Source organism: Achromobacter agilis (assembly GCF_900496965.1).
In the GTDB taxonomy this organism is placed as follows: Bacteria; Pseudomonadota; Gammaproteobacteria; order Burkholderiales; family Burkholderiaceae_B; genus Achromobacter; species Achromobacter agilis.
Map to the genome: position 1 here is coordinate 1 of NZ_UFQB01000001.1, position 225614 is coordinate 225614.

The following is a 225614-nucleotide window of genomic DNA, read 5'->3' on the forward strand; positions in this document are numbered from 1 at the left end:
TTGTGTATAGTTGCGGACTTCGTTGGCCTGGTAGCTCAGTCGGTAGAGCAGAGGATTGAAAATCCTTGTGTCGGTGGTTCGATTCCGCCCCAGGCCACCAAAAGAATTCGGCTGCCACGGATCATTTCAGTGGTTGCCTGGCAAAAAAAGCCCAGCCTTGCGCTGGGCTTTTTTGCGTCTACTTCCCCTTTCCAGAGCTTCCGCGATATCGTAGGAGGCCCCTTCCGCAGGGCGACTCGCAGCATCCACCCACCGGAACCGTGACATGCGCGCCCATGCCCAGACGCTTTTCAGCCTGATCGTACTGATGCTGATGGCGGGCCTGCCGCTCGGCTCCGCGCACGGACAGACGCTCTCCTCCGCCCCGGTTCAGGCGGCCTCGCCGGGTCCGATGATCCGCCTGGCGGACATTCCGCTGCGCGCCGACACCGACCACCGTTACGCCGAAGGCGTGATCGACAGGATTTCGACGAGCGATCCCGCCGACGCGCTCGCGCCGCGGCTGGAAGCGATCGCGCAGTCCGCCGACGAAAAGCTCCACCAGTTCCAGCCAGCCGAATTGCGCACCCTGCCCGTCATGCGGCTGGAAAGCCTGGAACGGCACTGGATGTTCGACGAACGCCGTTTCGACCACTGGCAGGCGGACATGCAGCGGACCATCGCCCAGTATGCGGGCGACGCCGCGGAACTGGCCCGCCGCAGCGACGCATGGAAGGCCATCAAGAACTCGCCCGCCGCCGCCGGCCTGCCGCCCGCGCTGATGACGCGCGTGGACGCGGTCATCGCGCAATTGGCGCAGGCCGAACAGGCTCTGTCTATCCCCCTGGCCCGCCAGATCACGCTGGGCCAGCGTGCCGCCACCGTCGAAGGACGGATCCTGGCGGGGCAGCGGGCGGTCGCCGACGCCATCGACGATATCGATGCGCGCCTGCTGCAGCTGGACGCGGCGCCGCTCTGGAGCGCCACCGACAAACCCGTCACCCCCGATGAAGCGATGACGCTGCTGCGCACCGGCCTGGAGCTCGAGTTGCGCTTCGCTCGCGAATACGCCGCGGCCGACACCAGCAACCAGCGCGCCCTGCACGTGCTGCAGGTCGTCCTGCTGCCGCTGCTGCTCTGGCTGGCCTGGCGCAGCCGCCACGCGATCCGCGCCAAGGAAATGAGCGAGACGGCCGCCCGGGTGCTGGGGCGCCCCATCTCCGCCTGGCTGCTGCTGGCCATGATGGGCGTGCTGCTACTGGAAGCGGACGCGCCGCTCATCGTGCAGCAGTTCGCGCTGCTGCTGGCGGTCGTTCCCGTCCTGCGGCTGCTGCCGCCGGCCACCCGCCAGCAGCTCGGGCTGTGGCCATACGCCATCACGGGCCTGTACCTGATCGAACGGCTGGGCGTGCTGTTTCTCGCGAGCGAAACCTGGTATCGGCTACACAGTCTTGCCCTGACCCTGCTGGCGCTGGCCACCACCCTGTGGCTGCTCCGCTTCCGGCGCCGCGCGGCCCTGCCGCCCGGCCGGCTGCACCAGGCCTTGCGCGCCATCGCCTGGGGCGCCGCCGCGCTGCTTGCCGTGTCCGCGGCCGCCAATGTCGTCGGCAACCTGTCGCTGGCCGAAATGCTGACCAGCGCCATCGTCAGCAGCGGCTACTTCGGCCTGATGCTGTACGCCGGCGTCACCATCATCGTCACGCTGCTACAGCTGCTGCTGGCGCGGCCGGGCGTATCGCGCTTCCGGATCGCGCGGGAACACGCTCCGCCGCTGGTGCAGCTGCTGATCCGGCTAGTGACGGCCGGCGCGGTCGTGGGCTGGGCTCTCTATGCCATGGACCGCTTCCGCATCTTGCGGGCCACCTACGCCATCGTCACGCAGGTGCTGTCGTACACGCTCGCCGTCGGCAACATCACGATCAGCCTGGGCAACATCCTGGTGTTCGTCATCTCGGTGCTGATCGCGTTCTGGGCCGCGCGGACCATTCGCCTCGTGCTGCACGAAGAACTGCTCAACCGCATGCCGCTGCCGCGCGGGGTGGGCAACAGCATCGCCTCGCTGACCTACTACTCCGTGCTGATGCTGGGGCTTGCGGTGGCGTTGTCGGCGGCGGGCGTCAAGGCCAGCCAGCTTGCCATCGTGCTGGGCGCCCTGGGCGTGGGCATCGGCTTCGGCCTGCAGAACGTGGTCAACAATTTCGTCTCGGGCCTGATCCTGATGTTCGAACGCCCGATCCAGCCCGGCGACGCCGTGGATATCGGCGACACCTCGGGCCAAGTCCGCGAAATCGGCATGCGGGCCACCCGGATCCGGACTTTCGAAGGCGCCGACGTGGTTGTGCCCAACGGTACTCTGCTATCGGAAAAGCTGACCAACTGGACGATGCTGGACCGCAACCGCCGCATCGAGATCAACATCGGCCTGGCCTACGGCACGGACCCGGCGGCCGCTATCGCGCAGCTCACCGACGCCGCGCGCAGAACGTCCGGCGTCTCCCTGGAGCCGGCGCCGCTGGCGCTGTTCATGGGCTTCGGCCACAGCACGCTGGACTTCAGCCTGCGCGCCTGGACGCCCGACTTCGACCGCTGGATGGTGATCCGCAGCGAACTGCTGTCGCGGATGTACGACGCGCTGACGCAGGCCGGCATCGAAATTCCCTACCCGCAAAGCGATCTCCACCTGCGCAGCATTTCCGGCGAGGCAGGCGCCGCGCTCGAACAGGCCCGCCGCCGCGCCGCCCCCCAGGAACCCGCCGCCCCCGCTTGATGCGGATTTTGTGTATAGTTGCGGACTTCGTTGGCCTGGTAGCTCAGTCGGTAGAGCAGAGGATTGAAAATCCTTGTGTCGGTGGTTCGATTCCGCCCCAGGCCACCAATAGATTCAAGCAATTAGCCCCGCCTTTGGCGGGGCTAATTGCTTTGGGGCACGGGATCAAGGCCGCAGGCACCCTCCCGGTTACGCTGGCATCGGCCTGCCGGCCTTGCGGCGCAGGTCGGATAGCATTAGCAATGGCGTGCCACACCTGACTCCCCTTCCTCGCGATGAAGCCCGACTCCTCTTCCCCGTCTTCCTCCATCGGCATGACCCGCGCGGCGCTCGTGCTGTATCGCGCGCTCTGGCACTACGCCGAAGGCGCGCGGCGGCACCTGATGGGCGCCGTCGCCCTGCTGTCGGGCGCGCAGCTGATAAAGCTGACCTTGCCCTGGCTGGCCTCCCATGCCATCAACGCCCTGCAGCAAAACGATATGGCGACCGCGGGCCTCTGGATCATGTTCCTGGTAGGCAGCTACATGATGTCGTGGGTGTTCCACGGCCCGGGACGCGTCCTGGAAGGCAACGTAGGCGTGCGTGTTCGCGAGCGGCTGGCCGACGACCTCTATGCCCGCATCGCCGCCGCCCCGCTGACCTGGCGCGACGGCCGGCACTCCGGCGACCTGCAGCACCGGGTGCTGCAATCCAGCCGCGCGCTGTCGACGTTCGCCCGCAGCATGTACGGATACCTGCACAGCGCCTTGAACTTCGTCGGCCCGCTGGTGGCGCTGACCTTGTTGTCCCACGTCAGCGGCATCATCGCCGTCAGCGGCTACCTGATCATCGCCCTCATCACGCTGCGTTTCGACCTCGCGCTGATGCGGCTGGCCCGTTCCGAGAACGACCAGGAGCGCCGCTATGTCGCGGCGCTGCTCGACTTCGTCAGCAATGCCGGCACCGTGATCGGCCTGCGGCTGCAGGCCGCCTCGCGCAAAGTGCTGGGCCGCCGGCTGGCAACGGTCATGAAACCCTTGCGCCGCGCCCTGTGGGTCAACGAAGTCAAGTGGTGCGTGGTGGACCTGATGGGCATGTGCCTCACCTGGATACTCGTGGTGGAATACGTGTTGCGGCACCGCGAGCCGGGGCAGGCCTTGTTGCTGGGCACCATCTTCATGATCTATCAGTATGCCCAGCAGGCTGCCTCGGTGGTCAGCGCCATTGCCTCGAATTTCCAGAGCTTTTCGCGCATGCACACCGACTTCAGCAGCGCCGAGCCCATCTGGCAGGCGCCGGGCGATCCCGACGCCGTCGTGCCCGCCGTACAGCCCGACGCGCCATGGCAGACCCTGGAGCTGCGCGGCGCCACCTGGCGCTATTCGGATGAAGGGCGCGGCGGCCTGCATGGCGTCGGCCTGGTATTGCGCCGCGGTTCGCGCGTGGCGCTGATCGGCGCCAGCGGCGGCGGCAAGAGCACCTTGCTGCGCACCCTGGCCGGGCTGTACCCGCCGCAACAAGGAGATCTGCTGCGCGACGGCAAACCGGTCAACTGGGCCGAACTGCGCACGCTGGCCACCCTGATTCCGCAAGAGGCCGAAGTCTTCGAAGCCAGCGTCCAGGAAAACCTGACCTTCGGCGAACCCGCCGATCCCGCGGCACTGCAAACCGCCGTGCATACCGGCGTGTTCGATGAAGTGCTGCAACGCATGCCTGACGGCCTGGCCAGCCCGGTAAATGAACGCGGCAGCAATCTGTCCGGCGGCCAGCGGCAACGCCTGGCCCTGTCGCGCGGGGCGCTGGCGGCGCAGGGAAGTTCCCTGCTGCTGCTGGACGAGCCCACCAGCGCGCTGGACCCGCAAGCCGAAGGCCGGGTGTTCGATCGCATGTACGCCGCATTTCCCTCGGCCTGCATCGTGGCCTCGGTGCACCGGCCCAGCCTGCTCAGCCGCTTTGACACGATCGTGGTGATGGAAGGCGGGCGCGTGGTGGATGCGGGGCCGCGCGACGAAGTGCTGGCCCGGCACAAGCCTTGACGGCCGACGCCCGCCGGCCACGCGACTACACTGGATTCTCCATGACGCAACCATCCACTTCCCGCGCACCGGATCGCGCGCCCGGCCGCAGGCGAACGAACCTGTTCGCCTATGCCTGCCTGGCGATCGGTCTCGTGTTTGTTTTCCTGGGCACGGGGATGATCCTGGACGGCGCCGAGGCGGGGATTCCGGTCACGCTGTTCTTCGGCCTGTGCGCCGCGGTTGCCATCCTGCAGATATGGCCGGGCCTGCTCCAGCGTGAGGCGCATTGCGCCGCAGCACTGCTGGCGCGATATCCCGGCCCTGTGCAGCTCAAGGCCGCGGCGTTGAAACTGTGGGTGTTTTCGCTACTGTCGGCGGTCTTCGGCGGCGTGCTGCTGTGGATGCTGCTCCATGAACCGCTGCCGCCGCTGAAGCAGTTGATCCTCTGGCCGGGCGCCGTGCTTTCTCTGTTCGCCGCTGCCATGCTGCTCGTGCGCGCCGCGAAGGACGACACCTTCCTGCGCCTGGGCCGCGACGGCTTCGAAACTAGGCTGGTCTGGAACAGCAAGACGATACGCTGGCAAGACACCAGCGAGTTCACCGTGGTCAGCGTCAGCCGCAACGTGCCCAAGCTGATCGTTTTCGACGACGCCGCGGTCGACCGCGCAGGCACCGCGGGGCTCAACCGGCGTTTCGTCGGCCGCAATTCCAGCCTGGCCGAAACCTATGGGCTCACCCACGAAGCCCTGGCCGAACTGCTCAATGCCTGGCGCGCGCGGGCGCTGGAGCAGGACGCGATATTTACGCGATGGCCCGGGAACCTATGACCGCCGCTCGAACGCTCCTGAACCTGCTTTCCGGCGCCGGCCTGGTCGCCGCATCGTGCCACGCCATCGCCGGCTCGCTCCCCGCCGGGCTCTGCGAACTCCGGCCCGACAAGCCGGGTTATCAGCAGCGGATCTACGACACATTCAAGCCACAGCCGAATCGCGGCGTGACGGTCGTTCTGATGGCGATCGACTGCGAGTCGCTGTCGGCCGCCGAGAACGGGCGCCCGGATCGTCCCAAAATGCTGTTCACGGACTATCGCGCGACCTCGGCGGGCGGTGTCCCGGCCGAGCGGCCCGCGGCATTGGATTTTTTTGAAGCGCGCTACAAGAACCGTCCCGACTACCTCGGCCGCGACGGCTACGCGGTTTACATCAGGCAAGAAAGCGAAAGGCTTTCGGGAGCCAGCGCCTATTCCTCCGTCGATGGGACGGGACGCATCTATACGCTGCTTGAATTCAATGTCCCGGATGCGGCGCAGCGGGCCCAGCGCATTGTGTCGGAGTACGCCAGGTCCCGGTAGCGCCGGTTTGGCCCCGCCGATCAGGCCCCTGCCCTCTTCAAGCGCGCCAGCGTGGTCGCCACCATCCGGTCGCAATCGTCGCCGTCGAACTCGAACAGGCTCTTTTCCGTCACGTCGATATCGTGCGACAGGGATTCGCGCAGCAGCGCGTTGGCGCGGAAATGGCGGCTGCGCACCGTGGCCTCGGGGATGCCCAGGCAATCCGCGGTTTCTTCCACGGACAATTCTTCGACGGAGCGCAGCACGAACACCGTCCGGAAGGCGACCGGCAAGGCGTCCAGCCGCGCCTCCAGCAAGGCGCGAAGCTGCGAGCGGGCCGCGGCGTGGTAGGGCGGATCGAAGTCGTTGATGGTCATCGCGTCAGCCTCGTCCTCTAGATTGCCGGCCATGGGGCACAGCGCCTCGCGGCGCCCATGCTTGCGGAGCCGGCCGAAACACTCGTTCCGCACCAGCCGCGACAGCCAAGTGAAAAGCGAGGACTCGCCCCGGAACCGGACGATGGACCGGTACGCCGCCAGATACGCCTCCTGCAGGGCGTCTTCGGCATCGGCGTCGTTGCGCAGGGTCGCGCGCGCCAGGCGGTAGAGCCGCCGGTTGTGCCGGCGCATCATCAACTCGAACGCGGCTTCCTCGCCCGCCGCAATGCGGCGTGCAAGCGCCAGGTCATTCTCTTCGGCCAGCATGGCCGCCGGCTCAGCCACTGTCGTCATATGCCCAACCTCCGCCTCGTCACTGTGCAACCAGGGTTCCCTGCATGGTCGGATGGAACAGGCAGGTATACGCGATGCTGCCTGCCTCTCCGACAGTGTAGGTCCACGACGCGCCGGCCGCGATAGCCCCGGAATCGAATGCCCGGGAAACCGCGGTGGCCGTGTGGGGCACCAGGTCCTTGTTGACCCACGTCACCTTGTCGCCGCGCCGGGCGGTCAGCGTGGCCGGCGTGAACCGCATGCCTTCGATAGTCACGATATGCTCGGCCGCCTTTCCTCCGGGAAGATCGTCCGCGGCGCGCGCCGGCGCGCCGGCCAGGGCCAGGCCCGCGCAAAGCGCGGCAGCGCCGGCGCGCCGCCATCCCGCGGGCAAGGCCAGCCTAGCCACCGGCGAGCCTCTCTTGCAGCTGTTTGGCGTGTTCCAGATGCGCGATGAAGGCCGGCCGCACCTTGACCAGCAGCGCCTTCAACTCGGCATTGTGCGCACTCGGGATCAGCGTCGTATCCAGGGCCTGGATCACCGCCTCGTGATAGGCCACCTCGTGATCGACGTAGGCTTTGTCGAACGCCGCCCCGCTCAGGCCTTTGAGCGTGGCCAGGTTCTTGTCGCCGCCTTGTTGCAGGCTTTCGCTGGTCGGGTTCGCCTCGGGCGTGACCTTGAGCTTCTTGACCAGTTCGCCCGCGGACTGGTTCACGGCCGTATGGTCGGTCACCATCAGCTTGGCGAACTCCTGGACGTCCTTGGTTCGCGACTTCTGTTCCGCCAGCTTGCCTGCGTCGATGTCCACCTGGTTGGCCACCACGACGATGGCCGCGATCTGCGGGTCCGTCGGACCGTTGCCGTGCGCCAACGCGCCATGGCTGGCCAGGACCAGGGCGCAGAGCCATACTGTCTGAATCGCTTTCATTTCATCCCCCCAAAATGCAGGCGAACCGGCGCGCCGGAATGGCGCGAAACACCGCTTGCATATGGGGTTGGATGTCGCGATCGAGCACCGCGTTCCGGCGGACGCCGTCATCGCGCCGAACCGACCGCGCCCTCGGCCCGTCCCGGATCAGAATGGGTGTCGCTCATGCCGGCATGGCTTCTCTCACAAGCTCGACCCAATAGCGAGCGCCCAACGGCAGGATGTCGTCGTTGAAATCGTAGTACGGGTTATGTACAGGCGGGTTGTCGCCCGCGCGGGCGGCTCCCACGAACACATAAGCGCCCGGCCGCTGTTCCAGCATGTAGGCGAAGTCTTCCGATCCCATGCGCGGCACGCAGGACGTATCCACCTGCTCCACCCCCACCACCCGCGTCGCGGCGCGGGCGGCCAATCGCACTTCGGTCTCCGTATTGACGCAAGCCGGATAGCCGCGGAAATACTCCACCTCGATCGTGGCGCCCGACGTCGTGGCCACGCCCGCGCACACCTCGCGCAGCCGGCGCTCAGCCAAGTCACGCGTTGCGGCGGTCAGCGTGCGACAACTGCCGCGCAACTGCACGCTGTTGGGCACGACATTCCAGGTGTCGCCCGCATGGATCTGCGTAATGCTCAGCACCAGTGCATCGATGGCCTTCACGTTCCGGCTGACGATGGTCTGCATCGCGCTCACCACCTGCGCCGCCGCCACGATGGGGTCGATGCCGTGTTCGGGCTGCGCGGCATGGCACCCCTTGCCGGTCACGGTGATCTCGTAGGTATCGCAGTTGGCCATGACGGTACCCACCCGCGTGGATACCACTCCGAACGGCAGATTGGGCGAGTTGTGCAGCGCATATACGGCGTCGCAGGGGAATTTTTCGAACAGACCGTCCCGCACCATCGCCAGGCCGCCGCCCGCGTGCTCTTCCGCGGGCTGGAAAATGAAGTGCAAGGTGCCCCGCCAGCCCGTGTCGCCGGCCAAGTGATGCGCCGCGCCCAACAGCATGGCGGTGTGGCCGTCGTGGCCGCATCCGTGCATTTTCCCGGCAATCGTCGAACGATGCGTCGCCTCGCCCAACTCCTGCATGTCCAGCGCGTCCATATCGGCGCGCAGGCCGATCACCGGCCCGTCACCCCGCGCCAGCGTCCCTACCACACCCGTGCCGCCGAGCCCACGATGCACCACCGCCCCCACCTCCGCCAGTTCCCGGGCGACCAGATCGGAGGTACGGAATTCGCAGAATGCCGTTTCCGGATGCGCGTGAATATCGCGGCGCCAGTCGCGCATTTTGCGCAGCAATTCAGTGCCGATGGGGGATGCGGTGATGGCCATGAGGCGATGTCTCCATAAACGGGGCCTTCGGGGAAATACGGCTTCCGACTATAGACAAGCGCGGGTACAAACTCGATAGCAACAATCACGCCTTATCGATGCGATTTTTGCAACGTTCGCTTGCCGGCGCCCAAGGCAAGCGCCGAAACCGCGGCGAGGATACGCAACGATGGACAACGTGCTGGAATTCAAGCGGACTCAATGTCTGCTGCAAGTGATCGAGACAGGCTCATTGCGCGCCGCTGCCGACGTCCTGCAGACCGACCCATCCGCGATAAGCCGAGCCGTCGCCCGGCTGGAAGCGGACACCGGGCTGACCTTGCTGGAACGCCGCGGCCGGGGAGTCGTGCCCACGGATGCCGGGCGGCTGGTGGCCCTGTTCGCCCGACGGCAACAGAACCTGAACGAATCCTTCTACGCCGAGGTCAACGACCTGAAGAGCGCCGCGCGGGGCCACGTCGAACTGGCGCTGGGCGAGGGCTTCGTGGACATGCTGCTGGAACCCGTCCTACTTTCGTTCGTGCGCAAGCATCCCGACATCACCTACAGCATCCATGTGGCCGGCACCAATGAAACCGTGCGTTACATCGTCGAAGAACGCGCGCAAATCGCGCTGATCTTCCAGCCGCCGAACGATGTGCGGCTGCGTTCGCACTATTCGCGCGCCGCGCCGATGCGCGTACATGTCCACAAGGACCATCCGCTGGCGCGCACCCGCCGGGCCTTGCGGCTATCGGACCTCGCTCCTCACGGCTGGGCCGCGATGGATGAATCGTTCGGCGTGCGCCAGCACATCCAGGCGGCGGAGCTGGACGAGAACGTCAGGCTGCGGCCCGCGCTGCTGACCAATTCCTTCAAGATCCTGTGGGAATTCGCGAGCCAGGGACTGGGCTATGTCGTGAATCCGCTGTCGATGCCGCTGAAAGGCCCGCAGTTCCGCCAGATGGTTTCACTGCCTTTGGCGAATCCCATCCTGAACAATAGCCGCACCCATGTCATCAGCCTGGCGGGGCGCCATCTGCCGCCCGCTACCGCCGGCATGCTGCTTCATATCCTGAAGACGTTTCCCACTCTGGAGTCTCTCGGTACCTGAGCCGCGCTCTCCTGTGCCGGCCCACCCACCGTTGCAGATTTCACATTGATCCGATCCCTGGTTCGTCATTGATGCCGGCAAACGCCACTGCCTAGACTGCACGGCACAGTCCGGCGCGACGGCCGGCTGCCTTCAAACAGACATGACAAGGGAGATGCAGCATGCGTTGGAATCTACCGGCCCGGACGGCCGCCCTTTTCCTCGCGGTATTCGCCGCCGTGCCGTTGGCGCACGCCGAGGATTACCCAACCAGGAAGCCGCTGAGCCTGATCGTCCCCTACCCGGCCGGCGGCGCCAGCGACGCTTCGGCGCGACAGTTCGGCGTGCACATCGCCAAGGCGCTTAAGCAGCAGGTCGTGGTGGAGAACGTGGGCGGCGGGGCCGGCATGCTGGGCGCGCGCCGGGTCCTGAGCAGCCCGCCCGATGGCTATACCTTCCTGCATGGATCGCCCAACGAGGTCATTCTCAGTCCGTTCCTGAACGCGGCGGCTCATTACAAGCCCGAGGATTTCCGCCTGACCCAGCCCATCAGCGAAGCGACCATCGTGCTGTTGGCGCGCGCCGACCTGCCGGTGTCGGACATCGATGAATTCATCGCCTACGCCAAGCGGCCTGGCGCCCGCCCACTTACCTTCGCCAGCGTCGGCGTGGGCTCGCTGTATCACATCATGACCGAGTACCTGGGGCGGCGCGTGGGCGCGGAGTTCCTGCACGTTCCCTATCGCGGCGGCGCACCGGCGCTACAGGATCTGATCGGGCGCCAGGTCGACTTCGCCGTCCTGCCGTATCAACAGGCAATGGAAGGAATGGCGGCACAGCAACAGTTGAAGATCCTGACCAGCTTCTCCGACAAGCTGCCCGCCCCGCTTTCCCGGATACCGCTGATTTCCCAAAGCAAGACGATTCCCGGCTTTGTCTATACGATCGCCGGCGGCTACTACGTGCGCCAAGACACGCCGACCGCGGAGGTGGCCGCTTTGCATCGCGCGGTGGGCTACGCCCTGGAACAGCCCGACCTGCGCCAACGGATGGAGGCCGAGGGCCGCCTGCTGCTGCAACCGATGAGCCAGCAGGATGCCGACGCCTACGCGGCGACCCAGATCGCCAGATACCGGGAGATGATCCAGGAACTGGGACTCAAGCCGATGTAGCCACCGGCACCCCCAATCCGTACTTGGCTCGGTTCATCACGATCAGGGTGGAAAAGCGCTTGACGTTGGGGTTGCCCCAGAAATGCCGCTGGGCGAACGCCTCGTATTCCCCCATGTCCCGCATGGTCAGGGTCAGCACGAAATCGACCTCGCCGGTGACCGACAGGCACTGCATGACTTCGGGAGCCGCTTGCATCGCGCGCTTGAAGCTGTCCAGCTTGTCGGCGCGCTCGCTTTCCAGCGTCACCAGCACGACCATCATGATCCCCCGCCCCACGGCGGCCGGGTCCACGACGGAAACGTCGCCCAGCACCGCGCCGGACTCGCGCAGCCGCTTCATCCGGCGCAGGCAGGACACCGGCGACAGGTTCACGCGCTGCGCGACCTCCTGGCTGGTGCGCTGGTTGTCTTCCTGCATGCTCTGCAGAATCTGGAGATCGAAATCGTCTAGTTCCATAAAGGTCTCGGAACGTGTTGGATGCGGGCCGGGCCGGCCCGCCCACCGATTCTAAGCCCGGCAGCGCCGGAATCCGGCCCCATTTCGACGGGAAACTTCATTCCGCGCCCCCGGGATGCAGGAATAATTCGGCCGGCTTGCTTACACTAGGAACCCTCCGTCCGCGCCGCGGGCGGGCCGCCTCCCCGTATCATGCCGTCATTCCAGCTTTTCCTGCTATTTCTGGCCGCCGACGCGGCGCTCAAGCTCACGCCCGGCCCCGACATGGCGCTGACCCTTTCCCGGGGCATGACGCAGGGCTTCCGGCCGGCGTTCCACAGCGTGCTCGGCAACGTTGCCGCCGGGTTCATCCAGGTACCGGCGGTGGTGCTGGGGCTGGCCTCCGTGCTGCAGGCCTTTCCGTCCCTGTTCATGGCCATCAAGGCCGCGGGCGGGCTGTACCTGGGATACCTGGGCATCAAGGCCATCATCCGCTGCGCCCGCTCGGCGGAGGTGTCGCTGGCGGCGCGCCCGGGCGATGCGCGCGATGCGTTCTGGCAGGGCTTCACCACCAACCTGCTGAATCCCAAGGTCCTGCTCTTCATGATCGCGTTTCTGCCGCAGTTCACCACGCCGGACAACGGGCCGGTCTGGATCCAGATGCTGGTGCTGGGCATCACGATGAAAGTATTGAGCCTGCCGTACGGCAGCTGTTTCGCCTACGGCGCCTCGCGCATCCGCGGGTGGGTGGGCCGCAATCCGTGGTTCCTGCGGATGCAGCAAGGGCTGCTGGGCGCCGTCATGGTCGGCCTGGCGCTGTATGTGCTCTACTCCACCGCCGAGACCCTGGCCCCCTGATCCCCCGCACCTGACCGACCGCAGCGCGTTTTTCCTTTCCCTGCCATGACTGCCGCAACCTTGAACACCGGACGCGCCGCCTCGCCGTCCACCCTGCTCCCCACGCTATCCCTGATCGGCGCGATGGCCTCGCTGTGCATCGGCACCTCGTTCGCCAAATCGCTCTTCCCGATGGTGGGCGCGCAAGGCACGACCGCCTACCGCATCGTCATCGGCGCGTTGATCCTGCTGGCGATCTGGCGGCCGTGGCGGTTCCCCCTGACGCGCCGGGACGCAGGCAAGATCGCGCTTTACGGGGTGACGCTGGCCTGCATGAACCTGCTGTTCTATATGGCCCTGCGCACGCTGCCGCTGGGCGTGGCGATTGCGATCGAGTTCACCGGTCCGCTGACGCTGGCCGTCGCGCTGTCGCGGCGCGCCATCGACTTCGTCTGGATCGCGTGCGCGGCGGCGGGCCTGGTGCTGCTGATTCCCATGGGCCAGTCGGTACACGACCTGGATCCCACCGGCATCGCCTACGCGCTGGGCGCGGCGGTGTGCTGGGCGCTCTACATTATTTTCGGCAAGATGGCCGGTAATGTGCATGGCGGGCAGGCCACCTCGCTGGGCCTGACGGCGGCGACCCTGGTGGCGCTGCCCGTGGGCGCGGCACACGCCGGCATGGCCTTGCTGGACCCCACGCTCATCCTGGCCGGCATCGGCGTCGGCATCCTGTCCAGCGCCTTGCCCTATTCGCTGGAGATGGTAGCCCTGAAGCGCCTGCCCCCGAAGACCTTCGGCGTGCTCCTCAGCATGGAGCCCGCCATGGGCGCGCTGGCGGGCGTGCTGGTGCTGAACGAGCACCTGGACAAAACACAATGGCTGGCCATCTGCGGCATCATCGTGGCGTCGGCCGGCTGTGCGGCCACGGCCCGGCGGCAAAACAACGCCCCCACGCCCGCGCCGGACTGAGCGCGGGCGGATTTCTCCCGCCTCGGCCCGCCGGGCATCAGCCGAAGCCCACCTCCCGCTGGGGCGGCCTCAGCGGGTCGAAGTCTTCCCAGTGGTTGTTGCGCCAGCGGCCGTTGGCGTGCTCGACGTCCGCGCCGCCGTTGTCGCGCAGGATGCGGCACGCCAGCATTTCACGTTGCGGACGCGTCCGCACGGCCACCATGACGCCGGCCTGGCGGATCTCGGCATGCGAATCCGGATTGAAATGGCCGTGCAGCGTATTGCCGTGGCCCGTCACCCAGAGCGCCCCGAAGAGCGATCCCAGATACGCGCCCACCCCGGCCGCCGCCAGAATCAGCGGCGTGGAATCGCTCACTTCCGACATCACGAACCCGCCGAACACGGCAAAGCCCGCCCCCATGCCGCCCGCCCCCAGGAAGGCACCCATGTCGGCGCGGCCCGAGTCCGGATCGGAACGGCGGTCGCCGCCCCACGGATAGCGGCCATGCTCGCCGGCCGGATTGACGTAGAAAATGTTGATGTCCCAGTCGGGAAAACCGCTGGAGGACAGGCGCTCGGCGGCGGCCTGGGCCGCTTCGAAGCCCTCGAATCGGGCTGCTACGATCAGAGACATGACATGCTCCTCGCCCAGGGCGCGCGCCGAACAACACCTCGCGCCAGCCCTGGCCAGACAGAGTCGACATGGCTTTATCGTACGCCCGCGCCGTCGGCGGGAATGCATCGGTTACACCTTGCGGCGGCTGTTACGCCCGCAATCACTCCGCCGAAATCCGCTTGCTGCGGATCACCGCGCCCCAGCGCTCGTACTCGTCGTGCGCATAGCCCGTGAAAGCCTGCGGCGAGCTGCCAGTGGGCTCCATGCCTTGCAGAGTCAGCTGCTTCACCACGTCCGGCGAGCGCAGCGCCTGAACGATGGCCCGGCTCAGGGTCTCGACCACGTCGGGCGGGGTGCCGGCGGGCGCGACCACCCCCTGCCATGCCGCGGCCTCGAACGCCGGGCCGCCCGCTTCGGCAAAGGTCGGCACGTCCGGCAGCTGCAATGACCGCTTCGCGGCAGGCACCGCGATGGCGCGCAGCCTGCCCGCCTGGATCAGGGGACGCGCCGCGGCCAGGTCGGCCATCATCATCGGCACCACGCCCGAGGCGACGTCCTGCAAGGCGGGCGGCGTGCCCTTGTATGGAATGGCCGTGGCCCGGCCATGGATGGTATCCAGGAACAGTTCCATGGCCAGGTGATGGGGGCTGCCCACGCCCAGGGATGCATAGCTGCCCGGCTGTTCGCGCTTCAGATAAGCCTTCACGTCCGCCAGGGTATGCAGGGGGGAGTCCGGCGCGACGACCAGCACGATGGGCAGCGCCACCAGCGTGGAAACGGGGGCCAGGTCCTTTTGCGGATCGTAGGGCAGCTTGCCGTACAGCCAGGGGTTCAGCGCCAGCGTGCTCATCCCCGCGGTCAGCACCGTGTAGCCGTCCGGCGCCGCGCGGGCGGTTTCCTGGGCCGCGACGATGGTGGCGGCGCCAGGGCGGTTCTCGACCACCACGGTTTGCCCCAGCGTATCGCCGACGTGCCTGGCGACGATGCGGGTCGCGATGTCGCTGCCGCCGCCCGCGCTGAACGGAACCAGCCAGCGGATCGGACGATCGGGATATCCGGCAGCCACGGCCGGGGCGGGAACAGCCGAAACGCCGGCCAGCGTCGCCGCCAGCAGAACGCATTGCACGATGCCTTTGAACATGTCGCGGTCTCCTCGCATTCCTATTTACTTAACATATTAACTATTTTCTGGCCGAGCCAGCACTGCGGGGAAACCATGGGAGAAAACCGGAGATGCGGCATCGGCGCCGCGTTCAGGCGCGGGCGGCCGCCAGCCAGCGCAGGCCGGTCGAGGTGCTGCCCGCGGGACGGTACTCGCAGCCGATCCAGCCGCCGTACCGCAATTCACGCAGCACGCCGAACACCCAGCCGTAATCCAGTTCGCCGCGGTCCGGCTCCTGGCGTAGCGGAACGCCGGCGATCTGCAGGTGGCCGACCCGGCCGGTGGGCAGGTACTCGCGCAGCTTGGCCGTGACATCGCCTTCGACGATCTGGCAGTGGTACAGGTCCATCTGCACTTTCAGGTTGGGCGCATTGACCGCCTGCACGACGGCGTGCGCCTCGTCCTGGCGGTTCAGGAAATAGCCGGGAATGTCGCGCGTATTGATGGGTTCGATCAGCAGCGTGACGCCCGCCGAGCGCGCCTGGCGCGCGGCCCAGTCCAGGTTCTCGCGATAGCAATCCAGCATGGCCTCGCGCGACACGCCGTCCGGAACCCGCCCCGCCATGACGTGGACGTTCGGGCAGGCCAGCGCCGTCGCATAGGACAGCGCCTGCTCAATGCCCGCCTGGAACTCGGCCTGCCGGCCGGGCAAGGCCGCCAACCCGCGCTCGCCGCGGGCGACGACGCCCGGCGGCGCATTGAAGAGCACCTGGGCAACGCCCGCCGCGTTCATCCGCTCGCGCACGAAGGCGGCCGGGGATTCGTAGGGGAACATGCATTCCACGCCCGCGAACCCGTCCGCCGCGGCGGCCGCATAGCGGTCCAGGAACGCGTGTTCCGGGTACATCATCGAAAGGTTGGCGGCGAACTTCAACATGGCGGGCTCCGGGCCGGGCGGCATGCCAGGAAAATAGCACAACCGCCCAGGTCCGCCGCCCCGCCTCAGCCGCCGAAGTCGGGCGCGGGATGCAAGGTCAGGCGCGGACCGGCCTTGAGGATCTGGCTGGGAATGTCGTGGCCCACCAATCCAGGCAGCGTAGCCGACACGCCCAGGATGCCCGGCAGGTCCACGCCGGTGTCGTAGCCCATCAGTTCAAGCATGTGCACCAGGTCTTCGGTGCAGACGTTGCCGCTGGCGCCCGGCGCGTAGGGGCAGCCGCCCAGGCCGCCCAGCGACGCGTCGAAGCGGTCGATGCCCGCCTCGATCGCCGCCAGCGTGTTGGCCAGCGCCATGCCGCGCGTATTGTGGAAGTGCATGGTCGTCGTGAGGCCGGGGAACAGCCTGCGGACTTCGCGGCCGATCTTCTCCACCTGCGTCGGATAGGCCATGCCCGTCGTGTCGCACAGGGTCACGCCGTCCACGCCCAGCGCGGCGAAACGCCCCACCAGCTCGAAAACCTCGAACGCGTTGATGTCGCCCTCCATGGGGCAGCCGAACACCGTGGACAAGGACACGTTGACGGCGACCCGGCTGCCGCGCACGGCGCTGACCACGTCGCTCAACTGTTCGAAAGACTGCTCCCGCGTCATGCGCAGGTTGGCGCGGTTATGCGTCTCGCTGACGGACATCACCAAGTTGATCTCGTCGACCTTGCATTCCAGGGCCCGCTGCGCGCCGCGTACATTGGGCACCAGCACCGTGTAGACGACGTCCGGGCTGCGCTGGATCTCGTGCATCACGATCTCGGCGTCGCGCAGCGCGGGAATCGCCTTGGGCGACGTAAACGAAGTGGCCTCGATCTTGGCGAAACCGCTGCCGGACAGCTGGTTGATGAAGGCGATCTTGTCCTGGGTCTCGATGAACTGCTTTTCGTTCTGGAAGCCGTCGCGCGGCGCGACCTCCTGGATATACAGCCGCTGGCGGCCCGTGTTCGGTTCGGTCATGGTCGTTCCCTTCAGATGATGCCGCGCGCGCGCCAATCGTCGCGCTGCGCTTCGCCGATACCCAGGCCGGCAAGCACCTCGTCGGTGTCCTGGCCCAAAGCGGGCGCCGGGTTGCGCACCTCGCCCGGCGTCTCCGACAGCTTGGGCACGATGCCCGGCAGCTTGACCGGCGTGCCATCGGATAGCGCGCCGTCCAGGATCATGCCGCGCGCCTGGTAGTGCGGGTCGGCCGCGATATCGGCCACGTCATAGATCTTGCCGGCCGGGATCTGCCCGTCGTTCAGGCGGCCAAGCACCACGTCCAGCGGATGCTGGCCGGTCCACGCCGAAATGGCGTCGTCCAGCATAACCACGTGCTTCACGCGTCCGGCATTGTTCGCCAGCTCCGGCGCCTCGGCCAGGTCGGGCCGGCCGATCACGCCCATCAGGCGCTTGAAGATGCTGTCGCCGTTGCCGGCGATGAGTACGTACTTATTGTCCTGGCAGCGGTAGGCGTTGCTGGGCGCGATGCCCGGCAGGCTGCTGCCGGCCGGCTGGCGGATCTCGCCGAACACGGCGTACTCCGGCAGCAGGCTTTCCATCATGTTGAACACGGATTCGTACAGCGCGACGTCGATCATCTGGCCGGTGCCGTTCTGGTCGCGTGCGCGCAGCGCCAGCAGGATGCCGATGACGCCATGCAGCGCCGACAGCGAATCGCCGATGGAAATACCGACCCGCACCGGAGTGCGGCCGGGTTCCCCGCTCAGGTGGCGCAGGCCGCCCATGGCCTCGCCGATGGCGCCGAAGCCGGGCAAGTCACGGTACGGCCCGGTCTGGCCGTAACCCGATACGCGCAGCATCACCAGCCGCGGATTGATGGCGCGCAGCGCTTCCCAGCCCAGGCCCCAGCTTTCCATGGTCCCGGGCTTGAAATTCTCGACCACCACGTCGATGTCCTTGACCAGCTCGCGGATCAGGTCCTGCGCCTCCGGCTTGCGTAGGTCCAGGCTGACCGATTTCTTGTTGCGCGACTGTACTTGCCACCACACAGAGGTGCCTTCATGGAGCAGGCGCCAGTTGCGCAGCGGATCGCCTTTGCCGGGCGGCTCGATCTTGATCACCTCGGCGCCGAATTCGCCCAGCATCTTGGCGGCGAACGGCCCGGCGATCAGCTGGCCCAACTCCAGCACTCGGATTCCGCTCAATGGTTTGGATGACATGATTGCCTCGTCAGCTCTTGTGTTTTCCCAGATAGGCCTCGCGCACCCGCTCGCTGGCCAACAACTCCTGGCCCGTGCCCTCCATCACGATGGAGCCCACTTCCAGGACATATGCGCGGTCCGAGATCGCCAGCGCCTGATTGGCCATCTGCTCGACCAGCAGGATCGTCATGCCGCGTTCCTTCAGCGACTTGATGATCTTGAAGATCTCAGCCACGATCAGCGGCGCCAGGCCCAGGGACGGTTCGTCCAGCATCAGGATGCGCGGCTTGCTCATCAGGGCGCGGCAGATGGCCAGCATCTGCTGCTCGCCGCCCGACAGCGTGCCCGCGTACTGGTCCCGCCGTTCTTTCAGGCGCGGAAACATCGCAAAGCAGCTCTCGATCTCGCCAACCAACTCCGCGGGCGATTCCTTGCGCAGGAACGCGCCCAGCATCAGGTTGTCGTAAACGCTCTGGTCCGGAAACACCTGGCGCCCTTCCGGAACGTGCGCAATGCCCAGCCCGACGCGCTTGTGCGCGCTGATGCTGGCCAGGTCCTCCCCGGCGAACGTGATCGCGCCGGCGGAACGTTCGATGCCCGACAAAGCGCGCATCATCGTGCTCTTGCCCGCGCCGTTGCCGCCGATGATGGTCACGATCTCGTTCGTGTCCACGTGCAGCGACACCTGCTTCAGGGCGTTGACGGCGCCGTAGCTGACCGCCAGATTCTTGATGTCCAGTAATCGGCTCATTGCCGTCTCCTATGCGGGCGCGCCCAGGTAGGCCTCGATGACTTTCGGGTTCTCCTGGATGTGGTTCGGCAAGCCGGAGGCGATCTTCACCCCGTAATCCAGCACGACGATGTGGTCGGAAATCGCCATGACCAGGTCCATGTGGTGCTCGATCAGCAGAATGGTCAAGCCCATGTCCTTGAGCTTCACGATCAGCTCGGTGAGCTGGTCGGTCTCAGCCGGATTCAGCCCGGCGGCGGGTTCGTCCAGCAGCAGCAGATCGGGCATGGCTGCCACGGCGCGGGCAATTTCCAGCCGGCGCTGCAGGCCGTAGGGCAGGCTGTTGGCGGCGTCATCGGCATACTTGTCGAGTTCGAAAAACTTCAAGATGCCGAAGGCCTGCCGGCGGATGCGCCGCTCTTCCTCGAGGCTGCCGGGCAGGCCCAGCAGGTTCGACACGAAGCTCGACTTCTGCACGCGGTAGAAGCCCACCATCACGTTTTCCAGCGCGCTCAGGCCGTCGAACAGCTTGAGGTTCTGGAACGTGCGGCCGATGCCCGAGGCCGCGATTCCGTTGGGCGACAACCCCACCAGCTGCCGGTCCTTGAAGCGGATGCTGCCGGCATCGGGCACCACCAGGCCCGACAGCAGGTTCAGCGTCGTGGTCTTGCCCGCGCCGTTGGGGCCGATCAGCGACACGACGTCCCCCTGCTCCAGCGCGAACGACACCTTGTTGGTCGGAACGACTCCGCCGAAGGCCTTGTACAGGTCCTTCACCTCGAGGAACCCGCCTGCCCCGTGCGCGCCGCGGGCGGCGGGAGGCGCCGGCTTCCAGTCCGCTGCGCCCGCCTCGGAGGCCAGGGCCGCGCGCTGGCCGCGCTTGGGCAGCACCTTGGCCAACAGGCCCGCCAGCCCTTCCGGCATGGCGTACAGCGCGAACAGCAGAATCAGGCCATAGGCGAAATGCTGCACTTCGGGCCAGCGCGCCAGCATGGCGTCGATCACCGTCAGCACCACGGCGCCCAGGAACGAGCCGCCCGGCGTGCGGCCGCCGAACAGCACCAGCACCAGGAAGAACACCGACAGGTTGAAGTTCACGAAGTCGGAATTGATGTATTGGTTTTGCTGCGCCACCAGGCCGCCCGCGATGCCGCAGGTGATGGCGCTGATTGCGAACGCCAGGATCTTGAAGCGGTAGACGCTGATGCCCACGCTTTCCGCCGCGATCTCCGAGGTACGCACCGCGGCGAAGCCACGGCCGAAACGGCCATTGAGCAGCAGGGACGTCATGGCATGCAACGCCAACCCGATGGCGACGACCACCACGACCCACTGGCGGCCGTCCAGCGTGGCGCCATTGAAGGTCAGGCCGGTAATGCCGTAGAAGCCTTCCTGTCCCTTGAACACATCCGTCCATTCGGACACGATCTTCTCGATCAGCAGGCCGAAGGCGATCGTCACCATGGCCAGGCTCGGCCCCTTCACCTTCAGCGCCGGAATCGCGATCGCCACGCCGAAGACGGCGGACACGACCGCCGCGCAGGCCAGCGCCAGCCAGGGGTTGACCTGGTAGTTCACCGTCAGCAGCGCGACGGTGTAGGCGCCCACGCCGAACAGGCCGGCATGGCCCAGCGATTTCTGGCCGGTCTGCCCGACCAGGATGTTGAAGCCGGTGGCAGCGATGTAATAGACCCCGATGTTGAACAGGATCAGCAGGTAGAAGTCATTCAGGCCCGAATAGGCGAAGCCCACCACAAGCGCGGCGATGACCAGGGGAATGAGGATTTTTGGGAGCTTCATACTTTCTCCGCATGCACGCGGCCGAGGATGCCGGCCGGGCGGAAATACAGCACGACGATGATCAGCGCGAACACCGCGATCTCGCGCAGGTTCGAATACCAGAGGCCGATCAGCGATTCCAGCAGCCCGATCAGGAAACCGCCGAAGATGCAGCCGCGCGGGTTCTCCAGACCGCCCAGGATGGCGGCCGAGAAGGCCTTGAGCGACAGCAGGGTGCCCACGAACACGGAGGCGGTCGCGATCGGCGCCACCATCACCCCGGCAATCGCGGCCAGCGCCGAACTGATCGCGAACACCGCCACCGCCACGGCGTTGGCGTTGATGCCCATCAGGCTGGCGGTGGTCTTGCTGAACGCCACCGCGCGCACGGCCTTGCCCATCTTGGTCTTGTGCAGCGCCCAGTCGAACACGATCATCAGCGCCAGCGTGGTGCCGAACACCAGGATTTCCTGGGGCCGAACGCCCGTGCCGAAAATCGTGATGATGCCCTCGCCCAGCGGCGAGGCCAGCGCGATCGGAGCGGGGCCCCAGATCAGCAGCGCCAGGTTCTGGATGATGATGCCGAATCCGATCGTGCTCATGACCCAGGACAGGCCCGCCTCGCCGACGAAGTGGCGGATGGCGGTGACGTAGAGCACGTAGCCCAGCAGGCTCAATACCAGCATGGCGGCCAGCAGGGCGAACAGGAACGTTCCCCAGGTGACGTCCTCGGGGTTGGGAAACCCGATCAGTTTGCCCTGCGTGACCAGCAGAATGGCGCTGATGCCGATCAGGCCGGCCAGCGCCAGGAATGCGCCCTGCCCGAAGTTGAACGTCTTGGTCGTGGTGTAGGTGATGCTGAACCCGAACGCGACCAGGGCGTAGACGCTGCCCATGGCCAATCCGCTCAAGATGGCTTGTAGTATTTGCATGCTGGATGCCCCCTTTTGACGACTCCCCGGGGCGCCGCGACGCCCCGGGGAGAGATCCTTATCAATGCCTGGCGCTTGCCGGCCTGCTTACAGCTTCAGGTCGTCCGGCGTGATGGCGCGGGTGTACTCGTCGTCGACCGTCACCACCTTGCCGTCGATCCAGCGCACCAGGCGGAAGTCCTTCACCGACAACGCTTCGTGGTTCTGCGCCGAGAACGGCTTCTCGTAGGTTTTGATCACGCCCTTGGCCTGCGCCAGGTTCTGCAGCGCGCCCTGCACCGCCTCGCCGTCGGTCGACTTGGCCTGTTCCATGGCGGCGGCGATCAGCTTGACCGAGTCATAGGCCTGGGCGGCCATCACATAGGTCGGCAGGCGGCCGTCGCGCTTCATCAGCGTGTCGTACAGCGCCTTGGATGCCGGCGAGGAGTCTTCCGTGATGGACGCCGTGAAGATCATCTTCTTGGCCAGCTCCGGTCCGGCGATGCGCAGGAACGGCGAGCTCAGGTTGGCCCAGGAGGCCAGCGTGGTCGGGAAGTAGTTGATCTTTTCCAGGCTGCGCATGACGTGCGCGTTGGAATCCGCCAGCGCGTAGACGATCAGCGTGTCGGCGCCCGAGCTCTTGATCTTGTTCAGCTGCGACGACATGTCCGTGTCCTTCGGACCGAACTTCTCGTTGGCCACGGGCGTGATCTTGTGCAGGCCCAGGATCTCGACCGCGTCCTTCGCGCCCTGCTGTCCGTAGCCGGTGGTGTCGGCGATGATGGCGATCTTGCCGGTCTTGCTGGCGCGGGCCGCGTAGGCCGCCAACAGGGCGATCTGGTCGCGGTCGCGCATGGACACGCGGAACACATAGTTCGCGGGCGACTTGGCGTAGCGGCCGGTGATGTCGGTGGCGGTGGCCACGGGCGAGATCGTCGGGATCTTCTTCTGCTGCACGATGTGCAGCCACGCCAGCATGTTGCCCGAGTTCACCCCGCCCAGCATGGCGTTGACCTTGATGTTGTCCACCAGTTCATTGGTGTTCTGGATGGCCTTGGGCGGTGCGCCCACGTCGTCGCGCTCGACGATCACGACCTTCTTGCCCAGCACGCCGCCGGCCGCGTTCAGCTCGTCGGCCGCCTGGCGCGCGCCGGCCAGCGCCGAAATGCCGAAGTCCGCCGAACCCGTGGCCGACATGTCGCTGTTGAAGCCGATCTTGATGTCGTCGGCCAGCGCGGCGCTGCTTGCGCCCGCAAGCGCGGCCGCAAGCAGCAGGGCCTTCATCGTCTTGGGGAAATGTTTGATGCTCACGTTGTCTCCTTCTGGATCACTGGAGTGATCGCTGACTGGTTTTCAGGATTGCTTGATCAGGTCGGCGGCCTTGTTGCCGATCATCATGGTGGCCGCGCAGATATTGGCCGAGGGCATGGCCGGCATTACCGAGGAATCGATGACGCGCAGGTTCTGGATGCCATGCACGCGCAGCTGGGGATCGACCACGGCATACGTGTCGCCGGCCGGACCCATGCGGGCCGTGCCGTTGACGTGATAGGACGACACGCCGTAGCGGCGCGCGAAATCCAGCAGCTCGGAGTCGGATTCGCACAGCGGGCCCGGCAGGACCTCGCTGTCGAAGTACTGCGCCAGCGCCTGCGAACGCAACAGCTGGCGCGCCAGCCGGATGCCGCGCACCAGGGTCCGCTGGTCGCCCTCGTGCTCCAGGTAGTTAGCCAGGATGAGCGGGTCCTGCAGCGGATCGGCCGAGCGGATGCGCACCTGGCCGCGGCTTTCCGGGCGGTGCTGCCAGACGCCCGCCGTCATGCCGGGGAAATCGTCCAGCATGCCCACGTAGCCTTCCTTGTAGCTGGCGGGCGTGAACACGCCCTGCAGGTCTGGCGCCGTCAGCTCGGGCGTGGACTTCCAGAAGTAGTGCAGCAGCGACGGGCTCAGCGCCATGATGCTGGGCCGTTTCATGAGCCAGCGGCTGATCTGGCCGGCCAGGCTCAGGCCCTTGACCAGCTGGTTCATGGTCTGGCTGTTCTTGACCCGGGCGACGACCCGCACGGAATAGTGATCGCTCAGATTCTCGCCGACGCCCGGCAGGTCGCGCACGACCTCGATGTTGTGCTGGCGCAGCAGGTCCGCCGGCCCCAGGCCGGACAACTGCAGCAGCTTGGGCGTGTTGATGGCGCCGCAGGACACGATGACCTCGCGGCGCGCACGCACGGCGCGGACCTGCGAGGGATGCGCGGGGTGGCAGTACGCCACGCCCACCGCCTTGCAGCCCTCGAACAGGACGCGCGTGGCTTGCGCATAGGTGCGCACTTCCAGGTTCTTGCGGGCCATGGCCGGCTTCAGGAAGCACTTGGCCGTGCTCATGCGCCAGCCGCGATCGATGGTGCGCTGGAAGTAGCCCACGCCGGCCTGTTCGGCGCCGTTGTAATCGGGATTGCGGGGGATGCCCTGCTCCACCGCGCCGGCGATGAACGCCTCGCACAGCGGATGGATCCAGTCGATGTCCGTGACGGGCAGCTCGCCTTTGCGGCCGCGGTAGCGGTCGTCTCCGCCCACGCGGCGTTCCATCGACTTGAAATACGGCAGCACGTCTTCATAGGACCAGCCCGTGTTGCCCAGGGCCGCCCAGTGGTCGAAATCCGCCGCCTGGCCGCGGTTGTAGACCAGGCCATTGATGGATGTGGAGCCGCCCAGGGTGCGCCCCTGCGGGATCGGCACGCGGCGGCCGTTGGTCTGCGCCGTGCCTTCGCTGGAGAATTGCCAGGCGTACTTCTTGTTGAATACCGCCTTGATGAAGCCGGCCGGGATATGCAGATAGGGGCTGTGGTCCGGCGGGCCGGCCTCCAGCACGCAAACCGTGGCGCCGCCGGCGCTCAGGCGATTGGCCAGGATCGATCCGGCCGCGCCGGATCCGACGATCACGTAATCGAACGAGTCCGCGTCGCGGATGGAGGACTGCGTAGCTTGGCTCATGTCAGGGATCCGCGAAGCGTCAGGAGAGCGCGTTGAACGACTTGCCGGCGAGGCAGACGTACTTGATTTCCAGGAATTCTTCGATGCCGTACTTGGAGCCTTCGCGGCCCACGCCCGACTCTTTGATGCCGCCGAACGGTCCGACCTCGTTGGATACCGCCCCGGTGTTCACGCCCACGATGCCGTACTCCAGCCCTTCCATCATGCGCCACACCCGTTCCAGGTTGGCGGTATAGAAGTAGGCGGCCAGGCCCGACGCGCTGTCGTTGGCGCGCGCCAGCACGGCGGCTTCGGACTCGAACGTGCTGATGCCCACGACCGGGCCGAAGATTTCTTCGTGCGCCAGTTCCATGGCGTCGGTGATGCCGGTGAGCAGGGTGGGTTCGTACAGCAGCGTGCCAGGCGCGCGCAGCTTGCCACCCGCAAGCAGCGTGGCGCCGTGCGCCTCGGCGTCGGCCACCAGGCGCGTCACCTTGTCCACGGCGCGCTGGTCGATCAGCGGGCCCTGCGTGACGCCGGCTTCCAGGCCGCCGCCCACCTTCATGCGGCGGATCTCCGCCAGCAGCTTGTCGCCGAATGCATCGGCCACGCTGGCGTGGACGTAGACGCGGTTGGCGCAGACGCAGGTCTGGCCGGCATTGCGGAACTTGGACAGCACCAGCCCCTGCACGGCTTCGTCCAGGTCGGCGTCCTCGAACACGATGAACGGCGCATTGCCGCCCAGCTCCAGCGACAGCTTCTTGATGTTGGAAGCGCTCTGCTCCATCAGCAGACGGCCCGTCTGCGTGGAGCCGGTGAACGTCAGCTTGCGCACCGTGGGATTCTGGGTGAGCTCCGTGCCGATGGGCGCCGGGTCGCCGATGACCACGTTGAGCACGCCGGGCGGAATGCCGGCCTGCTCGCCCAGCCAGGCCAGGGCCAGCGCGGTGAACGGCGTCAGCTCGGACGGCTTGAGCACCACCGTGCAACCGGCGGCCAGCGCCGGGCTGACCTTGCGCGTAACCAGCGCCGACGGAAAATTCCAGGCGATGATGGCCGCGCACACGCCCACCGGCTGGCGGATGGCCAGCATGCGCTGGTCGCCGCGGGTGTGGGGAAGCACGTCGCCGTAGACGCGCTTGGCTTCCTCGGCGAACCATTCCACGAACGACAGCGCGTAGTTGAGCTCGCCCCGGGCTTCCGCCAGCGGCTTGCCCTGCTCCATCGTCAGCAGCAGCGCCAGATCGTCGGCATGGGCCTCGATCAGCGCGTGCCACTTACGCAGGATGGCGCCGCGCTCCTTGCCCGTCCTGGCCCGCCAGGCCGGCAGGGCGGCATCGGCTGCGGCGATGGCGCGCGCCGTCTCGGCCCGGCCCAGGTTGGGCACCGTGCCCAGCACGCTTGCGTCGTAGGGATTGCGCACCGTGATGGTGGCCCGGTTGTCGGCATCGCACCAGGTGCCGCCGATGTATGCCTGCTGCCGCAGCAGCTGGCTATTCTGCAGATTCATTTGTCTCGCGCTCCATCCGTCATGCTCCGCGCCGTCCGCAGAGGGCGGGGCGGAATTTTTGGGGGAGGATAGCCCTGCCGGCAGCCTCCGCAACAGCAGTCATTAGCGATGCCGCCATCGCCGTTCGCGATGGCCAGACCGCGCTTCGCTACAATGGGGCGTCCGTCCGTCTTTTCCGCCCGTCCCGCCATGCGCCTCGATCCCACCTCCCTCAAGCTCTTCATCAGCGTGGTCGAGCAAGGCACCATCGCCGCGGCGGCGGAGCACGAACACATTGCCGCGGCCGCCATCAGCAAGCGCATCAGCGAACTGGAAGAGAACCTCAAGATCCGGCTGCTGATCCGCACCAACAAGGGCATCCGCCCAACCCCCGCCGGCATCGCGCTGTCCACCATGGCGCGGCGCGCCCTGCACGAGCTGGACGAAATATCCGTGCACATGCGGGACTACTCGCGCGGCCTGCGCGGCTTTATCCGCGTACACGCCAACATCTCCGCCATCACCCAGTTCCTGCCCCAGGACATCAAGCTCTTCCTGAACGACTACCCGAACGTCCAGGTGGACCTGGAAGAGAAAATCACCTCGACCATCATCAAGTCGGTGGCCGAGAACGCCGCGGACGTGGGCATTTTCTCGGGCACCGCTCCTGATCATGACGTGGAGATCTACCCCTACCGCGAAGACACGCTGGCGCTGGTCGTGCCCGCCGACCATCCGCTGCAGGACAGGCCGGGCTTCCGCTTCGCCGATGCGCTGGAGCACGATTTCGTGGGGCTGCACCGGGGCAGCGCCATCAACCGCGTCCTGTCCAACGCCGCCAGCGACGAAAAGCGCAACATCCAGCTCAAGGTGCAGGTCACCGGTTTCGACGCGCTGTGCTTCATGGTGAATTCCGGGCTGGGAATCGGCGTGCTGCCGCTGGACATCGCCCGCCGCTACTCGGTCATGTTCGACATCCGCATCATCCCGCTATCGGAACCCTGGGCCCGGCGCCAAATCCAGATCTGCGTGCGCGCGTTCGACGCCCTGCCCACCGCGGCCAAGCTTTTCGTGAACCACTTGAGCAAGCGCCAGCCCTGATTCCCGGGCTGGCGCCCGTCCGCGTGCCTATTGCTTGAGTTCGTCCGGCTTGATGCCGCGGCTGACTTCGTCGTCCACCGTCACCACCTTGCCGTCGATCCAGCGCACCAGGCGGAAGTCCCGATAGGACAGCGCCTCGTGGTTTTCCTTGGAGAATGCCGGTGCATAGGACTTGATCACGCCATCGACCTTGCCCAGCTTGTCCAGCGCCTGCTGCACTTTCTCGCCGTCCGTGGACTGGGCCTGGGTCATCGCGGCAGCAAGGATCTTGACCGAGTCGTAGGCGTGCGCCGCGAACACGTAGGTGGGCAGCTTGCCCTCCTTCTTCATGATGGCGTCGTACAGCGCGCGCGATTGCGGCGTAGAGTCTTCCGTGATGGACGCGGTGAAGATCATCTTCTTGGCCAGTTCCGGGCCCGCGATGCGCAGGAACGGGGGGCTGAGGTTGGCCCAGGAACCCAGCGTGACCGGGAAGTAATTGATTTTTTCCTGGCTGCGCATCAGGTGGCCGTTGGCGTCGGCCAGCGCATAGACGATGACGGTGTCCGCGCCGGCGGCCTTGATCTTGTTCAGCTGCGACGACATATCCGTGTCTTTCGGACCGAACTTCTCGTTGGCCACGGGTGTGATTCCGTATAGGCCCAGCACGTGCGCGGCGTCCTTCGCGCCCTGCTGGCCGTAGCCGGTGGTGTCGGCAATGATGGCGACCTTCTTGTTCTTGGTCGCCTTGGCCGCATAGGCAGCCAGCAGCGTGATCTGGTCCAGGTCGCGCATGGACACGCGGAATATGTAGTTCGCCGGTTCCTTGCTGTAGCGGTTGGTGATCTCGGTGGCGGTGGCGGACGGGGAAATCGTCGGCACCTTCTTTTGCTGCACGATGTGCAGCCAGGCCAGCATGTTGCCCGAATTCACGCCGCCCAGCATGGCCGCGACCTTCTCGTTGTCCACCAATTCATTGGCGTTCTGGATGGACTTGGGCGGCGAGCCCACGTCATCGCGCGGCACGATGACCAGCTTGCGCCCCAGGACGCCGCCGGCCGCGTTGATCTCCTCGGCGGCCTGCCTGGCCCCCGACAGCGCCGACACGCCGAAGTCGGCCGAACCGCTGGCGGACATGTCGCTGTTGTAGCCGATCTTGATGTCGGCCTGCGCCCACGCGCCCTGGGCCATGGCCGCGAACGCGGCCGCGCAGGCGATGCGGGAAAGCTGCTTCTGCATTTTCATTCCTTTGTCTCCAGACTTTAAGTAATGGTGCTTCGTCTTGCCGCCGTCGGTCTGTACGCCGTTCGCGGTCCACTTTTCCCGATGCCGTGGACGCCTCCTGGAACTCGCCCAGGACGCTAGAGAATCAGCTCGATCGGATTCTCCAGCAGCTGCTTTACGGCCTTCAGGAATTGCGCGCCCACCGCGCCGTCCACCACCCGGTGGTCGGCCGACAGGGTCAGGCTCATGACATGGCCGATCCGGATCTCGTCTCCGTCGACCACAGGCTGCCGGGTCACCGCGCCCGCCGCCAGGATGGCGCTTTGCGGCGGGTTGATGATGGCGGCGAATTCACGCACACCATGCATGCCCAGATTCGACAGCGTCAGGCTTCCGCCTTCGTATTGTTCGGGGCGCAGCCTGCCGCGGCGCGCCTGTTCGGCGAGCTGCGAAATCTCGGCGGAGATCTCACGCAGGGATTTCCTGTCGGCATTGCGCACAATGGGCGTGATCAGGCCGGATTCCAGCGCGACGGCGATGCTCAGATCCACCTGGGCGAGCTGCACGATGCCTTCGTCCGTCCACTGCGCATTGATGGCCGGGGCCTGCCTGGCCGCGCGCGCCACCGCCATGGCCAGCAAATCGTTCAGCGAATGGCGCACGGGCTCGGGCGCGGCTTCGCCACGTGCGTTCAACGCGGCGCGGGCCGCCATGAGGGCGTCCATGCGGCAATCCACCGTCAGGTAGAAATGCGGCACCTGCTGCTTGGATTGGACAAGCCGGCGCGCGATGGTGGCGCGCATGGGCGTGTGCGGCCGCAGCGCCGCGTCCGCGGGAATAGGAACGGCGGGCGCCGCCACGGGCATTGCCGGCGGCGACCCGGCCGCCTGTTCGATATCCACTCTTACGATGCGGCCGCTCGGGCCGCTGCCGGCAAGCGCGTGCAGGTCCACGCCTAGCGTGCGCGCGAGGCGCCGCGCGGAAGGGCTGGCGAAAAGGCGATGCGCGGCCAGGCCGTGCCCTGCCTGCGGCTTCGCGCTGACGGACGGCGCCGCTGGCGCGGCCGCGGGCATGGCGGCCGGTGCGGGCGCAGGTGCGGCCGGCGGGACACCGGCCTCGACGGCCGCGCCGCGCTCGGGCTGCAAGGTGGCGATGACGCCGCCCACGGGCACTTCGGTATCGCCTGCCGGCACATGGATGCGATGCAGGATGCCGCTGTCCAGCGCTTCGAGTTCAATGACGGCCTTGTCCGTTTCGATCTCGGCCAGGATATCGCCGACCTTGACCGCGTCGCCGGATTGCTTCAACCACTGCAGGATCTTGCCTTGCGTCGTGCCCGCGCCGATGGCGGGCATCACGACCTCGATATCCATGTCTGACTCGCTTTATGTGTTGGCCAAATTGCCTGTCTTCTCGATGTACAGGGCGGCGTCCGAGATGTCTGCCACGATTGCGGCGCGCGCCCCCTCGGCGTCGCGGCGCGCCAGGGCATCCAGCAGCGCAGCGTGATGGCTGAACGACTCCCAGTTCTCCGACTTGCGGTCCTTGCTGCCCATGCTCAGCGAGAACAGCGGCGCGATCTGCAGCCAGATGTTCTCGATCATGCCCACCAGCAGCGGCATGCCCGCCGCTTCATACAACGTGAAATGCAGGTTGCGGTTGGCCTCGATGGTCTTCAGGGTGTCGATCTTTGCCTTGTGCCCCAGCCTGTCGAACTCGTCGGCGTAGTGCCGAATGCGCGCGACCGTCTCGTCCGTCATGATCTTGGCGGCTTCGGCCGCCGCGAAGCCTTCCATGCAGCAACGGATGCGCACGATCTCGCGGAACTTCGGCAGACCCGGCTTGGGCACGCGCAGGCCTCGGCTGGGCAGCATTTCCAGCGCGCCCTCCGCGACCAGCTTGTTCACCGCCTCGCGCACGGGCATCGGGCTGGTGTTGAGCACGGCCGCCAGGCCGCGCAGGGTCACCTTTTCGCCGGGAGGAACCGCCCCGCTCATCAGAAGCTCGCGGGTCTTCAGGTAGATCTGGTCCGCGACCGTAATGCGTTCCTGCTTGTCGAGCAGGCCTTCCAGTATGCTGTTGTCCATATCGTCTCAATTCATATAGACGCCACCGTTCACATCCAGGGTGGCGCCGCAGATGTAGCTCGCGCCATCGGAACAGAGAAAGGCGATGGGCAAGGCGATTTCGCGCGGCTGCGCCATGCGCCGCAGCGGAATTCTATTCGCATCGAAAGCCTGCCCCTGCGTCATGCCCGTTTCCGTCGCGCCGGGCGCAACGCTGTTGACGGTGACGCCCGAATCGGCCGCCCGGCGGGCCAGCCATTTGACGAAGGCGTGCGTGCCGCCCTTGGCCGCGACGTAGTGCGGGCTGGCCGCCAATCCGCCCATGCGCGCCGCGACGGAAGACACCAAGACCATGCGACCCGCGCCTTGCGCGCTCATCTTCGCCAGGGCGGCGCGCGTCAGGTGCATGAGGCCGAGCAGGTTGATATCGATGACCCGGTGGAACACCTCGTCCCAGCCTGCCTCGTTCCAGTCGTCCCACGGGCAGTACCCCGCGTTGGCCACCAGCGCGTCCAGGCGGTCGATGCCAGCCACGGCCGCTTCGGCGGCGGCCCGGTCGGCGACGTCGAACGCAATGGCGCGCGCCGGCATGCCGCGCTCGCTCAGCTGCTGCGCCAATTCCCGCGGCGCCTGCCGGTCCGCCAGCACCAGCGAGGCGCCCTGCTCGCCGCAAACCGCGGCGGTGGCGCGGCCGATGCCGCCGGCCGCGCCGGTAATCAGTACCGTCTTTCCTTCAAGCGCGCGCGGCATGGGCGTCTCCCGTGGGTGTGGCCGACAACGCGCTGTCGGCCAGCATGTCCTGGATCAACGTACGGACGTCGTCTTCGCCCGCCAGCGCGGCGCGCTCCAGCGCCTGCGACACGACGGGCGGCGCCCAGCGGCCCGTGACGCGCTTAACCGGCTGGTCCAGGTAGTCGAAGTAGCGGCGCTGGATCTCGTCGGCGATCAGCGCGCCCAGGCTCGCGCCCCGCGTGGTCTGCTCGACGATCGCGACGCGGCCCGTCTTCATGACGGAGCGGCCGATGGTGTCGTAGTCGATATCGCGCTGCGACAGCGTGCGCAGGTCGATCACGTCCGCGCGCACGCCGGCCTCCTCCACCAGGCGGCAGCACTCGTCCACCATGGTCAGGGTCGTTAGCAGCGTGATCTGGTCGCCCTCGCGCACGCGCTTGGCGCGGCCGATGGGAATGTAATAGTCCAGGTCCTTGGGAACCGGCGTCTTGCGCTGGTGCAGTTGCTGCGGCTCGATGACCAGCACCGGATCCTTGCAGCGCAGCGCCGAATTCATCAGGCCCACGTAGTCGAAGGCATTGGACGGCGCCACGATGCGCCAGCCCGGGAACAGGGCGAACACGCCCGCCGGATCCATCGAGTGCTGCGAACCGTAGCCTTCCGGACCCGGGATGCGGGTGCGCAGCACCAGCGGCACGCTGGCCGTGCCGTTGAACAAATGCCGGATCTTGCCCGCCTGGTTCAACAACTGATCGCCCGCGACCAGGAAGAAATCGCTGTACATCAATTCGACCACGGGCTTCAGGCCCGAGAGCGCCGCGCCGGTGGCCAGGCCGCAGAAGCCGTTCTCCGTGATGGGCGTGTTGACCAGCCTGCCGGCAAACCTGTCGGTCAGGCCGCGGGTGGCGCCCACCGTGCCTCCGCCCATGTTGGCGACGTCCTCGCCGAACACGTAGATGTCCTCGTCCTCGGCCATGCGCGCCCCCATGGCGCGCGCAATGGCCTCGATATAAGACAGGGGCTCCATGTCCTCGGCGGCGTAGTCTTCGGCTTCGGCATAGCGCACGCCGTCGAATTCCGCCATGTCGCTCGCCAGGTGCTGGTCCACGGTGGCGGCGGCGGGCCACAGTTCAGCGCGGATGCGGGCCGACGAGCCCGACCCTTCCACGCAGGACGCGGCGGCCGCGTCCACCGCGTCGGTCACGGCGGCGTCGATGGCGGCCAGTTCGCCGGCATCGAGAATGCCGCGCGCCGGCAGCTCGCGCTGCAGGAACAGCCAGGGGTCGCGCGCCTTCCAGGCATTTTCCTCGTCACGCGTGCGGTAGCCGAACGCGCTACCCGGAATCGACGAACTCTGGTGGTAGTAGCGATAGACCTCGGCCAGGATGAAGGCCGGCCGCCCCTCGCGGGCGATGTGTTCGCGCGCCCAGCGCGCGGCCAGCCAGACCGCGAACGGATTCATGCCGTCCACCTTGACCGCGGCGATGCCGTGGCCCTGCGGCCGGGTCAGCAGCTCGGTCTGGAACGTGGATTGCTCCACGCTCATGGAAACGGCGTACTTATTGTTTTCCAGGAAGAAGATCATGGGCAGGCCGTACAGGGCCGCCAGGTTCATGGCCTCGTGCGTGGCGCCCTGATGCACCGCGCCGTCGCCAAAAAACGTGACCATCGCCCTGCCCGAGCCGCGCTGCTTCTCCGCGAACGCGTGCCCGCAAGCGATGGGTATGCCGCCTGCCACGATGGCATTGGTGCCCATGATGCCCAGGTCGGCGCGGCGCAGGTGCATGGAACCGCCGCGCCCCCCGGTCCAGCCGTCTTTCAGGCCGAGGATTTCGTGCATCAGGCCCTGGATCTCCTGCCGCATGCGCAGCGTCAACCCGGCGGCGGACGGATCCAGGTCGTCGTCATACAGCGCATTGACGGCCTTGGCGATGCACTGATGATGCGCGCGGTGCGTGCCGTTCATCAGCGTGTCGACGGGCAGCGCCGCGATGCAGCCGGCCGCCGCGCCCTCTTGCCCGATACTGGAATGCGCCGGCCCGTGCACCAGGTTCAGCTTGTCCAGCTGCAGGATCTTTTCCTCGAAACGGCGCGCCACCAGGAACAGCGTCGTCAGCCGCAGCGCCTCGGCGCGCGTCAGCAGCGCCCAATCGCTTTCCTGCACCGCCAGCGTGTGCACCGGCGTCTTCTGTTCGAGTTCCTCGAATTGCATGCTGTCCCCTTGTTGGTTCCGGCCGCGCTCAGATGTGCGCGGTGACGCCGCCGTCCACGACCAAGCTCGCGCCGGTCACGAAGTCGGACGCAGGACTGGCCAGGAACAGGGCCGGGCCGACCAGGTCCTCCGGTTCGCCCCAGCGCCCCATGGGCGTGGTGGCCACGACGCGCTCCGCATGCCCGGGAATATCCACCCGCGCCTGGCGCGACAGCGCGGTATCGATCCAGCCGGGCTGGATCACGTTGACCGCGATGCCGTCGGCCGCCCATGCGCAGGCCAGCGAGCGGGTAAGTTGCAGGACCCCGCCCTTGCTGGCCGAGTACGCCGCCGTCACGGCGTTGGATGCCAGCGCCAGGATGGAGCCGATGTTGATGATCTTGCCTTTGCCTCGCGCCTGCATCGGCGCATGCACGGCCTGGCACATGTTGAAGCTGCCCTTCAGGTTGATGTCGACGATGCGGTCCCAGACCTCTTCGGCATACAGCTCGGGGCGCATGCGGGTATTGACGCCGGCGCAGTTCACCAGCACGTCCACCCCGCCGAACTCGGCCACCGCCTCGGCCACTACCGCTGCGCAGGCGCCACGGTCTTCGACCTGCAGCGCGTAGCTTCCGGTCTTTGCGCCGGATCCGCGCAGCTCGGACGCCAGCGCGTCCAGCTTTTCCCCCGCCAGGTCGGTCAGCACCAGGGTTGCGCCTGCCCGGGCAAAAGCCCGGCTGAGCGCGGCGCCGATGCCGCCTGCCGCACCGGTGATCAAAACGACCTTGTCTCGGATATCGAAGTGTTCTTGTTGGGCCATACCGTGTCCGTCTTCTGCAATTTTTGATATGTGATCACAAATTTCATTCTAGGAATGGACAGGGGAACACGTCAACAGCGGCCATATCGGGGTCTACCCGTAGAACGGAAAAATGGCGGGACGGGATCCTTCCCGTTCCCGCCATCGCGGAATCGTCCGGGCCGCCGGCGGCGGCCGGGCGTTTTCAGTACGTCATCCGCACGCCAAGCAGCACGCTGCGCCCGGGCAGCGGCGCCACGGAAGAAATGAACGAGGCGTGGTTGTAGGCCAGCTTGTTCAGCAGGTTGGTGCCGCGCAGGTAGACCTCATAGCCCGTGGCGCCGTACTGGCCCCGGTAGGCCACCACGGCGTTCACCATGTTGTAGCCAGGCGTGCTGTCCTCGTAAGCGGCGATATCCTTCTGCGCGAACACCCGCGCGTACTCGACGCCGCCCGACCACTGCCCCCACTTCACGTTGCCGCGCACGCCGGCGCGGGCCGCCGGAATGCGAGGCAGGTTGCCGTCGCCGCCGGTCAGCTTGCCGCGCACGTAGTCGCCGAACACGGCGGCCGAGAACACCGGCGTGAACTGATGGCGCAGCTCGCCTTCCACCCCCGTGAACTCCGCGTCGCGCTGGGTGTACTCGATCAGGCGGAAGTCCTCGTAGCGGTCCAGGGTGTTGGCATAGATGTAGTTCTTCACCCGGTTGTGGAACACGCTGGCCGAGAACGTCGTGTCGCCGGAATGTTTGCGCAGGGTCAGGTCGATGTTGTGCGAGGTCTCACGGCCCAGGTCCGGGTTGCCCAGTTCGTAGGTATTGGTGGCCAGGTGCACGCCATCGGCATAGAGCTCCTGCGCAGTGGGCAGGCGCTGGGAGCGCGACAGCGACAGCGCCACCGAATACTGCGGCGCGAAATCCCATATGGCCGCGGCGGAGAACGACGTGCCTGACTGGCTGTTGCGCGGCGCGCCGTCCGACGGCGAGATGCGCTGCCAGTCCTGCCGCGCGCCCAGCTCGAAGCGCCAGTCGTTCAACTGGTATTCCTCCAGCACGAACAGGCCGTTGGAGCGCGTCTTGCTGCGCGGCAGGAAGGCTTCCTCGCCGTCGGCGCTGAAATCGCTATAGGCGTTCTGCAGCCCGACCACGCCGCGCCAGCCGGCGATGGGCTTGTGTTGCAGTTCCACGCGCAGGTCATAGCCCTTGTTCTTGAACCGCGTCCCCACCTCGCCGCCTTCGATCTCGTCGTGCTGGTAGTCGGTCAGGCCGCCGCGCACGCGGATCTTCTCGAAACCCGCGAACGGGTCCTGGTATTCGGCGCGCAGATCGAGGCGGTTGCTGCGCAGTTTCACGTAGGGCACGCCGCCGTGTTCGTGCTCATGGTCGTGATCGTGGCCCTCCTCCTCCTCGTCATGGCCGTGATCGTGCCCGCCGCAGTGCAGGTGCGTGCCGTGCGGATGGCAGCCTTCGTATTCGTGGTTGTGCCCCGGCAATCCGTACTTGCTTTCCAGGTGCGTAAAGGCCAGGCCGACATAGCCGCGCGGCGTGATCCACGACATGCCGACGGAACCCTGCGAGGATTCGCTGTACGAGCCTTCCAGTTTGCCGCCCGGCCAGTCCGGCACGTCGTAGTCGCTGGTGCGGCGCTTCATGCCTTCCACGCGCACGGCGAACTGCCCTTCGCCGGCCGTGATGCCCACCGCGCCCGAGCGCTCCTTGGTGCCCGTGGCGCCACGCAGCTCGGCCTCGGCCTCGACGCCCTTTTCCGGCACCGCGGTCGGCACCTTCTTGTCGACCACGTTGACCACGCCGCCGATCGCGCCGCCGCCGTACAGCAATGTGGCGGGGCCGCGCAGCACTTCGATACGCTCGGCCAGCAAGGGTTCCACCGTTACGGCATGGTCGGGAGAGATGCCGGAGGCATCCATGACCTCGGAACCGTCGGACAGCACCTTCACGCGCGGCGCGGTCTGCCCGCGGATGACAGGACGGCTGGCGCCGGCGCCGAACGTATCGCTGTTGACGCCGGGCAGGTTTTTCAGCGTTTCGCCCAGCGTCCCCGTGCGCTGCTCGATCAGCGCATCGCCTTCCAGCACCGAGGCCGGCAGCGTCGTGCTGTTCAGGTCCAGGCCCAGCGGATTGGCCGATACCGTGATGGGCGCCAACGTCCTGGCGCCAGCGTCCGGCGCCGTCTGGGCCTGGACTGCCGGCGCAGCCAGCATCAATGCGCAGGCCAGGGGCGTGAGACCACTCTTGAAGCATGGCCGCCGGCCGCTCCGTACGCCGATTTCCCGCTCCCGCCCCTGCTTCTTGCCGTTCATTATTGCCCTCTTCAAATGTTATATCATTACAAATAAGGAATGAATGATATAACATTTCAAATCAGAAGCAAGAATGGGGACGTAAAGGCAAGGGAGCTGGTCGTGGGATTGCGGGTGTCAGACACCCGGGTGACGTGGCCTCAGCTTGGGAGTGCGTCGCGTACGGGTGTCAGACACTTTTCGACGTACGGATGCCACCTGCCCATATGCGGGTGTCAGACACCGTTCCACACATGGGTGTCACCTTTCCACGTTCAGGTGTCAGACGGCTCCCACGCCGAAGTGTCTGACACCCGTACGCGACGCGCTCCGTTTTTTTTCGGTGCCTCCCGGGTGTCAGACACCCACGGCCCCCGTTCAGCCCGCCTTGAATTCCTTGTTCCAGAACTCGAGGATGTCCGCCTTCTTTTCCGTCAGGCCCTTCAGGTCATAGGCATGCAGGAGTTTGACTTCGGCCTCCGAGAAGCCCACCCGCTTCAGCGGTTCGGGCAGCGAGGCGTTGGTGACGGTCGGCGCGTAGCCCATTTTTTCGGCGAAAGCGATCTGGCCCTGGGGATCGAGCATGGCATTGAGGTATTCCCACGCCGCGTCCTTGTTGCGGCTGTTCTTGGCCACGGCCGCTTCGAACGCCACCGGCACCGAGCCTTCCTTCGGAATCACGAAGCCCAGCGGCAGCCCGCTGTCCCGCCATTGCAGCGCACGCGCCTTCCACATGCACGCGATGGAAATCTCGCCCGATTTGAAAGCCGCCGCCACCGCTTCGTTGGACGGGTAGATGCGGGGCGCGTTCGGCTTGAGCTTGGCCAGGAAGCGCTTGCCGCCGTCGAAGCTCTTGGTGTCTCCACCCGCGCCGAGACCGACGAACACCGCGTTGTACAGGTACAGAATGTCGGAAAAGCCCACCTGCCCTTTCCACTTCGGATCCAGCAGCACCTCGAGCGAGTCCGGCGGCGTGGGGAATTTCTCGGTGTTGTAGACCAGGGTCATCGCGCTGAAGATATGCGGAATGGAGTACGGCGTCTTCAGCGCGCCGATCGCGTGCGCCAGGTTGGGCAGCTTCTTGGCGTCGATCGGCTCCAGGGTGCCCGACCGCTCGGCGTCGTACATGTCGACTTCGCCCAGCAGCGCCACGTCCATGCTGCCCCGGCGCGAGTTCTTTTCCGCGCGCAGCTTGGTCACGCGGCCGACGGCATTGCCCGTGTCGTACACCACGTTCACGCCCTGCTTGCCGACGATGGGATTGATGATCTGCTGCAGCAGGTTCTGGTAATCGCCGCCCCAGGTCCCGACGACGATTTCTTTCCCGGCGGCGTGCGCCATGCCTGGCATCCAGCCGAGGGCGGGAGCCAGGGCCAGGCCGGAGGCCGTCTTGATGAAGCCACGGCGAGTCAGGTTTTTCTCTTGCATAACGACCTCGTATCGAAGGGGAACTGACGACTTACTACGAAGCAGGCGCCGCGCCGGCATTGCCAGCCGCCGCGCCCCGGCGAAAAAATCAGGTAAGCATCTCCACGGGAGCGTCCGGGGCGCAGGCCCGGATCGCACCGGCGTCGATGTCGCGGGCAATGACGATGATGGCGTCGCGCGCGTCGGGCTGCCGCGTCAGGCGCTGGGGCGCGCTGAAGGTGGTTCCGACCGACTGGATCAAGATGGGTTCGGCGCAGTCGCTGACACGCACCACCGCCTTGACGCGCAACAGGCGCTCGCCGCAGAAGCCGGCCAGGTTGTCCAGCCATTCCGAGAAGTCCGCCCAACTGATGCCCGCACGCGCCCTCGCCGCCATGACGCGGATCCTCGGGTGCGCCGCCTGTCCGCCCGCCGCCAGCATGTGCGCGGCCAGGCCCGCCAGGTCGGCGACGCCTTGCGCGGGCGCGAACGCGGCCAGCACGGCGCGTCGGCGGTCCGGTTCGGCGATAACCGCCGCCAGGGGATTCAACGCGGCGGCGCGCGCCGCGCGCGCCTGCAACGCGGAAGGCGGCAATAGATCGGTCTTGGTCAGCACGATGCGGTGCGCGGCGCCGAACTGCGCCATCGCCTCGTCTATCTCCGCCAGCGCGTCCGGATCGCGCGCGCAGTCGTCGGTGCACACCACCGTCAGGCGCAGGCCGCGGCCAGTGAGCTCGGGATCGGCCAGCGACGCGATGACTGGCCCCGGCCGCGACAGGCCGCTGCATTCCAGGATGACCCGCTTGAGCGGCCCCGCGCCTTGCGGCCTGGGCGCGTCCAGCAGCGCGCTCAGGGTATAGACGAGATCGCTGCGCAGCGAGCAGCAGACGCAACCGTTGGCCAGCAAGGCCATCGGCACGCCATCGCTGTCGTTGGCGACGATAGCGCCATCCACGCCGACCTCGCCCGCTTCGTTCACGATCACGCCGGTATCCGCCCCGTCGGGGTCCCGCAGGTAATCCACCAGCAGCGTGGTCTTGCCGCTGCCCAGGAATCCGCAAAGCAGGAACAGATCGACCGCCATGTCAGGACGCCGCCTGCGCGCTGTCGCAGGGCGACCCTGCGGGCGAACCGCTGAAAGGCGGACGCTCGCCGTCCGGGTCGTCCGCCCAGCTGCCCTGGACCATGCCGCGCACGTCCGCCAGCAGTTCGGCCGTGTCGTACACCACGCCGGACTTGATGGTGGTTTCCAGGCAGCGCTGCCATTCGACCTGCGCCGTCTCGTCGTTCAAGCGCATGGCGCCGGTGCCGAACAGCAGCTTGAAGTCGGTCAGCGGATTCTGGTTGTGGATCAGCAGGTCGGCACGCTTCTGCACGTCGATCGACCCGGTATCGTCATCGATGCCCAGCAGCGCCGCGCTCTGGGACGTGGCCGCGCGCAGCACCTCGATCGGATGGAAGCCCGCTTCCTGCAGCAGCTCCAGTTCGCGGATGAAGCCGAAGCCGTAGATCTGGAAGATGAAGCCCGAATCGCTGCCGGCGCACACGCGGCCGCCCAGGTTCTTGTATTCGTTGATGAACTGCATCCACAGCCGGTAGTTCTGCTTCCACTCGATCTCGTTGGTGGTGCTCCAGCGGTACCAGTAGGCGCCGTGTCCGCCGCGCTGCGGCTGGAAGTACTTCCAGACTGCCCTCCATGTATATTCGTCGTGCCAATCGGCGCGGCGCGCGCGCATCAGGTCGCGGTTGGCGTCGTAGATGTTGAAGGTGGGCACGAAGGTATGGCCCAGCTCCAGGAAGCTGTCCATGACCTCGCGCCACTTGGCCGAACCCGGCTGCGCAGCCTGCATGAAGGTCTGCCCCGCGACCGCGAATCGGTAGTATTCGTCGCTGTAGTTGTAGTCGGCGGGAAACGACTGCACCACGCGGTTCTCGAACAGGGCCTCGGGCAGGCCATAGTAGTGCTCGGAACTGGTCAGCCCCCAGCGCGCCGATTTCAGCGCGTTCACCCGCGTGACGGCCATCTGCGCATGGTGGCAGCCCGAGCGCAGACCCAGCTGAGCCGCCTCGTCCAGCGCGGCTTCCATGATGGCGGGCGGCGCGCCGAAGAACTTGATGCCGTCGGCGCCGCGCGCCGCCAGCTTGCGCACCCATTCGCGCCCCTGCTCCGGCGTATGGATGGTCTTGACGCGGTCGTTGACCGCCGGGAACACCGAGTGCACCACCATGCGGGGCGCGGCGATCTTGTTGGCGGCGGACAGCTCGCGCTGCTCCAGCGTCCAGCCCAGCCCGCCCATGGCGCCCATCTCCCGCACCGTGGTCACGCCGTGCGCCAGCCACAACCGGTAAATGTAGTCGGCAGGCGGAACGATGCCGCTCATGGCGTGGTAAGGCGTGCCGATATGCGCGTGCGCGTCCACGAAGCCCGGCGTCACGAACTTGCCGTGGCAATCGATCTCGTGGTCTCCCGGGCCCGGACGCCGCTTGGGATCGATGGCCTTATGCGGCGTGCCGACGTTCACCAGCCCCGTGATCCGCTCGTTTTCGATCACGATGTCCACCGGCCCCCATGGCGGCGCGCCCGTGCCGTCGATGATGGTGGCGCCGCGCAGGATCAGGCGGGGAAACGGCCCCAGCCCGCGGTCGCGGGCCACGGGCGCCGAGGGCGGATGCCAGCCCTTGGCGGCATTGACGTCGCGGGACTCTTCGCCGACTTCCGATTGCATCTGCGTGGGATCGCTCATGGCGCCTATGCTCCCAGTCCGTTGTGTTCGATGACGCCGCCCTTCATGATCAGCGCGATGTGCTCGCCCTGGCCCAGCAGGCAGGACAGGTCGCGATAGGGGTTGCCGTCCACCAGCAGCACATCGGCCAGCGCGCCTGCCTGGATGCGGCCCAGCTGCCCTGTCTGGTTCAGGACTTCGGCGGCGGTGGTGGTGGCGCACTGGATCACTTCCTGCGGCGTCATCACCTCGGCGCGGATGCGGAACTCATCGCTTTGCAGCCGCTGCGAAGGACCCAGCAGGTCGGAACCATAGCCAATCTTCACCCCCGCCTTCTTGTAGATCTCCAGCGAATGCAGGCCGGCGGTGCGCACCGTGGCGATCTTGGCCACGGAGTCCGGCGGCAGGCCGTAGTCGGCGCCCTCGTTCGCCAGCGCTTCGTATGTCACCAGCGTCGGCACCACGAAAGCCCCCTTCTCCGCCATGTAGCGCGCCACGCGCTCATCGATCAGGTTGCCGTGTTCGATCGTACGCACGCCATTGCGGATAGCGCGCTCGATCGCGTCCGCCGTGTACGAGTGCGCCATCACATAGGTCTGGCGGCTGGCGGCCTCATCGACGATCACGCGGATTTCCTCTTCCGAGTATCCGTAGGACGCGATCGGATCCGTGGGCGAGGCGACGCCGCCGGACGCCATCATCTTGATCTGGTCGGCGCCCATCTGCAGCTCCTGGCGCACCGCCTTGCGTACGTCGTCGATGCCGTCGGCCACGCGGCCGATGTCGCCGGCGCGGAAACAGCAGCCGCAGAAGCTCATCGGCCGCAGGTGATCGGAGCGCGGACGCGGATCGCCGTGGCCGCCCGTCTGGCTGATCGCGCGGCCCGAGATGAACAGGCGCGGCCCCTTGACCGTGCCTTCGTTCACGGCGCACTTCAGGCCCCAGCCCGCGCCGCCGGCGTCGCGGACGGTCGTGAAGCCGCGGCGCAGCATCGCCGCCATGATCGGGACGGCGCGCATCATGACCAGCGCGTCCGGCAGCACGCCCTGCGTGCTGAGATTCAATTGCGTGGCCAGCACGTGCACGTGCAGGTCGATCAGCCCGGGCATGAGCGTGCGGCCCGCGGCATCGATCGTGCGCGCGGAGGCGGCGGCGATCGGCCGGTCGGAGACTTCCTTGATGACGCCGTCCTCGACCAGCACGTGCTGGCCTTCCAGCAGGTCCGCCTGCAGGGGATCGAGCAGGTTCGCGTTCTTGAACAATACAGAAGCCATGAGGAATTCCTTGTGGGGAGTCGAAGTCAGGACGCCATGGTCTTGATATAGCGGCGATGGATCAACCAGTTGGAAAGCAGGGCGATGACCAGCGTGCCGCAGACCAGGATCACGGCCAGCGCGGCGCCGAACGGCCAGTTGGAGGCGCGCGTGATCTGGTCGTACAGCGCGGGCGCCATCATGGTCAGGCCGGAGCCGCCCAGCAGCACGGGCGTGGCGTAGGCATTCATGCACAGGATGAAGACCAGCATCGTCCCCGCCGCCACGCCCGGCGCGGCGATGGGCAACACGATGCGGCGCAGCGTGGTGAAGAAGCTGGCGCCGACGTTGCGGGCGGCCTCTTCGACGGACAGATCCATGCCTTCGAGCACGCTTTGCAGCGTCAGGATCAGGTAGGGCATGACGACGGCGGTCGTGCCGATGACGACAGCCGTGGGCGTGTACATCATGCTCAGCGGCTTGTCGATCAGGCCCACCCCCTGCAGGACCGCATTCACGACGCCGGCGTTTCCCAGCGCCACCATCCAGCCGGCGGCGCGCACCACGTTGCCGACCATCAGCGGGAACACCAGCAGGATCACGAACAGGCTTTTGTACCGGCTTTGCGTGCGCGCCAGGAAATACGCCACGGGAAAGCCCAGCACCAGCGCCAGCACCGTGCACAGCCCGGCGATGCCGAGCGTCGTGAGGAAAATGTCGCGATAGTAGGGATCGCCGAAGAACTTGGCGTAGTTCTCGAACGTGAACGCGGTCTGCATGAGCTCCGCCGGATCGAAGCGGTTGAAGCTGTAGCGCGCCAGTTGCAGGATGGGAACCAGAATGATCGCCAGCACCACCAGCGATGCCGGAAACGCCAGCCCCGGCCCCAGCCAGCCCCTGCGGGGCCTGTCTTGCGTCGCGGTCGTCATGGCGGTTCCTATTGCGTGAATGCCACGCAGTCGTCCGGCTCGAAACACGCGTAGACGCGTGCGCCGGGCGCCGGCCGCGCCTGGCGCGCGCCGCCGTTGACGACCTGGCTGATCATTCGGTTGCCGCCCTCCAGCTGCACGCGCACCTCCAGGACCGACCCCAGGTAGAGCGAGGACTCGACCACGCCAGCCAGCGCGTTCCCGCCCGAGGGTTGTTCGCGCAAGCACACCCGCTCCGGCCGCACGCCCACGTGCGTGGCGCCGGCGCCGCCCGGCGCCGCGATGCGCTGGCCGGCCTCGGTCTGGAAGACGTTGTCGGCGGCGCCTTGCCCCTTGAACACGTTCATCTTGCCCAGGAAGTCGGCCACGAACAGATTGGCCGGCCGCTCATACAGCGTGTCGGGCGCGCCGACCTGCTGCACGATGCCATCGTGCATGATGGCCATGCGGTCCGCGATCGCCAGCGCCTCTTCCTGATCGTGCGTGACGAAGATGGTGGTGAGCCCCAGGCGCTGCTGCAGGGAACGGATCTCTTCGCGCACCTCCACCCGCAGCTTGGCGTCCAGGTTGGACAGCGGCTCGTCGAGCAGGAAGACCTTGGGCTCGATGGCCAGCGCGCGCGCGATCGCGACGCGCTGCTGCTGTCCGCCGGACAGCTGGCGCGGATAGCGGTCGCGCAACTCGCTCATGCGCACCATGTCCAGCACGCGCCGGATCTTGCCGTCCCGGTCCGCCTTGGGAATCTTGTGCATTTCCAGGCCGAAGGCCACGTTCTCCGCCACCGTCATGTGCGGGAACAGCGCATAGCGCTGGAACACCATGCCCGTATCGCGCTTGTGCACGGGCAGGCGGGTCACGTCGGTTTCGCCGATGCGGATGCGCCCCGCCGTGGGCGCGATGAAACCGGCGATCATGCGCAGCGTGGTCGTCTTGCCGCAGCCGCTGGGGCCCAGGAAGGCGACCAGCTCTCCTTCCCCGATCTCCAGCGAGAAATCGGACACCGCCACCGCCGCGCCGAACTGCTTGCGGATGTTTTCGATCGAGACCTTCGCCATCTTCTACACCACCTGACTGAGTTTCACATAGCGGTCGGTCACAAGCATGATGATGCCCAACAGCAGAATTTGCACCGAGGCCACCGCGGCGATGGTCGGATCCAGGTTGAATTCCAGGTACTGCATGATCGCAATGGGCAGCGTGGTGCGGCCGGGCCCGACCAGCGACAGCGACAATTCGAGGTTCTCGAAAGACACGACGAAGCTGAACAGCGCGGCGGCCACGATGGACGGGCGCAGCATGGGCAGCGTGACGCGCATGAACGCGACCGGTGCGCTCGCGCCCAGGTTGCGCGCCGCCTCCTCGATGGACCCGTCCAGGCCCGCCATGCCGGCGGTGACCAGCCTGACCGTCCAGGGAATGGTCAGGCACACGTGGGCGATCACCAGCCCGCCGAACGTGCCGATGATGTCCTGATCCAGCGCCTCTTCGGCGCGCAGATAGAACAGATAAATGCCCACGCCCGCCACGATGCCCGGGATCAGCAACGGCGACAGCAGCAGCGTATTGATGCCCTTGCTGCCCCTGAAGCGGTAGCGCGCGATGCCCACGGCCGCCAGCACGCCCATGGCCACGCCGATGAAGGCCGCCACCAGCGACACCTGCAGGCTGAACAGGAAGCCATTGGCGAACGCGGGGTTGTCCCAGGCCTTCACGTACCAGGAAAGCGTATAGCCGGACGGGGGGAAATAGAGGATGGCGTCCTTGAAGAAGCTCAGCCAGACCACCAGCACGATGGGGCAAAGCATGAACGCGTACATGAGGACCACGAAGACGCGATGCAGCCACGTTGCCCACGGGATCATCCGCAGGGGCTGCTCCCGGGTGGCCGTGACGGCCGAGGTCAAAGGAGGCGCGTTATGCAAATCCAGGTTCCTTGTCAGCTGAGGCCGGCCAGGCTTGAAATTCCCCTGAGGACTCTGCGGCCTCTGCGGTTAACCAGAGCATATAGACCGGTTGCTGCGCGGCTCAACTAGGGATAACCCATCACTAGGAAAATCCCGCACGCGCCCTGGAATGCGCGCACGGCAAGGTGCAACCTGCTGCAGCGCAATGCGGCAGCAGGTGCAACCCGGGATACAACGCGGCTTACGCTTCGAGCCCGCACAGGGCCTGCAGCACCGCGACGCGGCTCTGGCCCAGCACCATGCCTTGCCAGTCCTCCTGGCCGCAATAGAACGCATCGAGCGTGGCCTGCAGGATTTCGCGGCGCAGCACGCCGTTCGCTTCGGGATGGGCGCGCAGCCAGTTGCGGCCGCGCAGCGCGTGGACCACGTCTTCCCAGGGCAAGGTGCCGAACTCCAGCGCCATCAGGGTGGGTTCGGAATCGGGGCAGGCCTGGTAGATCAGGCCGGCCAGATGGCCAGTGATGTCCACCGAGGCGGAACTCCCCTGGTATGGCACGGCGATATCGCTGCCCCACCAGCGGCGCGCCCGCGCCACTTCGGCCTCGTCGCGGCGGCCCGCGTATATCTTCTCGCCGTGGCCGCGCGGGCCCAGGCCGGTATGCACGTCGATCCAGCCGATGCGGGCATGGCGGCTGGCGTGGGCCTGCAGGATACTGCGCAGATTCACGAGCGAAGCCGCCGGCCAGTCGCCGCCATAGAACAGGCCGTCGGGATGCGTGTACTGCCCGCGCGAAACGGCCTGGGTCACCGCCGGCCGGCCATGCTGCTCGATATGGCGGGCGAGGTCCTGCCGGTTCTGTTCCGTCGGCGGCCATTCCTGGGGCAACAGCAGCCCGTGGACCGGCCCATAGCCGGGATTCTCCGGTAGCGGGCGGCCGTCGAACGGCTGCGCATTGCGATTCAGGTCCACATTGCCTTCGTCCGTGCGCGCGACCCACGAAAAACCATAGGGATTCACGGCGTGCACCAGCAACAGGGCCACGCCGGCGCGGCGCGCCCGCTCCAGCATCGGAGCGTCATCCAGCAGCGCCAGCTGGCAGCCTGAGCCGCAAAAGCCTTCGACGCCATGCGTGGCCGACGTCATGATCAGCAGGCGCTCGGCGTTCGCGTCGCCGATCAAGGCCACGTCGGTCGCCAGCGACTCGCCTTCGCTGCCCGCGGGCGCGATGGCATAGGACTGGACGTGCGCGGCCACCGGCGCCGCCGCCGACAGGAAACGGTCGCGTGCCTGTGCGTAGCTGGAGGAGAAATAGCGGGTCGTGGATTGCATCTTATGCCTCGCGAGTATCGATTTCATGGCCGGTGCGGTCCCGGATCCAGAACAGCACCACGGTGGAAAGCGTCACGGTCACCATCAAGTACCAGGCCGGCGCCATCGGATTTCCGGTGACGTGCAGCAGCCAGGTCACGAAGAATTGCGCAAAGCCGCCGAAAACGGAAATGCCCAATCCATAGACTACCGACATGCCGGTCGTGCGCACCGCCTTCGGGAACAGTTCCGGCAGCATCGTGATCACCGGCGCGGTCTGCAGGGCCAGCAGCACCGCCAGCAAGGCGATCACCGTCATCAGCCGCCCGGTGCTGGGCGCGGACACCAGCCACTGGAAGCACGGCAGCAGGGCGAACACCGTGGCCGCGCGCGACCAGAAGATCACCTTCTTGCGCCCGGCCCGGTCGGCCAGCATGCCGACGAAGGGCGCAAGCAGGAAGCCGATGGCGCCCAGCACGACGCTGGCGAACAGCGTGGACGTGGCGGGCAGGCCCAGCTCCTTGTTGGCGTAGGCCGGCATATAGAAGCCGATGATCTGCGCGCACACCATGCCGCCGATCGCCAGCAGAATGCCTTTGACCACCAGCGCCTTGTGTTCGGCGAACACTCGGCGCAGGGGCTGGTGGCCCGCGCCCGTCCCGGGTTGCGCCGCCGCGGCGCGCGGCGGCGGCTCGAGCGTTTCTTCGAGGTTGCGCCGGATGTAGGCGCCCACCGGCACGGTCAGGATGCCGATGACGAACGGCACGCGCCAGCCCCAGGCCTGCATCTGCTCCTTGCTCAGAGCGGCCGTGAGCAGCGCCACGGTCAGCGCGCCCAGCATCACGCCCAGCGACTGGCTGCCGAACTGCCAGCTGGAATAGAAACCGCGCTTCTCCGGCGGCGCATGCTCCACCAGCAAGGTCGTCGATGCGCCCACCTCCCCGCCCGCCGCGAAGCCCTGGATCAGCCGCGCCAACACCATCAGCACCGGCCCCGCCACGCCCATCTGCGCATAGGTCGGCGCGGCGGCGATCAGCGCGCACCCCAGGCCCATCAGCCACAAGGTCAGCGTCATGGCCGCGCGCCGCCCATGGCGGTCGGCGTAGGACCCGATCAGCATGCCACCCACCGGGCGCATCAGGAAGCCCACGCCAAAGGTGGCGGTGGTCAGCAGCAGCTGCCCATAGCTCGATGCCGCCGGAAAGAAGAGCGGCCCGATGACCAGCATCAGGAACGTGAAGACGGTGAAGTCGAAGAACTCCAGCGCGTTGCCGATCGTGGTGCCTGCGATGACCCGCCGGCGCATCGCCGGCGTATGGAGATCCTGCCGGCCCGGCGCGGCGGCGATAGCGATAGACATTTTTTCCCCTTGATGTCCGTGTCGGTGGCGGCCGGCCCGTGAACCCGGATGCTGCGCCTGCCCCGTGAGCACGAATATACGGATGGCACACGATAAGGAAAAGACAGTATTTTTGTTCCAGTGAGTACTTTTTCTTATATGCTGACGCTGGTCGATTCCTGGATCCGGACCGCAGCCCATGAACCTGCGCCAACTACGCGCATTCGTACTGATTGCCGAGCACCGCAGCATCCGCGCCGCGGCGCGCGCGCTGTTCGTCACCCAGCCTGCCGCCACGCGCAGCCTGCGCGAACTGGAGCAGAGCGTGGGCGCCGAACTGGTGCGGCGCAGCGCGCGGGGCGTGGAGCTGACCGCCTATGGCGAAGCGCTGTACAAGCGCGCCGTGCAGATCCTGCAGGAAACGCGCAAGGCGCAAGAGGAAATCGGCCAGATGCGCGACGGCGAAGGCGGCACGCTGAACCTGGCGTTCAGCTCGGCCGCGCTGACGGTGCTGCCCGCCGCGCTGGCCGCCTTCCGTGCGCGCATGCCGCGCGTGGCCGTTGCCTTCAACGAGGTAGCGCCGCCCTACAGCCACGAACAGCTGGAATCGGGCCGCTACGATTTCCTGGTGCAAACCGAGTACGACGGCGACATCGACGACGGCTTCGCCCGGACCCCGCTGTTCACGCTGCCGCTGGCGGTAGGCGCGCGCACCGGCCACCCGCTGCGCCGCGCCCGCAGCCTGGCCGAACTGCACGACGCCCTGTGGCTGCTCCCCGGCAATATCCAGGCGCCGGCCAACCTGCTGCGGCTGGCGTTCGCGGCCCACAAACTGCCCCCGCCCCGCGACGTGATTCCTTGCCAATCGATCGCGGTGGCGCTGGCCATCATCGCCGAAAGCGATGCCCTGGGGATTTTCGTGCGCAATCTGTTCGACCACAGCCTGCTGCCGCGCGGCCTTCGCATGCTGCCCCTGGCGCACGAGCTGCCGGCCGCCCGCGTATCCATCCTGACCCGCGCCGATTCGCCGCCCACGCCGGCTGCGCAGTGCTTCATCGATTGCCTGCTGGAGGCGCTCGCGGCGCCTGCGCGCGCGCAGGCCTGAGCCCAGGCGGATTGGCGCCGCGGCGCGGCCAGGCACCCAGTACCGGTTATCATCGACGCTGCCCGTGCCAACGGCCCGCAATGCGCCGGCCGGCCTTTCCTGCTCTTCTCATCCATGGCGTTTCCCCGACTTCCCTCCCCGCCCACGCTGACCGATACCGTTGCCAAACGGCTGCGCGCCGAAATCGATGAAGGCCGCGTGCTGCCCGGCGCGAAGCTGCCGACCGAAACCGCGTTGGCAGAGCAGTTCGGCGTCAGCCGCACCGTGATCCGCGAAGCCGTCTCCCGGCTGCGCCAGGACGGCGTGGTAGAGGCCCGGCAAGGCAGCGGCGTATACGTCACCGGTTCTACGGGCAACCGCGCCCTGCGCATCGACGCGGCCGAGCTGTCCTCGCTGGACGCCGTCCTGCACATCGTGGATCTGCGCCGCGCGCTGGAAACCGAAATCGCCGCCCAGGCCGCCTCGGTGCGCAAGAAGCAGGACATGGCCGACATCGACGCGGCCCTGGCCGCCATTTCGCAGGCGGTCGACAACGGCGGGGACGGCGTAAAAGAAGACGTGGACTTTCACCGCAGCATCGCGCGCGCCACCGGCAACCCCTATTTCATGACGACGCTGGCGTTCGTCAGCCAGTTCATGGAAGCGGCCACGCGCGTGACGCGCGGCAACGAGGCGCGCCACGCGAGCCTGATGCGCGACGTACTGCAGGAACACGCCGCGATCGTCGAAGCCATCCGCAAGAAGGACGTGGACGGCGCGCGCGAAGCCGCCCGCATCCACATGGTGAACGCGGCCAAGCGGCTGAAACAGGCACACCGGTAGCGGCCGGGGCTTGCCCCCGGAGGCTACCTGTTCGCGCGGGTCAATCCCGGCGGAACGCCTTGGTGAAGAAATCCCGGGTCCCGAAATTGCCCGACTTCAGCGCGATGCTGACATCGCCCTGCGCGGCCGGCGCGTAGCCGGCGCACCAGGGCACGCCCGGATCGATCTGCTCGCCGATGGCGATCTGCTCCAGGCCCAGCGCCTGCACGACCGCGCCCGAGGTCTCGCCGCCCGCCACGATCAGCTGGCGCACGCCGCGCTCGACCAGGCCGGTCGAAATGCGCGCGATGGCGGCTTCGATCAGCGATCCCGCGCGCTCGACGCCCAGCGCGCCCTGGGCCTGCTTCACCTGATCGGGCTGCGCGGTGGAATAGATCAGCACCGGGCCATCCTGCAAACGCGGCTCGGCCCAGGCCAGCGCCTGGCCCACGACGTCCTCCCCGGCCGCCAGCCGCAACGGATCCAGCGCCAGGGCCGGCCGCCCGCTTTCGATGAAGGCCGCCACCTGCCCATTGGTAGCCGTGGAACAGCTGCCCGCCACCACGGCCTGCAGGCCGGGCACGAGCGCCGATTCCGTCTTGCCGGCGGGCGACAGGCCCCAGTTGGCCGGCAGGCCGATCGCGACGCCGGAGCCCGCCGTCACCAGGGGCATGCCGCGCAAGGCCGGCCCCAAGGCCAGCAGGTCCTCGTTGGACACCGCATCCACGATGGCGATCTCGATGCCCTGCGACGCCAGTTCGGCGATACGGGCGCGAATGACCTCGCTGCCGCGCGCGACGACACTGTAATCGATCAGGCCCACCTTGCGCGACGTCTGTGCGGACAGCACGCGGACCAGATTGGGATCGGCCATCGGCGTCAGCGGATGATGCTGCATACCCGATTCGTTCAGCAGCACGTCGCCCGCGAACAGATAGCCTTTGAACACCGTACGCTTGTTGTCCGGAAACGCCGGCGTGGCGATGGTGAAATCCGTACCCAGCCGCGACATGAGCGCATCGGTAACAGGCCCGATATTGCCTTGTGGCGTGCTGTCGAAAGTAGAGCAGTACTTGAAGTAGATCTGTTCGGCGCCCTGCGCCTGCAGCCAGTCCAGCGCCGCCAGCGACTGCGCAACGGCTTCATCCGCGGGCAGGGTGCGGGTTTTCAATGCCACGACCACCGCGTCCGCGTCGCCGCGCAGCGGCGTCCCGGGAACGCCGATCGTCTGCACCGCGCGCATGCCGGCGCGCACCAGATTGTTGGCCAGGTCGGTGGCGCCCGTGAAATCGTCGGCGATACAGCCCAGTTTGATGGTCATTTCGGCTCCGGCAGGGAAATCCCCGGAAAAATCTTGATCACGGCGCTGTCGTCCTCGCGGCCATGTCCGGCTGTGGACGCCTGCATGAACATCTGGTGCGCGGTGGACGCCAGCGGCAAGGGGAACTTGGTATGGCGGGCGGTATCCAGCACCAGGCCCAGGTCCTTCACGAAGATATCGACCGCCGAAAGCGGCGTGTAGTCGCCCGCCAGGACGTGGGCCATGCGGTTCTCGAACATCCAGCTATTGCCCGCGCTGTGCGTGATCACCTCGTACAGCGCATCGGCGTTCACGCCTTCGCGCAGGCCCAGCGCCATGGCTTCCGCGGCGGCCGCAATATGCACGCCGGCCAGCAGCTGGTTGATGATTTTGACCTTGCTGCCCGCCCCGGCCCGGTCGCCCAGGCGGTAGACCTTGCCGGCCATCGATTCCAGCACGCCGCCGCAGGCCTCGTAGGCCGCCGGACGGCCGGCGGTCATCATGGTCATGTGGCCGGAGGCGGCCTTGGCCGCGCCGCCGGAAATGGGCGCGTCCACATAGAGAATGCCCTGCTCGGCCAGGCGCGCTTCCAGCGCGATCGACCAGTTGGGATCCACGGTGGAACACATCACGAACACTGCGCCCGGGCGCAAGGCCGCGGCGATACCGCCCTCGCCGTACAGCACCGCCTCGGTCTGGTCTGCGTTGACGACCACGCTGACCACGATGTCGCAGGCGGCCGCCATGTCGGCCAGCGCGGCGCACGCCACCCCGCCCTCGGCCGAGAAAGCGGCGGCGACGCCGGGCCTGATGTCGTAGGCATGCACCTCGTGGCCTGCGCGGCGCAGGCTTTGGGCGATGCCGGCGCCCATGGCGCCCAGGCCGATGACGCCGACGCGGCGCGGGGAAGTTTGCGGATTGCTCATGGTTTCATCGTCCAAAATTCGAGGGCGGGGCAGCCAGCGGCGCGTTCAGCGCGGCAGGTCGTCGGCCATATAGGCCCGGATGATCTCCGCGAAGTCGCGATCGCCCTTCAGGCCCAGCCCGGCGGCCCGCGCCGTATCCCACCGGCCCGGCCAGCTGCCGACAATGCGCTCGACGCGCTCGTCTGCCTGCCAGGTGATGCGATCGGCGACCTCGTCGCCCGCCACCTCGCGCAGCGCCTGCTCCATCTCGGCCACCGTAACGGAAACGCCCGGCAGGTTGATCGGCCCGCCCTCCGCCACGGCTTGCGACGGCAGTTCGCAGCCGGCGATCAGCGCCTGGATCGCGCCGCGCGGCGACAGCAGCCACAAACGCGTGTCGGCGCCCACGGGGCACACCGCGGCTTCACCGTTCAGGGGCTCGCGGATGATGCCGCTGGCGAACGACGAAGCCGCCGCGTTGGGACGGCCGGGCCGCACGCTGATGGTGGGCAGACGCAGCACGCGGCCATCGACGAAGCCGCGCCGCGTGTAATCCGCCAGCAGCAGTTCGGCGATCGCCTTTTGCGTGCCGTAGGAAGACTTGGGATTGAGCGCGGTGTCGTCGCGCACGGTTTCGGGCAAGGCGCCGCCGTACACGGCCACCGAGCTGGTGAAGATCACGCGCGGCTGGTGGCCCAGCGCGCGGCAGGTCTCCAGCAGCGCCCGCGACGCATCCAGGTTGATGCGCATGCCCAGGTCGAAATCCGCCTCGGCCTGGCCGCTGACGATGGCGGCCAGGTGGAAGACGACACGGGTGTCCGTGCCGATGGCCTGTTGCAGCACGGCCGGGTCGGCGATGTCGCCCACCAGCGAACGCACGCGCGGATCGGTCAGCGCGTCGGCCTTGGCGACGTCCAGCAGGTCGATCTGCGTGATGGCTTGCGGCGCGCCGCCGTCCAGCGCCAGGGAACCTTGTTCCAGCAGTTTTCGGGCCAGCCGCTGGCCCAGGAATCCGGCGCCGCCGGTGATGAGTATTTTCATGATGGGGTGCTCAGTGGTTGGCAAGATAGGGTTGGGCCCAGCCCAGGCCTTCGGACGTGCCGGCCTTGGGACGGTATTCGCAGCCGATCCAGCCCGTATAGCCCAGCGCGTCGATGCGCTCGAACAGATAGGGATAGTTCAGTTCGCCCAGGTCTGGCTCGTGCCGGTCGGGCACGCCGGCGATCTGGATGTGGCCGATGCCTGCCATGTCGCGCTGCAGCTTCACGGCGATATCGCCCTCGACGATCTGGCAGTGGTAGATGTCGAACTGCACTTTCAGGTTGTCCGCGCCGACCTCGGCGCAGATGGCCTGGGCGTCATCCTGCCGGTTGAGAAAGAAGCCGGGGATGTCGCGCGTATTGATGGGTTCGATCACCACCGCTATGCCAGCCGGCGCCGCAGCGCGCGCCGCCCACGCCAGGTTCTTCAGATAGACGTCCCGATGCGCGGCCCGGTCCTGCCCGGAGCCGATCAGGCCTGCCATCACATGAAGACTGCGGTTGCCAAGCGCGGCGGCGTACTCCAGCGCCTGCTCGAACCCGCGCTGGAATTCGCTTTCCCGTCCGGGCAGGGAAGCGATGCCCCGCTCGCCGGCCGCCCAATCCCCGGGCGGCGCATTGAACAGCGCCTGCGTCAGGCCGTTTTCCTCCAGCCGCGACTTGAGATCGGCGGCCGCGAACTCGTAGGGAAACAGGAACTCCACGCCGGAGAAGCCATCCCCCGCCGCCGCCTTGAAGCGGTCCAGGAAGGGATGTTCGGTGTACATCATGGTCAAGTTGGCAGCCAGACGAGGCATTGCGATTCCTTGTGAACGTGAGGGCACGTCAGCGGTTGACCAGCTTGGCCGGCGTGAACCAGACCGCGATGGCACCCACGACCAGCACGCCCGCCAGCACGTACATGCCGGATGCGGTGGAGCTGGTCAGGTCTTTCAGATAGCCGATCATGTAGGGGCTGGCAAAGCCCGCCAGGTTGCCGACCGAATTGACGATGGCGATGCCCGCCGCCGCCGCGGTGCCCGACAGGAACGCCGTCGGCAGCGACCAGAACAGGGGTGCGCATGTCAGCACGCCGGCTGCCGCGAGCGACAGGAAGATCAGCGACACCACGGTGTTGTCGGCGAAGGATGCCGCAACGGAGAAGCCCACCGCGCCGAACAGCGCCGGCACGATCAGGTGCCAACGGCGTTCGCGGCGCTTGTCGGCCGAATGGCCCAGCAGGTTCATCACGACGATGGCGCAAATAAAGGGAATGGCGCTGAGCAGGCCGATATTGAAGGCGCCCGTGACGCCGGTCGACTTGATCAGCGTCGGCATCCAGAATGTCAGGCCGTACTGGCCGGCGACGAAGGCGAAGTAAATCAGGCACATCCACCAGACGCGCTTGTCGGCGAACACGGCGCGCAGCGAGTGCTTTTGCGAGCCCGTCTGCTTCTGGTCCAGCTCGATTTCGCGGGTCAGCAGCTTCTTTTCATCGTCGCTCAGCCACTTCGCACTGGAGATGCCGTTGTCCAGGTACATGATGGTCGCCACGCCGATGAGCAGCGCCGGGATGGCTTCGATCAGGAACATCCACTGCCAGCCCTGCAGGCCGTGCGTGCCGTGAAAGGCCTCCATGATCCACCCGGACAGCGGGTTGCCGAAAATGCCGGCCACCGGAATGGCGGACATGAACAGCGCGATGATCTTGGCGCGGCGATGGGCCGGATACCAGTATGTCAGGTACAGGATCACGCCGGGATAGAAACCCGCTTCGGCCAGGCCCAGCAGGAAGCGCAGGATGTAGAAGCCGGTAGGCGTCTCGACGAACATGAACATGCCCGACAGGATCCCCCACGTAATCATGATGCGCGCGATCCAGATGCGGGCGCCCAGCCGGTGCATGAGCAGGTTGCTCGGCACTTCGAAAAGGAAATAGCCAATGAAGAACACACCGGCGCCCAGGCCGAACACGGTTTCGCTGAACCCCAGGTCCTGCGACATCTGCAATTTGGCGAAGCCCACGTTGACGCGATCGAGGTAGGCGATCACGTAGCAGAGCATCAAGAACGGCACCAGCCGCCAGAACACCTTGGCGTAGGCGCGCGCGGTTTCGCGGGTTTCCGGCGTTGCCGCGGCGGGCTGCGCGCCGAGCGTCGTTTCCATCGGGGGCATGCAAGTCTCCAGGAGGATGCGCCTGCCCGATCCGCAGGCACGCGGCCGGGCGGCTTTGTCGGGAAAAATCAGTAGCGTGCGCCGAAGGTGGCGCGCAGTTCTTCAATGGCCTCGGTGCCCAGGGGCGCCGGACGGGGATCGCTCATCAGCCACAGCCGGGCGGTTTCTTCCAGCTCTTCCAGGGCGTAGGACGCATGCGACACGGAGCGTTCCCACACCACGGGGCCCAGCCGCTCGAACAGCGCGCCGCGCACCTGCGCCGCGACGGCGGCCACTTCGGCCGCGGCCTGCGGATCGCCGGGGCGGCGATAGCCGATCAGCGGAATCCGCCCCACTTTCATGACTTGATACGGCGTGATGGGCGGCAGCACTTCATCGGGCCGCCACACGCCCGCCAGGGTCAGCGCCACCAGATGGGTGGAATGCGTATGGACCACGCCGCGCGACTCGGGGCTGGCGCGATAGATACCCTGGTGCAGCACCAGGGTCTTGGAAGGCTTGGCGCCCGACACCCAGTTGCCGGCCAGATCGACCTTGGCCAGTTCGGCGGGGTCCAGGCGGCCCAGGCAGACGTCGGTGGGCGTGATCAGCCAGCCGTCATCCAGCCGGGCGCTGATGTTGCCTGCCGCGCCGACGGTGTAGCCGCGGTTGTACAGGCTGGCGCCGACGGTGCAGATTTCTTCGCGGATGCGGGATTCTTCAGCCATGGAACGCCCCTGTGCGGCAGGGACGGCGGGACGGGAAAGGCGGCTGCGGGGCCAGCATGATGACGTGTCTCTAGGATAAAGTTATCGGGTCATCATACAAATTTAGGGCTCACAAAAACACAGGGTAAACCCGCTATCGACGTAACAAAGGGAATCGCTCAGGCGGGCGCGCCGCCGCTGCGGCCCGGCGCGGCGGCGCCCATCCAGGCCGTCAGCGCCATCGCCAACAGGCCCAGAAGCGAGGGATACAGGATGCTGAGATTGCGCGCCTCTCCGGCTGCCGCGAACAACAGGAACAGCGGCACGTTGACGGCGAGCGCCGCCCAGATGTGCAGGCGGAAGGCCGCCGGCAGGCGCCCCCAGCCGATGGCGGCCACACCGGCGATCATAAGCATCATCACGGCGCTCAGGCCCTTGGGCAGCGTCACGCCATAGGTGCCTTCCGTGCGGAACCAGTTCCCCGGATCCAGGAAGTAGTACAGGTTCGCGCCGGGCTGGAAGCTGACCGTGCCGCCCGGGTTGCCCGCGTAGCGGATCTTCAGCGCGAGATACACGCAGCCGCACACGAACATCAGCAGGCCCACGGCGCCGGCCGCCTTGAATCGCGACAGGTTGAGCCTGAACAAGGGATATAGCGTCGCCACGAAGAAGAAGAACGCTTCCTTGTTCCACGTTGCCCCCGCGGAGACCAGCGCCAGCAAGGCCAGGCGCGCCGCCGCGCGCGCGGAAGATTCCGGGGGAATGCGCCATGCCAGCAATATCGCGCAAACCATGAACAGGACTTCCAGGAAGTCGTAGAAGAACCCGCCTTCGGTCAGGAAAAACGGCAGCAGGAGCGCGACGACCAACGGAGCCGCCGTTGCCGCCGGCGCGCTGGCCCCCATCCGCAGGCAGAGCGCACGCATCGCGAACAGCGCCCCGAGCAGGGCCAGGAAGGTCAGGTAGTAGACGATGTGGTAGCGCAGCGTGACGGCAGGCTGCATCGCCTCGGATTCCGGGTAGCGCATGGCCAGCCCGGAACGGCTGTTCAAGCGGCGCGGGTCCGCCAGCCGTTCGGATATCCGCTCCACGGCGCTGGCGGGCAGCAAGGCCTGGATGCCATTGGCCACGGCGGGCACGAGCTGCCGATACACATAGGGCCGATACGCCGTGCCATCCACCATCGACGCAAGCGAATGGGGCCCGTGGCCGTCGTTGAGGCGCCACTTCGTGTAGAAGCCATTGAACGCGGCTGCGGCGACGACCACGTAGAGCAACCCCATCAGGAAGCGGCGGTAGCCCGTCGCGTTGAAGAAACGCATCACTGGATTGGCGCCGCGGCGAGAGGTTTGCGATCCGCTCGAGGTTGCAGCCACAGCGTCAGTGCAAGCGCCATCAGGCACGCCAGCGAGGGATAGAGCATGCTCAGGTTGCGCACCTCGCCGGGCGAGCAGAACAGCAGGAACAGCGGCAGGTTGATGGACAGGGCCAGCATCGCATGCTGGCGCAGGGTCTGCGGCAGGCGCGGCCAGCCGGCTGCGGCGATGCCCGCGCACGCCAGGAAACTCACGATGCCGAAGCCGCGCGGCAACAGCACGCCATAGGTGTTCTCCGTGCGCAGCCAGTTGCCGGGATCGGCATAGAAGCGCAGGTTGTCCCACAGCTGGTAATCCACCGTCGTGCCTGGGTTCCCCGCATAGCGCATGCGCAGCGCCAGATAGACGCAGCCGCTCACAAAGAGCAGGCCCGCCACCAGCGCAGCGGCCTGCGCGCGCGGCAGATTACGGCACAGCAACGGATACACGGTGGGCGTGAAAAAGAAAAAGGCTTCTTTGTTCCAGGTCGCGAGGCCGACCAGCACCAGCAGGAACGCCAGGCGAAGCGGCGTGCGCCGCGACGCCCCCATCGCCAGCAGGACGGCGCTCATCATGAAGAGCAACTCGACGAAATCGTAGAAGTACCCGCCTTCAGTCAGGAAGAACGGCAGCAGCAGCGCGACGATGGCGGGCGCCGCCGTCGCGGCCACCGCGTCCGCGCCGGCCCGCAGGCACACGCGCCGCATCACGAACAGCGCGGCCAGCAGCGCGAAGAAGGTGAGGTAATAGATGATGTGATAGCGCAAGGTGACGGCCGGCATCAGCGCTTCCGATCCCGGATAGCGCATCGCCAGCCCCGAGCGGCTGTTCAGCCTCCGGGGCTCCGCCAGGCGCTCGGAGATGCGCGCCACGGTTGCCTGCGGCAGCGCGGCCTGGATCCCGTTGGCCAATGCTGGCATGAACTGCCGGTACACGTAGGGGCGATGGGCCGTGCCTTCGACCATGCGCGACAGGCTCAATGCCGGATGCCCGTCGTTCAGCCTCCACTTTGTATAGAAGCCGTTCATGACGGCGGCCGCGATGACGACATAGGCGCAGGACAACAGGAACCAGCGATAACCCGCGCTTTCGAACAAACGTCTCATGGAATTCATATGCCTATTTCGACAGCAGGAAGACGCCGATGGCGATGAAGGCGGCTCCCGCCATGCGCACGGCCGAGATCGACTCGGCGCCGGACAGCAGGCCATAGCCGAAGACCCCCGCGATGGCGCAAGCCACCATCAGCGGATAGGCCAGGGTCAGGTCCAGTTGCCGCAGCGCCAGTGCGTAGAAACCGAAGCCCAGCCCATAGGCTCCGATCGCCGCCAGATAGGGCAGCACCTGCCCCAGAAGCGACGCCGGCAGCCCAGCGGGCGAGCCCGCCCCCGCGGCCTTGAGCGCCACGCTGGCCGCCACGCTGCAAGCCCCGCTGAGAATCAGCCACAGATATGCCATCTTCAAGTTCCCACGAGCAAGACCACCACGATCACCCAGGCCAGCACCGCCATGCGTATCTGGCTGTCGGCCAGCAGATCGCGGCCCGGCTCCTCGCCCGACCCGCCTCTGTACAGCAGGTACAGATAGCGAAAGACGCCGAAGGTCACGATGGGCAGGGTAAGGACCAGGTGCTGGGTGCCATGCAATGCCGCGGTCTCGGCATCCACCGTGTACAGGCCATAGGTGAGCAGGCTGGCGCTGGCGGTAATGGCCACCAGGTTGTCCAGCAGCTGCGCGCTATAGTGGCGCAGCACGATGCGCGTGCTGCCTTCCAGGGCGAGCACGCCGCCCGGCACCGCGACGATCTCGGCGCGCCGCTTCGCGAAGCCCAGGAACAGCGTCAGCATGAAGCTGCACAACAGCATCCAGCGGGACGGCTTGATGCCTGCCGCATAGGTGCCGCAGGCCAGGCGGAGCATGAAGCCGGCGGCGATGCAGAACACGTCGACCAGCACCTTGTGCTTCAGGCGCAGCGTATAGGCGATGTTCAGCGCCAGGTAGCAGGCGACCACCAGCGCCACCGGCCATTGCCCGAACGCCAGCGGCAGCCCCAGGGCGCCGCAGAACAGGATCGCGATCAGCACGCGCGCCTGCCGCAGGCCGACCAGGCCGCTGGCAATGGGGCGATAGCGCTTCTTGGGATGGGCGGCGTCGGCCGCCCTGTCGAAATAGTCGTTCAGCACGTAGACCGCGCTGGACGCCATGCAGAACGCCACGAACCCCACGGCCACCTTGAACGCCAGATACGGATCCGCCCAGCCGTGGCTGAAGATCAGCCCGATCAGCACGAAACCGTTCTTCAGCCATTGCTGCGGGCGCAGCAGGGAAATGATGGCGTTCATGGCTTGACCGCCTGGCCGCGATACCAGGCGTGCTGCGCGGCATCTATCATCGATTGGTCGCCGCGGCTGTCGCCGTAGGCATACAGCTCGTAGCGACCCTGTGGGCCGAAGCGTTCCGTCAGGCGGCGCATTTTTTCGGGGCCCCAGCAATTGGGGCCGTCGAAATCGCCGGTGAGCCTCCCCTCTCCATCAATCGACATCCGCGTGCAGATCAGGTCGTCGAAACCCAGATGGCGCGAGGCCTCTTCCAGATAGATGTCCGGCGACGCGCTCACCAGGACGCAATGGTCGCCGCGCTGCTGATGCCAGCGCAGCCGCTCGACCAGCGCGGAGCGCAGGGGGATGGTGTGCACCCATGCGCGCGCGATGCGAGCCAGCTCGGCGCGCGAACGGCCTTTCAGCGCCGCCCGGCATAGCGCCGCCTTGGCGTGCTCATTGCTGCGCAGGCGCAGCGCGAATCCCGCCAGCGCGGGCGCGGCCGCCAGGAGGGCCCCAAGCAACCTGGTCCATGAAAGATGAGCCAAAAAGGGGACGAACGTGTCACGCCGGGTCAGGGTACCGTCGAAGTCGAAGGCCGCGATCACGCGTGGAAGAACGGGAAACTGCGAGTGTGGGGGCATTGCTGCTTTCGCTACCGCGTCCGGCCATGCCGGGACTGCCGCCGACTATGCCCGAGAAAGCCCGGCGCTTGGAGCGCGGGCGCGCATTATCAGACGATGGCCAATCTGTACGGCGGGTCCCGCGGACCGCGTTCGCTATATGTCAATTATTGTGTATTTGTAACATATATTGCGAAAGTTCACTGCAACCTGCCCATTCTTATCTTGCGCGGCCCGGGCCGGGCCGCGTGGAGCCTCAGCCCTTCTTCGGCCCCAATTCCACGCCCGCCAACTGCTCCGACAAACGGGCGACCGCAGTATGGTCCTGCCCCTTGCCCAGCGTCTTGCCCGCCGAGGCCCACAGTTCGCGGCACAGCGACGCGAACGGCGTGGGCGTGCCGGTGTCGGTGGCGATGCCCAGCGCGATGCCCAGGTCCTTGACCATCAGATCCAGGCCGAAGCCGGAATTGAACTGGCGCGACAACACGAACTGCTTGAACTTCTTCTGCGTGGAGTTGTTCATGCCGGTCGACGCATTGAGCACGTCCACGATCACGTTCGGATCCAGGCCGAATTGCTGGCCGATCAGCATGGCCTCGACGCCGATCAGGAAGCCCCCCGCCGACACCAGGTTGTTCAATGCCTTCATTGCATGGGCGCTGCCGACGGCCCCCACGGGCGTGATCGACGTGCCCATGCTGGCCAGAGCCGGACGCACCCGTTCGAGCGTTTCCGCAGACCCGCCGAACATGATCGCCAGCTCGCCGGTGCGGGCGCGCGGGACGCCACCGGACACCGGCGCGTCCACCATTTCGCTGCCCGCGGCGGCCACGGCCTGGGCCAGCCGCTGCGTATGCGCCGGCACGCCCGAGCTCATGTCCACCACGACGCTGCCCGGGCGCAGGCCCGCCAATACGCCGTGGTCTCCGCCCAGCACCTGTTCGACGATGGCACTGGTGGGCAGCATGGTGAAGATGATGTCGGCCTGCGCCGCCAGCTCGGCGCAGGTGGCGGCGGCCTGTCCGCCTACCTCCTTGGCGAACTGTTCGGCCTGGCCCGGCACCGCGTCGAAGACCGTCACCGCGAAGCCGGCCTGCACCAGCCGGGCGGCCATGGGCCAGCCCATGCTGCCGATGCCGATCAGGCCGACCCGTGCCTGGGGCGCGTTCATTGGACTGCCTTCGTGCGGCGCGCTCATGCTTGCGCCTCCTTGAAGGCGCCCTCTTCCTCCAGCACCTGGTTGGCCACCTTGAACGCGTCCAGGCCTGCGGGAATGCCGCAGTACACCGTGGCCTGCAGCAGGATTTCCTTGATTTCCTCGACCGTCACGCCATTGTTCAGCGCGCCCTTGACGTGCAGTTTGATCTCGGCCGGGCGGTTCAGCGCCGTCAGCATGGCCAGGTTCAGCATGCTGCGGGTTTTCTTTTCCAGGCCGGGACGGCCCCAGGTGTAGCCCCAGCACCACTCGGTGGTGATGTGCTGGAAGGCCATCATGAATTCGTTGGCGCGGGCGAGCGAACCATCCACGTATTCGGTGCCCAGCACTTCGCGGCGCAGGTTCAGGCCTTGGTCGAACAGGGCCTGGGTTTCGGATTTGATGTCTGCCATGGTTGCTCCTCTTTGTGGCGGTGGCCGGCGAGGATCAGATTCCGCGCCGTGATTTTGTCTGATTGTCCGGCAAAGATCGCCGAATCGTCAATAGTCAGATTGTCTGACAATATTCTTGACCGATTGAAAACCACGAACAATAATTGGCCCAGAGCGCCGGGCTGGCTGCCGAGCGCCATCCTCGAAAAAAGCCAGGAGACAACCATGAAAACACCCCAACAGGCGATCCGCCGCGGGCGCAGGGAATTCGTCACCGGTCTCGGCGCCGCCGCCTTGGCGGCAAGCCTGCCCGGCCGCGCGCTGGCCGCAGCATCCGAAGTCAATGTCGGCGTGATCTTGCCGCTGTCGGGCGCCAACGCCCAGTTCGGCATCAACTCGCGCCAGGGGCTGGAGCTGGCCGCCGATGAAATCAACGCGGCCGGCGGCATCAAGGCCCTGGGCGGCGCGAAGCTCAAGCTCATCATCGCCGACGCCACGTCGCAACCCACCACGGCGGCAACCGTGGCGCAACGCCTGATCACGCAGAACCGCTGCGTCGCCATCATCGGCGCCTATGCGTCGTCGCTGACCCTGGCGGTGTCGGAAGTGACCGAGCGCCGCGGCATTCCGCTGTTGACCATGTCGTTCTCGGACGTGCTGACCGAACGCGGCTTCAAGCACATTTTCCAAGTGGTATCCAAGGGCTCCGTGCTGGGCCGCGCGCAATACGACTATGCCGCCTCGGTCGTGGCGGGCGCCTCGGAGATCAAGAAGATCGCGCTGCTGTACGAAGACACCGCCTACGGTACGTCGCAGGCTGTCGGCGTGCGCAACGCGGCCAAGGCCGCGGGCGCGCAGATCGTGCTGGACGAGGCCTACCCCCTGGGCATCACGGACGTCACGCCCCTGATCAGCAAGCTGCGGGGGTCCGACGCCCAGATCGTCTTCCCTATTTCCTACCTGAACGACAGTCTGCTGATCATCCGCGTCATGCGGCAACAGCGCCTGACCGTGCCCGTCGTAGGCGGCGCCGCCGGCTACGTCATTCCCGACTTCGCGAAGGCGCTGGGCCAGTATTCGCAGGCCGTGCTGTCGATCGCGCCCGCCAACTACGACCAGGCGCCCGAATACACCGAGCGCTACCGCAAGCGGTTCGGCACGTTCATGCCGCACGAGGCGCTGGAGCACGCGGTATGCGCCGGCGTGCTGGCGCAGGCATTGGAAGTCGCCGCCTCGGACAAGCCCGAAGCGGTGTCCAAGGCGCTGCGCGCGCAGAAATACGACCAGGGCTGGGCCGGCGTGATGTCGGGCGGCGGCGTGCATTTCGACGCCAGCGGGCTGAACACGATGGCGCAGCCCATCATGGTCCAGTGGCAAGACAACGAACTGGTGTCGGTCTGGCCGCAGGCATTGGCCAAGGGCCGCGTCATCAGCGCAACCTGAGCGCGGCGCGCACGGCGCACGAGGAGCGATCATGCAATTTTTGCAGGCTCTGGTGGACGGCATCCTGCTGGGCGGCGTTTACGCGGTCATATCGATCGGCCTCACGCTGGTCTTCGGCGTGGTGTCCATCGTCAACTTCGCCCAGGCCGAATTCCTGATGGTGGGCATGTTCGTGGCGTATTTCGCCTGGAAACTCCTGGGGCTCGATCCGCTGCTGGGGTCGCTGCTCTCGTTCGCCGTCGCCTTCGTGCTGGGCGTGCTGACGCAGAAATACCTGATCAACCGGGTGCTGAAGGCGCCGGCGGTTGCCCAGATCTTCCTGACGGTGGGCCTGCTCATCGTCATGGAAAACCTGGCGCTGATCCTGTTCGGGTCGGAGTTCCGTTCGGTGCAGACGCCCTACCAGATGACGGCGCTGGCGATCGGCCCCCTCCTGCTCAGCGCGCCCTATCTGCTGGCTTTCGCGGTGGCGTCGGTCGCGGGCCTGGTCTTGTGGTGGGTGCTGAAGAAAACCTGGTGGGGTATGGCGGTGCGGGCCACCGCCCAGGACCCCATGGCCGCCCGGCTGTCCGGCATTTCGACGCACCGGGTGCACCAGTTGGCGTTCGGGCTGGGCGTGGGCATGACTGCCCTGGGCGGAGGAATCATCCTGCCCTACCTCACCGCCTCGACCACGGTCGGCGCCCAGTTCAGCGTACTGATGTTCACCGCCGTGGTGCTGGGCGGCCTGGGCAGCGTGATCGGGGCGGTGGTGGGCGGCGTGGCGGTCGGCGTCATCCAGTCGCTGTCGTCATTGGTGCTGCCCATGCAGCTGCAGAATCTGGTGCTCTTCGCGATCTTCATCCTGGTCCTGGCCGTGCGCCCGGAAGGGCTTCTGAAAAAGGCGGGCTGATGACACTGAACCGACAACTCCTGCCATGGGCGCTGCTCCTGGCCGCCGCGCTCGCCGCGCCCTGGCTGATGGAAGACCAGGGCTACGGCATCCGCGTCCTGACCCTCGTGCTGCTGTTCGCCGCCATGGGCCAGTCCTGGAACATCGTAGGCGGGCTGGCGAACCAGATTTCGCTGGGGCACGCGGCCTTCTTCGGCCTAGGCGCCTACACCTCCACGCTGCTGCTCATGCGCTACGGCATTTCCCCGTGGCTGGGCATCGTCGCCGCCATGGCGGTCGCCGCGCTGGCCGGGGCGCTGCTCAGCCTGCCGACCATGCGGCTGCGCGGCCACTATTTCGCGCTGGCCACGCTGGCCTTCGGCGAAGTGCTGCGCGCCATCGCCAATACCTGGGCATCGGTCACCGGCGGTCCGGTGGGCGTGTCGATCCCGTTCTCGGAAGGGCTGTCCCAGATGCAGTTCAAGTCCAGCATTCCCTACTACTACCTGATGCTGGGCGCCGCGCTGATTACGTCCATCGTGTTCGCGCTCATCAGCCGTTCGCGCCTGGGCTACCGCCTGCGCGCGGTGAAGGCCAACCCGCAGGCGGCGGAGGTCATCGGCGTGAACACGGCCCGGACCCGGATCCTGGCGGCGGTCATCTCCGCCGCCCTGATGGGGGCCTGCGGCACGCTTTACGCGCAATTTATCTACTTCTTCGATCCCGACACGGTGTTCTCGCTGGTCGGCATTTCGGTCCGCGTCGCGCTCATCTGCATTATCGGCGGCGTGGGCACCGTGGCGGGACCGCTGATCGGCGCCCTGGTGATTATCCCGCTGGAGGAAGTCTTCAACGACTGGCTGTCCGGCCACACCGCGGGCGTATCGCAGCTGGCCTTCGGCCTGATCCTCATCGCCATCATCCTGATCGAGCCACGGGGCCTGTCGGCGCTATGGGCCCGGCTGCGCAACCTGGCCGGGAGGCAGCATGCCTGACATTCTCAGGGTCGCGCACATCCAGCGCCGTTTCGGCGGCCTGAAAGCGGTGGACGACGTGTCGTTCAACGTCGCGAAGGGAGACATCCTGGGCCTGATCGGCCCCAACGGGGCCGGCAAGACCACGCTGTTCAACCTGCTCGTCGGCCTGTATCGGGGCAATGGCGGACGCATCGAACTGGATGGCCACGACATCAGCGGCCTGCGTCCCCACCAGATCGCGGCGCGGGGCATGACCAAGACGTTCCAGAACGTGGCCCTGTTCCCCGAAATGACGGTACTGGACAACGTGCTGGTCGGCGGGCTGCTGCGCCACGACGTGGACCGCGCCCGCCAGGTCGCGCGCGACAACCTCGACCGCGTCGGCCTGTCCGCCATTGCGCGCAAGCCGGCGGGCGAACTGTCGTTTCCCGAACAGGCGCGGGTGGAGCTCGCCCGCGCCCTGTGCACGGATCCCAAGGTGTTCCTGCTGGACGAGGTCATGGCGGCGCTGAACGAATCCGAGATGGACGCGATGCTGGACCTGATCCGCACGCTGCGCGACGAGTCCGGCATCACCTTCATCGTCGTGGAGCACCACATGCGCGCCATCATGCGGCTCTGCAACCGGATCCTGGTGCTGTCCTTCGGCCAGAAGATCGCCGAAGGCAGCCCCGCCGAGATCGCGTCCAACCCAACGGTGATCGAGGTCTATCTGGGCAAATCGCTGGAGCAGATGGAGGTGCCGGCATGAGCCTGCTGCAAATCGATGGCCTGACCGCCTCGTACGACCGCAGCCCGGTCCTGCACGACGTGTCGCTGGCCGTGCCGGAAGGCGGCTTCATCGCCGTCGTGGGCGCCAATACGGCGGGCAAGAGCACCTTGCTGCGCTGCATCTCCGGACTGCTGGACAAAACCAGCGGCAGCGTGAGGTTCGACGGACAGGAAATCCTGCGCCTCCCGCCCCACCGCATTCCGGAACTCGGCATCGCCCACGTCCCCGAAGGCCGCCACGTCTTCCCCGAAATGACCGTCGAGGAAAACCTCTATCTGGGCGGCTACGTGCGGCGCCGGGACTCGGCGGCGGTCAAGCGCGATTGCGACGGAATCTATGCCCTGTTCCCCCGCCTGCAGGAACGCCGCCGGCAACTGGCGGGCACGCTATCCGGCGGCGAGCAGCAAATGGTGGCCTTCGGCCGCGCGCTGATGCTCAAGCCCCGCCTGCTGCTGCTTGACGAGCCCAGCCACGGCCTCGCGCCCAAGATCGTCGAAGAAATGCACCAGGCCATGGTGGACATCCACCGCAGCGGCCTGACGATCCTGCTCGTAGAGCAAAACACGCGCCTGGCGCTGTCGGTGGCAGAGCACGCCTACGTGCTGCAATCCGGCGCCATGGTGCTTTCCGGTCCCAGCAACGCCTTGCTGGAAGACAGCCGGGTGCGCGCGGCCTATCTGGGACTGTAACCATGGGCGGCCGACGGGATATATTGCGTCTTTACGTCGACACGGCGGTTCGCGGCGGCATGGCCAGGGGCCTGTGCCACCGTCTGTGCCCGCCGCGAGGATAAACGAGAGACTGCTATGGCCACCCCTACAGGCGCGATATTCGAAAAGCCCGCCACCCTGCGCACCCGCGTAGAGGAATTCCTGCGCGCGTCCATCATGGACGGGCGAATCAAGGGCGGCGAACGCCTGCGCGAACTCGAACTGTGCGAACAGCTGGGCATCAGCCGCAGCACCCTGCGCGAAGCGCTACGCACCCTGGAAGCCGAACGGCTGATTTCCATCGAACCGCACCGCGGCCCCACGGTGGTGCGCATCACCGAGAAAGCGGCGCGCGACCTTTATGCCCTGCGCGCCCTGCTCGAAGGCTACGCCGCGCACGAATTCGCCCGGCTGGCCGGCGACGCGGACATCGAACGCCTGCGCAAGGCGGTGGACGCGCTGCACCGCCAGGCCAAGGGCAGCAACAAATCGGCCCTGCTGGCGGCCAAGCGCGATTTCTACGACGTGCTGCTGAGCGGCTGCGACAACGACCTGGTCAAGGACATGCTGCCGGGGCTGCTGTCCCGCATCAACCTGCTGCGGGCCACGTCGTTCGCGCGCTCCGACCGCCTTCCGGAAAGCCTGGCCGAAATCGATCACCTGTTCGAACGCATCCGCGCCCGGGACCCGCAAGGCGCGCAGGAAGCGGCCCGAAGCCATATCGTGAACGCCGAGCGCACCGCGCTCGAAGTGCTCCGGCGCCAACAAGAGGAGACCCATGCAAGTGAAGGCGATCGTCCAAGAACTGAGGGCCGGGGTAGCGCTGGCCCAGCAGGATAAGGAATTCCAGTCCGCCGCCAGGGGCCTGCCCTGCGCCATCTGGCTGCAGGCAGGCGACGACCCCGGCGACAAGCTAAGCGCCTGGGCTGGCCAGCCCGCCGCCCCCTCGCAGTGCATCGTGGTCAGCGCCCCGCCGGACACCTGGCAGAAAATGCTCAGCGCCGAACCGCCCCCGGGCTACCACTCCTTCACCGCCGCGCGCCGGCACGCGCCAAACTTGCGTGTCAAAGGCAACGCGCTGGCCATCGCCCAGGCCCTGCATCCCCTGGAACGGCTGTTCGAGATCCTGCGCGGGCAGGTGGATGCCGCCCCCGCCCTGCTGGACCGCAGCACGATTACCGGGCACTACGCCGCCCTCGACATCGACGGAACGCCCGCCTCCCTCCACTATGAAACCAGCGGCCTGAAATCGGGCCCGCCGCTATTGATGCTGCATACGGCGGGCGCGGACTCCCGCCAGTATCACCCGCTGATGGCCGACCCCGATCTGCAGCGGCAATGGCGCATGATCGCGTTCGACATGCCCGGGCACGGCCGCAGCATGCCCTTGCCGGGGCAGGCCTGGACCGAGGCCGGGCTTACGCTCGACGCCTATCTGCAGGCCTGCCTGTCGGTGATCCGCCAAGTGGCCGGCGCGCCCGCCGTGCTGCTGGGCTGTTCGATGGGCGCGGCGATGGCCCTGGTCACGGCCGCGCGCAGCCCGGCCGACGTGGCCGGCGTGATCGCGCTGGAGGCGCCCTGGAAAGCCAGCGGACGGCGCACGCCCATGCTTTGCCATCCGCAGGTGAACCAGGCGGCGCACAATCCCGCCTACGTGCGCGGGCTGATGGCCCCCGCGTCCTCGCTCGATGCGCGGCGCGACGCGGCCTGGATCTATTCGCAAGGCGGCTTCAATGTGTATGCCAATGATCTCTGGTTCTACAGCGAAGACTTCGACGCCGCCCGGCACGTCGCCGGGCTGGACACGAGCGCGTTCGGCGTCTCGTTATTGACGGGCGCCTATGACTACTCGGCCAGCCCGGAAGACTCGCGCCGGGTCGCGGCGCTGATACCCGGCGCGCGCTTCGGCGTCATGCCCGAGCTCGGCCACTTCCCCATGATCGAAAACCCGCAGCGGCTGCTGGCATACCTGCGGCCGGAACTGGACCACATCCGCGCATCGAGAGGAATCGCATGACACTGCCCAACTACGAAGTCTATGCCCTGCGCTATGCGACCGTCGCGCGCAAGCGGGCCCAGAACTTCATTACGCCCCCGGATCCGCACGACGGCCCCATGCCGATGGATTATTTCGTCTGGGTCATCCGCGACGGCAGCCGCGTCTACCTCGTCGACACCGGCTTCAACGCGGCGGCGGCCCAGGCTCGCGGCCGCGAGTTCCTGCGCTGCCCGATCGAGTCGTTGGAAAAGCTGGGCATTTCGCCCGCCGACGTCCAGGACGTCATCGTGACGCACCTGCACTATGACCATGCCGGCAATATCCGGAAGCTGCCGAACGCCCGCCTGCACCTGCAGGAAAGCGAACTGCACTACGCCTGCGGCTGCAATATGCGCTTCGACATGCTGCGCCACGCGTATGCGGTAGAGGACGTGGTCGACGTGGTGCGCGGCGTCTACGACAAGCGCGTGGCCTTCTATCATGGCCACGACGAAATCGCGCCCGGCCTGGAGCTGCTGCATATCGGCGGCCACACGCAGGGCCTGCAATCGGTGCGCGTGCATACCGCGCGCGGCTGGATGGTGCTGGCGTCCGACGCCAGCCACTACTACGACAACATGGGCTTGCAGGCGCCGTTTCCCATTGTGCACAACGTAGCCGACATGCTGGCGGGTTACGACACGCTGCTGAAATTCGCGGAATCCCCCGAGCACATCGTCCCCGGGCACGATCCGCTGGTCAGGACCCGCTATCCGGGCCTGGACGGCACGGACACGGAAATCGTGGCGCTGCACCTGGGCGGCAAGCAGCCCTGAGCCGCCCCGCCGGCGCGGGACGGACACCGCCCGTCAGTCGTACCGGAACGTGGCCGTCAGCATCGCCGAACGACCCGGCGCCACTTAGCTGAACAGCCCCACGTGCGACGCCTCATAGATTGTTTCGTCGGTCAGGTTGTTCAGGTTCAACTGCAGGCCGAAGTTCCTGTTGAACTGATAGGACGCCATGGCGTCGTAGCGCCAGTAGGACGGCAGCTGGTAGACGTTCGCGTCATCCACGTAGCGCTTGCCGGTATAGGTGGCGCCGGCCCCGACGGTCAGCTCGGGCATGAGCTTATAGGTGCTCCACAGGCTGGCGCTCTGGCGGGCGATGAACTTCATCTGGTTGCCGCTGAAGTCGGTGCCGCCGCTCTGATAGCTGGTCACCTTGGGGTCCATGTAGCTGTAGCCTGCCCACACTTGCCACTTCGGCGTGATGGCGCCCGCGGCGCCCAACTCGATGCCGCGCACGCGGTTGCTGCCCGACAGCGTCACGTCGCCGGTGATGGGATCGGCGCTGCGGGCGTCGGTCTTGCGCGTTTCGAACACCGCCGCCGTCAGCGACAGGCGCTCGTCGAAGACGTCCCACTTGGTGCCCACTTCGATGCTGCGGCTCTTTTCCGGCGCGAGTCCGGCCGTGCCCGCGGTCAGGCGCCCGCCCGCCGCGCCGTCCGCGCCGCCCGATTGGGCCGCGGTTTCTCCGGACGGATTCGACGAGGTGCCGTAGGACACGTAGATGCTGCCGTCGATCTATCTGCTTTGCTCATTGGACTCTTTCGGAAACCGCCCCGCGGCGGTGGCTATCTGCGCGGCCTTGTATTTATAAGAAAGAAAATGATATTAATTGCTATTATCGTATTCAACGATCAGTCGGAATTTATTCAGAATTTTGTCAATTTTGTCGGATTCCGAGGCCAACCCCACAGATTTGGAGGCCAAATAACAACACTTCGTCTCGGAATCCGCATCCAATCTGCGTTCTTCCACTGGCTTTGGCCATTAAAAAGCCCCTGCCGGCTGGCGACGGATCGCCAGCCGGCAGGGGCTGCGCGGCAGCGGCCAGGGCTACAAGGCGTAGCGGTATTCGCAGTTCAGGGTAGCCTTGAGCGGGGCCGTGCTCTGGATGCCGGACACGGAACCCGGGCGCGGCGCGGCCAACTTGGCCTGGAACTTACCGGCCATCTCGTCATTCCCGCGCTTCGTCACGGCCACGCTGGATGGCAGGGCGTAGAGCGTCAGCGGCAGGCCGTCCGCAGCCACCACCAAGGTAAACACCGACTGCGGAAAGTCCGTCACCGCAAAACTGGCGTTTGTGTCCGAATCGAAGCCCAGGCTGCCGTCCGCATAGCGCAGTTCCACTTTCAGCTCGTCCGACGACGGCGACGGGATCACGCCCTTCAGGGCGACTTTGCCGCTGTCGGATAGGCAATCCAGGTCCGCGGGCGCCGATCCCGCATGCGCAACGCCCGCCCACAGCAGGCAAGAAAGCAGCCAGGTCCCGCGTACAGCCATGGAACGCTCCTTGGTAAGGCCCGATCGCGGGCCGGTGCGCAATAGTAGACCGTCTCCGCGGCGAAGGCCGCCGCAGGTCTCGGCAAGACATCGGCTAGGATGGAGGCGCCGTCCGCGTCCGCGTTGCGGCCCGCCGCAGACCATTTGCCAGAAGGAGCTTCCATGCCATCCATCCGTCATTTCCTCCGCGCTTCCGTCCTGGCAACGCTTCTGCCTTGCGCCGCGCAGGCCGAGATGATCGTCCTGCATGTAGAACGCGCAACGGCAGGCGCCGACCCGGGCTCCTCGGCCAGGATGGTGGAGGTCGAGCTGAAGCCGGAGAGCAGCAAGGCTCTGGCCGATTTCACCAGCGAACGCGTGGGCAAGCGCATCCAGTTGCGCTCGGACGGCGTGCTGCTGTCCTCGGCCACGCTGATGAGTCCGCTGGAAGGCGGCAGCTTCCGCATCACCGCGGGCCAGCATGGCTTCGAGGGCAAGTCCGCCGAAGAGATCGCGCTGCGCATCATGACGGCCGGCGGGCTGACGGTAGACGACGAGAACACCACGAAGTAGCGGCGCCGCGCGCGCTCCACCTCAGCCCTGGGGCGGACGCAGCTCCAGCGCGGCGGTCAGCACGGTCTGGCCGGGCCGGGACGCCACGTCCAGCTTGCCCCCCACCCGCGCGATGCGGGTATGCATGCTGCGCATGCCCACGCTGATTCCCGCCCGCAGCACCGCCCCCACGTCGAAACCGGCGCCGTCGTCCTCGATGCGCAGTTCCAGGCTGCCGGGCTCGGACTGGCGCAACTCCAGTTCCACGTTCCTGGCGCGGCTGTGCTTGAGCACGTTCACCAGCGATTCCTCCACCAGCCGGGTAAGCGCCATGCATTGCAGGGCGCTGGGCGGCGTCCGCCATCTATCGGGAAACCGCCAGGTAGCGCCGATGTCCAGTTCGTCGAACAGCTGCATGAACCGGTGCCGCAACGGCGCGATCCACTCTCGCGGCGTGGCCGGCACCTTGACGCCCGCGCTGGAACCGCTGTCGATCGTCTGACGCAGATCATCGCGAAGGAGCTTGAGCATGGACAGGAACTGCTGGCTCTGCACCGGCGCGCTGGCCTGCTCCACCATAGCCATCATGCGCACCAGCGAACCGCCCAGCCCGTCGTGCAGATCGTGGGCAATCTGCAGCCGGTCCTGCAGGCGGGCGTTGGCCAGCGCCAATGTGTGCTCGCGTTCCAGAGTCGTGGCCAGTTCGGTGCGGGCCTGTTCGATGCCGTCGGCCAGTTCCTGGTTGAAGCGTTCGATGCGCCGCACGCTGCGGGCGTGGCGCAGGCCAAGCACCGCGGACATGCACAGCGTGACCACGACGCTGGTAAACGGCGTATAGGAGTTTTCTCCGTCGATGAGCTTCAGCATGCGCAGCAGGTCATGGGCGCTGGCGGCGAAGAACACCAGCAGGCACACCGCCAGCATGCCGTGCTCCGGCCGGCGGGTGCGCCAGGCATGGAACGGGAACTGCAGGCAGTTGACGAAAAAGATGGCGGACACGATCAGCACCGCCGCCAGTTGCACCTCGGGCAGATACGCCCTTGGCGCGAAGGCCACCATGGCCAGCAGGGCCGCCGAGAGCGTCCACAGCGCCTTCTCGGTGCGAGGCAGCGATTGTTCGCCGAAACGCCACGTGAAAATGCAGAAGCAGGCCACGTACAGCACCAGGACCATGATGTTGGCCTGGGCCGCGGTCACGCTGTCGGAAAAAGGCCAGGGGCTGGTGACCAGCACATTGGCGATGAACAACACCCAGAACAGGGCCATGAGGGCATACCAGCCATAGGTGCGCTGCTCGCGGCGCATCAGCCAGATGCAGAAGCACAGCCCGCCCATGACGGCCGACACGATCAGATTGAGCGTGAAAAGGGTGCGATTCCTCCACCACAGGTCCTCGTAGCGCTGCTGGACCGCCTCCCGTCCTCCGAGATGGACCGGCCCCAGGCCGGGAGTCTGCCCCGCGACGCCGACCACCCGCACCCACAGCGTGTTGACGCCGTCGCGCATCAGGGATTCCGGGATGAGCCAGTAGCGCGGCATGTTCCAGCTGCGCGACAACGGTTCGGTCAGCTGCGCGTCGCGCCAGATCCGCTCATCATTGATGTATACCTCGCCCGCCATGACCACCGATTCGAGCGCCAGCGCCACCTGGCCGGCCCTCGCATCCGGGCAAAGCCGCCGCCAATCGATCCGGTACCAGGCCGTGCCGCCGTAGTCGGGCCAGCGGGCGCTCCAGTCGTCAGGCAGCGTGGCGGGCTGCCACTGCCCCGGCGTCGGCCGGTTGCCGTCGGCGTCGCCCTTGGCCACCTGGATGGAGATCACCTCCGCCGTGCACGCCGGCTCGGCCTGCTGCGCCCATGCCGGCGCCACCCACAGCGCCAGCCAGAGAATCGCCAGCCACCTCAATCCAGCAAGCCTCGCGTACGCGCGGCGTGGATCGCCCGGGTGCGCGAGGAAACGGCGAGCTTGCGGTAGATGTGCTTGACGTGGCATTCGACGGTGTAGCGCGACAGGTGCAGTTCCTCGGCGATTTCGCGGTTTCCCAGCCCCTCGGATACTAGGCGAAGAATCTGGCTTTCGCGAGGGCTGAGGGTTTCGCCGGTGGCGCCGTCGGCCGGTTCCGCCTGCCTGGGCCGCAGTTCCTCGATGATGCGCCGGGCGACGAAGGGGTCGATGGGCGCCCCGCCCCGCAGCACGCTGCGGATGGATAGCGAGACCTCCAGGTCATCGCGTTCCTTGAGCACATAGCCGGTGGCGCCCGCCCGCAGCGCGGCGAGGATCGCGTCCTCGGTGCTCCAGGCCGAAATGACGAGGATCGCCAGGCCCGGATCGGCGGCATGCATTTCCGCGATCAGATCCGTGCCGTTGCCATCGGGCAAGCCCAGGTCGACCAGAGCCAAGGCGACCGGCTGGCTGGCCAGACAGGCGCGCGCCTGGGCCAGCGTCGACGCGAACACCAGCGCCTCGGGCGCGTATCCGAGTTGCAGCAGCAGCCCTTCCAGCCGGCGGCAGATCAGGGGTTCGTCTTCCACCAGCAGCACTGGCGCAGGCAGGGTCGACTCGGAAGCAAGCATGTTGGCGGTCATAGGAAAAGAGCGAGCGGCATTGCCCAGACTGAACTGTGGATCAATCCGAGCAAGCCGGGTATCCCTGGAAGTTGGTATTTTCACAGGAATATAGGGTAAGACCGGCGAAAACCCACACTAAAGTTTGGAAAATCCGGGGATTTCTCATTCCATGGCGGAATATGCGCTACGCCGTCTTCCCTCGGACGTCCTGCCGGGCCGTCCGCTCCTTCGCCTTGCCGCCTAGCTGCCCTTGAACACCGGGGCGCGCTTTTCCAGGAAGGCCTGGCGCGCTTCCTTCGCATCGTCGCTCGTGGCGACCTGCGCCGTCATGTCCTGCTCGTAGCGGTAGCCATCCCGCAAACTCATGTTCTCGATCGCATTGGCGGTCTGGATCATCAACTGCACGGAGGTCGGACTCTTGGCAGCGATCTGGCGCGCGATCAGGCCGACCTCTTCGAGCAGCCGGTCCCCCGGCACGCAGGCCTCCACCACGCCCAGGCGGTAGAGTTCCTCGGCCGGCACCCGCATGCCGGTCAGCATCATGCGGCGCAGGCGCGAGTGCCCGAACAGGCGCTGCGCATGCTTGACGCCGCCCAGTAGGCCGACGTCCACCTCCGGCAGCCCCAGGCAGGCCCCTTCGGCGGCCACCAGGATGTCGCAGGAAGCGGCAATGCCCAGGCCCGCGCCCAGCGCGGGGCCGTTCAGGGCGCCGATGACGGGTTTCGGGCATTCGCGGATGGCGTGGAACAGTTCGCGGGTGCGGCGCGAGTGCTGGGGCAGCCCCGCCGGAAGGCTCAGCATCTCGGCGCGGCCTTTCAGATCGGCGCCGGCGCAGAATATCCGCCCCTGGCCGGTCAGGATGACACAACGCACTTCCGGGTCCTCCCCGAACATGTCCATGGCCAGTGTCAGGTCCTGCAGCAACTGGGTGTGGACGGCGTTGACGGGGGGATGGTCGAGCCAGGCGGTGGCGACGTGGTCCTGGAGCTCGACGCGCAGGCTTTCAAAACAGTAGCGGGACATGATGTTCCTCGATGGTAGTCAGATGGCTTGCTCGCTGCGCAGCTCGGCGATGTCCGCGGGCGTCAGCCCCAGCTCGCCCAGGACCACGTCCGTATGCTGGCCCAGGGTGGGCGGACCGTCCTGCAGGCGCAGCGCCGTATTGCGGAAACGGAACGGACTGCGCACCTGCGGCATGTCCATGCCGTCCGGATGGGGGACGGAAAAGCGCATGCCCCGGTGCACGACCTGCGGATCCTCGAAGGCGTCGCCGATGGTGTTGATCGGCGCGGACGGCACGCCCTCGCGCTCTAGCGCCGCCAGCAATGGCGCCTTGTCGTGCTGGATCAGCTGCGCGTCCAGCCAGGGATCCAGGATCTGCAGGTTGACGACACGGGCGGCGTTGGTGCGGAAGCGTTCGTCGCCCGCCATGTCCGGATGGCCGAGGACACGGCAGAGCTTCGCGAACTGTGCATCCGAGCCGATCGCCATGATGATGTGCCCGTCCCGGCATTCGTACACGCGCTGCGGCTGGATGTTGGGATGGCGGTTGCCGCGGCGCGGCGGCACCTTGCCGGTCAGCAGGTAGTTCATGGCCTGGTTGGCCAGCAGCGTCACGCCGACGTCGAGCATGGCCATGTCGACGTGCTCGCCCTCCCCGCTCACTTCACGGCGGGCGAGCGCGGCCAGAATCGCATTGCTGGCATACAGGCCCGTAATGAGATCCACCATGGGCACGCCGATCTTCATCGGGCCGCCACCCGGGCGGTCGTCCGATTCGCCGGTGATGCTCATCAGTCCGCTCATGGCCTGGATCATGAAGTCGTAGGCCGGCTGGTGGGCGCGCGGGCCGGTCTGGCCGAATCCGGTAATAGAGCAATAGACCAGCCGCGGGTTCTCCGCTCGGAGCTGTTCGTAGCCCAGGCCCAGCCGGTCCAGGGTGCCGACCTTGAAGTTCTCCAGCACGACGTCGGCCTCCCGCGCCATCCTGCGGATCAGCGCCTGCCCGCGCGGCGACTTCAGGTTGACCGTGACGGACCGTTTGCCGCGGTTGCAGATCAGGTAATAGCCGGACTCGCTCGACCGGGAGCCATCGTCGCGCTCAAGGAACGGCGGCCCCCAGGCGCGCGTATCGTCGCCGATGCCGGGCTGCTCGATCTTGGTAACGGACGCCCCCAGGTCAGCCAGGGTCTGGCTGGCCCAGGGGCCGGCCAGGACCCGGCTCAGGTCGAGAACGCGGATATGGGAAAGCGGATAGGACTGCTGCGATGCCATGATGCTGACGACTCCAGGAAACTACTTCTCTGCAATACCGGCTTTGTTGATGACCTCGCGCCAGCGCGCCTGCTCCTTGCGCAGCAGCTCCGCCATTTCCTCGGGCGTATTGGAGATCGCCAGGATCCCCTGCTCGAGCATCTTTTCCTTGACGCAGGGTTCGGCGATGGTAGCGCGCAGCGCCTCGGCAAGCTGCCGCACGATGGCGTCCGGAGTCGCCTTGGGAACCGAGATGTAATTGACCGGCGAAGCGTCGTAGCCGGGAAGCGTCTTGGACAGGGACGGCACACCGGGCAGGATCGGCACTTCATCAGGCGTTGTCACGCCCAGCGGAATGAGCCGATTGTCCTTGATGAATGCGGTATAGATGCCGACGGTATCGATCGCCAGGTCGCCATTGCCGCCGACCAGGTCCTTGACCGCCTCCCCGGTCCCTTTGTAGGGCACATGCTGTAGGCGGATGCCGGCCAGGATCTGCAGCAGCTCGCCGTTCAAGTGACTACTGGCCCCAATGCCCGCGCTGACGTAATTGAGTTCGCCGGGCCGCCTCTTGGCCAGCGCGATGAGTTCTTCCAGGTTCTTCACGCCAAGCTGCGTATTGACCACCAGCACGCTAGGCGCGAGCGACACCTGCGAAACCGGACGCAGCTCATCGGGGTCATAGGGCATGTTCTTGACCAGGTAGGGCAGCGTCATCTGCTGGCCGGGCGTGGTGTAGAGCAGCGTGTAGCCATCTGGGTCAGCACGTGCCACTGCCGCCGCGCCGATGAGTCCACCGGCGCCCGCCTTATTCTCAACGACGACCTGTTGCTTGAGCTTCTTGGACAGGGTTTCGGCAACCACGCGCGCGGTCAGGTCCGCACCGCCGCCGGGCGCGAAGGGCACGACCATCCGGATGGGCTTATCGGGATAGGCCGCCTGGGCCGAGCAGGCAACCAGCGCAAGCACGCTGGCGCGTTTGAAGAAACGAATCATTTTTTGTCTCCTTGTGCCCCGCCTGTCGAGACGGATGCGTTTGTTGTCACGTTGCCTCGGGCGGCAACGCGTCGAGTTGCGCGAGCGACTCGCTGACGATTTCCCGCAGCAGCGCGGTCACCACTTTCACCGCCTGCGTGGGACGATCGGTCAGCATGAGCGACACGATGCGCACGACGGACGGCTCCACGATTTCGGCCGCCTGCAGCTCGCCCCGCTCGACCTCCGCAGCCACGAAGTGCCACGGCAGCAAGGTGTAGCCGGAGCGCTTGACCACCATCTGCTTCTGGATGAAGCCCGAATCGGCCTCCACCGTCACGCGGATGTCGACCCCATTCCTGCGGCCCATTTCATCGAGCATCATGCGCACCGACGACGGCTTACGAGACAGCACCAGCGGTAGGCCATCCAGCTTGGCGAACGGCACCTGGCGCGCGGCGGTAATGCGGTCGCCGGGCGGGCCGATCAGGTAGGAAGGCAGCCGCAGCAGCACGTCTTCGTCGCTGCCCAGCGCATCGTGGCTGCGGTAAGGCAGCCCGATGTCGATCTCGCGGCGCTGGAGCCAGCTTTCGATCTGTCCGGCCGCGCTCTCGACGATCTGCACGTGGATTGCCGGGTACTCGCGCTGCAGCCGCAGCAGCAAGGGCACGATCAGGGCATTGCTCAGCGAAGGCAGCGTGCCGATGCGGACGGTTCCCGACACGCGGCCGTGGGCGGCCGCGATGACGTCGTTGAGGTCGCAGGCGCTGGCCAGGACCTGTTCGACCATGGGCTGCACCTGTTTGCCGAGTTCAGTCAGGCCGACGCCGCGGCCATTGCGCGTGAACAGATAGCCGCCGCACTGCTTTTCCAGCATCGACAGGTAGCGGCTGATGGCAGGCTGGCTCACGCCTAGGTCGATGGCCACCTTGGTGATGCTTCCGCTGCGCGCCACCAGCGAGAAAATTCTTAGGGCGCGCAGGTCCCAGTCCGGGGCTTCGGTCGGTTTCGCCATGATCTACTGGGCGGAGAGTTTTTCGGCGGCGATGATGGCGCTCCAGCGCGTCACCTCGCTATCGAAGAAGCGTTGGAAGTCCGCCTGGTCGCGGTAGACCGCAATGGCCCCCATTTCCCGCGCCCGCTGCTGCACGATCGGCTCGCCGACCACCATTCGCAGCCGCGCCTGCAGCGCCTGCACGCGCTCCTGCGGTGTGCCGGACGGCACGAAGATGCCCCACCAGCTCGACGCATACACATCGCGCACGCCAAGCTCGTCCAGGGTAGGAAGATCGGGCGCCTGCTCCAGGCGTTCGGGCGCCGCCACCGCCAGCGCGCGGATGCGGCCGGCCTTGACGTGCGTCATCGCCTGCAGCGTGTCGAAATAAGCGTCGACCTGTCCGCCAAGCAGGTCATTGATGGCCGCCGAGGTGCCGCGATAGCTGACGTGGGTCACCTGCAGGCCGAGCTCGCGCGCAAAGAGCGCCGCGGCCAGGTTGGGGCTGGACCCGACCCCGGAATTCGCGAAGGACAGGCCGCGCGGGGACTTGCGCGCATCGTCGATCAGTTGACGCACGTTCGTCGCGAGATCGGCCCGCACATAGAGGATGAGCGGACTGACGGCGACCTGGGCCACCGGCGTAATGTCGCGCGGGTCGTAGGGCAAGGCCTTGATCATCGCGGGATTGGTGGCGGTGCCGACGCTGCCCAGCAACACGGTGCGGCCGTCGGCCGGGCTCTTGGCGACATAGGACGTGCCGATGGCCGCGCCGCCGCCGGGACGGTTATCTACAAGGATGGGCGCTGCCTGCGTTGCCGCCAGGCGTTCGGCAAGCACGCGCCCATACAGGTCGGTGACGCCGCCCACGGCATAAGGCACGACGATCCGCTCCACCGTGGCGCCTGCCGCCACGGACGCCGTCGCCACGCTTGCTGTGGCCAGGCACAGCGCCAGCCGGGCAATTACTGCACGCATTTTTGTCTCCTCGCCGTTCAGGCTTGTCTGGATCGATACGGAATTCTAGGAAGGATCGCGGCCTCCCATCACACGGCTTTTGTAATAGCTGCTCTCAACGCCGCCTTATGAATCGCCCTCCGGCCCGAACCTAGAATTTGGCATTCCCATTCCAGGCCACGACGCCACTCAGAAGGACCATGATGACGGCACTCGATTCTTATTCGCTCTTCGGCCCCTTGCCCCGGCACGCCGAGTTCATGGAGGCGGCCGGCGGCATACTGGCCCAGGTTTCGCCGCTGACGAGACTGCGCGCGCTGCGCGACGCCAGCCCCGGCTGGGACAGCGGCGCCTGGCGCGCCCTGGCCGAGGCGGGCTGGACCTCGGTGACGGTTCCCGAGGCCCAGGGCGGCCTGGGCCTGGAGATCGACGTGCTGGGTGCGATTGCCACCGCCGTCGGCGAATCGCCGCTGCCTGAGCCCTATCTGGGCGCGGGCGCCATGGCCATGCTGGTGCTGCCCGCCTTCTCCCGGCATCCGCTGGCGGCCGAACTGCTGAGCGACGCCATCGCCGGATCGACGGTGCTGGGCCTAGCCTGGCAGGAGAACCCCGGCGAACTCATTCCCACATCCGTCTCCACGTCGGTCGACCGCGAAGGCGACCGCATCCAGCTGGTCGGAACCAAGCGCTGGGTCGCCCCCGCCGGCGCCACGGGCTGGCTGGTCCATGCCCGTCTGGGCGAATCGCCGACCCTGGTCTGGGTGCGGCCCGACGATCCTGGCGTCACCGTGGAAACGGAACGCCGGGTGGACGGCAGCATGCTCTGCACCCTGCATCTGGACGCGCTCCTGCCCGCCACCCGCATGATCGCGGAAGGCAGCGACGTGGACGCCGTCTGCCAGCAGGCGCTGGAACTCACTCGGCTGCTCCAGTGCAGCGAGCTCTACGGCATTGCGCGGCGCGTGTTCTGCATCACGCTGGACTACCTGAAGACCCGCGTGCAGTTCGGCCGGCCGATCGGCGCGAACCAGGCGCTGCAGCACCGCATGGTGGACGCCTATGTCGGCGTCATGGTCTGCGGCGCGCTGCTGGCCGACAGCTATCGCGAAGTGCGCGACGACCCGCAATCGCTGGCGCGCGTGGCCGCGCTTTCCAAGAGCAGGATCGCCGAACGCGTCATCGGCCTGTGCCGCGAGGCCGTGCAACTGCATGGGGCCATCGGCTACACCGATGAATACGACATCGGCCTCTATCTGAAGCGGGCCCTCCACGTGGCGTCCTGGCTGGGCAGCCCGTGCAACCTGCAGGCCCGCTACCTGGCCTTACGCCAGCAAGGCGGCCATGCCGCCCAGGCCGACGGCCAGGCAGCCACGGGCAGCGACTACAACGCCATGAGCGACGACGGCTTCCGCCTGATGGTGCGCGGCTTCCTGCGCGCCCATTACCCGCAACACCTGCGCCACGTACCGCGCCGGCTGCGGCTGCAGGAGGTCCGAGAGTGGTATCAGACCCTGTCGCGCAAGGGCTGGCTGGCGCCGGCCTGGCCCCGCGAACATGGCGGCATGGCGCTATCGCCCGCCAAGCTGCTGGTCTTCTTCGAAGAGATGGAAGGCTGGGGCGCGGCCCGCCTGCCCGACCAGGGCATCATCAACCTGGGCCCCGTGCTAATCCAGCACGGCACGTCGGAACAGAAAGCGCGCTACCTGCCCCGCATCCTCTCCGGCGACGACATCTGGTGTCAGGGGTACTCCGAGCCCAACGCCGGTTCGGACCTGGCTTCGCTGCGCACCGAGGCCCGCCTCGAAGGCGACCGCTACATCGTCAATGGTCAGAAGATCTGGACCACGCTGGCGCACGACGCCACCCACATCTTCGCCCTGGTGCGCACCGACAAGACGGTCAAGCCGCAGGCCGGCATCAGCTTCCTGTTGATCGACCTGAAGACGCCGGGCGTGACCATCCGGCCGATCACGAACATCATCGACGAGCAGGAATTCTGCGAAGTCTTCTTCGAAGACGTCAGCGTGCCTGCCGGTAACCTGGTCGGCCAGCTGAACATGGGCTGGACCATCGCCAAAGACCTGCTCGGCTACGAACGCATTTTCGCGGGCAGCCCCCAGCAATCGCGCCAGGCGCTGCATCACCTGGAGCAATTGGCGGAGAACCAGTCCCTGTTCGAACTGCCCGAGTTCTGCCAGACCTATACGCAGCTGCTCGGCTCGGTGCGCGAGCTGGAGGCGTTTTACGGCCTGTTCGCCGACATCGTGCGGCGCGGGGAACTGCTGCCGCCGTCCGTGTCTGGCCTGAAGATCCTGGCCACGGAAACCTATGTGCGGATCGCGCGCGAGATTGTGCGCTGGGCCGACGAAGCCGGCGGAACGTGGACCGGCATTCCCATGACGGACGGGACCTCGCTGGTGCCCTGCGCGCCATTCCTGCAATCGCTGGTCACCACGATCTATGGCGGATCCAACGAAATCCAGCGCAATATCGTGGCCAAGGCCGTATTGGGCCTGCCCAACCGATAAGCGAAAAGGAGACCGGGATGAAGGCTGCCTTCTACGAAACGCGGGGCGCGGCAAGCGAAGTGCTGCGCGTGGGCGAGATGCCGGAGGAAGCTCCCGGACCCGGCATGTTGCGGGTACGCATCGTGGCTTCCGGCATCAACCCCTCCGACGTCAAGACGCGCCGTGGCACGGGCGCGCGGCCCAACCCCTGGCCGCGCACCATCCCCCATCAAGACGGCGCCGGCACGGTCGACCAGGTGGGTCCGGGCGTGGACCCGGGCCGCCTCGGCCAGCGGGTTTGGCTATACGAATGCCAGCTCGACCGCCCCTTCGGCACCGCCGCCCAATGGGTCACCGTGCCGCAACACCTGGCGGTCCCCCTGCCCGACAACGTGCCGTTCGATGTCGGCGCGGCGCTGGGCGTACCTGCGTTGACCGCCTGGTACTGCAACGAACGGGTCGAAGCCGGCGCAGGACGCCGTGTATTCGTGCACGGGGCGGTCGGCGCGGTGGGCTTCTATGCCGCACAGATGGCGCGACTGCGCGGCGCGCGCGTGCTGGCCAGCGTGTCGAATGCCAAACAGGCGCGCATCGCCGCCAAAGCCGGCATCGAAACCGTGGCACGCGGGCCGGACCTGCCCGCGGCCGCAAGGCAGTGGCTGGCGCAGTTCCGCCGGGAAGCCTTCGACGCCCTCATCGACCTGGATTTCGCCGGCAACCTGCAAACCAATCTGGCGCTGGCCGCCAATGGCGCGCATATCGCCGCCTATGCCTCGGACACCGACCTGCAGCCCGCGATTCCCGTGCGGGACCTGATGCGCCGCAACCTGCGGCTGTCGTTCCTGCTGGTGTACACCATGCCGCCCAACCTCAAGCAACGGGCCGTCGAGCAGACAAGCCAATGGCTGGCGGCTGGAGCGCTGCATCATCCGGCGATCCACGCCTACCCGCTCCAGGACATTGCCGCCGCGCACGAAGCCGTCGAAACCCGGCGGCACATGGGCAAGGTCATCGTGCAGCCCTGAGGCTGCCAGCCCCGAACGCAAAAAAGCCGGCAACGCTTGCGCGATACCGGCTTTCAGCCAAAGGCGTCGGGAAACACCTTCATGAATTCGACCACATGAAGTGGTCGGGGCGAGAGGATTCGAACCTCCGACTCCTGCGTCCCGAACGCAGTACTCTACCAGGCTGAGCTACGCCCCGATCTTTACTACTCGCAAGCTTCACCGTGCTCAGTACGGCTTGGCTGCGTTTCTTGCTTCTTCCTGCGTTTCTTGCTTCTTCTCTTGCTTCTTCTCTTGCTTCTTTCCTTGGCTTCCGATTCCGCTGATTTTGCTCAGCGATCTCTGTTCACCGCGAAAGCGCAGAATTCTAACAGAGAATTTAGAAAAGGGGAAATGGGGTAGCCAGAAAGTGCTTCGCGGGCCAGATCGGCTTCGGCGATCGCGGCCTGGCGAGCGTGTTCCAGGGCGTCCGTCGCCTGGATGGCGGCCGCGACGGCGGCGAAGTCGGCATCGCCCGTCTTGATCGCTTCGCGGATCAGCTGCTGCTGTTCCGGCGTGCCCACTTCCATTACGCGGATGAGCGGCAGCGTGGGCTTGCCCTCGCGCAGGTCGTCGCCCACGTTCTTGCCCAGGGCGGCGGCGTCGCCGCTGTAGTCCAGCACGTCGTCCACCAACTGGAAGGCGGTGCCGACGTGACGGCCGTAGGCCGCGGCGGCGGCTTCCAGCTCGGGCGAGGCGCCCGCCAGCACGGCCCCGACCTGGGCGGCGGCCTCGAACAGCTTGGCGGTCTTGTAGCGCACCACCTGGAGGTAGCGTTCTTGCGAGACGTCCGGATCGTGCACGTTCAGCAGTTGCAGCACTTCGCCTTCGGCGATCACCGTCGTGGCTTCGGACAGGATGCTCATGACGCGCATCGAGTCGGCTTCGACCATCATCTCGAAGGAACGGGAATACAGATAGTCGCCCACGAGCACGCTGGCGGCGTTGCCGAAAACCGCGTTGGCAGTTTCCCGGCCGCGGCGCAGGTCGGACTCGTCGACGACGTCGTCGTGCAGCAGCGTGGCCGTATGGATGAACTCCACCACGGCGGCCAACAGCTGGTGATGCGTCCCCTCATAGCCCAGGGCCCGCGCCACCATCAGCACCATGGCCGGGCGCATGCGCTTGCCGCCCGCCCCGATGATGTAGTCGCCGATCGTGCGGATCAGCACGACGTCGGAGTTCAGCCGCTCGCGGATAACCGCATCGACGGCCTTCATATCGTCAGCAATGGGGGCAATAAGCGCGGGGAGATTCAAGACGTATCCGGAGAGTGAAACGAGCCGAAGCGCGAACGCGTGACGGCTCTTACCGCTGGGCCGCCGGCAAGGCGGGGGATTCGACCAGCGATTATACGGGGAGTAACGGGCGCGAGCCGGAGGCGGCCCTGACGGGCGGCCGTGCAGGGCCTCCCGGCGCCGGCGGCGGGGGTCGCGCCGCGGCCGTTCGCCAGGGTGTGAAGCGTCCACGCGACACCTAAGCCCTTAGCCCGCAAGCGCTTTTTGACTTTCCGGAAGCGCCGGGCTAATATCCCGGATTCGGTCAGCAATGCCCGAATTACGTCGGTTGCATTTGCGCAATGCCCTTGGGCGCTTTCCCTACCCTGCCAGAACCTGGCGCCGGAAGACGGAAGCGGCGGCACCGTCAAAGGTGCCCCCCGGAGCAGCAATCCCGCCCAGCAGGGCAGGCAGCGCGAATGGGCCTTTTTACCTATTTAAGGAACACCCCATGTACGCGGTCGTAAAAACCGGTGGCAAGCAGTATCGCGTTGCCGCTGGCGAAAAACTCAAGATAGAACAGATACCGGCTGACATTGGGCAAGAAATCACCCTGGACCAAGTGCTGTCCGTGGGCGAAGGCGACCAACTGAAAGTTGGCACGCCCCTCGTCTCCGGCGCCGTGGTCAAGGCAACGGTTCTTGCGCAAGGCCGCCACGACAAGGTCAAGATCTTCAAGATGCGCCGTCGCAAGCACTACCAGAAGCGTCAGGGCCACCGTCAGAACTACACCGAAATCCGCATCGAAGCCATCACGGCTTAAGAAGCGACTCGGTACCACTTAGCAGGAGCTAAACATGGCACAGAAAAAGGGCGGCGGCTCTACGCGGAACGGACGCGACTCAGAATCGAAGCGTCTGGGCGTCAAGGCATTCGGCGGTGAATTGATTCCCGCTGGTTCGATCATCGTGCGTCAGCGCGGTACTCGTTTCCACGCTGGCGTGAACGTCGGCATGGGCAAGGACCACACCCTGTTCGCGCTGGTCGACGGCAAGGTTCAATTCGGCTTCAAGGGCGCGTTGAACAAGCAAACCGTTTCGATCGTCGCCGCCGAGTAATCGGCGCAGCACGGTCAGCAACGCGGTCCGCCGCGTTCTCGAACGGCAAAGCCCTGTCGCACGCGGCAGGGCTTTTTTGTTTTAAGGCGGGGGCCGGAACGTCCCGGCCCCCGCCTCCCGGCGGCACCCGGTAACGGGCCCGCCCTCACTCATTACACGCACGGACACCATGAAATTCGTAGACGAAGCCACCATCGAAGTCGTCGCCGGCAAAGGCGGCAATGGCGTGGCGAGCTTTCGCCGCGAAAAGTTCATCCCCAAGGGCGGCCCTGACGGCGGCGACGGCGGACGCGGCGGCACCATCTTTGCCGTGGCCGACCGCAACATCAATACGCTGATCGACTTCCGCTACGCACGCCTGCACCGCGCCAAGAACGGCGAAAACGGCCGCGGCTCTGACCAATACGGCGCGGCCGCCCCGGACATCACGCTGCGCGTGCCCGTGGGCACCGTCATCCATGACGCGGATACCGGCGAAGTCCTGTTCGACCTGAACCAGCACGACCAGAAGGTGGTGCTGGCGGCGGGCGGCCAGGGCGGCATGGGCAACATCCACTTCAAGTCGAGCGTGAACCGCGCGCCGCGCCAATGGACGCCGGGCAAGGAAGGCGAGCACCGCTACCTGCGCATGGAGCTCAAGGTGCTGGCGGACGTCGGCCTGCTGGGCCTGCCCAACGCCGGCAAGTCTACGCTGATCACCCGCATCTCCAACGCCAAGCCGAAGATCGCGGACTACCCCTTCACCACGCTGCACCCCAACCTGGGGGTGGTGCGCACCTCGCCGTCGCGCAGCTTCGTCGTGGCCGACATCCCTGGCCTGATCGAAGGCGCTTCCGAGGGCGCCGGCCTGGGCCACCTGTTCCTGCGCCACCTGGCGCGCACCCGCGTGCTGCTGCACCTGGTGGACGTGTCCACGCCCGATCCCGATGCGGATCCGGTCGAACAGGCCGTCACCGATGCGCGCGCCATCGTCGAGGAACTGCGCCGCTACGACCCGGAACTGGCGGCCAAGCCGCGCTGGCTGGTCCTGAACAAGCTGGACATGGTGACTGATCCCGAAGACACCAAGCGCCGCTTCCTCGAGCTCTACGACTGGAAGGGCCCGGTGTTCGGCATCTCCGGCCTGTCGGGCGAAGGCACGCAGGACCTGATCTACGCGCTGCAGGACTACCTGGACGCTGAGCGCGAAAAGGAACAGCTGGCGCAAGACCAGGCCGATGGCAGCTACGTCGCGCCGGACCCGCGCTTCGATGACAAGCGTTCGGACGCCGCCCCCCGTTCCGCGCCGCGCAGCGGCGACGAATAAGCCATAATCGCAGTCCCTACGATTACGCCTTTTCACGCGCCGCAGCCCGCCGCCATCATGTCTGCCGAATCACCTGCCGTTTCCGTCGTCACCAACGCCCAGCGCCTCGTCGCCAAAGTCGGCTCGTCGCTGGTCACCAACGAAGGCCGAGGCCTGGACCGCGCCGCCGTGGCGCACTGGGCCGCGCAGATCGCCGCCTTGCACAAGCAGGGCAAGCAGGTCGTGCTGGTCTCCAGCGGCGCCATTGCCGAAGGCATGGCGCGCCTGGGCTGGCGCAAGCGCCCGTCCGTCATGCATGAACTGCAAGCGGCCGCCGCCGTCGGCCAGATGGGCCTGTGCCAGGCCTACGAAGCCGCCTTCGCGGAATTCGGCCTGCGCACGGCTCAGATCCTGCTGACCCACGAAGACCTGGCCGACCGCCACCGCTACCTGAACGCGCGCAGCACGCTGTTTGCGCTGCTGCGCCTGGGCGTGGTGCCCATCGTGAACGAGAACGACACGGTCGTCACCGACGAGATCCGCCTGGGCGACAACGATACGCTGGGTGCGCTGGTCACCAACCTGATCGAAGCCGACACGCTGATCATCCTGACGGACCAGCGCGGCCTGTACGACTCCGACCCCCGCAAGAACCCCGGCGCCAAGTTCATGTCGCACGCCCAGGCGGGCGACCCGGCGCTGGAAGCCATGGCCGGCGGCGCCGGCAGCGGCATCGGCACGGGCGGCATGCTGACCAAGGTGCTGGCGGCCAAGCGCGCGGCGCATAGCGGCGCGCACACCGTGATCGCTTCCGGGCGCGAACGCAACGTGCTGACGCGCCTGGCCCAGGGCGAATGCATCGGCAGCGAATTGCGCGCCGTGCTGCCCGTGTGGTCCGCGCGCAAGCAGTGGCTGGCCGACCACCTGCGCCTGCGCGGACGCGTGGTGCTGGACGACGGCGCCGTGCAGGCGCTGCTGCGCGAAGGCAAGAGCCTGCTGCCCATCGGCGTCGTGGAGGTGGAAGGAGAATTCGGCCGCGGCGATGTGGTGGCCTGCGTGGACGGCCAGGGGCGCGAATGCGCCCGGGGCCTGATCAACTATTCATCGGCCGATACCCGCCGCATCCTGCGCCAGCCTTCGTCGCAGATCGCGCGCATCCTGGGCAGCATGATCGAACCCGAGCTCATGCACCGCGACAACCTGGTGGTGCTGTAGCGCCCTCCCCGGCGCAGTCACCTGCCGTCCGGCAGCAGCATATACCCCCACCCACGCACTGCCAGCACCGGAAATTCGATGCCAAGGCGGTGCGCCTTGGTCCGCAGCCGCGACACCATCACGTCCACCCGGCGCGAGCCTTCCCGGACGCTGCTTACTCCCTTGGAACGCAGCTCATCCCGGCGCATGCGATGGCCCGGCGCGTTCAATAGCCGGACAAAAAAGACACACTCGGCCTCCGTCAGCGGCAAGAACTGGCCACCTGGCCCGGCCAAGGCGCGCACTTGAAGGTCGATGCGCCATGACGAACCGGCGCGCCTTCCACGACGACACAAATTGCGCAGGAGAGCATCCCATTCCAGCGCTTCCATACCGCCCCCGGCACAGGCGTCCACCCCGGCATTGAGCGCGGCGATCCGCTCACGTGGCGTGGCGCCGCATGCCTGCCAGACCAAGGCAGCGGCAGGCGCCTCGCGGCGCAAGGCGGCGGCCCGCTCGGCGACGTCCGGCCAGACGCCCACCAGCACCAGGGCGCTGGCCACCTGCATTTGCAGGCCATCGTGCAGCAGCGCCAGGGAATCGAATACGGTGACCGCCCATTGGAATGTCCGCAGCGCGGCGATGAGATCGCGCGCGGCCCCATCACGCGCAAAAACGAAGACGTTGCCCCGTTGCCGCATACGGCTACCTCTCTCGGTTTATCACTTAAGTAATTCTTATAACTACCAAAGTGAATAGCCACCAAGCTTCAATCGCCGTGTGAAGACATTTTCGGACCGACTGAAGCATGCTCGTCTCCTGCGTGGCCACACGCAGAAGGCGCTCGCCCGTTTGGCGCGCCTTTCGCAGAGCGCCATCGGCAGCTATGAAAGCGGCTTGCGGCACTCCAGCCGCTCGGCCCGCAAACTGGCACAGGTACTGAAAGTCGAAGCCGAATGGCTGGAAACCGGCAAGGGCCCGATGGAAATTCCCATGGGCGGCTACGACCTGAGCGATACCCTGCCCGTTATGGGCGTGGCGGAATCGGCGCCGCGGCCCGGCGGCCGGACGCGTCCGATGGCGCCGTGGCCTTTCCCGAATATTTCTCCCGCCCAGATGGAATTGCTGACGCCCGACGAGCGCGCCGGGCTGGAGGCGGTGGCGCAAGCCTATATCGAACACGCCGTGCGCATCCGCCGCGGCGCCAAACCGCGCAGCCGCAAGGCCGGCTGAACGCAAGCGGCGCGCCGCCCTTCAAAAAAAAACCCGGCATATTTTGCCGGGCTTTCTTGCGCCTGTGCCGCTCAGGGCTTGGCAGCGGGAGCCGCACCGCCAGTGGGCGCGGGCGGCACGGCGGCGTCGCCACGGATCTTGGCGGCGATTTCCGAGGCGGCCTGGGCCGAGGGCACGCCAAAGGCCAGCACGCCGCGGTTCAGCGGTTCGCCGATGAGCGGGGCGGCGACCAGTTCGCGGTCGATCACCAGCGCCAGCATGTTGCCAACGTTCTTGGAGCTGATGTCGTTGAGCTTGCGGGCGCCCGCTTCGGAGAAGCGCAGGCCCACGAAATTCTGGCCTTGGCGATCCACCAGCGCGGCGGCGTCGGTCAGGTCGGCACGCGTGAGGACAGGCACTTCCTGCATGTAGAGCTTGCCGTCCGGCAGGCTGATTTCGCGCAGGCCGGCGCCGGGTTGCTTGTGCGCCAGGTAGAAATCCACCGTCGCGGCCGTGGCGGGCGTCGTGGATTGCTGGCTGGGCGTGGTGGCAACGGCGTCAGTCTTAGTCGGGGCGGTCTTGCAACCCGCTAGCGCCAACGTCACGACAACCAGGGCGGGCGCCAATGTGCGTAAGGTAAGTTGCATGCTCGATTCCTTCTTAAGTGGACTAAGACCAGGCCGCAGCGTCACGCCCGGCATGACTGAAAAGTGTACCGAACCTGAATGACAGTGTCGCCGCAGTCTGAATCTAAATGTAAAGCGGTAATACCAGCTTATCAGACTGAACCCGGGAAGTCAGGCATCGGCGCCATTCGTCGGAACGCGCTCCAGCCTCTATACTTCGCTTTCGCGCAGGGGTACTCGTCGCGGCTTCAATGCCGCGACGTGTTGAGAGAGTCCCTTCGTACCAGTACGGATAATGCCGATGCTGGGAGCCGTATTTCCGTCCGCCCCGCGCGGCGGAGATTCCTTCCCGATCGGCTCCAACCACTCGCTTGGAGCTTTCCATGAACGCAAATCCCAAATTCCTGGCCGCCACCGCCGAAGTCGACGCGGCCGCCGTCGCGCCGCTGCCCAAATCGCGCAAGGTGTACGAGACCGGCTCGCGGCTCGACATCCGCGTCCCGTTCCGTGAAATCGAACAGGACGACACACCGACGATGTTCGGCGGTGAAAAGAATCCGCCCCTGACCGTCTACGACTGCAGCGGCCCCTACACCGATCCCGACGCCCGGATCGACATCCGCCGCGGCCTGCCCGAAGTGCGCCGCGCCTGGATCGACGAGCGCGGCGATACGGAAGTGCTGTCGGGCCCCACCAGCGACTACGGCAAGGAACGCCTGACCGATCCCAAGCTGACGGCCATGCGCTTCGACCTGCAACGCCCGCCGCGCCGCGCGAGATCGGGCGCCAACGTCTCGCAGATGCACTATGCCCGGCGCGGCATTATCACGCCCGAAATGGAATACGTGGCGATCCGCGAAAGCCTGCGCCGCGAGCACTACCTGCAGACGCTGCGCGACAGCGGCCCCGACGGCGAGAAGATGGTCCGGCGCCTGCTGCGCCAGCATCCGGGCCAGTCGTTTGGCGCGGCCATCCCCGCGGCCATCACGCCGGAATTCGTGCGCGACGAGATCGCGCGAGGCCGCGCCATCATCCCCGCCAACATCAACCACCCCGAAGTCGAGCCGATGGCCATCGGCCGCAACTTCCTGGTGAAGGTCAATGCCAACATCGGCAATTCGGCTGTCAGCTCGGGCATTGGCGAAGAAGTCGAAAAAATGACCTGGGCGATCCGCTGGGGCGGCGACACGGTCATGGACTTGTCCACCGGCAAGCACATCCACGAAACGCGCGAATGGATCATCCGCAACTCGCCAGTGCCTATCGGCACCGTGCCGATCTACCAGGCGCTGGAGAAGGTGGACGGAAAGGCAGAGGAGCTGACCTGGGATATCTTCCGCGACACGCTGATCGAGCAGGCCGAACAGGGCGTGGACTACTTCACCATCCACGCGGGGGTGCGCCTGCCGTTCATCCCCATGACGGCCGACCGCATGACCGGCATCGTCTCGCGCGGCGGCTCGATCATGGCGAAGTGGTGCCTGGCGCACCACAAGGAAAGCTTCCTCTACGAACGCTTCGAGGAAATCTGCGAAATCATGAAGGCCTACGACGTCAGCTTCTCGCTGGGTGACGGCCTGCGTCCGGGCTCGGGCTATGACGCCAACGACGAAGCGCAATTCGCCGAACTGAAGACGCTGGGCGAACTGACACAGGTGGCGTGGAAGCACGACGTGCAGGTCATGATCGAAGGCCCCGGCCACGTGCCGATGCAGATGATCAAGGAAAACATGGAGCTGCAGCTAGAACACTGCCACGAGGCGCCGTTCTACACGCTGGGGCCCCTGACCACCGACATCGCCCCGGGTTACGACCACATCACGTCCGGCATCGGCGCGGCGCTGATCGGCTGGTACGGTACCGCCATGCTCTGTTATGTGACGCCCAAGGAACACCTGGGCCTGCCGAACAAGAAGGACGTGAAGGACGGCATCATCACGTACAAGATCGCGGCGCACGCGGCCGACCTGGCCAAGGGCCATCCCGGCGCCGCCATCCGCGACAACGCCCTGTCCAAGGCGCGCTTCGAGTTCCGCTGGGACGATCAGTTCAACCTGGGCCTGGACCCGGACACCGCAAAGGACTTCCACGACGAGACCCTGCCCAAGGATTCGATGAAAGTGGCGCATTTCTGCTCCATGTGCGGCCCGCATTTCTGCAGCATGAAGATCACCCAGGACGTGCGCGACTACGCGGCGGCGCAGGGGGTTAGCGAGAAGGATGCGTTGCAGAAGGGGATGCAGGAGAAGTCGGTGGAGTTCGTGAAGAAAGGGGCCGAGGTTTATCATCGGCAGTAGTTTTTTGACGTTTCGCTGAGTTCTTGAGACGCCCGAGTGGCGGCCGCGCGGGCGGCCTTGCGGCGCTTACACGGCGTCTTGCGTCGTCGTGATGGCGCTGCGCGCTATTCGCGATTGATCGTGCTTATGCCGGGCGGCCAGGTGTCTGGCACCGATCTGTGGCGACAGCATCTTCCCGGATGTCAGACACCCGGGAACATCGCTGCAATCCGTACCGCCAACTCGTAAGGGTGTCAGACACTGACACGTGAAAGGCATCTTCCACCGTCACGTCTGCCCCAGCACCGGATGGGCACGCCTGCCCCGGCGCCGGATGGGTGCCCCCCTCCCCGCATTCGCGAAAGCGCACGCCATCCCGGCGCATGCGACCGCGTATGCCGATGTCGGCCGCCCGCGCGGCCGATATCGGCGGGCAACGCTAGACTCGACACTGGCCACGGCTCCAGCAGCGCCCCAAGCCAAGACGGCGGCAGCCCGTCGGCGCGGGCGACATGGACGCGAGCAACCTCGATGCGCCCGACGGAATCCGAAGGGAGCCGCAGGCGGACGAGGATGAGGAAGGGGCAGTCCGGCGCCCGCGCGCCGGACCGCAATCGTGCGGCGAAAGCATCCATGGCGACCGCGCCGGTGGGCGACCTACGAAGGCATCCAGGCTGACCTACGATGCCCCCCGAAGACAGACCTACGAAGCCCTAAAGCAGTTTCCCAGGATTCAGGATCCCCGCCGGATCCAGCACCGCTTTGATCTGCTTCATCAACCGCAACTCCAGCGGATCCTTGCTATGCAGGAAATGGTCCCGCTTCAGCTGCCCGATCCCATGCTCCGCCGAAATGCTCCCGTTGTAGCGATTCACTTCGTCCAACACCGCATCGGTAATCACCGCCCCATGCACGGCCACCCAATCGCGGTCGGCGCCCGCCGGGCGCGACAGGTTGTAGTGCAGGTTGCCGTCGCCGAAGTGGCCGAAGATAAACGGGCGAATATCCGGGTAGAGCGCCCGCACCTGGGCTTCAGCGGATTCCATGAACGCCGGAATGCATTCGATCGGCAACGACACGTCGTGCTTCAGGTGCGGACCATCGGCGCGCTGGGCTTCGGAGATTTCCTCGCGCAGCTTCCACAGCGCCTGCAATTGCGCCAGCGACGCGGACACGGCGGCGTCCAGGCACAGGCCGCGCTCCAGCGCCGTGCCGATCACGTTTTCCAGCAGGGCGTTCAACGCGGCCTCGTCGGCGGTGTCGGCCAGCTCCACCAGCACGTAGGCCGGATAGCGCTGGGCGAAGGGCTCCTGCACGCCTTCAGCGTGTTCGAGCACCAGATCCAGGCACTCGCCCGAAAAGTATTCGAACGCCTGCAGGCGCGCGCCGCACTGCTCGAACAGGATCTCGAACAGCTGCAGCGCCTGCGCCGGCGATTCCACCGCGGCCAGCACCACCGAGCGGACGTCGGTGCGCGGGAACAGCCGCAGGGCCACGGCAGTGATGACGCCCAGCGTCCCTTCCGAGCCGATCAGCAACTGCTTGAGGTCATAGCCGGTGTTGTCTTTGCGCAGGGTCCGCAGGCCATGAAAGATCTCGCCGGTAGGCAGCACCGCCTCCAGCCCGAGCACCAGCTCGCGTGCCATACCGTAGCGCACCACGTTCACGCCGCCGGCGTTGGTGGCGACGTTGCCGCCGATCTGGCTGGAATCTTCCGCCGCCAGGCTCAGCGGCAGCAAACGGCCGGCCTCTTGCGCGGCGCGGCGCAGATTGCCGAGGATGGCGCCGGCCTCCGCCACCATGGTATTGGCCACGATATCGATGGAGCGCACGGCGTTCATGCGGTCCAGGCTGAGCACCACGTTCCCGGCGCCCGAGTCCGGCGTGGCGCCGCCGCACAGGCCGGTGTTGCCGCCGCGCGGCACGACCGGCACGCCGGCTTGCTGGCACAGCGCCAGGCAGGCGGCAACCTCGTCCGTGGTGCGCGGGCGCACGACGGCCTGCGCCTGGCCCTTGTACAGGCCGCGCCAGTCGGATAACCAGGGTGCGATGTCCGCTTCGGCGGTAATGACGGTGTCGGAGCCCAGGGCCTGGACCAGGCGTTGAGGGAAGTCGGATGCGCTCATGATGTCTGCCTTGCGGCCGGAAAGAGAAGATCGAGTCGCAGGCGGCTGGCCGCCTGCTGTAAATGGCGGGTCGCCGCCAGCCGGGCGCGCTCGGGGTCGCCCGCGCGGATGGCCTCGAACACGGCCACGTGCTCCTGGTGCACGGCCACGGTCAGGCCTTCCTGCCTGCGGCTATTGGTGCGCGCGGTGCTGACGGCCAGCCGCAGCTGCAGGTTCAGGTACTGCAACAGGTCCTGGTAGTAGCGGTTATGCGTGGCGGCGGCGATAGCGACGTGGAACGAGATGTCGTGCTCCACGCCCTGTTCGGGATGGTCCAGGTGCGCCGCCAGCGCGTCCAGGGCTTCGGCCATGGCGGCAAGGTCCGCCGCATTGCGGCGCACCGCTGCCAGCGCGGCCGCGCCGCCCTCCAGTTCCATGCGCAATTCGTACACGCTGGCGAGCTGTTCGTGGTCGGCGAGGCCGGCGGCAACCTGGAACCCCTGCGCGCCGGTGCGCGACACCACCACGCTGCCCGAGCCCTGGCGGCTCTGGATCAGGCCCTGTGCCCGCAGGCGCTCGGTGGCCTCGCGGATGACCGCGGCGCTCACGCCGTACTGCTCCGCCAGGGCACGGCCCGGCGGCAGCTTGGCGCCGACGGGGTGGACGCCCTCGGCGATGTCGCCCGCAATCTGGCGGGCGACCTGTTCGGTCAGGGTAAGGCTCTTGCTCAGCATGGGCCGATTATAGGCATAGTTCTCAGGTTATCTGAAAACTTTTCTGGCAAGCCAGTCGAAAAATGCTTCCGAGCCGGCGCCTCACGCCACGGCGCGCTTTCCGTCCGGAAGTATCTTGTCTACCGCCTCGCCCACTTCGTCGCCCCCGGCGACCGCGCAGCAGCGCCCGCCACGCGCCTTGGCGCGGTACAGCGCGGCGTCGGCCGAATCCAGGGCGCCTTGCGGGCTCCGGTTGGCGCCCGACACGATCGAGATGCCGATGGACAGGCCCACGCTGACGCGCGTGCCGTCCGCCAGCGTGATCGGCTGGGAGACGTCGTGCAGAAGGTGCTCGCCCAGGCGCAGGGCGGACGTGGCGTCGATGCCGGTCACCAGCACGATGAATTCGTCGCCGCCGATCCGCGCCGCAAGGTCGTCCACGCGCAGCATGGCCCGCATGCGCTGGGCGATGGTCATGAGCACCAGGTCGCCCGCGGCATGGCCGTAGGTGTCGTTGATCAGCTTGAAGTCGTCCATGTCCATGTACAGCAGCGCCGCCGAACTGTCATGGCTGCGCGCGCTGGCGCATACGCGTTCGAGCGCAGCCAGCAGGCCGGCGCGGTTGGCCAGGCCGGTAAGCGCGTCCTCGCTGGCGCGGCGGTCGCTGTCGCGCTCGGCCAGCATCGTGGATACCAGGATGCGGTTGAGCCGGTGCGAGGCGATGCTCATGCTGACCAGGTAGAACGGGATCTGGATGAAGACGATGGCCGTGACGTATTCGCCCGTGAAGGCCGCGCCCAGGCACATCGGCCCCAGGCTGAGAAAAATCATGGCGCCGACGAGCCTGGGCGCGCCATAGTTGCGAAAGCAGATACCGCCGGCCATGGCCCCGCAGGACACGCCGGCCAGCGTGGCGGCCAGCCAATCCCCATTAAGGAAAGTGACGAAGACCCCATAGCCCACGCTGAACGCCCACAGCAGCGCCAACAGGATGTAGATGTCGGTATGGGTGTTGCCGCCCTTGGGTGCGGCTTTCAGGGCAGACCGCAGGATCGTGACGCGGACGACCGCCAGGACGACCTCCAGCGCCAGCCAGGACAGGTACAGCGGTTCAGGGCGCCGCCAGGCGACGACGCCGGAGATCATCAGTGTGTTGATGACCCCGCCGGCGAAAATGGGGAGTGTGCCGAAAAGGCTGGCGATCAGCGCCGCGCGGATGTCCGCGGGCGTATCGTGCCCGGAATGCGTCAGCCAACGCGTCAGGCGCCATTTGGGCAAGCTGAACTTCAGTGCTGTATCCACGCTGTCACGTCCCTGGCCACATCTACCCCGTTTCAGATAGGCTGGCTGGCGTTATAGCAGGTATTTCAAGCCTTTAATATTGTCCGCAGGTTCAATATGGCGGGGGATTTCACTGCCCGCGATGGCCACAGACCGCGCATTCGGGGTCGCGCTGGACGTTCACGCTGCGCCATTGCATGGTGCGCACGTCCAGCCACAGCAGGCGTCCGGACAGGCTTTCGCCCACCCCGGACAGCAGTTTGAGCGCTTCCGCCGCCTGCATGCTGCCGATGATACCCACGACCGGCGCGAACACGCCCATGGTGGCGCAGTTGGCCTCCTCGACGTCGTCGCCTTCCGGGAACAGGCAGTGGTAACAGGGCGAGCGGTCGTCGCGCAGGTCGTAGACGCTGACCTGGCCGTCGAAGCGGATCGCGGCGCCGGACACCAAGGGCTTGCGGTGCTGGACGCAGGCGCGGTTGATGGCGTGACGGGTGGTGAAGTTGTCGGTGCAGTCGAGCACCAGGTCGGCTTGCGCCACCGCGTCGGACAGGGCCTGCCCCTGAAGCCGCTCGACGCGGGCATGGACCTGCGTCTGCGGATTGAACGCGGCCAGCATGTCGCGTCCCGATTCGGCCTTGTGGCGGCCGACGCTGGCGGTGGTGTGCAGGATCTGGCGTTGCAGGTTGCTCAGCTCGACGACGTCGTCGTCGGCCAGGGTGATGTCGCCCACGCCGGCCGTCGCCAGGTAGAGCGCGGCAGGCGAACCCAGCCCGCCCGCCCCCACGATGAGCACACGCGCCGCCAGCAGTTTTTCCTGCCCTTCTATTCCCAGCTCGTCGAGCAGGATGTGGCGGGCGTAGCGCAGCAGTTGCTCGTCGTTCATTTGTCCTTGCTGGGCTCGACTCCGGTCGGCGTGATCTTCATGCGTTGGGCAGTGCCGCCGCCGGGCTTGGCATCGGCCTTGGCCTGCGCGCGGGCCGAGCCCTTCTGCACAGGCTTGCCGGCCAGCAGGTTCAGCGCCTGCTGCAGCTGGAAGTCGTCTTTGCCGCCGAACTCGAACACCTTGGCCGGTACGTCGACGTTGTCCTGGTCGGCGTTGGACTTCACTTCGTTGGCCGTCTGCTGGTTGGACAGGTGGCGCTGCAGGTCGGCTTCGCGCGGCAAGCGGAACAGGTCGCCATCGGCCGTGTCGGCGACGACGTAGTCGGGCTCGATGCCGGTGGCCTGGATCGAACGGCCGCTGGGCGTGAAATAGCGCGACGTGGTGAGCTTGACCGCGGTGGTTTCGGACAGCGGCAGGATCACCTGCACCGAGCCCTTGCCGAAGCTGCGGTTGCCCAGCACCTTGGCGCGCTTGTGGTCTTGCAGCGCGCCGGCCACGATCTCGGAGGCCGAGGCGGAACCGACGTTCACCAGCACGACCATCGGCACCGTCTTGGTCCAGGCCGGCAGGCCGGACAGATAGTTGCTTTCGCCGCGGGCGTACTCGGACGGCGTGGCCAGGTACTTGTGGCGGGCATCGGGCGTGCGGCCGTCGGTGGACACCACCAGCGAATCCGGCGGCAGGAACGCGCCGGCCACGCCGATGGCGCTGGTCAGCAGGCCGCCCGGGTCATTGCGCAGATCCAGCACCAGGCCCTTGGGAGCTTCCTTCGCGCCCAGGTCCTTGAGCTGCTTGGCCAGGTCGGCGCCGGTCTTTTCCTGGAACTGGGCGACACGCACGTAGCCGATGCCGTTGTCCAGCATCTTGCTGCGCACGCTGCGCACCTTGATGATGTCGCGCACGATCTTCAGCACGATGGGCTGCGGACGGTCGGCGCGCATGATGGTCAGCGTGATCGGCGACTTGGGCGCGCCGCGCATCAGCTTGACCGCGTCGTTGAGCGTCATGCCCTTGGTGGGCGTGTCGTCGATCTTGATGATGAGGTCGCCGGCCATCACGCCAGCGCGCGCGGCGGGCGTGTCTTCGATCGGCGAGATCACCTTCACGAAGCCGTCTTCGGCGCCGACCTCGATGCCCAGGCCGCCGAACTCGCCTTGCGTTGCCGTCTGCATTTCGCGGAACGCGTCGGCATCCAGGTAGGCGGAGTGGGGATCCAGGTTCGACACCATGCCGGAAATGGCATTGTCGATCAGGGTCTTGTCGTCGACGGCCTCGACGTAGTTGTTCTTGATGGCGGCGAACACGTTGCTCAGTTGCCTGAGTTCGTCCAAAGGCAGGGGACTGCCGCGCTGCGCGACCGCTGTCACGCCCACGCTAAGCAACACACCCGCCACCGCACCGATGGCAATCAGACCGAAACCGCGAAACTTACGAGTGCCCATGCACACTTCCCGAATTGTGTTTTCGCCGATGGGTTTGGTATTTACCAACGGTTTTTTACCAACGACACGTATCTGCCAACAAACACCAATTTACTGTGCCAGCCACTGGGCCGGATCCACAGGAGCGCCACGATGGCGAATTTCAAAGTATAGGCCGGATTCCACTTGGCCGCCGGTTGCGCCTACCGTGGCGATCGTGTCGCCACCCGTCACCGAATCTCCCACCCGCTTGAGCAGGCTCTGGTTGTAAGCATAGACGGTCAGGTACTGCTGCCCATGGTCCACAATGATGAGGTTGCCGAAGCCGCGCAGCCAATCAGCGTAGACCACGGTGCCCGGGGCCACCACCTTGACCGGCGTGCCCTCGGGCGCGCGCAGCACCACGCCGCGCCAGACGCCGCCGTCCGGGCGGTCGACCCCGAAACGGCCCTGCACCTGGCCGCGCACCGGCATGGCCAGGCCATGGCGCAGGCCATTGCCGCCGCCGACCGGGGCAGCGCGGGCAGTCTGGGGCGGCTCGCTACGGCTTGGAGCGGCTTTTTCCGGCACAGGTTCCGCCTGTTGGGGCGGTTCCGCGGGTTTTGCCGCGGGCGGCGTCTCGTCGGGCACGACCAGGCGGGATTGCCGCTGTTCGGCCGGACGCAGGCCGGCGGCGTCCGGGTCGGCCACGGCGACCGGCCCCCGGTTCTGGCGCGAAGCCGCTTCGACCTGTTCGCGTGCCTGGGCCGCTTCGCGCGCGTCCCGGGCATCCCGTTCGCGCCGCGCGTTGTCCGAGGCGACCTTGCGGTCGGCGTCGGCCTTCTTGCGGGCTTCCTCGGCGCGGCGCTCGGCTTCGGCCTTCTTGCGGGCATCTTCGGCAGCGCGGCGCGCCTCTTCAAGCTTGCGGGCCTCCTCGGCCTTCCTGCGCGCCTCTTCCGCCTTGCGGGCCTCTTCGATCTGCTTGGCGATGGCCGCGTCCAGATCGGTAATCAGGCGCGACAGGCGCTGGTCGTCGCGCCCCAGCTTGTTGGCTTCGGCGCGCTGGGCGGCAATCTGGCCTTCCAGGCGGGCCAGGAGCGTGGCGCGTTCCTTCTGCTGCCCGACCAGCGCGGTTTTCTGTTCCGAGGTTTCGGCGACGACTTTCTCGATCTCGGCGCGCCGGGCGTCGGCGCGCTCCTGCAGGGCGGCCAGGCGGTCGATATCCGCCCGCAGGGCCTGCACGGCCGCGGCCCGGGCCTGCGAAACGTAATCCAGATAGCCCAGGTTGCGCCCCAGCACCTGCGGATCGTCGCCGGACAGCAGCGCCGTCCAGGGCGACAAGCCGCTGGTGTATTGGGTGCGGAGCTGCTCGGCCAGTTCGGTGCGGCGCTTGGCCAGCACGGCCTGCTGCGCATCGATCTGCTTTTCCAGGCCGGCCAGGTCCGTCTGGGCCTGGCGGTTGGCCTCGGACAGCTCCCGCAAGCGCAGGTTGATCCGGGAAATGGCCGATTCCGACTGTTTGAGGGCGTCGGCCGCTTCCTTGCGGGCGGCCTCGCGGTCATCGATTTCCTTCTGGAGGTTCTCGATGCGGTCCCGCAAGGCGGCCTGCTGCTTTTCCGCGTCGGACTGACGGCCGGCAAGGTCATTGGGCGCGGCGCCAGCCGACAACGCTCCACCGGCCAGAATGACCGCCAACAACAACCCCGCCGTGCGACACATGGAAATATCAGTCCTTCTCAGGATGTCAGTCCTTCTTGGCCTTGCCCTGGGCGGCTACCGCCGCCATGGCCGCCTCGATCTCGGCGGCATCGCCCAGATAATAGTGGCGGATGGGGCGCAGGTCATCATCCAATTCGTAGACCAGCGGCTGCCCGGTGGGAATATTGAGGTTGACGATGTCGTCGTCGGACACATTGTCCAGATGCTTGATCAGGGCGCGCAGGCTGTTGCCGTGGGCGGCGATGAGCACCTTGCGGCCCGAACGGATGGCCGGGGCGATGGATTCGTTCCAGAATGGCAGCACGCGGGCGACGGTGTCCTTCAGGCACTCGGTGGCCGGCAGCTGGTCGGCCGGGATCCGGGCGTAGCGGCTGTCGAAACGGGGGTGGCGCTCGTCGTCCAGGGCAAGCGGCTCCGGGGCGATCGCATAGGCGCGGCGCCAGATCAGCACTTGCTCGTCGCCGTACTTGGCCGCGGTTTCGGCCTTGTTCAGGCCCTGCAGCGCGCCGTAGTGGCGTTCGTTCAGGCGCCAGTTGACGCCCACGGGCGTATACATGGCGTCCATGGCGTCCAGGGCGATCCACAGGGTGCGGATGGCGCGCTTGAGCACCGAGGAGTAGGCCAGGTCGAAGGTGTAGCCTTCTTTCTTGAGGAGCTCGCCGGCCTTGCGGGCCTGTTCACGGCCCGTGTCGGTCAGGTCGACGTCGGTCCAGCCCGTGAAGCGGTTTTCCAGGTTCCACTGGCTTTCGCCGTGGCGCATCAGAACAAGTTTATGCATGGTTTGGCACGCGATTGTCGCGGGTTAAAGTTAGGAAATGGTCAGAGAATGCGCTCATTTTATAATTGAGTGATTTTGCCCTTGATTTTGCCCTGGCGCACCCGCCCGTTTCGGTTGGGGGGCTGCCCAAGGTTCGCCGATACCAGGCTAGTCGCCACACTTCAGGATGCCCCGTGGATCTTCTGCAATTCTTGCTCGATAAAAACAACATCTTCATTGTCGCCGTCGCCGTGATTTCCGGCGTCATGCTGGCCATCCCCGCCCTGCGGCGCGGCCGGGCCGGCTCGGCCGTCAGCACGGGTGAAGCCATCCAGATGGTGAACCAGCGCCAGGCCGTATGGGTCGACGTGCGCCCCGCGGAACAATTCCAGGCCGGCCATATCGCCCAGGCGCGCAACGTGCCGGCGGCGGACCTGGAGCAAAAGGCCGCTTCCCTGCCCAAGAACAAGCCGCTGGTCGTGGTTTGCGACAACGGCCGCGATTCCGCCCGTGCCGCCGCCAAGCTCCGCGCGCAAGGCTTCGCCGACGTGGTGCCGCTGGAAGGCGGCATGCGCGCCTGGTCCGCGGCCAGCCTGCCGGTCACCCAGAAGGGTTGAATCCGAGGGCTTCGCCCCCATTTGCCTATTCTTGTACCCACAGGAGCGCCCATGAACAAAGTCGTCATGTACAGCAAGGACTATTGTCCCTATTGCGCGCGCGCCAAGGCGCTGCTGGAGCAGCGCGGCGTGACGGACCTGGAAATCATCCAGATCGACCGGGAGCCCGGCCAGCGCGACGTCATGATCGAACGCACCGGCCGGCGCACCGTGCCACAGATCTTCATCGGCGATACCCACGTCGGCGGTTGCGACGATCTCATGGCGCTGGACCGCTCGGGCGGCCTCGCTCCCATGCTGAACGGCTAGGCCCCGGCTATCGCCCCCCTTTTTGCCCCTCCCACCAACGGAAACACTCATGGCTGATCAAGACCAAAACACCCAGCAAGAAGGCGGCAACGACGCGCCTGCGTTCAATCTGCAGCGCGTCTACCTGAAAGATCTTTCGCTGGAAATGCCGAATGCGCCTCACGTCTTCCTGGAGCAAGAAGCGCCCCAGGTCGAAGTGAGCATCACCGTGGGCGGGCAGCGCCTGGCCGACACCGTGTTCGAAACCACGGTCACGGTCACGGTCACCACCCGCGTCAACGAAAAGGTGGTCTACCTGGTCGAAGGCACGCAGGCCGGCATCTTCGAAGCCGCCAACATCCCTGAAGAACAGCTCGATCCGCTGCTGGGCATCGTCTGCCCGACCATGCTGTACCCGTACCTGCGCGCCAACATCGCCGACGCGATCACCCGCACCTCGATGCCGCCGCTGCACCTGACCGAAGTGAACTTCCAGGCCCTGTACGAACAGCGCCTGGCCGAGCTGCAGCAACAGCAGGGCGCGGCCAACGGCAACGGCAGCGACTCGGGCATCATCCTGCCCCCCGGCGCAACCCGCCAGTAAGCACGCCGCGGCGGCTCTGCGATGAAAAAAACCCCCGAGCCGCGCCTGTGCGTCGCCGTGCTGGGCGCGGGAAGCTGGGGCACCGCGCTGGCGGCGGCGGCCAGCCGCCGCCACGCCACCCTGCTCTGGGCGCGCGACGCCGCCCAGGCGGCCGATATGGCCGCCACGCATGAAAATGCGCGCTACCTGCCTGGCATTCCCCTGCCCCAGGCGCTGAACATCTCCTCCGATCTCGACGCCACGCTGCGCAGCCTGCAGGACGACGGCGCACAGCGTCTCATCGTGCTGGGCGTCCCCGTGGCCGGCCTGACCGCCATCTGCGGCGAGCTATCCCGCCGGCTGCCCGCGCTGGGATTGCAGGACACCCCCATCGTCTGGACGTGCAAGGGCTTCGAAGCCGACACGGCCAGGCTGCCCCACGAAATCATGCGCGAGGCCCTGCCCGGCGCAACCGGCGGCGCCCTGTCCGGCCCCTCGTTCGCACGCGAAGTCGCGCAGGGCCTGCCCGTGGCGCTGACCGTGGCCAGCGACAGCCCTTCCCTGCGCGCCGCCACCACCGCCGCCTTCCATGGCGCCGCGCTACGCGTCTACGCCAGCACCGACCTGGTCGGCGTGGAGGTGGGCGGCGCGTTGAAGAACGTCATCGCCGTCGCCTGCGGCATCTGCGACGGCCTGGCCCTGGGCACCAACGCCCGCGCGGCACTGATCACCCGCGGCCTGGCCGAAATGACCCGCTTCGGCGTGGCCCTGGGCGCGCAGGCCGAGACCTTCGCCGGACTGACCGGCCTGGGCGACCTGGTGCTGACCGCCACCGGCGAATTGTCCCGCAACCGCCGGGTCGGCCTGGAAATCGGCGCCGGCCGCAAGCTGACCGACATCCTGGCCAGCGGCATCACCGCCGAAGGCGTGCGCTGCGCGCGCGCCGCCCTGGAGCGCGCGCGCGCCATCCGGGTCGAACTGCCGATCACCGAGGCCGTCTGCGCCGTACTGTTCGACGGCGTGGCCCCCATGACGGCCGTCTCCGCCCTGCTCGCCCGCGATGCCCGCTACGAAAGCGGGGCCGGCCTGCCAGAAGACCCGCCGGACGGCCGATCCCCCTGACCAACGACAAAACACCACGCCCCACCGAGGAGACACTCTTCATGACGCAAACCCGCAAGTTCCGGGTCGGCCAGCTGCTACGCGGCCTGTGCCTGAGCCTGGCCGCGGCCCTGCCCGCCGCCGCCCACGCCGACTGGCCCGACCACCCGATCCACATGGTCGTGCCCTTCCCGCCCGGCTCCTCGCCCGACATCCTGGCGCGCACGATCTCGGAACCGCTGGCCCAGGCCCTGGGCCAGCCCATCGTCATCGACAACAAGCCGGGCGCCGGGGGCAACATCGGCACCCGCATCGTGTCGCAGGCCAAACCGGACGGCTATACGCTGCTTTATACGATCAACGGCCCGCTGGTCACCGCCCCCACGCTCTACAAGAAGACCCTGGGCTACGACCCGCTGCGCGACCTGGCGCCCGTGTCGCTGGTCGGCACCAGCCCCAACGTGCTGGTCGTGCCGGGCAGCCTGCAGGTCGACAACGTCAAGGATTTCGTTGCGCTGGTGAAGAAGCGCGGCAGCTCGCTGAACTACGGTTCCGTGGGCCCGGGCAGCTCGGCTCACTTGGCGATGGAGATGTTCAAGGAAAGCGCGGGCGTCGACCTGGCTCACATCCCCTATTCCGGCTTTCCGCAGGTCATCACCGCCATCATTGGCGGCGACGTCCAGGCCGGTTTCATGGTGCCCGCCATCGCCGTGCCCCAGGCGCGCGACGGCAAAGTGAAGCTGCTGGCCGTGACCAGCCTGCAGCCCAGCGACGCGCTGCCCGGCATTCCGACCATGGCGTCCCAGGGCTATCCCGACTTCGAGGCCATTTCGTGGAACGCCGTGCTGGTCCCGGCCGGCACGCCCGCGCCGATCGTCGAGCGCTTGAACAGCGAACTGGCGCGCATCATCGGCAGCGAAGCCGTGCGCAAGCAGCTGGCGCTACAGTATTTCACGCCCGCGCCCTCCACGCCCGAAGCCCTGACCGCCCGCATCAAGAATGAAAAAGCGCGCTGGGACCAGGTCATCGAGAAGCTGAACCTGTCGCTGGACTGATCCCGGCGAGCCGGCCCTATACGCCGCCTTCGTAGCCCTGCTGGCGCCAGGCCTCGAATACCGTCACCGCCACGGCGTTGGACAGGTTCAGGCTGCGCTGGCCGGCGCGCATCGGCAGCCGCAGGCGCTGCTGCGGCGGGAACAGCGCCTGATGTTCCTCCGACAGCCCGGCCGTTTCGCGGCCGAACACGAACACATCCCCCGGCTTGAAACCGACGTCCGCCACGCTGCGTTGCGCATGCGTGGTCAGCGCATAGATGCTGGACGGCCCGGCGCCCGTGTCGGCCAGGGCCTCTTGCAGCGTATCGTGCACGCGGACCGGCTGCCATTCGTGGTAATCCAGCCCCGCGCGGCGCATGCGGGCGTCGTCCAGTTCGAAACCCAAGGGACGGACCAGATGCAATTGGGCGCCGGTATTGGCGCACAGGCGGATGGCGTTGCCGGTATTGGGCGGAATCTCGGGGCAGACGAGAATGACGTGGAACATGGCGGATGGGGCTCGGCGGACAGCTGGCGGCGCGGATGGCCGTAAGCCGGGATTGTCGCCGATTTGCCTGCGGGCCGCCTCAAGGCGTGCGCGCCGCGACCAGCACCGTGACCCCAGCCGCCCCCGCGGCCAGCAGCGCTCCGGCGGCGGCGTCGGCCGTGCTGCCTGTCGTCATGACGTCGTCCACCACGGCCACGTGCCGGCCCTGCACCCCGCCCGCGCAGGCAAACAGCCCGACCGCGCCGCGCCGGCGGGCCTGCCGGTTTTTGCCGGTCTGCCGGGGCGCCTCGCGCCGCCGCAACAGCACCCCGCGCCCCAGGGGCAGCGCCAATTCCGCCGCCAGGCCGCGGGCGATCTCGGCGGCGGGGTTCATGCCGCGCCGCCGCAGCGACGCGCGGCCGGCGGGCACCGGAACCAGCAGGACATCAGGGGGCAATGGGCCGTCGCGGGCGATGGCGGCGGCGATCAGCCGGGCGAGCACGGGCGCCATGCTGAGGCGCCGCTGGGCTTTCAGCATCAGGATCAGGGCATCGGCGGGCGGCTGGTAGTCGAAAGCCGCCACCGTGCGCGCAAAGGACCGGGGCACGCCCAGGCAGGCGGCGCAGCAGGCGGTGCCTCGGACCAGCCGGAGGGCGCAGCGCGGGCAGCGCGGCGGCGCGCCCGGTTCGGCGGCCAGGATGTCGGCCTCGCAGCCCGGGCAGAGCCTCGCGCCCGCCACCCGCGCGCCGCACAGGGGGCAGTCGCAGCCGATCCGGGACAGCAGCAGCCGCCCCAAGCGTTGTAGGGGCAATCGGAGCCTGCGGCCGGGATGCGCAATAATGGATGCCATCCCTCATGAAATCATGATCCGCTCCGCCACGAAGGCGCGGGCGCGACCAAAATGTCCCTGCCAGAACCCGCAACGCTACCCTCCCTACCCATCGTCAGCGCCGACGTGCCCCGGCAGTTCGCCCGCCGCGGCGACCTGTCCGACGCCCAGTTCCTGTACGGGGAAATCGCCCGCCGCATGCTGGGCCGTCTGCAGTACATCCGCATCCAGCCCCAGGCGATGCTGGATGCGGGCTGCGGCGCGGGCGACAACCTGCCCCTGCTGCGTGAGCGCTATCCCGAGGCCGCCTACACGGGGCTGGACAATTGCACCCCGCTGCTCGACCTGGCGCGCAGACGCCACGCGCCGGCGGGCCTGTCGGCCTGGATCGGCAAGCTGGCCCGCCGCGGCCCGGCCGCCCCGGCCTTCGTGGCCGCCGACCTGGCGGATACCGGGCTGCCGCCCGAATCGCTGGAATTGGTGTGGTCCAACCTCGCCATGCACTGGCACCGCGCCCCGCACGCCGTGCTGGCGGAATGGCGGCGCATCCTGAAGGTGGGCGGGCTGGCCATGTTTTCCTGCCTCGGCCCGGCCACGCTGCGCGAACTGCGCCAGGCCCTGGCGGACGCCGGCCTGCGCACGGCGACGCCGTCGTTCGTGGACATGCACGACTTTGGCGATCTGCTGGTGGAAAACGGCTTCGCCGACCCCGTCATGGACCAGGAAATCCTGACCCTGACCTACCGCAGCCCCGAAAAGCTGCTGGAAGACGTGCGCGCGCTGGGCGGGAACCCCGCGGAAGGCCGCCGGGGCGGGTTGGTGGGCCGGGATTGGCGCGACCGCCTCTGTGCCGCGCTGGAAGCGCAGCGCAGGCCGGACGGCGTCATTGCCCTGAGCATCGAAGTCGCCTACGGCCACGCATGGCGCGCCGCCGCGCACCGCACGACGGCCGGCGAAACCCGCCTGTCCGTCAGTGCGATTGGCGGCCGCCACCGCGGCAACCCCTGAAGCGGGGTTCCGCGGCGGGGGAAACCGGGTGGCCTAGTGCAGGCGATCGGGCGTGGGTGCGGTAACCCCGGGCTCCGACGCCCGCAGGGGCTGCATGGGTTCGGAGGTGGCCCGGATGCGGCGCCGCAGGACCGCAGTGGGTTCGGCGGGCGCTGCCGCACCGGCTGCCACGCCGCGCCACGCGTTCGACATGGCTTCCACGAGCAGGGGCAGATCGCGCAGGCGGTGGAACTGGCTGCGCAGCCAGCGCGAATCGTTGCCGCTGCGCATGGATTCATCGCGCAGGGTTGCGATCATGTCGCCCGTGCCCAGTTCTTCGGCCACCGGCATCAGGCGCTGGAACAGCACCCGCAGGTGGTCCATCAGGCGCAGCCGCTGGCCGTCCGGCGTCACGTAGCTGCCCTGCAAACCGAAGCGGCAGGCCTGGAAGTGGTTGCTGCGGTAGGGCAACCAGGCGTTGTCGCAGGGGTCGTCCTCGCGCATCAGCAGCACCGCCAGGGCCTGGGCGAACGCCGCGATCTGGCAGGCCCGCTCGACCGTCAGGGGCGTGTCGCAGACGCGGATCTCGACCGTGCCGAATTCAGGCTTGGGGCGGATGTCCCAGTACAGGTCCTTGATGCTCTCGGCCAGGCCATAGGCGCGCAGCCGGGCCAGGTGCGCCTCGAATTGGTACCAGTCTTTCACCTCGGGCGGCATGTGGCCGGCCAGCGGGAAGCTGTTGACCGCGTTCAGGCGCGAGCACGAGAACAGCGTATCCACGCCCTCGCAGTACGGCGAGGAGGCCGACAGCGCGATGAAATGCGGCACGTAGGGAGAAAGGCGGCGCAGGAGCTTGATGGAATCGTCGCCGTTCCTGACGCCCAGGTGGATATGCTGGCCGAAGACAGTAAATTGACGCGCCAGGTAACCATACATTTCGGCCAGGTACTGGAAGCGCGGGGTGTCGGAGATGGAGCGCTCTTGCCAGCGCATGAAGGGATGAGCGCCGCCGCCCGCGACCGAAACGCCGACGGCGTCCGCTGCCTCGACCAGGGCGTCGCGCATCTCGCGCATTTCGGCCAGGAGGCCCATCGGGTGCTCATGCACCGACGAATTCAGTTCGATCATGGACCGCGTGATTTCCGGTTTGACGCGGTCGGCGATGGGATGGTTGGCCATTTGGGCCAGCAGCTCGTCAGAGGCTGCGGTCAGGTCAAAACTGCGGGGGTCGATCAGTTGCAGCTCGAGCTCGATGCCCAGGGTGTTGGGGGCCGACGAAATGAACGGGATCTGTTCCATCTCGGACTCCTTTGAATGTTTGATGAGGGGGTGCGCCGTTCGACCTTGAAGCCCGGCAACTTCCCGGGGGGCACTAGACGGCAGCTTGTGCATGCATGATAGCCGCAACTTTGTGGCAAAACGATTGAGAATCGTGACATTTATGTGCAACATCGCGAAGCATCCGGTTTTTCCCTGCGAAAGAAAGTGAGCAAGCGCTTACGGCATAGAAACGGCGCGGCTCTCCAGCCCGCGAGCCCCGGATGGCCAGTCCGCAAGGGGCTTCCGAAGGGGCATGGGATAACCCTTATTAGGGTTATTACCTACAAAATCGGGATCAAAAAGCGGGGATGGAGGACTGCCGGCAAGCGGCCCAGAGCCGGGCAGGCGCTTCGCGGCCGCCGGCGCCCAGCCTGGCGTCCGGCGACGCTCGGACGCGGCGGGTGTCTGACACTGAAATGGCGAGGCCTTTCCTGCACCAGTGCCTGACACCTGAAATGGCCGGGCCCTTCCTACGCAGTGTCAGACACCCCTACGAGACGCTCTCACAAACCGGCGCGCCGCGACACGGGTGTCTGACACCCGGGACGCAAGACGCTCCCGACACCAGCGCCCGCCACCCGAGGGGATTACTTGCGCCAGAAAATCGGCGTGAAGAGCACCAGTACAGTCAGCAGCTCCAGGCGTCCGATGAGCATCGCAAAGGTACAGACCCAGATCTGGAAGTCGGACAGCACGGCGAAATTGCCCATGGGGCCGACCGGACCCAGGCCCGGCCCGGTGTTGTTCACGCTGGCGAAAACGGCCGAGAACGCCGTGATCGGGTCCAGGCCGGACAGGAGCAGCAGGCTGGTGAAAACGGCGATGGAAAGGCCGTAGAACAGCATGAAGGCCAGCACGGACGACATGGTCCGGGTCTCGACCGCCCTGCCGTTGATCCGCACCGGGCTGACCGCGTGCGGGTGCAGCATGGTGACGAGTTCGTTACGCGCCTGTTTGACCAGCAGGATCGCCCGGATCATTTTGATGCCGCCCCCCGTCGATCCCGCCGACGTGGCGAACCCGGAGAGCAGCAGCATCGTCAGCGGCGCGAACAGCGGCCACTGCGCGAAATCGGTATTGGCATAGCCGGTGGTGGTCGCCATCGAGATCGTGTTGAACATCCCGTACCGCAGGGCCTCCAGCGGTTCGGCATAGACCCCCTTCAGGTAGAGGAAGACGGAAATGACCAGCCCCACCCCCAGCACGACGGCCAGGTAGGGGATCGCCTGCGGACATCGCAGATAGGCGCGCCCGCTACGCTGCCGGAAGGCGTTGAAGTGGGTGGCGAAGTTGATGCCGGCTATCAGCATGAACACCATCGCCACCATTTCCACGGCCACCGAGTCGAAATGGGCAAAGCCGTCGTCCCAGGTGGAGAAACCGCCCAGCCCCATCGTCGTGGCCATGTGGCACCAGGCCTCGAACCACGACAGGCCGACCGCGCGGTACGCCAGGAAGCACAGGATGGAAAACACGAAATACACCGCATACAGCGCCTTGGCGGTGCTGGCGATCCGGGGGGTCAGGCGCTCATCCTTCATCGGGCCGGGCGTTTCCGCCCGCACTACCTGATGCCCGCCGACCCCGAGCAGGGGCAGGATCGCCACGGCCAGCACCAGGATGCCCATGCCGCCGATCCAGATCAGCGTGGCCCGCCACAGGTTGATGGAAGCCGGCAGGGTGTCCAGGTTGGTCAGGACGGTGGCCCCAGTGGTGGTCAGGCCGGACATGGCCTCGAAATACGCCCCGGTGAACGACAGCGGCAGCCCGGCACCATGGAAATACAGCAGCAGCGGAATGGCCGCCAGCAGGGGCAAGCCCGCATACACGGCCGATACCAGCACGAAACCATCCCGCGCCCGCAGCTCGCAACGGGCGCGGCGGGTCAGGGCGGCCAGGCCCACACCGATGCCCACCGAGATCAGGAAGCCGTCCAGGAAGGCATCGCGCGCCGCGTCGCCGCCTACATAGGCGACGCACAGGGGAATCAGCATGGTGAGCGCGAACATCACCATCGTCAGGCCCAGGATGTAGAGGGTGCCCAAGACGCGCTTCATGGAGCTATCCGGCCGCGCGCGGCCCGCGGAGGAGGGAGAAGGCGGCTCGCATCAGAAGAACGACGCCGAAACTTGGAACAGCTTTTCCACGCGCGGCATCTGCCGGCGCGACGGCACGAAGACGATGACGTGGTCGTCCGATTCGATCACGGTATCGGCGTCCGGCAGGATGATTTCATCCTCGCGCACCAGCGCGCCGATGCTGGCGCCCTTGGGCAGGCTGATCTGGCCCACGGCACGGCCGACCACCTTCGAATTGGAGCGATCGCCGTGGGCGATGGCCTCGAGCGCTTCGGCCACGCCCTGGCGCAGGCGGTGCACGGCGGCCACGTCGCCCCGGCGCACGTGGCGCAGCAGCTCGCTCATGGTGGCCTGGGAGGGCGACACGGCGATATCGATATGGCTGCCCTGCATCAGTTCGCCATAGGCCTGGCGGTTGATCAGGGCGATCACCTTGCGGGCGCCCAGGCGCTTGGCCAGCAGCGAGGACATGATGTTGTCTTCGTCGTCGCTGGTGAGCGCCAGCCAGGTGTCCATGTCTTCGATGCTTTCGCGTTCCAGCAGGGCCTCGTCGGTGCCGCTGCCATGCAAGACCAGCACGCTGTCGGGCAGTTGCGTGGCCAGGTATTCGCAACGCTTCAGGTCCCGCTCGATGATGCGGACGCTGTATTTTTCCTCGGCCAGTTGGCGCGCAAGGCGCAGGCCGATGTTTCCTCCGCCCGCGATCATCACCCGGCGCACGGCGCGCTCGGCCTCGCGCAGTTGCCGGACCGCCCGACGTGCGTCGCGCGAGTCCACCACCAGGACGACTTCGTCGCCAGGGGCGACGACAGTGCCGCTGCCGGCGCGCAGCGGCCGGCCGCCGCGCAGCACGTCGATCACGCGGGCCTTCACGTCCGGCCAGACGTCACGCAGCTTGTCGACGGGGGAATGCGCCATGGGGCTGCCATGCCCTACCCGGACCGTCACGACGCTGACGCGCCCTTCGGCGAACTCCACCACCTGCAGGGCCTCGGGGAACTCGATCAGGCTGTGCAGGTATGTGGTGACGCTGCGCTCCGGGCTGATCAGCGCGTCGATGCAGAAGCCTTCTTCGCTCATGAGCTCGGCGTGCTCGGCGAACTCGGCCGAGCGGATGCGGGCGATGCGGCGGGGGATATTGAACAGCTGGCGGGCGATCTTGCAGGCCACCATATTGGCGGTGTCGGAGGCCGCACAGGCGATCAGCAGATCGGTGTCGGCGGCGCCGGCGGCTTCCAGCACCGACACCTGCGCGCCGTCGCCATGGACGACACGCAGGTCGAAGTGTTCTTGCAGGTATTGAAGCTGGACCGGGTCCGAATCGATGACCGTGATGTCGTTCTCTTCCGACACCAGGTTCTCCGCCACGCTGGTGCCTACGCGACCAGCGCCCATGATCAGGATCTTCATGTGCTCCGCTTGCGGGCGGACTCGATGCCCAATTGCTTGAGCTTGCGGTACAGGTGGGTGCGCTCCAGGCCAGTGCGTTCCGATACCCGGGTCATGCTGTGGCTTTCCCGGACCAGGTGGTATTCGAAATAGATGCGCTCGAACTCGTCGCGCGCTTCGCGCAGGGGCTGGTCCAGCGAAATGCTGCCCAGCTGGCCATTGGAGGCGACCGGAATTTCGTTGGCGGGCGCGGCGGCCAGGGCCGGGGGATCGAGCTCGTCTTCCAGCGCCACCGCGGGGCTGGCGGCAGCCGGATGCGCGGCGGCGGGCGCCGGGTGCGGCGCGCGGCCGCGGGCCAGGCCGGCGGCCACGGTCTTCAGCAGACGCTGCAGCGTGATGGGCTTTTCAAGGAAATCCATGGCGCCGATGCGCGTGGCTTCGACCGCCGTATCGATGGTGGCATGGCCGCTCATCATGATCACGGGCATGTCCAGCAGGCCTTGCGAGCCCCACTCCTTGAGCAGGCTCACCCCGTCGGTGTCGGGCATCCAGATGTCCAGCAACACCAGGTCGGGACGCATGCGCAACCGCGCCGCGCGCGCCTGCGCCGCATTTTCAGCCAGCTCGACCGTGTGTCCTTCGTCGTAAAGGATCTCCGACAAAAGCTCGCGTATACCGACTTCGTCGTCAACCACCAGAATTCTGGCCATAAAGCATCCACCTATTGCGTAGCCGCATTATCCTTTTCTTGCGCGGTCGCGTCCATAGTATCGGCCTCGGAAGCCAGCCGGGTCAACAAGATGGAGATCCGCGCGCCCCCCTCCTTGCGGTTTGCAAGGTCGATACGCCCGCCGTGTTCTTCCACGATCTTGCGCACGATTGCCAATCCTAACCCAGTCCCGTGGGACTTGGTGGTGACGTACGGCTCGAACGCGCGCTGCATGACCTGCGGCGGGAAACCGGGCCCGCTATCGGCCACGGTGAACCGGAGCGCCTGGTGGTCCGCACGGTCGGGCTGTTCGCTGCGCATAAGCTGCGTCGTGACGCTGACCCGCCCTTGCCCGCCCTGCTCGGCGATGGCGTCGCGGGCGTTGGACATCAGGTTGTGGATGACCTGGCGCAACTGGGTCGGGTCGCCTTCGATGGCCGGCAGGTCCGGGCCCAATGTCACGTCCAGATTCAGGGCCTTTTCGCCATGCCGCGGCGAGCTGCCGTCGGGATCCCAGCCGTACAGCGACAGGACGTCGGCCACCAGCGCATTGAAATCGATCCGCTGCATCACGGCCGGCGGGGTGCGGGCGTATTCGCGGAAATCGTCCACCATCTGTTTGAGCGAAGCCACCTGGTTGACGATGGTGTTGGTGGACCGTTCGACGATCTGGGCCTCGGCCGGCGGCAGCTTGCCCTCGAGCTTCATGGCCAGGCGCTCGGCCGACAGCTGGATCGGGGTCAGGGGGTTCTTGATCTCGTGCGCCAGCCGGCGCGCCACCTCGCCCCAGGCCACCGTCCGGTTGGCCGAGATCACTTCGGTAATGTCGTCGAACACCACCAGGTAGCCGTTGCCGCGCCCGTCCACCTTCAGATGGGTGCCGCGCGCCAGCAGGGTCAGCGGCTGCGGCGCGACGGATGCGTTGCCCTGGGCCGGGCTGATTTCGAACTGCTGCTGCCAGTGCTGGCGTTCGGAACCTACCGCCGCATGGGCGGAAAAGGCCTGCCGGACGATGTTGGCGAACTCCAGCATGCCGTCGGCCGTCTCCAGCGGACGGCCGATCACCGAGCGCAGGTCGGCGCCCAGGATGGTCTGGGCGCCCTGGTTGACCGTGGTGACGCGGAACGACTCGTCGAACACCAGCACCCCGGAGGACAGGTTCGACAGCACGCTTTCCAGATAGACATTGGAGCGCTCGAGCTGCTGGCGGTTGCTTTCGACCATGCGCCGCGCCTCGTCCAATTGGCGCGTCATGGCGTTGAACGACCGCGTGAGCTGGCCGACTTCGTCGCGCTCCGGCGGCTCGGGCAGGGGCCGGTAATCGCCCACGCCCACCGCCTGCGTGCCGCCCGCCAGGCTGAGCAGCGGCCGCACCAGGCGCTTGGACAGCGACAGCGCCACCGCGATGGCGCCGAAAGCGGCCAGCAGCAAGGCCAGGGTCAGGGTGATGCCATACAGCTTGCGCAGGCCCAGCCGGGACAGCGCAAGCTCCTGGTAGTCGCGGAACCCCTGCTGCACCAGATTGGCGTTGTGCGCGATCTGTTCGGGCACGGGCTGCAGCAGCTGCAGCCAGCGGGGCTCGGATGCCGCCCCCAGCAGATTGTCGTAGCGGTCCGGCCCGGCCAGCGGGATCACGACCCGCAGGTGCAGCCCGCTTTCGGTGCCGGGGGTGACCGGGTCGTCGGCCTCGGCGGCGGAGTAGCCGCGCGCCAGCCGGAGCTGGTTCATGACCGTGGAAGGCGGCATGGCGGGCAGCAGCTGGCCGTACTGGCTGGTGGAAAACGCCACCATGCGTCCGCTGCCGGTGAACACCATGGCCTCCTGCACGCCATTGGCCTCGCGCAGCCGCGTCAGGGTCAGCGCCACGCCGCTGTCGCTGTTGCGATTGAGCTCCATGGCCATGGAGCGGGCGCGCGCGTCCAGGTCGGCCAGCAGCGAATCCAGCGCCGCGCGGCCCAGATTCAGGCCCGCCTCCAGTGCCGTGTCCACCCGCACGTTGAACCAGGATTCGATCGAGCGCGACATGAACTGCACCGAGACGGTGTAGATCAGCGCCCCCGGAACGACGCCGATGAGCGCAAAGGCCAACGAAAAGCGGGCCGTCAGCCGCGCCCCGAACTGGCGCCGCCGGATCTGCCGGGCGAGCCGCACGGTCAGCGCCACCACCCAGACGAAGAGCGCCAGGGCAAAAATGCCGTTCAGCACCAGCAGCGTGTCGTAGTAGCGCGCGAAACGCGAGGCATTGCCGGTGGACCAGGCCAGGAGGCCCAGCAACGCCAGGCCGCTCACCGCGCCGATCAGCAGGGCCAGCCGAAGCAAAAGCCTCATGAGGGGTCTTTCTCCTTGTCGCTCAGCACAAATGAGAAGTCGGTCCAGGGCGTCGCCTGCACCCATGAACTGCTGTTCAGGGCATTGACCTGGAAGGGCCGCGGCAGCATCGAGGTGTCCAGACGCAGGCGCAGCTGGCCGCCATAGAGCACGCCCGCGTCGAACTCGCTGGCATCGGCCACCGGCCAGTTGCGGACGTGGCGGACGACGCCCATGGCGTCATCGAGCGACGCGACCGGGAAGGACAGCTCGCCCACGCCGGCGCGCCACTGGCGGGTCAGCGCGTTGTAGACGATACGCCAGGTACGGGACGTGTCCACCAGGGACTTGTCGAACCACCACCAGCGCTCGCGCGTGATGGTGAGGTCGGCGGTGAAATACAACGGGACGCCGCGCTGGGCGGCGTCCCGCAATTGGTCATTCAGTACGAATTCGATGTCCGCGTCGATCTCGAGTTTGCCATCGCGCACTATCGGGTACACCTGGGTGACTTTGGGCTCGGCCCCATGGGCGTCTCCGCCCGGCACGAACGAAAGCAAGGCAGATACCACCAACAACCCAAGAAATAAGCGCGAGATAATGGACATACGACACCGAGACTACGTCATGCCCCTATTCTTGGCGATTCAGGACTGCTTGGCAAACAAGGCGTAGAAAAACCCGTCGCGCTGCGCCGCGGGTGTTGCATCGACCGCAACTGGCAGCAATTGGCCGGGCGCGTCGAGCCGGGCCGCGTCGGGATGGCGCTGCAGGAACTCCAGCGCCTGGCGCGCGCCTTCGATGGGGAACACCGAACACGTTACATAGAGCAACCGGCCGCCGGGCGCCACCGTGCGCCACAGCGCGTCCAGGATCCGGGCCTGCAGCGTGGCCGTCCGCCGCACATCGTTCTCGCGCCGCAGCCAGCGGATGTCGGGGTGGCGGCGGACGATGCCCGAGGCCGTGCAGGGCACGTCGGCCAGCACGGCGTCGAAGGGCTTGCCGTCCCACCAGCTGTCCAGGTCGGCGGCATCGGCCGCCTTCAGCCGGACATGGCCGCCGGCCAGGCCGAGACGGTCCAGATTCTGCTCCACGCGGGCCAGGCGGCCGGCGTCGGCGTCCAGGGCCAGCAGATCGATGTCGGCCAGTTCCAGCAAGTGTGCCGTCTTGCCTCCCGGCGCCGAGCAGGCATCCAGTACCCGCATGCCGCTGGCCGGGGCCAGCAGCTCGGCCGCCAACTGCGCGCCGGCGTCCTGCACCGACCACCAGCCCTCGGCGAACCCCGGCAATTGCGTCACGGGGCGGGGCGAGGACAGCACGAGGCCTGACTGGCCCACGGGCTCGGCATCCAGCCCGGCCACCTGGAACGCGGCCAGCACCTGCTCGCGGCTGGCGCGCCGGCGGTTGACGCGCAAGGTCAGCGGCGCCGGCACGTTGGCGCTGGCGAGGATCTCGCGCCATTGCTGCGGATAGGCCACCGCCAGTTGCTTGACCCACCAGCCCGGGTGGTTCCACTGGGCTTCCGGGCTGTCGGCGACCGCCGACTCGAGCGCCGCGCGTTCGCGCAGGAAGCGGCGCAGGCAGGCGTTCAGCATGCCCTTGTACGAGGCCAGGCCGCGCTGGCGGGACGCCGCCGTCACCGCCTGATCCACGACCGTGTGGGGCGCGTAGACCGGCATGCCGGGCAGGGCCGCGGCGGCCTCGCCCTCTTCTTTCAGCAGGGTCAGGGACACCAACAACAGCGATTCGAACAGCACGCTGGGATAGCGCTGCACCAGTTCGCGCCCCACGGCGTCGGCCCAGCCCAGGTAGCGCATCGCGTGGAACGACACCGCCTGGACGGCGGGCCGCAAGGACGCATCCACGTCGGCCAGCGCGTCCGTCAGGGAACGGCCATCCAGCACGCCCTCCACCACCTCCGCGCTGGAAAGCAGGACGGAAGAAAGCGGGGGAGCCAGATTGGGGGAGTCGGAAGGCGTGGACATGATGCGGATTCTAAGGATAAGACCGATATGGTAGCCGGACCTGGACGAATCCCGGCCGCGGCGGCAAACTGATCCGGGGCGCATCGGCGCCCGCGGAGCCCTTCCATGACCCTCGCCACCCTGCTGCTTTTCATCCTGGCCTCGGCCGTCACGATCATCACCCCCGGCCCCACCGTCCTGCTCGCCATGAGCAACGGCTCGCGCCACGGCGTGCGGGCGGCCGGCTGGGGCATGGGCGGCGCGGTGCTGGCCGACCTGATCCTGATCGGCGCGGTGGCCTCGGGGTTGGGCGTGGTGCTGGCGGCCTCCGAAGTCGCCTTCCAGGCCGTCAAATGGGCCGGCGCGGCCTATCTGGCCTACCTGGGCTGGAAAATGCTGCGTTCGGACGCGGCGCTGGTCATGCCGTCCGCCTACCCTGACACCGCCCATCCCGGCGGGCTGGCCCTGGGCCTGCGCAGCTTCGTCGTGGCGCTCACCAACCCCAAGGCGCTGCTGTTCATGTCCGCCTTCCTGCCGCAATTCATCAATCCGGCCGCCCCCCTGTTCGCGCAATACGCCATCCTGGCCGGCGTCATGGCGCTGATGAACATCGTAGTGATGCTTGCCTATGCGGCGCTGGGCGCGCAGATGGTGCGCGCCTTCCGGGGCGCCGGCGTGCGGTGGCTGAACCGCGTTTGCGGCGGCCTGCTGATCGGGCTGGCGGGCACCCTGGCGCTGTACCGGCGCAGCGGCTCTTGATCGTCCGCGAGCCCATCCGGGGCCAGCGCGGCGGGCTTATTCCGGCAGCCGGTCCGGCACGGCGGGCAGCCCGGGCGGAGCGCCGGCGGATTCGAACGCTTCGGCGGCATGCAGCAGATCCGCGTCGGCGTGGCAGCGGCCGACCAGCTGCAGCCCGACGGGCAAGCCGTCCGCGCCCCGCCCGCAAGGAACGCTGATCGCCGGATTGCCCGTCAGGTTGAACAGCATCGTCCAGGGATACCAGTGGCCCCGGATGTCCTCGTACGCGCGGCCGTCGATCACGATGGAATCGAAAATGTCGGTGCCCAGCGGCACGGCGGTGCGCGTCATCGTGGGCATCGCCAGCAGGTCGGCCTGGCCGAACAGCGCCTGGACCTTGCGGTAGATCGCCGTGCGCGCAAACATCGCTTCCTGGTACTGCACGGCGCTGAACTGCGCGGCCGACTCGATCTGCCGGCGCAACGACGCGCTATAGGCCTCGGGCGCCTGCTCGATCAACGGCAAATAGCGCGCGCGCCAGACCGTGTGATTGATCACGCGCCAGATCGGCTCGACATCGAAGCCGGCCCCGTCGAAAGGCTCTAGCGCCGCGCCCAGACTGGCGAGGCGTTCGAGCGCGGCGTCGAAAGCTTGCCGCACGTCGGCGTCCACGGGCCGCCCGGGCGGCGCGGCGCAATACCGCACGCGCTTTCCGCGCAGGTCTCCGGGAGCCGCCGCCGGCTGCGCATAGCCGGCATCCGGAAGGCCCAGCGACCACGGATCGCAGGGATGCGGGCCACTCATGGCGGCCATCATCAACCGCGTGTCCGCCACCGTCCGCGTCGTGGGCGTGACGTAGGTTTGATTGCCGATGGCATCGAGCGCCTGGCTATGGGGAATGGCCCCGATGCTCTGTTTGAACCCCACCACACCGTTGCAGGCCGCCGGAATCCGGGTCGATCCGCCGCCATCCGTCGCGACGGCCAGGGCGGTGATGCCGGCTGCCGTCGCCGCCGCCGCGCCGCCACTCGAACCGCCGCACGTGCGGTCCAGGTTCCAGGGATTGCGGGTATGGCCGAAGAGCGGCGAATCCGTCATCGACTTGGCCCCGAACTCGGGCGTCGTGGTTTTGCCGATCAGAATCGCGCCCTGTTCGCGCAAGCGCGCCACCGCCAGCGCGTCCTCGGCCGGCACGTTGTCGCGGAACGGCACCACCCCGAAGGTGGTCCGGACGCCCGCGGTATTGACCAGGTCCTTCACGGTGAACGGCAGGCCGTGCAGCAGGCCGGAAGGGTTGCCCCGCATGAGCGCCGCTTCGGCCGCCCGCGCCTCGTCGAGGGCCCGCTCCGGACAGAGCGTGATGAAGCAGTTCAGCACCGGCTGCAGGCGTTCGGCCCGGTCCAGGGCGGCGCGCACTAGCTCGACCGGAGACAGCGCCTTGCTGCGGATCAGGCCCGCCGCCTCGACGGCGGTCAATTGGCTGAGGGAGTCGCTCATGCTGCTTCGATCCCCGGCGTCATTCATCGAAGACAATGCCTGCCGCCTTCACGACAGGAGCCCAGTGGGCCCGCTCTGTTTCCATGCGGCGCTTGGCGTCCGCGCCGGAACGCGGCTCCACCAGGAAACCGCTGGCCTGCAGTTTCGCGACCAGCGCCGGATTCTTGCCCGCGGCCAGAAACGCCTGTTCCAGCGCACTGATGGCCGCGTCCGGCGTGCCGGCCGGCGCGTAGACGCCGTACCAGCTGGAGGCATGCTGATACTGGGGATAGCCTTGTTCCAGCAGCGTCGGCACATCGGGCAGCATGGGCAGGCGCCGGCTGCCGGCCACGCCCAGGAATTTCAGCTTTCCGCCGGTGTATAGCGGCATCATGCTGGCCACGGCATCCCAGCCCATGGAGACTTCGCCGCTGACCACGTCGACCAGCATGGGCGCGGCGCCCCGGTAGACCACCGGCTCAACCTGAAGCCCGTTCTGTTTCGCCATTTCGATGGTGCCGAGCTGGCCGGGGCTGCCCAGCGTTGCCAGCCCGAGGTTGGCCTTGCCCCGCGCCTGCTTGGCCCATTGGACATAGGCCGGCATATCGCCATAGGGCTGGCTCGCGCCCGCCACGGCCGCCGTGGGCACGTCGGCCACCACGGCGACGGGGCGCAGGTCGTGGTCCGGGTCGTATCCCAGTTTGCGGTAGGTGAGCGGAAAGATCACGAACATCGGCGAAGAGCCCAGGTACAGCGTCAAGCCGTCCGCCTTGGCTCTTTTCACCGCATCGAAGCCCAGCCGCCCCGACGCGCCCGGCCGGTTCTCGACGATAACGTTGGCGAAACCCGCCGTCTGCAGCTGCTCGGCGTAGGCCCGGGCCACGGCGTCGGCCGCTCCGCCGGCCGCGTAGCCGACCACGAGCCGCAGCACTTTGGCGTCACCGCCCGCGCCCTGGGCGGAGGCGTCCAGCGGCATCCAGAAAGCCGTGGCGGCGGCGAGGAAAAAGGCATGGAGACGAAGTCGGGCGGTCAAAGCGATTCTCCAATCGGTATGGGGATCGAAAAGGGTCGGCGACGCATCGCGCGGCCGCCTGAGGGACCGCGCGATCGCCATCCCGAATGATCGGTCCAGCCAGACTTGCCGTATAGTGAATTTTTCTACCAGGCAGTTGAGAAAATGGTTAACCGAAAATCGGTCGAAATGCTGGCTGCCCGGATCAAGCTGCGCCACTTGCAGATCGCCCTGGCCCTACGGGACACGCCGACCGCCAAGGAAGTCGCCCGGCACGCGAACGTCAGTGAATCCGCGATTTCGAAAACGTTGGCGGAGCTTGAAGACCAGTTGGGCTTCAAGCTGTTCGAACGCGCCGGCAACGGCAGGCGGCCAACGGCCATGGGCGCCCAGGTGCTGCCGGTCATGGAAGCGCTGGTGGCGCGGGCGCATTCGATGGCCGAGATCATTGTCGACGTGCGTTCCGGGGCCCAGGGCGGCTTGCGGATCGGCGTAGCGACAGACATGGGAAAACTGAGCCTCGCCCCGCTCATCCACACCTTCAATGACGCGCACCCCGGTATTGCGCTCGATGTGCAGACCGGCGGATTCCAGGCCATGACGGAACTGCTCCAGCAGGACGGACTGGACGCGCTGGTGTGCTATGACGACAGCACGCTGGTGTCGCCGGCATTGGGGCGCCTGCGCCTGGCGCCGCCGCAGCCCTTAGTAGTCGTGGCCAACGCGCGCCTGTCGCCGCTGGCGGCCCGGCCAGGCGTTACGCTGCGGGACCTGCATGGCCAGCCGTGGTGCAAGCCCCGGCCGGGCACCATGATGCACGCCAAACTGGCCGAACTGTTCCTGCGGGCCGGTCTGGACCTGCCCCCGCGAGGCATCCAGGTAAGCGATTTGCTGCTGACCGACGAGTTCATCCGTTCCACGGATTATTTGGTCATGCTGCCAGTCGCGGCGGCCCGGCGCTTGACCACGGACCAGGCCGCCGCCGTCCTGCTCATCGACCTGCACATGCACAACCCGCCCACCATCATCGTCTGGCGGCGCGCGCACGAGTGGCAGCCCTCCCTCTTGCGGTTCCTGGATTTCTGCCGGCAGCGCCACGCCCCGCCGGAGGGTGGCGCCAGCGGATCAGCGTTTGGCCAGGAACGCTGAAATCCAGGGACGCATAACGGCAGTCCGCGCCTTCCCGGTAAAATACCGCCCCCTGCCCTGCCGCGCTAAAATTGCGCACGTTTTGATCACTGGCGCCGGCTCGCGCCCCACCGAGGTATTCCATGTCTTCCCCCAAAGTCGGCTTCGTCAGCCTGGGCTGTCCCAAAGCCCTGGTCGACTCCGAACGCATCCTGACCCAACTGCGCACCGAAGGATACGAAGTCACGCCCGAGTACGATGACGCGGACGTCGTCGTCGTCAACACCTGCGGCTTCATCGACAGCGCCAAGGCGGAGTCGCTGGAGGCCATCGGCGAGGCTTTGGCCGAGAACGGCAAGGTCATCGTCACCGGCTGCATGGGCGTCGAGGAATCGGTGATCCGCAACGTGCACCCCAGCGTGCTGGCCGTAACCGGCCCGCAGCAATACGAAGAGGTCGTGCGCGCCGTGCATGACGCCGCGCCCCCCAAGAAGGACCACAACCCCTACCTGGACCTGGTGCCGCCGCAAGGAGTGAAGCTCACGCCGCGCCACTACGCCTACCTGAAGATATCGGAAGGCTGCAACCACCGCTGCAGCTTCTGCATCATCCCGTCCATGCGCGGCGATCTGGTCAGCCGTCCGGTGGGCGACGTCCTGAGCGAAGCCGAGCGCCTGGTCAAGGCCGGCGTGAAGGAACTGCTGGTGATCTCGCAAGACACCAGCGCCTACGGCGTGGACGTGAAGTACCGCAGCGGCTTCTGGAACGGCCGCCCGGTGAAGACCCGCATGACCGAACTCTGTACGGCCTTGTCCGAAATGGGCGTCTGGACGCGCCTGCACTACGTCTATCCGTATCCGCACGTGGACGAAGTGATTCCGCTCATGGCCGAAGGCAAGATCCTGCCGTACCTGGACATTCCATTCCAGCACGCCAGCCCGCGCATCCTGAAGGCCATGAAGCGCCCGGCGTTCGAGGACAAGACCCTGGCCCGCATCAAGCGCTGGCGCGAGATCTGCCCGGACCTGACGATCCGCTCCACCTTCATCGTCGGTTTCCCCGGCGAAACCGAAGAAGACTTCCAGTACCTGCTGGACTGGATGCAGGAAGCGCAGCTGGATCGCGTGGGCTGTTTCCAGTATTCGCCGGTGGAAGGCGCGCCCGCGAACCTGCTGGACAACCCGGTGCCGGACGATGTCAAGCAGGACCGCTGGGAACGCTTCATGGCGCTGCAGCAATCCATCTCGACCGCCCGCCTCGAACGGAAGGTCGGCCGCGAGATCGACGTGCTGATCGATGAGGTGGACGAAGACGGCGCCGTGGGCCGCAGCAGCGGCGACGCGCCCGAAATCGACGGCTGCGTCTACGTCCGCTCGGACAAGCCCCTGAAGGCGGGCGACATGGTGCGCGCGCGCGTCACCGACTCCGACGAATACGACCTCTGGGCCGATACGGTCTGAATCCGGCCTGCGGGCGGCAAGCGCCGCCCGCAGGGCTCAGGCTTCCAGCAGTTTCAGTCCCGCCACGCCGCCCACGATCATGGCGATGCACAGCAGGCGCGCGGCCGACGGCGAGTCCCCGAACAGCATGATCCCCAGCACCGTGATGCCCACGGACCCGATGCCGGTCCAGATGGCGTAGGCCGTGCCGGCGGGCAGCTGCTTCATCGCGAGCGTCAGCAGGAACACGCTGCCCAAGGCGGCGGCGATGCCGATCACGCTGGGCCAGAACCGCGTCCAGCCGTCCGCATACTTCAACGCCAGCGCCATCACGATTTCCACCGCGCTCGCGGCCACCAGAATCAACCAGGCCATCTCGGCCTCCTGCCAGGAATGGGAAGACCGCCAGCGTAGAAGCTATAGTTACCGGAAGACAAGTACGCACTTTTCGGTAACCATGAAAACCGCCAGGCCCGCCGCGCCGCTATCCCCCGGAGACGTTTTCGACGCCGCCTGCCCGTCGCGGCGCGCCCTGGAACTGATCTCCGGCAAGTGGGTGCCGCTGGTCCTGCCCGCGCTCGAGCACGGCCCCCTGCGCAACAACGAACTGCTGCGCAGGCTGGACGGGATTTCGCAGAAAGTCATGACGCAAACGCTCCGCGAACTGGAGCGCCACGGGCTGGTGCTGCGCGAAGACCTGCGCACGGTTCCGCCGCACGTGCGGTACCGCTTGAGCGAACTGGGGCGATCCTTGAACGTGGCCCTGGTGGCGCTGGACCGGTGGGCGGAGCACCACCACGCCGCACTGGATGCGGCGGCACGCCTGCACGACGCGCGCGCCGCACCCTAGCGCCGCGCCAGGAAGTCCGACATATCGTCGGCGTGCTCCTCTTCCACGGCCAGAATCTCTTCCAGCAGGCGGCGCGTGGTGGAGTCCTGCTCGCCGATGTAATCGATCATCTGGCGATAGCTGTCGATGGCGATACGCTCGGCGACCAGATTCTCCTTGATCATGTCTTCCAGCGAGTCGCCTTCGACGTACTCGGAATGGCTGCGCTCCAGCAGGCCCTTGGGCGACAGGTTGGGTTCGCCGCCCAGTTGCACAATGCGTTCCGACAGCCGGTCCGCGTGCTCCTGTTCCTGCGTGGCATGCACGGCAAACTCCGCCGCCACGGGCTCGGCGTTCAGCCCGCGCGCCATGAAGTGATGGCGCTTGTAGCGCAGCACACAGACGATCTCGGTGGCCAGCGCTTCGTTGAGCAGCTTCAGTACGGCCTGCCGGTCGGCACGGTAGGTATCGGTCACCGCGCCGGACTCGATGTCCTTGCGCGCCTTAGCGCGAATCGCCTTCACGTCCATCTCGAACGGGCGGTTCGCCTGCGTTTGGGTACGGGTTGCTTGTTCCATATCGTGGCTCCTCTTGCGTTAAGTGAAAGCACTGCGACATAGGGGGCATCGGCATTCTCGCTGAAGCCGATACCCCCCGGCTTCCAGTCGTTTCCGAATAACCCAGTCTACCGATCGTGGCGGATCATGCTGTGTCCAAACATTGCCTCCGCCCCCCAATACCGCGGCTGCCGAAGCCGTTTCTCAACCTTGCGTAAACTATGGGCTTCCCAAAACCCGTGACGCAATCTGTAACGGGGACAGGCATTACCGAACGACTATGACTCTGAAGAATATTTGCGTGTATTGCGGTTCGAACCCCGGCTCCCGGCCGGAGTACATCGAACAGGCCCGCGTGCTGGCCAGGGAATTGGTCCGGCGCGACCTGGGGCTGGTGTACGGCGGCTCGGTCGTCGGCATCATGGGCGTGGTGGCCAATGAAGTGCTGGCCGGCGGCGGCCGCGTGATCGGCGTCATCCCCGAATTGCTTCTGAAGAAGGAGCATGCGCACCGCGGCCTGACCGAACTGCACCTGGTGCAGAACATGCATGAACGCAAGGCCATGATGATGGAGAAGGCCGACGGCTTCATTGCGCTGCCCGGCGGCGCCGGCACGCTGGAGGAGTTCTTCGAGGTCTGGACCTGGGCGCAACTGAACATGCACCAGAAACCCTGCGGCCTGCTGAACATCGCGGGCTACTACGACGCGCTGGTCCAGTTCGTGGATCATGCCGTCGAAGAGGAATTCATCCGCCCCCAGCATCGCGACATGCTGGTGGTGGAAGACGACCCCGTCCTGCTGCTGGATCGCTACGCCATCTACGAGCCGCCCAACGTCTCGAAATGGTTCGACCCGGTCAAGGCCTGATGCGGCCCCAGGGCCTTAACGGAAGGAAGCCCTTGCGATGTCCATCGATACATTGCCCCCCTCCAGCACCGAATCCGTCTTGCGCGACTATTTCCACGCCAAGGACGAGAACCGGCCGCACTATATGGCGCGCGCCTTCGCGCCGGACGCGGTGCTGAAGATGGCCTTGCGCACGCAAGCCATCGCATTCCCGCCCGAATCGCATGGCCTGGCGGCCATCGCCGATACACTCGTGCGCAAGTTCGGCCAGACCTATGAAAACGTCTACACGTTCTATCTGTCGCGGCCCGAGCCGGGCGTCCGCCTGCCGGGCTACCAATGCGACTGGATCGTGGGCATGACCGAAAAGGCCACCGGCAATGTGCGGGTGGGCTGCGGCCGGTACGACTGGGAATTCCAGAAAGAACCTTATCGCGCCTCCAGCCTGGTCATCACCATCGAAACCATGGTGAGCCTGCCGGCGGCAGATGCGGAAGCGGTCTTCGGCTGGCTGCTGGCGCTGGATTACCCCTGGACAAACGCCGCCCGCGTCGTGGCCAGCGCGCCGCCGCTCGAGGCCCTGGCGCCCGTCGTGCACTATCTGCTCCATCCCAACGGCGTCTGACGCCCGCGCCCGCCGCGTACTGGATTGCTCACTTGAAATACGACATCGCCGCTTTTGACTTCGACGGAACCCTGGCAGACACCATGCCCTGGTTCAATTCCATCCTGAACACGGTGGCCGACAAATACGGCTTCCGCAAGATCGACGCCTCGGAACGCGACCAGCTCCGCCATCGCGAAGCCTCCGAGATCCTGAAATTCCTGGGCATCCCGCTCTGGAAGCTGCCGGCGATCATGGGACACGTGCGCACGCTGATGCAGGACATCGACCCCAGCGTACACCTGTTCGACGGCATCCCCGACGCGCTGGCGCGGCTGAAGGCGGGCGGGCTGCGCCTGGCCGTGGTCAGCTCGAATTCCGTCGAGAACGTGCGGCGCGTGCTGGGCGCGGAAACCGCCGCCCTGTTCGACGATTTCGAATGCGGCACCGACCTGTTCGGCAAGTCCGCCAAGATCGACCGCCTGCTCAAGCAGCACGGCACCGCCCCCGAACGCTTCCTGCTGGTGGGCGACGAAATGCGCGATATCGACGCCGCCCGCAAGGCCGGCGTTCGCGTCGGCTCCGTTGCCTGGGGCTACAACCATGTCGAGGCGCTGCGCGAGCGCGGCCCCGACGAACTGTTCATGACTGTCGCCGACCTGCCTTCCACCCTGGCCTGAACCCGGAGCCCTTCGCCATGCACATCGATCCCGCCCACCTGATTTCAGACGCCGACGCGCTGCAGACCTTGTACGGCTCGCCCGGCGAGGCCTCGCTCAAGAAAGAAGTGGATCATGTGCATCCTCACTACCGCAGCTTCATCGAAGCCGCGCCGTTCGCGATCCTGGCGACCGGCGGCCCCGACGGACTGGACGCCTCGCCGCGCGGCGACCCCGCCGGCTTCGTCGTGGTCGAGGACGAAAAGACGCTGCTGCTGCCGGACCGCCGCGGCAACAACCGCATCGACAGCCTGCGCAACATCCTGGCCGATCCGCGCGTCGCGATGCTGTTCCTCGTGCCCGGCGTAAGCGAAACGCTGCGGGTCAACGGCACGGCCCGCATCAGCGTGGACCCGGCGCTGCTCGCGCGCTTCGAGATGGACGGCAAGCAGCCACGCTCGGTGCTCGTCATCGACGTGCAGACCGTGTACTTCCAATGCTCGCGCGCGCTGCTGCGCTCGAAACTGTGGGATCCGCAGACCCAGGTGCCACGCAGCGCGCTGCCCAGCGTGGGCCGCATCCTGTCGGACCTGACGGCGGGCACCTTCGACGGCGCCGCCTACGACCGCGACCTGCCCGCGCGCGTGGCCGGCTCCTTGTATTGAACCATCGGCCCGCCAGCGGACCGGAACATCAACTCGACTCCCAAGGATGTCCCACATGGCCCGCAACGTCGAAATCAAGGCCCGGGTCGACAGCCTGGAGGCCATCGAGCCCCTGGCGGCGGCGCTGTCCGGCCAGGAGCCCGTGCCTATCGCTCAGGACGACACCTTCTTCGCCTGTCCCAACGGCCGCCTGAAGCTGCGCGCCTTCGCCGATGGCTCGGGCGAGCTGATCTTCTATCGCCGCAGCGACGAAACCGGCCCCAAGGAAAGCTTTTACGTGATTTCGCGGACCGATACGCCCGACACCCTGCGCGAAGCGCTCGCGCAGGCCTACGGCACGATCGGCCGCGTCAGGAAGCACCGGCTGCTGTTCATGGCCGGACGCGCGCGCATCCACCTGGACCGGGTCGAAGGCCTGGGAGAATTCCTGGAATTGGAAGTGGTGTTGCGCGACGGGGAATCCCCGGACGCCGGCATGGAAGAAGCCCGCAGCCTGATGGACGGACTGGGCGTGGCGCCGCAGCAGCTGGTGTCCGGCGCCTATCTGGATCTGCTGGCGCGCCGCAGCCCCTGATCCCGTTCCCGGGCCGGCGCGCCCGCGTTCAGGCCGGCTGCCAGCCTCGCGCGAACACGTCCACGGGCTGGCGCTTGCCGCCCGCCTTCTGCAATTCGAGCAGGCGCAATACCCCCTGGCCCGTGGCGATATCGATGCCGGCGCCATCCGCGCGCAGCACGCTGCCGGGCGCGGCGGTCGCCGCCTCGTCCAGCGCCTCCGCGCGCCAGACCTTCACCGGATCTGGCAGGCCGGGCAGGCGGATGCTGGCGCCGGGCACGGGGTTGAAAGCCCGCACGCGGCGCGCCAGCAGTTCGGCCGGCTGCGTGCAGTCCAGCGCGCCTTCCGCCTTGTCGAGCTTGGCGGCATAGGTCACGCCCGCTACAGGCTGCTTGCGCGGCGTCAGCCCGCCCTTTGCCAACGAGTCCAGCGCCTCGACGATGGCCTCGCCGCCCGCCAGGGCCAGCGCATCGTGCAGCTGGGCCGCGTTGGTGCCGGTCGTGATCGGCACCACGCGCTCAAGCAGCATGTCGCCGGTATCCAGGCCCTGGTCCATCTGCATGATGGTCACGCCGGTCTGCGCGTCGCCGGCTTCGATGGCGCGCTGAATGGGCGCGGCCCCACGCCAGCGGGGCAACAGGCTGGCATGGATGTTCAGGCACCCCAGACGCGGCAGCTCCAGCACCCATTGCGGCAGGATCAGGCCGTAGGCCGCCACCACCATCACATCGGGCGCGACACGCTGCAGTAGCTCGCGGGCCTGCCCGGCCTCGTCGGGATAGCGGCCATCGAGGCGCAGGCTGCGGGGCTGGGCGACCTCGATGCCGGCGTCCAGCGCCGCCTGCTTGACGGGGCTGGGCGTCAGCTTCAAGCCCCGTCCTGCGGGACGGTCGGGCTGGGTCATGACCAGGGGGATTTCGTGGCCGGCGGCCCGCAGGGCGTCGAACGCGATGCGGGCGAATTCCGGCGTGCCGGCAAAGACTAGGCGCATGGGAGGAATACCGGGAAAAAGAGGATGGATGTCAGTTTCTCATGACGCGTCATTCCACCCGCGCCACGCAGAACAGATACTTGAGAATTGAGCCGCCCCCCGAAAAAAGCGGCTCTGGCCAAGCCGGGGCGCCGCAGAGCCGGCTTCGCCGGCCCGCCAGCGCCGCCCCCTTGAGGGGGCCCGCGAAGCGGGTAGGGGGTGGGTCACGCCCTTTCGCGCTCGGCCTTCTTCAGCTTGGTCTTGATGCGGTTCTGCTTCAGGCTGGACAAGTATTCCACGAACACCTTGCCTACAAGGTGGTCCAGCTCGTGCTGCACGCACACCGCCAACAGGCCGTCGGCCTCGAACTCGAAGGGCTTGCCGTCGACGTCCAGCGCCTTGCAGCGGATGCGGGATGCACGCTCGACCTCGTCATAGATGCCGGGCACGGACAGGCAGCCTTCTTCGTAGATCTTGTAGTCGTCGCTGTGCCACGTGATCTCGGGGTTGATCAGGACCAGCAGTTGGTTGCCTTCCTCGGACACGTCGATCACGACGACGCGCTCGTGCACGTCGACCTGGGTCGCGGCCAGGCCCACCCCCGGCGCGTCGTACATGGTGTCGGCCATGTCGCGCACGAGTTGGCGGATGCGGTCATCGACCTCGGCGACCGGCTTGGCCTTTTTGTGCAGGCGCGGGTCCGGATAGCGAAGAATGGGAAGTAAAGCCATTGAAGGGGAATTGCCAGGTAGTGATGCTTACCAAGAGTTTAATTCATTAGAGTCTTGATTTCTAATAGTTTTCGGCTAATCCATGGATTGCCAGGATTGCTACGTCCCCGGTTGTTGCGAGGCGGAGCGGTGCAGCAATTCCGTCCCCTCCAGCCGCCGCCCGCGCGCCGCGCATGCGACACTCTCGCACCGCCACCGACGCTCGCGCGCGCCCGCTACATGCCGCTTACGCAATCCCCCGCCGAAATGGCCGCCTGGCTGCGGCTGTCCCTGGAGCCGAATATCGGCTCCGCCACCGCCTGCACGCTGCTCGGCGCGCTCGGCCTGCCCGAACAGATATACGCCCACCGCGCCACGGCGCTGTCGCGGCACGTGCCCGAACCGCTCGCGCGCCAGCTGGCCGCGCCGATGCCCGCCGACATGGCGTCCCAGGTCGATGCCGCGCTGGAATGGGCCGCCGATCCGGGCCGCCACATCCTGACGCTCGCGGACCCCACCTACCCCCAAAGCCTGCTCACGATCTCGGACCCGCCGATCCTGCTCTACGTCGCCGGCGATCCTGCCTTCCTGCAAGGGCCCTCGCTGGCGGTGGTGGGCGCGCGCAATGCCACGCCCGGCGGCCGCGAGAACGCCCGCGCGTTCGCCCGCCACTTGGCGGCCCACGGCTGGCGCGTGGTCAGCGGGCTGGCCCTGGGCATCGACGGCGCTGCCCACGAAGGAGCGCTGGAGGCCGGCCCCGAAGGCGCCGGCACCGTGGCGGTCATGGGCACGGGCATCGACCGCATCTATCCCGCCCGGCACCGCGAACTGGCGCACCGCATCGCGGCGCACGGCGCGCTGGTGTCCGAACTGCCGCTGGGCACCGGCGCGCAGCCCCAGCACTTCCCCAAGCGCAACCGCATCGTGGCGGGGCTGACGCGCGGCGTGCTGGTGGTGGAGGCCGCCCGGCAGAGCGGATCGCTCATCACCGCGCGGCTGGCGGGCGAAAGCGGGCGTGAAGTCTTTGCCATTCCCGGCTCGATCCATTCGCCCCTTTCGCGCGGATGCCATGCGCTGATCCGCCAGGGCGCGAAGCTCGTAGAAACCGCCAGCGACATCACCGACGAACTCGGCGGCGGGCCGATGCCTTCCCCGCGCGTCCAGGCCGCTCCGGCCCCGCTGCCGGAGCACCCCGTACTTGACGCGCTGGGCTTCGATCCGCTGCACCTGGATGCGATCCAGGCCCGCTGCGGGCTGGCCACCGGCGACCTGCAAGCGCAGCTCGTGGAACTGGAACTGCAGGGCCGGATCGCCCGTCTGGACGACGGCCGATACCAGCGTCTGAAGTAGGCGCTAATATTGAGCGATAGCGCCGCAACCTTGCCGCGCCGCTCATCCCATCCCGAAACAGGAAGAGACATGGCTTTGCCCTCCCGCGTAAAGATCGTCGAGGTGTCGCCCCGCGATGGCCTGCAGAACGAAAAGGAATTCGTGCCTACCGACATCAAGGTGGAACTGGTCGACCGGCTCAGCGCCGCCGGCTTCCCGAATGTCGAGGCCGCATCGTTCGTATCGCCCAAATGGGTGCCACAGATGGCCGACGGCGCGGACGTCATGGCGCGCATCCAGCGCCGCCCCGGCACGATCTATTCCGTGCTGACGCCCAACATGAAGGGCTTCGAGGGCGCGCTTGCGGCCGGGGCCGACGAGATCGTGATCTTCGGCGCCGCCAGCGAGGCCTTCTCGCAAAAGAACATCAACTGTTCGATCGCGGAATCCATCGCGCGTTTCGAACCCGTGGTGCAGGCCGCCCGCGAGGCCGGCATCCGCGTGCGCGGCAGCATCAGCTGCGCGCTGGGCTGCCCGTACCAGGGCGAAGTCCCGGTCGAAGCGGTGGTAGACGTGGCGCAGCGCTACCTGGCGATGCAGGTCGACGAGATCGACGTGGCCGACACCATCGGCGTGGGCACGCCCAAGCGCGTGCGCGAAGTGATGACGGCGGTGACGCGCGTCGTAGACCCCGCGCGCATATCCGGCCACTTCCACGACACCTACGGCCAGGCCCTGGCCAACATCCTGGCAGCACTGGAGTCCGGCATTTCCATCTTCCATACGTCCGTGGCCGGCCTGGGCGGCTGCCCGTACGCCAAGGGCGCCACCGGCAACGTCGCGACCGAAGACGTGCTGTACATGCTGCGCGGCCTGGACATCGAGACCGGTGTGGATTTCGACGCCGTCGTCGACATCGGGCAATGGATGTCGTCCCATCTGAACCGCAAGGGTTCCAGCCGGGCCGGCAACGCCATTGCCGCCAAACGGGCCGCATGAGTACGCCGGACGGCCCCAAGGGCGAATACCGGGATGCGCAGCACGAAGGCAGCCCAGTGAGCGCTCCCGGCGTCACGCCCTCCCCCGAGAATCACGCAGCGCTGCTGCGCGCCATCGGCCCGTTGCCCTTGTCGGGCCAGGCATGGCCCGACTGGGTGCGCATCCTGACCTGGGTGATCCTGGCCATCCTGGGCGTGCAAGTCGTCACCACCGCGATCCGCGCGCCCTCGCAACCCTTCGATACCCTGCTGATCGTGGCGGTCGTGCTGTGCTTCCTGGGCCTGCTGTTCGTGTCCTGGCACATGCAGACCTCGATCACCACCATCGACGAACGCGGCCTGCGCCAGACCTGGTTCACGCGCCGCGAGGTCGCCTGGGAAGACGTACGCTACGCACGCTTCGTGCCCATGCTGTTTTCAAAGCGCCTGGTCGTGTTCACGCACCGCGGACGGCCAATGATCTTTCAGGGCGGCACGCGGGAATTGCGCGCGGCGTTTGTGAAGATTGCGGGCGTGTATAAAAGCTCCGGTGTCTGACACCCCAGCCCTTTGTTCCGTGTGTCTGACGGGCTAAGGACGGTCTACCCGGGTGTCAGACACCGGCTGACTTTTCTTTCCGTGTCTGACACCCTTACGGGATGGCCTGTCGAACTGCAACGATGCCCCTCGGGTGTCTGACACCGGCCGCAATTGGACGGTCTTTCAAAGTCAGCCGGTGTCAGACACCCGGGACCATCGCTTCGGCTTGACGATCACTTCGTAAGGGTGTCTGACACTCGGAGTTATCGACACTCGGAGTTATCGGATGGGCAATGCGTACATCAGCCCGCCCTGCGTCCACTGCGCATTCAGGCCGCGCTGGATCTTCAGGGGGCTGCCTTGGCCGACGTTGCGTTCGAAGCTCTCGCCGTAGTTGCCCACCTGCTTGATGATGTTGTAGGCCCACTTTTCGTCCAGCCCCAGGTTGGCGCCGCCGCCTGGCGTAACGCCCAGGATGCGTTTGATGTTGGGGTTGGCGCTCTTGGCCTGCTCGTCCACGTTCTTGGACGTCACACCGTACTCTTCGGCCTCGATCATGGCGGACAGCGACCAGTGCACGACGTTCAGCCAGGCATCGTCGCCCTGGCGCACGAACGGACCCAGCGGTTCCTTCGAGATGATCTCGGGCAGCACCACGTAGTCGTCGGGATTCTGCAGCTTCGAGATGCGGATCGAGGCCAGGCCCGACGCGTCCGTGCTGAAGACGTCGCAACGGCCCGCGGCGAACGCGTTGACCACTTCGTTGAAGGTTTCGATCACGACCGGCTTGTAGCTCACGTTGTTGGCGCGCGCCCAGTCGGCCAGCGTGTTCTCGTTGGACGTGCCGGTCTGCAGGCAGATCGTGGCGCCGTTGATTTCCTTGGCGCTCTTCACGCCCAGCGACTTCGGCACCAGGAAACCCTGGCCGTCGTAGAAATTGATGCCGGCGTGGATGATGCCCAGGGCGGTGTCGCGCTGCTGGGTCACGGTGGTATTGCGCGTCAGCACGTCCACTTCGCCGGATTGCAGCGCGGTGAAGCGCTGCTGGGAATTCAGCGGCACGACCTTGATCTTGTCGGCGTCGCCGAAGACGGCCGCCGCGATGGCGCGGCACAGGTCCACGTCCAGCCCTTGCCACTTGCCTTGGGCGTCGGGCGCGGAAAAGCCGGCGAACCCCGTCGTCGTACCGCAAGCGACCGCGCCGCGCTGGCGCACCACGTCCAGCGTGGCGGCTTGCGCGCCCTGCGCCGCCGCCAGCAACAGCGCTGCGCCCATCAACCCTTTTGCAATGTTCATGACCTGTTTCCTGTTCTTTTTCCGGACGCGAAGACGCGCCAAGGCAAGAAGCTTATAGACATGAAGCGCCCGTACCAAATAACAAGCGCTTATTTAGGTATGTGCGCCCGGCCAGGCCGGGACACATGCGCAAGGATAGCAAGCGGCAAGGCAGCGCCGGATGCGCGCCGTCAAGCCGCCAGCGAGATCGACACGGGTTCGTTGGCCTCGCAGGCATCGAGCGCGCGGCCCAGCCGCTGCATGCCCTGGGCGATCTGGCCTTCGTTCATGGTGGCGAACGACATGCGCATGGCGTGCAGGTCGGCCTGCGCCGGATCCGCGTAGAACGCCTTGCCCGGCACGTAGACCACTTCATGCTCGATGGCATAGGGCAGCAGGCGAGTTGCGTCGACCTCGCCCGTCAGGCGCGCCCAGAAGAACATGCCGCCCTCGGGCTTGCTGAACGTGACCCGGCCCGCGAGTTCGCGGGCAAGCGACTCGGCCATTGCATCGCAGCGCAAGCCGTAGGCGGCGCGGATGCGCGGCACGTGCTCGGCATAGCGGCCGTTGGCCAGGTATTGGGCCACGACTTCCTGGATCCAGGCGGACGAGGCCATGTCGTCGGCCGCCTTGGCGCCGACGCAGCGGCGGCGGACCTCGGCCGGCGCGACCAGCCAGCCGATGCGCAGCGCCGGGGCCATGGTCTTGGACATGCTGGCCAGGTACACCGCCCAGTGACGGGCCTCGCCTTCGGCCAGGGCGGCGATGGGCGGCACCGCCTCGCCGGCGAAACGCAGTTCGCTATAAGGGTCGTCTTCGACGATCAGGAAGCGGTGCTTGACCGCGAGATCCAGCAGCCGCAGGCGACGCTGGCGCGTGAGCGTGGCGCCGCAGGGGTTGGAGAACGACGCCACGACGCATACGATCTTCGGCTTGACCCGGGCGGCCAGCGCATCCAGCGCATCCACGTCGATGCCGTCGGGCCCGGACTGCACCGTGTGCACCGTTGCGCCGGTGTAGCGCAGGGCCTGCACGGAGTTGGGAAACGCGGGCGACTCGATGATGGCGTGGTCGCCGGGTTGCAGCATGACGCGGCTCAGGAGCGCCAGCGCCTGCTGGGAACCGCCGGTAACGGCCAGTTCGGTATCGGCGTCGCAGGCAAGGCCGCGCTCGGCGGACAGGCGCGCCAGCTCATGGCGCAGGCTGGCCTGCCCGTCGATGTTGGAATACTGCAGGCACGCCCCCAGCCGCGCCATGACCTGCGTCGACGCGATCGTCAGGCCTTCGACGTCGAACAGTTCCTGGGCGGGGTAGCCGCCCGCCAGCGAAATGGTGCCCGGCCGCATGGCATACGGCATCAGTGATCGGATGGGAGAGGCGGGGGGACTCGCGAAGGGCGTGGCAAAAGCGTATTCGGGCGCTGCGCTGGACATGGCGGGGGGACTGGGAAAGAAAGGACCGACGGAGAACCGTGTCGCCCGCAGGGGCGGCGCCGGACGGCTTAGAACATTGAAATATAAACAAATCGCTTCAAATTCTAAGCCTGCCGCCGACACAGGGTCAACGGCGCAACCGGGCAGTGTGGCGAAACGATCCTGCACAGTCCTACACTATGGGACATCCTGTTCCTGCAAGAGAGCTGCATGACCGCCGTAGACACCATGGCCGGGCGCCTTGCCCAGATCCAGCAACGCATCGCGGACGCCTGCGCGCGCGCCGGCCGCCCTCCGGAAAGCGTGACACTGCTGCCCGTCAGCAAGACCTTCGGCATCGACGCCATCCGCGAAGCCATGGCGCTGGGACTGACCCGCTTCGGCGAGAACAAGACGCAGGAAATCCGCCAGAAGGCCGCTGCCCTGGCCGGCCAGGGCCTGCAATGGGTGCTGATCGGCCACCTACAGACCAACAAGGCCCGCGACGCCGCCCGCGACGCCGCCGAGGTGCAGTCGCTGGACCGGGTGGAACTGGCCGAGGCTCTGCACCGCCGCCTGGTCAATGAGGGCCGCAGCCTGGACGTGCTGGTGCAGGTGAAGACCTCGTCCGAACCCAGCAAGTACGGCATGGCTCCCGAAGAGGTGCCCGCCTTCCTGCGGCGCATCGCGGCCGACTTCCCGGCCTTGCGCGTGCAGGGGCTGATGACGCTGGCCGTGAACTCGCCGGACCCGGACGAAGTGCGGGCCTGCTTCCGCGCCCTGCGCGAGCTGCGCGACCGGCTGCGCCAGGAAAACATCCCCGGGGTATCGCTGGAGCGCCTGTCGATGGGCATGAGCGGGGATTTCGAGCTGGCAATCGAGGAAGGCTCGACGGAGGTGCGCATCGGTACGGCCGTCTTCGGCGCGCGCACCTATCCCGATCCGCAGTGATCCACCACGCGGACGGATAGGAAAAGGGCCCGCTTTTCGGGCCCTTTTGCGTAGGCGCAAGGCATAATGGCGGCGCAAGAAAAAAGCGACGCGGGCTTGACAATGGTCAAGGACGCAATCGTCGCGCTTTCGATATCCCGCACGAGGAGACACCCCATGCACAAGCACATGAAGCGCCTGTTGGCGTTCGCCGCCCTGTCCCTGGCCGCCGGCGCGGCCGCCGCCCAGACCTGGCCCACCCAGCCTGTCCGCTGGATCGTGCCCTACCCGGCCGGCGGCGGCACCGACGTGGTGGCGCGCACCGTGGCAAGCAGCCTGGAAAAAACGCTGGGCCAGACCATCGTGGTCGAAAACCGCCCCGGCGCCGGCACCATCATCGGCGCGACCGCGATTGCGCAGGCCGAGCCCTCGGGCTACGTCGTCGGCACCGCCGACTCCGGCACCCTGGCGTTCAACTCGTCGCTCTACGCCAAGCTGTCCTACGATCCGGCCAAGTTCACCTATATCGGCGGCATCGCCAAATTCCCGCTGCTGTTGGCCGTGAACGTCAATTCGCCGTACAAGACCGTGGCCGAAGTGCTCGCGGCCGCCAAGAAAGAGCCGGGCAAGCTGACGGCCGCTTCGGCCGGCGCGGGCTCGCCCCACCATCTGGCGCTGGAGCTCTTCAAGCAACGCACGGGCGCCAATCTGCTGCACGTGCCCTACAAGGGCGCGGCGCCGGCCATCCAGGATCTGCTGGGCGGCCAGGTCGACCTGATGTTCATCGATCTCGCCTCGGGCCTGCCCAACGTAAAGGCCGGCAAGCTGCGCGTCCTGGGGGCCGCGACGCCCGAACGCCTGTCGGTGCTGCCGGACACGCCCACGATGGCCGAGCAAGGCATCGCCAACTTCACCGCCTACGCCTGGCAGGGCCTGGTGGGCCCGGCCGGCTTGCCGGAGAACGTGGTCAAGAAGCTGTCGGCCGACCTGGACGCCACCCTCAAGAGCCCCGCCGTGTCGCAGAAGATCCTGGACATGGGCGTCATCCCCATGCCGATGTCGGCACAGGAGTTCAAGGGCTACGCCGAGCAGGAGCGCGCCGCCTGGGCGGACGTGATCAAGAAGGCTGGCATCAAACTGGAGTAATCCGGAAGGGCTCCCCCGAGCGGGGGGCGTTTCGGCCTCGGGGAGCCCCCCCGGGGCGAAAAAAAACCGCGGCCATCGCTGGCCGCGGTTTTTTCTTGGCCGTTCAGACCAGCACGCGCTCGATGCCGCCCGCATTGGCGCGGCGGACGTAGTCCTCCATCCAGCTTTCACCCAGGATGTGGCGCGCCATTTCGACCACGATGTAGTCCGCTTCCATGCCGGTATCGCCCTCGTAGCGCGACAGGCCTTGCAGGCACGACGGGCAGGAGGTCAGCACCTTCACGTCGCCCGTGAAGCCGTCGCTGCGCAGCGCGGCGTCGCCCTTGAGCAACTCTTCCTGCTTGCGAAAGCGCACCTGCGTGGAAATGTCCGGACGGCTGACGGCCAGCGTGCCCGACTCGCCGCAGCAGCGGTCGCTCTTGACGGCGTCGTTACCCACCAGGGCGCGGACGGTCTTCATGGGCTCCTGCAGCTTCATGGGCGTGTGGCAGGGGTCGTGGTACATGTAGCGCACGCCCTTCGCGCCCTCGAGTTTGATGCCCTTTTCGAGCAGGTACTCGTGGATGTCGATCAGGCGGCAACCCGGGAAGATCTTCTCGAACTCGTAGCCCGCGAGCTGGTCGTAGCAGGTGCCGCAACTGACCACCACCGTCTTGATATCCAGGTAGTTCAGCGTGTTGGCGACCCGGTGGAACAGCACCCGGTTGTCGGTGATAATCTGCTCGGCCTTGTCGGTCATGCCGTTGCCGCGCTGAGGATAGCCGCAGCACAGGTAGCCCGGCGGCAGCACGGTCTGAACGCCCGCGTGCCACAGCATGGCCTGCGTGGCCAGGCCCACTTGCGAGAACAGGCGCTCCGAACCGCAGCCGGGGAAGTAGAACACGGCCTCCGTATCGGCCGTGGTGGCCTTCGGATCGCGGATGATCGGCACGTAGTTCGCGTCTTCGATATCCAGCAGCTTGCGCGCCGCCTGCTTGGGCAGCCCGCCCGGCATCTTCTTGTTCACGAAGTGCACGACCTGCTCGCGCAGCGGGGGCTTGCCCACCGTGGCCGGCGGCGCGGACGTCTGCTTCTTCACCAGGCCCGACAGCAGGTCATGCGCCGCGCGCTGCACCTTGTAGCCCACGCCCACCATCGCCTTGCGGGTGGCGTTGATCGTGGCCGGATCCTTGGCGTTCAGGAAGAACATGGCGCTGGCCGTGCCGGGATTGAATGACTTGCGGCCCATGCGGCGCAGCACGGCACGCATGTTCATGGACACGTCGCCGAAATCGATGTCGACGGGACAGGGGTTGTAGCACTTGTGGCAGACCGTGCAGTGGTCGGCCACGTCCTCGAATTCTTCCCAGTGCTTCAGGCTGACGCCGCGGCGGGTCTGCTCTTCGTACAGGAAGGCCTCCACCAGCAGCGAGGTGGCCAGGATTTTGTTGCGCGGCGAATACAGCAGGTTCGCGCGTGGCACGTGGGTAGCGCACACGGGCTTGCACTTGCCGCAGCGCAGGCAGTCCTTGATGGATTCCGAGATGGCGCCGATGTCGCTTTGCTGCATGATCAGCGACTCGTGGCCCATCAGGTTGAAGCTGGGCGTCCAGGCGTGGCGCAGGTCGGCGCCCGGCATGAGCTTGCCGGCGTTGAAATGGCCCTTGGGATCCACGCGACGCTTGTAGTCCTGGAACGGCGCCAGTTCGGCTTCGGTCAGGAATTCGTATTTGGTCAGGCCGATGCCGTGTTCGCCGGAGATCACGCCATCCAGGTCGCGGGCGATCTGCATGATGCGCTCGACGGCCTGATGGGCCTCCTGCAGCATCTCGTAGTCGTCCGAGTTGACCGGGATATTGGTGTGCACGTTGCCGTCGCCGGCATGCATGTGCAGCGCGACGAACACGCGGCTCTTCAGCACGCGGCCATGGATGGCCACCAGTTCGTCGACGATCTTCTTGTAGGCTGCCCCCGAGAACGCGCGCTGCAGGCCGGCCAGCACTTCGGTTTTCCAGGACACGCGGATCGTGCGGTCCTGTACCACGTCGAAGATGCGGGCATCGGGCTGTGCCGCCAGGCGGTCCGACAGGGCGGCCTGCAGGTCGCCCAGGCCCAGGCCGTGCAGCTCGGGCAAGGCCTGCAGCAGCGGCATGTCCAGATTGTCCAGCAGCCACTGCCAGCGCTTCCGGGCGCCGGCCAGCAGTTCCAGCGCCTGGCGCGTGCGCTCGGCCAATACTTCGGCGCGGGTAGTCTCGATGTCCGTGTCGTCGATCTTGCCGACCGGCAGCGGCGTGCACAGGTAGGCGTCCAGCGCCCCCAGCAGCTTGAGCTTGTTGCGGGTCGAGAGCTCGATGTTGATGCGTTCGATGTGATCCGTGTATTCGCCCATGCGGGGCAGCGGGATCACCACGTCTTCGTTGATCTTGAAGGCGTTGGTATGGCGGGCGATGGCGGCGGTGCGCGAACGGTCCAGCCAGAACTTCTTGCGCGCCTCGGGGCTGACGGCCACGAAGCCTTCGCCATGGCGGGTGTTGGCCAGCCGCACGACCTCGCTGGCCGCCGTGGCGACCGCGTCTTCGTCGTCGCCGACGATGTCGCCGATCAGGACCATCTTGGGCAGCACGCCGCGTTTGCTCTTGGTGGCGTAGCCCACCGCGCGCAGATAGCGTTCGTCCAGGTGCTCCAGGCCCGCCAGGATGGCACCGCGCTCGCGGCCCTCGCCGTCCAGGTAGCCCTTGACCTCGACGATCGACGGGATGGCGTCGCGCGCCTGGCCGAAGAACTCCATGCACACCGTGCGCGTGTGGCGCGGCATGCGGTGCAGCACCCAGCGCGCCGACGTGATCAGGCCGTCGCAACCTTCCTTCTGGATGCCGGGCAGGCCCGCCAGGAACTTGTCCGTGACGTCCTTGCCCAGCCCTTCCTTGCGGAACACGCGGCCCTGGATCTCCAGCGTCTCGGTCTTGAGCAGGCGTTCGCCCGGCTTGCCGCGGCCATCGAACCATTTGAGCTCGAAACGGGCCACCTCCACGTCATGGATCTTGCCCATGTTGTGGTCCAGGCGGCTGACTTCCAGCCAGTTGCCGTTCGGGTCGACCATGCGCCACCAGGCCAGATTGTCCAGCGCGGTGCCCCACAGCACGGCCTTCTTGCCGCCCGCGTTCATGGCGATGTTGCCGCCCACGCACGAGGCTTCGGCCGAGGTCGGATCGACCGCAAACACAAAGCCCGCCGCTTCGGCCGCTTCGGAGACCCGCTTGGTCACTACGCCGGCGCCGGCATGGATGACCGCCACGGGTTCGCTCAGGCCGGGCAGGATACAGGACTCGACCTTGCCCAGCTTGTCGAATTTCTCGGTGTTGATGACCGCCGACTTCCAGGTCAGCGGGATGGCGCCGCCGGTATAGCCGGTGCCGCCCCCACGCGGAATGATGGTCAGGCCCAGTTCGATACAGGCCGTGACCAGTGCGGCGATTTCGTCTTCCGTATCGGGCGTGAGCACCACGAAGGGATACTCCACCCGCCAGTCGGTCGCGTCGGTCACGTGCGATACGCGCGACAGGCCGTCGAACTTGATGTTGTCGCGTGCCGTGATGCGGCCCAGGGCCTTCTGCGCCTGCTTGCGCATCATGGCCGTCTGGTCGAATTCGCCTTCGAAGGCGGCAATGGCCGAACGCGCCCGCGCCAGCAGGCCGACGACCTTTTCATCGCGGTGCGGATCGTGGCCGGCCTCGGCCGGCACGTCGGGTTCGCGGCGGCGGTCGATCTCGGCCAGGCGATGGTGCAGGGCTTCGATGAGCTGCTTGCGGCGCTTGGGGTTGTCGAGCAGGTCGTCCTGCAGGTAGGGGTTGCGGCGCACCACCCAGATGTCGCCCAGCACCTCGTACAGCATGCGGGCCGAACGCCCCGTCCGGCGCTCGCCGCGCAGATCGGTCAACAGGCTCCAGGCATCGTCGCCCAGCAACCGGCCGACGATCTCGCGATCGGAGAACGAGGTGTAGTTGTAGGGGATTTCGCGCAGGCGCGCGGGAGCTGCGGGCGGCATCGCCCCGTTCAAGATGTGGCTAGCGAGTGGGGCGTTCATGGCTGCAAGGGGGGCCCGTAAAAAAACATTTTATGCCATTGCTCGAGTCTGCCCCCGAATACCCCCAGAGACGCGCCCGAAACCGCGGGGAAACCGGATCAATCCGTCCCCAAATAAAATCCTGATTGGCGCTAGATTTGCCCCGGGAAGAACCACAGGAGGCTGGCCGTCATGGCCAGGTAGCGCAGGAATTTGCCGATGGCCATGTAGAAGACACAAGGCCAGAAGGACAGCCGCAACCATCCCGCCACCGCACACAGCGGATCGCCCACGGCGGGCAGCCACGACAGCAGCAGGGCCGGCGGCCCCATGCGGTGGATCCAGTCATGGGCACGCTCGTTCCAGCGGCCGCGCATGCGTCCGCCCTCGGTCGCGCTGGGGTGCGGGTGGGGGTGTTTTTCCTTCCAGCGCTGCACGGCGCGTTCGGCGCCCAGGCCCATGGCGTAGCTGATGGCGCCGCCCGCCGTATTGCCCAGGGTCGCCACCAGGATGGCCGGCCAGAACATGTCCGGCGCCAGCTTGACGTAGCCGAACACGGCCGGCTCGGAACCCATCGGCAGCAAGGTCGCGGACACGAGCGAGACCGTGAAAATCGCGGACAGGCCGACCGAGGGCAGCGCCAGCACCCCAAGCATCCAGTGAACGGCGGATAACAGACTTTCTTCCATAGTGGGCCGAGTGTAGCCGCGCGCGGGCCGCTCTCCCGCGTCCGGCGGCTCCGCTCCCGTCCAGTCAGCGGAAAAGCCAGCAAAAACCTGACGGGCAGCGCGGATTTCCCTGCAATAATCTCCCCCACTTTCCCACTTTCCGCGCCACGTGCAGTCCATGTCCACCGATTATCTGAAACGCATCCTGACTTCCAAGGTTTATGACGTCGCGGTCGAATCGCCGCTGGAAACGGCGCCGCTGCTGTCCCAGCGGATATCGAACACGATCCTGCTCAAGCGCGAAGATACCCAGGCCGTATTCAGCTTCAAGCTGCGCGGCGCGTACAACAAGATGGCCAACCTGAGCCCGGCGGCGCGCAACCGCGGGGTGATTGCCGCGTCGGCCGGCAACCACGCCCAGGGCGTGGCGCTGGCGGCCAGCCGGCTGGGCTGCCGCGCCGTCATCGTCATGCCCACCACCAGCCCGCAGGTAAAGATCGACGCGGTCCGCCGCCTCGGCGGCGAGGTGGTGTTGGCCGGCGAGAGCTTCTCCGACGCCTACGCGCACGCGCAGATCCTGGAAAAGAAGGAAAAACTGACCTTCGTCCATCCCTTCGACGATCCCGATGTCATTGCGGGCCAGGGCACGGTGGGCATGGAAATCCTGCGCCAGCATCCGGGGCCGATCGATGCCATTTTCGTCGCCATCGGCGGCGGCGGCCTGATCGCGGGCGTGGCCGCCTACATCAAGCAGCTGCGTCCGGAGATCAAGATCATCGGCGTGCAGACGGAAGACTCCGACGCCATGCTGCGCAGCGTGCGCGCCGGCCGCCGCGTGCAGCTGAACGATGTCGGCCTGTTCTCGGACGGCACGGCGGTCAAGATGGTCGGCGCGGAAACCTTCAAGCTCACGCGCCAGTACGTCGACGATTTCGTGGTGGTCAACACCGATGCGATCTGCGCGGCCATCAAGGACGTGTTCCAGGACACGCGCAGCGTGCTGGAGCCCGCGGGCGCAATGGCGGTCGCCGGCGCCAAGCAGTACGCGGCCGAGCACAACCTGAAGGGCAAGACGCTGGTCGCCATCGCCTGCGGCGCCAACATGAATTTCGACCGCCTGCGCTTCGTGTCCGAGCGCGCGGAAGTCGGCGAGATGCGCGAAGCCATCTTCGCCGTCACCATGCCTGAGCAGCGCGGCAGCTTCCGCCGCTTCTGCGAGCTCGTGGGCGAGCGCAGCGTCACCGAGTTCAACTACCGCATTTCGGACGCAGACCGCGCGCATGTTTTTGTCGGCGTCCAGGTCTCGTCGGCCTCCGAGCCCGACAAGATCGCCGCGAACTTCCGCCGCCATGGCTTCGACACGCTGGATCTCACCCACGACGAAATGGCCAAGACCCACTTGCGCCACATGGTGGGCGGGCGCTCGGCGCTGGCGCGCAACGAATTGCTGTACCGGTTCGAATTTCCGGAGCGTCCGGGCGCGCTGATGCGTTTCCTGAACGCGATGAATCCGGACTGGAACATCAGCCTGTTCCATTACCGCAATCAGGGCGCGGACTACGGCCGCATCCTGATCGGCATCCAGGTGCCGCCCGCCGACAAGAAACAGTTCCGCAACTTCGTGGCGGAACTGGGCTATCCACACTGGAACGAGACCGACAACCCGGCCTACAAGCTCTTCCTGTAGCGCCGCGGCCAGCCCCGACAAAATGCGAGAGGGCCTCCTTGCGGAGGCCCTTCCCTTCCCTGCGCTAGCGGCGTCCAGCGGCAACCTGGAGGGGGGTTCGCTGTCACTCGGCGGCCCACGGAGACGGGCCGCGCATTCAGCAAGGTTTGCCGGACGCCCTATCGCTTAGAAACGGTGACGCACGCCCACCGCGAAGGCGGTGTCGGTCGCATCGCGCTGGAACGCGTAGTTGTCGCCATAGGAGGCGTACGCGTACAGGTTGGTGCGCTTGGTGAAGTCGTACGTATAGCCGAGGCTGTAGACGTTGAACGTCGCGTCGTCGCCGGTCAGCTTGTCGTTGCTCGCCGTCGCGCGCTGCCACGAACCGAAGATGGCGTGGCGGCCCAGCGGCACGGTGGCGCCGATCATGTACGAGTTGGCGCGGAAGCCATCGGCCAGCTTGAACGTGCCGAGGGTCTGCATGCCATCCGGCGTGGTGCCCATGTTCTGGCCGACGAACCAGCCGTCGCGGGTCTGGCCGAACGCGGCGGCCAGCTTCACGACTTCGAAGTCGTACGAACCGCCGACGATGTATTCCTGGATACGCGCGGCCGACTTGCCGCTGGTGCGGTTGTTGGTCGGGTTGAAACGGTCGTACGCCGCGGCCAGGTTCAGCGGGCCGTTGACGTACTGCACGCCGGCGGTCAGCACGCGGTTGTTGTTGCCGGTTTCGAAGCCGGTCTGCGAGGTGTCGCTGACCGAATCATCGGCGCTGAACGAGTAGCCCACGCCAGCCTTGAAACCGCCCATGCTGGGGGTCTGGTACAGGACCATGTTGTCCAGGCGCATCGTGTTCGCGCTGCTGAACGTGGTACCCATGTTGGCGGTGTTGTAGCTGATCGAGAACGGGTCGATCGAACCGAAGTACTTGGAAGCCAGGTTCGTCTGGCGGCCGAATTCCAGGCGGCCCCACGAATCGCTGTCCAGGCCCACGGTGGCCTGGCGGCCCCACAGGCGGTTGTTCTGGAGCGACTTGCCGTTCATCGGGCCGAAACCGCCTTCCAACGTGAACACGGCGCGCAGGCCGTCGCCCAGGTCTTCGGTACCGCGCAAGCCGAAGCGCGAGCCGCTGCTCACGCCCTGCACGCCGCCGAAACGGCTTTGCGAATTACCGCCGAACTTCACTTTTTCGTAACCGACGCCGGCGTCGATCAAGCCGTACAGCGTCACGGAGTCGGCGGCCTGCGCGGCACCGGCAAAGCCGGCCAGCAGCGCGGCGGCCAATAGCGTCTTCTTCATAAGAGTCCCCAAAATGGCGAGATGAAAGGCAAACCGCAAACCCGCCACGCAAACGGCCGGTATCTGCGTGCCGCAGCAAACAAGCAAGCGGCGCATGCACTGAAGCTAGTGTCCGGCCTGCGCCAATTCGAAGTAACCCGGATTTCGAAGAACTACTTTCCATGGTTGGGATAATGACCCGCCCGTGGCTGCCGCCCCTTTTTGGAAATCTGCGCTAACGCATTGATATCAAATATGAATCATTGCTCGCAATAGTTAAATCACCCTGCGGACATTCTCTGTCCCGCCCCCTGGCCTAACAAGAGTTGTTGTGGAGCGCGCCTAATTTGTGATGCGTAAACGCGACACCAGCGCCATGCGGACCAGGATGAAAAAACCCCCTCGGCGTGCATTCACGAGGGGGTTCCGTGACCTTCCGGGCGGGACGGCTTACTTGCCTTGGGGCGGGTAGTCCAGTTCGCCGAAGCTGTATTCACCGCGCGCCTTCGCCTCGGCCAGCTCCTGGCGGACTTGTTCGCGGGTCTTGCCGGCCGATTGCGACACCGCGGCCTTGGGCGGGTAATCCAGTTCGGCCGAGGTCACCTGGCCGGCAGCCTTGGCGGCTTGCAGTTCCTGCTGAACCTGTTCACGCGACAGGCTGGTTTGCTCGGCCGCGGCGGGCGGATAGTCCAGTTCGCCGAACGTCACTTGGCCGGCGGCGCGGGCGGCCTGCAGCTCCTGCTGGACTTGTTCACGCGTCTTGCCATCGGCGTGAGCGGCGGACATACCCACTAGGGTGGCGGTAACCATAAGTGCGGTAGCTAGGGCTTTCATTGTGAGGACTCCATCCTAAACCTTGCACATCGTCTTCTGCCAGGCTGGCAGGTGCGATATGACAATTTGATTGCTGGGATGAAGTATCTGGCGATCGCGTCCTAGTAAAAACCCTTATTTTGGTGAACATATTTGCACAGATGGGACAATTACACGCCGTATCCTCTCAAATATGCGCAATTCCTGCACAGCGCCCCGCGAGATCGTTCTGCCACAAGCCTTGCCGGCGTTCAGTTTTGCGCAAGGTACGTAACGGGACATGGTGCCGCCACGTGCTGGATGGCATGTGCGCTGTTGGGAAATAGACATTTCTGCTGGCGGGACAATAATTCCATTTATGATACGAATCTGCCAGAAATGGAATTGAATCACGAGGACCTCATGGATATCCAGCTTAACGACATCGCGCTATTCGTCGAAGTCGCCAAGCGCAAGAACTTCAGCCATGCCGCCGAAGCCTTGAATATTCCCACGTCCACGCTCTCGCGCCGTGTCAGCGAACTGGAACGCAGCATCGGCATGCGCCTGCTCAACCGCAGCACGCGCAAGATCGACCTGACCGAGGCCGGCGCCATCTACTTCGAACGCTGCCGGCACATCGTGGAAGAAGCGCGCATCGCGCATGACCAGCTGCTGGACATGGCGGTGCAGCCCAAGGGGCGCCTGCGCATTTCCCTGCCCACCAGCCTGGCGCAGCTGTTCCTGCCCGCCGTCATCCGCGAGTTCCGGGAGCAGCACCCCGACATCGAATGCGATTTCGACCTGAGCATGCGGCCGATCGACCCCATCAGCAATCCGTTCGACCTCATCCTGCGTTTCGGGCAGCAGCCGGATTCCAGCCTGATTTCGCGCAAGATCGTGCTGATGGCCCACCAGCTCTACGCATCGCCCGACTATCTGGCCCGCCACGGCGAACCGCGGGTGCCGGCGGATCTCAGCCACCACGAGTGCCTGCGCCCCACCATGCGCGAGGAATCATCCTTCTGGATGCTGCATTCGGGTGATAAGGTGGAACGCGTGCAGGTATCGGGGCGCTTGTCCGCCAACAACGTCGGCATGCTCGGCCGGCTGGCCGGGCAGGGCCTGGGCATCACGCCGCTATTGGTTTTCGACGCCATGGAGCGCGCCATCAAGCAATCCGGCCTGGTGCGCGTGCTGCCCGACTGGAGCCTCACGCCCCTGCCGCTGTTTGCGCTGCTGCCCTCGCGCATGCTGCCCGCCAAGACCAAGGCCTTCCTGGATTTCATCCAGCCCCGGTTGTCCGAAGACGTCGTCCGCGCGGCGTAGGCCGCGCGCCGGGCGCTTGCCGTCAGGGCGTGTCGGCGCCGTACTGACAGACCGTGTACAGCGGCGTGCCGGTAGCCGCGACCTTGGCCGATCCGCCGAGGTCGGGCAGGTCGATGATGGCCGCGGCCTCGACTACATTGGCGCCCAGGCGCTGCAGCAGATTGATGGCGGCCAGCATGGTGCCGCCCGTGGCGATCAGGTCGTCCACCAGCAGGACGCGCTGGCCGGTGCGCACGGCGTCCGTGTGCATCTCGACCGACGCATTGCCGTATTCGAGCGAGTATTCCTCAGCCACCGTGCGGAACGGCAGCTTGCCCTTCTTGCGCACGGGCACGAAGCCCAGGTTCAGTTCATAGGCCAGCACGCTGCCCACGATGAAGCCGCGCGCGTCCACGCCCGCGACGAGATCCAGCCGCTGGCGCATGTAACGGTAGACGAAGAGATCGATCAGTACCCGGAACGCGCGGGGATCCTGCAGCACCGGCGTGATGTCGCGGAAAACGACACCGGGTTGAGGCCAGTCTGGAACGCTGCGGATGGTGCGCCGGATGTACTCGGCGTAGTCGGTCTGCATGGAAGACGGCCCTGAAGAATTGAAGCAAGGCGAACTATAACCTCGCAACCGCGCTTAAGCCAGGATTGCCATCCCCGATGACAATTCATGAAGCCTTCCGGCCCGCAATTCGCAGCAACGGTCGACCGCCCCCGGCGGCAGGACCGCATGCGTGGCGAGCACCACCGTGCGTCCCCGTACTGCCGACGCCAGGTCCTGAAAGAATGCCGTCTCGGCGGCGGTGTCCAGGCCGGCGGTCGGCTCGTCCAGCACGATGACCGCGGCCGGCGACAACAGCGCGCGCGCCAGGCACAGACGGCGCGCCTGCCCGGCCGACAGCCAGGAGCCGGTCTCGCCCGCCCAGGTGTCCAGGCCGTCCGGCAGCCCGCGCACAAAATCGCCGAGCCGCGCGGCATCCAGGGCGCGCCACAACGCGGCATCGTCCGCCTCGGGATCGCCGATCAGCAGATTGGTGCGCAGCGTCCCCAGGAACACAGGAGCATCCTGCGACAGCAGCGCAATGCGCCGGTGCCAATCGGACTGGGCACAGGCGCGCGCGTCGCAGCCGCCGAAGCGCACCTGTCCCGACTGCGGGTCCTCGAGGCGCAAGAGCAGATGCAGCAACGTCGACTTGCCGGCGCCGCTGGGCCCCAGGATGGCCACGCGCTCACCCGGAGCCATGCGCAGGCTGACGTCATCGAGCACCAGCGGGCCGATGCCCTGCGTCCGGGCCGGATAGGCAAAGCGCACGCGGTCCAGTTCCAGCACGCCGCTTTCGGGCAAGGCTTGCGGCGTGTCCGGGTCCCGCATGTCGGGTTCGCATTGCGTCACCTCGCGGATGCGCGCCGCCGCCGACATCGCGGACCCCATGCGCGAAGCGCCCCGCATGATCGGGCCCGCCACCTCGAAGATGCCGATGACCGCGAGCAGCAGGCCCACAAGCGCCGGCCCGCTGATCCGCCCCGACTCGAGCGTCTCGAGACCGAACCACAGCATGGCAAGCACCGACGCGCCGGCCGCGACCTGCAGGAAGAACTGTCCGCGGGCCGCCACCCGCGCCTGGCTGCGCCGCGCCCCGGCGCTGGCCTCGCACAAGCGTTCGAAGTGCTCCGCCGTCTGGGCCTGCGCGTGCAGGGCAACCATGTCCGCGTGGCCGTCCACGGCATCGAGCGTCGCGGCGCGCAATCCCGCCGCGCTTTCCTGGGCGGCCGCTCCCGGCCGGCGCGCTGCCCGCAACAGCCACAACGGCACGGCCACGCAGGCCGCCAGCAGCGCCAGCGCGACCGCCAGCGCGGCGGCCGGCATCCAATACCCCAGCACCGCCGTCAGGAGAGTTCCCGCCAAAAGCGCGGTCGCCAGCGGCGCCAGCACGAACAGGAACACGGTGTCCAGCGCATCCACGTCGCCTGTCATGCGCGCCACGAGGTCGCCGTCGCGATAGCGCGCCAACTGCCTTGGCGTCAGCCGGATCAGCGCGGCAAATACCGCGGCCCGCAGGTCCGCCAGCAAGCGCAGCGTGGCCGCGTGCCCGACGACCCGATCGGCATAGCGCGACACGATGCGCAGGAACGACAGGCCCCGCACCAGCGCCGAAGGCGCGAACAGATTGAATGCGCCGCCCGCGCCGGCCAGCGCGGCGCCGGTCAGGAACCAACCCGACACGCCCAACAGGCCTACGCCCGCCGCCACCGTGGCCAAGGCACAGAACAATGCGAGTAAAAGCCCGCTTTTTCGGCGCGCATACAGCGGCAGGAGCAACAACAGATTCTTCATGCGTCTTCCACTTTTCCACCGGCCAGGCGCAGGGCCCGGCCCAGCCGTGCCGCCACGGCGGGCGCGTGCGTCGCCAGCAGCAAGGTCCGGCCGGCGGCGAATGCCAGGATCTCATCCAGCACGCGCGCCTGCGTAGCCTCGTCCAGGTGCGCCGTGGGCTCGTCCAGCAGGATCAGGCCGGGATCGCGCAGGAACAGCCGCGCCAGCGCGACACGCTGCGCCTGGCCGCCGGACAGGCCATGCCCGCGGCCGCCCAGCGGCGTATCCAGCCCTTGCGGCAGCGCCGCCGAGAATTCGAGCACGCAGGCGCGCCGCGCGGCATCGAGCACGGCGGCGTCGGAGGCGCCAGGACGGCCCAACCGGATGTTGTCGGCAATGGAACCCGCCAGCAGCTGCGGCTTCTGTCCGATCAGCGCCACGCGCTCCCGCAGGGCCGGCTCGCGCCATTCGGCCAGCGGCAGGCCGTCGATACGGATATCTCCTTCGCCAGGCCTCAGCCGCGCGATCGTTTCGATCAGCGTGGATTTCCCGATGCCGCTCGGCCCCATCAGCGCCGCATGTTCACCCGGCGCCAGCGCAAGCGAGGCGCCGGACAGCACCGGCTGGCTGCGGCCGGGTGCAAGCAGGCGCAGGCCGTCGACGGCGAGCGCCGCGCCTTTGCCGCCGTCCGCGCGGGCCGGATGCGCGGCTCCGCCCTCGGCCTCGCCGAGCGCATCGTCGTCCTGCGGCAGGCCGTCGAACAGCGCGGCGATCTGCGTGACCGCCGCCAGGGCGGCCGCGCGGTCGTGATAGTGCGCTGCGAACTGCCGCAGCGGCGCGTAGACTTCCGGCGCCATCAGCAGGCAGAACAGGCCCGCCTGCAAAGTGAGCGGCGTCCAGCGCAAGTCGAGGAATCCCAGGTAGGTCAGGCCGATATAGACCGCCACCCCCGCCACGCCCAGCGCCGCGAAGAACTCCAGCACCGCCGAGGACAGGAAGGCGATGCGCAGCACCGACATCGTGCGTTGGCGCAAGGCGTCGCTGGCCGCCACGACGGACGCGGCTTCCGCCTCGGCCCGGCCATGGAGTTTCAGCGTGGACAGCCCGCGCAGGCGGTCGGCAAAGAATCCCGACAGACGGGCGAAGGCGCGCAGGTGCCGGCGGCTGGCGCCCTGGGCGCCCCACCCCACCAGGGCCATGAACAACGGAATCAGCGGCGCGGTGATCAGCAGGACCAGCCCGGCGATCACATCCACCGGCAGCAGCAGGACGGCAAACGCCACGGGCAGCAGGGCCGCCGCGGCCATGGCGGGCAGGTATTTGGCGAAGAAGCCGTCCAGCGCCTCGACCTGGTCCACCACGGCGCTGGCCAGCTCGCCGGCGGCCCGGCCCCGGCTCCAGTGCGGCCCCTTGCGCACCAGCCGCCGAAAGAGCGACTGGCGCACGTGGCGCTTGATGCGTTCGGAGGCGTCGGCGCCGGCGCGCTCGCCCGCCCAGCTGATGCCGGCGCGCAGCAGCATGAGCCCGGCAATGCCCAGGATGCGGCTGATCAGTTCGTGCCGGGGGACCTGCCCGACGATAGCGGCATCCAGCACCCTGGCCAGCAGCCAGGCCTGCACGACCAGCAGGACGCCGCTCGCCAGGGGAGCCGCGCCCGCCAGCAGCAGCGGCAGCCTTGCGGCCCTGGCAAGCGCCATCAGCCACCGCGACTGCTCGCGCGGCGGTTTTTCCAGCGCTGCCGAAGGATCGTGCTCGAGCGCGCTAGCGGCGCCCCTCACTCGTCGTCGCGGCTGGCGCGCGGGTCATGCGTATGCCCTTCGCGCAGCTCGAACCACATCGCGTTGAGGATAGCGAACGCGCACGCCAGGCCCAAGCCGAGTATCCACGAGAAATACCACATGGTGGAGGCTCCTTGTCAGTATGAATTGGGCGTGCCGCCCACCGATTCTTCCGTCACCTTGCCGCGCATGACCCGGTACACCCAGGCGGTGTAGAGGGTCACGATGGGCAGGAAGATGGCGACCGCGATCACCATGATCCACAGCGTCATGTGGCTGGACGAACCGTCCCAGATGGTCAGCCCGGCCTGCGGCTTCGTCGAGGACGGCATGATGAACGGGAACAGCGAGAAGCCCACCGTCAGGATCACGCCGGCAATCGACACCGCAGACGCCAGGAAGGCCAGCACGTTGGCGCGCGCGGTCAGCAGCAGCGCCACCAGCACGGCGCCCCCCACGCCCAGCGCGGGCGCGATCCACATCAGCGGCCACTTCGCGTAATTGGCCATCCATGCGCCGTTCTGCACCGATACCGTCTTGAGCATCGGATCGGACGGGCCCGCCATGTCCACCGCGCTGGTGATGACGTGGCCGCCCACGCCGCCGGCCACCCAGAAGCCACCGGCGACGAACAGCGCGGCGGTCAGCAACGCGCACAGTCGGCCCCAGTTGCGGGCGCGCGACGACACAGCGCCCTCGGTGCGCCAGGCCAGCAGCACCGCGCCGTGCATGGCCAGCATCACCACGCTCAGCACGCCCGCCAGCAGGGCGAACGGCATGAAGAGCTGGAAGAAATGCCCTTCATAGATGGGACGCAACGTCACCGGATCGAAGGTGAAGGGCACACCCAGGATGATGTTGCCCATGGCCACGCCGAACACCAGCGAGGCCACCACGCCCGAGAAACACAGCACGGCGTCCCAGCGGCTGCGCCAGCGCGTGCCTTCCATCTTGCTGCGGTACTTGAAGCCCACGGGCCGCAGGATCAGCGCGATCAGAACCAGCATCATCGCCAGGTAGAACCCGGAGAAGGACGCGGCGTACAGCAGCGGCCACGCGGCGAAGATAGCGCCGCCCGCCGTGATGAGCCAGACCTGGTTGCCTTCCCAGACCGGCCCCACCACGTTGATCACCACCCGGCGCTCCACGTCGGTCTTGGCGACCACCGGCAGCAGCGCCGCCACGCCCAGGTCGAAGCCGTCCATGACGGCGAAGCCGATGAGCAGCGCGCCCAGCAGCACCCACCACACTACGCGCAGCGTGCCGTAGTCGAAAGGAATAAGAGTTTCCATCGCTGTCTCCTCCTCAGGCGCGCACGGCGGCGCGCACAGGATCGGCCGCGGCGCTGCCCGGCGCCGGCCCATCGGATTTCGGTCCGGCCTTGACGGCATGCAGCATGACCTTCACGCCGATGATCAGCAACGCCGTATACAGCACCAGGAAGATCGACAGGCTGATGACCAGGTCGACGATCGTCAGGCCCGACGCCGCATAGTAGGTGGGCAGCACGCCTTCGATCACCCAAGGCTGGCGGCCGTACTCGGCCACGAACCAGCCGCTTTCGATGGCCACCCACGGCAGGGGCAAGCTCCACAGCGCCACCTTGAGCAAGCCGCGCCGGCTGTCCAGGCGGCCGCGCGAGGCCAACCAGAAGGCCACGCCGAAGAACAGGATCAGGTACATGCCCACCGCCACCATGATGCGGAACGCCCAGAACAGCGGCGCCACGTTGGGCACGGTATCCACCGCCGCCTTCTTGATATCGGCCTCGGTGACCTTGCTCATGTCGGGCTGGTAGCGCTTGACCAGGAGGGCGTACCCCAGGTCGGGCCAGGTTCGGTCGAACACCATGCGCGCGTCCACGTCCTTGGGATTGGCGCGGATCTTCTGCAGGGCGTCATAGGCCACCATGCCGTCGCGGATACGGTTCTCGGCGCGCAAGATCAGGTCGTCGATGCCCAGCAGCGGCGTTGTCAGCGAACGCGTGCCGATGATGCCCATGACGTAGGGGATCTCGATCGCGAAATCGTTCTTGCGCTCTGCCTGGTTGGGGATGGCGATCAGGTTGAAGGACGCGGGCGCCGGCTCGGTGTGCCACATGGACTCGATGGCCGCGATCTTCATCTTCTGGTGTTCGGTGGTGAGGTAGCCACTTTCGTCGCCCAGGACGACGACAGACAGCGCCGACGCCAGGCCGAAACTGGCCGCGACCGCCATCGAACGCTTGGCCAGGTCGATATGGCGGCCCTTCAGCAGGTACCACGCGCTGATCGACATGACGAACATGGCGCCGGCGACATACCCCGCGCTGACCGTGTGCACGAACTTGGCCTGGGCCACCGGATTGAAGATTACCGCGGCGAAGTCGGTCATTTCCATGCGCATGGTGTCGGGATTGAAGATCGACCCGACCGGATTCTGCATCCAGCCGTTGGCGATCAGGATCCACAGCGCCGAGAAGTTGGTGCCGAAAGCCACCAGCCAGGTCACCGCCAGGTGGCTGACCTTGGACATACGGTTCCAGCCGAAGAAGAACAGGCCGACGAAGGTGGCTTCCAGGAAGAAGGCCATCAGCCCTTCGAGCGCCAGCGGCGCGCCGAAGATGTCGCCCACGTAGTGGCTGTAGTAGGACCAGTTCATGCCGAACTGGAATTCCATCACGACGCCGGTGGCCACTCCAAGCGCGAAGTTGATACCGAAGAGCGTGCCCCAGAACATGGTCATCCGCTTCCAGATGGGGCGGCCGGTCATGACATACACGCTCTCCATGATGGCCAGGATGAACGACAGGCCGAGCGTGAGCGGGACAAACAGGAAGTGATAAAGCGCGGTCGCGGCAAACTGAAATCGCGACAGGTTGACGACGTCGAGATCAATCATTGGGGCGCTCCCAAGCAATCGAGGTGCCGCGGCAACCGGCATGGTTCCCAGGCCGTCTCTCGCGCCATGTTACGGGCGTTGGATACAACTTCATAGAGGTTTCCTGAAAAAACGAGGCGGATCAAGATCAGGCCTTGCCCCGCAATTTGCCGGCGAAGCCCAGCACCTTTTGCACTTTCGAACCCAGTTTCATCAGGTTCTGCAGGGTTTCGGGCGGCAGTCGTTGAACCTCATCGAACCATCCGGTGGACAGTTCGATGAGCTCCAGCATTTCGTTCATGCGTTGTTGCGCGTAGGCCTCATCGGGCCCCGACGGGGGCTCCAGCAGCGTGTCCCGCAACAGGGACAGCGTGGGGTCGATTTCGCGCTTGCGCTTCTCTTCCATCAGGATGCGGAAGATTTCCCAGACATCCTTGGGCGTCTCGAAGTAGTCGCGGCGGTCGCCGACCTGGTGGATCAGCTTGACCAGGCGCCAGGATTGCAGCTCCTTCAGCCCGAGGCTGACGTTCGAACGCGAGAAGCCCAGCGTCTCGGCGATGTCGTCGGCATTCAGGGGCTTGGGGGAGAGGAATAGCAGGGCGTAGATCTGGCCGACCGTGCGGTTCACGCCCCAGCGGCTGCCCATTTCCCCGAAATGCAGGATGAAGCGTTCGTTTTGAGGGGTGAGAGCCATGATCGATCAACGCCAGCGAGGTCTGGGCAGCGGCCCGGACTGAAAAATCCAGTTACGCTGATTTCAGAAATTCCTGAAATTATCGAACAAACTATGAGAAAGCGCAAACCACATTGGCGGGAGGGGCAAGGCCGCAAGCTGCGGCGATTTCGGCCCTTGGCCGCCCGGCGCCGGCCTGCGCGATGCGCCGCGGACGAACAAAAAAGGCCCCCCGCCGGAAGGCGGGAGGCCTTGATGGGACCCTGCGGCAGGGAACGGGAAAGGCGGCTCAGCCGGCCTTGACGGACACGGCGGCGGAAACCCGCTTGGCCTTGGCGCGCGCGGCCGCGACGTCTTCGGCAACGGCCAGGCCCACGCCCATGCGGCGCTTGACGAAGGATTCGGGCTTGCCGAAAAGGCGGACGTCCGTGCCCGGCTCGGCCAACGCCTCGGCCACGTTGTGGAACGAGACTGCGGCGGCCTCGACGCCGCCGTAGATGACGCTGCTGGCGCCAGGCTGGCGCAGGCTGGTATCCACCGGCAGGCCCAGCAGAGCCCGGGCGTGCAACTCGAACTCGTTCTGGACCTGGGTGATCATGGTGACCATGCCCGTGTCATGCGGGCGCGGGCTGACTTCCGAGAACCAGACCTGGTCGCCGGCCACGAAGAGCTCCACGCCGAAGATGCCCAGGCCACCCAGGTTGGAGGTGACGGCCAGCGCGATTTCCCGGGACCGCTCGAGCGCGGCCGGCGACATCGGATGCGGCTGCCAGCTTTCCACGTAGTCGCCGTCGACCTGTTTGTGGCCGATGGGTTCGCAGTAGCGGGTCTGGACCTGGCCGTCGGCGCCGCGGGCGCGCACGGTGAGCAGGGTGATTTCGTAATCGAAGCGGATGAAGCCTTCGACGATGGCGCGGCCACCGCCCACCCGGCCGCCCTCCTGGGCGTAGCGCCAGGCGGAAGCGATGTCGTCGGCGTTCTTGATCAGGGATTGCCCCTTGCCCGAGGAGGACATGACCGGCTTGATGACGCAGGGATAGCCGATACCGCCGTCGATGGCCTGGCGCAACGCTTCTTCCGTGTCGACGAAACAATAGGGCGAAGTGGGCAGCCCCAGGGTTTCCGCCGCCAGGCGGCGGATGCCCTCGCGGTTCATGGTCAGCTGGGCGGCGCGGGCCGTGGGCGTCACCCGCGCCACGCCGGCCGCTTCCAGGTCCACGAGCAAATTGGTGGCAATGGCTTCGATTTCGGGGACAATAACGTGCGGCCGCTCCTGGTCGATGACTTTGCGCAGGGCCTCCGGGTCCGTCATCGAGACCACATGCGCCCGATGCGCCACCTGGTGGCCCGGGGCGTCGGCGTACCGATCCACCGCAATGACTTCCACGCCCAGCCGCTGCAGGGCGATGATGACCTCTTTGCCCAGTTCGCCCGAACCAAGCAGCATGACTCGGGTGGCCAGGGGAGACAAGGGCGTGCCAAGAACGGGGCTGGGAATGCTGGACATGGGACGAACCTGGAAAGGGAGTTTGAAATCCGTTGAAAAGAGCCGCCAGGATGCCATACCCCCCTGCCCGGGGCAAACCCGCATACTGATATTAAAATCCGTCCATGACTGACCATCCCACAACATCGTCCGAGACCGCGCTGGCATCTGCGCGCAGAACGCTGCAAATCGAAAGCCAGGGGCTGCAGGACCTGTCCGCCCGGCTGGACGACAGCTTCACGCATGCCGTCGCCATGCTGCTGGCCTGTCGCGGCCGCGTGGTGGTCAGCGGAATCGGCAAAACCGGCCACATCGCGCGCAAGATCGCCGCGACGCTGGCCTCGACCGGCACGCCTGCCTTCTTCCTGCACGCCGCCGAAGCCGTCCACGGCGACCTGGGCATGATCACCCGGGACGACGTGATCATCGCCATTTCCTATTCGGGCTCCGGCCAGGAACTGCTGACCGTCCTGCCGGTCGCCCGCCGGATGGGCGCGCGGCTGATCGCCATGACCGGCAATCCGCAATCCGAGCTGGCCCTGCTGGCCGACGTCCACCTGGACGCCAGCGTGGCCCAGGAGGCCTGCCCGCTGAACCTGGCCCCCACGGCCAGCACCACCGCCGCGCTCGCCCTGGGCGATGCGCTGGCCGTCGCCTGCCTGGAAGCGCGGGGATTCGGCCCGCAGGATTTCGCGCGCTCGCATCCGGGCGGTGCCCTGGGCCGCCGCCTGCTGACCCACGTGCGCGACGTGATGCGCCAAGGCGACGCCCTGCCCATCGTGATGGCCGGCACGCCGGTCTCGCAGGCGCTCGAGGTCATGTCCGCCAAAGGCATGGGCATGACGGTCGTAACCGACGCGCAGCACCGCCCGCTGGGTATATTCACCGATGGCGACTTGCGCCGCCTGATCGCCCGGCACGGCGACATCCGCAGCCTGACCGTGGAGTCGGGCATGACACGCTCGCCGCGCAGCATCAACCCCGACGCGCTGGCGGTCGAGGCCGCCCAGCAAATGGACGAACAACGGCTCAACCACATGCTGGTGCTGGACAACGACGGCGCCCTGCTCGGCGCCCTCCACATGCATGATTTGATGGCCGCTAAAGTGGTATGACTATGACTCTTTCTGCTTCCCTGACGCATCCGGCCGACGCGCTGGTCCTCGCCCGCATCCCCGCCAACGTGCGTGAACGCGCCGCCGCCGTGCGCCTGATGGTCTTCGACGTGGACGGCGTGCTGACCGACGGCAGCCTCTACTACGGCGAAAGCGGCGAACTGCAGAAGCGCTTCAATGCGCTGGACGGCCACGGGCTGCGCCTGTTGATGGAAGGCGGCCTGAAGGTCGCGCTGATGACCGGCCGCTCCGGTCCGATCGTGGCGCGCCGCGCCGCCGAGCTGGGCATCGCCGAAGTCGTTCAGGGCGTGCGCGACAAGGGCGGCGCCCTGTCCGAACTTGCGCAGCGTTCCGGTGTCCAACTGAATCAGGCCGGCTATATGGGCGATGACATCATCGACCTGCCGGCCATGCAGCGCGCCGGCTTCGCCGCCAGCGTGCCGAACGCGCCGGGCTACGTCAGCCAGGCCGCCCACTGGATATCCTCGCAACCGGGCGGCAGCGGCGCGGTGCGCGAATGCTGCGACCTGCTGCTGGCGGCCCAGGGGCGCCTCGGCGCGTTCCTGGCGGCTCCGGGCCTGCTCGGCCCGGGCGCGATCCAATGACCGCCGCGATAACCAACACGCCCTTGCGGCGAACCCGATGAAAGAACGCTTTCCCTCTCTGATCGCGCTGTTCCTGCTGCTGGTGCTGGTCACCAGTTCGTGGTGGGCGGCCGACTATGCGCAGCGAGCCATCCAGGTGGACCCGCCGCGCCGCATCACCCACGAGATGGACGCCTGGTCCCGCGACTTCGTCATGCTGCGCACCGATCCCAGCGGCCGGCCCATCAACCGCCTGGAAGGCGAATACGCAGAACATTTCCCGGATGATGACTCGTACCACATCACCCAGCCGCGCGCGGTCGGCCAGCGCGAGACCAACCCCATCACGGTGGCCGTCTCGAAGACGGCCGTGATGGAGCAAGGCGGCAAGCGCATCGTCATGAACGGCGACGCGCACGTGCACCGCCAGCCGGACGCCAACAACGACATGCTGGACGTGCGCAGCCAGCAACTGATCATCCTGCCCGACGAGGACGTGGTCTACACCGACCTGCCGGCCGAGGTGCTCAAGGGCCGTTCCCGCATGAACGGCAAGGGCATGCACTACAACAACAAGACTCGCCAGCTGCAGGTTTCGGCATCGACCGATGTGGAAATTGCCGGCTCCGAAGGCAAACAGCAACGTCGGACCGAAATTCCCGCCAACAACACTAACCAGAAGAAACCATGACCGACCTCCGGATTCTCCTTGCCCCGACGACCCGCCTGATCGGCGCCGTCCTGCTGACGGCCTCGGCGCTTGCGCCGGCCCACGCCGCGGATCCGGCGCCCAAGGCGGCCGCGCCGGCCGAAGAGCCCAGCACGCTGATCCTGTCGGACACGCTGCACTACGACGACGTGAAGAAGCAAAGCGTCTTCACGGGCAACGTCAACCTGACGCGCGGCCTCATGACCCTGTCGTCGGACACCCTGCAGATGAACGAGGACGCGCAAGGCAACCAGTTCGGCACCGCCACGGCCAACAAGGGCAAGGTCGTGACCATCCGCCAGGAACGTCCCGAGACCTTCGAACTCATCGAAGGCAAGGGCCTGCGCGCCGAATACGACGGCTCGAAAAGCACCTTCGACCTCATCGGCCAGGCCGTCGTGATCCGCTATGTCTGTGGGAAACCCTTCGATACCATACGCGGCGAACGGGTGCGCTACAACGAGAAGACCGGCACGTACGAAGCCCAAGGCGGCCCCAATTCGTCCGCGGCGGGCGGCCGGGTCCGTTCAGTGGCGGAACCGCGCGCCAAATCGGACGCCGCCATCGCGGAATGCCGCAAGCAGCAAGCCACCAAGAAAGGGCGCTGAAGCGCCCCCCATGCAACACCACTCGCAGCCACGATGAACCAACCCTCAGTGCAGACTCCCGTGACCTCCGCCCCTTCGGGCGTCAAGCAGGGCAGCCTGCGTGCAACCGGTTTGCGCAAGACCTATAACGGCCGGACCGTGGTGCAGGACGTGTCCCTGTCCGTGGTCAGCGGCGAAGTCGTCGGCCTGCTCGGCCCCAACGGCGCCGGCAAGACCACCAGTTTCTACATGATCGTCGGCCTGGTGCCGGCGGATGCCGGCCGCATCGAGATCGACGGCGCCGTCATTACCGCGATGCCCATCCACAAGCGCGCGCGGATGGGGCTGTCGTACCTGCCCCAGGACGCCTCCGTCTTCCGCCGCCTGACGGTGGAGCAGAACATCCGCGCGGTGCTGGAACTGCAAACGGGGCCGGATGGACGGCCGCTGTCGACGCCCAAGATCAACGAGCAGATGGAATCCTTGCTGGAGGAGCTCCAGATCGGCCATATCCGCAGCAATGCGGCCATTTCACTGTCGGGCGGCGAACGCCGCCGCGTCGAGATCGCGCGCGCGCTGGCCACCAGCCCGCGCTTCATCCTCCTGGACGAACCCTTCGCCGGCGTGGATCCGATCGCCGTGATCGAAATCCAGCGCATCGTGCGTTTCCTGAAGGGACGCGGCATCGGCGTGCTGATCACCGACCACAACGTCCGCGAAACCCTGGGCATCTGCGACCGCGCCTACATCATCAGCGAAGGCAAGGTCCTGACCGACGGCCACCCCGATGAAATCGTGGGCGATCCCGCCGTGCGCCGCGTCTACCTGGGGGAGCACTTCCGCATGTAACCGGCAGCTCCGGGAAGACCCCTAGGCGCGTTGATACGCCCTATGGGGCTCAGCCATAAAAATGCCATGTTCTTGCGCTAGGTCAGCTTGTTTTATCGGCCCGAGTCTATACACTAGTACTAAACGAACCCTCTCGATCAAGGAGAACGCCTAACGAACCAGCCGCGCTCTTTTGCGCAATTTTTTTCCTCTTTTAGAAGGAGAGCACACTATGAACCTGAGCATCTGCGGTCGTCACCTCGACGTCACCCCGGCCATCCGGGAATATGTCATGAACAAACTGGCGCGAGTGCTGCGGCATTTCGATCACGTCATCGATACCCAGGTCATGCTCTCGGTAGAGCCCCTGCGGCATAGAGCCGAAATCACTATGCGTCTAAGCGGTAAGGACATTCATTGTGAAGCTACCGATGAAAATCTCTATGCAGCCATAGATCTTCTTGCTGACAAGGTCGACCGTCAGGTCATCAAGCACAAGGACAAGGTACGAAGTCACACAGCGGAGTCCGTGAAGCGGCAAGCGGCGAATCTCTCGTCACCCCAGCAGTAATGCGCCTCACGATAGCTCGCCCTGCGCGACTAACGAAACAGCGATTCTAGGATCCTGCCTCAGTCCCGGTGTCCCGCTAGACCACGAGTCCAGCCGGGGCATCGGCAAACTTCCCCCTCCCCCTCTTTGTCCCCCATTCCCGGCCCCGCCGGCGAGCCTGTTCGTCCCCGATTCCAGACGTTTCCCGCGCCGCAAGGCTGCGCAGGGCGCAAGAATGCCCACAATCCGCCGCTATCGGTCTATGCTGTCGCTCTTGCCGCCCCACGGCGCGCCCACGCAGGGGACGCGCCGCAGAGGCCGATTATTGCACTGCGTCATATAACCATATAATGATCCGATGAATCATTTGTCGCGCATCCTACCCGCCGGCAACGTCGTGCTCGATATGCTCGCAACGAGCAAGAAACGTGCGTTCGAGCAGGCCGGCCTTCTCTTCGAAAACAACCACGGCTTGGCGCGGGCGCTCGTGTTCGACAGCCTGTTCGCCAGGGAACGCCTGGGCTCCACGGCCCTGGGGCAGGGGGTGGCCGTCCCGCACGGCCGCGTGAAGGGCCTGGAGCAGGCCATGGCGGCCTTCATCCGCCTTGCCCAGCCCATCGCCTTCGATGCGCCCGACGGACAGCCGGTTTCGATGCTGCTCTGCCTGCTGGTGCCGGAAGCGGCCACACAGCAACACCTGGACATCCTGGCCGAACTCGCCCAGCTCATGTCCAACAAGGCATTGCGCGAGGCCCTGGCCACGGAAACCGATCCGGCCATCGTCCACAAGATGCTCACGACCGGCCAACTCTGATCTCCTCGCGGAAACGCTGCCATGCTCACGGTGCAGGAACTCGTCGACGACAACGCCGACAAAATCCCCTTTAACTGGATTTCAGGCCAGGGCGCCGCGGACCGCGCGATCCCCGACGATGGCATGTCGGCCGCCGACCTCGTCGGCCACTTGAACCTCATCCACCCGTCCCGCATCCAGGTGTTCGGCCAGGAAGAGCTGGCGTACTACACCCGCTTCGACCTGCGCCGCCGCATGCACCACATGGACGAGCTGCTGATCGGCGGCGTCCCCGCCATCCTGCTGGCCGACGGCCTGACGCCGCCCCAGGACCTGATCGACCAGTGCGACCAGCACCAGGTGCCGCTCCTGTCCACGCCCGTGGCCGCCGCCCAGCTGATCGACCTGCTGCGCATCTACCTGGGCAAGAAGCTGGCGCCCACGACCACGGTGCATGGCGTCTTCCTCGACGTGCTCGGCCTGGGCGTGCTCATTACCGGCGAATCCGGCCTGGGCAAGAGCGAACTGGCGCTGGAACTGATCTCGCGCGGACACGGCCTGGTGGCCGACGACGCCGTGGAGTTCTCGCGCACCGCCCCCAACATGATCGAAGGCCACTGTCCGCAACTACTGCAGAACCTGCTGGAAGTGCGCGGCCTGGGCCTGCTCGACATCCGCACCATATTCGGCGAAACGTCCGTGCGCCGGAAGATGCGCCTCAAGCTCATCGTGCACCTGGTGCGCGCCACCGCGCAGGACAAGTTCGAGCGGCTGCCGCTGCAGGACATCACGCAGGACATGCTGGGCCTGCCCGTGCGCAAGGTCATGCTGCAGGTTGCGGCGGGCCGCAATCTGGCGGTGCTGGTCGAAGCCGCGGTGCGCAACACGATCCTGAAGCTGCGCGGCATCGACACGCTGGGCGAATTCATGGAGCGCCAGGCAATGGCGATCCTGCAAAGCAGCAAGTAAACGCGTGTCGCCCGGCGACGCCATGAGCCTCTACGAAACGCTTGCGGCCGAGATCGCCAAGTCGATTCGCGACGGCGTGCTGCGCGCGGGCGACAAGCTCCCCTCTGTGCGCGACGCCTGCGCGGCGCGGCACGTCAGCCCCTCCACGGTTTTCCAGGCCTACTACCTGCTGGAAGCGCGCGGCCTGATTCGGGCGCAGCCGCGTTCGGGCTATTACGTCAGCGCGCCCGCCGCCTCCTTGCCCCCCGAACCCGGCGCCTCCAACCCGGACGGTGAATCGACCGAGCTCGCGATCAGCGAGCGCATCTTCGACATCCTGGGCTCCGTGCGCAACCGCGACGTCAGGCCGCTCGGGTCGGCCTTCCCCTCGCCGCTGCTGTTCCCGCTGCCGCGGCTGGCCCAGGCCATGGCAACGCACCTCAAGCGCCAGGATCCGCTGGACACGGTGGAAGACCTGGCGCCGGGCAATCCCGGCCTGCGTCGGCAGATCGCGCTGCGCTACCTGATCGGCGGCATCAACGTGCCCGCGGCCGACATCGTCGTCACCAACGGCGCGCTCGAAGCCCTCAACCTCTGCCTGCAAGCCGTCACACAGCCCGGCGACACGGTCCTGGTCGAAGCGCCCACCTTTTATGGCGCCCTCCAGGCGCTCGAGCGGCAGGGACTGAAGGCGCTGGAAGTACCCACCCATCCGCGCACCGGCGTCGACCTGGACGCGATGGAGGCCGCCATCCAGCGCCACGCACCCAAGGCCTGCTGGCTGATGACGCAATTTCAGAATCCGCTGGGCAGCCTGATGCCCGATGACAAGAAGCGGCAGCTGGTGGAAATGCTGGCGCGCCACGGTACCCCCCTGATCGAAGACGACGTGTACGGCGAGCTGTATTTCGGATCCACGCGGCCCGTGCCCGCCAAGGCCTACGACACCCAGGGGTTGGTGCTGCATTGCTCGTCGTTCTCGAAATGCCTGGCGCCGGGCTACCGCATCGGCTGGGCCTGCGCCGGCCGCTATACGCAGCGCGTGCAGCGCCTGAAACTGTCCTCGACGCTATCGGCGTCGGGCCCCGCCCAGGGCGCGATCGCCGAATACCTGGAACAAGGCGGCTACGACCGCCACCTGCGCCGGCTGCGCGAAACGCTGCAGACACAGCAGGCGCGCATGGCCGATGCGATCGCGCAGGCGTTTCCCGCCGGCACGCGCGTCACCCGGCCACAAGGCGGGTTCTTCCTGTGGCTGGAACTGCCCCCGGCCGTGGACGCGCTGGTCTTGCACCGGCAGGCGCTGGCGCGCGGCATCAGTGTGGCGCCGGGCCCGATTTTCTCGGCCAGCGGCCAGTTCGGCAGCGCGCTGCGCCTGAACTACGGACACCCCTGGGACGCCGGCGCCCAGGATGCGGTACACGCGCTGGGCAAGCTGGCGCGCGAGGCCTGCCGCAGGCCTGCGGACCGTCAAACCTAATTCCGCGTCGATGCGGCGCGCGCCCGCTTGACTTCCAGCGGCGTCACACCGCCCGCTTCGTTGCCCCAGCTATTGCGGATGTAGGACACGAGCATGGCGATATCGCTATCGTTGAGAATCTGCCCGAACGGCGGCATGCCATGCGGCCGGGGATTCGCGGCGGTGGCGGGCGCGTAGCCGCCGTCGAGCACCATGCGGATGGCATTGACGGGCGACGGCGCCGTCACGGTGGGATTGCCGGCCAGCGCGGGCCAGGCCATGCCGCTGCCCTCGCCCGCAGGCTGGTGGCATTGCGCGCATTGCTGGAGGTAGATCTTGCCTCCCAATTCCACCGCCGCCGGCGAGACGGGCGCCTTGGGCGGATCCCCGGCGGGCGGCGTCGCGGGCAGGGATTTGAGGTAAACGCCGATGGCCAGCGCATCGCCGTCGCTCAGGTGCTGCGTACTGCCCAGCACCACCTCGGCCATCGGCCCGCTGACGCTGGAATGCCCGGACATGCCCGTCTTGAGCAGCGCGGCAATATCCTCGGCCGACCAGCGCCCCATGCCGGTCTGCATATCGTTGGTGAGCGGCGGCGCGTACCAGTCCAGCACCGGGATCTCGCCGCCACCCATGGCCTGGTCCGAGCGCAGCGCCCCTAGGCGGTTGCGCGGCGTATGGCATGCGGCGCAATGCCCCAGCCCTTCGACGAGATAGCGGCCGCGGTTCCATTGCACCGATTGGCCCGCATCGTCCTCCAGGACGCCCGGCTTGAAATACAGTGCCCGCCAGGCGGCGAGCAGGGCGCGCTGGTCGTACGGAAATTCGAGCTCGGGCGGCCGGTTGGGCTGGCTGACGGGCGGCACCGTGCGCAGGTAGGCGAACAGCGCGTCGGCATCCGCGCGAGTGACGCGGGTGTATTCCGTGTAGGGGAACGCGGGATAGAGCAAGGTGCCGTCCCGCGACTTGCCGTTGTGCAGCGCCTGCCAGAAATCATCCGCCGTCCAGGCGCCGATGCCGGTCTTTTCGTCGGGTGTGATGTTCGGGCCGTACACGGTGCCGAACGGCGTGGGGATGGGCGTGCCGCCAGCCAGCGCCTTGCCGCCGCGGCTCGTGTGGCAGGCCATGCAATTGCCCGCGAGCGCCAGATAGCGTCCGCGCTCGACCAGGGTCGAGGCGTCGGCCGCGGCGGCGGCCGGACCGGTGCTGGAGTCGTCGCGCGTGCCCGCCCAATAGAGGCCGCCCACCACCACGACAAGCGCCAGCAACAGGACCAACAGGACTTTCTTCATGAGTTTCATCTGCTCGCCCGCCTACCGTTGCGCCTGGCTGCCGCATTCCGCGGGCAGGCGCAGCGCGCCTGCCGGTTCGGGCGCATAGGGTTCGACGACGGGCCGCGACGACAGCCACGCAGCCAGCGCGCCGATGTCGGCGGGGGTAAGCTTGTTGGCAATATCGGCCATGCAGTCCGGCTCCGCCGCGCGGCGCAGGCCGTTCTTCCAGCTGCCGATCTGCGAACCGATGTAGTCGCGCGGCAGGCCAAGCAGGCCGGGAATCGCGGGCAGCACGCCGCCCAGGGCGGCGCCGTGACAGGACGCACAGGCGGGCAGGCCACGCGCCGCGTCGCCGTCCATCGCCAGCTTGCGGCCGGCCTCCAGCGTGGCGGCGGACACATCGGCGCGCGCCGGCGCCGGATAGGGCACGTGCTGTTCGGAGAAGTACGCCGCCATTTCGCGCAGGTAGTCATCGGGCAGGCCGACCAGCAAATGGCTCATGGGCCGGTACTGCCGCCGGTCATCGCGGAAGTTGAGCAGCTGGTGGTACAGGTATTCCTGGGGCTTGCCGGCCAGGCGCGGATAGTAGCCATCGGTGCCGGCCCGGCCCTGCGCGCCATGGCAGGCAGTACAGGCCGCCACGCGGGCCGCCATGGTGTCCGGGCGCAAAGGCACCAGGGAAGCGTCCTGGGCCTGCGCGGGCGTTGCCGAAAAAACGACGGCAGCGGCGGCCAGCAGGGCCGAAATTGCCCCAAACCGCGGCAGTGAAACACTACGAAAGGAAATGAAGGCTAACATCTAGGTCGAATTCCTATCCCCCGAAACGCATGACGGCGGGGCGCGTATGTGAATCTATCTCGTATCCGGCGCCAAGCTTACGCCAAGGCAGCCAAAAAGGTACAGGCGCAGATTTCGAGTTTACGGCCATATCAGATGCCATCCCGCCGGCATCGTCCTGGAAAAGCGTGCCACAATCATGTCCATGTTGAAAGTCGTCCTAGTCACCGGCATCTCTGGCTCCGGCAAGTCCGTCGCCCTGCGCATGCTCGAGGACGCCAGCTATACCTGTGTCGACAATCTGCCCGTACGGTTCCTGACCGAATTCATTGCCAACGCCCGGGACGAAGGCCTGGAGCGGGTTGCCGTCGCGATCGACGTCCGCTCGCCCGGCGAACTGGCCGAGCTGCCGGACGTGGTGACCGCGCTGCGCGCCATGGGCACCAGCCTGCGCGTGGTCTTCCTGGACGCCAGCACCGCAACGCTGGTGCAGCGCTACTCCGAATCCCGCCGCCGCCATCCGCTGACCGACCGCCTGCAGCGCGGCGGCACCGCGCCATCCCTGACCGACTGCATCGCGCTGGAGCGCGAACTGCTGGCGCCGCTGCGCGAGCAGGAACACGTCATCGATACCTCGGACCTGACGCCGGGGCAGTTGCGCGCCTGGATCCGCGATCTGATCCAGGCGGACCGCGCGCCGCTGGTCCTCACGTTCGAATCCTTCGCCTACAAGCGCGGCGTACCGCGCGACGCCGACCTGGTGTTCGACGTGCGCTGCCTGCCCAATCCCTATTACGATCGCAACCTGCGGCCCCTGACCGGGCGCGACGAGCCCGTGGCCGCCTGGCTGGCGGGCTTCGAGCAAGTGGGGCTGATGATCGACGACATCGCCGGTTTCCTGAACCGGTGGCTGCCCCGATACACACAAGACACCCGCAACTACCTGACCGTCGCCATCGGCTGTACCGGCGGCCAGCACCGGTCGGTGTACGTGGTCGAGCAACTGGCGCTGCGCTTCGCCGACCACGACCCGCTGCTGGTGCGCCACCGCACCCAACTGCCTGACGAATCCGCATGACCCTGTCCCGCCCGCTCCACCTGATCCTGATGCTGTTGCTGGCCATTGCCGTGGCCGGCTGTTCTTCCACCGGCGGGCGCAAAAAGGGCGGCGGCTACTACAAGGATGACGGGCCGGACGCGAATCCGCCCTCGAACCTGGATCAGGTGCCCGACGCGGTGCCCAGGGTGGAGCCCTACGCCAGCGGCGCGAACCGGCCCTACGTCGTGTTCGGCCAGCGCTACGTGCCCGACACCAGCGGCCAGCCCTACAAGAAGCGCGGCATCGCCTCCTGGTACGGCAAGAAGTTCCACGGCAATTCCACGTCCATCGGCGAGTCCTACGACATGTACGCCATGACGGCCGCCCACACCACGCTCCCGCTGCCCAGCTACGCCCGGGTCACCAGCCTGGTCAACGGCAAGACCGTCGTCGTGCGCGTGAACGACCGCGGCCCCTTCCACAGCGATCGCATCATGGACCTGTCCTATGTTGCGGCGCACAAGCTCGGCATCATCGGGCCGGGCAGCGGCCAGGTGATCGTGGAGGCCATTCCGCCCGACGAGATCCGGCGCCTGGCCTCTCAGGGCGCGCCGGCCGCCGCGCCGCCCGAGCCCGCGTCGGCCTTGGGATCCACGCCGGTGCTCGCCCCGGTTGCCGCCGCGCCCATCGCGCTCACGGCCGAGCCCCTGCCGGCGGCCGCGGGCGGCCTCGGCAACATCTACCTGCAAGTGGGCGCGTTCAGCCAGCCGGCCAACGCGCAATCGCTGGTCAGCCGGATCAATACCCAGTTGGGCCCGGACGGCGCGCCGCCCGCCTCGATGGAACAGTCCAACAACCTGTACCGGGTCAAGATCGGCCCCTACCCCGACCGGCAAAGCGCGTTGAACGCCGTGCCGCTGGTGTCGGAGCGCATCGGCATCCTGCCCAGCATCGCCGCGCAATAAGGAATCCCCAAGCTACCAGGGCAGCTCCGCCTGCCCGTCGCAGACGCGCCGCGCGCGCGGGTTCCGGCTCCGGTAGAGATTGCCCTCGTGCGCCAGCAGCGCCTGCTTGCGCGGCAGCCCGCCGCCAAAGCCGGTCAAGGCGGTGTCGGCGCCGATCACGCGGTGGCACGGGATGATGATGCTGATCGGGTTGCGCCCGACCGCTCCGCCGACCGCCTGCGCCCCCTTGGGCCGGCCCACCGTACGGGCCAGTTCGCCATAGCTGGCCAGCACGCCGAACGCCAGGTCGCACAGCGCGTGCCAGACCTGGTGCTGGAACGCCGTGCCGACGGGATCCAGCGGCACGTCGAACGTGCGGCGCCGGCCGGCGAACCACTCGTCCAGTTCGTGGCGCGCCTGCTCCAGGATGGCATCGGATTCCGAGAGGATCCAACCTTCCGCCGACGGCAGCAGGGCCTGGTCGGTGAACCAGGCGCCCCGCAGCCCCTTGGGGCTGGCGACCAGACGCATGTCTCCCAGCGGCGTGGGCATGTCGCGGTAGGTGAGCCGTTCATTGGGATCGGCGGGCTTGTTGGACACGACAGTTGCGTACGTCATGGCTTATTCCGACGATTTCTTGCGGGCCAGCGCCCGGTTGTACAGGACGTCCCGCGGCAAACCCGAGACCTTGGCCGCGACGCGGGCGGCGTCGCGCAGCGACAGCGACTCCAGCAAGGCGTCCAGCAGCGCGTCCGTGCTCGGGTCGGCATCCTCCTGCGCGGGTTCGTCTTCCCGGGCATGCGCGATCAACACGAATTCGCCCTGCTCGCGATGGCTGTCCGCCGCCAGCCAGGCGGCGCCCTCGCCCATCGGGAAGGTGGCGATTTCCTCGAAGCGTTTGGTCAGCTCGCGCGCCACGGTCAGCCGGCGGTCGGGTCCGCAGACTTCCAGCAAATCGGCCAGGGTGGCGGCGAGCCGATGCGGCGATTCGAACATCACCACCGGCGCGGGCAGGGCGCACCAGGTGCGCAGCCAGCGCTGGCGGGCGGCCGCCTTGGGCGGCGCGAAACCCGCGAACGCATACGCCGGGTTTTCGTCCGTAGTGACACCGCTACCCATCAGCGCGGCGATCACGGCGCTGGGGCCGGGCACCGGCACGACCTTGAAACCCGCCTCGCGCACGGCGCGCACAATGCGCGCGCCCGGATCGCTGACGGCGGGCGCCCCCGCGTCGGACACCAGGGCCACGCGCTGGCCCTGCTCCAGCCGGGCGCAAATGGCCTGGGCCGCGGCAGCCTCGTTGTGGCGGTGGGCGGCCATCAGCGGCGTGCCCACGCCCCAGGCGTCCAGCAGCGTGCGGCTTGCCCGCGTGTCTTCGGCAGCGATCACGTCGGCCCGCTGCAAGGCATGCCAGGCGCGCAGCCCCAGGTCGCCCAGATTGCCGATCGGCGTGGCCACGACGTACAGCGTCGAGGCGGGCCAATGCTGCTCGGCAACGCGTTCGGCAACGCGGGACCAGGCGTCTCCGGCGGGCGGGGGTGAGACATTTTGATTCATTGCAGCCTACTGACACGGAAAACCATGTCAGTGTAGCCGCCAATGCCCGCCGACTCCGGAGCCCCCATGATGGATGAGACCTTGCGCCTGGCCTGCGAACTGGCCTTGGCCGCCCGCCGCCGCGCCGGCAAACGCCGGCGGCGCGCGGAGCGGCGTCCGCCCCCGGCGGCCCCGCAACCCCCGCGGCGCTCGCCCACCCAACGCACAGGCGACCGCCACGAAGCGGCCGCGCTGCGCCTGCTGCGGGCACAGGGCCTGGCGCTGCTGGCGCGCAACCTGCGGACCCGCGCTGGCGAGATCGATCTGGCCATGCGCGACGGCGATATCCTGGTGTTCGTCGAGGTCCGCTCGCGCGGCTGCGCCCGCTATGGCGGCGCGGCGGCCAGCATCGGCCTGGAAAAGCAGGCCCGGCTGGCCCGCGCCGCGGCGCATTGGCTGCCCGAACTGGCCCACCGGCACTGGCAAGGAAAGCCGCCGGCCGCCCGCTTCGACGCGGTCGTCTTCGAGGCCGGCCAGCCTCAGTGGCTGCGCGGGGCGTTCTGGCTCGCCTGACCGCTGTTGCGCCGGTAACGCGCCGCCCGAAGGTCGTTACGCCTGGACAGAACAGGGTTACGGCACCGTGAGATAATCGCGGCCATGGACATGACCTCTCGGATGACGTCGCACTTTCGCGACGCCATGGCTGCGTACGAACAAAGCATGAACGTGCTGGCCGAGCCGCTGGCAATAGCGGTGGACGTGCTATTCGGCGCCCTGGCGAACAACGGCAAGATTCTGGCTTGCGGCAATGGCGGCTCGGCCGCCGACGCGCAACATTTCATCGCCGAACTGGTGGGCCGCTTCGAGCGCGAACGCCTGCCCCTGGCTGGCATCGCGCTCAATACCGATACCTCCATCCTCACCGCCGTCGGCAACGACTATGGCTTCGACGAGGTCTTCGAGCGCCAGGTCAATGCCTTCGGCCAGGCCGGCGATGTGCTGGTGGCGATCTCCACCAGCGGAAATTCCCCCAATGTGGTGCGCGCCATGGAAGCCGCCAGCGCCCGCGAAATGCACGTGCTTGCCCTGACAGGCAAGGGCGGCGGCGTCATGGGGGAACTCATTACGCCCATGGACGTCCATCTATGTGTTCCCAGCGATCGCACGATGCGCATCCAGGAAGTCCATATTCTGCTACTGCACGCGCTGTGCGACGGCATTGACGCTCTTCTGCTTGGAGACACCGAATGATTTCTGACGTCCGAACCGCTACCCGTCCGTTGATGCTTGCCGCCGCCTTGTCCACCGCCGCGCTGTCGCTGTCGGCCTGCGCGCCGCTGATCGTGGGCGGCGCCGCCGCCACCACGGCGGTCGTCGTGACGGACCGCCGCACCTCCGGCATCCAGCTCGAGGACCAGAACATGGCGTTCAAGGCTCAGAGCCAGATCTCGCAGAAGCTGGGCGAAACCGCCCGCGTCAACGCCATGGCCTATGGCGGCCACCTGCTGCTGACCGGCGACGTCCCCACCGAAGAAGCCAAGAGCCAGGCGACGGCAATCGCCCAGGGCGTGGAAAGCGTCAAACAGGTCACCAACCAGCTAACAGTGGGCCCCATCGCCTCGTTCGGCGTGCGCTCCAACGACACCTGGCTGACCTCCAAGGTCAAGACCGCCCTGCTCAACACCAAGTACGTGCCTTCGGGCACCATCGCGGTAACCACCGACCACAGCGTCGTCTATCTCATGGGCAAGGTGACGCAGGCCGAAGGCGACTATGCCGCCAATGCCGCCGCCGACGTGGGAGGCGTGGCCAAGGTGGTTAAACTGTTCGAAACCATCAGCCGCGAAGAAGCGATCCGGCTGTCGAACAGCGGTTCCCAATCCAAAACCACGGAAAGCAAAGCGCCCATCGAAAGCGGCACCGGCGCGGCCAGCGACAACGCTGGCGCTGCGGGTGGCGGCGTAGAGGTCATGCCCATCAAATGAAAAAAGCCATCGTAGCGCTCGCCGTCCTGGTGGCGGTCGGCATCGGCGCCTGGTTCGTCTTGCGCCCCGCGCAGACCGCCCCCGACGTCACCTTCACCACCCTGGAAGGCAAAACCTTCTCCATGCAGGACCTGCGCGGCAAGGTCGTGCTGGTCAAGTTCTGGGCAACCAGCTGTGTGACCTGCGTGAAGCAAATGCCGGAAACCATCTCGGCCTACAACGAGTATTCCGCCAAAGGCTACGAGGCGGTCGCCGTCGCCATGGACTACGACCCGCCCAACTTCGTGCTGAATTTCGCCGAAACGCGCAAGCTGCCGTTCCCGGTAGCGCTGGACACCAAGGGCGACATCGCCCGCGCCTTCGGCGACATCCGCCTCACGCCCACCGCCTTCCTGATCGACAAGAAAGGCAACATCATCAAGCGCTACCTCGGCGAATACGACGTCGCGGAATTCCACGCCACGGTGGAGAAGGCGCTGGCAAGCTAGATCTTCCGCGTGTCTGACACCCTTACGCAATAGCCGCCAGGCTGAAGCAGGCCTTCCCGGGTGTCTGACACCGGCTGTATCTGAACGAACAACCGTCTGAATTCAGCCGGTGTCAGACACCCGGGAACACTGTACCGAATTCGTCAGACTGTCCCGTAAGGGTGTCAGACACTCGGAAGGTTTAGAAAGCCGGAACCACCGCGCCCTTGTACTTTTCCTGGATGAACTGCTTCACCTCGGGGGTGTGCAGGGCCTTGACGAGCTTCTTGATGCCGGGCGCGTCTTTATTGTCTTCGCGGGTCACCAGGATGTTCGCGTAGGGCGAATCCGAGCCTTCGATGAACAGCGCGTCCTTGGTCGGCACCAGCCCGGCTTCCAGCGCGTAGTTGGTATTGATCAGCGCCAGGTCCACATCGTCCAGCGAACGCGGCAGCATGGCGGCTTCCAGTTCGCGGAACTTCAGCTTCTTGGGGTTCTCGACCACGTCCGCGGCGGTTGCGAGAATATTGGCCGGGTCCTTCAGCTTGATCAGGCCCTGCTTCTGCAGCAGCACGAGCGCGCGGCCGCCGTTGGACGGATCGTTCGGGATGGCGACGCTCGCGCCGTCCTTGAGCTCGGACAGGCTCTTGATCTTCTTGGAGTAGCCGCCGAACGGCTCGACGTGCACCAGGGCCACCGGCACCAGGTTCGCCTTGCGGTCCTTGTTGAACGAATCCAGGTAGGGCTTGTGCTGGAAGAAGTTGGCATCCAGTTGCTTGTCGGCCAGTTGCAGGTTCGGCTGCACATAGTCGCTGAACACCTTGATGTCGAGCTCCACGCCTTCCTTGGCGAGCTGCGGTTTCACCACTTCCAGGATCTCGGCGTGCGGGACCTGGGTCGCGCCCACCACCACCTTTTCAGCATGGGCGGCGTTCGCCGCCACCAGGAAGGCCGACGCCACCAGGGCGGAGCGGACAAGATTCAAACGCATGTGTTGCCTCTTATATGGGTTAAAAATTGGGGACAAACATCCAGCCAATGCAGCCCGGCCCCCTTTTGCGGGGCCAGCCGTTGCGAAATCGCCCCCAATTTACCTGAATGCCGGTTATTTGTCGGGCATATGAACATGGGTTTAAAGCATAAGAAACCTGTGGGTACTACAATCCGTCGTATGCTTGCGCTACCGCGTTCCGAACGCGTTTTTGTGCAGGCATTTTTTCTAACCACTCATACGTATATTTGCCGACTTAGCTGCCATGACCGACACCCCCGACCCTGCTGCCGTTTCGTCTCCTGCTGTCAAAGCTGCCGTGCTGTCTGAAGCACTGCCGTATATCCGACGATTTCACGGCAAGACCATCGTGGTCAAGTACGGCGGCAACGCCATGACGGAAGAGCGATTGCAGCGTAGCTTCGCGCACGACGTCGTGCTGCTGAAGCTGGTGGGTCTGAATCCGGTGGTGGTCCACGGCGGCGGTCCGCAGATCGACGACGCACTGCGCCGCATCGGCAAGCAAGGCACCTTCATCCAGGGCATGCGCGTCACCGACGCCGAAACCATGGAAGTCGTGGAATGGGTGCTGGGCGGCCAGGTCCAGCAGGACATCGTCATGATGATCAACGAGGTCGGCGGCAAGGCCGTCGGCCTGACCGGCAAGGACGGCGGGCTGATCCAGGCCCGCAAGAAGCTGATGGACAACAAGGACAATCCGTCCGAGCCCATCGACATCGGTTTCGTCGGCGACATCACCATGGTCGAGCCGGCCGTGGTCAAGGCGCTGCAGGACGACCAGTTCATCCCCGTCATCTCGCCCATCGGCTATGGCGAAGATGGCACGGCCTACAACATCAATGCCGACGTCGTCGCCGGCAAGATGGCCGAAGTGCTGGGCGCGGAAAAGCTGCTGATGCTGACCAACACCCCCGGGGTGCTGGACAAAGCCGGCAAGCTGCTGCGCAGCCTGTCGGCCCAGACCATCGACGAGCTGTTCGCCGACGGCACGATCTCCGGCGGCATGCTGCCCAAGATCTCTTCCGCGCTGGACGCCGCCAAGAACGGCGTGAATTCCGTGCACATCGTCGACGGCCGCGTTCCGCACTGCCTGTTGCTGGAAATCCTGACCGACCAGGGCGTGGGCACGATGATCAGCTCGCATTGATGTTCCCCCCCGTAGCGCTGCGCGCTTCCCCCCCGGGGGGGCGCCGCTGCGGACCGGCGGAGCCGGATCCGCGCGGCCCCGATGGGAACGGCCTTGCCGTATTGGGGCGCTTTGCCTGCCTTGCCGCATTGCCGGCTGGGACCTCTTCGTTCGGTCCATCGAGGATGGCGCGCGGCGCCATGGGCAATTGATGAAGGCCCATCGCCAATTGCTACGGCCGGCGGTGCGGCTGCGGCGCTCCCGGAGGACGGACGCGGACGTTTCCGAACGCCTGTGGCTGTTCGACCTGGACAACACGCTGCACGACACCTCGTACGCCATCTTCCCGAAGATCGACCATGGCATGACCATGGCGGTGGCCGAGGCCCTGGACGTGGACATCGAGACCGCCAACCGCGTGCGCTCGATGTACTGGAAGCGCTACGGCGCTACCATGATCGGCATGGTCCGGCACCATGGCGTGAACGCCCACGACTTCCTGCACCGCAGCCACGACTTCGACGTCGATCCCCTGGTGCGCGCGGAAAAGGCGCTGGCCTACAAGCTGCGGCGGCTGCCCGGCCGCAAGGTGCTGCTGACCAACGCGCCGCTGCACTACGCCCGCGCCGTGCTGTCCCGCCTGGGCATCCTGCACCTGTTCGACAGCCTGTGGGCCATCGAGCACATGCGCCTGCATGGCGAGTTCCGGCCCAAGCCCTCGCCCACCCTGCTGCGCTACGTGCTGGCACACGAAGGCGTGCCCGCCCACCGCGCGGTCCTGGTGGAGGACACGCTGGCCAACCTGCGTGGAGCGCGCCAGGCCGGCCTGCGTACTGTCCACGTGTATCACCCTGGCACGCCTTTCGCCCGGGGCCGGTCGCAACGTCCGGCCTACGTCGACTTGCGGGTAAACTCCGTCAGTGATTTGCTGTTACGCCGACGCCCCTTGCGGGGATAGCGGCGCGCTCCTCCCTCCCCTTCACCGTCAGCCTGCGCGAGAGCAGACACTTCCATGGCGAGCAAACCCGGCGAGCGCAAGACCCAGATTCTGCAGACCCTGGCCGAGATGCTGGAGCAACCTCACGCGTCCCGCATCACCACGGCCGCCCTCGCCGCGCGCCTGGAAGTCTCGGAAGCCGCGCTATACCGGCATTTCGCCAGCAAGGCGCAGATGTTCGAAGGGCTGATCGAATTCATCGAAACCAGCATCTTCACGCTGGTGAACCAGATCGCCACCGCCGAGCCCTACGGCCTGGCCCAGGCCCATCAGACGGTATCCATGCTGCTGACCTTCTCGGAACGCAACAAGGGGATGACGCGGGTGCTGACCGGCGACGCCCTGGTCACGGAAGACAACCGCCTGCAGGAACGCATCAACCACATCAACGACCGCATCGAAGCGTCGCTGAAGCAATCGCTGCGCATCGCCATCACCGACGGCGGACTGCCGCCGGAAGCCAACGTGGCCGCGCACGCCAGCCTGCTGACTCACCTGGTGCTTGGCCGCTGGCTGCGCTATGCCCAGAGCGGCTGGCGCGTCGCGCCCACATTGCACCTGGACGAACAACTGCGCCTGGCGCTGGGCTGAGCGGCTTGCCGGCGGCAGGGGCCGACGAGCATAATGCCCCCCATAGGTTTTCCACAAGCGCAAATCTCCACTTGCTTGACCTGCATCAATACGGGTTTTCCGCAATGCCGTCACGATCATCCTGTAGCGTCGACATGCCGAATTGATTGATTTCCCGTGCTCGCGGGGCGGCGTGTCGTCAGTTTGACCTCAACCGGAGATGGATATGACCGCGCAAGCCGCCGTTCCTGCCTCGCAAGCCCCAAAGAAAACCAAAATTCCCATCGGACTGGTCGCCGGCATCGTCGTGATGATCGGCGTGCTGATGATGCCCTTGCCGGCCGACCTGCCCGTCGCGGGTCACCGGATGCTCGCCATCCTGGCGTTCGCCGTGGTGGTCTGGATTACCGAAGCCGTGTCCTACGAAGCCAGCGCGATCATGATCACGACGCTGATGGCCTTCCTGCTGGGCACGGCTCCGACAGTCAAAGACCCGCAAGTGCTCTACGGCACCTCCGCCGCCATCAGCATGGCGCTGACCGGCTTCTCGAACTCGGCGCTCGCGCTCGTCACGGGCGCCTTGTTCATTGCGGCGGCAATGACGTTCACCGGGCTGGACCGGCGCATCGCGCTGGTAACCCTGTCCAGGGTGGGCACCAGCACGCGCCGCATCCTGATCGGGTGCATTGCCGTGACCATCGTGCTGAGCCTGGTCGTGCCCAGCGCCACCGCGCGCAGCGCGGCCGTGGTGCCCATCATGATGGGCGTCATCGCGGCCTTCGGCGTGGACAAGCGCTCCAACATCGCCGCCGGCATCATGATCATCGTGGCGCAGGCCACCAGCATCTGGAACGTCGGCATCCAGACCGCCGCCGCGCAGAACCTGCTGACCGTCGGCTTCATGGAAAAGATGCTGGGCGAACGGGTGGCGTGGTCGGACTGGCTGATCGCCGGCGCCCCCTGGTCGCTGATCATGTCGGCGGTGCTGATCGTCATCGTGCTCAAGCTGCTGCCGCCGGAAAGCGACAGCATCGCGGGAGGCAAGGAAGCCGTCGAGAAGTCGCTGCTTGAACTCGGCCCCATGACGGGCGCGCAAAAGCGCCTGATGGCCGTGTCCGTCATGCTGCTTCTGTTTTGGTCGACCGAAGGCAAGCTGCACAAGTTCGACACCACCTCCACCACCTATTTCGGCCTGGTGCTGCTGTTGCTGCCGCGCTTTGGCGTGATGACCTGGAAAGACGTGCAATCGCGCATTCCATGGGGCACCGTAATCGTGTTCGGCGTCGGCATCAGCCTGGGCACCGCCCTGCTGACAACCCAGGCCGGCCAATGGCTCGGCAACCAGGTCGTGGCGCACACTGGCCTGGATCACCTCGGACCGCTGGCCATTTTCGCGATCCTGGCGGCCTTCCTGATCGTCATCCACCTGGGTTTCGCCAGCGCGACCGCCCTGACCTCGGCGATGCTGCCCATCCTGATCTCGGTGCTGGCCACGCTGCCGGGCGACTTCAGCCGCCTGGGCATGACCATGCTGCTGGGCTTCGTGGTGAGCTACGGCTTCATTCTGCCGATCAACGCGCCGCAGAACATGGTGTGCCTGGGCACGGAAACCTTCAACGCCAAGCAGTTCGCCAAAGTCGGCATCCTGGTCACCATCATCGGCTACGCGCTGATGATCCTGATGGGCATGACCTACTGGCGCTGGCTGGGCTGGCTGTAAGGAGGGTTCACGATGAAATTGTCGCTAGCCCAAGCCCATGAATACGGCCGCCGCGTGCTGATGGCCCAGGGCGTGCCCGAGGACATCGCCTGCGATGTGGCCGAACACCTGGTGGAATCCGACCGCGTCGGCTACACCAGCCACGGCCTGTCGATCCTGACGAACTACCGCCGCGTGCTGTCCGAGGGCCTGGCCCAGCCGGACGGCCGCCCCGAACTGATCAACGACCGCGGCGCCATGCTTGCCTACGACGGCCACCACGGACTGGGGCAGTACGTGGGCAAGGTGGTCATCGAGAAGGCCATCGAACGCACGCAGGAGCACGGCCAGTGCATCCTCACCCTGCGCCACAGCCATCACCTGGGCCGCATGGGCCACTTCGGGGAGATGGTAGCGGCCAAGGGCCTGATCCTGCTGGCCTTCACCAACGTCATCAACCGCTCGCCGACCGTGGCGCCTTTCGGCGGGGCGCAGGCCTGCCTCACGACGAACCCGCTGTGCTTCGCCGGGCCGCTGCCCGGCGGCCGCCCGCCGTTCATCGTGGACATGGCCACCAGCTCCATCGCCGTGAACAAGGCGCGGGTGCTGGCCGCCAAGGGCGAAGCCGCGCCCACGGGCTCGCTGATCGACGCCCAAGGCAACCCGACCACCGATCCGAATGCGCTCTTCACCGACCCGCCCGGCGCCCTGCTGCCGTTCGGCGGCCACAAGGGCTACGCGCTGGGACTGGTGGCCGAGCTGCTTGCCGGCGTCCTGTCCGGCGGCGGCACGATCCAGCCCGAACATCCCCGGATCGGCGTAGCGACGAACAATATGTTTGCGCTGCTGCTGGATCCCCAGGTGGACTTCAATACGGACTGGCGGTCGATGGAGGTGGGCGCGTTCATCGACTACCTCCACGCCTGCAAGCCGCAGCCTGGCGTCGAAGCCGTGCAGTATCCCGGCGAATACGAAGCCCGCAACCGGGCGGTGAACGCGGATTCGGTGGAATTCGACAGCCGGATCTGGGATGGGTTGAAGCAGTTGGCGAACGATCTGGGCGTGCCGGAGGCGTTGCCGTGAGGTAGCGTTTCGCGGGTGTCTGACACCCGGGAAGATCGCTTCAATCCGCGCGGTCATCTCGTACGGGTGTCAGACACCTGGCATTCTTGAGACGCCTCCCGAGGCGGCGCTCCGCTGATCGTCACTTCAACCCCGATGCCGGATGGGCGGCGCGCGTCCGGGTCTGCATGCGCAAGCGGCTGCCTGCCGCGCGCGCCGCCCATCACCGCCCCCCCTCGCACGATAGGCACACCAGCAAACCACTCACCCGCATTCGCGCAAGCGCACCCGCGCCGACGCACAAGACTGCGTATGCCGCTTGCGGCCGCCCGCGCGGCCGCAAGCGGCGGGCAACGCAAACCCCGTCCCTGAACACAGATCCAGCAGCGCGGCAAGCCAAGACGGCGGCAGCCCGTCGGCGCGGGCGCCGTGGACGCGAGCAACCTCGATGCGCCCGAGGGAATCCGAAGGAGTCGCCGAAGGCGAGGACGAGGATGACGCAGGGAAAGTCCGGAGCGAAGGCTCCGGACCGCAATCGTGGGCGCGAGCGGCCATGGCACCCGCGCCGACGGGCGACCTACGAAGAACAACCTACGAAGAGCAACCTACCAAAAGAGACCTAGGAAAAGCAACCGACAGCGCCTACAAGAACGACCCCGACGCCCACCAGAAGAATCAGCTCTTCACCGACCGATGCCGACTAATGCTCATCATGATGCCAAACGCAATCCCCATGGTGAACAACGCCGTCCCCCCATAGCTCATGAACGGCAACGGCACCCCCACCACGGGCAGGATCCCCGTCACCATCCCCACGTTCACGAATACGTAGATGAACAGCATCATCGTCAATGCCCCGGACAGCAATCGCCCGAACTGCGACGACGCGCGTGACGCGATGGTCAGCCCTCGCGCCATCATCAGACCGTACAGCACCAGGAGCGCGATGCCGCCGTACAGGCCGAACTCTTCGGCGTACACAGCGAAGATGAAGTCGGTCGTGCGCTCGGGGATGAAATCCAGGTGCGTCTGCGTGCCCTTCATGTAGCCCTTGCCGTACACCCCGCCCGAGCCCACCGCGATCATCGACTGGATCGTGTGAAAGCCCTTGCCCAGCGGATCGGAACTGGGATTGAGCAGCGTGCACACCCGGTGCTTCTGGTAGTCGTGCAGCACGACCCAGTCCACGTCGGGCTCGCAGAGCTGGTCCTCGTAGTAGACCAGCGTGCCGATGGCGATGATGCCGGCCAGCATCACGGGCACCAGCAGCTTGAACGACAGGCCCGCGAAATAGATCACGAAAAAGCCGGCGCCGAACACCAGCAGCGCCGTGCCCAGGTCCGGCTGCAGCACGATCAGGCCGAAGGGTGCGGCCAGCATGGCGGCCGCGACCAGGAAGTCGCGGATCCGGACTGCGCCCTCATGGCGCTGGAAATACCAGGCGAGCATCATCGGCACGGCGATCTTCATCATCTCCGACGGCTGGATGCGTGTCACGCCCAGGTTCAGCCAGCGCGTGGCGCCCTTGCTGGTCTCGCCGAAGAACTCCACCCCCAGCAGCAGCACCACCCCCACCACATAGAAGGGCAAGGCCAGCTTCATCAGCCATTTGGGCGGAATCAGCGCCATGCTCCACATAGCGAAGAAGGCGATGATGAAATTGCGCGACTGCTCGGCAAAGCGCCAGTCAGTGCCGCCCACCGCCGAATGCATGACGGTCAGGCCCAGCGCTGCAAACATCAGCAGGATCGCCAGCAGCGGCCAATCGAAGGCGGTGAACACACGCAGCAGAATGAGGCCCAGGCGTTTCATGGTTGGCGCACCACCTCGGTAGCAATGGTTTCAACCGAGGACAGGGCATCCGCGCGCTCCGGCCGCACGATCTTGTCCTGCCGGTCCTGGGCCAGCCAGTAATCGAATACCTTGCGCGCGACCGGCGCGGCCACGCTCGCGCCCCAGCCGGCGTTCTCGACGATCAGCGCCACGGCGATGCGGGGGTGTTCCAGCGGCGCGAAGCCCATGAACAAAGCATGATCGCGCAGGCGCTCATCGATGGCGCTGGCGCGGTAATGGCCGCCCCGCAGGCTGAACACCTGCGCGGTGCCCGTCTTACCGGCGGCCTGGTACGGCGTGTTGGCGAACGCGCGCCGCGCCGTGCCGGCGCGCACCACGTCCGCCATGGCGTTCTTGATCACGTCGACGTTGGCCTGCTTGAGCGGAATCCGGTAGTCCGGCGTGGATTCGGAGGGCTTGGCCACGCCGCTGCGCGGATCGCGCACGGCATGCACCAGGTGCGGGCGGCGATACAGGCCGTTGTTGGCCAGCGTGGACGTCCCTTGCGCCAGCTGCAGCAGCGTGAAGGCGTTGTAGCCCTGCCCGACTGCCACGGAAATCGTCTCACCCGCGTACCAGCGCTGGCGCTCCTTGTCCTTGTAGGCCGAGCGCTTCCAGTCGGTGGACGGCAGCACCCCGCGCTTCTCGCCTTCCAGGTCGATGCCGGTGATCTGGCCGAACCCGAATTGCTTGGTGAAATCGTGCAGCGCGTTCACCCCGATCTCGGGGCCGAGTGAATAGAAGTAAGTGTCGGACGACACCACGATGGCCTTGTGCATGTCGGTCATGCCGTAGGCCGCGCCGCCCGCGTTGCGGAACTTCTGGCCGCCGAACTCGAAGTAGCCCGGGTCCGAAATCCGGTCCGTGGCCCGGCGCTTGCCCAGTTCCAGCGCGGCCAGGCCCACGAAAGGTTTGTAGGTGGAACCGATGGGATAGGTGCCGTACAGCGGCCGGTTGATCAGCGGATGGTCCGGCGATTCGTTCAGCATGCGCCAGTTGTCCACGTCGATCCCGTCCACGAACAGATTGGGATCGAAAGACGGCTGCGAGACGAAGGCCAGCACCTCGCCGGTGTCGGGATCGAGGGCGACCAGCGCGCCGCGCCGCCCCTCGAACGCATCTTCGGCCACCTTCTGCAGGCCCAGGTCGATGGACAACAGGATGTCGGAGCCGGGCACCGGATCAATCCGGCGCAGCGTGCGCATAGGGCGCCCGCCGGCCGTCACTTCGACCTCTTCCAGGCCGGTGCGGCCGTGCAGCTGCTCTTCCCAGGTCTTTTCGATGCCCTTCTTGCCGATGACGTCGGTGCCGCGGTAGTTGCCCAGCAGGCCGGTGCGGTCCAGCTCTTCGATGTCGCCCTCGGCGATGCGGCCGATATAGCCCACCACGTGGGCGGCGGACGCGCCCTGCGGATACTCGCGCACCCAGCGGGCGCGCAATTCCACGCCCGGGAACTGGAAGGCATGCGCGGCGAACCAGGCAGCCTCGGTATCGTTGAGGTTGTTGCGCAGCTGCAGGCTGGCGTAGCGGCTGGACTCGGCGGCGCGGCGCTTGAAGCGCCGCTGGTCGGCCGGGCTGATATACACGACCTCGGTCAGCCGCTCGAACAGCTCGTTCATGTTGCCGGCCTTGGCCGGCACGACCTCCAGCGTATAGGTGCGGTAGTTGCGCGCCAGCACTTCACCGTTGCGATCCAGGATTTCACCGCGGCGGGGCGGGATCGGCACAACGGCGATGCGGTTGCGGTCGGCGCGTTCGGACAGGCCTTCGTAGCGGTCGACCTGCAAGTACCAGAAGCGGCCGACCAGCACGCCGAAGCACGCCAGCGCGAAAATGCCGCCCACCCAGGCGCGCAGGCGGAAACGCTGCTTCTGCTGCTGGCCGGTTTTCTTGAATTCGAACATGACGCGGCGCCGCCGTCAGGCGGAGGACGATTCGGCGTCGTCGGCACCGCGCTGCGGCAAGTGCAGGACCCAGCCCGCCAGCGGCCACAGGGCGGTGGTCAGGAGCACGCTGATGCCCCAGTCCCAGCCCGGCCATTTGCCGGCCAGCCAGGCGTGGATGATCTGGGTCAGGAAGCGAGCGACGAAGAACACAGGCAGCATGTGCATCGCCTGGCTCCAGAGGTCGAACCGCTGCAGCCGGCGGTGCAGCACCACGGCGCCGTACGCGACCAGTGTGTACGAGAGCGCATGCTCGCCCAGCAGGCCGGCGTCGTGCACGTCCATCAGCAAACCGAAGAAAAAGGCCGTGAACAGGCCCACGCGGCGCGGCTCGTGGACGCACCAGAAGGCAATGATCAGCAACAGCACGTCGGGCGCGCCCTGCCACAGGCGCCAGGGCAGCAGGGAAATCAGCCACGCCAGCAGCACGGTGCCCCAGACGAACACACCGTGCGCCGGACCGGACAGGCGGTCGGGCTGTACGTTGCTGGGCGTGCCCAGGCGAGGCCGGGCCTGCCCCGCGGATTGATTAGTCCGATCCACCGGAATCGACCTCCTGACGGTTGGATTCGGCGCGGGCCACATCCACCTGCAACACCAGGAAGTGGCGGTAGCGTTCGGGATGGGCCAGCGGTTCGCCCACGGCGCGCGCAAAGCCGGATGCGGTATCGCGCTCGACCAAGGTCACCTTGGCCACCGGCAGGCCGGCGGGAAACAGGCCGCCGACGCCGCTGGTAACGATCGTGTCGCCTTCCTTGATGTCGGCGTTGGCCGCCAGGTAGCGGACTTCAATCTTGCCCGGGGAATTGCCCCCGAACGCGATCAGCCGCAAGCCGTTGCGCAGCAACTGCACGGGAATGGAGACCTGCTCATCGGTGATCAGGGCCGCTTCGGCGGTCATGGGCGTGACGCGGACGATCTGCCCGACCACGCCGCCTTCGTCGATCACGGGCATGCCCGGCGCCAGGCCGGCCTTGCTGCCCTTGTTGAAGACCAGGCGCTGGGTGAATGCGTTGGTGGGCTCGTACATGACCTCCACCACCACGGCCGACTGCGCCACGGTGTCGGTCACGCCCAGCAGGCGGCGCAGTTGCGCGTTCTCGGCGGCCAGCTGGGCCGCGTGCGTGGCCACCTGGGCCAGCTCGATGCGCTGGCGCTGCAGGGCTTCGTTTTCGCTACGGATGAGATTGGCCGCGTTGACCCATTCGTTCACTTGCTGGACGAGGTCGCGCGGCGCCATGACGGCGCGCTGGAAGGGGTACAGCGCCACGGACATTGCCCGGCGCGCCGGTTCCAGCATGCGCCATTGCGAATCCATGATGATCAGGGCCAGGGCAAGGACGACCAGAACAACCAGCCGCACCTCCGCAGGTGGACCGCGCCTGAATAGGGGGGGAGTCCCTTGTCGTTGCATGAATCTCAGCCCGGACGCCCGCGCCCGTCGCTCCGGCAGCGGCCGGAGCCGTGAAAAAGCGAGGCTCCGGGCTGGCGGGCAAAATTAATCGTTGATGAAGATGGCGCCCAGCTTTTCAAGATGTTCCAGCGCCTCGCCGCAGCCGCGCACGACGCAGGTGAGGGGATCGTCCGCCACGACGACGGGCAGGCCGGTTTCTTCCTGGAGCAGGCGGTCGAGGTCGCGCAGCAGCGCGCCGCCGCCCGTCAGGGCGATGCCCTTGTCGGTGATGTCGGCGCCGAGTTCGGGAGGCGTCTGTTCCAGCGCGATCTTCACGGCCGAAACGATCTGGTTCAGCGGGTCGGTCAGCGATTCCAGGATTTCGTTCGAGGAAACCGTGAAGCTGCGCGGCACGCCTTCGGCCAGGTTGCGGCCCTTGACTTCGATTTCGCGGACTTCGGAACCCGGGAATGCCGAGCCGATTTCCTTCTTGATGAGTTCGGCGGTGGGTTCGCCGATCAGCATGCCGTAGTTGCGGCGGATATAGTTGACGATGGCTTCGTCGAACTTGTCGCCGCCCACGCGCACGGAACCCTTGTAGACCATGCCGCCCAGCGAGATGACCGCCACTTCGGTGGTGCCGCCGCCGATGTCGACCACCATCGAGCCGCTGGCGTCGGAGACGGCCAGGCCGGCGCCGATGGCCGCGGCCATCGGTTCTTCGATCAGGAATACGTGGGACGCGCCCGCGCCCAAGGCCGATTCACGGATGGCGCGGCGCTCGACCTGGGTGGAACCGCAGGGAACGCAGACGATGATGCGGGGGCTGGGCGCCAGCATGTTGCGGGGGTGCACCATGCGGATGAACTGCTTGAGCATCTGCTCGGTGACCGTGAAATCGGCGATCACGCCGTCTTTCATGGGCCGGATGGCTTCAATATTGCCGGGAACGCGGCCGAGCATCTGCTTGGCCTCATGGCCGACGGCCTGAATGATCTTCTTGCCGTGGGGACCGCCTTCATGACGGATTGCGACGACGGAAGGCTCATCAAGCACGATGCCCTTGCCGCGGACGTAAATCAGCGTATTGGCGGTACCGAGGTCGATCGCCATATCGCTGGAAAAATAACTGCGCAGGAATCCGAACATGGGAGCTCAGCTAAATTCTGGGGGGAATTGGGTTCATGCCGCGGGGCGTAGGGCCCGAAAAGGGACGGGTCCGCCTGTCTTCACGACGATTAAACCGTGAATCATAACTTATAATTTCCCCGGAAATAGCGCATAAATGCAGGCTATTCAAGCTTTGTAACGGGTTCGGCGTATGCATACTGCCCTGTCCCGCCCTTCGGCCTTCGCTTATCGAATTTGCAATCCCCATGGCGCTCAATGACACAGATGTGGCCCGCATTGCCCGGCTGGCCAGAATTGAACTGACCCCCGGACAACGCGCGCTCGCGCAAGCCGAACTCAACGGCATTCTCCACCTGATCGAACGGCTCCAGTCGGTCGACACCCAAGGCGTCGAACCCCTGGCCCACCCCCTGTCCGCCCATGAGGACATCGTGCTGCGCCTGCGTGACGACGCCGTGACCGAAGCCAGTTCGGAAGCCCGCCGCCAGGACCTCCTGGCCAACGCTCCCGATGCCCAGGACGGCCTGTTCCTGGTTCCCAAGGTCCTGGATTAAGTCATGACGAAACCCGCTCTGCATACCCAATTCGAGGGGATCGCCGGCCTGCGCGCGGCCCTCGCGCAACGCCAGGTCAGCGCCGTCGACCTCGCTCAAAGCGCCTTGGCGGCGGCCGAAACGGCCAGCAGCCTGAATAGCTTTTTACATATTGACGCCGAATTGACGCTGGCCCAGGCCCGCGCCGCCGACGTGGCGCTGGCGTCCGGCTCGGCCGGCCCGCTGGCCGGCGTCCCGATCGCCCACAAGGACGCGTTCGTCACCCGCGGCTGGCGCACCACCGCCGGCAGCAAGATGCTCGACGGCTACGTCAGCCCCTTCGACGCCACCGTCGTGGAACGGCTGCAGCAGGCCGGCGCCGTGTCGCTGGGCAAGCTGAACTGCGATGAATTCGCCATGGGTTCCGGCAACGAGAACTCCGCGTACGGCGCCGTGAAGAACCCCTGGGACCACGCCGCCGTGCCCGGCGGCTCCTCGGGCGGCTCCGCCGCTGCCGTGGCGGCCCGCCTGGTGGCAGCCGCCACCGGCACCGACACCGGCGGCTCGGTGCGCCAGCCCGCCGCCCTGTGCGGCGTCAGCGGCATCAAGCCCACGTACGGTACGGTATCGCGCTACGGCATGGTGGCCTTCGGCTCCAGCCTGGACCAGGCCGGCCCGCTGGCCCCCAGCAGCCGCGACCTGCTCGAGCTCCTGGACGTCATCAGCGGCTTCGACCCGCGCGACGCCACCAGCCTGCAGAAGTGCGACGATGCCGTGAACGAACCCGGCCGGGTCCGCCGCGGCTTCGACGCCGCGCAGAGCCGTTTCGACGCCGCCGGCAGCCAGCCGCTCAAGGGCCTGCGCATCGGCGTGCCCGAGGAATATTTCGGCGCCGGCCTGGCGCCGGACGTGGCCGCCGCGGTCGAAGCCGCGCTGGCCCAGTTCGAAGCGCTGGGCGCCGTGCGCGTGCCGGTCTCGCTGCCGCGCACCGAGCTGGCCATCCCCGCCTACTACGTGATCGCCCCCGCCGAAGCGTCCAGCAACCTGGCCCGCTACGACGGCGTGCGCTACGGCCACCGCGCCGCCCAGTACGGCGACCTGAACGAAATGATCAGCCGCTCGCGGGCGGAAGGCTTCGGCGACGAGGTCAAGCGCCGCATCCTGATCGGCACCTACGTGCTGTCCCACGGCTACTACGACGCCTACTACCTGCAGGCGCAACGCCTGCGCCGCATGATTGCGCAGGACTTCCAGCGCGCCTACGCGGACCAGTGCGACGTGATCATGGGCCCCGTTACGCCCACCGTGGCGAAGAACATCGGCGACAACCGCGACGATCCCACCGCCGACTGGCTGGCCGACGTCTACACGCTGGGCGTCAGCCTGGCCGGCCTGCCCGCCATGTCCGTCCCCTGCGGCTTCGGCCATGGCGGACGGCCCGTCGGCCTGCAGATCATCGGCAACTACTTCGACGAGGGCCGCCTCCTGGCCATCGCCGACCGCTACCAACAAGTCACCGACTGGCATAAGCGGAGTCCGCTTTGATGAGCCCCCACGCTCGCTGCCCCCGCGACGGGGCTGCCAGCGCCTTGGGGTGGCCCGGCGGCGTCTGCGTGCCCCCACGCTCGCTCCGCTCGCTGCCCCCCGAGGGGGCTGCCAGCGCCTTGGGGCGGCCCGGCGGCCCCTGCGTGCCCCCACGCTCGCTCCGCTCGCTGCCCCCCGAGGGGGCTGCCAGCGCCTTGGGGCGGCCCGGCGGCGCCGGCGCCGCTCCGCTGCGCACTACTGATTGGAACTAGAGATAATGAACTGGGAAATCGTCATCGGCCTGGAAACGCACACCCAGCTTTCCACCGACTCCAAGATTTTTTCGGGCAGCAGCACCCAATTCGGCGCCGCGCCCAACACCCACGCCAACGAGGTCGACCTGGCGCTGCCGGGCAGCCTTCCCGTCATGAACCGCGGCGCGGCCGAACGCGCCATCCGCTTCGGCCTGGCAGTGGGCGCCACCATCGCGCCGCGCTCGGTGTTCGCGCGCAAGAACTACTTCTACCCCGACCTGCCCAAGGGCTACCAGATCAGCCAGTACGAACTGCCCGTGGTCGTGGGCGGCTCGCTGTCCTTCTTCGTGGGCGAGGAAGAAAAAACCGTCAACCTGACGCGCGCGCACCTGGAAGAGGACGCGGGCAAGTCGCTGCATGACGACTTCCACCTTGCCAACGGCGCCCCCGGCAGCGGCATCGACCTGAACCGCGCCGGCACGCCGCTGCTGGAGATCGTGACGGAACCCGAAATGCGCTCGGCCGCCGAGGCCGTGTCTTATGCCCGCGCCCTGCACAGCCTGGTCGTCTGGCTGGGCATCTGCGACGGCAACATGCAGGAAGGCTCGTTCCGCTGCGACGCCAACGTATCGGTACGCCCCGTGGGCCAGAAGGAATTCGGCACCCGCACCGAGATCAAGAACGTCAACTCGTTCCGCTTCCTCGAACGCGCCATCGTCTATGAAGCGCGCCGCCAGATCGAACTGATCGAAGACGGCGGCACGGTGGTGCAGGAAACCCGCCTGTACGACGCCGACCGCGATGAAACGCGCAGCATGCGCAGCAAAGAAGACGCGCACGACTACCGCTACTTCCCGGATCCCGACCTGCCCCCGCTGGTGATCTCCGGCGCCTGGGTGGACGAGGTGCGCGCCGCCATGCCCGAACTCCCGGCCGCGCTGCGCGCCCGCTTCGAGTCGGACTACGGCCTCACCGCCTACGACGCGGCCCAGCTCTCCGGCAGCCGCGGCCTGGCCGCGTACTTCGAGGCGGTGGCCCAGGCCCTGCCGGCTGGCCAGGCCAAGCTGGCGGCCAACTGGATCATGGGCGAAGTGGCCGCGACGCTGAACAAGGAAGAAAAGGACATCGCCGACTCGCCCGTGCAGGCGCCCGCCCTGGCAGCCCTGATCGGCCGCATCATCGACGGCACCATCTCCAACAAGATCGCCCGTGAAGTGTTCGGCGCCATGTGGGCTGGCGAGCATGGCGGCCAGCCCGACGCCATCATCGAGGCGCGCGGCCTGAAGCAGATCAGCGACACGGGCGCCATCGGCGCCATGATCGACGAAGTGCTGGCCGCCAACCCGGCCATCGTGGAAGAGTACCGGGCCGGCAAGCAGAAGGCGTTCAACTCGCTGGTCGGCCAGATCATGAAGGCCGCGCGCGGCAAGGCCAACCCGCAGCAGGTAAATGAACTGCTGAAGCAAAAGCTGGACGCCTGACGCAGTCCACGGGCAATCCGCCTGACAAAAAGAAGCCGCGGACACCAATGTGCTGCGGCTTCTTTTTTTGCCCGGGATGCCCGGGCGACCTTGCCTGCTTACTTGACGCCGTACTTCGTCCGGTAGGCCAGCACGGCATCGCGGTGCTCGCCGAAAGCGGCGTCGTCCTGCAGCAGGGCCAGGATGTCCGACAGCGAGGCAATCGAAACCACCGGGATGCCATAGGTCTTCGCCACGTCCTGCACGGCGGAGTGCGCCGACAGGGCGTCGTCCGGGCCCGCGCGCTCCATGCGGTCCATGGCGATCAGCACGGCGGCCGGCTCGGCGCCCGCGGCACGGATGATTTCCACCGATTCGCGCACCGACGTGCCCGCGGTGATCACGTCGTCGATGATGACGACCTTGCCCTGCAGCGGCGCGCCCACCAGCGTGCCGCCTTCGCCATGGTCCTTGGCTTCCTTGCGGTTGTACGCGAAGGGCACGTCGCCGCGGCCCTGCATGTCAGGATGGCCGGCCAGCGCGATCGCCGTTGCCGTGGCCAGCGGGATACCCTTGTAGGCCGGCCCGAAGAGCATATCGAACGCCACGCCCGAATCCAGCAGCGCCTGGGCGTAGAACTGCGCCAGCGCGCCGACCGAGCGGCCGCTGTTGAACAGGCCCGCGTTAAAGAAATAGGGACTCATGCGGCCCGACTTGACCTTGAAGCTGCCGAATCGCAGCACGCCCTCGTTCAGGGCGAAGCGGACGAAATCGAGGGCGGTGGCGGAGGAATGGGCGGCGGGCATGCGAGAGAATCCAGTAGATGGCAAACGCAGGCATTTTATCCGCTGTCAGGGCTTTTCCCGGGCAGCGGTGCCGAGTCGGTTAAATTCCTGGCATTGTCCGGCCTTCGCGGCCGCCCTACAGGAGTCTCGCTTTGCTGCGCATCACGTCTATCAATCTCAACGGAATCCGGTCCGCCTTCCGCAAGGGCCTGCAACCCTGGATGGAGAAGCATGCCGCGGACGTGCTTTGCCTGCAGGAAATCAAGATTGCCCATGACGACCTGACCGAAGACCTGCGCCATCCCCCCGGCTATACCGGCCACTTCCACCATGCGGTCAAAAAAGGCTACAGCGGTGTCGGCATCTACCTGCGCAATGCGGCCGAACGCGTGAACACCGGCCTGGGCTGCGAGGAATTCGATCCCGAGGGCCGCATCATCCGCGCCGACTGGAAGAACCTGTCGGTGATCAGCGCCTACCTGCCGTCGGGCTCCAGCGGCGACGAACGGCAGCAGGCGAAGTACCGCTTTCTGGACCGTTTCGGTCCCTGGATCGACGGCCTGATGCACGAACACCGGACCACCGGCCGCGAGTTCATCATTTGCGGCGACTGGAACATCGCCCACAAGGAAATCGACCTGAAGAACTGGAAGGGCAACCTGAAGAATTCAGGCTTCCTGCCGGAAGAGCGCGCCTGGCTCACCGACGTCTTCGACAAGCGCGGCTTCGTGGACGTGTTCCGCACCATCGACGACCGGCCCGACCAATACACCTGGTGGAGCAACCGCGGCCAGGCCTGGGCAAAGAACGTCGGGTGGCGCATCGACTACCAGATCGCGACGCCCGGCATCGCGGCGAAGGCCCGCAACGTCGCCATCTACAAGGACGAACGCTTCTCGGACCACGCCCCGCTGACGATCGACTACGACGCCGAACTCTGATCCGGCGCGGGCCCGGTGGCCGCGGCATCGCGCAGCGACGCGGCCGCCTCCCGCCTCAGCCAGCCCAGGAACGCCGCCGCCCGGGGATCCTCCGCGCAGGGCCGGGGCGACAGCAGGAAATAGGCCGAGCCGTCCCTGGCGAAACCGCAAGGCGCCGCCAGGCGGCGGTCGCGCACGGCGTCGCATGCCATCAGCGCGGACCCGATCGCCACCCCCAGCCCCGCCGCGGCCGCCTGCAGGCTCAGGTAGAAATGCTCGTAGACCGGCCCGGTACGCTTCGGCGGTTTCCTGCCCGAAGCCTGGGACCATTGCCGCCAAGCTCGCGGCCGCGTCGCGCTGCCGAGCGCGGGCAGGCCGTCCCAGACGTCGCCCGCTGCGGCGCCGAGCAGGCCCGGCCGGCATACCGGCCCCGTCCATTCCTCGCACACCCGCTCGGCATGCATGGCCGCCTCCCACTCGAAATCATTGCGGCGCAGCGCCACGTCCACGCCCTGGGCTGCGAAATCCAGGGGGCCGCCAGCCGCGTACAGGTGTACCTGCACGCCGGGATGGGCACGCTGGAAATCCGGCAGCCGCGGGATCAACCACATCATGGCGATCGTCGGTTCGCAGGACAGCACCAGCGGCGCGTCGGCCGCCGGCTGGCGCAGCTTCGCCAGGCCGGACGCCAGCTGCTCGAACAGAGCGCGGGTCAGGTCGTGCAGCTGGCGGCCCTGATCGGTCAGGAAAACACCCCTATTACGCCGTTCGAACAAGGCCATCCCCAGACTCTCCTCGAGCAACCGGATCTGCCGGCTGACGGCGCCGTGCGTCACATGCAACGCTTCGGCGGCCTTGCCGAATGCCTGATGGCGGGCAGCGGCATCGAAAACCCGCAGAGTGTTGAGAGGCGGCAGTTTCATGGCGATCTGTGACTTTTCTTGACGGATATCAGCCATTAAAAATCGTTTTTGCGGCAGACGCCACCTGCCCACAATGCCGGCTCCGTCTCCCTGCTCGCCGCCTCGCCATGACTGAACTGATCGCCGTCGCCGTCATCACCCTCCTCGCCGTCATCAGCCCCGGACCGGACTTCGCCATGGTGACGCGCTACAGCTACCTGTTCGGCCGGCACACCGGCCTGACCTGCGCCGCCGGCATCGCGCTGGGCGTGCAGGTGCACGTGTTCTATACGATGTTCGGCGTGAGCCTGCTGGCCCGCTACGCGCAGCCCGTGCTGCAGGGCATCAAGCTGGCGGGCGCCAGTTATCTGGTCTACATGGGGTGGAAGACCTTCTTCAACCGCGCGCCGGTCGACCGCGACCGCTCCGCCCGCCCCGCGATCTCGGGCTGGCAGGCGTTCCGTAGCGGCTTTCTGACGAACGCCCTCAATCCCAAGACCACGCTGTTCGTGGTCAGCACCTATACGCAGCTGGTATCGCCTGGCACGCCCTTGGGCATGCAGTTCGGCTACGGCCTGTTCATGTCGCTCGCGCACTGGGCCTGGTTCAGTATCGTCGCCTGGTCGATCTCGTCGCCGCTGCTGCGCCGGACCCTGCTGGACCACCAAAGAACGGCAGACCGTGTGGTGGGAGCCGTCCTGATGGCCTTGGGCGGCGCCCTGGCGGTTGCGCAGGTATGAACTGTTGCCGCAGCGTGACTTTTCTCAAATAAATAATTGGGGACTTATTAAGGCAAACCATCGATCCAATCGATGTCCGGAACCCCTCCTGCGACCCATTTTCCCCCCTAGCATCCGCACGCGGCCCTGCAAGCTCCTCTGGCAATAAATTGGGGACATATTAATTTCCCCAGAGAATCTACATTTATCTGTCGGATTTCGGCCTTCTTTTATCGAAAACCTGTCCCTTCCGCTCAAATACGTCCCTAATTATAGGACCGAAAAAAGAGCTTTGATATCAAGGTGATGGCGGACTTTCCGTCTTTGCGCAGGGCAACAATTTAGCCCTACAATTCCGCACCATACAGGTGCGCCCTTGCACCAAAACCGTGTTTTTTGCGCCCCAATCCGGCGCAGCCCGCACCTATTCGAAGCACCCCCGAGGAGATCATGTTGAAAGTGCAGAGTCTGGACGACTTCCTGCGTGGCGTCGCCGCGCGCGACCCGCAACAGCCTGAATTCATGCAAGCCGTCCAGGAGGTGATGCTGAGCCTGTGGCCCTTCATCGAGAAGCACCCCCACTACGCTGAGCACGCCCTGCTCGAGCGCCTGGTGGAGCCGGAACGCGTGATCCAGTTCCGCGTGTGCTGGACCGATGATCAGGGCCGCGCCCAGGTCAACCGCGCTTTCCGCATCCAGCACAGCTCCGCCATCGGCCCGTTCAAGGGCGGTATGCGCTTCCACCCGTCGGTGAACCTATCCATCCTGAAGTTCCTGGCCTTCGAACAGACCTTGAAGAACTCGCTGACCACGCTCCCCATGGGCGGCGGCAAAGGCGGCTCGGACTTCGACCCCAAGGGCAAGTCCGACGCTGAAGTCATGCGTTTCTGCCAGGCCCTGATGATCGAGCTCTACCGCCACCTGGGTCCGGACACCGACGTGCCGGCCGGCGATATCGGCGTGGGCGCGCGCGAAGTCGGCTTCATGGCCGGCATGATGAAGAAGCTGTCCAATTCGACCGCCAGCGTGTTTACCGGCAAGGGCCTGACGTTCGGCGGTAGCCTGATCCGCCCCGAAGCCACCGGCTACGGTACCGTCTACTTCGCCGAAGAAATGCTTAAGCGCGTGGGCCGCTCCTTCGATGGCCTGCGCGTCTCCGTTTCGGGTTCCGGCAACGTCGCGCAATACGCGATCGAGAAAGCCATGGCGCTGGGCGCCAAGGTCGTCACCGTGTCGGATTCGAACGGCACCGTCGTGGACGAAGACGGCTTCACCCACGAAAAGCTGGTCGCGCTGATGCACATCAAGAACGACCTGCGCGGCCGTCTGGACACCTACGCGCGCCAATTCGGCCTGAAGTACGAAGAAGGCAAGCGTCCGTGGCACGTGCCCGTGGATGTGGCCCTGCCCTGCGCCACCCAGAACGAGCTGGAACTGGCCGATGCGCAAACGCTGATCAAGAACGGTGTGCTCTGCGTCGCCGAAGGCGCCAACATGCCGGCCACGCTGGAGGCCGCCAAGGCCTTCATCGCCGCCCGCGTGCTGTACGCCCCGGGCAAGGCCAGCAACGCCGGCGGCGTGGCCGTATCGGGCCTGGAAATGGCCCAGAACTCGGCTCGCCTGTCTTGGACCCGCGAGGAAGTCGACACCCGCCTGCATGCCATCATGCGCGACATCCACGAAAACTGCGTGCGCCACGGCCACACCGAGCGCGAATACGTGAACTACCTGGACGGCGCCAACATCGCCGGTTTCGTGAAGGTGGCTGACGCGATGCGTCAGCAGGGGCTGTATTAGTCCCCCCCCGAAGCGCCGGAGGCGCTTCCCCCCCAGGGGGGCGCCGCTGCGGACCGGGAGAAAGGACCCACCCCCGAAGCGCTATGCGCTTCCCCCTCAAGGGGGCGCCGCTGCGGACCGGCAAAGCCGGCTCCGCGCGGCTGCGATTGGGGGGCCTGCTTTATTTTGGACGGATTTGCCTTGTTGGCAGGAATCCGTTTGAGCTCGTCTGGCCGGTTTGCCGGTCCTTTCAGGTGAGGCGCCCGCGCCTTCAGGCGCGGGCAGCTCTTGGCGCTTAGTGCTTCATCGCGCCATGGTTCATGCCGCCGTGGCTCATGCCCGGGTTATGCGACGCGGGCTTGACCTTGAATTGCACGGCGACCTCGCCGGCCTTTTCGAATTTCAGCGTGGCCGGGACCGTGCCACCTTCGGCGAACGGGGCCTTCAGCTTGATGAACATGACGTGGTAGCCGCCCGGGCTCAGCTTGACTTCGGTATCGGCCGGCAAGGCAATGCCGCCTTCCACCTGACGCATCTTCGACACGCCGTTCTCGGTCTGCACCGTATGCAGTTCGACGCGTTCGGCCGCGTCCGACGTGACCGACAGCAGGCGGTCCTCGGCCTTGGCGTCGTTATCGATATCCATATACCCCGCGCCATTGGATTGGCCCGGCGCCGAGGCGCGCACCCAGAGATCGTCGACCTCGACCTGGCCAACCTTGTAGTCCTTCGCCCAAGCCGTTCCGGCCGTGCACAGGCCCAACGCGGCAATGACAGCGAATTTGCGGATGTTCATGGGTTGTTCTCCTAAGGGGTTAACGCCGCCGGACCAGGCTGCGGGCGGCTGACAAAACCGAATCGGTCAGGGCTTCCATCGCTTCGGAGTTTACTCGCCAATGCTGCCAATACAGCGGCACATCCTCCCATGCGCGCCCCCGAAGCAGCATCAGCTGACCTGCGTCAAGATGCTCCTGCACCAGCGGCAGCGGATTCATGGTCCAGCCCAGGCCACCCAGCGTGGCCTGCACGAAGGCACGGGTGGAAGGCACCCACCAGACGGGCGGCTGCCAGGGCACGGGGTCCGAGATCTTGTGCGCGAACCGGGCCTGCAAGGCGTCCTTGCGGTTGAACACCAACACCGGGGCCTGCGCCAGCGTTTGCGCGTTCACGCCCTGCGAGAAATGGCGCTTGTGAAAGGCCGGCGTGCAGGTGGCCACGTAGCGCATGCTGCCCAGCGCATGGATCCGGCAGCCCTGGACCGGCTCCGCCAGCGCGGTCACGGCGCCCAGCACCGACCCGTTGCGCAGCAGGGCGGCGGTATGGTCCTGGTCTTCCGATTGCAGGTCCAGCGTAGCGCGGGTGCGCGCCGAGAACTGCACGGCCGCCTCCACGAACCAGGTTTCCAGGCTGTCGTGGTTGACCGCCACGGGAATGCTGGCGTAGGGCACGTCGTCATCCGCCACGCCCAGCCGGTTCAGCGCGTCGTGCTCCAGCAGCGCGGTCTGCTCGGCCAACCGGACCAGCACCTGGCCGTCGGCCGTGGCCGCCGCCGGCACCGTGCGCTGCACCAGCAGGCGGCCCATGCGGTCTTCCAGCGCCTTGATCCGTTGCGACACGGCGGACGGGGTGACGTTGAGCGACAGCGCCGCCCGCTCGAAACTGCCCTCGCGCACTACCGCAGCCAGGGCCCGCAGGTTCCCGTGATCGATCTTCATGAAATTAGTTTTACTTAATATAGTGAAGAAAAATTAGCTTTAATTCATCTCCTTGGCAAGGGAAAATAGCGCATTGCCGGGCCTCCTCCCCCGCCCGGCGCCAATATCGAAGCGCCGCCACAGGCGTAGCAGTCTTAAGGTGTTTGCGTCATGTTCGCCACGTTGTCTTCCCCCCTTTTCTTCACTGCCTGGGCCAGCGGAACGGCCACCGGGCTGGGTCTGTTCGCCGTCGTGGGCGCGCAAAGCGCGTTCATCCTGCGCCAGGGCCTAATGCGCGCGCACCTGCTCAGCGTGGTCGCCATTTGCGCGCTGATCGACGCCGTCTTCATCTTCGCCAGCGTCTCCGGCCTGCAGGCTCTCACGTCCTGGTTCCCCTGGCTGACGACCGCCGTACTGTGGTTCGGGGTCGCGTTCCTGTCCTGGTACGCCCTGCAATCGGCGCGCCGCGCCTGGACCGCCACGGGCGGGCTGGCCGCCGCGCGCGACGTGGTCCCCTCGCGCCGCGCCGCCATGCTGGGCGCGCTGGGCTTTTCGCTGTTGAACCCGCACTTCTGGCTGGACATGGTGGTGGTCGGTTCGCTGGCGCATGGTTTCGAGGACGCCCGCATGGCGTTCGCGGCCGGCGCGCTCACGGCCAGCCTGCTTTGGCTGGCCGTGCTGGGCATCGGCTCGCGCCTGTTCGCGCGCTTCTTCGCCAGCGCGTCGGCCTGGCGCGTGCTGGACGGCGTCATCGCCGTGGTCATGGCCGCGCTGGCCGTGAGCCTGGCGCTGAAAGGCGTATAGACGCATCGGCCGGACGGCTGCCGGGCCGTGATCTCCCGGGCGCTCAGGCAGTACGGAGAAGCCCTGGAGCCGCTCTCCTTATAATCGTCCCGTTGCCAATCCTTCGTCGGGCACCCCGGACGATCATGCGCGGACCCTCCCCCAAAGACGTGCGGCTGCCGCCTCTGGCTGCCATCCAGGCGTTCGAAGCGGCCGCGCGCCTGGGCTCCTTCGAGCGCGCCAGCGAAGAACTTTTCGTCACCGCCAGCGCCATCGGCAAGCGCATCGCCGCGCTGGAGGCGCTGCTCGACGTTTCCCTTTTCATCCGCAGCAGCCGCGGCACAACGCTGAGCTCGGCCGGACGCGAGTACCTGGAACAGGTGCGCACCGCGCTGGACCTGTTGTCGGACGCCTCGCTGCACAAGCGCGGCGAGCCCAAACCCGAGCCACTGCGCGTGGTGTCCACGCCGACCTTCGCCCGACAGGTGCTGATCCCCTACCTGCCGGGCTTCACCGCCGCCCACCCCGACGTGGAGCTGGAGATCATGCTGTCCATTCCCTACCTGGACATCATGCCGCCGAACGCGGACGTCTGGATCCGCTTCGGCAGCGGCAAGTACCCCGGGCTGCGCACGCAGCCGCTCACCGAAGACCCGGTATTCGCGGTCTGCGCGCCCGGCTACCGGGACGCGCACGGCCCCTTCCGGCGGCCCGCGGACCTGGCCCAGGCCCAGCTGCTGCGCTGTCCGATGGAGCCCTGGCGCCCCTGGCTGGACGCGGCCGGCCTGGACTGGCCCGAGCCCTCCCGCGGCGTGTGGCTGGTCGACCTGGGCATGATGCTGGACGCGGCGCGCGCCGGCCAGGGCATCGCGCTCACGCGCCGCACGCTGGCCGCAGAGTGGCTGGACGAAGGCAAGCTGGTGCGCGTACTGGACATCGACGTCCCCGGCGAATCGCAGTACTACCTGTGCACCGAAGCCTCTCGTCCGCCCGGCGGCGCGCGCCAAGCGTTTTCCCTATGGTTGGAAACCGTGTGCAAACAGGCCTCCCAATGGCCATGCGGCCTGCGGGCCAGCCACGAATAAATTTCCAGCCTGGGGCGGAATGAAATTCCGCGCAGCGCACCGCCACGCTGGCTAGGATGCGCCCAATGCGATTTTCCCAACGCCCGCTACGGCGCGCTCCCGGCCCGATCCTCTCGTTCCATCCCATGCTGCATTGCAGCGCATGATCGAAGACCCCGTGCGTTCGTACTAGGTATTTACGCGGAAAAACCCCGCCGGGTCAGATTCGCGTAAGCGATTGAGCAGACAGTCACGACACGCAACACAGGAGAGCGCCGCAGCACGGCGGCGCAGGCACTCGGTTTTCCACGCAGTTCTACCAATTACAACGGAGACATCCATGGATTTTCGTTTGAAGCTGCTAGCAGGAACCCTCGCATTTGCCGCAACGGCCATCAGCCATGCGGCCGACCCGATCAAGATCGGCGTAGCCGGCCCCTACACCGGGGGCTCGTCCTCCATGGGCGTCAGCATGCGCGATGGCGTGCGCCTGGCCATCGAAGAGATCAACAAGAACGGCGGCGTGCTGGGACGGCAGCTGATCGCGGTGGAGCGCGACGATGAAGCCAAGAACGAACGCGGCGTGCAGATCGCCCAGGAACTGATCAACAAGGAACAGGTGGCGGCCACCGTCGGCTACATCAACACCGGCGTGGCGCTGGCCTCGCAGCGCTTCTACCAGGACGCCAAGATCCCGGTCTTCAACAACGTGGCCACGGGCAGCGTGATCACGCACCAGTTCAAGGCGCCCGAGTACCCCGACAACTACGTGTTCCGCAACGCGGCGCACGACAGCATCCAGGCGCCGATGATCGTCGAAGAGGCCATCACCCGCCGCGGCTACAAGCAGGTCGCGATCCTGGCCGACTCCACCAACTACGGCCAACTGGGCCGCGAGGACCTGGAAAAGGCCCTGGCCAGCAAGGGCATCAAGCCCGTGGCGGTTGAAAAGTTCAACATCAAGGACGTCGACATGACGGCCCAGCTGCTGAAGGCCAAGTCCGCCGGCGCCGAAGCGGTGCTGACCTACGGCATTGGCCCCGAGCTGGCGCAGATCGCCAACGGCATGGCCAAGCTGGGCTGGAAGGTGCCGATCGTCGGCAGCTGGACCCTGGCGATGGCGAACTACATCGATAACTCCGGCACCAACGGCGAAGGCGCGCGCATGCCGCAGACCTTCATCCAGGATCCGGACACGCCGAAGCGCAAGGCCTTCATCGACGCCTACCTGACCAAGTTCAAGCCCAAGAACGACCGCATCGACTCCGCCGTCTCGGCGGCGCAGGGCTATGACTCGATCCTGCTGCTGGCCGCCGCCATCAAGCAGGCCGACTCCACCGACGGCCCGAAGGTCCGCCAGGCGCTGGAGAACCTGCAGGCGCCCGTCGAAGGCGTGGTGATGACCTACAACAAGCCGTTCAGCCACGACAACCACGACGCAATCACCGCCAAGGAAGTGGTCATTGGCGAGGTCAAGGGCGGCCGCGTCATCAAGGCCAACTAGCGAAGCGTTCCACCCCCGAAGCGCCTACGGCGCTTCCCCCTCAAGGGGGCGCCGCAGCGGACCGGCAAAACCGGCTCCGCGCGGCCTGGACCGGGGTGGCCGTGCCGGACCGTGGCGCTTCGCCCTGGACAACTAAACACCGCGTTCTGCCCATGTAGCCTGGGTCGAAACGCCGGCGCTACACCACACACACCATGATTCTTCTACAGCTCATCTATAGCGGTATCGCGCTGGGCATGATCTATGCCGTCATCGCGTTCGGATACCAGCTCACATTCGCCACGTCGGGCACGCTGAACTTCGGCCAGGGCGAAGCCCTGATGCTCGGCGCGCTCGTCGGTCTCACGCTGGTCGGCCTGGGCGTGAACTACTGGGTGATGATTCCCATCGTCTGCATCTTCGGCTTCGCGCAAGGCGCGCTGGTCGAGCGGGTCGGCGTCAGGCCGGCCATCAAGGCGCGCTCGGAGTTCGGCTGGATCATGGCCACCATCGCGCTGGGCATCATCTTCAAAAACGTGGCCGAGAACATCTGGGGCCGCGACGACCTGCGTTTTCCCTCGCCGCTGCCCGAGGCGCCGATCCAGGTGCTGGGCGCCAACGTGCTGCCGATGGAGCTGCTGGTGGTGTTCGGTGCGCTGGCCATGATGCTGCTGGTTGAAATCTTCAACCGCAAGTCCATCTACGGCAAGGCCTTCGTCGCCACCTCGAACGACCGCGACGCGGCCGGCTTGATGGGCATCAACACCGGCATGGTGATCACGTTTTCGTACGCGCTGTCTTCGCTCACCGCCGCCTTCGCGGGTGTGCTGGTGGCGCCGCTGACGCTGACCGGCGCCACCATGGGCGCCGTGCTGGGCCTGAAGGCCTTCGCGGTCGCCATCATCGGCGGCCTGTCCAGCGGCATGGGCGTGGTGGTGGGCGGGCTCATCCTGGGCATCGCCGAGACGACCACCGGCTTCTATCTTTCAACGGGGTACAAGGACGTGCCGGGCCTCGTGCTGCTGCTGCTGGTCCTGACCTTCAAACCCGCCGGCTTGTTCGGCAAGACCGCGATCAAGAAGGTGTGACGATGAAACCCCTGCACCTCCTGCTATCCGTCGTGGCCGTGGCCTGCCTTGCCGCAGTGCCGCTGGGCGTCACCAACACGTATTACCTCCACCTGATCGAAACGATCATGATCTACGCGATCCTGCTGTTCGGGCTCGACATCGTGGTGGGCTACACCGGCCAGGTATCGCTAGGCCACGCCGGCCTGTTCGGCATCGGCTCGTACGTGGCCGGCGTGCTGTTCTTCCATCTGCAGATGCCCATCTGGGTCATCCTCCCGGCCGCCATCCTGATCGCGGCGGTCTTCGGCGCGGTGCTGGCGCTGCCCGCGCTGCGGGTCACGGGACCGTACCTGGCCATGGTGACGCTGGCGTTCGGCACCATCATCCAGATCCTGATCAACGAGATGACCTTCCTGACCGAAGGTCCCATGGGCATCAAGATCTCCAAGCCGGCCATCGCCGGGCACATCCTGACCAAGAGCGAGTACTTCTGGCTGGTGGCCGCGCTGCTGGTGCTCTCGCTGATCGTCGTGCATCGCATCCTGAAGTCGCACCTGGGCCGTTCGTTCGAGGCCCTGCGGGACAGCCCGATCGCGTCGGACTGCATGGGCGTGTCGGTATACCGGCACAAGGTGTTCGCCTTCGTGATCAGTGCCGGCTTCGCCGGCCTGGCGGGCGCGCTGTATTCGTACTCGGAACAGTACATCTCGCCCAACACCTACAACTTTGAACTGACCATCCTGTTCCTGCTGGCCATCATCATGGGCGGCCGCAAGAGCCGCACGGGCGCGCTGCTGGGCGCCTCCATCATCGTGCTGCTGCCCAAGATGCTGGACGACATCTCGACCTTCCGCCTGATCGCGCTGGGCGTGGCCATCCTGGTCACGGCCGGCAGCGCCATCGCGGTCTCCAAGGGCCGCGCCGACCCGCGCCGCGTGGCGGTGCCCGTGATCGGCACCATCGTCCTGACGGTCTTCGCGTACTGGCTGGACGCCGTCACCGACTGGCGCCTGACGATCTTCGGCGTCATGATCCTCTTCGTCGTGTACTACCTGCCCGATGGCATCGTGGGCTTCGTGCGCAACCTGTTCTTCTCCGGCCGCCGCAGCGCGCTCACCGTCAAGTCGGACCTGGTGAAGGCGGAGGACGCGGTGCCCGATGCCGCCAAGGGCAAGGACGAAACCCTGCTCGCGGTCAAGGGCGTGCTGATGCAGTTCGGCGGCCTGAAGGCGCTGAACCAGGTCGACCTAACCGTGAAACGCGGCACCATCCACGGCCTGATCGGGCCGAACGGCTCCGGCAAGAGCACCATGATGAACGTGCTGACCGGCATCTACGTGCCGACCGCCGGCGCGGTGGAATTCTCCGGCAAGTCGCTGGTGGGCCTGGCGCCCGCCGACATCGCCGAAGCGGGCGTCGCACGGACCTTCCAGAACGTGCAGCTCTTCGGCGAAATGACCGCGCTGGAGAACGTCCTGGTCGGCCTGCATCACACCTTCACCACCGGGCTGGCGGGCATCGCGCTGCGCACGCCCAAGTGGAAGGGCGAGGAACAGGGCGCCCGCGGCCGCGCCATGGCGCTGCTGGAATTCGTGGGCCTGGAATCGCTGGCGAACGAAGAGGCCCGCAACCTGCCCTACGGCAAGCAACGCCTGCTGGAGATCGCCCGCGCCCTGGCGCTGGATCCGCAACTGCTGTTGCTGGACGAGCCCGCGGCCGGCCTGACGGCGCCCGACATCGTCGAGCTCCTGGCCATCATCCGCAAGGTGCGCGACCACGGCATCACGCTGATTCTCATCGAGCATCACATGGACGTGGTGATGGGGGTCTGCGACACCGTGTCGGTGCTGGATTTCGGCCAGAAGATCGCCGAGGGCCTGCCGAACGAAGTACAGAGCAACGCCAAGGTCATCGAGGCGTATCTGGGCGGCGCGCCCGCCTGACGCCAAGGGGACGACAAGATGCTATCGATCAAGAATCTGGAAGCAGGCTACGGCAAAGTGAAGGTGCTGCACGGCATCAGCATGGATGTGCCCAAAGCCAAGGTAGTCACGCTGATCGGCTCCAACGGCGCCGGCAAAACGACCACGATGCGGGCGCTGTCGGGGATGATCCGCCCCACGGCGGGCGAAATCACGCTGGGCGGCAAGCGCATCGACGGGCTCGAGTCCCATCGCATCGCCCGGCTGGGACTGGCGCACTCGCCCGAGGGCCGGCGGGTGTTCCCGACCCTGTCGATAACGGACAACCTGCTGCTGGGCGCATTTCCCCGCCTGACGGGCAGCCGGCCCAAAGGCGACGTGCAGGCCGACCTGAGCCGCGCGATGGACCTGTTCCCGCGCCTGAAGGAACGCCGGGACCAGCTGGCCGGCACCCTGTCCGGCGGCGAACAGCAGATGCTGGCCATGGCGCGGGCCGTGATGCTGAATCCCGAACTGGTGCTGCTGGACGAACCGTCGATGGGGCTGGCGCCGATCCTGGTGGAAGAAGTGTTCAGGATCATCGCGCGGCTGAAGGACGAGGGCGTTACGATGCTGCTGGTCGAGCAGTTCGCGGCGGCGGCGCTGAACGTAGCGGATTATGGATACGTGCTGGAGAACGGACGGATTTCGGTGCACGGGAGCGCCGATAAGCTGAAGCACGATCCCGCCGTGGTCGCGGCGTATCTGGGTGGATCGCACTGAAGGCGTCCGGTGGGGGGGTAGTGTCTGACACCCGTACGAGACGCACTCCATCCTGCCCCGGCGCCTCCCGGGTGTCTGACACTGATGCGTTCATGCTTTCGTTGGTGTCAGACACCCGGGAAGCTCCGCTTCAGCCGGACGGCCGTCTCGTACGGGTGTCAGACACTTACCACCGGGGTGTCAGACACTTGCAGCAGACGCTTGCGACGGGCATCCCCGCCGCAGCGCCCCCTCAGACGATCGTCAACGTCACGTCGATGTTGCCGCGCGTCGCGTTCGAGTACGGGCAAACGATATGGGCTGCCGCCACCAGCTTCTCGGCTTCCGCGCGGTCCATGCCCGGCAGGGAGATCTTCAGTTCCACTTCGATGCCGAAGCCGGTCGGAATGGGGCCGATGCCCACCGCGCCGTCGATCGTCGCGTCCGACGGCATCGCAATCTTGTCGCGGCCGGCCACGAACTTCATGGCGCCCATGAAGCAAGCCGAATAGCCCACCGCGAACAGCTGCTCGGGGTTGGTGCCGGCAGCGCCGGCGCCGCCCAGTTCCTTGGGCGTGGTCAGTTTGACGTTCAGATTACCGTCGTCGGAGGCACCCGTGCCTTCACGGCCGCCGGTGACATGCGCGTGGGCGCGGTACAGCACTTTTTCGATAGACATGATGGATTTCCTTCGTAAAGAGAAAAGGGGAACTGCCTGGCCTGGCGGGACCATTCCCGCTTCGGCCTACCAACAACATCGCACACAACTATATCGTGCACTACTTAAATGACCAAAAGATGGCAGGCGCCACCCTCCGCCTCAAAGACTGCTGACCAGCTTCTCCCGCAACGCATGCAGGGTCTTCATGGTGTCCTGCGCTTCGTCCAGCGAGCATTGCGCGGCCGCGGCGACGGCCTGCGGCACCGCCTGCGCCTTGTCGCGCAAATCGCGGCCCTGCCGCGTCAGGGCCACGATCACCTGGCGCTCGTCGTCCTGGGCGCGCTGCCGGCTCACCAGGCCGGCCGCTTCCAGCCGCTTGAGCAACGGCGTCAGCGTGGCCGAGTCCAGGAACAGACGTTCGCCGATATCCGTTACCGTGATTCCATCGCCTTCCCACAGCACCAGCATCACCAGGTACTGCGGATAGGTCAAGTCCAGATCGCGCAGCAGCTTGCGGTACACCTTGTTCATCGCCAGCGAGGTCGAATACAGGGCGAAGCACAGCTGGCTATCCAGCAGCAGCGGATTGAATGCAGCTTTGGGTTTGGATCTGGATTTCATTGCGCAATATTAAATAGCGCACTATTTATCGTCAAGCTTTTTTTTACCGGCGCGGCCGCCTCTACGCCGTTGCCGGCTCGCCTTCTTCGGTATCACGATCCGATCCGTATTGCTTCAGCCCATCCAGGTCCAGCACCCGGACGGCGCCGTATTCCACCTTCAGCAGCCCGGCCTCTTCCAGTTTGCGCAGCGCCTGGTTGGCCCGCTGGCGGGATACTCGGGCCAGATAGCCGACTTCTTCCTGGGTAATCGTCAGGCGCATTCCCATGCCGGGATACAGCAGCGGGTTGAACAGTTCAGCCAGGCAGCGGGCCACGCGCGCGTCCGGATCCAGCAGGCGGTCGTACTCCGCCTTGCCGATGAACTGCGCGACGCGCTCATTCAATTGATGGAGCAGATAGCGGTTGAACGGGATGCTGGTGTCCAGCAGCCAGTCGAACGTGACGCCAGGCAGGCGCGCCACCACCGAATCCCGCAACGCAACGATGTCGTATTTGCGGACCTCGCGCTTGAGCAGCGACCCTTCGCCGATCCATCCGCCGGCGGGTACGCCCGTCAGCGACGCCACTTTGCCTTCGGCGTTGCCCACCGACACCTTGACGAGCCCGGCCAGCACGCCGATCCAAGCCTGTGCGAGTTCGCCTTTGCGCTCTATGATCGACCCGGCGGCAACTTGCTGCACGGTGAGGTCCCGCTCGACGCGCATTTGCTGTTCGCGGTCGAGCACGCGAAACCAGGCCGCGGCGAGTTGCAGGGAATCGGATAGCTGCATCGGGAATACCCTAAAAGGTCCTTGAATGTCGCGATGGTGACAGTTGGTAGCAACCCAACCTTATACCTTAACTCCTGCCGTAAATCTAAAACCAACTGGTCAAGCACCTCATCGCCATTGCCGCCCACGCGGACTCCTGGCCCGATGCGCCCAAACCGGAGGAGACAACGTGGCACATACACCGCCCGCATCCGCACGGATGCCGGCGGCGTCGGACACCTTTCCGGCGCTGCTGTTCACGCATGCCAAGGTTCGTGGGTCGCGGCCCGCGATACGCGAAAAAGATCTGGGGATCTGGCAAACCCTTACGTGGTCCGAAGTGGCGGAACATGTCCGGCACGTCGCCCATGGCCTCGCCGCGCTGGGCATCCAGCCCGGCATGCACGTGGCCGTCGTCGGCGAGAACCGTCCGCGCCTGTACATGGCCATGATGGCCGCGCAATCGCTGGGCGCCATTCCCGTGCCGCTCTACCAGGACGCCGTCGCCCAGGAAATGGTCTACGTGCTGCAGGACGCCGAGATCAGCGTGGCCATCGTCGAAGACCAGGAGCAGGTCGACAAGATGCTCGAAATCCGCGAGCAGTGTCCCGCCCTGAAGCACGTGGTGTTCGACGATCCGCGCGGCCTGCGCCACTACACCGACGCGATGCTGATGTCCTACGAGCAGCTGGAAGCGCTGGGCGCCGAGTACGCCGCCAAGCATCCCGACTTCCTGGATGACGCCATCGCCGCCGTGCAGCCGCACGACCCGGCCGCCATGTTCTACACGTCGGGCACGACCGGCAAGCCCAAGGGCGTCGTACTGACGCACCATGCGCTGATCGACCGCGCGCGCGCCGTGTCCGAGCTGGAGAACCTGACCGACCAGGAGGACGTGCTGGCCTACCTGCCACCCGCGTGGATCGGCCAGAACATGTTCTCTTACACGCAGCTGCTGGTCACCGGCTTCACGGTGAACCATCCCGAATCGCCCGACACCGTGGCGATCGACATGCGCGACATCGGACCCACCTATTACTTCGCGCCGCCGCGCGTGCTGGAAGGCCTGCTGACCCATGTGATGATCCGCATGGAAGACGCCGGCTTCATCAAGCGCAAACTGTTCGCGCGCTGCATGAAGCTTGCGCGCCGCGTCGGCACGCGGATCCTGGACGGCGAATCCGTCGGCGCCTGGGACCGTCTGCGCTATGCGCTGGGCAATGCGCTGATCTACGGCCCGCTGCGCAACGCACTGGGCATGAGCCGTGTGCGCGTGGCGTATACGGCGGGCGAGGCCATCGGGCCCGACCTGTTCGTGTTCTACCGCTCGATCGGCATCAACCTGAAGCAGCTTTACGGTTCCACTGAAACCTCTGTGTTCGTCTGCGTGCAGCCGGATGGCCAGGTGCGCGACGACACCGTAGGCCCGCCGGTGCAGGGCGTAGAGATCCGCGTGGCCGACAACGGCGAAATCCTGGTCAAGAGCCCCGGCCTCTTCAAGGAGTACTACCGCAACCCCGAAGCGACGGCCGAGGCGCGCAGCGCCGACGGCTGGTTCCACACGGGCGACGCGGGCTATCTCGACACCGACGGCCAGTTGAAGATCATCGACCGCGCCAAGGACGTGGGCAAGCTCGCCAACGGCAGCCTGTTCGCGCCGAAGTACATCGAGAACAAGCTCAAGTTCTTCCAGCACATCAAGGAAGCGGTCGCCTTCGGCGCCAATCGCGACGACGTGTGCGCCTTCATCAACATCGACCTGGAAGCGGTGGGCAACTGGGCCGAGCGCCGCGGCATGCCCTATGCCGGCTATACCGACCTGGCCTCCAAGGACGAGGTCTACCAGCTGATCGCGGACTGCGTGGAACAGGTCAACGCCGACCTGGCCACCGATCCCAAATTGTCCGCCTCGCAGATCAGCCGCTTCCTGATCCTGCACAAGGAACTCGATCCCGACGATGACGAGCTGACCCGCACGCGCAAGGTGCGCCGCGCCTTCATCGCGCAGAAGTATGGCGTGCTGATCGACGCCCTGTACGGCGGCAAGCAATCGCAGTTCATCGAAACCGAAGTGAAATTCGAAGACGGACGCACCGGCAAGATCTCGGCGGACCTGAAGATCCGCCCGGTAAAGACGTTTCCCGCCATAACCGCCAAAGCCGCGTAGAGATCATGAGCCACAACGACCGCGACCAGCGCATCGGCGACGTCATGCTGGACATGCAGAACATTTCCCTGTCCTTCGGCGGCGTCAAGGCGCTGACGGACATCTCCTTCAACGTGCGCGAACACGAAATCCGCGCCATCATCGGCCCCAACGGCGCGGGCAAGAGCTCGATGCTCAACGTCATCAACGGGGTCTATACACCCCAGGAAGGCGCCATCGCGTTCCGGGGCGAACACTTCTCGCGCATGAACCCCCGCCGTGCCGCCGAGATGGGCATCGCGCGCACGTTCCAGAACCTGGCGCTGTTCAAGGGCATGAGCGTGCTGGACAACATCATGACCGGCCGCAACCTGCGCATGAAGTGCGGGCTGCTGTCCCAGGCATTCCGCATGGGCCGGGCCGAGCGCGAAGAGATCCAGCATCGCGAATTCGTCGAGAACATCATCGACTTCCTGGAAATCCAGGCGCATCGCAAGACGCCGGTCGGCCGCCTGCCCTATGGCCTGCAAAAGCGCGTGGACCTCGGCCGCGCGCTGGCGATGGAGCCGCGCCTGCTGCTGCTGGACGAACCGATGGCCGGCATGAACATCGAGGAAAAGCAGGACATGAGCCGCTTCATCCTCGATGTGAACGACGAGTTCGGCACCACCATCGTGCTGATCGAGCACGATATGGGCGTGGTCATGGATATTTCCGACCGCGTGGTGGTGCTGGACTACGGCAAGAAGATCGGCGACGGCAAGCCGGACGAAGTCCGCGCGAACGAAGACGTCATCAGAGCTTACCTAGGCGTCGGCGACGAAGCCGCCGTCACCAAGGACGCTCCTGCGCAGGAGGGAGCCCCCTCCCCTAACCCTCCCCGCAAGGGGGAGGGAGAAAGCACGCCGGCAACGCTGAACTAGGAAGCGGACATGGGATTTTTTCTAGAGACCTTATTCGGCGGCCTGATGAGCGGCATGCTGTATGCGCTGATCGGCCTGGGCTTCGTCCTGATCTTCAAAGCCTCCGGCGTCTTCAATTTCGCGCAGGGCGCGATGGTGCTGGTCGCCGCGCTGTCCATGGCCCGCTTCTCGGAGTGGCTGCCGCAGTGGCTCGGCTTCGACAACCTGATCCTGGCCAACGTGCTGGCGTTCATCGTCAGCGCGGCCGTGATGTTCCTGCTGGCGGTCGCCATCGAGCGCTTCGTGCTGCGCCACCTGGTCAACCAGGAAGCCACCACGCTGCTGATGGCCACGCTGGGCATCAGCTACTTCCTCGACGGCCTGGGCCAGATCACCTTCGGCAGCTCGGTGTATTCCATCAACGTCGGCATGCCCAAGGATCCCCTGATGATCCTGGAATCCACCTTCGAAGGCGGGCTCCTGATCAACCTGGAGGACCTGACGGCGGCCGTCATCGCCGCCCTGCTGGTGGCGGCGCTGGCCCTCTTCTTCCAGTACACCTCGACCGGCCGCGCCCTGCGCGCGGTGGCCGACGACCATCAGGCCGCGCAATCCATCGGCATCCCACTCAACCGGATCTGGGTGATCGTCTGGAGCGTGGCGGGCCTGGTGGCGCTGGTGGCCGGCATTATCTGGGGGTCGAAGTTCGGCGTGCAGTTCACGCTCTCGACCGCGGCGCTGCGGGCGCTGCCGGTAGTGATCCTGGGCGGCCTGACATCGGTGCCTGGCGCCATCCTGGGCGGCCTGATCATCGGCGTCGGCGAGAAGCTGTCCGAGGTCTATCTGGGGTCGCTCGTGGGCGGCGGTATCGAAATCTGGTTCGCCTATGTGCTGGCGCTGGTGTTCCTGCTGTTCCGTCCGCAAGGGCTGTTCGGCGAGAAGATCATCGACCGCGTCTAAGCAGACAGGACCTCTAGGATAAGAAAATGTTCTATCGCGAAAACGGCCAATTCAAGACCACCTATCGCGCCGACCAGCAGATCTTTCCGATCCGCCAGGACCGCATCTTCATCTGGCTGCTGCTGGCGGTGGCGTTCATCGCCATCCCGGCGCTGGCCAGCGACTACCTGCTGCGCACCATCCTGATCCCGTTCCTGATCCTGGCGTTGGCCGCCGTGGGCCTGAACATCCTGGTGGGCTATTGCGGCCAGATCTCGCTGGGCACGGGCGCCTTCATGGCCGTGGGCGCCTATGCGGCGTGGAATTTCGGCGTGCGCTTTCCCGGCATGCCGCTGGTCGTCCAGATCCTGCTGGGCGGTTTCTTCGCCACGATCGTCGGGGTGATATTCGGCATCCCCAGCCTGCGCATCCGGGGCCTGTACCTGGCGGTGGCCACGTTGGCCGCGCAGTTCTTCGTGGACTGGGCCTTCCTGCGCATTCCCTTCTTCACCAATTACTCCTCGTCCGGCAGCGTGTCGGTGCCGCAGCTCACCGCCTTCGGCCTGCCCGTCCAGAGCGCGATGGAGAAGTATCTGTTCGTGCTGCTCCTGGTGGTGGTGTTCAGCCTCCTGGCCAAGAATCTGGTGCGCGGCGCGATCGGCCGCCAGTGGATGGCAATCCGCGACATGGACGTGGCGGCCTCCGTCATCGGCATCCGCCCCATGTACGCCAAGCTCACGGCGTTCGCGGTCAGCTCCTTCATCGTCGGCGTGGCCGGCGCCCTGTGGGGCTACATCCACCTGGGCTCCTGGGAGCCGCTGGCGTTCGACCTGTCGCGTTCTTTCCAGCTGCTGTTCATGGTGATCATCGGCGGACTGGGATCGATCGTCGGCAGCTTCTTCGGCGCCGCCTTCATCGTGCTGGTTCCGGTGGCGCTCACCAATATTCCGCACATGCTGGGGCTGCCGCTGTCGGTGGACACCGCGGCGCACGTGGAACACATGGTGTTCGGCGCGCTGATCGTGTTCTTCCTGATCGTCGAACCGCATGGGCTGGCCAGGCTATGGAGCATCGGCAAGGAGAAACTCCGCATCTGGCCGTTCCCGCATTGAGGGCGTGGCCCACCCCCGAAGCGCCTTCGGCGCTTCCCCCTCAAGGGGGCGCCGCAGGGGACCGGCAAAGCCGGATCCGCCGCGGCCCGGATTGGGTAGCAGCTGTTTTGTTTGACGTGCGTTGCATTGCTTCTGTATTGAACATCGCCTGGCGCGGCGGCATGAGCGCCGCGCCAGGCATCCTGAATACCCGGCTCAAGACCGGGCCAATCCCGGTGTCCCAGGGTTTATGGACCCAAACACCACGCAGGAGGTAAATGGAGATGAAGCGTCTTAACCTGAAGTTGGCGGCAGCCCTGGTGGCCGCAGCAGGCGCCGTCGGCGCCGTGGCCACGCCGGCGATGGCGGCCGAAGAGCAGTTCGTTCCGTTGCTGGTGTACCGCACCGGATCCTTCGCCCCCCTGGGCATTCCCTGGGCCGACGGCAAGCTGGACTACCTGAAGCTGGTCAACGAACGCGATGGCGGCGTCAACGGCGTCAAGATCACGTACGAGGAATGCGAAACCGCCTACGCCACCGACCGCGGCGTGGAATGCTACGAACGCCTGAAGGGCAAGGGCACCGGCGCATCGGGCTTCGACACCCAGTCCACCGGCATCACCTTCGCCGTCAGCGACAAGGCCATGGTCGACAAGGTGCCGGTCGAGACGATGGGTTACGGCCTGTCCCAGTCGGTCGACGGCAGCGTGTTCGAATGGAACTTCCCGCTGCTCGGCACATACTGGACCGCCGCCGACGTGATGATCCAGGACATCGCCAAGAAGGAAGGCGGCATGGATAAGCTCAAGGGCAAGAAGATCGCCCTGGTCTACCACGATTCGCCGTACGGCAAAGAGCCCATCCCGCTGCTGCAGAAGCGCGCCGCCAAGGAAGGCTTCGAGCTGCTGCTCTATCCCGTGACCGCTCCCGGCGTCGAACAGAAGTCCACCTGGCTGCAGATCCGCCAGGCGCGCCCGGCCTACGTGCTGCTGTGGAGCGCGGGCATCATGACGCCCACCGCCGTCCGCGAAGCGCAGGCCAGCGGCTATCCGCGCGACAAGATGTACGCCATCTGGTGGGCCGGCTCCGAAGGCGACGTGAAAGACCTCGGCGATGTCGCCAAGGGCTACAACGCCATCACCATCCACAACAGCGGCGCGAACCACGACAAGGTCTACGACGACCTGAAGAAGTTCGTCTACGACAAGGGCCAAGGCTCGGACAAGACCGGCAACACCACGCTGGGCACCATTGCCCATACGCGCGGCATGATGATCTCCATGCTGCAGGTGGAGGCGATCCGCACCGCGCAGGAGAAGTACGGCAAGGGCAAGGCGCTGACGCCCGAGCAGGTGCGCTGGGGCTTCGAGAACCTGAACCTGACGCAGGAGAAGCTGGACAAGCTGGGCTTCGGTCAGATCATGCGCCCGGTCAAGACCACTTGCGGCAATCACATGGGCGACGACTGGGCCCGCATCGTGCAATGGGACGGCTCGAAGTTCAAGGTCGCCTCGGACTGGTACCAGTCCGACAAGGCCATCCTCGACCCCATGGTCAAGGAAGCCGCGGCCAAGTACGCCAAGGAAAAGAACATCACGCCTCGAAAGTGTGAGTAACCCCCGAAGCCCCTGCGGTGCCTCCCCCCAAGGGGGCGCCGCGCGCGGACCGGCAAAGCCGGCTCCGCGGCGGCCCCGCTTTAGCCGCGCCAGCTGCATGCGGCGCGGGTGCCGCAGATGCAGAGGATGTTGATACGAACCGGCTGCCGTCCCTTGGGACAGGCAGTCGCCACGCCGCAGGAACCTTTATGAACGACGCCAATATTGCTGCCCCGACAGACACCCCAAAGGTCCTGCTCGACGTGAACGGCATCGAGGTGATCTACAACCACGTCATCCTGGTGCTCAAGGGCGTATCCCTGCAAGTGCCGGAAGGCCGGATCGTGGCCCTGCTGGGCGCCAACGGCGCGGGCAAGACCACCACGCTTCGCGCGATCTCGAACCTGCTCAAGGGCGAGCGCGGCGATGTGACCAAGGGCTATATCCAGTACCGCGACCAGCGCATCGAGAAGCTGTCGCCCGCCGAGCTGGTCAAGCGCGGCGTCGTGCAGGTGATGGAAGGCCGCCATTGTTTCGCGCACCTGACCATCGAAGAAAACCTGCTGACCGGCGCCTATACCCGCAGCATGGGCCGCGGCGACACCGCGGCGGCGCTTGACCGCGTCTACCAGTATTTCCCCCGCCTGAAGCAGCGCCGGGCCAGCCAGGCCGGCTACACCTCGGGCGGCGAACAGCAAATGACCGCGATCGGCCGCGCGCTGATGGCCAATCCCAACATGATCCTGCTGGACGAACCGTCCATGGGGCTTGCGCCGCAGATCGTCGAGGAGATCTTCGAGATCGTGCGCGACCTGAACCAGCGCGAGCGCGTCAGCTTCCTGCTGGCCGAGCAGAACACCAACATCGCGCTGCGCTACGCCGACTACGGCTACATCCTGGAAAACGGGCGCGTGATGATGGACGGCGCGGCCTCGGACCTCGCCGAGAACGAAGACGTGAAGGAGTTCTACCTGGGCATTTCCAGCGGCGAACGCAAGAGTTTCCGCGACAACAAGTTCTACCGCCGCCGCAAACGCTGGCTGGCCTGATTCCTGGAGCGGCGAAGCCGGCGCGGTCCGGCCCGCTGCCGGCAACGACACCGCAGTACGGCACACAAGAGGGTGCGATCCCATGTCCGAGTTTTTCGATGTTCTGGAAACCCGCGCGCCCGAGCAGCGCGAGCGCGACCTGATGGCCGCCCTGCCCGGCGCGATTGCCCGGGCCGTTGCCCGGGCGCCGGCCATCGCCGAGCAATTGCGCGGCATCGACCCAGCAACCATCACGTCGCGCGCGGCGCTGGCGCGCCTGCCCGTGCTGCGCAAGCACGAACTGCTGGAGCGGCAGCAGCACAGCCGCGACGACGCTTGCGCGCCCGCGGGGCCGCGCAAGGCCTTCGGCGGCTTCTCCGCCATCGGCTGGGGCGAGGCGATGCGCGTCTTCGCGTCGCCCGGCCCCATCTATGAACCGGAGAGCGCGCGCGCCGATTACTGGCGCTTCGCCCGCGCCCTGCACGCGGCGGGATTCCGTGCCGGCGAACTGACCTACAACTGCTTTTCCTACCATTTCACGCCCGCCGGTTCAATGATGGAAACCGCGGCGCATGCCGTGGGCTGCACCGTCTTCCCCGGCGGTACCGGGCAGACCGAGCAGCAGGTGCGCGCCATCCAGGACCTCGCGCCCACCGGCTACACGGGTACGCCCAGCTTCCTCAAGATCATCCTGGAAAAGGCCGACGAACTGGGCGTGAAGCTGGATTCGCTGCGCCGCGCGCTGGTGTCCGGCGAGGCGTTCCCGCCGTCCCTGCGCGACTGGCTCGCCGCGCGCGGCGTCGAGGGCTACCAGGCATACGGCAGCGCCGATCTCGGCATGGTGGCCTTTGAAACGCCCGCCCGCGAGGGGCTGGTGCTGGGCGAGGACATCATTGTCGAAATCGTCCGCCCCGGCACCGGCGAGCCCGTGCCCGACGGGGAAGTCGGCGAGGTCGTGGTCACCACCCTGAATCCGGACTATCCGCTGGTGCGCTTCGGCACGGGCGACCTGTCGGCCGTCATGCCCGGTCTCTCGCCCTGCGGGCGCACCAACACCCGCATCAAGGGCTGGATGGGCCGCGCCGACCAGACCACCAAGGTGCGCGGCATGTTCGTGCATCCGTCGCAAGTGGCCGACGTGGCGCGCCGCCATCCCGAGATCCTGCGCGCGCGCCTGGTGATCAGCGGCAATACCGGTTCCGACCGCATGGTGCTCAAGGTGGAAGCGCAAACGCCGACCGGCGAACTCGGCAAGCGCATCGCGGAATCGGTGCGCGATGTGACCAAACTGCGCAGCGACGTGGAATGGGTGGAAGCGGGCAGCCTGCCGAACGACGGCAAGGTCATCGACGACGTGCGCACCTACGAATGAACGGCGCGGCCGCGCGGATTCACGCGGCCGCAACCAACGCGATCACCCCTTTTGCCAGCATTGCCGCGGCCACCGCCCCGGCGAACAACGCAAAACCCTGCTGCAGGCGCCTTGGCGGAAACCGGTCTGCCACCGCGCGGCCGGCCAGCATGCCCAGCACCGCGGCGGCCGTGAAAGGCGCCGCGATCGCCCAGTCCAGATGCCCGCCCGCCGCCGCCGCCGCGACGCCGCTGGCCGACACCAGCGCGATCACGGCCAGCGACGTGCCCACGATGGCCTGCATCGGCAGATCGGTTGCGCGGCGCAACGCCGGGACGATGACGAAGCCGCCCCCGACGCCCAGCAGCCCGGACAGGAAACCCGCGATCGCGCCCGTGCCCGTCAAGGCGCGGGCGCAGGGTGCCGTCCAGCGCAGCCGGCCGGTGCTGGCGCTGAGCTGGCACGGCGGCAGGCGCGGCGCATCCGCGGCCGCCGCGGCGGGCCGCGCGCCCTGGTTCCACATTCGCCAGGCCACCATGCCCAGCACGCCGGCGAAGAGGATGGCGAGCGGCGCGTTGGGCAGGCGCCGCGCGGCCCACAGGCCCAGCGGCGACACCAGAATGCCGGTGGCGGCCATGAAACCGGCCGCCCGATACCGGACCTGGCCCTTGCGCAGCCCCAGCACCGCCCCGAGCGCGGCGGACAGCCCAACCGCCAGCAAAGCGATGGGCGCGGCCTGCGCCACCTGCAAATGCAGGCCGAAGACCAGCAGGGGCACGGCCATGATGGCGCCGCCCGCACCGGTCAGCCCCAGGATCAGGCCGACGCATCCGCCCAGCGCCATGCTGGCCGCCCACACCGTTGCGATCATCGGCGCGCGCTCAGTTGCCCAGCGGACGGGCGAGCCATTCACGGCCTTTCAGCATGCCGTTCCAGTAAATCCACGGCAGCATCCTGGCCTTGAGGAACCAGGCGCTCTTGCGCGGCACGGTCGGATCCAGCGGAAAGGTCGGCAATAGCTTGCCGCCGTAGCCGAACTCGGCCAGCACAATGCGGCCGCGCTCGACCGTCAGCGGGCAGGAGCCATAGCCATCGTAGGCCACCGGCATGGCGTGGCCTTCGCGCAGCGCCAGCAGGTTTTCGGCCACCGTGACGATCTGCTTGCGCGCCGCCGCAGCGGTCTTGGCATTGGTGGTGCTGATGCCGTCGCCCAGCCCGAAGACGTTGCCGTGACGGACGTGGCGCAGCGTGGCGGGATCCACCTCGCACCAGCCGGCGGCATCCGCCAGCGGGCTGTTCTTCAGGAACGCGTGGGGAACCTGCGGCGGCACCGCGTGCAGCATGTCGAAGGATTTTTCCACGCGCGCCATGGCGCCGTCGGCGCCCTTCACGTCGAACCAGGCCTTGCGCGCCGCGCCGTCCACGGCCACCAGCGAAGAATTGAAGGCCAGCGCAATGCCGTAGCTCTCCACGTAGCGCATCAGCGGCGGCACGAAGGTCGGCACCCCGAAGAGCGCCGCGCCGGCCAGGTCGAATTCCACGTCGATGCGGCCCAGCGCGCCCGCGCGCCGCCAATGGTCGCACGCCAGGTACATGGCCTTCTGCGGCGCGCCGGCGCACTTGATGGGCATGGCGGGCTGCGTGAACAGCGCCCGGCCGCCCTTCAGCCCCCGCACCAGTTCCCAGGTATAAGGCGCCAGGTCGTAGCGGTAGTTGGAGGTGACGCCCTGCCGGCCCAATGTCTCGGCAAGGCCGTCGACCTGCTCCCACGCAAGGCGCAGTCCGGGGCAGACGATCAGTTGCTGGTAGGTTACGGCGCGGCCGTCCGACAGCAGGACGCGGTCGGCCTCGGGCTCGAAGCCCGCGGCGGCGGCCTGCAGCCACGTCGCGCGCGACGGCATGACGGCGCGGGTCGGGCGCATCGTCCGGGCCACGTCGAAAGCGCCGCCGCCCACCAAGGTCCAGGCGGGCTGATAGTAATGCTTGTCGCTGGGTTCGATGACCCCGATACGCAGGTCCGGCCGCCGGCGCAACAGGCTGGCGGTCACGCCGATGCCAGCCGCCCCGCCGCCCACCACCACCACGTCGAAATCGCGTTGGCCTTGTGCCATGGGCATGCTTGTCTCCAAGCCGGTCTACCGGCTTTTGATTTTTTCCAGGATTGAAAATACCGCCATGCCGGCAAGCATGGCGGCCACGAATACCAGCGCCTCGGACACGCCAGCCGATGCCGCCACCAGCGCCGGACCCGGGCAGAAGCCGGCCAGTCCCCATCCCGCGCCGAACACCAGGCTGCCGAGCGCCAGGCGCGCGTCGATGCGGGTGGCGGTAGGCCAGCGCAAGGGTTCGCCAGACAGGCTGGCCCGGCGGCGGCGCAACACGGCGAAGCCCGCCGCCGTGGCCAGCACGGCGCCCCCCATCACGAAGGCCAGCGACGGATCCCAGGCGCCAGCGAGGTCCAGGAAGCCGAGCACCTTGGCGGGGTTGGCCATGCCGGAAATGATGAGCCCCAGCCCGAAGACCAGGCCCGACACGAAGGCGAACAGTGCATTCATGATCAGCCTCCCGCCAGATGCCGCATGACATAGACCATGCCGAAACCCGCAGCCATGAACAGCGCCGTCGCGGCCAGCGAACGGGGCGAGCCCCGCGATACCCCGCAAACGCCGTGGCCGCTGGTGCAGCCCGACGCATAGCGCGTGCCGATGCCCACCAGCAGGCCCGCGGCGATCAGGCGCGCCGTGCCGGCCTCGACCGTGATGGCGGGCAGCGCGGCGCCCAGGCGGTACAGCCAGGGCGAGGCGAACAGGCCCAGCAGGAAAGCCACGCGCCACGAACCGCCGCGTTCGGGCGTCCACAGGCCGCCCAGGATGCCGCTGATGCCGGCGATGCGGCCCGCGCCGCCCATCAGCAGCACGGCGGCCGCGCCGATCAGCAGGCCGCCGAAAGCGGACGCCACGGGAGTGAAGGCGGACCAGTCCAGATTCACTTGAGTGACTCCATGGCCCGGCCGCAGTACAAACTCGATAGCGTCTTCATGACTTGGCTGACCTCGAAACTGGCCATCTGGTAGTAGACGTACTTGCCTTCGCGGCGCGTCGCCACCAGCCCTTCATCGCGCAATACTCCCAGTTGCTGGGACAGCGTGGGCTGGCGGATGCCGGTCAGGGCTTCGAGTTCGCTCACGTTGCGTTCGTTCTGCACCAGCTGGCAGAGCAACAGGAGGCGGTCTTCGTTGGCCAGCGCCTTGAGCAGCGCGCAGGCCTGGGAGGCGGATTCGCGCAGGACGGCGACCTCGCACTCGGTTAGGACTTCGTTCATTTGATGAGGATCAATCGGCCTAGGAGGATTTGACCATTATATTGACCAATAGAATATTCAACAATATTATTGAAAAATATATATTGTATTGATCACGCAGCGTAGCGCTGCCAGGCGAACGTCCATGTCCCCCCAGATCCAAGGCTTCTACGATCCCGTTACAGCCACCATCACCTACGTGGTCCATGAACCGGCGCCGGGCGGCGCCTGCGCCATCATCGATTCGGTCCTGGACTACGACCCCAAATCGGGCCGCAGCAGTACCGAAAGCGCCGACCGCGTGGCCGGCTACGTGCGCCAGCACGGCCTGAAAACCGAGTGGCTGCTGGAAACCCACGCCCATGCCGACCACCTGTCCGCCGCGCCCTACCTGCAGCGGCAACTGGGCGGCGTCATCGCCATCGGGCAAAGCATCCAGACCGTGCAGGGCGTATTCAAGAAGATCTTCAACCTGGAGCCGGAATTCCAGCTGGACGGATCGCAGTTCGGCCGCCTGTTCGCCGACGGCGAGACCTTCCGCATCGGCGGACTCGAGGCGCGGGCCATCCACGTGCCGGGCCACACGCCCGCCGACATGGCTTACCTGATCGGCGATGCCGCCTTCGTGGGCGATACGCTGTTCATGCCCGACGTGGGCACCGCGCGCTGCGACTTTCCCGGCGGCGACGCCCATCAGCTGTACCGGTCCATCCAGCGCCTGCTGAGCCTGCCCGGCGACACGCGGCTGTACATGTGCCACGACTACCCGCCCGCCAGCCGCGACGCCTCCTGGCAGACCACGGTGGCCGAACAGCGCAGCGCCAATATCCATGTGCGCGACGGCGTCGGCGAAGACGATTTCGTCTCCATGCGCACCCGCCGCGACGCCACGCTGTCCATGCCGACCCTCATCCTGCCCGCCATCCAGGTGAACATCCGCGCCGGCCACTTCCCGCCGGCCGAAGACAACGGCGTGCGCTACCTGAAGATCCCCGTCGACGCCCTGTGATTCTCGTGCTGGCGGTCCGGCAGGCGATGGCGTGACGCCCCGCGGGCGGGCGCGCCCCGGGCTTGCGTGCCCCGGGCTTATCCCGCAAGATCGTCCGATCGCAGAATTGCCGACCAGACGGATCCCCCATGTTCGCCGAAGCCGAAGCCGACCCCAGCCTGTCCAAGGATGAATTCAAGCCCCTGGAGGCGCGGCTGCGCGTCGCCCTGCTGAACGCGCAATACCAGCGCCTGGCCAAGGCGGACAAGACGCTGCTGGTGGTGGTGGCGGGGATCGACGGCGCCGGCAAGGGCGCCACGGTGAATCTGCTCAACGAATGGATGGACCCGCGCCACATCAAGACGCTGGCGTATGGCCCGCGCGAAGGCGAAGAGCTCGAGCGCCCGCCCCTGTGGCGCTACTGGAACGACCTGCCGCCCAAGGGCAGCACCGGCATCGTGTTCGGCTCCTGGTATGCGCCGCTGATCTTCGAAGCCACGCGCAAGAAGCCCAACCATGACAGCATCGAGGCGCAAGCCGCCACGATCCGGCGCTTCGAGTCGATGCTGGCCGCGGAAGGCGTGCAGATCGTCAAGCTCTGGTTCCATCTATCAGCCGAGGCCCAGCAGGAGCGCGCCAAGCGCCTCCTGGCCAGCCCGGAAACCGCGTGGCAGGTCAGCCCGGTCGACTTGAAGGTCCACAAAAAATACGACCGCATCCGCAACGCCGGGCAGGCCGTGCTGAACCATACCGACACCGGCCACGCGCCCTGGGTCGTGATCCCCAGCGCCGACGAGAACATGCGCTCCGCCCGCACGGCGGAGGCGGTGCTGGCCGCGATGCGCCAGCGCGGCGTGCCCCGTATCTCGCCCTCCTTCGTGGCCCACTCGCGGCCGGCGCGCATCGTCGACCGCCTGGGGCAACTGGACTACGACGCCAAGATCGAAAAGAACGACTACGAATCCGAACTGGGATTGCTGCAGGGCAGGCTGGCGCGCGCGGCGCGCTCCCGGAAGTTCCAGGAGCGTTCGCTGGTGCTCGTATTCGAAGGGCAAGACGCGGCCGGCAAGGGCGGCGCCATCCGGCGCGTGACGCACGCGCTAGACGCCCGCCAGTTCGACATTACCCCCGTGGCCGCGCCCAACAGCGAAGCGCTGGCGCGGCCCTACCTGTGGCGGTTCTGGCGCCAGGTGCCGCGCCACGGCCGCATCGCCATCTTCGACCGCTCCTGGTATGGCCGCGTGCTGGTGGAACGCGTGGAGAAACTGGCCGCGCCCGCCAACTGGCGCCGTGCCTATGCCGAAATCAACGACTTCGAAGAGCAGTTGGTCGCGAGCGGCGCGCTGGTGCTGAAATTCTGGCTGGCGGTGACGCCGGACGTGCAGCTCGAACGGTTCCAGGAGCGCGAAAAATCGCCGTTCAAGAACTTCAAGATCACGGCCGAGGACTGGCGCAACCGCGACAAATGGAAAGAATATGCCGCGGCGGCCAACGAAATGCTGACCCGGACCGACGTCGCTCACGCGCCCTGGCATCTGGTATCGGCCAACGACAAGCGTTACGCTCGACTGCAAGTGCTGCGGCATATTGTCGAAGCCATGGAAGACCTACATTGAACCGCAGCAGGGAGACCACAAGCCATGAGTACCGTTGAAATCCGTCCCATCGCCGCCGCCGACTTCGAAACCTGGCTGCCGCTATGGAAAGGCTACCAGGACTTCTACCGCGTCGACATCGACGACGCCGTAACGCGCAACACCTGGGCGCGGTTCCTGGATGGCGCCGAACCCATGCACGCCGCGCTGGCCTACGACAGCGGCCGGGCCATCGGCATGGTGCACTGGATCTTCCACCGCTCCACCTGGACCGCCGGCGACTATTGCTATCTGCAGGACCTGTACGTGGCCCCGGACGTGCGCGGCACCGGCGCCGGCCGCAAGCTGATCGAACACGTCTATGCGCAAGCCGCCGCCGCCAATTGCTCGCGCGTGTACTGGCTCACCCATGAAACCAACGCCACCGCGATCCAGCTGTACGACCGGATCGCCGACCGCTCCGGCTTCATCCAGTACCGCAAGGTAATGCCGTGAGCGCGCGCGACCCCAACTGCCCCCTGTGCCAGGAAGATGGCGGCACGCTGCTGTGGCGGGGGCCGCACCTGCGCATCATCGAAGTGGCCGATGCCGACTATCCCGGCTTCACGCGGGTGATCTGGAACGGCCACCTGGCCGAAATGACCAGCCTCTCCACGCACGGGCGCGACCTGCTGATGCGGGCCGTGTACGTCGCGGAAGAGACGCAGCAATCGATCCTGTCGCCCGACAAGATCAACCTGGCCTCGTTGGGCAACATGGTCCCGCACCTGCATTGGCACGTGATCCCGCGCTGGCGCGGCGACCGCCACTTCCCCGATCCGATATGGGCGCCGCCGCGGGTGGCCGCGGGCGCGGAATCCGAGGAATGGAAAGAACAGCGCGCAGGCGTCGAGGCCCAACTGCCCCGCTACCGCAACCGCCTGGTCGAAGCCATGAACGCCCTGCTCTGGCATTGAGCCTGGGCGTGCGCCGGCGGCGGCAGGGGGAATCGGCCTGGTAAGGAGCCCGCCGATGATGTCCTCGAATTTCCCGATGTTCTTTCAAAAATGGGCGAAATTCACCGACGTAGAAGCTCGTCGACATACATTCAGTTAAAATTCAGAATTGTGTCGGCCACCTTCTCAATCTGTAAATCAAGGACGCTCCAACAGTGACCGCCCCGGCTTCGTCCCGCGCCAAATCTCCCTCTTTCCTCCAGTCGTTCCTCCAATCCGAAGCGCTCGGCGGCTACGTTCTCATGCTGGCCGCGCTGGTCGCGCTGGCCGTCGCCAATAGCCCCGCCGCCCCGTATTACTTCGGCGCGCTCGAAACCAAGCTGGGCTTCCAGGCGGGACCCGTCGTGCTCAAGGAAACCGTGCTGCATTGGATCAACGACGGCCTGATGGCCGTGTTCTTCCTGCTGGTCGGGCTGGAGATCAAGCGCGAAGTGCTGGACGGCCAGCTGCGCGGCGCCGGCCGCATCGTGCTGCCAGGCATCGCGGCGCTGGGCGGCATGGCGGTGCCGGCGCTCATTTACGTGTTGGTCAACGCCGGCAGCCCCGCCACGCTGCGCGGCTGGGCCATTCCCGCCGCGACCGACATCGCCTTCGCGCTGGGTATCCTGGCGCTGCTGGGCAGCCGCGTGCCGACGTCGCTGAAGATCTTCCTGACCGCGCTGGCGATCCTGGACGACCTGGGCGCCATCGTCATCATTGCGCTGTTCTATACGTCGACGCTCAATACGTTCGCCCTGGGCATGGCGGGCGCCCTGCTGGCCTGCCTGTTCTGCCTCAACCGCGCGGGAGTGTTGCGCCTGGCGCCTTATCTGCTGATCGGCGCCGTGCTCTGGTATTTCGTTCTCAAGTCCGGCGTGCATGCCACGCTGGCCGGGGTGGCGCTGGCGCTGGCCATTCCGCTGCGCCCGCAGAACCAGGGGCACCCCGGCACGCATTCGCCGCTGCACGCCCTGGAACATGCCCTGCACAAACCGGTCGCGCTGCTGATTGTTCCGGTCTTCGGCTTTGCCAACGCGGGCGTATCGTTCGCCGGCCTGGGGCTGGCCACCCTGGCGCAACCCGTGCCGCTGGGCGTGGCCCTGGGGCTGTTCCTGGGCAAGCAGCTGGGCGTGTTCGGCTTTGCATGGCTTGCCATCAAGAGCGGTATCGCCAGCCTGCCGCGGCACGCCTCCTTCACCCAGCTGTACGGCGTTGCGCTGCTGTGCGGCATCGGATTCACGATGAGCCTCTTCATCGGCGCCCTGGCCTTCACCGACCCGGCCGCCGTGGATGCCACCAAGATCGGCGTCCTGACGGGGTCGCTGGCGTCCGCCATCGCCGGATTCGCGCTGCTGCGGCGCGCCGGCCGCGAGGAAATGCAATAAAGACACGCGGCGGGCGCTAAAGTAGACGGGGTCAGCCGCCACGCCCCCGAGGAGCCGCCATGAAACCGCCCGCCATCACCCTGCAACGCGTCTATGAGGGCACCGGCCCGGCAGGCAGCTACCGGGCGCTGGTGGACCGCGTCTGGCCGCGCGGCCTGCGCCGGGCCGACCTGGGGCTGGACGAATGGGCCCGGGATCTCGCGCCCACCACCGAACTGCGTAAATGGTTCAACCACGTCGAAGAACGCTGGGAGGACTTCCGCCGCAAGTACCTGGCCGAACTGGCCGCGCCCGAACAGCAGGCCCGCTTGGCCGCCCTGCTGGAAGCCGCCGGCAAGCGGCCCCTCACCCTGCTGTATGGCGCCCACGACGCCGAACACAACCAGGCGGTCGTGCTGCGGGACGCCCTGCAGGACTACGCCCGCCATCACGCCAAGCGGACCGTCTGAGGCCCGCCCGCCGCGCCACGGCATGGCGCGTTCCGCATTCCATTGCACACCGGAGGTATCAGCATGCAGCATGACCTGAACGGAAAAGTCGCCGTCGTCACCGGCGCCGCCAGCGGCATCGGCAAGGAAATCGCCCTGACCCTAGCGCGCGCGGGCGCCGCGGTCGCGATCGCCGACCTGAACCAGGCGGGCGCCGAGGCCGTCGCCAAGGAAATCGAACAGGCTGGCGGCAAGGCCATGGGCGTCGCGATGGACGTCACCAGCGAAGAAGCCGTGACCCAGGGAATCGACCGCGTGGCCGCGGCCTTCGGCAGCGTCGACATCCTGGTTTCGAACGCCGGGATCCAGATCGTGAACCCGATCGAGAACTTCGCCTACGCCGACTGGAAGAAAATGCAGGCAATCCACGTCGACGGCGCCTTCCTCACCACCAAGGCCGCGCTCAAGCACATGTACAAGGACGACCGGGGCGGCGTCGTCATCTACATGGGCTCGGTCCATTCGCACGAAGCGTCGCCGCTCAAATCCGCCTACGTCGCCGCCAAGCACGCGCTCCTGGGCCTGGCCCGCGTGCTCGCCAAGGAAGGCGCGGCCCACAACGTGCGCTCGCACGTGATCTGCCCGGGATTCGTGCGCACTCCGCTCGTGGAAAAGCAGATTCCGGAGCAGGCGAAAGAGCTGGGCATCAGCGAAGAGGACGTCGTCAAGAAGGTCATGCTGGGCGACACGGTGGACGGCGTGTTCACGACCGTCGAGGACGTGGCGCAGACCGCCCTGTTCCTGGCCGCCTTTCCCAGCGCTGCGCTCACGGGCCAGTCGTTCGTGGTCAGCCACGGCTGGTACATGCAATAGGGCGCCCGCCCGGCAGGCCCCCGCCCGGTCTTTGATACCCTAGCCTTCACGGGCCGGCGCGCGCCCCTGCGCGCCGGCGGGCATGTCTTGAGGAAACCCCCCATGTCTTTCAGTTCCGACGCCTGGGCGCGCAACGCCGCGCTCTACGAAAAAACGCGCGCCATGCCGTTCAACCAGGAGCTGGCCAGCGGCCAGCTCGACGAAAACGCGTTCCGCCACTACATGATCCAGGACGCGCACTACCTGGTCGCGTTCGGACGCGCCCTGGCCATCGCGGCGGCCAAGGCCGACCACGCCGACGGCGTGGTGCAGTTCGCGGACGCCGCCAAGGGCGCCGTCATCGTCGAGCGCAGCCTGCACGCCGGTTTCATGAAGCAGTTCGGCATCGACGACGCCACCTTCGAGGCCACGCCGCTGTCGCCCGCCAGCCATCACTACACCAGTTTCCTGATCGCCACCGCCTGGAGCGCCCCCTACCCGGTGGCGCTGGCGGCCTTGCTGCCGTGCTTCTGGATCTACGCCGAGATCGGCCGCGACATCCAGGCGCGCGCCGCGCAGCCCAATCCCTACGCCGCCTGGATCGACGCTTACGCGGGCGAGGAATTCCACGCGCTGGTGCGGGCCGTCATCGCCACGGTGGACCGCGCGGCCGAAGCCGCCTCGGCGCAAACGCGCGAGGCGATGCACCAGGCCTACACGCACGCGGCACAGCTGGAGTGGATGTTCTGGGATTCGGCGTACCGCCAGGCCAGCTGGCCGGTCTGACCCCGGACGCGGCGAGGCATGCCGCCCTGTGCCAAAATCGCGGCCATGCCGATCGACAACCGCTTGCTCCCCAACACCCTGGCCGCCCAGACGGCGCAACTTCCCGCTGCCTGGCAGGCGGCGCTCCGCGCTGGTCCCGTGGCCGACGCGCTGGCGGCGGTGACCGCCCACGTCGAAAAACGCCTGGGCGAAGGCGCGGTCGTCTACCCCGCCACGCCCTTCCGGGCGCTGCACGGCCTGGCGCCGTCGGACGTGCGGGTCGTGATCCTGGGACAGGATCCCTACCATGGCCCGGGCCAGGCCCAGGGCCTGGCCTTCTCGGTGCCGGACGACTGCAAGCGGCCGCCCAGCCTGCGCAACATTTTCAATGAGATCGCCCAGGAGTACCCGGGCACGCCCGTCCCCGCCGGCAACGACCTGAGCCCGTGGGCCAGCCAGGGTGTGCTGCTGCTGAACACCGCGTTGACGGTGGAAGACGGCCAACCCGCGTCCCACGCAAAACGGGGCTGGGAAACGGTGACCGACGCGCTGATAGCGCTGGTCGCCCGCGACCCCTCGCCCAAGGTCTTCATGCTCTGGGGCGCGCATGCCCAGGCCAAGCGTTTGTTGCTGCCTGACAACAGCGGCCACCTGGTCCTGATGTCCAACCATCCGTCCCCGCTTTCCGCGAGAAGGCCGCCCGTGCCGTTCCTGGGCTGCGGTCATTTCCGGTCGACGAATGAATGGCTGGCCAACCAAGGGAAAAACCCTATTGATTGGGGACTGGACAAAAAAACAATTCCCATGCAAGGCGAATTCAGGTTATGATCGCCGCACTGCACAAAACGAGTTCGGCATTTACCGCCTTGATTTAGCGGAAGTTTTCGCAGTCCGCCGGGTAACACATACCGGCCCCTGCCGAACCATCATCGATTCCTGACCCCTTTCCTTTCGCCCTGCGTTCCAATCTCCACCAGAGAACGCGCCACGCGCATGGTTGATCCGGTCGGCACGATGCTCCATCAACCGTCGCCTGGATCCGGCCGCCTAATCCCCTGGCCCGACCAAGCACTGCGTCGCATTGATTGCGGCAAGGGAAAGTAATGTCTTTCGAAAACCTGGGCCTGGCGCCCGCTCTGTTGTCGGCCGTTCAAGACGCCGGCTTCACCACCCCCACCGCTGTCCAGGCCGCCGCGATCCCGCAGGCCCTGGCCGGTCACGACCTGATGGTGTCCTCGCAGACGGGCAGCGGCAAGACCGCCGCCTTCATGCTGCCGGCGCTGCACCGCATTGCCCAGCAACCCGCCAACAAGGGCGTCGGCGTGCAAGTGCTGGTGCTGACCCCGACCCGCGAACTGGCCCTGCAAGTCACCGACGCCACCGCGACCTACGGCCGCAAGCTGGCCGACCTGCGCACCGCCACCGTGGTGGGCGGCATGCCCTACGGCGCGCAGCTCAAGGCGCTGTCGCGCCGCGTGGACGTGCTGGTCGCCACCCCCGGCCGCCTGATCGACCACCTGCAATCCGGCCGCGTCAAGCTGAACACCGTGCACACCCTGGTGCTGGACGAAGCCGACCGCATGCTCGACATGGGCTTCATTGAAGACATCGAGACCATCGTCGAGCGCCTGCCGGAAGGCCGTCAGACGCTGCTGTTCTCGGCCACGCTGGACGGCACCGTCGCCAAGCTGGCCGCGCGCATGATGCGCGATCCGCAACGCATCGAAATCGCCGGCGCCAAGGAAAAGCACACCAACATCACGCAAAGCCTGCTGTACGCGGACGACGCCAGCCACAAGATGCAGCTGCTGGACCACGTGCTGCGCGACGCCTCGCTGGACCAGGCCATCGTCTTCACGTCGACCAAGCGCGGCGCCGACGATCTGGCCGACCGCCTGGCCGACCAAGGCTTCGCTGCTGCCGCCCTGCACGGCGACATGAACCAGCGCCAGCGCACCCGCACCCTGTCGCAACTGCAACGCGGCCAGCTGCGCATCCTGGTCGCCACCGACGTGGCCGCCCGCGGCATCGACGTGCAAGGCATCAGCCACGCCGTCAACTTCGACCTGCCGATGCAGGCCGAAGACTACGTGCACCGCATCGGCCGCACCGGCCGCGCCGGCCGCAACGGCCTGGCTTTCACGCTGGCCACGCATTCCGAGCGCCACAAGGTCCGCCGCATCGAGCACTACATCGGCCAATCGATCACGCCTGAAGTGATCGCCGGCCTGGAACCCAAGCGCACCCCGCGTCCGTCGACCGGCGGCGCCCCGCGTGGTGGCAAGCCGTTCGGCAAGCGCCCCGGCGGCGGCTACCAGGGCAACCGCGAAGGCCGTTCCTTCGGCGGCCCGCGTGGCGAGTTCAAGCCGCGTGAAGGCGGCTACCAGGGCAACCGCGAGGGCGCCCCGCGTGAAGGCGGCTACCAAGGCAACCGCCCGTTCGGCGACCGTCCGGCCCGCAGCTTCAGCGATCGCCCCAGCTTCGGCGACCGCCCCCAGCGTGACGGCGGCTACCAGGGCAACCGCCCCTTCGGCGACCGTCCGCAACGCGAAGGCGGCTTCCGCGGCGGCGACCGTGATTCGCGTCCCGGCTTCGGCGACCGTCCCAGCTATGGCGACCGCCCCCAGCGCGACGCCCGTCCGTTCAGCGAGCGCGGCCCCCGTGAAGGCGGTTTCCGCGGCGGCGACCGTGACGCCCGTCCCAGCTACAACGATCGCGCCAGCTTCGGCGACCGCCCCAGCTTCGGCGACCGTCCGCAACGTGAAGGCGGCTTCCGCAGCGGCGACCGCGCCGAAGGCGGTTTCCGTGGCAAGCCCACGTTCGACAAGCGCCCCGGCGGCCCCGCCAAGCGCTTCGCGAAGCCGGCCGACCGCCGCGGCTGATTTCCCCGCTTGAGCTGAATGCAAACCCCGCGCCTGTCGCGGGGTTTGTTTTTTTTGCCCGCCGAGCCGCGGCGCGCGGCGCCCCGTTTTTTTGGGAAAATGTCTTCTTGCCCACGCCTCATCCGACCATGCAACGCCCCGCACCCGCCAACCTTCCCGCCCTGCCCCCCGCCGCCCTCGAACACAGCGAAGCCGCGGCCGCCCACCTGCGCAAGGCCATCGAAGCCAACGGCGGGTGGCTGCCGTTCGACGGCTGGATGGCGCAGGCGCTGTACGCGCCCGGCCTGGGCTATTACGCGGCGGGCAACGTCAAGTTGGCCGAAACGGACGGCGACGCGCGCGCGCCGGCCGGCGACTTCACCACCGCCCCGCAGCTAACGCCGCTGTTCGCCCGCACGCTGGCCCGTCAAGCCGCGCAAGTACTGCGCCAGACGCAGACGGACGCCGTGCTGGAATTCGGCGCCGGCACCGGCGCGCTCGCCGAAGGCGTGCTGGGCGAACTGGACGCGATGGGGCTGCAGCAGACCCGCTACCTGATCCTGGAAGTGTCCGCCGACCTGCGCGCGCGCCAGGCCGAAAGGCTGGCGGTCTTCGGCGATCGCGTGCAATGGCTGGATGCGCTGCCCGACGCCTTCTCCGGCTGCGTCCTGGCCAACGAAGTCCTGGACGCGATGCCGGTCTCGATGTTCCGCTGGCGTGAAGACGGCACGGTGCTGGAACGCGGCGTGGCGCTCGACGCCGCGCAAGACTTCGTCTGGGAAGACCGGCCGGCACAGCCGGCGCTGGCAGCCGCCGTGGCGGACCGCATGCCGGCGCTGCCCGGCTACGTTTCCGAAATCAATCCGCAGGGCGAGGCCTGGATCGCCGCGATGGGCCGCTGGCTCGAACGCGGCGCGGCGCTGCTGGTGGACTACGGCTTTCC

215 protein-coding genes and 3 tRNA genes (1 of these 218 running past the window's edge) are annotated in these 225614 nt (G+C 66.7%); 102 read left to right on the plus strand and 116 right to left on the minus strand.

Going from position 1 to position 225614, the window contains the following annotated elements:
- Positions 1 to 24 precede the first annotated feature (24 nt).
- The 6 genes from AGI3411_RS00005 to AGI3411_RS00030 all read left to right on the plus strand — a co-directional run bounded on the left by AGI3411_RS00005 (position 25) and on the right by AGI3411_RS00030 (position 6094).
- Positions 25 to 100 (plus strand) — tRNA-Phe (locus AGI3411_RS00005).
- Between the two features lie 165 nt (positions 101 to 265).
- On the plus strand, positions 266 to 2746 hold the full coding sequence (locus AGI3411_RS00010) for a mechanosensitive ion channel family protein (RefSeq protein WP_129525410.1): 2481 nt from the start codon (positions 266 to 268) through the stop codon (positions 2744 to 2746).
- A 32-nt stretch (positions 2747 to 2778) separates the two neighbouring features.
- Positions 2779 to 2854, plus strand: a tRNA-Phe gene (locus tag AGI3411_RS00015).
- Positions 2855 to 3021: 167 nt separating this feature from the next.
- Complete coding sequence (locus AGI3411_RS00020; protein WP_244240211.1) at positions 3022 to 4761, plus strand: ABC transporter ATP-binding protein; 1740 nt, start codon at positions 3022 to 3024, stop codon at positions 4759 to 4761.
- A gap of 41 nt (positions 4762 to 4802) precedes the next feature.
- Positions 4803 to 5570, plus strand: a complete 768-nt coding sequence (locus AGI3411_RS00025; RefSeq protein ID WP_129525411.1) for a hypothetical protein — start codon at positions 4803 to 4805, stop codon at positions 5568 to 5570.
- Positions 5567 to 6094 (plus strand): hypothetical protein, encoded by a 528-nt coding sequence (locus AGI3411_RS00030; RefSeq protein WP_129525412.1) that lies wholly within the window; start codon positions 5567 to 5569, stop codon positions 6092 to 6094. The genes AGI3411_RS00025 and AGI3411_RS00030 overlap by 4 nt, the downstream gene beginning before the upstream one ends.
- Before the next feature lie 20 nt (positions 6095 to 6114).
- Here the strand turns inward: AGI3411_RS00030 and AGI3411_RS00035 are convergent, their stop codons facing one another.
- The 4 genes from AGI3411_RS00035 to AGI3411_RS00050 all read right to left on the minus strand — a co-directional run bounded on the left by AGI3411_RS00035 (position 6115) and on the right by AGI3411_RS00050 (position 9045).
- Positions 6115 to 6804 (minus strand): RNA polymerase sigma factor, encoded by a 690-nt coding sequence (locus tag AGI3411_RS00035; protein WP_129525413.1) that lies wholly within the window; start codon positions 6802 to 6804, stop codon positions 6115 to 6117.
- 19 nt (positions 6805 to 6823) lie between these two features.
- Positions 6824 to 7192: a cupredoxin domain-containing protein gene (locus AGI3411_RS30310; RefSeq protein WP_244240212.1), complete on the minus strand. Its 369-nt coding sequence runs from the start codon at positions 7190 to 7192 to the stop codon at positions 6824 to 6826.
- Positions 7185 to 7712 (minus strand): DUF4142 domain-containing protein, encoded by a 528-nt coding sequence (locus AGI3411_RS00045; RefSeq protein WP_129525414.1) that lies wholly within the window; start codon positions 7710 to 7712, stop codon positions 7185 to 7187. Before AGI3411_RS00045 ends, AGI3411_RS30310 begins: the two co-directional genes overlap by 8 nt.
- Before the next feature lie 163 nt (positions 7713 to 7875).
- Entirely contained in the window at positions 7876 to 9045 is a 1170-nt protein-coding gene (locus AGI3411_RS00050) for a M20 aminoacylase family protein (RefSeq protein ID WP_129525415.1), read from the minus strand.
- A 169-nt stretch (positions 9046 to 9214) separates the two neighbouring features.
- Between AGI3411_RS00050 and AGI3411_RS00055 the strand changes: the two genes are divergently transcribed.
- Entirely contained in the window at positions 9215 to 10138 is a 924-nt protein-coding gene (locus AGI3411_RS00055; RefSeq protein ID WP_129525416.1) for a LysR family transcriptional regulator, read from the plus strand.
- A gap of 161 nt (positions 10139 to 10299) precedes the next feature.
- Positions 10300 to 11289, plus strand: a complete 990-nt coding sequence (locus AGI3411_RS00060; protein WP_129525417.1) for a Bug family tripartite tricarboxylate transporter substrate binding protein — start codon at positions 10300 to 10302, stop codon at positions 11287 to 11289.
- Here AGI3411_RS00060 and AGI3411_RS00065 read toward each other — a convergent pair.
- Positions 11276 to 11746 carry an Lrp/AsnC family transcriptional regulator gene (locus tag AGI3411_RS00065; protein WP_129525418.1) on the minus strand — a complete coding sequence of 157 codons (471 nt, stop codon included), beginning with the start codon at positions 11744 to 11746 and terminating at the stop codon, positions 11276 to 11278. The two genes, AGI3411_RS00060 and AGI3411_RS00065, sit on opposite strands and share 14 nt — an antisense overlap.
- A 192-nt stretch (positions 11747 to 11938) precedes the next feature.
- Here AGI3411_RS00065 and AGI3411_RS00070 point away from each other — a divergent pair, with 192 nt between their 5' ends.
- Together AGI3411_RS00070 and AGI3411_RS00075 are read left to right on the plus strand one after the other, a co-directional pair.
- A complete protein-coding gene (locus AGI3411_RS00070) occupies positions 11939 to 12583 on the plus strand; it encodes a LysE family translocator (protein ID WP_129525419.1) in 645 nt (214 codons plus the stop codon).
- Between the two features lie 45 nt (positions 12584 to 12628).
- Entirely contained in the window at positions 12629 to 13534 is a 906-nt protein-coding gene (locus AGI3411_RS00075) for an EamA family transporter (RefSeq protein WP_129525420.1), read from the plus strand.
- 37 nt (positions 13535 to 13571) lie between these two features.
- Here the strand turns inward: AGI3411_RS00075 and AGI3411_RS00080 are convergent, their stop codons facing one another.
- The 11 genes from AGI3411_RS00080 to AGI3411_RS00130 form a co-directional block, all read right to left on the minus strand.
- A complete protein-coding gene (locus AGI3411_RS00080; protein WP_129525421.1) occupies positions 13572 to 14147 on the minus strand; it encodes a hypothetical protein in 576 nt (191 codons plus the stop codon).
- Between the two features lie 142 nt (positions 14148 to 14289).
- On the minus strand, positions 14290 to 15270 hold the full coding sequence (locus AGI3411_RS00085) for a Bug family tripartite tricarboxylate transporter substrate binding protein (RefSeq protein ID WP_129525422.1): 981 nt from the start codon (positions 15268 to 15270) through the stop codon (positions 14290 to 14292).
- Positions 15271 to 15382: 112 nt separating this feature from the next.
- Positions 15383 to 16168: a 2-oxo-tetronate isomerase gene (gene otnI, locus AGI3411_RS00090; RefSeq protein ID WP_129525423.1), complete on the minus strand. Its 786-nt coding sequence runs from the start codon at positions 16166 to 16168 to the stop codon at positions 15383 to 15385.
- A 65-nt stretch (positions 16169 to 16233) separates the two neighbouring features.
- On the minus strand, positions 16234 to 17175 hold the full coding sequence (locus tag AGI3411_RS00095) for a hydroxymethylglutaryl-CoA lyase (protein WP_129525424.1): 942 nt from the start codon (positions 17173 to 17175) through the stop codon (positions 16234 to 16236).
- A gap of 11 nt (positions 17176 to 17186) precedes the next feature.
- On the minus strand, positions 17187 to 18377 hold the full coding sequence (locus AGI3411_RS00100; RefSeq protein ID WP_129525425.1) for a CaiB/BaiF CoA transferase family protein: 1191 nt from the start codon (positions 18375 to 18377) through the stop codon (positions 17187 to 17189).
- 10 nt (positions 18378 to 18387) lie between these two features.
- Positions 18388 to 19110 carry an ABC transporter ATP-binding protein gene (locus AGI3411_RS00105; RefSeq protein ID WP_129525426.1) on the minus strand — a complete coding sequence of 241 codons (723 nt, stop codon included), beginning with the start codon at positions 19108 to 19110 and terminating at the stop codon, positions 18388 to 18390.
- 9 nt (positions 19111 to 19119) lie between these two features.
- Positions 19120 to 20889 carry a branched-chain amino acid ABC transporter ATP-binding protein/permease gene (locus tag AGI3411_RS00110; RefSeq protein WP_129525427.1) on the minus strand — a complete coding sequence of 590 codons (1770 nt, stop codon included), beginning with the start codon at positions 20887 to 20889 and terminating at the stop codon, positions 19120 to 19122.
- Positions 20886 to 21800, minus strand: coding sequence for a branched-chain amino acid ABC transporter permease (locus AGI3411_RS00115; RefSeq protein ID WP_129525428.1), 915 nt, complete (start codon positions 21798 to 21800; stop codon positions 20886 to 20888). Before AGI3411_RS00115 ends, AGI3411_RS00110 begins: the two co-directional genes overlap by 4 nt.
- Before the next feature lie 87 nt (positions 21801 to 21887).
- Positions 21888 to 23090 carry an ABC transporter substrate-binding protein gene (locus AGI3411_RS00120; RefSeq protein WP_129525429.1) on the minus strand — a complete coding sequence of 401 codons (1203 nt, stop codon included), beginning with the start codon at positions 23088 to 23090 and terminating at the stop codon, positions 21888 to 21890.
- Between the two features lie 42 nt (positions 23091 to 23132).
- Entirely contained in the window at positions 23133 to 24767 is a 1635-nt protein-coding gene (locus tag AGI3411_RS00125; RefSeq protein ID WP_129525430.1) for a GMC family oxidoreductase, read from the minus strand.
- Positions 24768 to 24786: 19 nt separating this feature from the next.
- Positions 24787 to 26256, minus strand: a complete 1470-nt coding sequence (locus AGI3411_RS00130) for an NAD-dependent succinate-semialdehyde dehydrogenase (RefSeq protein WP_129525431.1) — start codon at positions 26254 to 26256, stop codon at positions 24787 to 24789.
- A gap of 189 nt (positions 26257 to 26445) precedes the next feature.
- Between AGI3411_RS00130 and AGI3411_RS00135 the strand changes: the two genes are divergently transcribed.
- Positions 26446 to 27336, plus strand: coding sequence for a LysR family transcriptional regulator (locus tag AGI3411_RS00135; protein WP_129525432.1), 891 nt, complete (start codon positions 26446 to 26448; stop codon positions 27334 to 27336).
- Positions 27337 to 27363: 27 nt separating this feature from the next.
- Here the strand turns inward: AGI3411_RS00135 and AGI3411_RS00140 are convergent, their stop codons facing one another.
- The 16 genes from AGI3411_RS00140 to AGI3411_RS00215 form a co-directional block, all read right to left on the minus strand.
- On the minus strand, positions 27364 to 28560 hold the full coding sequence (locus AGI3411_RS00140) for an ABC transporter substrate-binding protein (RefSeq protein ID WP_129525433.1): 1197 nt from the start codon (positions 28558 to 28560) through the stop codon (positions 27364 to 27366).
- 116 nt (positions 28561 to 28676) lie between these two features.
- Positions 28677 to 29912, minus strand: a complete 1236-nt coding sequence (locus AGI3411_RS00145) for a dihydrolipoamide acetyltransferase family protein (RefSeq protein WP_129525434.1) — start codon at positions 29910 to 29912, stop codon at positions 28677 to 28679.
- A 12-nt stretch (positions 29913 to 29924) separates the two neighbouring features.
- Entirely contained in the window at positions 29925 to 30626 is a 702-nt protein-coding gene (locus tag AGI3411_RS00150) for a GntR family transcriptional regulator (RefSeq protein ID WP_129525435.1), read from the minus strand.
- 6 nt (positions 30627 to 30632) lie between these two features.
- Entirely contained in the window at positions 30633 to 31355 is a 723-nt protein-coding gene (locus tag AGI3411_RS00155) for an SDR family NAD(P)-dependent oxidoreductase (RefSeq protein ID WP_129525436.1), read from the minus strand.
- Positions 31339 to 33549, minus strand: a complete 2211-nt coding sequence (locus tag AGI3411_RS00160) for an alpha-ketoacid dehydrogenase subunit alpha/beta (RefSeq protein ID WP_129525437.1) — start codon at positions 33547 to 33549, stop codon at positions 31339 to 31341. The genes AGI3411_RS00155 and AGI3411_RS00160 overlap by 17 nt, the downstream gene beginning before the upstream one ends.
- Before the next feature lie 28 nt (positions 33550 to 33577).
- Entirely contained in the window at positions 33578 to 34351 is a 774-nt protein-coding gene (locus tag AGI3411_RS00165; protein ID WP_129525438.1) for an SDR family NAD(P)-dependent oxidoreductase, read from the minus strand.
- A gap of 184 nt (positions 34352 to 34535) precedes the next feature.
- Positions 34536 to 36551 carry a TonB-dependent receptor domain-containing protein gene (locus AGI3411_RS00170; protein ID WP_244240229.1) on the minus strand — a complete coding sequence of 672 codons (2016 nt, stop codon included), beginning with the start codon at positions 36549 to 36551 and terminating at the stop codon, positions 34536 to 34538.
- 456 nt (positions 36552 to 37007) lie between these two features.
- Positions 37008 to 38057 (minus strand): ABC transporter substrate-binding protein, encoded by a 1050-nt coding sequence (locus AGI3411_RS00175; RefSeq protein ID WP_129525440.1) that lies wholly within the window; start codon positions 38055 to 38057, stop codon positions 37008 to 37010.
- 88 nt (positions 38058 to 38145) lie between these two features.
- Positions 38146 to 39120 carry a CobW family GTP-binding protein gene (locus AGI3411_RS00180; protein ID WP_129525441.1) on the minus strand — a complete coding sequence of 325 codons (975 nt, stop codon included), beginning with the start codon at positions 39118 to 39120 and terminating at the stop codon, positions 38146 to 38148.
- Between the two features lies 1 nt (position 39121).
- Positions 39122 to 40780, minus strand: a complete 1659-nt coding sequence (locus AGI3411_RS00185; RefSeq protein ID WP_129525442.1) for an amidohydrolase family protein — start codon at positions 40778 to 40780, stop codon at positions 39122 to 39124.
- Positions 40781 to 40785: 5 nt separating this feature from the next.
- Positions 40786 to 42033, minus strand: a complete 1248-nt coding sequence (locus tag AGI3411_RS00190; RefSeq protein ID WP_129525443.1) for a metal-dependent hydrolase family protein — start codon at positions 42031 to 42033, stop codon at positions 40786 to 40788.
- 26 nt (positions 42034 to 42059) lie between these two features.
- Positions 42060 to 42941 (minus strand): ABC transporter permease, encoded by an 882-nt coding sequence (locus tag AGI3411_RS00195; protein ID WP_129525444.1) that lies wholly within the window; start codon positions 42939 to 42941, stop codon positions 42060 to 42062.
- An 8-nt stretch (positions 42942 to 42949) separates the two neighbouring features.
- Complete coding sequence (locus tag AGI3411_RS00200; RefSeq protein ID WP_129525445.1) at positions 42950 to 43996, minus strand: ABC transporter ATP-binding protein; 1047 nt, start codon at positions 43994 to 43996, stop codon at positions 42950 to 42952.
- Positions 43997 to 43999: 3 nt separating this feature from the next.
- Positions 44000 to 44803, minus strand: a complete 804-nt coding sequence (locus tag AGI3411_RS00205; protein WP_129525764.1) for an ABC transporter permease — start codon at positions 44801 to 44803, stop codon at positions 44000 to 44002.
- A 283-nt stretch (positions 44804 to 45086) separates the two neighbouring features.
- On the minus strand, positions 45087 to 46175 hold the full coding sequence (locus AGI3411_RS00210; RefSeq protein WP_129525446.1) for a M14 family metallopeptidase: 1089 nt from the start codon (positions 46173 to 46175) through the stop codon (positions 45087 to 45089).
- A 1-nt stretch (position 46176) separates the two neighbouring features.
- Positions 46177 to 47514 carry an MFS transporter gene (locus tag AGI3411_RS00215; RefSeq protein ID WP_129525447.1) on the minus strand — a complete coding sequence of 446 codons (1338 nt, stop codon included), beginning with the start codon at positions 47512 to 47514 and terminating at the stop codon, positions 46177 to 46179.
- A gap of 178 nt (positions 47515 to 47692) precedes the next feature.
- Here AGI3411_RS00215 and AGI3411_RS00220 point away from each other — a divergent pair, with 178 nt between their 5' ends.
- Together AGI3411_RS00220 and AGI3411_RS00225 are read left to right on the plus strand one after the other, a co-directional pair.
- Positions 47693 to 48598, plus strand: coding sequence for a LysR substrate-binding domain-containing protein (locus AGI3411_RS00220; protein WP_129525448.1), 906 nt, complete (start codon positions 47693 to 47695; stop codon positions 48596 to 48598).
- A 114-nt stretch (positions 48599 to 48712) separates the two neighbouring features.
- Entirely contained in the window at positions 48713 to 49420 is a 708-nt protein-coding gene (locus AGI3411_RS00225) for a FadR/GntR family transcriptional regulator (protein ID WP_129525449.1), read from the plus strand.
- 40 nt (positions 49421 to 49460) lie between these two features.
- On the opposite strand, the gene otnK is transcribed toward AGI3411_RS00225, so the two are convergent.
- The 13 genes from otnK to AGI3411_RS00290 all read right to left on the minus strand — a co-directional run bounded on the left by otnK (position 49461) and on the right by AGI3411_RS00290 (position 61388).
- Positions 49461 to 50720: a 3-oxo-tetronate kinase gene (gene otnK / locus AGI3411_RS00230; protein WP_129525450.1), complete on the minus strand. Its 1260-nt coding sequence runs from the start codon at positions 50718 to 50720 to the stop codon at positions 49461 to 49463.
- Positions 50717 to 51625 carry an L-threonate dehydrogenase gene (ltnD, locus tag AGI3411_RS00235; protein ID WP_129525451.1) on the minus strand — a complete coding sequence of 303 codons (909 nt, stop codon included), beginning with the start codon at positions 51623 to 51625 and terminating at the stop codon, positions 50717 to 50719. The genes otnK and ltnD overlap by 4 nt, the downstream gene beginning before the upstream one ends.
- 45 nt (positions 51626 to 51670) lie before the next feature.
- Positions 51671 to 52645: a D-erythronate dehydrogenase gene (gene denD / locus AGI3411_RS00240; protein ID WP_129525452.1), complete on the minus strand. Its 975-nt coding sequence runs from the start codon at positions 52643 to 52645 to the stop codon at positions 51671 to 51673.
- A 10-nt stretch (positions 52646 to 52655) separates the two neighbouring features.
- Complete coding sequence (gene otnI, locus AGI3411_RS00245) at positions 52656 to 53441, minus strand: 2-oxo-tetronate isomerase (protein ID WP_129525453.1); 786 nt, start codon at positions 53439 to 53441, stop codon at positions 52656 to 52658.
- Positions 53442 to 53469: 28 nt separating this feature from the next.
- Complete coding sequence (locus AGI3411_RS00250; RefSeq protein WP_129525765.1) at positions 53470 to 54789, minus strand: MFS transporter; 1320 nt, start codon at positions 54787 to 54789, stop codon at positions 53470 to 53472.
- A 77-nt stretch (positions 54790 to 54866) separates the two neighbouring features.
- Positions 54867 to 55505, minus strand: a complete 639-nt coding sequence (gene otnC / locus AGI3411_RS00255; RefSeq protein WP_129525454.1) for a 3-oxo-tetronate 4-phosphate decarboxylase — start codon at positions 55503 to 55505, stop codon at positions 54867 to 54869.
- A 158-nt stretch (positions 55506 to 55663) separates the two neighbouring features.
- Positions 55664 to 56806 (minus strand): hypothetical protein, encoded by a 1143-nt coding sequence (locus AGI3411_RS00260; protein WP_244240213.1) that lies wholly within the window; start codon positions 56804 to 56806, stop codon positions 55664 to 55666.
- Positions 56806 to 57945: a hypothetical protein gene (locus AGI3411_RS00265; protein WP_129525456.1), complete on the minus strand. Its 1140-nt coding sequence runs from the start codon at positions 57943 to 57945 to the stop codon at positions 56806 to 56808. Before AGI3411_RS00265 ends, AGI3411_RS00260 begins: the two co-directional genes overlap by 1 nt.
- A gap of 13 nt (positions 57946 to 57958) precedes the next feature.
- Complete coding sequence (locus tag AGI3411_RS00270) at positions 57959 to 58297, minus strand: DMT family transporter (RefSeq protein WP_129525457.1); 339 nt, start codon at positions 58295 to 58297, stop codon at positions 57959 to 57961.
- A gap of 2 nt (positions 58298 to 58299) precedes the next feature.
- Complete coding sequence (locus AGI3411_RS00275; RefSeq protein WP_129525458.1) at positions 58300 to 59181, minus strand: decaprenyl-phosphate phosphoribosyltransferase; 882 nt, start codon at positions 59179 to 59181, stop codon at positions 58300 to 58302.
- The gene (locus tag AGI3411_RS00280) at positions 59178 to 59801 is read right to left on the minus strand and encodes an HAD family hydrolase (protein ID WP_129525459.1); all 624 of its coding nucleotides are present in this window, start codon (positions 59799 to 59801) and stop codon (positions 59178 to 59180) included. The genes AGI3411_RS00275 and AGI3411_RS00280 overlap by 4 nt, the downstream gene beginning before the upstream one ends.
- A 235-nt stretch (positions 59802 to 60036) precedes the next feature.
- Positions 60037 to 60978 (minus strand): NAD(P)-dependent oxidoreductase, encoded by a 942-nt coding sequence (locus AGI3411_RS00285; protein WP_244240214.1) that lies wholly within the window; start codon positions 60976 to 60978, stop codon positions 60037 to 60039.
- Positions 60975 to 61388: a carboxymuconolactone decarboxylase family protein gene (locus AGI3411_RS00290; protein WP_129525460.1), complete on the minus strand. Its 414-nt coding sequence runs from the start codon at positions 61386 to 61388 to the stop codon at positions 60975 to 60977. Before AGI3411_RS00290 ends, AGI3411_RS00285 begins: the two co-directional genes overlap by 4 nt.
- A 204-nt stretch (positions 61389 to 61592) precedes the next feature.
- On the opposite strand from AGI3411_RS00290, the gene AGI3411_RS00295 reads away from it, so the two are divergent.
- The 8 genes from AGI3411_RS00295 to AGI3411_RS00330 all read left to right on the plus strand — a co-directional run bounded on the left by AGI3411_RS00295 (position 61593) and on the right by AGI3411_RS00330 (position 68954).
- Positions 61593 to 62810: an ABC transporter substrate-binding protein gene (locus AGI3411_RS00295; protein WP_129525461.1), complete on the plus strand. Its 1218-nt coding sequence runs from the start codon at positions 61593 to 61595 to the stop codon at positions 62808 to 62810.
- Between the two features lie 31 nt (positions 62811 to 62841).
- A complete protein-coding gene (locus tag AGI3411_RS00300; RefSeq protein WP_129525462.1) occupies positions 62842 to 63702 on the plus strand; it encodes a branched-chain amino acid ABC transporter permease in 861 nt (286 codons plus the stop codon).
- A complete protein-coding gene (locus AGI3411_RS00305; protein WP_129525463.1) occupies positions 63702 to 64676 on the plus strand; it encodes a branched-chain amino acid ABC transporter permease in 975 nt (324 codons plus the stop codon). The genes AGI3411_RS00300 and AGI3411_RS00305 overlap by 1 nt, the downstream gene beginning before the upstream one ends.
- Entirely contained in the window at positions 64669 to 65409 is a 741-nt protein-coding gene (locus AGI3411_RS00310) for an ABC transporter ATP-binding protein (RefSeq protein WP_129525464.1), read from the plus strand. The genes AGI3411_RS00305 and AGI3411_RS00310 overlap by 8 nt, the downstream gene beginning before the upstream one ends.
- Positions 65406 to 66119, plus strand: a complete 714-nt coding sequence (locus AGI3411_RS00315) for an ABC transporter ATP-binding protein (protein WP_129525465.1) — start codon at positions 65406 to 65408, stop codon at positions 66117 to 66119. The genes AGI3411_RS00310 and AGI3411_RS00315 overlap by 4 nt, the downstream gene beginning before the upstream one ends.
- Positions 66120 to 66236: 117 nt before the next feature.
- Positions 66237 to 66980 (plus strand): GntR family transcriptional regulator, encoded by a 744-nt coding sequence (locus tag AGI3411_RS00320; protein ID WP_129525466.1) that lies wholly within the window; start codon positions 66237 to 66239, stop codon positions 66978 to 66980.
- A complete protein-coding gene (locus AGI3411_RS00325) occupies positions 66919 to 68157 on the plus strand; it encodes an alpha/beta fold hydrolase (RefSeq protein ID WP_244240215.1) in 1239 nt (412 codons plus the stop codon). Before AGI3411_RS00320 ends, AGI3411_RS00325 begins: the two co-directional genes overlap by 62 nt.
- Complete coding sequence (locus AGI3411_RS00330) at positions 68154 to 68954, plus strand: N-acyl homoserine lactonase family protein (protein WP_129525467.1); 801 nt, start codon at positions 68154 to 68156, stop codon at positions 68952 to 68954. The genes AGI3411_RS00325 and AGI3411_RS00330 overlap by 4 nt, the downstream gene beginning before the upstream one ends.
- 84 nt (positions 68955 to 69038) lie before the next feature.
- Here the strand turns inward: AGI3411_RS00330 and AGI3411_RS00335 are convergent, their stop codons facing one another.
- Complete coding sequence (locus AGI3411_RS00335) at positions 69039 to 69686, minus strand: TonB-dependent receptor (RefSeq protein ID WP_244240216.1); 648 nt, start codon at positions 69684 to 69686, stop codon at positions 69039 to 69041.
- A gap of 333 nt (positions 69687 to 70019) precedes the next feature.
- On the minus strand, positions 70020 to 70466 hold the full coding sequence (locus AGI3411_RS00340) for a hypothetical protein (protein WP_129525468.1): 447 nt from the start codon (positions 70464 to 70466) through the stop codon (positions 70020 to 70022).
- 162 nt (positions 70467 to 70628) lie between these two features.
- Between AGI3411_RS00340 and AGI3411_RS00345 the strand changes: the two genes are divergently transcribed.
- Positions 70629 to 71018, plus strand: a complete 390-nt coding sequence (locus AGI3411_RS00345; protein WP_129525469.1) for a SecDF P1 head subdomain-containing protein — start codon at positions 70629 to 70631, stop codon at positions 71016 to 71018.
- Positions 71019 to 71039: 21 nt separating this feature from the next.
- On the opposite strand, the gene AGI3411_RS00350 is transcribed toward AGI3411_RS00345, so the two are convergent.
- From AGI3411_RS00350 to AGI3411_RS00380, 7 genes are all read right to left on the minus strand, one after another.
- The gene (locus tag AGI3411_RS00350) at positions 71040 to 72902 is read right to left on the minus strand and encodes a sensor histidine kinase (RefSeq protein WP_244240217.1); all 1863 of its coding nucleotides are present in this window, start codon (positions 72900 to 72902) and stop codon (positions 71040 to 71042) included.
- The gene (locus tag AGI3411_RS00355) at positions 72899 to 73582 is read right to left on the minus strand and encodes a LuxR C-terminal-related transcriptional regulator (RefSeq protein WP_129525471.1); all 684 of its coding nucleotides are present in this window, start codon (positions 73580 to 73582) and stop codon (positions 72899 to 72901) included. The genes AGI3411_RS00350 and AGI3411_RS00355 overlap by 4 nt, the downstream gene beginning before the upstream one ends.
- A gap of 222 nt (positions 73583 to 73804) precedes the next feature.
- The gene (locus AGI3411_RS00360; protein ID WP_129525472.1) at positions 73805 to 74587 is read right to left on the minus strand and encodes an enoyl-CoA hydratase/isomerase family protein; all 783 of its coding nucleotides are present in this window, start codon (positions 74585 to 74587) and stop codon (positions 73805 to 73807) included.
- 18 nt (positions 74588 to 74605) lie between these two features.
- Positions 74606 to 75838 carry a CaiB/BaiF CoA transferase family protein gene (locus AGI3411_RS00365; protein ID WP_129525473.1) on the minus strand — a complete coding sequence of 411 codons (1233 nt, stop codon included), beginning with the start codon at positions 75836 to 75838 and terminating at the stop codon, positions 74606 to 74608.
- A gap of 21 nt (positions 75839 to 75859) precedes the next feature.
- A complete protein-coding gene (locus tag AGI3411_RS00370; RefSeq protein WP_129525474.1) occupies positions 75860 to 76813 on the minus strand; it encodes a Bug family tripartite tricarboxylate transporter substrate binding protein in 954 nt (317 codons plus the stop codon).
- A gap of 46 nt (positions 76814 to 76859) precedes the next feature.
- On the minus strand, positions 76860 to 77807 hold the full coding sequence (locus AGI3411_RS00375; RefSeq protein ID WP_129525475.1) for a LysR family transcriptional regulator: 948 nt from the start codon (positions 77805 to 77807) through the stop codon (positions 76860 to 76862).
- Positions 77808 to 77810: 3 nt separating this feature from the next.
- Entirely contained in the window at positions 77811 to 78764 is a 954-nt protein-coding gene (locus tag AGI3411_RS00380) for a Bug family tripartite tricarboxylate transporter substrate binding protein (protein WP_129525476.1), read from the minus strand.
- Positions 78765 to 78943: 179 nt separating this feature from the next.
- On the opposite strand from AGI3411_RS00380, the gene AGI3411_RS00385 reads away from it, so the two are divergent.
- Together AGI3411_RS00385 and AGI3411_RS00390 are read left to right on the plus strand one after the other, a co-directional pair.
- On the plus strand, positions 78944 to 81271 hold the full coding sequence (locus AGI3411_RS00385; protein WP_244240218.1) for an acyl-CoA dehydrogenase family protein: 2328 nt from the start codon (positions 78944 to 78946) through the stop codon (positions 81269 to 81271).
- Positions 81272 to 81288: 17 nt separating this feature from the next.
- Positions 81289 to 82275: an NADPH:quinone reductase gene (locus AGI3411_RS00390; protein ID WP_129525478.1), complete on the plus strand. Its 987-nt coding sequence runs from the start codon at positions 81289 to 81291 to the stop codon at positions 82273 to 82275.
- Between the two features lie 101 nt (positions 82276 to 82376).
- Here the strand turns inward: AGI3411_RS00390 and AGI3411_RS00395 are convergent.
- Both AGI3411_RS00395 and ispB read right to left on the minus strand, forming a co-directional pair.
- A tRNA-Pro gene (locus AGI3411_RS00395) sits at positions 82377 to 82453 on the minus strand.
- Positions 82454 to 82586: 133 nt separating this feature from the next.
- Positions 82587 to 83552 (minus strand): octaprenyl diphosphate synthase, encoded by a 966-nt coding sequence (ispB, locus tag AGI3411_RS00400; protein ID WP_129525479.1) that lies wholly within the window; start codon positions 83550 to 83552, stop codon positions 82587 to 82589.
- Positions 83553 to 84021: 469 nt separating this feature from the next.
- Here ispB and rplU point away from each other — a divergent pair, with 469 nt between their 5' ends.
- From rplU to proB, 4 genes are all read left to right on the plus strand, one after another.
- Positions 84022 to 84333, plus strand: a complete 312-nt coding sequence (gene rplU, locus AGI3411_RS00405) for a 50S ribosomal protein L21 (protein WP_006216228.1) — start codon at positions 84022 to 84024, stop codon at positions 84331 to 84333.
- A 34-nt stretch (positions 84334 to 84367) separates the two neighbouring features.
- The gene (gene rpmA / locus AGI3411_RS00410) at positions 84368 to 84628 is read left to right on the plus strand and encodes a 50S ribosomal protein L27 (RefSeq protein ID WP_006389959.1); all 261 of its coding nucleotides are present in this window, start codon (positions 84368 to 84370) and stop codon (positions 84626 to 84628) included.
- 169 nt (positions 84629 to 84797) lie between these two features.
- The gene (gene obgE / locus AGI3411_RS00415; protein ID WP_129525480.1) at positions 84798 to 85934 is read left to right on the plus strand and encodes a GTPase ObgE; all 1137 of its coding nucleotides are present in this window, start codon (positions 84798 to 84800) and stop codon (positions 85932 to 85934) included.
- A gap of 57 nt (positions 85935 to 85991) precedes the next feature.
- Complete coding sequence (gene proB, locus AGI3411_RS00420; RefSeq protein ID WP_129525481.1) at positions 85992 to 87128, plus strand: glutamate 5-kinase; 1137 nt, start codon at positions 85992 to 85994, stop codon at positions 87126 to 87128.
- A 17-nt stretch (positions 87129 to 87145) separates the two neighbouring features.
- Here the strand turns inward: proB and AGI3411_RS00425 are convergent, their stop codons facing one another.
- On the minus strand, positions 87146 to 87808 hold the full coding sequence (locus AGI3411_RS00425; RefSeq protein WP_129525482.1) for a helix-turn-helix domain-containing protein: 663 nt from the start codon (positions 87806 to 87808) through the stop codon (positions 87146 to 87148).
- A 79-nt stretch (positions 87809 to 87887) separates the two neighbouring features.
- On the opposite strand from AGI3411_RS00425, the gene AGI3411_RS00430 reads away from it, so the two are divergent.
- Complete coding sequence (locus AGI3411_RS00430) at positions 87888 to 88340, plus strand: helix-turn-helix domain-containing protein (protein ID WP_129525483.1); 453 nt, start codon at positions 87888 to 87890, stop codon at positions 88338 to 88340.
- Between the two features lie 71 nt (positions 88341 to 88411).
- Here AGI3411_RS00430 and AGI3411_RS00435 read toward each other — a convergent pair whose 3' ends face one another.
- Entirely contained in the window at positions 88412 to 88966 is a 555-nt protein-coding gene (locus tag AGI3411_RS00435) for a SecDF P1 head subdomain-containing protein (protein WP_129525484.1), read from the minus strand.
- Between the two features lie 362 nt (positions 88967 to 89328).
- On the opposite strand from AGI3411_RS00435, the gene thiC reads away from it, so the two are divergent.
- A complete protein-coding gene (thiC, locus tag AGI3411_RS00440; protein ID WP_129525485.1) occupies positions 89329 to 91242 on the plus strand; it encodes a phosphomethylpyrimidine synthase ThiC in 1914 nt (637 codons plus the stop codon).
- A gap of 692 nt (positions 91243 to 91934) precedes the next feature.
- Here the strand turns inward: thiC and AGI3411_RS00445 are convergent.
- The 7 genes from AGI3411_RS00445 to gpmA form a co-directional block, all read right to left on the minus strand.
- On the minus strand, positions 91935 to 93347 hold the full coding sequence (locus AGI3411_RS00445) for an FAD-binding oxidoreductase (RefSeq protein ID WP_129525486.1): 1413 nt from the start codon (positions 93345 to 93347) through the stop codon (positions 91935 to 91937).
- Entirely contained in the window at positions 93344 to 94060 is a 717-nt protein-coding gene (locus AGI3411_RS00450; RefSeq protein ID WP_129525487.1) for a FadR/GntR family transcriptional regulator, read from the minus strand. Before AGI3411_RS00450 ends, AGI3411_RS00445 begins: the two co-directional genes overlap by 4 nt.
- A gap of 81 nt (positions 94061 to 94141) precedes the next feature.
- A complete protein-coding gene (locus tag AGI3411_RS00455; RefSeq protein WP_129525488.1) occupies positions 94142 to 95341 on the minus strand; it encodes a GGDEF domain-containing protein in 1200 nt (399 codons plus the stop codon).
- 109 nt (positions 95342 to 95450) lie between these two features.
- Positions 95451 to 96206, minus strand: coding sequence for a HesA/MoeB/ThiF family protein (locus tag AGI3411_RS00460; protein WP_129525489.1), 756 nt, complete (start codon positions 96204 to 96206; stop codon positions 95451 to 95453).
- On the minus strand, positions 96203 to 97648 hold the full coding sequence (locus tag AGI3411_RS00465) for a S41 family peptidase (RefSeq protein ID WP_129525490.1): 1446 nt from the start codon (positions 97646 to 97648) through the stop codon (positions 96203 to 96205). Before AGI3411_RS00465 ends, AGI3411_RS00460 begins: the two co-directional genes overlap by 4 nt.
- 90 nt (positions 97649 to 97738) lie before the next feature.
- Positions 97739 to 99325, minus strand: coding sequence for a murein hydrolase activator EnvC family protein (locus AGI3411_RS00470; RefSeq protein WP_129525491.1), 1587 nt, complete (start codon positions 99323 to 99325; stop codon positions 97739 to 97741).
- Between the two features lie 25 nt (positions 99326 to 99350).
- Positions 99351 to 100103 (minus strand): 2,3-diphosphoglycerate-dependent phosphoglycerate mutase, encoded by a 753-nt coding sequence (gene gpmA / locus AGI3411_RS00475; RefSeq protein WP_129525492.1) that lies wholly within the window; start codon positions 100101 to 100103, stop codon positions 99351 to 99353.
- Between the two features lie 173 nt (positions 100104 to 100276).
- Here gpmA and AGI3411_RS00480 point away from each other — a divergent pair, with 173 nt between their 5' ends.
- The 5 genes from AGI3411_RS00480 to AGI3411_RS00500 are packed head-to-tail and all read left to right on the plus strand — an operon-like array spanning position 100277 to position 103726.
- Positions 100277 to 100699 (plus strand): rhodanese-like domain-containing protein, encoded by a 423-nt coding sequence (locus AGI3411_RS00480; protein WP_165359023.1) that lies wholly within the window; start codon positions 100277 to 100279, stop codon positions 100697 to 100699.
- A 51-nt stretch (positions 100700 to 100750) separates the two neighbouring features.
- Positions 100751 to 101008 carry a glutaredoxin 3 gene (grxC, locus tag AGI3411_RS00485; RefSeq protein ID WP_129525493.1) on the plus strand — a complete coding sequence of 86 codons (258 nt, stop codon included), beginning with the start codon at positions 100751 to 100753 and terminating at the stop codon, positions 101006 to 101008.
- Positions 101009 to 101057: 49 nt separating this feature from the next.
- Positions 101058 to 101591, plus strand: coding sequence for a protein-export chaperone SecB (gene secB, locus AGI3411_RS00490; protein WP_129525494.1), 534 nt, complete (start codon positions 101058 to 101060; stop codon positions 101589 to 101591).
- A gap of 21 nt (positions 101592 to 101612) precedes the next feature.
- A complete protein-coding gene (locus tag AGI3411_RS00495) occupies positions 101613 to 102692 on the plus strand; it encodes an NAD(P)H-dependent glycerol-3-phosphate dehydrogenase (protein WP_129525495.1) in 1080 nt (359 codons plus the stop codon).
- Between the two features lie 41 nt (positions 102693 to 102733).
- On the plus strand, positions 102734 to 103726 hold the full coding sequence (locus AGI3411_RS00500) for a Bug family tripartite tricarboxylate transporter substrate binding protein (RefSeq protein ID WP_129525496.1): 993 nt from the start codon (positions 102734 to 102736) through the stop codon (positions 103724 to 103726).
- 16 nt (positions 103727 to 103742) lie between these two features.
- On the opposite strand, the gene AGI3411_RS00505 is transcribed toward AGI3411_RS00500, so the two are convergent.
- Positions 103743 to 104213, minus strand: a complete 471-nt coding sequence (locus AGI3411_RS00505) for a tRNA (cytidine(34)-2'-O)-methyltransferase (protein ID WP_129525497.1) — start codon at positions 104211 to 104213, stop codon at positions 103743 to 103745.
- A gap of 79 nt (positions 104214 to 104292) precedes the next feature.
- On the minus strand, positions 104293 to 105003 hold the full coding sequence (locus AGI3411_RS00510; protein ID WP_425265299.1) for a ComF family protein: 711 nt from the start codon (positions 105001 to 105003) through the stop codon (positions 104293 to 104295).
- A 90-nt stretch (positions 105004 to 105093) separates the two neighbouring features.
- On the opposite strand from AGI3411_RS00510, the gene AGI3411_RS00515 reads away from it, so the two are divergent.
- Positions 105094 to 106029 carry a methyltransferase domain-containing protein gene (locus AGI3411_RS00515; protein ID WP_129525498.1) on the plus strand — a complete coding sequence of 312 codons (936 nt, stop codon included), beginning with the start codon at positions 105094 to 105096 and terminating at the stop codon, positions 106027 to 106029.
- A gap of 33 nt (positions 106030 to 106062) precedes the next feature.
- On the opposite strand, the gene AGI3411_RS00520 is transcribed toward AGI3411_RS00515, so the two are convergent.
- From AGI3411_RS00520 to rsmB, 7 genes are all read right to left on the minus strand, one after another.
- Complete coding sequence (locus AGI3411_RS00520) at positions 106063 to 107307, minus strand: YbdK family carboxylate-amine ligase (protein ID WP_129525499.1); 1245 nt, start codon at positions 107305 to 107307, stop codon at positions 106063 to 106065.
- Positions 107308 to 107915: 608 nt separating this feature from the next.
- Positions 107916 to 109385 (minus strand): TrkH family potassium uptake protein, encoded by a 1470-nt coding sequence (locus AGI3411_RS00525; RefSeq protein ID WP_129525500.1) that lies wholly within the window; start codon positions 109383 to 109385, stop codon positions 107916 to 107918.
- 51 nt (positions 109386 to 109436) lie between these two features.
- The gene (gene trkA / locus AGI3411_RS00530) at positions 109437 to 110816 is read right to left on the minus strand and encodes a Trk system potassium transporter TrkA (RefSeq protein WP_129525501.1); all 1380 of its coding nucleotides are present in this window, start codon (positions 110814 to 110816) and stop codon (positions 109437 to 109439) included.
- On the minus strand, positions 110813 to 111505 hold the full coding sequence (locus AGI3411_RS00535; RefSeq protein WP_129525502.1) for a response regulator: 693 nt from the start codon (positions 111503 to 111505) through the stop codon (positions 110813 to 110815). The genes trkA and AGI3411_RS00535 overlap by 4 nt, the downstream gene beginning before the upstream one ends.
- An 11-nt stretch (positions 111506 to 111516) precedes the next feature.
- The gene (locus AGI3411_RS00540) at positions 111517 to 113832 is read right to left on the minus strand and encodes a sensor histidine kinase (protein WP_129525503.1); all 2316 of its coding nucleotides are present in this window, start codon (positions 113830 to 113832) and stop codon (positions 111517 to 111519) included.
- Positions 113829 to 114419, minus strand: a complete 591-nt coding sequence (locus tag AGI3411_RS00545) for a DUF4390 domain-containing protein (RefSeq protein ID WP_129525504.1) — start codon at positions 114417 to 114419, stop codon at positions 113829 to 113831. The genes AGI3411_RS00540 and AGI3411_RS00545 overlap by 4 nt, the downstream gene beginning before the upstream one ends.
- 39 nt (positions 114420 to 114458) lie before the next feature.
- On the minus strand, positions 114459 to 115796 hold the full coding sequence (rsmB, locus tag AGI3411_RS00550; RefSeq protein WP_129525505.1) for a 16S rRNA (cytosine(967)-C(5))-methyltransferase RsmB: 1338 nt from the start codon (positions 115794 to 115796) through the stop codon (positions 114459 to 114461).
- 105 nt (positions 115797 to 115901) lie between these two features.
- Here rsmB and AGI3411_RS00555 point away from each other — a divergent pair, with 105 nt between their 5' ends.
- Positions 115902 to 116534 carry a LysE family translocator gene (locus AGI3411_RS00555; RefSeq protein ID WP_129525506.1) on the plus strand — a complete coding sequence of 211 codons (633 nt, stop codon included), beginning with the start codon at positions 115902 to 115904 and terminating at the stop codon, positions 116532 to 116534.
- A 36-nt stretch (positions 116535 to 116570) separates the two neighbouring features.
- Here the strand turns inward: AGI3411_RS00555 and AGI3411_RS00560 are convergent, their stop codons facing one another.
- Entirely contained in the window at positions 116571 to 118010 is a 1440-nt protein-coding gene (locus AGI3411_RS00560; RefSeq protein ID WP_129525507.1) for an amidase, read from the minus strand.
- A gap of 19 nt (positions 118011 to 118029) precedes the next feature.
- Positions 118030 to 119022: a Bug family tripartite tricarboxylate transporter substrate binding protein gene (locus AGI3411_RS00565; protein ID WP_244240219.1), complete on the minus strand. Its 993-nt coding sequence runs from the start codon at positions 119020 to 119022 to the stop codon at positions 118030 to 118032.
- 144 nt (positions 119023 to 119166) lie between these two features.
- Here AGI3411_RS00565 and AGI3411_RS00570 point away from each other — a divergent pair, with 144 nt between their 5' ends.
- Both AGI3411_RS00570 and rimO read left to right on the plus strand, forming a co-directional pair.
- Positions 119167 to 120150, plus strand: coding sequence for a LysR family transcriptional regulator (locus AGI3411_RS00570; RefSeq protein ID WP_129525508.1), 984 nt, complete (start codon positions 119167 to 119169; stop codon positions 120148 to 120150).
- 122 nt (positions 120151 to 120272) lie between these two features.
- Positions 120273 to 121589, plus strand: a complete 1317-nt coding sequence (gene rimO / locus AGI3411_RS00575; RefSeq protein ID WP_129525509.1) for a 30S ribosomal protein S12 methylthiotransferase RimO — start codon at positions 120273 to 120275, stop codon at positions 121587 to 121589.
- A gap of 36 nt (positions 121590 to 121625) precedes the next feature.
- Here the strand turns inward: rimO and AGI3411_RS00580 are convergent, their stop codons facing one another.
- Positions 121626 to 121943: a DMT family transporter gene (locus AGI3411_RS00580; RefSeq protein WP_042796135.1), complete on the minus strand. Its 318-nt coding sequence runs from the start codon at positions 121941 to 121943 to the stop codon at positions 121626 to 121628.
- 82 nt (positions 121944 to 122025) lie between these two features.
- Here AGI3411_RS00580 and AGI3411_RS00585 point away from each other — a divergent pair, with 82 nt between their 5' ends.
- Positions 122026 to 122418 (plus strand): winged helix-turn-helix transcriptional regulator, encoded by a 393-nt coding sequence (locus tag AGI3411_RS00585; protein WP_129525510.1) that lies wholly within the window; start codon positions 122026 to 122028, stop codon positions 122416 to 122418.
- Here the strand turns inward: AGI3411_RS00585 and AGI3411_RS00590 are convergent.
- Positions 122415 to 122975 (minus strand): ferritin-like domain-containing protein, encoded by a 561-nt coding sequence (locus AGI3411_RS00590; RefSeq protein ID WP_129525511.1) that lies wholly within the window; start codon positions 122973 to 122975, stop codon positions 122415 to 122417. The two genes, AGI3411_RS00585 and AGI3411_RS00590, sit on opposite strands and share 4 nt — an antisense overlap.
- A 259-nt stretch (positions 122976 to 123234) precedes the next feature.
- Between AGI3411_RS00590 and AGI3411_RS00595 the strand changes: the two genes are divergently transcribed.
- Genes AGI3411_RS00595 through AGI3411_RS00615 form a run of 5 tightly spaced genes read left to right on the plus strand, consistent with a single transcriptional unit; the run spans position 123235 to position 126303 of the window.
- Entirely contained in the window at positions 123235 to 123822 is a 588-nt protein-coding gene (locus AGI3411_RS00595; protein ID WP_129525512.1) for an LOG family protein, read from the plus strand.
- A 37-nt stretch (positions 123823 to 123859) separates the two neighbouring features.
- On the plus strand, positions 123860 to 124426 hold the full coding sequence (locus tag AGI3411_RS00600; protein ID WP_129525513.1) for a hypothetical protein: 567 nt from the start codon (positions 123860 to 123862) through the stop codon (positions 124424 to 124426).
- 32 nt (positions 124427 to 124458) lie between these two features.
- A complete protein-coding gene (locus tag AGI3411_RS00605) occupies positions 124459 to 125085 on the plus strand; it encodes an HAD hydrolase-like protein (protein WP_129525514.1) in 627 nt (208 codons plus the stop codon).
- Positions 125086 to 125102: 17 nt separating this feature from the next.
- Positions 125103 to 125729, plus strand: coding sequence for a pyridoxamine 5'-phosphate oxidase family protein (locus AGI3411_RS00610; RefSeq protein WP_129525515.1), 627 nt, complete (start codon positions 125103 to 125105; stop codon positions 125727 to 125729).
- Positions 125730 to 125784: 55 nt separating this feature from the next.
- The gene (locus AGI3411_RS00615) at positions 125785 to 126303 is read left to right on the plus strand and encodes a class IV adenylate cyclase (protein WP_129525516.1); all 519 of its coding nucleotides are present in this window, start codon (positions 125785 to 125787) and stop codon (positions 126301 to 126303) included.
- A gap of 28 nt (positions 126304 to 126331) precedes the next feature.
- Here AGI3411_RS00615 and fmt read toward each other — a convergent pair whose 3' ends face one another.
- Positions 126332 to 127273 carry a methionyl-tRNA formyltransferase gene (gene fmt, locus AGI3411_RS00620; RefSeq protein WP_129525517.1) on the minus strand — a complete coding sequence of 314 codons (942 nt, stop codon included), beginning with the start codon at positions 127271 to 127273 and terminating at the stop codon, positions 126332 to 126334.
- Positions 127274 to 127476: 203 nt separating this feature from the next.
- Entirely contained in the window at positions 127477 to 127983 is a 507-nt protein-coding gene (gene def / locus AGI3411_RS00625; protein ID WP_129525518.1) for a peptide deformylase, read from the minus strand.
- Between the two features lie 219 nt (positions 127984 to 128202).
- On the opposite strand from def, the gene dprA reads away from it, so the two are divergent.
- From dprA to AGI3411_RS00640, 3 genes are all read left to right on the plus strand, one after another.
- On the plus strand, positions 128203 to 129312 hold the full coding sequence (gene dprA, locus AGI3411_RS00630; RefSeq protein WP_129525519.1) for a DNA-processing protein DprA: 1110 nt from the start codon (positions 128203 to 128205) through the stop codon (positions 129310 to 129312).
- A 69-nt stretch (positions 129313 to 129381) separates the two neighbouring features.
- Positions 129382 to 130290, plus strand: a complete 909-nt coding sequence (locus AGI3411_RS00635; RefSeq protein ID WP_129525520.1) for a hydroxymethylglutaryl-CoA lyase — start codon at positions 129382 to 129384, stop codon at positions 130288 to 130290.
- Positions 130287 to 130826 (plus strand): hypothetical protein, encoded by a 540-nt coding sequence (locus tag AGI3411_RS00640; RefSeq protein ID WP_425265301.1) that lies wholly within the window; start codon positions 130287 to 130289, stop codon positions 130824 to 130826. The genes AGI3411_RS00635 and AGI3411_RS00640 overlap by 4 nt, the downstream gene beginning before the upstream one ends.
- 261 nt (positions 130827 to 131087) lie before the next feature.
- On the opposite strand, the gene AGI3411_RS00645 is transcribed toward AGI3411_RS00640, so the two are convergent.
- On the minus strand, positions 131088 to 132104 hold the full coding sequence (locus AGI3411_RS00645) for an amino acid ABC transporter substrate-binding protein (RefSeq protein ID WP_129525521.1): 1017 nt from the start codon (positions 132102 to 132104) through the stop codon (positions 131088 to 131090).
- 170 nt (positions 132105 to 132274) lie between these two features.
- Positions 132275 to 133516: an aminotransferase-like domain-containing protein gene (locus AGI3411_RS00650; protein WP_129525522.1), complete on the minus strand. Its 1242-nt coding sequence runs from the start codon at positions 133514 to 133516 to the stop codon at positions 132275 to 132277.
- 210 nt (positions 133517 to 133726) lie between these two features.
- Between AGI3411_RS00650 and AGI3411_RS00655 the strand changes: the two genes are divergently transcribed.
- Both AGI3411_RS00655 and AGI3411_RS00660 read left to right on the plus strand, forming a co-directional pair.
- Positions 133727 to 134446, plus strand: coding sequence for a YggS family pyridoxal phosphate-dependent enzyme (locus tag AGI3411_RS00655; RefSeq protein WP_129525523.1), 720 nt, complete (start codon positions 133727 to 133729; stop codon positions 134444 to 134446).
- Positions 134447 to 134602: 156 nt separating this feature from the next.
- Positions 134603 to 135571 (plus strand): Bug family tripartite tricarboxylate transporter substrate binding protein, encoded by a 969-nt coding sequence (locus AGI3411_RS00660; RefSeq protein WP_129525524.1) that lies wholly within the window; start codon positions 134603 to 134605, stop codon positions 135569 to 135571.
- A gap of 103 nt (positions 135572 to 135674) precedes the next feature.
- Here the strand turns inward: AGI3411_RS00660 and AGI3411_RS00665 are convergent, their stop codons facing one another.
- Positions 135675 to 139634 (minus strand): DUF3683 domain-containing protein, encoded by a 3960-nt coding sequence (locus AGI3411_RS00665; protein ID WP_129525525.1) that lies wholly within the window; start codon positions 139632 to 139634, stop codon positions 135675 to 135677.
- 131 nt (positions 139635 to 139765) lie between these two features.
- Complete coding sequence (locus AGI3411_RS00670) at positions 139766 to 140302, minus strand: YqaA family protein (protein ID WP_129525526.1); 537 nt, start codon at positions 140300 to 140302, stop codon at positions 139766 to 139768.
- Positions 140303 to 140459: 157 nt separating this feature from the next.
- On the opposite strand from AGI3411_RS00670, the gene ilvA reads away from it, so the two are divergent.
- The gene (gene ilvA / locus AGI3411_RS00675) at positions 140460 to 141968 is read left to right on the plus strand and encodes a threonine ammonia-lyase, biosynthetic (RefSeq protein WP_129525527.1); all 1509 of its coding nucleotides are present in this window, start codon (positions 140460 to 140462) and stop codon (positions 141966 to 141968) included.
- Between the two features lie 165 nt (positions 141969 to 142133).
- Here the strand turns inward: ilvA and AGI3411_RS00680 are convergent, their stop codons facing one another.
- Positions 142134 to 143246: a porin gene (locus AGI3411_RS00680; RefSeq protein ID WP_129525528.1), complete on the minus strand. Its 1113-nt coding sequence runs from the start codon at positions 143244 to 143246 to the stop codon at positions 142134 to 142136.
- A 429-nt stretch (positions 143247 to 143675) separates the two neighbouring features.
- Entirely contained in the window at positions 143676 to 144059 is a 384-nt protein-coding gene (locus AGI3411_RS00685; protein ID WP_129525529.1) for a DUF4148 domain-containing protein, read from the minus strand.
- A gap of 381 nt (positions 144060 to 144440) precedes the next feature.
- On the opposite strand from AGI3411_RS00685, the gene AGI3411_RS00690 reads away from it, so the two are divergent.
- A complete protein-coding gene (locus tag AGI3411_RS00690; RefSeq protein ID WP_129525771.1) occupies positions 144441 to 145346 on the plus strand; it encodes a LysR family transcriptional regulator in 906 nt (301 codons plus the stop codon).
- A 22-nt stretch (positions 145347 to 145368) separates the two neighbouring features.
- Here AGI3411_RS00690 and AGI3411_RS00695 read toward each other — a convergent pair whose 3' ends face one another.
- From AGI3411_RS00695 to purT, 8 genes are all read right to left on the minus strand, one after another.
- Positions 145369 to 145920 (minus strand): adenine phosphoribosyltransferase, encoded by a 552-nt coding sequence (locus AGI3411_RS00695; protein WP_129525530.1) that lies wholly within the window; start codon positions 145918 to 145920, stop codon positions 145369 to 145371.
- 54 nt (positions 145921 to 145974) lie between these two features.
- The gene (gene cydC / locus AGI3411_RS00700) at positions 145975 to 147672 is read right to left on the minus strand and encodes a thiol reductant ABC exporter subunit CydC (RefSeq protein WP_129525531.1); all 1698 of its coding nucleotides are present in this window, start codon (positions 147670 to 147672) and stop codon (positions 145975 to 145977) included.
- Positions 147669 to 149348, minus strand: coding sequence for a thiol reductant ABC exporter subunit CydD (gene cydD, locus AGI3411_RS00705; protein WP_244240230.1), 1680 nt, complete (start codon positions 149346 to 149348; stop codon positions 147669 to 147671). The genes cydC and cydD overlap by 4 nt, the downstream gene beginning before the upstream one ends.
- Before the next feature lie 77 nt (positions 149349 to 149425).
- Positions 149426 to 149551 (minus strand): cytochrome bd-I oxidase subunit CydX, encoded by a 126-nt coding sequence (gene cydX / locus AGI3411_RS00710; RefSeq protein ID WP_043546919.1) that lies wholly within the window; start codon positions 149549 to 149551, stop codon positions 149426 to 149428.
- Between the two features lie 15 nt (positions 149552 to 149566).
- Positions 149567 to 150721: a cytochrome d ubiquinol oxidase subunit II gene (gene cydB / locus AGI3411_RS00715; RefSeq protein ID WP_129525533.1), complete on the minus strand. Its 1155-nt coding sequence runs from the start codon at positions 150719 to 150721 to the stop codon at positions 149567 to 149569.
- 13 nt (positions 150722 to 150734) lie between these two features.
- The gene (locus AGI3411_RS00720) at positions 150735 to 152309 is read right to left on the minus strand and encodes a cytochrome ubiquinol oxidase subunit I (RefSeq protein WP_129525534.1); all 1575 of its coding nucleotides are present in this window, start codon (positions 152307 to 152309) and stop codon (positions 150735 to 150737) included.
- Between the two features lie 127 nt (positions 152310 to 152436).
- The gene (locus tag AGI3411_RS00725) at positions 152437 to 152982 is read right to left on the minus strand and encodes a GbsR/MarR family transcriptional regulator (RefSeq protein ID WP_043546925.1); all 546 of its coding nucleotides are present in this window, start codon (positions 152980 to 152982) and stop codon (positions 152437 to 152439) included.
- A 268-nt stretch (positions 152983 to 153250) separates the two neighbouring features.
- Positions 153251 to 154468, minus strand: coding sequence for a formate-dependent phosphoribosylglycinamide formyltransferase (purT, locus tag AGI3411_RS00730; protein ID WP_129525535.1), 1218 nt, complete (start codon positions 154466 to 154468; stop codon positions 153251 to 153253).
- 104 nt (positions 154469 to 154572) lie between these two features.
- Between purT and AGI3411_RS00735 the strand changes: the two genes are divergently transcribed.
- From AGI3411_RS00735 to AGI3411_RS00775, 9 genes are all read left to right on the plus strand, one after another.
- Positions 154573 to 155562 carry a KpsF/GutQ family sugar-phosphate isomerase gene (locus AGI3411_RS00735; RefSeq protein ID WP_129525536.1) on the plus strand — a complete coding sequence of 330 codons (990 nt, stop codon included), beginning with the start codon at positions 154573 to 154575 and terminating at the stop codon, positions 155560 to 155562.
- Positions 155559 to 156167: a KdsC family phosphatase gene (locus AGI3411_RS00740; RefSeq protein ID WP_208747993.1), complete on the plus strand. Its 609-nt coding sequence runs from the start codon at positions 155559 to 155561 to the stop codon at positions 156165 to 156167. Before AGI3411_RS00735 ends, AGI3411_RS00740 begins: the two co-directional genes overlap by 4 nt.
- Positions 156168 to 156204: 37 nt before the next feature.
- On the plus strand, positions 156205 to 156837 hold the full coding sequence (gene lptC / locus AGI3411_RS00745) for an LPS export ABC transporter periplasmic protein LptC (RefSeq protein ID WP_129525538.1): 633 nt from the start codon (positions 156205 to 156207) through the stop codon (positions 156835 to 156837).
- Complete coding sequence (gene lptA / locus AGI3411_RS00750) at positions 156834 to 157463, plus strand: lipopolysaccharide transport periplasmic protein LptA (protein WP_129525539.1); 630 nt, start codon at positions 156834 to 156836, stop codon at positions 157461 to 157463. Before lptC ends, lptA begins: the two co-directional genes overlap by 4 nt.
- 33 nt (positions 157464 to 157496) lie before the next feature.
- Positions 157497 to 158291 (plus strand): LPS export ABC transporter ATP-binding protein, encoded by a 795-nt coding sequence (gene lptB / locus AGI3411_RS00755; RefSeq protein ID WP_129525540.1) that lies wholly within the window; start codon positions 157497 to 157499, stop codon positions 158289 to 158291.
- A gap of 211 nt (positions 158292 to 158502) precedes the next feature.
- Positions 158503 to 158841: a ribosome hibernation-promoting factor, HPF/YfiA family gene (gene hpf / locus AGI3411_RS00760; protein ID WP_043546933.1), complete on the plus strand. Its 339-nt coding sequence runs from the start codon at positions 158503 to 158505 to the stop codon at positions 158839 to 158841.
- Positions 158842 to 159178: 337 nt separating this feature from the next.
- Entirely contained in the window at positions 159179 to 159634 is a 456-nt protein-coding gene (locus AGI3411_RS00765; RefSeq protein WP_129525541.1) for a PTS sugar transporter subunit IIA, read from the plus strand.
- Between the two features lie 21 nt (positions 159635 to 159655).
- Positions 159656 to 160582 (plus strand): HPr(Ser) kinase/phosphatase, encoded by a 927-nt coding sequence (gene hprK / locus AGI3411_RS00770; RefSeq protein ID WP_013396727.1) that lies wholly within the window; start codon positions 159656 to 159658, stop codon positions 160580 to 160582.
- 22 nt (positions 160583 to 160604) lie between these two features.
- Positions 160605 to 162041, plus strand: a complete 1437-nt coding sequence (locus tag AGI3411_RS00775) for an aminotransferase-like domain-containing protein (protein ID WP_129525542.1) — start codon at positions 160605 to 160607, stop codon at positions 162039 to 162041.
- Here AGI3411_RS00775 and AGI3411_RS00780 read toward each other — a convergent pair.
- Positions 162038 to 163321 (minus strand): c-type cytochrome, encoded by a 1284-nt coding sequence (locus AGI3411_RS00780; protein ID WP_129525543.1) that lies wholly within the window; start codon positions 163319 to 163321, stop codon positions 162038 to 162040. The genes AGI3411_RS00775 and AGI3411_RS00780 overlap by 4 nt on opposite strands.
- Positions 163322 to 163333: 12 nt before the next feature.
- The gene (locus AGI3411_RS00785) at positions 163334 to 164092 is read right to left on the minus strand and encodes a c-type cytochrome (protein ID WP_129525544.1); all 759 of its coding nucleotides are present in this window, start codon (positions 164090 to 164092) and stop codon (positions 163334 to 163336) included.
- A gap of 184 nt (positions 164093 to 164276) precedes the next feature.
- Between AGI3411_RS00785 and rapZ the strand changes: the two genes are divergently transcribed.
- Positions 164277 to 165149, plus strand: coding sequence for an RNase adapter RapZ (gene rapZ, locus AGI3411_RS00790; RefSeq protein ID WP_129525772.1), 873 nt, complete (start codon positions 164277 to 164279; stop codon positions 165147 to 165149).
- Positions 165146 to 166075: a septal ring lytic transglycosylase RlpA family protein gene (locus AGI3411_RS00795; RefSeq protein ID WP_129525545.1), complete on the plus strand. Its 930-nt coding sequence runs from the start codon at positions 165146 to 165148 to the stop codon at positions 166073 to 166075. The genes rapZ and AGI3411_RS00795 overlap by 4 nt, the downstream gene beginning before the upstream one ends.
- A 12-nt stretch (positions 166076 to 166087) precedes the next feature.
- Here the strand turns inward: AGI3411_RS00795 and AGI3411_RS00800 are convergent, their stop codons facing one another.
- Both AGI3411_RS00800 and rsmI read right to left on the minus strand, forming a co-directional pair.
- On the minus strand, positions 166088 to 166672 hold the full coding sequence (locus AGI3411_RS00800) for a methylated-DNA--[protein]-cysteine S-methyltransferase (RefSeq protein WP_129525546.1): 585 nt from the start codon (positions 166670 to 166672) through the stop codon (positions 166088 to 166090).
- 3 nt (positions 166673 to 166675) lie between these two features.
- On the minus strand, positions 166676 to 167611 hold the full coding sequence (gene rsmI / locus AGI3411_RS00805; protein WP_129525547.1) for a 16S rRNA (cytidine(1402)-2'-O)-methyltransferase: 936 nt from the start codon (positions 167609 to 167611) through the stop codon (positions 166676 to 166678).
- 66 nt (positions 167612 to 167677) lie between these two features.
- On the opposite strand from rsmI, the gene AGI3411_RS00810 reads away from it, so the two are divergent.
- From AGI3411_RS00810 to AGI3411_RS00825, 4 genes are all read left to right on the plus strand, one after another.
- Positions 167678 to 168163, plus strand: a complete 486-nt coding sequence (locus AGI3411_RS00810; protein WP_129525548.1) for a YraN family protein — start codon at positions 167678 to 167680, stop codon at positions 168161 to 168163.
- Between the two features lie 84 nt (positions 168164 to 168247).
- Positions 168248 to 168841 carry a phosphoheptose isomerase gene (locus AGI3411_RS00815; protein ID WP_165359025.1) on the plus strand — a complete coding sequence of 198 codons (594 nt, stop codon included), beginning with the start codon at positions 168248 to 168250 and terminating at the stop codon, positions 168839 to 168841.
- Complete coding sequence (locus AGI3411_RS00820; protein ID WP_129525549.1) at positions 168838 to 169575, plus strand: BON domain-containing protein; 738 nt, start codon at positions 168838 to 168840, stop codon at positions 169573 to 169575. The genes AGI3411_RS00815 and AGI3411_RS00820 overlap by 4 nt, the downstream gene beginning before the upstream one ends.
- Entirely contained in the window at positions 169572 to 170063 is a 492-nt protein-coding gene (locus AGI3411_RS00825) for a peroxiredoxin family protein (protein ID WP_129525550.1), read from the plus strand. The genes AGI3411_RS00820 and AGI3411_RS00825 overlap by 4 nt, the downstream gene beginning before the upstream one ends.
- Positions 170064 to 170244: 181 nt before the next feature.
- On the opposite strand, the gene AGI3411_RS00830 is transcribed toward AGI3411_RS00825, so the two are convergent.
- Entirely contained in the window at positions 170245 to 171033 is a 789-nt protein-coding gene (locus tag AGI3411_RS00830; RefSeq protein ID WP_129525551.1) for a MetQ/NlpA family ABC transporter substrate-binding protein, read from the minus strand.
- A gap of 265 nt (positions 171034 to 171298) precedes the next feature.
- Between AGI3411_RS00830 and argB the strand changes: the two genes are divergently transcribed.
- From argB to AGI3411_RS00855, 5 genes are all read left to right on the plus strand, one after another.
- Positions 171299 to 172201 (plus strand): acetylglutamate kinase, encoded by a 903-nt coding sequence (gene argB, locus AGI3411_RS00835; protein WP_129525552.1) that lies wholly within the window; start codon positions 171299 to 171301, stop codon positions 172199 to 172201.
- Between the two features lie 190 nt (positions 172202 to 172391).
- On the plus strand, positions 172392 to 173138 hold the full coding sequence (locus tag AGI3411_RS00840) for a pyrimidine 5'-nucleotidase (protein ID WP_129525553.1): 747 nt from the start codon (positions 172392 to 172394) through the stop codon (positions 173136 to 173138).
- A 54-nt stretch (positions 173139 to 173192) separates the two neighbouring features.
- Entirely contained in the window at positions 173193 to 173768 is a 576-nt protein-coding gene (slmA, locus tag AGI3411_RS00845) for a nucleoid occlusion factor SlmA (protein WP_062683285.1), read from the plus strand.
- Positions 173769 to 173973: 205 nt separating this feature from the next.
- Positions 173974 to 175467 carry a DASS family sodium-coupled anion symporter gene (locus tag AGI3411_RS00850; protein ID WP_129525554.1) on the plus strand — a complete coding sequence of 498 codons (1494 nt, stop codon included), beginning with the start codon at positions 173974 to 173976 and terminating at the stop codon, positions 175465 to 175467.
- Positions 175468 to 175479: 12 nt separating this feature from the next.
- Positions 175480 to 176529 carry an Ldh family oxidoreductase gene (locus AGI3411_RS00855; RefSeq protein ID WP_129525555.1) on the plus strand — a complete coding sequence of 350 codons (1050 nt, stop codon included), beginning with the start codon at positions 175480 to 175482 and terminating at the stop codon, positions 176527 to 176529.
- 654 nt (positions 176530 to 177183) lie between these two features.
- Here AGI3411_RS00855 and rodA read toward each other — a convergent pair.
- The 5 genes from rodA to AGI3411_RS00880 form a co-directional block, all read right to left on the minus strand.
- Positions 177184 to 178320, minus strand: a complete 1137-nt coding sequence (rodA, locus tag AGI3411_RS00860; RefSeq protein ID WP_129525556.1) for a rod shape-determining protein RodA — start codon at positions 178318 to 178320, stop codon at positions 177184 to 177186.
- Complete coding sequence (gene mrdA, locus AGI3411_RS00865) at positions 178317 to 180245, minus strand: penicillin-binding protein 2 (RefSeq protein WP_129525557.1); 1929 nt, start codon at positions 180243 to 180245, stop codon at positions 178317 to 178319. Before mrdA ends, rodA begins: the two co-directional genes overlap by 4 nt.
- A gap of 15 nt (positions 180246 to 180260) precedes the next feature.
- Positions 180261 to 180827, minus strand: a complete 567-nt coding sequence (gene mreD, locus AGI3411_RS00870) for a rod shape-determining protein MreD (protein WP_129525558.1) — start codon at positions 180825 to 180827, stop codon at positions 180261 to 180263.
- On the minus strand, positions 180814 to 181698 hold the full coding sequence (gene mreC, locus AGI3411_RS00875) for a rod shape-determining protein MreC (protein ID WP_129525559.1): 885 nt from the start codon (positions 181696 to 181698) through the stop codon (positions 180814 to 180816). Before mreC ends, mreD begins: the two co-directional genes overlap by 14 nt.
- A gap of 84 nt (positions 181699 to 181782) precedes the next feature.
- Complete coding sequence (locus tag AGI3411_RS00880) at positions 181783 to 182826, minus strand: rod shape-determining protein (RefSeq protein WP_006216320.1); 1044 nt, start codon at positions 182824 to 182826, stop codon at positions 181783 to 181785.
- A gap of 227 nt (positions 182827 to 183053) precedes the next feature.
- Here AGI3411_RS00880 and gatC point away from each other — a divergent pair, with 227 nt between their 5' ends.
- The 3 genes from gatC (at position 183054) to gatB (ending at position 186600) form a co-directional block, all read left to right on the plus strand.
- Entirely contained in the window at positions 183054 to 183362 is a 309-nt protein-coding gene (gene gatC / locus AGI3411_RS00885; RefSeq protein ID WP_129525560.1) for an Asp-tRNA(Asn)/Glu-tRNA(Gln) amidotransferase subunit GatC, read from the plus strand.
- A 3-nt stretch (positions 183363 to 183365) separates the two neighbouring features.
- On the plus strand, positions 183366 to 184886 hold the full coding sequence (gene gatA, locus AGI3411_RS00890) for an Asp-tRNA(Asn)/Glu-tRNA(Gln) amidotransferase subunit GatA (protein WP_129525561.1): 1521 nt from the start codon (positions 183366 to 183368) through the stop codon (positions 184884 to 184886).
- 256 nt (positions 184887 to 185142) lie between these two features.
- Complete coding sequence (gene gatB, locus AGI3411_RS00900) at positions 185143 to 186600, plus strand: Asp-tRNA(Asn)/Glu-tRNA(Gln) amidotransferase subunit GatB (protein ID WP_129525562.1); 1458 nt, start codon at positions 185143 to 185145, stop codon at positions 186598 to 186600.
- Positions 186601 to 186698: 98 nt separating this feature from the next.
- On the opposite strand, the gene pyrE is transcribed toward gatB, so the two are convergent.
- Positions 186699 to 187385, minus strand: a complete 687-nt coding sequence (gene pyrE, locus AGI3411_RS00905; protein WP_129525563.1) for an orotate phosphoribosyltransferase — start codon at positions 187383 to 187385, stop codon at positions 186699 to 186701.
- A gap of 131 nt (positions 187386 to 187516) precedes the next feature.
- Between pyrE and AGI3411_RS00910 the strand changes: the two genes are divergently transcribed.
- The gene (locus AGI3411_RS00910) at positions 187517 to 188305 is read left to right on the plus strand and encodes an exodeoxyribonuclease III (RefSeq protein WP_129525564.1); all 789 of its coding nucleotides are present in this window, start codon (positions 187517 to 187519) and stop codon (positions 188303 to 188305) included.
- Here the strand turns inward: AGI3411_RS00910 and AGI3411_RS00915 are convergent.
- Positions 188287 to 189207, minus strand: coding sequence for a LysR substrate-binding domain-containing protein (locus tag AGI3411_RS00915; RefSeq protein WP_129525565.1), 921 nt, complete (start codon positions 189205 to 189207; stop codon positions 188287 to 188289). The genes AGI3411_RS00910 and AGI3411_RS00915 overlap by 19 nt on opposite strands.
- A 107-nt stretch (positions 189208 to 189314) precedes the next feature.
- On the opposite strand from AGI3411_RS00915, the gene AGI3411_RS00920 reads away from it, so the two are divergent.
- Both AGI3411_RS00920 and gdhA read left to right on the plus strand, forming a co-directional pair.
- The gene (locus AGI3411_RS00920; RefSeq protein ID WP_129525566.1) at positions 189315 to 189926 is read left to right on the plus strand and encodes a LysE family translocator; all 612 of its coding nucleotides are present in this window, start codon (positions 189315 to 189317) and stop codon (positions 189924 to 189926) included.
- A gap of 429 nt (positions 189927 to 190355) precedes the next feature.
- A complete protein-coding gene (gdhA, locus tag AGI3411_RS00925) occupies positions 190356 to 191702 on the plus strand; it encodes an NADP-specific glutamate dehydrogenase (RefSeq protein ID WP_129525567.1) in 1347 nt (448 codons plus the stop codon).
- 274 nt (positions 191703 to 191976) lie between these two features.
- On the opposite strand, the gene AGI3411_RS00930 is transcribed toward gdhA, so the two are convergent.
- Both AGI3411_RS00930 and AGI3411_RS00935 read right to left on the minus strand, forming a co-directional pair.
- Positions 191977 to 192477: a copper chaperone PCu(A)C gene (locus AGI3411_RS00930; RefSeq protein ID WP_129525568.1), complete on the minus strand. Its 501-nt coding sequence runs from the start codon at positions 192475 to 192477 to the stop codon at positions 191977 to 191979.
- Between the two features lie 19 nt (positions 192478 to 192496).
- Entirely contained in the window at positions 192497 to 193396 is a 900-nt protein-coding gene (locus AGI3411_RS00935; protein ID WP_129525569.1) for a LysR family transcriptional regulator ArgP, read from the minus strand.
- 150 nt (positions 193397 to 193546) lie between these two features.
- On the opposite strand from AGI3411_RS00935, the gene AGI3411_RS00940 reads away from it, so the two are divergent.
- The 6 genes from AGI3411_RS00940 to AGI3411_RS00965 all read left to right on the plus strand — a co-directional run bounded on the left by AGI3411_RS00940 (position 193547) and on the right by AGI3411_RS00965 (position 200459).
- The gene (locus AGI3411_RS00940; RefSeq protein WP_129525570.1) at positions 193547 to 194179 is read left to right on the plus strand and encodes a LysE/ArgO family amino acid transporter; all 633 of its coding nucleotides are present in this window, start codon (positions 193547 to 193549) and stop codon (positions 194177 to 194179) included.
- 125 nt (positions 194180 to 194304) lie between these two features.
- Positions 194305 to 195243, plus strand: coding sequence for a LysR substrate-binding domain-containing protein (locus tag AGI3411_RS00945; protein ID WP_165359026.1), 939 nt, complete (start codon positions 194305 to 194307; stop codon positions 195241 to 195243).
- Between the two features lie 319 nt (positions 195244 to 195562).
- Entirely contained in the window at positions 195563 to 196726 is a 1164-nt protein-coding gene (locus AGI3411_RS00950) for an ABC transporter substrate-binding protein (RefSeq protein WP_129525571.1), read from the plus strand.
- A 194-nt stretch (positions 196727 to 196920) separates the two neighbouring features.
- The gene (locus AGI3411_RS00955) at positions 196921 to 197793 is read left to right on the plus strand and encodes a branched-chain amino acid ABC transporter permease (protein ID WP_129525572.1); all 873 of its coding nucleotides are present in this window, start codon (positions 196921 to 196923) and stop codon (positions 197791 to 197793) included.
- Between the two features lie 2 nt (positions 197794 to 197795).
- A complete protein-coding gene (locus AGI3411_RS00960; RefSeq protein WP_129525573.1) occupies positions 197796 to 199718 on the plus strand; it encodes a branched-chain amino acid ABC transporter ATP-binding protein/permease in 1923 nt (640 codons plus the stop codon).
- 18 nt (positions 199719 to 199736) lie between these two features.
- A complete protein-coding gene (locus tag AGI3411_RS00965; protein WP_129525574.1) occupies positions 199737 to 200459 on the plus strand; it encodes an ABC transporter ATP-binding protein in 723 nt (240 codons plus the stop codon).
- 232 nt (positions 200460 to 200691) lie between these two features.
- Here AGI3411_RS00965 and AGI3411_RS00970 read toward each other — a convergent pair whose 3' ends face one another.
- The 3 genes from AGI3411_RS00970 to AGI3411_RS00980 form a co-directional block, all read right to left on the minus strand.
- Positions 200692 to 201117 carry an organic hydroperoxide resistance protein gene (locus tag AGI3411_RS00970; protein ID WP_129525575.1) on the minus strand — a complete coding sequence of 142 codons (426 nt, stop codon included), beginning with the start codon at positions 201115 to 201117 and terminating at the stop codon, positions 200692 to 200694.
- A 141-nt stretch (positions 201118 to 201258) separates the two neighbouring features.
- Positions 201259 to 201720 (minus strand): MarR family winged helix-turn-helix transcriptional regulator, encoded by a 462-nt coding sequence (locus tag AGI3411_RS00975; RefSeq protein ID WP_129525576.1) that lies wholly within the window; start codon positions 201718 to 201720, stop codon positions 201259 to 201261.
- Positions 201721 to 201781: 61 nt separating this feature from the next.
- Entirely contained in the window at positions 201782 to 202492 is a 711-nt protein-coding gene (locus AGI3411_RS00980) for a Crp/Fnr family transcriptional regulator (protein ID WP_129525577.1), read from the minus strand.
- A 169-nt stretch (positions 202493 to 202661) separates the two neighbouring features.
- On the opposite strand from AGI3411_RS00980, the gene AGI3411_RS00985 reads away from it, so the two are divergent.
- The 7 genes from AGI3411_RS00985 (at position 202662) to AGI3411_RS01015 (ending at position 211544) form a co-directional block, all read left to right on the plus strand.
- Positions 202662 to 204638, plus strand: coding sequence for an AMP-dependent synthetase/ligase (locus tag AGI3411_RS00985; RefSeq protein ID WP_129525578.1), 1977 nt, complete (start codon positions 202662 to 202664; stop codon positions 204636 to 204638).
- Positions 204639 to 204643: 5 nt separating this feature from the next.
- The gene (locus AGI3411_RS00990; RefSeq protein WP_129525579.1) at positions 204644 to 205540 is read left to right on the plus strand and encodes an ABC transporter ATP-binding protein; all 897 of its coding nucleotides are present in this window, start codon (positions 204644 to 204646) and stop codon (positions 205538 to 205540) included.
- A gap of 9 nt (positions 205541 to 205549) precedes the next feature.
- Entirely contained in the window at positions 205550 to 206479 is a 930-nt protein-coding gene (locus AGI3411_RS00995) for a branched-chain amino acid ABC transporter permease (RefSeq protein ID WP_129525580.1), read from the plus strand.
- A 26-nt stretch (positions 206480 to 206505) separates the two neighbouring features.
- Entirely contained in the window at positions 206506 to 207570 is a 1065-nt protein-coding gene (locus AGI3411_RS01000; RefSeq protein WP_129525581.1) for a branched-chain amino acid ABC transporter permease, read from the plus strand.
- 257 nt (positions 207571 to 207827) lie between these two features.
- On the plus strand, positions 207828 to 209165 hold the full coding sequence (locus AGI3411_RS01005) for an ABC transporter substrate-binding protein (protein ID WP_129525582.1): 1338 nt from the start codon (positions 207828 to 207830) through the stop codon (positions 209163 to 209165).
- Positions 209166 to 209353: 188 nt separating this feature from the next.
- Positions 209354 to 210193, plus strand: a complete 840-nt coding sequence (locus tag AGI3411_RS01010; RefSeq protein ID WP_129525583.1) for an ABC transporter ATP-binding protein — start codon at positions 209354 to 209356, stop codon at positions 210191 to 210193.
- Positions 210194 to 210275: 82 nt separating this feature from the next.
- The gene (locus tag AGI3411_RS01015) at positions 210276 to 211544 is read left to right on the plus strand and encodes a phenylacetate--CoA ligase family protein (RefSeq protein ID WP_129525584.1); all 1269 of its coding nucleotides are present in this window, start codon (positions 210276 to 210278) and stop codon (positions 211542 to 211544) included.
- A 19-nt stretch (positions 211545 to 211563) separates the two neighbouring features.
- Here AGI3411_RS01015 and AGI3411_RS01020 read toward each other — a convergent pair whose 3' ends face one another.
- Genes AGI3411_RS01020 through AGI3411_RS01040 form a run of 5 tightly spaced genes read right to left on the minus strand, consistent with a single transcriptional unit; the run spans position 211564 to position 214844 of the window.
- Positions 211564 to 212394: a sulfite exporter TauE/SafE family protein gene (locus AGI3411_RS01020; RefSeq protein ID WP_129525585.1), complete on the minus strand. Its 831-nt coding sequence runs from the start codon at positions 212392 to 212394 to the stop codon at positions 211564 to 211566.
- A gap of 10 nt (positions 212395 to 212404) precedes the next feature.
- Positions 212405 to 213640 carry an NAD(P)/FAD-dependent oxidoreductase gene (locus AGI3411_RS01025; RefSeq protein ID WP_129525586.1) on the minus strand — a complete coding sequence of 412 codons (1236 nt, stop codon included), beginning with the start codon at positions 213638 to 213640 and terminating at the stop codon, positions 212405 to 212407.
- An 18-nt stretch (positions 213641 to 213658) separates the two neighbouring features.
- Positions 213659 to 214078 carry a YeeE/YedE family protein gene (locus AGI3411_RS01030; RefSeq protein WP_129525587.1) on the minus strand — a complete coding sequence of 140 codons (420 nt, stop codon included), beginning with the start codon at positions 214076 to 214078 and terminating at the stop codon, positions 213659 to 213661.
- A gap of 2 nt (positions 214079 to 214080) precedes the next feature.
- Positions 214081 to 214512 carry a YeeE/YedE family protein gene (locus AGI3411_RS01035; RefSeq protein ID WP_129525588.1) on the minus strand — a complete coding sequence of 144 codons (432 nt, stop codon included), beginning with the start codon at positions 214510 to 214512 and terminating at the stop codon, positions 214081 to 214083.
- Entirely contained in the window at positions 214509 to 214844 is a 336-nt protein-coding gene (locus AGI3411_RS01040; protein ID WP_129525589.1) for an ArsR/SmtB family transcription factor, read from the minus strand. The genes AGI3411_RS01035 and AGI3411_RS01040 overlap by 4 nt, the downstream gene beginning before the upstream one ends.
- A gap of 124 nt (positions 214845 to 214968) precedes the next feature.
- On the opposite strand from AGI3411_RS01040, the gene AGI3411_RS01045 reads away from it, so the two are divergent.
- From AGI3411_RS01045 to AGI3411_RS01095, 11 genes are all read left to right on the plus strand, one after another.
- On the plus strand, positions 214969 to 215832 hold the full coding sequence (locus AGI3411_RS01045) for an MBL fold metallo-hydrolase (RefSeq protein ID WP_129525590.1): 864 nt from the start codon (positions 214969 to 214971) through the stop codon (positions 215830 to 215832).
- A gap of 128 nt (positions 215833 to 215960) precedes the next feature.
- Entirely contained in the window at positions 215961 to 217427 is a 1467-nt protein-coding gene (gene pap / locus AGI3411_RS01050; RefSeq protein ID WP_129525591.1) for a polyphosphate:AMP phosphotransferase, read from the plus strand.
- A 24-nt stretch (positions 217428 to 217451) separates the two neighbouring features.
- Positions 217452 to 217901, plus strand: coding sequence for a GNAT family N-acetyltransferase (locus AGI3411_RS01055; RefSeq protein ID WP_129525592.1), 450 nt, complete (start codon positions 217452 to 217454; stop codon positions 217899 to 217901).
- On the plus strand, positions 217898 to 218362 hold the full coding sequence (locus AGI3411_RS01060; RefSeq protein ID WP_129525593.1) for an HIT family protein: 465 nt from the start codon (positions 217898 to 217900) through the stop codon (positions 218360 to 218362). The genes AGI3411_RS01055 and AGI3411_RS01060 overlap by 4 nt, the downstream gene beginning before the upstream one ends.
- Positions 218363 to 218556: 194 nt before the next feature.
- The gene (nhaA, locus tag AGI3411_RS01065; protein ID WP_129525594.1) at positions 218557 to 219765 is read left to right on the plus strand and encodes a Na+/H+ antiporter NhaA; all 1209 of its coding nucleotides are present in this window, start codon (positions 218557 to 218559) and stop codon (positions 219763 to 219765) included.
- A 59-nt stretch (positions 219766 to 219824) separates the two neighbouring features.
- Positions 219825 to 220214 carry a DUF488 domain-containing protein gene (locus AGI3411_RS01070; RefSeq protein ID WP_129525595.1) on the plus strand — a complete coding sequence of 130 codons (390 nt, stop codon included), beginning with the start codon at positions 219825 to 219827 and terminating at the stop codon, positions 220212 to 220214.
- 63 nt (positions 220215 to 220277) lie between these two features.
- Entirely contained in the window at positions 220278 to 221066 is a 789-nt protein-coding gene (locus AGI3411_RS01075) for a 3-hydroxybutyrate dehydrogenase (protein ID WP_129525596.1), read from the plus strand.
- Between the two features lie 102 nt (positions 221067 to 221168).
- A complete protein-coding gene (tenA, locus tag AGI3411_RS01080; RefSeq protein WP_129525597.1) occupies positions 221169 to 221831 on the plus strand; it encodes a thiaminase II in 663 nt (220 codons plus the stop codon).
- A 45-nt stretch (positions 221832 to 221876) separates the two neighbouring features.
- Positions 221877 to 222638 (plus strand): uracil-DNA glycosylase, encoded by a 762-nt coding sequence (locus tag AGI3411_RS01085; RefSeq protein WP_129525598.1) that lies wholly within the window; start codon positions 221877 to 221879, stop codon positions 222636 to 222638.
- A gap of 275 nt (positions 222639 to 222913) precedes the next feature.
- Complete coding sequence (locus AGI3411_RS01090) at positions 222914 to 224692, plus strand: DEAD/DEAH box helicase (protein WP_129525599.1); 1779 nt, start codon at positions 222914 to 222916, stop codon at positions 224690 to 224692.
- A gap of 128 nt (positions 224693 to 224820) precedes the next feature.
- Positions 224821 to 225614: the 5' portion of a class I SAM-dependent methyltransferase gene (locus AGI3411_RS01095; protein WP_129525600.1), read on the plus strand. Its footprint extends 394 nt past the window's final position; the window shows 794 of its 1188 coding nt (coding positions 1–794); the start codon lies at positions 224821 to 224823; its stop codon lies off the right edge, out of view.

Coding starts and splice junctions, on each gene's coding strand:
- AGI3411_RS00010 (WP_129525410.1), top strand. CDS start 266: ATGCGCGCCCATGCCCAGACGCTTTTCAGCCTGATCGTACTGATGCTG.
- AGI3411_RS00020 (WP_244240211.1), top strand. CDS start 3,022: ATGAAGCCCGACTCCTCTTCCCCGTCTTCCTCCATCGGCATGACCCGC.
- AGI3411_RS00025 (WP_129525411.1), top strand. CDS start 4,803: ATGACGCAACCATCCACTTCCCGCGCACCGGATCGCGCGCCCGGCCGC.
- AGI3411_RS00030 (WP_129525412.1), top strand. CDS start 5,567: ATGACCGCCGCTCGAACGCTCCTGAACCTGCTTTCCGGCGCCGGCCTG.
- AGI3411_RS00035 (WP_129525413.1), bottom strand. CDS start 6,804: ATGACGACAGTGGCTGAGCCGGCGGCCATGCTGGCCGAAGAGAATGAC.
- AGI3411_RS00045 (WP_129525414.1), bottom strand. CDS start 7,712: ATGAAAGCGATTCAGACAGTATGGCTCTGCGCCCTGGTCCTGGCCAGC.
- AGI3411_RS00050 (WP_129525415.1), bottom strand. CDS start 9,045: ATGGCCATCACCGCATCCCCCATCGGCACTGAATTGCTGCGCAAAATG.
- AGI3411_RS00055 (WP_129525416.1), top strand. CDS start 9,215: ATGGACAACGTGCTGGAATTCAAGCGGACTCAATGTCTGCTGCAAGTG.
- AGI3411_RS00060 (WP_129525417.1), top strand. CDS start 10,300: ATGCGTTGGAATCTACCGGCCCGGACGGCCGCCCTTTTCCTCGCGGTA.
- AGI3411_RS00065 (WP_129525418.1), bottom strand. CDS start 11,746: ATGGAACTAGACGATTTCGATCTCCAGATTCTGCAGAGCATGCAGGAA.
- AGI3411_RS00070 (WP_129525419.1), top strand. CDS start 11,939: ATGCCGTCATTCCAGCTTTTCCTGCTATTTCTGGCCGCCGACGCGGCG.
- AGI3411_RS00075 (WP_129525420.1), top strand. CDS start 12,629: ATGACTGCCGCAACCTTGAACACCGGACGCGCCGCCTCGCCGTCCACC.
- AGI3411_RS00080 (WP_129525421.1), bottom strand. CDS start 14,147: ATGTCTCTGATCGTAGCAGCCCGATTCGAGGGCTTCGAAGCGGCCCAG.
- AGI3411_RS00085 (WP_129525422.1), bottom strand. CDS start 15,270: ATGTTCAAAGGCATCGTGCAATGCGTTCTGCTGGCGGCGACGCTGGCC.
- otnI (WP_129525423.1), bottom strand. CDS start 16,168: ATGTTGAAGTTCGCCGCCAACCTTTCGATGATGTACCCGGAACACGCG.
- AGI3411_RS00095 (WP_129525424.1), bottom strand. CDS start 17,175: ATGACCGAACCGAACACGGGCCGCCAGCGGCTGTATATCCAGGAGGTC.
- AGI3411_RS00100 (WP_129525425.1), bottom strand. CDS start 18,377: ATGTCATCCAAACCATTGAGCGGAATCCGAGTGCTGGAGTTGGGCCAG.
- AGI3411_RS00105 (WP_129525426.1), bottom strand. CDS start 19,110: ATGAGCCGATTACTGGACATCAAGAATCTGGCGGTCAGCTACGGCGCC.
- AGI3411_RS00110 (WP_129525427.1), bottom strand. CDS start 20,889: ATGAAGCTCCCAAAAATCCTCATTCCCCTGGTCATCGCCGCGCTTGTG.
- AGI3411_RS00115 (WP_129525428.1), bottom strand. CDS start 21,800: ATGCAAATACTACAAGCCATCTTGAGCGGATTGGCCATGGGCAGCGTC.
- AGI3411_RS00125 (WP_129525430.1), bottom strand. CDS start 24,767: ATGAGCCAAGCTACGCAGTCCTCCATCCGCGACGCGGACTCGTTCGAT.
- AGI3411_RS00130 (WP_129525431.1), bottom strand. CDS start 26,256: ATGAATCTGCAGAATAGCCAGCTGCTGCGGCAGCAGGCATACATCGGC.
- AGI3411_RS00135 (WP_129525432.1), top strand. CDS start 26,446: ATGCGCCTCGATCCCACCTCCCTCAAGCTCTTCATCAGCGTGGTCGAG.
- AGI3411_RS00140 (WP_129525433.1), bottom strand. CDS start 28,560: ATGAAAATGCAGAAGCAGCTTTCCCGCATCGCCTGCGCGGCCGCGTTC.
- AGI3411_RS00145 (WP_129525434.1), bottom strand. CDS start 29,912: ATGGATATCGAGGTCGTGATGCCCGCCATCGGCGCGGGCACGACGCAA.
- AGI3411_RS00150 (WP_129525435.1), bottom strand. CDS start 30,626: ATGGACAACAGCATACTGGAAGGCCTGCTCGACAAGCAGGAACGCATT.
- AGI3411_RS00155 (WP_129525436.1), bottom strand. CDS start 31,355: ATGCCGCGCGCGCTTGAAGGAAAGACGGTACTGATTACCGGCGCGGCC.
- AGI3411_RS00160 (WP_129525437.1), bottom strand. CDS start 33,549: ATGCAATTCGAGGAACTCGAACAGAAGACGCCGGTGCACACGCTGGCG.
- AGI3411_RS00165 (WP_129525438.1), bottom strand. CDS start 34,351: ATGGCCCAACAAGAACACTTCGATATCCGAGACAAGGTCGTTTTGATC.
- AGI3411_RS00170 (WP_244240229.1), bottom strand. CDS start 36,551: ATGCTGGCTGCGCCGGCAGTCCAGGCCCAGACGGCGCCGGACGCTGGC.
- AGI3411_RS00175 (WP_129525440.1), bottom strand. CDS start 38,057: ATGCAAGAGAAAAACCTGACTCGCCGTGGCTTCATCAAGACGGCCTCC.
- AGI3411_RS00180 (WP_129525441.1), bottom strand. CDS start 39,120: ATGGCGGTCGATCTGTTCCTGCTTTGCGGATTCCTGGGCAGCGGCAAG.
- AGI3411_RS00185 (WP_129525442.1), bottom strand. CDS start 40,780: ATGAGCGATCCCACGCAGATGCAATCGGAAGTCGGCGAAGAGTCCCGC.
- AGI3411_RS00190 (WP_129525443.1), bottom strand. CDS start 42,033: ATGGCTTCTGTATTGTTCAAGAACGCGAACCTGCTCGATCCCCTGCAG.
- AGI3411_RS00195 (WP_129525444.1), bottom strand. CDS start 42,941: ATGACGACCGCGACGCAAGACAGGCCCCGCAGGGGCTGGCTGGGGCCG.
- AGI3411_RS00200 (WP_129525445.1), bottom strand. CDS start 43,996: ATGGCGAAGGTCTCGATCGAAAACATCCGCAAGCAGTTCGGCGCGGCG.
- AGI3411_RS00205 (WP_129525764.1), bottom strand. CDS start 44,803: ATGATCCCGTGGGCAACGTGGCTGCATCGCGTCTTCGTGGTCCTCATG.
- AGI3411_RS00210 (WP_129525446.1), bottom strand. CDS start 46,175: ATGCAATCCACGACCCGCTATTTCTCCTCCAGCTACGCACAGGCACGC.
- AGI3411_RS00215 (WP_129525447.1), bottom strand. CDS start 47,514: ATGTCTATCGCTATCGCCGCCGCGCCGGGCCGGCAGGATCTCCATACG.
- AGI3411_RS00220 (WP_129525448.1), top strand. CDS start 47,693: ATGAACCTGCGCCAACTACGCGCATTCGTACTGATTGCCGAGCACCGC.
- AGI3411_RS00225 (WP_129525449.1), top strand. CDS start 48,713: ATGGCGTTTCCCCGACTTCCCTCCCCGCCCACGCTGACCGATACCGTT.
- otnK (WP_129525450.1), bottom strand. CDS start 50,720: ATGACCATCAAACTGGGCTGTATCGCCGACGATTTCACGGGCGCCACC.
- ltnD (WP_129525451.1), bottom strand. CDS start 51,625: ATGAGCAATCCGCAAACTTCCCCGCGCCGCGTCGGCGTCATCGGCCTG.
- denD (WP_129525452.1), bottom strand. CDS start 52,645: ATGAAAATACTCATCACCGGCGGCGCCGGATTCCTGGGCCAGCGGCTG.
- otnI (WP_129525453.1), bottom strand. CDS start 53,441: ATGCCTCGTCTGGCTGCCAACTTGACCATGATGTACACCGAACATCCC.
- AGI3411_RS00250 (WP_129525765.1), bottom strand. CDS start 54,789: ATGGAAACGACGCTCGGCGCGCAGCCCGCCGCGGCAACGCCGGAAACC.
- otnC (WP_129525454.1), bottom strand. CDS start 55,505: ATGGCTGAAGAATCCCGCATCCGCGAAGAAATCTGCACCGTCGGCGCC.
- AGI3411_RS00260 (WP_244240213.1), bottom strand. CDS start 56,806: ATGCGTTTCTTCAACGCGACGGGCTACCGCCGCTTCCTGATGGGGTTG.
- AGI3411_RS00265 (WP_129525456.1), bottom strand. CDS start 57,945: ATGAGACGTTTGTTCGAAAGCGCGGGTTATCGCTGGTTCCTGTTGTCC.
- AGI3411_RS00270 (WP_129525457.1), bottom strand. CDS start 58,297: ATGGCATATCTGTGGCTGATTCTCAGCGGGGCTTGCAGCGTGGCGGCC.
- AGI3411_RS00275 (WP_129525458.1), bottom strand. CDS start 59,181: ATGAACGCCATCATTTCCCTGCTGCGCCCGCAGCAATGGCTGAAGAAC.
- AGI3411_RS00280 (WP_129525459.1), bottom strand. CDS start 59,801: ATGCCCCCACACTCGCAGTTTCCCGTTCTTCCACGCGTGATCGCGGCC.
- AGI3411_RS00285 (WP_244240214.1), bottom strand. CDS start 60,978: ATGAGCGCGCCGCACGAAGGCAGTCCAATGAACGCGCCCCAGGCACGG.
- AGI3411_RS00290 (WP_129525460.1), bottom strand. CDS start 61,388: ATGGCAGACATCAAATCCGAAACCCAGGCCCTGTTCGACCAAGGCCTG.
- AGI3411_RS00295 (WP_129525461.1), top strand. CDS start 61,593: ATGAAAACACCCCAACAGGCGATCCGCCGCGGGCGCAGGGAATTCGTC.
- AGI3411_RS00300 (WP_129525462.1), top strand. CDS start 62,842: ATGCAATTTTTGCAGGCTCTGGTGGACGGCATCCTGCTGGGCGGCGTT.
- AGI3411_RS00305 (WP_129525463.1), top strand. CDS start 63,702: ATGACACTGAACCGACAACTCCTGCCATGGGCGCTGCTCCTGGCCGCC.
- AGI3411_RS00310 (WP_129525464.1), top strand. CDS start 64,669: ATGCCTGACATTCTCAGGGTCGCGCACATCCAGCGCCGTTTCGGCGGC.
- AGI3411_RS00315 (WP_129525465.1), top strand. CDS start 65,406: ATGAGCCTGCTGCAAATCGATGGCCTGACCGCCTCGTACGACCGCAGC.
- AGI3411_RS00320 (WP_129525466.1), top strand. CDS start 66,237: ATGGCCACCCCTACAGGCGCGATATTCGAAAAGCCCGCCACCCTGCGC.
- AGI3411_RS00325 (WP_244240215.1), top strand. CDS start 66,919: ATGCAAGTGAAGGCGATCGTCCAAGAACTGAGGGCCGGGGTAGCGCTG.
- AGI3411_RS00330 (WP_129525467.1), top strand. CDS start 68,154: ATGACACTGCCCAACTACGAAGTCTATGCCCTGCGCTATGCGACCGTC.
- AGI3411_RS00340 (WP_129525468.1), bottom strand. CDS start 70,466: ATGGCTGTACGCGGGACCTGGCTGCTTTCTTGCCTGCTGTGGGCGGGC.
- AGI3411_RS00345 (WP_129525469.1), top strand. CDS start 70,629: ATGCCATCCATCCGTCATTTCCTCCGCGCTTCCGTCCTGGCAACGCTT.
- AGI3411_RS00355 (WP_129525471.1), bottom strand. CDS start 73,582: ATGACCGCCAACATGCTTGCTTCCGAGTCGACCCTGCCTGCGCCAGTG.
- AGI3411_RS00360 (WP_129525472.1), bottom strand. CDS start 74,587: ATGTCCCGCTACTGTTTTGAAAGCCTGCGCGTCGAGCTCCAGGACCAC.
- AGI3411_RS00365 (WP_129525473.1), bottom strand. CDS start 75,838: ATGGCATCGCAGCAGTCCTATCCGCTTTCCCATATCCGCGTTCTCGAC.
- AGI3411_RS00370 (WP_129525474.1), bottom strand. CDS start 76,813: ATGATTCGTTTCTTCAAACGCGCCAGCGTGCTTGCGCTGGTTGCCTGC.
- AGI3411_RS00375 (WP_129525475.1), bottom strand. CDS start 77,807: ATGGCGAAACCGACCGAAGCCCCGGACTGGGACCTGCGCGCCCTAAGA.
- AGI3411_RS00380 (WP_129525476.1), bottom strand. CDS start 78,764: ATGCGTGCAGTAATTGCCCGGCTGGCGCTGTGCCTGGCCACAGCAAGC.
- AGI3411_RS00385 (WP_244240218.1), top strand. CDS start 78,944: ATGATGACGGCACTCGATTCTTATTCGCTCTTCGGCCCCTTGCCCCGG.
- AGI3411_RS00390 (WP_129525478.1), top strand. CDS start 81,289: ATGAAGGCTGCCTTCTACGAAACGCGGGGCGCGGCAAGCGAAGTGCTG.
- rplU (WP_006216228.1), top strand. CDS start 84,022: ATGTACGCGGTCGTAAAAACCGGTGGCAAGCAGTATCGCGTTGCCGCT.
- rpmA (WP_006389959.1), top strand. CDS start 84,368: ATGGCACAGAAAAAGGGCGGCGGCTCTACGCGGAACGGACGCGACTCA.
- obgE (WP_129525480.1), top strand. CDS start 84,798: ATGAAATTCGTAGACGAAGCCACCATCGAAGTCGTCGCCGGCAAAGGC.
- proB (WP_129525481.1), top strand. CDS start 85,992: ATGTCTGCCGAATCACCTGCCGTTTCCGTCGTCACCAACGCCCAGCGC.
- AGI3411_RS00425 (WP_129525482.1), bottom strand. CDS start 87,808: ATGCGGCAACGGGGCAACGTCTTCGTTTTTGCGCGTGATGGGGCCGCG.
- AGI3411_RS00435 (WP_129525484.1), bottom strand. CDS start 88,966: ATGCAACTTACCTTACGCACATTGGCGCCCGCCCTGGTTGTCGTGACG.
- thiC (WP_129525485.1), top strand. CDS start 89,329: ATGAACGCAAATCCCAAATTCCTGGCCGCCACCGCCGAAGTCGACGCG.
- AGI3411_RS00445 (WP_129525486.1), bottom strand. CDS start 93,347: ATGAGCGCATCCGACTTCCCTCAACGCCTGGTCCAGGCCCTGGGCTCC.
- AGI3411_RS00450 (WP_129525487.1), bottom strand. CDS start 94,060: ATGCTGAGCAAGAGCCTTACCCTGACCGAACAGGTCGCCCGCCAGATT.
- AGI3411_RS00460 (WP_129525489.1), bottom strand. CDS start 96,206: ATGAACGACGAGCAACTGCTGCGCTACGCCCGCCACATCCTGCTCGAC.
- AGI3411_RS00465 (WP_129525490.1), bottom strand. CDS start 97,648: ATGGGCACTCGTAAGTTTCGCGGTTTCGGTCTGATTGCCATCGGTGCG.
- AGI3411_RS00470 (WP_129525491.1), bottom strand. CDS start 99,325: ATGTGTCGCACGGCGGGGTTGTTGTTGGCGGTCATTCTGGCCGGTGGA.
- gpmA (WP_129525492.1), bottom strand. CDS start 100,103: ATGCATAAACTTGTTCTGATGCGCCACGGCGAAAGCCAGTGGAACCTG.
- grxC (WP_129525493.1), top strand. CDS start 100,751: ATGAACAAAGTCGTCATGTACAGCAAGGACTATTGTCCCTATTGCGCG.
- secB (WP_129525494.1), top strand. CDS start 101,058: ATGGCTGATCAAGACCAAAACACCCAGCAAGAAGGCGGCAACGACGCG.
- AGI3411_RS00495 (WP_129525495.1), top strand. CDS start 101,613: ATGAAAAAAACCCCCGAGCCGCGCCTGTGCGTCGCCGTGCTGGGCGCG.
- AGI3411_RS00500 (WP_129525496.1), top strand. CDS start 102,734: ATGACGCAAACCCGCAAGTTCCGGGTCGGCCAGCTGCTACGCGGCCTG.
- AGI3411_RS00505 (WP_129525497.1), bottom strand. CDS start 104,213: ATGTTCCACGTCATTCTCGTCTGCCCCGAGATTCCGCCCAATACCGGC.
- AGI3411_RS00515 (WP_129525498.1), top strand. CDS start 105,094: ATGTCCCTGCCAGAACCCGCAACGCTACCCTCCCTACCCATCGTCAGC.
- AGI3411_RS00520 (WP_129525499.1), bottom strand. CDS start 107,307: ATGGAACAGATCCCGTTCATTTCGTCGGCCCCCAACACCCTGGGCATC.
- AGI3411_RS00525 (WP_129525500.1), bottom strand. CDS start 109,385: ATGAAGCGCGTCTTGGGCACCCTCTACATCCTGGGCCTGACGATGGTG.
- trkA (WP_129525501.1), bottom strand. CDS start 110,816: ATGAAGATCCTGATCATGGGCGCTGGTCGCGTAGGCACCAGCGTGGCG.
- AGI3411_RS00535 (WP_129525502.1), bottom strand. CDS start 111,505: ATGGCCAGAATTCTGGTGGTTGACGACGAAGTCGGTATACGCGAGCTT.
- AGI3411_RS00540 (WP_129525503.1), bottom strand. CDS start 113,832: ATGAGGCTTTTGCTTCGGCTGGCCCTGCTGATCGGCGCGGTGAGCGGC.
- AGI3411_RS00545 (WP_129525504.1), bottom strand. CDS start 114,419: ATGTCCATTATCTCGCGCTTATTTCTTGGGTTGTTGGTGGTATCTGCC.
- rsmB (WP_129525505.1), bottom strand. CDS start 115,796: ATGTCCACGCCTTCCGACTCCCCCAATCTGGCTCCCCCGCTTTCTTCC.
- AGI3411_RS00555 (WP_129525506.1), top strand. CDS start 115,902: ATGACCCTCGCCACCCTGCTGCTTTTCATCCTGGCCTCGGCCGTCACG.
- AGI3411_RS00560 (WP_129525507.1), bottom strand. CDS start 118,010: ATGAGCGACTCCCTCAGCCAATTGACCGCCGTCGAGGCGGCGGGCCTG.
- AGI3411_RS00570 (WP_129525508.1), top strand. CDS start 119,167: ATGGTTAACCGAAAATCGGTCGAAATGCTGGCTGCCCGGATCAAGCTG.
- rimO (WP_129525509.1), top strand. CDS start 120,273: ATGTCTTCCCCCAAAGTCGGCTTCGTCAGCCTGGGCTGTCCCAAAGCC.
- AGI3411_RS00580 (WP_042796135.1), bottom strand. CDS start 121,943: ATGGCCTGGTTGATTCTGGTGGCCGCGAGCGCGGTGGAAATCGTGATG.
- AGI3411_RS00585 (WP_129525510.1), top strand. CDS start 122,026: ATGAAAACCGCCAGGCCCGCCGCGCCGCTATCCCCCGGAGACGTTTTC.
- AGI3411_RS00590 (WP_129525511.1), bottom strand. CDS start 122,975: ATGGAACAAGCAACCCGTACCCAAACGCAGGCGAACCGCCCGTTCGAG.
- AGI3411_RS00595 (WP_129525512.1), top strand. CDS start 123,235: ATGACTCTGAAGAATATTTGCGTGTATTGCGGTTCGAACCCCGGCTCC.
- AGI3411_RS00600 (WP_129525513.1), top strand. CDS start 123,860: ATGTCCATCGATACATTGCCCCCCTCCAGCACCGAATCCGTCTTGCGC.
- AGI3411_RS00610 (WP_129525515.1), top strand. CDS start 125,103: ATGCACATCGATCCCGCCCACCTGATTTCAGACGCCGACGCGCTGCAG.
- AGI3411_RS00615 (WP_129525516.1), top strand. CDS start 125,785: ATGGCCCGCAACGTCGAAATCAAGGCCCGGGTCGACAGCCTGGAGGCC.
- fmt (WP_129525517.1), bottom strand. CDS start 127,273: ATGCGCCTAGTCTTTGCCGGCACGCCGGAATTCGCCCGCATCGCGTTC.
- def (WP_129525518.1), bottom strand. CDS start 127,983: ATGGCTTTACTTCCCATTCTTCGCTATCCGGACCCGCGCCTGCACAAA.
- dprA (WP_129525519.1), top strand. CDS start 128,203: ATGCCGCTTACGCAATCCCCCGCCGAAATGGCCGCCTGGCTGCGGCTG.
- AGI3411_RS00635 (WP_129525520.1), top strand. CDS start 129,382: ATGGCTTTGCCCTCCCGCGTAAAGATCGTCGAGGTGTCGCCCCGCGAT.
- AGI3411_RS00640 (WP_425265301.1), top strand. CDS start 130,287: ATGAGTACGCCGGACGGCCCCAAGGGCGAATACCGGGATGCGCAGCAC.
- AGI3411_RS00645 (WP_129525521.1), bottom strand. CDS start 132,104: ATGAACATTGCAAAAGGGTTGATGGGCGCAGCGCTGTTGCTGGCGGCG.
- AGI3411_RS00650 (WP_129525522.1), bottom strand. CDS start 133,516: ATGTCCAGCGCAGCGCCCGAATACGCTTTTGCCACGCCCTTCGCGAGT.
- AGI3411_RS00655 (WP_129525523.1), top strand. CDS start 133,727: ATGACCGCCGTAGACACCATGGCCGGGCGCCTTGCCCAGATCCAGCAA.
- AGI3411_RS00660 (WP_129525524.1), top strand. CDS start 134,603: ATGCACAAGCACATGAAGCGCCTGTTGGCGTTCGCCGCCCTGTCCCTG.
- AGI3411_RS00665 (WP_129525525.1), bottom strand. CDS start 139,634: ATGAACGCCCCACTCGCTAGCCACATCTTGAACGGGGCGATGCCGCCC.
- AGI3411_RS00670 (WP_129525526.1), bottom strand. CDS start 140,302: ATGGAAGAAAGTCTGTTATCCGCCGTTCACTGGATGCTTGGGGTGCTG.
- ilvA (WP_129525527.1), top strand. CDS start 140,460: ATGTCCACCGATTATCTGAAACGCATCCTGACTTCCAAGGTTTATGAC.
- AGI3411_RS00680 (WP_129525528.1), bottom strand. CDS start 143,246: ATGAAGAAGACGCTATTGGCCGCCGCGCTGCTGGCCGGCTTTGCCGGT.
- AGI3411_RS00685 (WP_129525529.1), bottom strand. CDS start 144,059: ATGAAAGCCCTAGCTACCGCACTTATGGTTACCGCCACCCTAGTGGGT.
- AGI3411_RS00690 (WP_129525771.1), top strand. CDS start 144,441: ATGGATATCCAGCTTAACGACATCGCGCTATTCGTCGAAGTCGCCAAG.
- AGI3411_RS00695 (WP_129525530.1), bottom strand. CDS start 145,920: ATGCAGACCGACTACGCCGAGTACATCCGGCGCACCATCCGCAGCGTT.
- cydC (WP_129525531.1), bottom strand. CDS start 147,672: ATGAAGAATCTGTTGTTGCTCCTGCCGCTGTATGCGCGCCGAAAAAGC.
- cydD (WP_244240230.1), bottom strand. CDS start 149,348: ATGGCGCTTGCCAGGGCCGCAAGGCTGCCGCTGCTGCTGGCGGGCGCG.
- cydX (WP_043546919.1), bottom strand. CDS start 149,551: ATGTGGTATTTCTCGTGGATACTCGGCTTGGGCCTGGCGTGCGCGTTC.
- cydB (WP_129525533.1), bottom strand. CDS start 150,721: ATGGAAACTCTTATTCCTTTCGACTACGGCACGCTGCGCGTAGTGTGG.
- AGI3411_RS00720 (WP_129525534.1), bottom strand. CDS start 152,309: ATGATTGATCTCGACGTCGTCAACCTGTCGCGATTTCAGTTTGCCGCG.
- AGI3411_RS00725 (WP_043546925.1), bottom strand. CDS start 152,982: ATGGCTCTCACCCCTCAAAACGAACGCTTCATCCTGCATTTCGGGGAA.
- purT (WP_129525535.1), bottom strand. CDS start 154,468: ATGTCCAGCATTCCCAGCCCCGTTCTTGGCACGCCCTTGTCTCCCCTG.
- AGI3411_RS00735 (WP_129525536.1), top strand. CDS start 154,573: ATGACTGACCATCCCACAACATCGTCCGAGACCGCGCTGGCATCTGCG.
- AGI3411_RS00740 (WP_208747993.1), top strand. CDS start 155,559: ATGACTATGACTCTTTCTGCTTCCCTGACGCATCCGGCCGACGCGCTG.
- lptC (WP_129525538.1), top strand. CDS start 156,205: ATGAAAGAACGCTTTCCCTCTCTGATCGCGCTGTTCCTGCTGCTGGTG.
- lptA (WP_129525539.1), top strand. CDS start 156,834: ATGACCGACCTCCGGATTCTCCTTGCCCCGACGACCCGCCTGATCGGC.
- lptB (WP_129525540.1), top strand. CDS start 157,497: ATGAACCAACCCTCAGTGCAGACTCCCGTGACCTCCGCCCCTTCGGGC.
- hpf (WP_043546933.1), top strand. CDS start 158,503: ATGAACCTGAGCATCTGCGGTCGTCACCTCGACGTCACCCCGGCCATC.
- AGI3411_RS00765 (WP_129525541.1), top strand. CDS start 159,179: ATGAATCATTTGTCGCGCATCCTACCCGCCGGCAACGTCGTGCTCGAT.
- hprK (WP_013396727.1), top strand. CDS start 159,656: ATGCTCACGGTGCAGGAACTCGTCGACGACAACGCCGACAAAATCCCC.
- AGI3411_RS00775 (WP_129525542.1), top strand. CDS start 160,605: ATGAGCCTCTACGAAACGCTTGCGGCCGAGATCGCCAAGTCGATTCGC.
- AGI3411_RS00780 (WP_129525543.1), bottom strand. CDS start 163,321: ATGAAACTCATGAAGAAAGTCCTGTTGGTCCTGTTGCTGGCGCTTGTC.
- AGI3411_RS00785 (WP_129525544.1), bottom strand. CDS start 164,092: ATGTTAGCCTTCATTTCCTTTCGTAGTGTTTCACTGCCGCGGTTTGGG.
- rapZ (WP_129525772.1), top strand. CDS start 164,277: ATGTTGAAAGTCGTCCTAGTCACCGGCATCTCTGGCTCCGGCAAGTCC.
- AGI3411_RS00795 (WP_129525545.1), top strand. CDS start 165,146: ATGACCCTGTCCCGCCCGCTCCACCTGATCCTGATGCTGTTGCTGGCC.
- AGI3411_RS00800 (WP_129525546.1), bottom strand. CDS start 166,672: ATGACGTACGCAACTGTCGTGTCCAACAAGCCCGCCGATCCCAATGAA.
- rsmI (WP_129525547.1), bottom strand. CDS start 167,611: ATGAATCAAAATGTCTCACCCCCGCCCGCCGGAGACGCCTGGTCCCGC.
- AGI3411_RS00810 (WP_129525548.1), top strand. CDS start 167,678: ATGATGGATGAGACCTTGCGCCTGGCCTGCGAACTGGCCTTGGCCGCC.
- AGI3411_RS00815 (WP_165359025.1), top strand. CDS start 168,248: ATGGACATGACCTCTCGGATGACGTCGCACTTTCGCGACGCCATGGCT.
- AGI3411_RS00820 (WP_129525549.1), top strand. CDS start 168,838: ATGATTTCTGACGTCCGAACCGCTACCCGTCCGTTGATGCTTGCCGCC.
- AGI3411_RS00825 (WP_129525550.1), top strand. CDS start 169,572: ATGAAAAAAGCCATCGTAGCGCTCGCCGTCCTGGTGGCGGTCGGCATC.
- AGI3411_RS00830 (WP_129525551.1), bottom strand. CDS start 171,033: ATGCGTTTGAATCTTGTCCGCTCCGCCCTGGTGGCGTCGGCCTTCCTG.
- argB (WP_129525552.1), top strand. CDS start 171,299: ATGACCGACACCCCCGACCCTGCTGCCGTTTCGTCTCCTGCTGTCAAA.
- AGI3411_RS00840 (WP_129525553.1), top strand. CDS start 172,392: ATGAAGGCCCATCGCCAATTGCTACGGCCGGCGGTGCGGCTGCGGCGC.
- slmA (WP_062683285.1), top strand. CDS start 173,193: ATGGCGAGCAAACCCGGCGAGCGCAAGACCCAGATTCTGCAGACCCTG.
- AGI3411_RS00850 (WP_129525554.1), top strand. CDS start 173,974: ATGACCGCGCAAGCCGCCGTTCCTGCCTCGCAAGCCCCAAAGAAAACC.
- AGI3411_RS00855 (WP_129525555.1), top strand. CDS start 175,480: ATGAAATTGTCGCTAGCCCAAGCCCATGAATACGGCCGCCGCGTGCTG.
- rodA (WP_129525556.1), bottom strand. CDS start 178,320: ATGAAACGCCTGGGCCTCATTCTGCTGCGTGTGTTCACCGCCTTCGAT.
- mrdA (WP_129525557.1), bottom strand. CDS start 180,245: ATGTTCGAATTCAAGAAAACCGGCCAGCAGCAGAAGCAGCGTTTCCGC.
- mreC (WP_129525559.1), bottom strand. CDS start 181,698: ATGCAACGACAAGGGACTCCCCCCCTATTCAGGCGCGGTCCACCTGCG.
- AGI3411_RS00880 (WP_006216320.1), bottom strand. CDS start 182,826: ATGTTCGGATTCCTGCGCAGTTATTTTTCCAGCGATATGGCGATCGAC.
- gatC (WP_129525560.1), top strand. CDS start 183,054: ATGGCGCTCAATGACACAGATGTGGCCCGCATTGCCCGGCTGGCCAGA.
- gatA (WP_129525561.1), top strand. CDS start 183,366: ATGACGAAACCCGCTCTGCATACCCAATTCGAGGGGATCGCCGGCCTG.
- gatB (WP_129525562.1), top strand. CDS start 185,143: ATGAACTGGGAAATCGTCATCGGCCTGGAAACGCACACCCAGCTTTCC.
- pyrE (WP_129525563.1), bottom strand. CDS start 187,385: ATGCCCGCCGCCCATTCCTCCGCCACCGCCCTCGATTTCGTCCGCTTC.
- AGI3411_RS00915 (WP_129525565.1), bottom strand. CDS start 189,207: ATGAAACTGCCGCCTCTCAACACTCTGCGGGTTTTCGATGCCGCTGCC.
- AGI3411_RS00920 (WP_129525566.1), top strand. CDS start 189,315: ATGACTGAACTGATCGCCGTCGCCGTCATCACCCTCCTCGCCGTCATC.
- gdhA (WP_129525567.1), top strand. CDS start 190,356: ATGTTGAAAGTGCAGAGTCTGGACGACTTCCTGCGTGGCGTCGCCGCG.
- AGI3411_RS00930 (WP_129525568.1), bottom strand. CDS start 192,477: ATGAACATCCGCAAATTCGCTGTCATTGCCGCGTTGGGCCTGTGCACG.
- AGI3411_RS00935 (WP_129525569.1), bottom strand. CDS start 193,396: ATGAAGATCGATCACGGGAACCTGCGGGCCCTGGCTGCGGTAGTGCGC.
- AGI3411_RS00940 (WP_129525570.1), top strand. CDS start 193,547: ATGTTCGCCACGTTGTCTTCCCCCCTTTTCTTCACTGCCTGGGCCAGC.
- AGI3411_RS00945 (WP_165359026.1), top strand. CDS start 194,305: ATGCGCGGACCCTCCCCCAAAGACGTGCGGCTGCCGCCTCTGGCTGCC.
- AGI3411_RS00950 (WP_129525571.1), top strand. CDS start 195,563: ATGGATTTTCGTTTGAAGCTGCTAGCAGGAACCCTCGCATTTGCCGCA.
- AGI3411_RS00955 (WP_129525572.1), top strand. CDS start 196,921: ATGATTCTTCTACAGCTCATCTATAGCGGTATCGCGCTGGGCATGATC.
- AGI3411_RS00960 (WP_129525573.1), top strand. CDS start 197,796: ATGAAACCCCTGCACCTCCTGCTATCCGTCGTGGCCGTGGCCTGCCTT.
- AGI3411_RS00965 (WP_129525574.1), top strand. CDS start 199,737: ATGCTATCGATCAAGAATCTGGAAGCAGGCTACGGCAAAGTGAAGGTG.
- AGI3411_RS00970 (WP_129525575.1), bottom strand. CDS start 201,117: ATGTCTATCGAAAAAGTGCTGTACCGCGCCCACGCGCATGTCACCGGC.
- AGI3411_RS00975 (WP_129525576.1), bottom strand. CDS start 201,720: ATGAAATCCAGATCCAAACCCAAAGCTGCATTCAATCCGCTGCTGCTG.
- AGI3411_RS00980 (WP_129525577.1), bottom strand. CDS start 202,492: ATGCAGCTATCCGATTCCCTGCAACTCGCCGCGGCCTGGTTTCGCGTG.
- AGI3411_RS00990 (WP_129525579.1), top strand. CDS start 204,644: ATGAGCCACAACGACCGCGACCAGCGCATCGGCGACGTCATGCTGGAC.
- AGI3411_RS00995 (WP_129525580.1), top strand. CDS start 205,550: ATGGGATTTTTTCTAGAGACCTTATTCGGCGGCCTGATGAGCGGCATG.
- AGI3411_RS01000 (WP_129525581.1), top strand. CDS start 206,506: ATGTTCTATCGCGAAAACGGCCAATTCAAGACCACCTATCGCGCCGAC.
- AGI3411_RS01005 (WP_129525582.1), top strand. CDS start 207,828: ATGGAGATGAAGCGTCTTAACCTGAAGTTGGCGGCAGCCCTGGTGGCC.
- AGI3411_RS01010 (WP_129525583.1), top strand. CDS start 209,354: ATGAACGACGCCAATATTGCTGCCCCGACAGACACCCCAAAGGTCCTG.
- AGI3411_RS01015 (WP_129525584.1), top strand. CDS start 210,276: ATGTCCGAGTTTTTCGATGTTCTGGAAACCCGCGCGCCCGAGCAGCGC.
- AGI3411_RS01020 (WP_129525585.1), bottom strand. CDS start 212,394: ATGATCGCAACGGTGTGGGCGGCCAGCATGGCGCTGGGCGGATGCGTC.
- AGI3411_RS01025 (WP_129525586.1), bottom strand. CDS start 213,640: ATGCCCATGGCACAAGGCCAACGCGATTTCGACGTGGTGGTGGTGGGC.
- AGI3411_RS01030 (WP_129525587.1), bottom strand. CDS start 214,078: ATGAATGCACTGTTCGCCTTCGTGTCGGGCCTGGTCTTCGGGCTGGGG.
- AGI3411_RS01040 (WP_129525589.1), bottom strand. CDS start 214,844: ATGAACGAAGTCCTAACCGAGTGCGAGGTCGCCGTCCTGCGCGAATCC.
- AGI3411_RS01045 (WP_129525590.1), top strand. CDS start 214,969: ATGTCCCCCCAGATCCAAGGCTTCTACGATCCCGTTACAGCCACCATC.
- pap (WP_129525591.1), top strand. CDS start 215,961: ATGTTCGCCGAAGCCGAAGCCGACCCCAGCCTGTCCAAGGATGAATTC.
- AGI3411_RS01055 (WP_129525592.1), top strand. CDS start 217,452: ATGAGTACCGTTGAAATCCGTCCCATCGCCGCCGCCGACTTCGAAACC.
- AGI3411_RS01070 (WP_129525595.1), top strand. CDS start 219,825: ATGAAACCGCCCGCCATCACCCTGCAACGCGTCTATGAGGGCACCGGC.
- AGI3411_RS01075 (WP_129525596.1), top strand. CDS start 220,278: ATGCAGCATGACCTGAACGGAAAAGTCGCCGTCGTCACCGGCGCCGCC.
- tenA (WP_129525597.1), top strand. CDS start 221,169: ATGTCTTTCAGTTCCGACGCCTGGGCGCGCAACGCCGCGCTCTACGAA.
- AGI3411_RS01085 (WP_129525598.1), top strand. CDS start 221,877: ATGCCGATCGACAACCGCTTGCTCCCCAACACCCTGGCCGCCCAGACG.
- AGI3411_RS01090 (WP_129525599.1), top strand. CDS start 222,914: ATGTCTTTCGAAAACCTGGGCCTGGCGCCCGCTCTGTTGTCGGCCGTT.